Below are 220,202 nucleotides of genomic sequence, written 5' to 3' on the forward strand. Positions count from 1 at the left end.
TTTGTCACAGGTGTTGGTGATCCCCGCCAACGCCGTGCAGCGCGGCAGTCAGGGCGTGTTTGTCTATGTGCTGGATGCTGACAATCGGGTGAGCATGCGCACCGTGACCCTCGGTGTCACGGCCGAGGAGCGCCTGCAGGTGCTCACGGGGCTGGAGGCCGGTGAGCGGGTGGTGACTGAAGGTGGCGACCGTTTGCGTGATGGCATGCAGGTAAAGGTGGCCGGGTCTGATAGCGACAAAGCCGCCGCCAAGCCCCCCGCCAAACCTGTAGAGACTAAAAACGCCAGCGGAGCGGGGGCATGAACCCGTCACGCCTGTTTGTGCTGCGCCCGGTTGCCACCACGCTGTTGATGATCGCCATCCTGCTGTCCGGCTTGATCGCTTATCGGGTATTGCCGGTGGCGGCCCTGCCGGAAGTCGATTACCCGACCATTCAAGTGGTCACTCTGTACCCCGGCGCCAGCCCGGAAATCATTACCTCATCGGTGACTGCACCGCTGGAAAGCCAGTTCGGCCAGATTGCTGGCCTCACCGAAATGAGTTCCAGCAGCTCTGGCGGCGCCTCGCTGTTGACCCTGCGCTTCAACCTGACCACCGATCTCGATGTGGCTGAACAGGACGTGCAGGCGGCGATCAACGTCGCCTCCAGCCTGTTGCCCAATGACTTGCCGACACCGCCGGTGTTCAGCAAGGTCAACCCCGCCGATGCACCGATCATGAGCCTGGCGATTCTCTCCGACAGCCTGCCGCTGGCGAAGATTCAGGATCTGGTCGACACGCGTATGGCACAGAAAATCTCGCAGATCTCCGGCGTCGGCCTGGTCAGCATTGGCGGCGGCCAGCGCCCGGCCGTGCGTATTCGCGCTAATCCGGTGGCCCTGGCGGCCCACAACCTGAGCCTGGAAGACCTGCGCAGCGCGGTGACGCGCAACAACATGAATGCCCCCAAGGGCAGCTTCGACGGCCCCAAGCGCGCTTCCAGCCTGGACGCCAATGACCAACTGGAAAGCCCCGAAGACTATCGCCAACTGATCATCGCCTACGTTAACGGCGCGCCGGTACGGGTGCAGGATGTCGCTAGCGTTGATAACGATGCCGAGAACGTGCGACTGGCCGCCTGGGCCAACCGCACCCCAGCGGTGATCCTCAATATCCAGCGCCAGCCGGGCGCCAACGTGCTGGCCGTGGTCGAGCGCATCAATGCCTTGCTGCCGCAGTTGCAGGAGAGCCTGCCGGGCAACCTGCAAGTGCAGGTTCTGACCGACCGCACCACCAGCATCAGCAGCGCCATTCGCGATGTGAAATTCGAGCTAATGCTGTCGATTTCCCTGGTGGTGATGGTCACCTTCCTGTTCCTGCGCAATGCCCGCGCCACCCTGATCCCCAGTCTGGCGGTGCCGTTGTCGCTGATCGGCACCTTCGGGGTGATGTACCTGGCAGGCTTCTCGATTAACAACCTGACGCTGATGGCACTGACCATCGCCACCGGCTTTGTGGTCGACGACGCCATTGTCATGCTGGAAAACATTGCCCGTTACCTGGAGGAGGGTGACTCACCACTGACCGCCGCCCTTAAAGGTTCGCGGCAGATCGGCTTTACCATCATTTCCCTGACCTTCTCGCTGATCGCCGTGCTGATTCCGCTGCTGTTTATGAGCGATGTCGCGGGGCGGCTGTTCCGCGAATTCGCCATCACCCTGGCGGTCGCCATCCTGATTTCTGCAGTGGTGTCCCTGACCCTGACGCCGATGCTCTGCGCCAAGCTGCTGCGTCATCAACCGGAAGCCGAACAGGGCCGGTTTGCCCGTCGCGCCGGGCAGTTTATCGAGGCCATGATCGCCCGCTATGCCGGTGCTCTGCAGGTGGTGTTGCGCCATCAGACCTTGACCCTGTGGGTGGCCGTGGCCACCCTGGCACTCACCGTGTTGCTGTACATGCTGATGCCCAAGGGCTTGTTCCCTGAGCAGGACACAGGGGTGATTCAGGGCATCAGCGAGGGCCCGCAGTCGATCTCCTTCGCCGCAATGGCCGAGCGCCAGCAGCAACTAGCCGACCTAGTGCTGCGCGACCCGGCGGTGGCCAGCTTGTCGTCGTTTATTGGCGTGGATGGTAGCAACCCGACGCTCAACACCGGGCGGCTGCTGATCAACCTCAAGCCCCATAAAGAACGCGATGTTTCGGCCCAGGAGGTGATCCGTCGCCTGCAGCCGCAAGTTGCCCAGTTGCCCGGCAGTCGCCTGTATTTGCAGGCCGTGCAGGACCTCAGCCTGGAAGACCGCATCACCCGCACCCAGTACCAGCTCAGCCTGCAAGACCCGGATATGGACACCTTGCGGGTCTGGGCGCCAAAACTGCTGGAGCGCCTGCAGCAGTTGCCCGAGCTTGCCGATGTGGCCAGCGACCTGCAGGATCAGGGCCTGCAAGCCTACCTGCAGATCGACCGCGACCAGGCCGCGCGCCTCGGTGTGAGCCTGGCGAGCATCGACAGCGCGCTGTACACCGCCTTCGGCCAACGGCTGATATCGACCATATTTACCCAGTCCAGCCAGTACCGGGTGGTGCTGGAAGTGGCAGCGCCGTTCCAGCTCGGCCCGCAGTCGCTGGAGCAGCTGTATGTGCCGAGCACGGACGGCAGCCAGGTGCGCCTGTCGACCTTGGCCAAGGTCGAACAACGCTCGACCCTGCTGGCGATCAACCACAGCGACCAGTTCCCGGCTGCCACCTTGTCGTTCAACCTGGCGCCGGACACCTCGTTGAGTGAGGCGGTTAGCGCTATCCGTGCGGTGCAGGATGAGCTGCAGTTGCCGCCGAGCATGCAATCGCGCTTTCGCGGCGCAGCCCTGGCCTTCGAGGCCTCGCTGAGCAACACCTTGCTGCTGATCCTGGCGGCGATCGTGACCATGTACATCGTCCTGGGCATTCTCTACGAGAGCTTTATCCACCCGATCACCATCCTTTCGACCTTGCCCTCGGCCGGGGTCGGCGCCTTGCTGGCCTTGATGCTGGCGGGGCAGGAGCTGGGCATGGTGGCGGTGATCGGCATCATCCTGCTGATCGGCATCGTCAAGAAGAACGCCATCATGATGATCGACTTCGCCCTCGACGCCGAACGGCACCAGGGGTTGAAGCCGGAGGAGGCCATCTACCAGGCGGCGCTGCTGAGATTCCGACCGATCCTCATGACCACCCTGGCGGCGCTGTTCGGCGCGGTGCCGCTGATGCTGGCCACCGGCGCCGGCGCCGAGTTGCGCCAGCCGCTGGGCCTGGTGATGGTCGGCGGCCTGCTGGTCAGCCAGGTGCTGACGCTGTTCACCACCCCGGTGATCTACCTGGCCTTCGACAGCCTGGGCGAGCGCCTGGGTCGGCGCAGGACGGCCTGAGGTGAATCTTTCGGCGCCCTTCATCGCCCGGCCGGTCGCGACCCTGCTGCTGAGTCTGGCGCTGCTGCTGCTTGGCGCCATCGCCTTCCGGCTGTTGCCAGTGGCGCCCCTGCCGCAAATGGACTTTCCCACCATCACGGTCTCGGCGACCCTGTCCGGCGCCAGTCCCCAGGTGATGGCCTCCAGCGTCGCCACGCCGCTGGAGCGTTCCCTGGGCACCATCGCCGGCATCAGCTCCATGACCAGCCGCAGCAGCCAGGGCTCGACCCAGATCATCATCCAGTTCGATCTGGACAAGGACGTCAACACCGCCGCCCGCGAGGTGCAGGCGGCCATCAACGCCTCGCGCAACCTCTTGCCCAGCGGCATGCGCCAGATGCCGCGCTATCGCAAGGTCAATCCGTCCCAGGCACCCATCATGGTGTTCTCCCTGACCTCCAAGACGCTGAGCAAGGGCGAGCTCTACGACCTGGCGTCCACGGTGCTGGCGCAGAGCCTGTCCCAGGTCAACGGCGTGGGCGAGGTGCAGATCGGTGGCAGCTCGCTGCCGGCGGTGCGCGTCGAGCTGGAACCGCGCCAGCTGGAGCACTATGGCCTGGCGCTGGACGACGTCCGCACCGCCATCAACAGCGCCAACCAGCGCCGGCCTAAGGGCGCGGTGGCCAATGACGAGCACAACTGGCAGATCCAGGCCAACGACCAGTTGTTCAAGGCGGCCGACTACGCGCCCCTGGTCATCCGCTACCAGGATGGCGCGGCCTTGCGCCTGCGCGATGTCGCCAAGGTCAGCGACGCCGTGGAAGACCGCTACAACGCCGGCTTCTACAACGACCAGAGCGCGGTGCTGCTGGTGGTCAATCGCCAGGCCAACGCCAACATCATCGAGACCATCGCCGCGCTCAAGGCGCGCCTGCCGGCGCTGGAAGCCATCGTCCCGGCCAGTGCCCGCCTGGAAGTGGCCATGGACAGATCCGGGGTGATCAAGGCGACCCTGCACGAGGCCGAGCTGACCCTGATCATCGCCGTCTTCCTGGTGATCGGCGTGGTCTGGCTGTTCCTCGGTCGGCTGCGCAGCGCGGTGATTCCGGCCCTGGCGGTACCCATCTCCCTGGTGGGGACCTTCGCGGTCATGTACATCCTGGGCTTCTCGCTCAACACCCTGTCGCTGATGGCCTTGATCCTGGCAGCGGGGCTGGTGGTGGACGATGCCATCGTGGTACTGGAAAACATCGCCCGCCACATCGACAACGGCATGGCGCCGCTCAAGGCGGCCTACCAGGGGACCCGCGAGGTCGGCTTCACCCTGCTGTCGATGAACGTCTCCCTGGTGGCGGTCTTCGTCGCCATCCTCTTCATCGGCGGTATCGTCGAGAAGCTGTTCCGCGAATTCTCCCTGACCCTGGCGGCGGCCATCCTGGTGTCGCTGGTGGTGTCCCTGACGCTGACGCCCATGCTCTGCGCACGCTGGCTCAGGCCCCATGATCCGGCCACCGAAAGCCGCCTGCAGCGCTTCAGCGAGCGCGCCCATCGTCGCCTGGTGGCGGGTTACGACCGCAGCCTCGGCTGGGCGCTGCGCCATCGACGCCTGACCCTGCTCAGTCTGTTCGCCACCATAGCGCTCAACGTGGCGCTCTATGTGGTGGTGCCCAAGACCTTCATGCCGCAGCAGGACACCGGCCAGCTGATCGGTTTCATTCGCGGCGACAATGCGCTGTCGTTCCAGGTGATGCAGCCGAAGATCGAGATCCTGCGCAAGTCGCTGCTGGCCGATCCGGCGGTGGCCAGCGCCTCCGGCTTCGTCGGCAGCTCCGGCTCCGGCAGCGGGGTGAACAACGCGGTGATGCTGATTCGCCTCAAGCCCATCGCCGAGCGCCAGCTCGATGCCCAGAAGGTCATCGAGCGCATCCGCGCCAATGCGCCCAAGGTGCCGGGCGCCCAGCTGTTCCTCATGGCCGACCAGGACCTGAGATTCGGCGGGCGCCAGCAGAGCACCTCGTCCTACGAGTACAACCTGCTGTCCGGCGACGTCGACCTGCTGGAAGCCTGGCAACCCAGGGTCCTGGCCGCCCTCAAGGCGCTGCCGGAGCTGACCGCGGTGGACGGCCGCGAAGGCAGCACCCAGCAGATCACCCTGCAGATCGACCGCGAGAAGGCTAAGCGCCTCGGCGTGGACATGGAGACCGTGGCCGCGGTACTCAACAACTCCTTCGCCCAGCGGCAGATCTCGACCATCTACGAGCCGCTCAACCAGTACAAGGTGGTGATGGAGATCAATCCGCGCTATGCCCAGGACCCGACCGTCCTCGAGCAGGTGCGGGTCATTACCGGCAGCGGCGCCCAGGTGCCGCTGTCGGCCTTCGCCTACTACACCAACAGCCTCGCCGAGGACCGCGTCACCCACGACGGCCAGTTCGCCTCGGAAAGCATCAACTTCGACCTGGCCCCTGACGTCAGCCTGGAGCAGGCGACCCGGGCGGTGCAGCGCGCCGTGGCCGCCATCGGCCTGCCCAGCGATGTCCAGGGGCGCCTGGGTGGCTCCGCCAACATCTTCGCCAGCACCGTGTCCGGGCAACCGCTGATGATCCTCGGTGCCCTGGTGCTGGTCTACATCGTGCTCGGCGTGCTCTACGAGAGCTACGTGCATCCCCTGACCATCCTCTCCACGCTGCCGTCGGCTGGGGTAGGGGCCTTGCTGGCCATCCAGCTCACCGGTGGCCAGTTCAGCCTGATCTCCATGCTCGGGCTGTTCCTGCTGATCGGGGTGGTGAAAAAGAACGCCATCATGATGGTGGACCTGGCGCTGCAGCTGGAGCGCCAGCAGGGCCTGACGCCCGAGGAAGGCATCCGCCAGGCCTGCCTGCTGCGCCTGCGGCCCATCCTCATGACCACCATGGCCGCCATCCTTGGTGCCGTACCGCTATTGATCGGCAATACCGAAGGCGCCGAGATGCGCCAGCCGCTGGGCCTGGTGATCGTCGGCGGCCTGGTACTGAGCCAGATCCTCACGCTCTACACCACCCCGGTGGTCTATCTCTATTTCGAACGCCTGCGCCGCCGCGTCAATCGCTGGCGCGGCATCCGTACCGACGCTGCCCTGGATACGCCGCTATGACCCCAACCCTGCGCCTGCCGACGCTGACCCTGGCTCTGCTGCTGGCCGGCTGTACCCTGGGCCCGGACTACCAGCGGCCGACCACCACGGTGCCGGTCGCCTATCGCCACGCCGAAGGCTGGCAGGCGGCCGCGCCCAAGGACCTGGAGATCCGCGGTGACTGGTGGCGGCGCTATGACGATCCGACCCTCGACCGCCTGATGGTCCAGCTCAACCAGCGCAACCAGAGCCTGGCCCAGGCCGAGGCCAGCTATCGGCAGTCGCTGGCCCTGGTCAGCCAGGCCCGGGCGTCGCTGTTCCCGACCCTGTCCAGCAGCCTGGGCGCCACTCGCTCCGGACGCGGGGGTGGTTCGGGCAGCAACACCGTCATCCGCAACTCCAATGGCACCAGCAGCACCTTCAGCAGCGGTGGCTCCAGCACCATCAGCAACGCCTACGACGCCAGCCTGGGGGTGAGCTGGGAGCTGGATCTCTGGGGCCGCGTGCGGCGCCAGGTGGAGGCGGATCGGGCCTCTGCCCAGGCCAGCGCCGCGGAGCTCGCGGCCACCCGCCTGAGCCTGCAGACGCAACTGGCGACCAACTACCTGCAACTGCGCGTACTGGACGCCCAGCAGCGCCTGCTCGACGCCACCGTGGCCGCCTACGAGCGATCCCTGCGCCTGACCCAGAACCAGTACCGCGCCGGCATCGTCACCCCGGCGGATGTGGCCCAGGCCACCACCCAGCTGAAGAGCACCCAGGCCGACGCCATCGACCTCAGGTATCAGCGTGCCCAGCTGGAAAACGCCATCGCGGTGCTGGTTGGCGAAGTCCCGGCCAATTTCCAGCTGGCCGCGGTCAAGACGATTCCCGAGTTGCCGCCGCTGCCGAGCGCCGTACCCTCGACGCTGCTCGAACGTCGCCCGGACATCGCCCAGGCCGAGCGCCAGGTCATGGCCGCCAATGCCGCCATCGGCGTCGCCGAAGCCGCCTATTATCCCGACCTGACCCTGAGCGCCAGCGGTGGCTACAGCGCCAGCCAGTGGGGCAACCTGATCAGCACGCCGAATCGCTTCTGGTCGATCGGGCCGTCCTTTGCCCTGTCGCTGTTCGATGGCGGCCTGAGACGCGCTCAGGTGGAGTCCGCCGAGGCCAGCTACGACGCCAGCGTCGCCGGTTATCGCCAGACCGTGCTCGCGGGCTTCCGCGAGGTGGAAGACTATCTGGTGCAGCTGCGCACCTACGGCGACGAAGCCGGCGTGCGCCAGGAGGCGCTGGATGCCGCGCGCCGCGCCCTGCAACTGGCCGAAAACCAGTACCAGGCCGGCCTGATCGGCTATCTCGACGTGGTCACCCTGCAGACCACCGCCCTGAGCAACGAACGCACCAACCTGACCCTGCTGGGTAGTCGCCTCAGCACCAGCGTCCAGCTGATCGCCGCGCTCGGCGGTGGCTGGGATGGCAATCTCACGCCGCCCGCACCGCCACGGCGGCCCTGATCCTGAGCAGGAAAAAGCCGCGCAGATTCAGGATTGTCGAGGCTGCGGGCGCGCTAGCGGTCGAGGCACGACAGTCGATCGCGGGTGTGCCGGAGCAGATGGAGTTGAACGCCTGCGCGGATAGTCCCCTATCCCCGCGGGAGAAGGCTGGGGTGAGGGGGCCTTTGCCGCGAAGTCTCCAGTGGAAAAGGCTGCGCCGTTTTCCACGCTACGATACTGGGATGGCGACGTCACACCGTTCGCGCCGCTGCGGCAGACCTGATTCCAGGCACAAAAAAGCCGGGCGATGGCCCGGCTTTTTCACGACTGGCGCTTAGTTGGGGAAGAGCTCGCCCAGCTTCATGCTCAGCATCATGTTGCCTTCGACGCGCAGCTTGCCGGACATGAAGGCCTGCATGCCGTCGGTTTCGCCGCTGACGATACCGGCCAGGGTGGCCTGGTCCATGATCAGGGTGCAATCCGGGTCGGCGGCGTCGCCCTGCTGGACGTCGCAGGTGCCGTCCTTGACGACCACGTAGTAGTTGTCACCACCCTCGACGTCGAATTGATAGGTGAGGTCCAGGCCGGCCGCGGCGGAGGGGTCGAACTTGCTCTTCAGGGTGGCGATGGCTTCGGCTGCGCTCATGGCGAGGGTCCTTGTGGTCTTTTTCGATGAGGCCCACTCCAGGCGGAGGGGCAGGGCACTCGACCGAGGGTAGGGGGCGACAGGAGGCCTGTCAACGGATATTCATACGCTTGTTTGAAAGGCGCGGGCGCATGCCCGGCCGGATCACGGCCCAAGGCCGGCCTGTGCAGAAAGACCGCCCGGGAGTCGCCGAGTTTCTATCGGTCGGGCGACTCGGTATGCTGGGCAGGGCACTGCTGCCGCCATCCTAGGAGAGTCCGTGGAGTTTCTTGCCGACTATGCCAGTTTCCTGGCCAAAACCGTCACCGTGGTGGTCGCCATCATCGCCGTGCTGCTGTTCACCGCCGCCGTTCGCGGCCGCAACCGGCGCAGCTCGGCCGGCCAGCTGCAGGTACAGAAGCTCAACGACTTCTATCGCGATCTGCGGCTGAGGTTGCAGCAGAGCGTGCTGGGCAAGGAGGCCTTCAAGGCCCTGCGCAAGCGCGAGACCAAGGCCGAAAAGACCAAGCGCAAGAGCGAGACCGGCAAGTCGCGGGTCTATGTGCTCGACTTCCATGGCGACATCAAGGCCACGGCCAACGAACACCTGCGCAACGAGATCACCGCGGTCCTGACCCTGGCGACGCCCAAGGACGAGGTGGTGGTACGGCTGGAAAGCGGCGGTGGCCTGGTGCACAGCTATGGCCTGGCCGCCTCGCAGCTGGCGCGTATCCGCCAGGCCGGGATCCCCCTGACCATCTGTGTCGACAAGGTGGCGGCCAGCGGCGGCTACATGATGGCCTGCATCGGCGATCGCATCCTCTGCGCGCCCTTCGCCATCCTCGGTTCCATTGGCGTGGTCGCCCAGTTGCCCAACGTCCATCGCCTGCTGAAGAAGCACGACGTGGACTTCGAGGTCTTCACTGCGGGCGAGTACAAGCGCACCGTCACCGTATTCGGCGAGAACGACGAGAAGGGCAAGGAGAAATTCCAGCACGACCTGGACACCACCCACGTCCTGTTCAAGAACTTCGTTGCCCACTACCGGCCGCAGCTCAACATCGACGAGGTCGCCACCGGTGAGGTCTGGCTGGGCCAGGCCGCGCTGGGCAAGCAACTGGTGGACGAACTGCGTACCAGCGACGAATACCTGGCCGAACGGGCCCAGGTGGTCGAAGTCTTTTCGCTGCGCTTCGTCGAGAAGAAATCCCTGCCCGAACGCCTGGGCATGGCGGCGAGCCTCGGTATCGATCGTCTGGTGACCACCTGGTGGGAGCGTCTGGGCGAGTCGACCCGCTGGCGCTGAGGTCCATAGGACGGGCGGCCCCATAACAAGACTCCAACGGAGGTTCTGCGATGAGCAATTTTCAGGCGCTCTGGGTAACCGAAGGGGCCCATGGTGCTTTTCGGCAAGAAGCGGTGACACGCAGCCTGGACGACCTGCCCGCGGGCGAGGTGCTGATCCGGGTGCGCTACTCCTCGCTCAACTACAAGGACGCGCTCTCGGCCATCGGCAACCGCGGCGTGACCCGGCGCTATCCCCATACCCCGGGGATCGATGCGGCGGGCGTGGTGGAGCAGTCCAGCGCGGGCGAATTCGCCGTTGGCGACGAAGTCCTCGTCACCGGCTATGACCTCGGCATGAACACCCCCGGCGGCTTCGGCCAGTACATCCGGGTGCCGGCCGCCTGGGTGATCCGGCGCCCGGACAATCTCGGCCTGCGCGAGGCCATGGTGCTGGGTACCGCGGGTCTCACCGCGGCGCTGTGCGTCGAGAAACTGGAACAGATGGGCCTGACCCCGGAGGCCGGCACCGTGCTGGTCACCGGTGCCAGCGGCGGCGTGGGCAGCCTGGCGGTCAAGCTGCTGGCGCGGCTCGGCTATCACGTGGCGGCGTCCACCGCCAAGCTGGAGCGCGCGGAGTGGCTGCATCGCCTGGGCGCCCGGCAGATCCTCGACCGTGCGACCCTGGCCGATGGCGTCGGCAAGCCGCTGCTGGATCAGCAGTGGGCCGGCGCGGTGGATACCGTCGGCGGCGATATCCTCTACAACGTCATCAAGTCGCTGGAATACGGCGGCAGCGTGGCCTGCTGCGGCATGACCGCCGGCACCAAGTTCGAAGCCGGGGTCTTTCCCTTCATCCTGCGCGGGGTGAATCTGCTGGGCGTGGATTCCGTCGAATTGCCGCTGATGGCCAAGGCCGCGCTCTGGGACAAGCTTTCCGTGCAGTGGAAGCTGGACGACCTGGACAGCCTGACCCGCGAGGTCGGCCTGGAAGAACTGCCCGATACCATCAGCCAGATCCTCGCCGGCAGGATGGTGGGCCGCGTGGTGGTCGATCTCGGTTGAGCGAAGGCCAGGCAAAAAGAAACCCGCCATGGCGGGTTTCTTTTTGCGTCGAAGCCAGCGATCAGGCCTGGCGACGGCGGAATAGCGGCTCCGGTTGGTCGACCGCGCCCTGATAGGTCACGCTGAAGTCGCGCAGACCGGCCAGGGCCGCTTCCGGATCGCGGTCGGCGCGGACCACATAGGCGTCGAAGCCGCAACGCTTGAGAAAGAACAGCTGGTCCTGCAGCACGTCGCCGATGGCGCGCAGCTCGCCGGTCCAGCCGAAGCGCTCGCGCAGCAGCCGGGCATAGGAGTAGCCGCGACCATCGACGAAGGCCGGGAAGTTGATGGCGATCAGGGCGAAGTGCTCAAGGTCGCCAGCGATGCTTTCCGGCTCTTCGTCGCTGTCCAGCCAGATGCCCAGCTTGCCGTCGCGGCAGGTGAGGGCATGGCCGTGCTCCAGCCACAGGGCGGCCGGGATAATCACGTCGTCGCTGTTGGGAACGTCTGCGAAGGCGACGTCCTTGGGCAGCAGGTGCCAGTTGTCGGTGACCAGCTGGTCGCCCTTAATGATTCTTTGCATAGACGCGCTCCTTGAAGGGGTCGATACCGATACGGCGGTAGGTGTCGATGAAGCGCTCGTCTTCGGTGCGTTGCTCGACGTAGACGTTGATCAGCTTGCCGATCACCTCGGGCATCTGGTCCTGGGCGAAGGAGGGGCCGAGGATCTTGGCCAGGGTGGCGTCACGGCCGGCGTCGCCGCCCAGGGACACCTGGTAGAACTCCTCGCCCTTCTTGTCCACGCCGAGGATGCCGATGTGGCCGACGTGGTGGTGGCCGCAGGCGTTCATGCAACCGGAGATGTTGAGGTCCAGTTCGCCGATGTCGAACAGGTAGTCCAGGTCGTCGAAGCGGCGCTGGATGGCTTCGGCGATGGGGATCGACTTGGCGTTGGCCAGGGAGCAGAAATCACCGCCCGGGCAGCAGATCATGTCGGTCAGCAGGCCGATGTTGGGGGTGGCGAAGCCGTGCTCGCGCAGTTCGTGCCAGAGCTCCAGCAACTGATCCTGGCGCACGTCGGCGAAGATGACGTTCTGCTGGTGGGAGGTGCGCAGCTCGCCGAAGCTGTAGCGATCGGCCAGGTCGGCCATGGCGTCCAGCTGGCGATCGGTGACGTCGCCGGGGGCCACGCCGGTGGGCTTGAGCGACAGGGTCACGGCGACATAGCCCGGACGCTTGTGGCGGAAGGTGTTGCGCTGGCGCCAGCGGGCGAAGCCGGGGTGCTCGGCGTCCAGGCGGGCGAGGGCCTCGTCCTGGTCCTGCAGCTCGGCATAGGCCGGATCGACGAAGAAGGCGGAGACCCGCGCGACCTCGGCGTCGGTCAGGGTGATGGGACCGTCCTTGAGGTGGGCCCATTCGGCCTCGACCTTTTCGGCGAAGGCCTCGGCGCCCAGGGCCTTGACCAGGATCTTGATGCGCGCCTTGAACTTGTTGTCGCGACGACCGTAGCGGTTGTAGACCCGCAGGGTGGCTTCCAGGTAGCTGAGCAGGTGCTGCCAGGGCAGGAATTCGCGGATGAATTCGCCGGTGTGGGGGGTACGGCCCTGGCCGCCGCCGACCAGCACGCGGAAGCCCAGCTCGCCGGCCTCGTTGCGCACCGCTTCCAGGCCGATGTCGTGCACCTCGATGGCCGCGCGATCCAGGGCGGCGCCGTTGACGGCGATCTTGAACTTGCGCGGCAGGAAGGCGAATTCGGGGTGGAAGGTCGACCACTGGCGGATGATCTCGCACCAGGGGCGCGGATCGATCAGCTCGTCATGGGCCACGCCGGCGAACTGGTCGGTGGTGGTGTTGCGGATGCAGTTGCCGCTGGTCTGGATGGCGTGCATCTGCACGGTGGCCAGCTCGGCGAGGATCTCGGGGACGTCTTCCAGCTCCGGCCAGTTGAACTGGAAGTTCTGCCGGGTACTGATGTGGGCGTAGCCCTTGTCGTAGTCACGGGCGATCTGCGCCAGCTTGCGCACCTGAGTGGTGTTCAGCAGGCCGTAGGGCACGGCCACACGCAGCATGGGTGCATAGCGCTGGATGTAGAGACCGTTCTGCAGGCGCAGCGGGCGGTATTCTTCGCCACCCAGCTCTCCGGCCAGGAAGCGGCGGGTCTGGTCGCGAAACTGGGCGACACGTTCTTCGACGATCCGCTGATCGTACCTATCGTAAACGTACATGGTCATCCTGCTGTCAGGCGGCGCGCACGGCTGCGCGTGATCGAAGTCTTGGGCACCCCGGGGGCGCTCTGGCGACTTTTCTAGGCCGTGCACGATAGCAGCAGGTCTATATGCTTAAAAGCGATGTTTCTTTATATATAAATCTATTCCGGCGATAAGCGGGAGTGGGGTGGACGGCGCCGGACACCGCCCACCGCGGGCCTCAGTTGAGGCCCAGCTTGCCGCGCAGGGTGGAGAGGTCTTCGGCCAGGGTGTTGACCGGACCGACCAGGGCCTTGCGGTCACGCTCGCTGACCTTGTCGTAGGTCTCGAAGCCGCCGTCCTTGGTCTTGTACTTGGCCAGGATCTTGTCGACCGTGGCGAAGTTCTTGTCGACCTTGGCGACAAAGGCCTGGTCCTGCTTCTCGATCTGCGGGCGGAACAGGTCGACGATCTTCTTGGCGCCATCGACGTTGGCCTGGAAGTCGTAGAGATCGGTGTGGCTGTAGCGCTCTTCCTCGCCCGACACCTTGGTCGCCGCCACTTCCTCCATCAGCGCTGCGGCGCCACCCACCACCTTTTCCGGTGGGAAGGTCAGGCCGTCGACGCGGGCCTGCAGGTCCTTGACGTCGGCCAGCAGCTTGTCTGCGAGGGGGGCCTGGCCTTCGGTGGTGTTCTGGGTGAAGAGGGCGTACTCCAGACGATGGAAGCCGGTGAAGTCCTCGGATTTCACGCCCTGTTCATGGTCGTCTTCGCGGGAGTCGATGGCGGCGTCCAGGTCGCTGAACAGCTCGGCGATGGGCTCGACCTGCTCGTAGGAGACCCGCGTCGGCGCATAGAGCGTGCGCGCGGTGGTCAGGTCGCCGCGCTTGACCGCCGCGGTGAAGGCCTGGGTCTGCTCGGTGAGCTTGGCCAGGTTGTCGGTGACGTAGATCTTGTAGTCGGAGATGGGGCCGACCAGATCCAGCGGCGAGTTGGCCGCGAAGGCCGGCGTGGCGAGGGCCAGACCGAGGGCAACGGCGAGGAACGAGCGTTTCATTCGACTTCTCCTGTCGAGGTGTTAAAGCGATGCGGCGGCCAGCAGGCTGCTTCCGAGGTAGTCCTTGACATCGGTGATCCCCGGCAGGACGAAGAAGTAACCGCCGCCGATGGGCTTGATGTATTCCTCCAGGGGCTCGCCATCCAGCCGCTTCTGCACGGCGATGAAGCCCTGTTCCAGGTCGGCCTGGTAGGCGATGAACAGCAGGCCCATGTCGAGCTGGCCGTTCTTGCGCACGCCGTTGGAGTAGTTGAAGGGACGGCGCAGGATCAGGTTGCGCTGGCTCTCCGCGGTGCGGGGATTGGCCAGGCGGATATGGGCGTCCAGCGGCGTGACCTTGCCCTTGGGATCGCTGGCATAGTCCGGCACATCGGTTTCGTGACCGCCGGCCATGGGCGCGCCACTGGCCTTGCGCCGCCCGAAGATGGCTTCCTGCTCCTGCAGCGGGGTGCGATCCCAGCGCTCGACGAAATTGCGAATGATGCGCACCGCCTGGTAGCTGCCCTGGGCCGCCCAGGCCGGCTCGCCGCTGCCGGGCTGGACCCAGACGATCCGGTCCATCGCCTGCTGGTCGGTGGAGTCGGGGTTGGCCGAGCCATCGCGAAAGCCCAGGAAGTTGCGCGCGCTCTCGGCGGGCTGACCGGGTGGCGGATCCTGCACCGGCACGCTGCCTTCCTGCTTCCAGCGGATCGCCAGCAGGTCGGGCAGATTCTTCACGATGTCGCGCAGGGCGTGGATGTTGGTGTCCGGGGTGTTGGCGCAGAATTGCAGGCAGAGATCGCCGTGGCAGCAGTCCGCTTCCAGGGCGTCGTTGGGAAAGCCGGTCATGCGCTGCAGTTGTCGCGGCTTGACCGCGGTAAGGCCGAAACGGTCATCGAAAAGGGACTCGCCCACCGAGACGGTGATGGTGAGATTGTCCGGCGTCACCACCGGGCCGAGGATGCCGGAATCCAGCGGTGGCAATTTGGGGTCGACCTCGGGCACCGGACCGCCCTGCATGAGAAAGCGGATGCGCTCGTCGAGGGTCCGCAGCAGGCGTTCCAGGTCCTCGCGATCGCTGGCCAGCACATCGAAGGCCACGATCATTCCGGCTGCCGGCCGTGGGGTGACGATGCCGCTCTGGTGCAGGCCAAGGAACGCCTGGCGCTGATGGGTATTGGCGCTGCCCGGGGCACGGGTCACCTCGGCGGTGCTGGCCGCCCGGGCGTGCATCGGGCAGAGCCCGGCACCGGCCAGGGCCACGCTGGCGGCGCCGAGGCCACCCAGCAGGCGGCGACGTTCGATGTTGGGCTGATCGGGAGCGGACTTCTTCATGGCGTGGTCTTGGTCGCGGCCAGGCCCAGGGCCGGGGCGACCTGGTCGAGGGAATCGGCCAGCGCCTGGGCCGCGGCGGCGATGCGCTGGCGGTCGTCGGGGGAAAGGGTGGAGTAGGGACGCTGGACATCGCCCAAGGCCGCGGCAAAGGCGTCGGCCTGGGTATCCAGGCGATGCTGCAGCTCGGGATGACCCTTGCCGAGCAGCGGACGCAGCAACTCGATCACCTTGCGCGTGCCATCCAGATTGGCGGCGAAGCCGGGCAGCACGAGCTGGCTGTAGCGCTCTTCCTCACCCGAGATCCGGGTGCCGGCCAGGTTGTGCAGCAGGCGCGCGGCATTGCCACTGAGTTGTTCGGGCGGCAGCGACTGGCCGAGCAGGGCGTCGCGCAGGGCGGCGGCGTCCTGCTCGAGGCGAGTGGCGACCGCTGTCAGGCCCTGGGTGCTGTTGCCAGCGAAGAGGCCCTGTTCGAGGCGATGGAAGCCACCAAAGGCCGGATCCTGTTCGCGCTTTTCGTAGTAGTCGGCGCGGGCATTGAGGCGATTGTCCAGTTCGGCGAAGCGCTGCGCGGTCGCCGCCAGGCGCTGGTAGGGCAGGCGGGCGGCCGCATAGGCGGAGCGTGCCTGCTCCAGATCGCCCGCGGTCAGCGCCTGCTGCAGGGTGGCGAGACCCTGCAGCAGCAAGCGGCTCTGCTGATTCAGGTAGACGCGGTATTCCGACAGCGGACCGACTAACTGGGTCAAGGTCGGACCGGCCTTGCTGGCGGCTTCCGAGGCGGCGGTCGGGAGTACCTTCAGCGTGCCTCGCGGATTGCTCAGCAGACCGCAGGTGATGGCGTAGTCGCCGGGGGCCAGGGTGGCATTAATGACCTGACTGAGGCCGGGGGCGATGTTCTCGCGCTCCTCGACCACCAGGACGCCGTCGAGAATCTCCCATTCCACCGCCCGGTCCGAGCGGTTGACGATACGAAAGCGCGCCGGCCCGGCGGGTACCTGCAGGGCGTTGGGTTCGCAGCGATTGGCGAGGATGTCGACCTTGATTTCGCCGTCGGCCACGGTGGCGTGACGCTCGCCTGCGGCGCGCGAGGCATAGTAGAAGGCCGCGGCGGCTGCGATCAGTAGGGTGGCCGAGCCGATCACGGCCAGGCGCAGCGCCAGGGAGCCCTGCTTCGGCGGATGGGGGTTGGCGTGATTCACGACGGGCGCTCCAGCGAGGCAGGGGTGGTCACGGCAGGACGCTGGGGCGGCGCCGGGGTGCGGAAGAACAGCGGCAGGGTGACTGCCAGGAACAGCAGATAGGCGCCCAGGGTGCTGACGGTCGGAGTGTCCTGGTAGCCGAACATGCCGGCCAGCACCGTGCCCACCGGGCCGTCGGCGGGCAGCGCGTGGCTCCAGTCGAAGACCACCTGCTGCAGCGAATTCCACAGGCCGGCTTCATGCAGCGCCTTGACCGAGTTGGTGAACAGGCCGGCCGCGACGAAGAGGATGAACAGGCCGGTGAAGCGGAAGAACTTGCCCAGGTTCAGTCGTACGCCGCCGGTATAGAGGCCATAGCCCACGGCGATGGCGATGATCAGCCCCAGCAGGGCACCCAGGGGCGCGCCGGGGCCGGCGCTCTGCTGGAAGATCGCCAGCAGGAAGAACACGGTTTCCAGGCCTTCGCGAGCGACCGCCAGGAAGACCATGCCGATCAGGGCATAGACCTGGTTGCGCGAGGCGGACAGGGCGTTTTCCAGGGAGTCGTGCAGTTCGGTCTTGATCGAGCGCGCCGCCTTGCGCATCCAGAACACCATGGAGGTGAGGATGGCGGTGGCCGCCAGACCGACCACCGCTTCGAACAGCTCCTGCTGACGCTGCGGGAATTCGGCGCTGGCCAGTTGCAGGCCGGCGCCGACGAACAGCGACAGGGCGGCGGCCAGCATGACGCCGATCCAGACCGCTGGCATCCAGTGGCCGCGACCGGTGCGTTGCAGGTAGCTGGCGATGATGCCAACGATGAGCGCCGCTTCGATGCCTTCGCGGAGCATGATCAGAAAGGGAACGAGCATGAAAGCTATCACCGACAGAAGCGAAGGGGCGCAGAGGCGCCCGGAGGTCGGTGATTTGTATCACAATGATTCGGATTGTTAAATGCGGATGATTCTCGTACCTCGCGGATCCGCCGACTGGTTGGCAGCGGATCCCCGTATTGCAGAGCCTCAGGCGCGAAAGACCACGGCGGTATCCGGCGCCTTGCCGGTAGAGAAGCGGTGGATCTCGCGCCAGTTGCGCAGATCGACCACCGCCAGCTGGTTGTCCTCCAGGGCCGCGAAGAGCCGCTCGCCGCGGGGATCGAGGTTGAGTCCGGGCACGGCGCTGCCCATGGGCAGATAGGCGACTTCAGCGAGGGTATCGGGCCGCAGCAGCGAGAGGCTCTTGTCCGACAGGTTGGAGACCAGCAGGCGGCCATCGGGCAGGGCGGCTACCCGTACCGCTTCGCCGCGCAGCTTGACCTGGCGGATCGGCGTCAGGTCGCGGGCATCCAGCGCATGGAGGATGCCGGCGAAGCGATCCAGCACATAGAAGGTGCGCTCGTCCGGACTCAGGCAGCAGCCCTCCGGCGCCTGGCCGAGGTACCTTTTCACCGGCAGCACGGCAGGATTGTGCGCATCGACCAGGATCACCAGACCGCTCAGGGTGTCGGCAACGTAGGCGCGGCGTCCGTCACGGGTCAGGACGAAGTAGTGGCTGCGGGTGCCGCCGACCGGGACGATCTGGCTGGGATATTCGGCGGTGGCGGGGCGATCGAAGCGGATGAGCAGCGAGTCGGTTTCGCTCAGCACATAGAGGCGACCCTGGTCGTCCAGGCGCATGCCGTGCAGGCGGTGATAGGGCGACAGGTCGATGGCTCTCACCAGCCGGCGCTCGGCGAGATCGATCACGTTGACCTGATGGCCGCCTTCGCCGGGCGCCTGCCAGCTCTTGACCCCGTACTGGCCGACATAGGCATAGCGGCCCTGGCGGTCGGTGACGATCTCATGGGGTTGCTCGGGCAATTCCAGGCTGCCGACGCGCTTGCCGTCGGCCAGGCGATAGAAGCCGATGCCGGGGGCTTCCTTCTCGACCAGGGCGAGGTATTCGTCGTCCGCCGCGAAGGCATTGAGCGGATAGCCGCCCAGCAGGGGCAGGGCGGCACTGGCAGCCAGCAGGCCAAGGGTCTGACGGCGATTCAGGTGGGGCATAGGAGGTCTCCCGAGGGGCAAGCCTCCCTGCCAGGGTCAAGCATCCGTGCTAGTCGAATAGACCCTTGAACCAGGTCCAAACTCCGAAGGAGTAGTCGGGAAAGATGTCGATGCCCAGCGCCGACTTGAGCAGATAGAGCAGCAGCAGACCCACCAGGCCGCACGCCAGCAGGATCACCGCCAGCACCGTGGCCTTGCCGAGCAGGGACAATTCCTGCTCCAGGCGGGAGAGTTGACGGTAGTTGCGACCGGCGAGGAAGACGAAGTAGTAACGGCGGTGCCAGAACTTGACGGTACCGCGCAGATCGACGCTGTGCTTGCCCCAGCTGCGGGTGCCGAAGGCCAGCTTGAGGGCTTCCAGCTGCTCCTCGGTAAAGGATTCGCGCAGCTCTTCGGGCAGGCGTTCCTTCAGACCGGCGATGAAGGGGTCGTGGCGTTTGATGCGATCCTGCATGGAAAAAGCTTCCCTCTGAATGGTGCGAGTGCACTCTGAGAGGCCGCCCGGCCTGGCGTTCCGCCAGATCTGATGGGCGGGGCCAGTCGCAGGACGATCGGTCAGACGCTGACGCGCACCGGGCGCAGCACCTCGGCCCGTGCCCGCAACTGGCCACAACCGCCATCGACATCCTGGCCCGCGGAGTTGCGCACCTTGGTCAGCAGACCGCGGCTGTGCAGGTAGCGAACGATCTGCACGATGCGCTCGCCAGTGGGCCGCTGGTAGTCGTCCACTTCCAGGCTGTTGTAGGGAATCAGGTTGAGCACGCCGTACTTGCCCTTCATCAGCCGCAGCAGTTCGTCCATCTCGTCCTGGCTGTCGTTGATGCCGGCGAGCAGGGTCCACTGGTACTGGATCGGATAGCCGATCAGTCGGGCGTAGGCTTCCCCCTGCTCGATCAGCTCGCCGGGTTCGTACCGGGGCGCCTTGGGCAGCAAGCGGGCCCTTCGCTCGGCATGGGTGCTGTGCAGCGACAGCGCCAGCGCCGGCCTGACCGCCTGCTGCGGCAGTCGCTCGAATACCCGCGGATCGCCGACGGTGGAAAACACCAGGTTGCGATGGCCGATGCCACCGGCCGTGCCCAGCAGGTCGATGGCTTCCAGCACGTTGTCCAGGTTGTGCGCCGGCTCGCCCATGCCCATGAAGACCACCTTCTTGACCGGCCTGATGCGTCGCGCCAGGGCTACCTGGGCAACGATTTCGGCGCTGCCCACCTGACGCAGGAGGCCGCTCTTGCCGGTCATGCAGAAGACGCAGCCCACCGCGCAGCCGACCTGGGACGACACGCAGAGTCCATCACGGGGCAACAGCACGCTTTCCACCGCCTGGCCATCGCCGAGGGTCACCAGCATCCGCGCCGAACCGTCGGCGCCCGGGTGCTCCGAGGTCACCCGGGCCAGGCCTTCCAGTCGCGCGGTCAGCGCCGGAATGGCGTGGCGCACCTCCAGGGGCAGGAAGTTTTCCGCCTGCTGGCGCCGGGTGCCGGTGTCCAGGGGCAGCCCCTGGCACCAGGCGCGCAGGATGCGGGCGCTGTGCTTGGGCTTGGCGCCGGCATCGGCGAGCAACTGGACGACATCGGAAATACGCATGGGAAAAGGGCAGGTCGAGGGCGGGCGGCGATAATAGGACAGGGCAGGGATGCTATCCTAGTCCTTTGCAAGACGAGGACCCGTCATGAAGTTCATCCACCAGCGCGAGCATCTCAACGAGGGCGACCTGGTCGTCATCCAGAGTTCGGGGGTGTGCAACATCCGCCTGATGAACGATGCCAATTTCCGCAGCTTCAAGAATGGCGGCCGCCACACCTATCACGGTGGCGCCTTCGACACCTTTCCGGCGCGCATCACGGTACCGAGCACTGGCTTCTGGAACATCACCCTGGACACCGTCACCAAACGGCCGATCAGCGTGACCCGCAAGCCCGAGATCAAGCACTCGATCAAGATCGTTCGCCGCTCGCCTTCCGAGCTGCGCTGAGCCGGCGGTCACCCGTCCCTGGGTGACTCCTGCCGCTACTTCGGCTGCAATTCGAGCAGTCGCGCCTTGGCACCGTCTTCCAGCACCCAGAGGCTGCCGTTGGGGCCTTCCTCGACGTCGCGGATGCGCGTGCCCATGGCATAGCGCTCGACCTCGCGCGCCTCTTCGCCCTTGAGTTCGATCCGCACCAGCGCCTTGGACGACAGCCCGCCGATGAAGGCATTGCCTTTCCAGGCGGGAAAGTGGTCGCCTGCGTAGATCATCAGGCCGGCCGGCGAGATCACTGGCGTCCAGGTGATCTTGGGCGGGATGAATTCCGGGCGGGTGTCATGATCCGGAATCGGCTTGCCGCCATAGTGGTCGCCATTGGAGACCTCGGGATAGCCGTAGTTGCCGCCACGCTGGATCAGATTCAGTTCGTCGCCACCCTGGGGGCCCATTTCCTGTTCCCACAGCCGGCCTTGGGCGTCAAAGGCGATACCCAGTGGATTGCGATGGCCCAGCGACCAGACCTGGGCCGCGACGCCGCCCTGCTGGGCGAAGGGGTTGTCGGCCGGCGTGCTGCCATCGTCGTTGAGGCGGATGAGCTTGCCCAGATTGCCAGTCATGTCTTGGGCCGGGGTGAATTTCTGCCGTTCCCCCGAGGTGATCCACAGCTTGCCGTCCGGGCCGAATCTCATGCGATGGCCATAGTGACCGTTGCCGGTGACCTTGGGTGTCTGCCGCCAGATGACCTTGAGATCACCCAGCGAACCACTGCCGTCCTCCTTCAGGGTCAGCTTGGCCCGGGCGACCGCCGCCCCCTGGGTGCCGTCTTCGCCGGCCTCGGCATAGCTGAGGTAGATCAGCCCGTTGCTGGCGTATTGCGGATGCAGGATGACATCGCCCAGCCCGCCCTGGCCGGCGGCGACCACCTTGGGTACTCCGCTGATATCCTGGGCCTTGCCGGTCTGCACGTTCAGGTGCTTGAGGACGCCGCCTTTCTCGGTGACCAGGGCGGTGCCGTCCGGCAGGAAGGCGATGGCCCAGGGTGCGTCAAGGGTGGCCCGTGGTGTGGCGGTGAAGGGCCACTGAGCTTCACTCAGCGCCTGGGGCGCGGCACTGGCGTTCAGGGTGGCGAGACCGAGCAGGAGACTGCCGGCGGCTAGGGTAAGGCCTTTCATGGGCACGCGGTCCTCGTCGATGGAAGTCCCTACACCCTAGTAGGGACGCCCGCGAAAAGGGCCGCGTTTTTGTTACCTGAGGCGTCTGCCAGGCTAGTTGTCGTACCCCAGATTCGGCGCCAGCCAGCGCTCCGTCACCGCCAGCTCCTGACCCTTGCGCTCGGTGTAGCTGTCCACCTGATCCCGGTCGATCTTGCCCACGGCGAAGTACTGGGCGTCGGGATGGGCGAAGTACCAGCCACTGACGGCGGCCGCCGGGAACATGGCGTAGTGCTCGGTGAGGAAGACGCCGCTACGGCCCGCCTCGTTGAAGCGCGCCTCGGGATCGAGCAGGGCGAAGAGGGTAGCCTTCTCGGTATGGTCGGGGCAGGCCGGATAGCCGGGGGCAGGGCGGATGCCCTTATACTGCTCGCGGATCAGCGCCTCGTTGTCCAGGGTCTCGTCCGCGGCATAGCCCCAGTGCTCCTTGCGCACCCGCTCGTGCAGCCACTCGGCACAGGCTTCGGCGAGACGATCGGCCAGGGCCTTGACCATGATGGAGTTGTAGTCGTCGCCCTTGCGCTCGTAGTCCTTGGCCAGCTCCTCGGCGCCGATGCCGGCGGTGACGATGAAGCCGCCCATGTAGTCGGTGACGCCGGTTTCCTTGGGTGCGACGAAGTCGGCCAGGGACAGGTTGGGCTTGCCTTCGGGCTTGATGGTCTGCTGGCGCAGGTGGTGCAGGGTGGCTAGCGGCTGGCCGTCCTCGCCATAGACTTCCAGGTCGTCGTCGCGCACCTGGTTGGCCGGCCAGAAGCCGAACACGGCGCGGGCCTTGATCAGCTTCTCGTCGATCAGCTTCCTGAGCATGGCCTGGGCGTCGTGGAACAGCGCGGTGGCCGCTTCCCCCACCACCTCGTCGGTGAGGATGCGCGGGTACTTGCCGGCCAGGTCCCAGGAGATGAAGAAGGGCGTCCAGTCGATGTACTCGGCCAGGACTGCCAGGTCGATGTCCTCCAGCACCCGGGTGCCGGTGAAGCTGGGCGTGGGCGCCTGATAGCCGAGCCAGTTGAAGGTGGGCTTGTTGGCCACTGCCTTGGCATAGGACAGGCGTTCGGTGCGGGCGCTGCGATTGGCGGTGCGCTCGCGGACCTCGACGTAGTCGGCGCGGGTGCGCTCGACGAAGCCGGCCTTGAGTTCCTTGGACAGCAGCTGAGTAGCTACGCCCACGGCGCGCGAGGCGTCGGTGACGTAGACCACGGCATCGTTCTTGTACTGCGGCTCGATCTTGACCGCGGTATGGGCCTTGGAGGTGGTGGCGCCACCGATCATCAAGGGCAGGGTGAAGCCTTGGCGCTGCATCTCCTTGGCGACGTGGACCATCTCGTCCAGCGAGGGAGTGATCAGGCCGGACAGGCCGATGATGTCGCACTTCTCGGCGATGGCGGTCTGCAGGATCTTTTCCGCCGGGACCATGACGCCCAGGTCGACGATGTCGTAGCCGTTGCAACCCAGGACCACGCCGACGATGTTCTTGCCGATGTCGTGGACGTCGCCCTTGACCGTGGCCATGAGGATCTTGCCCTTGGCCTCGGGCTTGTCGCCCTTTTCCGCCTCGATGAAGGGGATCAGGTGGGCCACCGCCTGCTTCATCACCCGGGCGGACTTGACCACCTGGGGCAGGAACATCTTGCCCGAGCCGAACAGGTCGCCGACCACGTTCATGCCGCTCATCAGCGGGCCTTCGATGACCTCGATGGGCCGCGCGCACTGCTGGCGGCACTCCTCGGTGTCCTCGACGATATAGGTGGTGATGCCCTTGACCAGGGCGTGCTCCAGCCGCTTGTCCACCGGCAGGCCACGCCATTCCTCGGTCTCGGCTTCCTTGACCGCGCCGCCGCCCTTGTAGTCGTCGGCGATGGCCAGCAGGGCATCGGTGCCGGCCGGGGTGCGGTTGAGCACCACGTCCTCGACCCGCTCGCGCAGGGCGGCCGGGATCTCGTCATAGATCTCCAGCTGGCCGGCGTTGACGATGCCCATGGTCAGGCCGTTCTGGATGGCGTGGTAGAGGAAAACCGAGTGGATGGCCTCGCGCACCGGGTTGTTGCCGCGGAAAGAGAAGGAGACGTTGGACACGCCACCCGAGGTCAGGGCGTAGGGCAGGTTGTCGCGGATGAAGGCGCAGGCGTTGATGAAGTCGACCGCGTAGTTGTTGTGCTCCTCGATCCCGGTCGCCACGGCGAAGATGTTGGGGTCGAAGATGATGTCTTCCGGCGGGAAGCCGACCTGGTTGACCAGGATGTCGTAGGAGCGCGCGCAGATCTCGTTCTTGCGCGCCTCGGTGTCGGCCTGGCCGTCTTCGTCGAAGGCCATGACCACCACCGCCGCGCCGTATCTCTTGCACAGCTTGGCGTGGTGGATGAAGGCCTCGACGCCTTCCTTCATGGAGATGGAGTTGACGATGCCCTTGCCCTGGATGCACTTGAGACCGGCCTCGATCACCTCCCACTTGGAAGAGTCGATCATGATCGGCACCCGGGAGATGTCCGGCTCGGAAGCAATCAGGTTGAGGAAGGTGACCATGGCCGCCTTCGAATCCAGCATGCCCTCGTCCATGTTGATGTCGATGACCTGGGCGCCGGCTTCCACCTGCTGCTGGGCCACTTCCAGGGCCTCGGCATAGTTCTCTTCGCGGATCAGCCGGGCGAACTTGGCCGAGCCGGTGATGTTGGTGCGCTCGCCGACGTTGACGAACAGCGAGTCGCGGCTGATGGTGAAGGGCTCGAGGCCGGAGAGACGGCAGGCCTTGGGAATCTCGGGCAGCTGGCGCGGCGGATGCTTGGCGACCGCCTCGGCGATGGCCTGGATATGCGCCGGGGTGGTACCGCAGCAGCCACCGACGATGTTGAGCAGGCCGCTGGCGGCGAATTCCTCGACCACCGCCGCCATCTGCGCGGGGCTTTCGTCGTATTCGCCGAAGGCATTGGGCAGGCCGGCGTTGGGGTGGGCGGAGACGAAGGTGTCGGCCTTGGTCGCCAGTTCCTCGACGTAGGGCCGCAGCTCCTTGGCCCCCAGGGCGCAGTTGAGACCGACGGAAATCGGGTTGGCGTGGCGTACCGAGTTCCAGAAGGCTTCGGTGGTCTGGCCCGACAGGGTACGGCCGGAGGCGTCGGTGATGGTGCCGGAAATCATGATCGGCAACTCGACGCCAACCTCCTCGAACACGCCCTGGACCGCGAAGATCGCCGCCTTGGCGTTGAGGGTGTCGAAGATGGTCTCGATCAGAATGAGGTCGGCGCCCCCTTCGATCAGGCCGCGGGTGGCCTCGGTGTAGTTCTCCACCAGTTCGTCGAAGGTGACATTGCGATAGCCGGGGTTGTTGACGTCCGGAGAGATGGAGCAGGTCCGACTGGTCGGGCCGAGCACCCCGGCGACGAAACGCGGACGATCCGGGGTCTCCAGGGTCTTGGCGTCGGCCACCTCGCGGGCGACCCGGGCGCCGGCCAGGTTCAGCTCATAGGTGATGGCCTCCATGCCGTAGTCGGCCTGGGATACCCGGGTGGCATTGAAGGTGTTGGTTTCCAGGATGTCCGCGCCGGCATCCAGGTAGGCCTTTTCGATCTCGGCGATGATCTTCGGCTGAGTCAGCAGCAGCAGGTCGTTGTTGCCTTTGACGTCGCTCGGCCAGTCGGCGAAACGCTCGCCACGATAGTCCGCTTCCTCCAGCCGATAGCTCTGGATCATGGTGCCCATGCCGCCGTCGAGGATGAGAATGCGCTGCGCGAGAGCGTGGCGGAGGGCGGCGAGGCGAGAGCTGCGATCGGTCATGGGCATTCCACAGAGATGAAGAGACGCTGGACAAAGGGTGGCAGCATAGCAAAAGCCGACGCCTGGCCCGGTGTTGGCGACGCTCCATGATGAACAGCGCTCATGCAGGGCCGGCGAGTCTTTCATGGCGAAAACGTCTGACGATCTAGCGCGTTTGGTGGGCAAGCCTTTCAAGTGCTGCTTTACTGGCAATTGACCGACGTTTACTGTGCGTCAAAACAGTGTCATGGAAGGTGGCCGTGATTCCTCTGGTGATATGCGACGACTCAAACATGGCGCGCAAGCAGCTGGTTCGCGCCCTGCCCGAAGGTTGGGCGGTATCCATCACCCAGGCCACCAACGGCGAGGAAGCCCTCACGGCGCTGCGCCAGGGGCTGGGCCAGGTGATGCTGCTGGACCTGACCATGCCGATCCTGGACGGCTATGGCACCCTGGCGGCCATTCGCAACGAAGGCCTGGCGGTCAAGGTGATCGTCGTCTCCGGCGACGTCCAGGACCAGGCGGTGGCCCGGGTGCGCGAACTGGGCGCCCTGGACTTCCTGCGCAAGCCGGCCGATCCCGCCGAACTGGCCGCGGTACTCGAACGCCATGGCCTCTATAGCCCCAGCCCTGCGGCGCTGCCGGAACCGGTCGCGCGCCCCGAGCTGGAGGTGAGCTTCCGCGACGCCTTCCGCGAGGTGGTCAACGTCTCCATGGGGCGCGCCGGCGCGCTGCTGGCCAAGGCGCTGGATGTCTTCGTCCAGCTGCCGATTCCCAACGTCAACATCCTGGAAGTCAGCGAGCTGCACATGACGCTGGTGGATGCCCAGCGCGAGGATCGCCTCAGTGCGGTCTGCCAGGGCTATATCGGCGAGGGCATCGCCGGCGAGGCGCTGCTGATCTTCCACGACTCCGAATTCGACGACATGGCCAAGCTGGTGCGCTGGCGCGAGGCAGGGGAGTCCGGTGACATCGAGATGCTGCGGGATCTGTCGAGCATCATCATCGGCGCCTGCCTGGCCGGCATCGCCGAGCAGTTCGACATCCGCTTTTCCCAGGGCCATCCGACCATCCTCGGCCACCATGCGTCCATCGACGAACTCATCGTCGTCAACAAGACCCGCTGGAAGAAGACCCTGGCGGTCGAACTCAGCTACAGCCTGGAAGGCCATAACGTCCACTTCGATCTGCTGCTGCTGTTCACCGAGGATTCGGTGAAGCGCATCACCCGCAAGATCGGCTACCTGATGAGTTGAGCATGGCGGCACAGATCGATATCAACGAACTCCACTGGCTGCTGGACATCGTGCAGAACATCGATGTCGGCGTGGTGGTGCTGGACCTCGACTATCGCATCGAGGTCTGGAACAGCTTCATGGAAAACCATTCCGGGCGGATCCTCAGCGAGGTCAGCCAGCAGTCGCTGTTCGCCGTCTTCGCCGAAATCGACGAGGCCTGGTTTCGCGCCAAGGCCGAGAGCGTGGTGCTGCTGGGTACCCGGGCCTTTTCCATCTGGGAACAGCGGCCCTATCTGGTCCACTTCAAGAGCTACCAGCCGATCACCGGCGTGGAAGCCTTCATGTACCAGAACGTCACCCTGCTGCCGCTGCGGGATTCCACCGGGGCCATCGCCCACATCTGCGTGGTGATCTACGACGTCACCGATGTCGCCATCAACAAGCGGCAACTGGAACTCTCCAATGACAAGCTGCAGGAACTGTCGCGCACCGATCGCCTGACCGGTCTGGCCAATCGCGGTTACTGGGAAGAGCGCCTCACCGAGGAATTTGCCCGGCACCAGCGCTATGGCGGTCGCCTGGCGCTGATGATGCTCGACATCGATCATTTCAAGCGCATCAACGACACCTATGGTCATGCCGTGGGTGATCAGGCGATCAAGGCCCTCGCCGGGATCATCAAGACCCATGTGCGCAATGCCGACATCGCCGGGCGCTATGGCGGCGAGGAATTCGGCGTAGTGCTGCTGGACACGGCGGTGGAAGGCGCCCGGTTGCTCGCCGAACGCCTGCGCGAGGCGGTCGAGGCCATGCGGCTCGACGTGCTGGGCACGCCCATCGCCTTCACCATCAGCGTCGGCATCACCGATCTGTCGGTGCCCCTGGGCAATCACGAGCAGATGATCCAGCAGGCGGACAAGGCCCTGTACGAGTCCAAGCACAATGGGCGCAACCGGGTGACCAGCTTCGTGCAGCGGCTCGATTGAGACGATTATCCGACTGTTTCACTAGGGCTTTCGTCGAGGGGTGGGGTGGCGTAAACTTGTCACACCTGTTGAGGAGTGACCATGAGCGCCATCACCATTACCGACGCGGCTCAGGATTACCTGGCCGACCTGTTGGAAAAGCAGAACACCCCCGGGATCGGTATCCGGATCTTCATTACCCAGCCCGGCACCCAGTACGCCGAGACCTGCATCGCCTATTGCAAGCCCGGCGAAGAAAAGCCCGATGACCAGCCCATCGGGCTGAAGAGCTTTACCGCCTATCTCGATGCCATCAGCCAGCCCTTCCTAGAAGACGCCCTGGTGGACTACGCCACCGACCGCATGGGCGGCCAGCTGACCATCAAGGCGCCCAACGCCAAGGTGCCCATGGTCAACGAGGACAGCCCGCTCAACGAGCGCGTCGACTACTACCTGCAGACCGAGATCAATCCGGGGCTCGCCAGCCACGGTGGCATGGTCAGCCTGGTGGACATCGTCGACGACAACGTCGCCGTGCTGCGTTTCGGCGGCGGCTGTCAGGGCTGTGGTCAGGTCGATCTGACCCTCAAGGACGGCGTCGAGCGCACCCTGCTGGAACGGATCCCCGAGCTCACCGCCGTGCGCGACGTCACCGACCACACCAACCGCGAAAACGCCTACTACTAGAGCTGGCGCGTTCGTGTGCGTAAGAAGGGCTATCGACCGATGCGATAGCCCTTCGGCGTTTCAGTGGCGCGCGGCGTCGTCCGGCAGGGCCATCAGGCGCTGTTCCTGCGCCCAGTCGAAGGCCTCGCCACGGGATTCCGCTTCGTGGCGACGCTCGTCCAGTCGCTGGTAGAGCGCCAGCTCTTCGTCCGGCATGAAGTGCAGGCAATCGCCGCCAAAGAACCACAGCAGGTCGCGCGGTACCCGGTGGGCGATCTGCGGATAGCGGCTGAAGATCTGGCTGAGCAGGTCCTGGCCGAGATAGGCGTACTCTTCGGGCGCCTGGGGCAGGCCGGCGACCAGTTCGTCGAAGCGGTCGAGGAACAGCGCGTGGTTCTCCGAGGGCACCTGCTCGGCCGCGCCGACGTCGACCAGGACCGCACGCAGCTGGGCGAGGAGGGCAACGTGGTGGGCGAGATAGGAAGTGGCCATGGGTGTCTCCTGAAAAAGCGGCTGCGCAGTATAGGGGCACTGTCCGACGTTGTCTGGTTCGACTAGGATCGAACCTTTGCCCTCTGCCGGGGTTATAGGAAGTAGCACTTTTCTTTGCGAATCAGTTCTTGCCGGGAGGCACATGAGTCTAGCTCTCTCCATTCGCGGTCTGACCAAGACCTACAACAACGGCTTCACCGCGCTCAAGGGCATCGACCTCGACGTGGTCGAAGGTGATTTCTTCGCGCTGCTCGGTCCCAACGGAGCGGGCAAGTCGACCACCATCGGCATCCTCTCGACCCTGGTCAACAAGTCCGGCGGCGAGGTCTCGGTGTTCGGCAACGACCTGGACAAGGATCCGGCGGGCCTCAAGCGCTGCCTCGGCGTGGTGCCCCAGGAATTCAACTTCAACCAGTTCGAGAAGGCCTTCGACATCCTGGTGACCCAGGCGGGCTACTACGGCATCCCGGCGCGGATCGCCGGCGAGCGGGCCGAGGAGTACCTGACCCAGCTCGGCCTGTGGGACAAGCGTGATACCCCCTCGCGCATGCTCTCCGGCGGCATGAAGCGGCGCCTGATGATCGCTCGCGCCCTGATCCACAAGCCGCGCCTGCTGATCCTCGACGAACCCACCGCCGGCGTGGACATCGAGTTGCGCCGCTCCATGTGGAATTTCCTCACCGAGCTGAACGGGCAAGGGACCAGCATCATCCTCACCACCCACTATCTCGAAGAGGCCGAACAGCTCTGCCGCAACATCGCCATCATCGACCATGGCGAGCTGGTCGAGCACACCAGCATGCGCAAGCTGCTGCAAAAGCTGAATGTCGAGACCTTCATCGTCGACGTGGTCCAGCCGCTGACGGCGGCGCCGCAACTGGAAGGCTATCCGACCCGGCTGCTGGGCGATCACTCCTTCGAGGTGGCCATCGACAAGGCCAGCGGGGTCAATGCCCTGTTCCGCCAGCTGGACGCCGCCGGCATCCAGGTGCAGAGCCTGAGAAACAAAGCCAATCGCCTGGAGGAGCTGTTTGTCTCCCTGGTGGAAAAGAATCTAGCCAAGGTCGCCCGATGAGTACCGAATTCCAAGCCAATCTGGTGGCGCTGCGGACCATCGTCCATCGCGAAGTCCGCCGCTTCACCCGCATCTGGGCGCAGACGCTGCTGCCCCCGGCGATCACCATGGTCCTGTACTTCGTGATCTTCGGTAACCTGATCGGCAATCGCATCGGCGGCATGGGTGGCTTCACCTACATGCAGTACATCGTGCCGGGCCTGATCATGATGTCGGTGATCACCAACGCCTACAGCAACGTGGTCTCCAGCTTCTTCAGCAGCAAGTTTCAGCGCTCGGTGGAAGAACTGCTGGTCTCGCCGGTGTCGCCCCACGTCATCCTCATCGGCTATGCCATGGGCGGCATCCTGCGTGGCCTGGCCGTGGCCGCCATCGTCAGCGTGCTGTCGCTGTTCTTTACCCACATGCAGGTGCATCACCTGGGCATCATGCTGCTGGTGATCATCCTCACCGCGGCGATCTTCGCCCTGGGCGGCTTCATCAACGCCGTCTACGCGCGCAACTTCGACGACATCTCCATCGTGCCGACCTTCGTGCTGACGCCCCTGACCTACCTGGGCGGGGTCTTCTATTCCATCGACCTGCTGCCGGCCTTCTGGCAGAAGGTGTCTCTGGTCAATCCGATCCTGCACATGGTCAACGCCTTCCGCTACGGCATCCTCGGGGTGTCCGACATCCGCATCGGGGTGGCGATCGCCTTCATGCTGTTCGCCGTGGTCGTGCTTTATCTGGTCAGCATCCGTCTGCTCGTGAGCGGGCGCGGCATGCGTCATTGAGTGTGTGAGCGTCATGCATAGCGTAGAACAATCGCCCCTGGGCAAAAGCACCGAGTACATCAGCCAGTACGCCCCGGAGCTGCTGTATCCGATCCCGCGCGCGCCCAAGTGGGCGGAGCTGGGCCTGGACGGGCAGGACCTGCCGTTTCGCGGCGTGGACGTTTGGACCTGCTACGAGCTGTCCTGGCTGCTGCCGTCCGGCAAACCGGTGGTAGCCATCGGCGAATTCTCCATCCCCGCCGACTCGCCGAACATCATCGAATCCAAGTCCTTCAAGCTCTACCTCAATTCTCTGAACCAGTCGGCGTTCGCCAGCCTGGCCGACGTCGAAGCCGTGCTGGTCAAGGACCTGAGCGCTGCGGCGGGCGGTACCGTCGGTGTCAGCTTGGTGTCGCTGGACGACTGGGCGGCCCGCGGTGTGCAGCGTCCCGATGGCCAGTGCGTCGATGAGCTGGATATCAGCCTGGATCGCTACGCCCACCCGCAGCCTGAACTGCTGAGCGTGGGTGAAGCCCGGAATAGTCAGAGGTTATACAGCCACCTGCTCAAGTCGAACTGCCCGGTCACCGGCCAGCCGGACTGGGGCACCGTGGTGATCGAGTACGAAGAGGGGTCGGCGCTGGAGCCTGCCAGCCTGCTGCGCTACCTGGTCGCCTTCCGCCAGCATGCGGATTTCCACGAGCAGTGCGTCGAGCGCATCTATCTGGATCTGTGGCGGCTGCTAAAGCCGGCGAAGCTGACCGTGTTCGCCCGCTATGTGCGGCGTGGCGGGCTGGACATCAATCCCTACCGAAGCAGTGACGCCATCCAGCCCGCCGCGGAGCGTTACGTCCGGCAGTGATCAGATGCCCATGCTGCTCAGGCTGTTCATGATCGAGCGGAGCGTGCCGGCCATGGTCGGGTGACTGACCTCGAAGCGCTCCACCGCCAGATTGACGCCTTCCACCAGGCTGCCATCCCGGGTATGGGTGGCGTCTTCGTTCGCCAGCTGGAATTCGATGTCCCGGATCAGCAGTTCCAGCTCTTCCCGGTCCTCGGGCGAGGCGGGCGGATCCTGGTCCAGCTGGTGGCGGAGGTGGTCGAGTTGTTCCTGCAGATGAGAGGTGGTCATGGCGTTTCTCCTGTGTCCGGACTCTTTGACCGCAACGTTGGGTCAAAGATCGAGTGACTGCGCCTGGCCCTAAGCCAAACTGGCAAAGCTATGACTATAATCGGCGCCTTTCAGGCGTCTGAGTGCAACGAGGAGAGAAGCGATGACGGTCGAGCGACGTGGTTCCAGGGTCTGGGGAGCGCTCCTTGCAACGGCCCTGACGTTTGCCGGTCAGGCGATGGCGGCCGAAGCCGAGAATCCCGATCCCTGGGAAGGCTTCAACCGCAAGATCTTCGTGTTCAACGATACCCTGGACACCTATGCCCTCAAGCCGGTCGCCCAGGGCTATCAGCGTTTCACGCCCGGCTTCGTGCAGACCGGCGTGAGCAACTTCTTTAACAACCTGGGTGACGTGCGCAACCTGGCCAACGATCTGCTGCAAGGCAAGGTCGAGCATGCCGGGGTCGATACCGCGCGCCTGCTGATGAACACCACCCTGGGTGGTCTTGGCTTGGTCGACGTGGCCACCAAGGCCGGCCTGCAGCGCAACGACGAAGACTTTGGCCAGACCCTGGGCAAGTGGGGTGCAAGCAGCGGCCCCTACCTGGTGCTGCCGTTCTTCGGCCCCAGCAGCGTGCGTGACGGCCTCGGTCGCATCCCGGACAGCTACACCAGCGCCTATCCCTATGTGGACGATGTCGCCGTGCGCAACAGCGCCTTCGCCCTCAGCACCGTCGACACCCGGGCCGGTCTGCTGCAGGCCGAGCGCCTGATCACCGGCGACAAGTACGTGTTCATTCGCAACGCCTACCTGCAGACCCGAGAGTTCAAGGTCAAGGACGGCCAGGTGGTCGACGACTTCTAGTCCCGGCCCCAATGAAAAGGCAGCCAGAGGGCTGCCTTTTTTGTGGCCAGATTTTAGTGGCCAGGGCGCCTAGCGCATTTCCAGCACCGACAGGCCCAGCAGCTGCTTGCCCGACTCGATGGCCTGGACCCGCAGGACCTCGGCGTCCGCTTCCAGGCCTGGGAGTTCGGCATGGCTGGAGGGGATGAGCACGGTCACCTTGTCGCCGACCTGCAGGCGGGTGGCGGCCTCGATCTGGAAACCGGTGCTGGACAGATCGACGCAGCGCGCCTCGAAGGAGGCGTCGCCGATCTTCAATACGGCCTTGGAGTCGACGTGCATGCGAATGAAATCGCGCTTTTCACTGTAAGAACGGTCGATGGTACTCATAGCAATCCTACTGCTTGGGAGGATGGATGGCGGTTTGTTGGAGGTATAAACTCCATAAAGGCACCCTGTAAAGAAATTCCATCCGGTTGGCAAGCTTGAACGCCCCGGTGGATGGGAGTAGTGTCTCCGCCGTGTCGTAATCACCGTGGCCCGTGTCGGATCCTGTCCGCCGGTTTGCCGTTCGGGTGCATGCCTGGATCCTCTATGTCTAATTCGCCTGCCACGCTCTTGATCATTGACGATGACGAGGTGGTTCGCCTCAGTCTCGCCGACTATCTCGAAGACAGTGGTTTCAATGTCCTGCAGGCCAGCAATGGCCAGCAGGGCCTGGAAATATTCGAGCGCGAACAGCCCGACCTCATCATCTGCGACCTGCGCATGCCGCAGGTCGACGGGCTGACGCTGCTGCGCCGCATCAGCGAGCTGTCCATCGATACGCCGGTGCTGGTGCTGTCCGGTGCCGGCGTCATGAGCGACGTCGTGGAAGCCCTGCGCCTGGGCGCCGCCGATTACCTGATCAAGCCGCTGGAAGACCTGATGGTGCTCGAGCACTCGGTCAACCGGGCCCTGGATCGCGCCCGCCTGCGCCTGGAAAACGATCGCTACCGGGTCAAGCTGGAAAACACCAATCGCGAGCTGCAGGCCAGCCTGAGCCTGTTGCAGGAAGACCAGAACGCCGGACGCCACGTGCAGATGAACATGCTGCCGGTGACGCCCTGGGAAACCGAGGGGCTGAACTTCGCCCACGAGATCATCCCGTCGCTGTATCTGTCCGGTGATTTCGTCGACTACTTTCGCATCGACGAACACCGCGTCGCCTTTTACCTGGCCGACGTCTCCGGCCATGGCGCGTCCTCGGCCTTCGTCACCGTGCTACTCAAGTTCATGACCACGCGCCTGCTCTACGAGTCCAAGCGCAACGGCACCCTGCCCGAATTCAAGCCCTCGGATGTGCTCGGTCACATCAACAGGGGTCTACTGGATTGCAAATTGGGCAAGCACGTGACCATGCTGGGTGGCGTCATCGACGAAACCACGGGTACCCTGGCGTACAGCATCGGTGGCCATCTGCCCTTGCCGGTCCTGCATACCCCGGAAGAAACGCGGTTCCTGGTCGGCAAGGGGCTGCCGGTCGGCCTGTTCCAGGAGGCGACCTACAATGACCACCAGATGGATCTGCCCGAGCGTTTCAGCCTGACCCTCTTTTCGGATGGCATCTTCGATCTGCTGCCGGGAGACAATTTGAAAGAGAAAGAACACAGCTTGCCCGACTACGTCCGCCGCGCCGGCGGTACACTGGCAGGCCTGAGCGAAGCCCTGGATCTGGCATCCGTCACCGAGATGCCCGACGATATCGCTTTGCTGGTGTTGAGCAGGAACCTGGCATGAGCACCGGAAAAATCCAATTTGCCGAGCAGGATGGCACCTTCGTCCTGAAGTTTACCGGCGAGGTGCGTCTGACCCTCTGCTCGGCGCTGGACGCGACCATCGAGCACATCTTCTCGTCGTTGAATTTCTCGTCCATCGTCATCGATCTGACCGAGACGCAGAGCATCGACAGCACCACCCTGGGCCTCTTGGCCAAGCTGTCGATCCTGTCGCGGCAGCGCATCGGGCTGCTGCCCATGCTGACCACCAACAACCCGGACATCCTGCGCCTGCTGGATTCCATGGGTTTCGATCAGGTGTTCAATATCGTCGAGACCGTACTGCCGTGCCCGGATTGCCTGACCGACCTGCCACCGCAGGACCAGTCCGAAGCCGAGGTGCGCAGTCGCGTGCTTGAAGCCCATCGGGTGTTGATGGGCCTCAATGAATCCAACCGCAATGCCTTTCGTGATCTGGTCAGTGCCCTCGAAAGGCACTGACCGCGTCAGCGCTTAGCGCTTGCCGGGCAGCAGCACTTCCAGCTTTTCCTGATCGCGCGCGAACTGGCGAATGCCTTCGGCCAGCTTTTCGGTGGCCATGGCGTCTTCGTTGTGCGCCCAGCGGAAGGCCGCCTCGTTTAGCTGCTGCTTGGGCTCACCACCCTTGCTGTCGGCGGTCAGCACGCGCGGCAGGTCGCCCTGGGCTTCCGACAGCTGCTGCAGCAGTTCGGGGCTGATGGTCAGGCGGTCGCAGCCGGCCAGTTGCTCGATCTGGTTCAGGTTGCGGAAGCTGGCACCCATCACCACGGTGTCGTAGCCATTGGCCTTGTAGTACTGGTAGATGCGGGTCACGGACTTCACGCCCGGATCTTCGGCGCCTTCGTAGTCACGGCCTTCGGCCTTCTTGTACCAGTCGTAGATGCGACCGACGAAGGGCGAGATCAGGAATACGCCGGCGTCGGCGCAGGCGGCGGCTTGGGCAAAGGAGAACAGCAGGGTCAGGTTGGTCTGGATACCTTCCTTTTCCAGTTGCTCGGCGGCACGGATGCCTTCCCAGGTGGAGGCGATCTTGATCAGCACGCGGTCCTTGCCGATGCCGGCCTTCTCGTACAGCTCGATCAGGCGGTGGGCGCGATCCAGGGTGGCGCTGGTGTCGAAGGACAGGCGCGCGTCCACCTCAGTGGAGATGCGACCGGGGATCAGCTTGAGAATCTCGCCACCGACGGCCACGGCGAAGCGATCGCAGGCCAGGCCGATGTCACCATTGGCGCCGCTGAAGGCGGCCTGCAGGTGTTCTTCGTAGCGGGGCAGGGCAGCGGCCTTGAGCAGCAGCGAGGGGTTGGTGGTGGCGTCGTACGGCTTGAGGCGGGCGATGGCGTCCAGATCGCCGGTATCGGCGACGACCGTGGTGTATTGCTTGAGTTGTTCCAGCTTGCTCATGGCAGGTCTTTCCTTCGGTTAGCGAATGGACATCGTGGAGACGTGACTCAGTGGCCCCTGAGAAGTTCAGTGGCCTCGTCATACAGGCGCAGCGGTTCAGGGCTGCGATGCAGATCGGTGGACAGCAGTTGACGGAAGCGCCGCGCGCCGGGAAACCCCTGCGCCAGACCCAGGATATGGCGGGTGACGTGGTGGATGAGACCACCCTGTTGCAGATGCGCCTCGACATAGGGCCGCAGTTGCAGCATGACGTCATGGCGGGTCTGTTGCGGACGGTCGCAGCCGTAGAGCGCCGCGTCCACCTCGGCCAGCAGATAGGGATTCTGATAGGCCTCGCGACCCAGCATCACCCCGTCGAACACCTCCAGCTGCTCGCGGCAGGTGTCCAGGGTCTTGATGCCGCCATTCAGGATGAACTCGAGATCCGGAAAATCCTGCACCAGCTGCGCGGCCACATCGTAGCGCAGCGGCGGGATCTCTCGATTCTGCTTGGGCGACAGCCCTTCGAGGATGGCGATGCGCGCATGCACGGTGAAGCTGCGGCAACCGGCCTCGGCGACCTGGCCGACGAAATCCCGCAGGGCCTCGTAGCTGTCCCGCCCGGAGATGCCGATGCGGTGCTTGACCGTCACCGGGATGGCCACGGCATCGCGCATCGCCTTGACGCTGTCGGCCACCCGCTCGGGATAGGCCATCAGGCAGGCGCCGATCATGTTGTTCTGCACCCGGTCACTGGGGCAGCCGACGTTCAGGTTGATCTCGTCATACTCCGCCTGCTCACCCAGCCGCGCCGCGGCGGCCAGCTCGGCCGGCACGCTGCCGCCCAGCTGCAGCGCCAGGGGATGTTCGGTCTCGTCATGGCGCAGGAACCGCTGGGCATCGCCATGCAGCAGGGCGCCGGTGGTGACCATCTCGGTATAGAGCAGGGCATGCTGGGACAGCAGGCGGTGGAAATAGCGGCAGTGACGATCCGTCCAATCCATCATGGGCGCCACGGAAAAGCGGCGGGACGGCTCAGGGCGCGTGGTTGCTGGGTTTGAGGCGGTTTCAGCTAGCATTCGGAAACTTCGTTTGTAGCACTGTTCTACCCGGTTTTAGCGTGTTTTTCCTAGCTCAGGGCTGAATTTAAGCACTCGGAAAAAACGTGTTGCGCTCGGTGGCAGACGGGAAGGATGGCACGGCGAGAAAGCGCCAGGGCGTGAATGTTTATGCCCTGATCCGACTGCGCCGCGAGAGGGAAACAGTCTAGCAAGAATCCCGGGTTTCTGATCGAGCGGCGAGCGTCCCAGCTTCTGTAGCGTACAGCTGAAGCGACTAATGCGATGAAAGCCCCAAATTTCTAGCAGCACGACTTCGACGACGGCTCTGTCCAGGTAGTTGCCGCGGTGCAGGCCGCCGCGATCACCGTTGACCGGAATGAGAGCACTGTACAGGCCGGTTAGGGCAATGCCTTGAGCGGTCTGGCCGCTGGGGCCGAGGATCAGGACCTGTTCGTTCACGGTGAGCGGATCCCAGTCGCGGATAGTTCCAGTGTGTAGGGTGGACCGAGGCAGCCAACTGGTCAGCAGGGTGCCGCTCTAAACGCGGACGCGGGCAGGATGCTTGTATTTGAGACCGCTTCCGTCGACTTCGGCGGTTATGCCGAGGCAGGTCAGGTTCTCGGTGAGGCAGGAGAGGGCGGCGAGATTGGTCATGCACTAAGTATGAGAACCCTTCAAAGGTCAGGCACCCTCTAAGCTATGTAAAGAGTTATTCTACTCATTCACTTGCACTAGATATGGACTTCGACTCTATTTCTTCCTGCTGTCTTGGCTCGGTAGAGGGCCTTGTCAGCTCGGTCTGTAATAACCTTGACAGATTCGCCATGGGTGAATTCTGTTATCCCTAAGCTGATGGTTACGAAGGTTTCGATAGGGAACGTATGGCTTTCCACTGCCTGCCTGAGCTTTTCGGCCAGCACCATGCATCCTATGACGCCAGTGTCTGGGCAGATTATGAAGAATTCTTCGCCTCCAACTCGGCAGAAGGAATCTTTCACTCTGAGGTTGTTAGATATGACCTTGGATATTTCAGAAAGTACGACGTCCCCATTGTTATGGCCAAAGTTGTCGTTGATTTTTTTGAAGTTGTCTACGTCGAGGGCTATAAGTCCATGTTTGATGAAGATTGGGTGGATGGAATCGATAAGTCTTTCAATGGCTTCGTCAAAATAGCGTCTGTTGCGAATTCCGGTCAACGCATCTGTTCTATTTAGGGTTTCAAGTTCGCGAGTTTTCTCCCAAATCAGCTTGGATGTTCTTCTGGTCTGGTTGGATAGTAAGTAGAACATAAGCGCTAATAAGGTGCTGACTACAAGGCTAAGAGTGATTTGATAAGAATTTTTGTATTCCTCGCCTTGGGTGAGCACGAAGGCGTCGGAAGCGGTAGCAGTTATTTTGTATTGAAAGCCTTCAGTTATTATTATCTGCGATTGCTGTAAGTTTTCAGATGTCGATGGTGAAATACCGTTTTCATAGACCGTGACGGTATTTCCGTTTTTATCGATGTAGTCCAGTGTCACTGATATTTGACTAGCGCTGGAGGCAGGAATGTCAGCTTCGACAAGGTCGGAAAATGCAATGGCTGAAGCAACAAACGCGGTTTTCTGATTGCAGGATTCTATTGGGCAGTCTATAGCAGCCACAAAGAAAACTAATGGGCTACCGTTTCCAAGCTGAATGGGTGGCGATACTAGCGTTGATGGAGATGAGGCTGCATCGACAAAGCTAGCTGCCAAAGGCGACGGGTACGCAAACTCTAGTCCCTTATGGATTTTCGAGAAGCCTGTCGGTGAATAAATAACCTTGAACGAGCTATCGTTGCCGTATTTAGTATTGCCCCGAATCGGCTGTCGAATATATTGTGCGTAGTCAAATCCTGTGGATTCGATGTTAGTCTCTGGCGTAGACTTTGATGACCTGACATCCTTGTCTGTTTTTTTTACGAATAAAAACACGCCGCCGTACTGGCTGAATGGAGACACAAATCCGCCGAATTCAGCCGGTGTGGTATTGTCTGAGTTTTCGATAAAACGTTTTGTGCTTGTTACTCTGGTGAGCTCTGAAGCAAATCTCGTTTTAATTTTTCCCATTCTTTCATCAGCGAGCATCTTGAAACTGAAATCAATAAAAGACTTTGATTTTTTTTCTATCTGGTGGCTCATAAAAAGTAGAACAAGAAACGTCACCAAGAAGACGGTCAGTGACGCTATGAAGGTTTCGGTGGGTGTTTTTTCCGGCTTTGATTCAAAGCTATCAGATAGGAAAGGCATCGATATTCACTCTAGAATGGATTGTAAAAGCACCCGTTAGCTTTCGCTATCGTTAAATCTTTCAATTGGCAAGTCACATAGCTCTCTTGCCTTTGCCCATTCCAGTAGTACTGAGTCGCCGAGCTGATGTAACTTCAGATTTATTCTGGTTTCCAGCGCGAGTATTAGCTTTCTTCTGAAGGCCGAGTCACGATCCGCCCACTCAAGCATGCTCATGTGGTTGTTGGTTTCCATCTCTACCATCCGATCGAGCAAGCTCACTACCTTCCTATCTGTCATGGCTGTCCTAGACGCGGGGAGTAAAATTTGTGCGCCGTATCCTGATGATAGGAGGTTAAATTGCAATCTCAGTTATGAGATTTGCGTCACAATTATTGGCTGCGTGACTGAATGGTCGAAAACGTAATAAATATCATTAATGATTGCCTAATGATGAATCGATTCCGCAAGAAAACTGTTATTAAAGTAATACTATATTGCGGATTCACTAAGCTTTCATTTTGCTTTCAGTTTTATGATGCCTGAATGGTAAAACAAAAATATTAAGCTCCATGTCCTTTGCCTTACTGTGGCTATTAAGTTTCGTGGTTATCTTCAATCTAAATTTGAATGAATATATATGGGCGCTATTTTTAAATTTCTGTAATTTTAAGATCGTGCAAGCCGTTGGTGTCTCGCTTTGGCAGACCGATCAGTTCTCGGAAAGGTAGCGTAATTTGAGGGCGTGGCGTTCGGCTCTGTCTTTCAGCCCGAACGGGTGACTTTGGATGATTCGGGACACACGGCTGGCGAAGCCGATCACCATTTGCTGTGGCGATCTCTTGGCGTTTAGATATCGGGCCATTACCAGTTTCTCGAACATGCGTCGCTTGATACGGGCCCTTTTCCAGGAAAATCCCGCAGTTTGCGGGGTTCATAGGGTGAACCATCCGGGTTCACCTGATCGCGGATCTGCAGCTGCTGGGCAGCATTGCGGACCAGTTGGGCCCGGCCGTGCCTATTGAGCTGCTGCAGAAGTGGCGAGAGCTAGCTGTGATCTCTCAGTAGGTTGTTCATCCGGGGCATTCCCGGAATTCTGGAAGCGCAACCAACACAGCCTTCCAGGAGCCCCGGATGAACCTGCATGAACATGCCCGTCTTACCCCTCGAGGTCGAGCCCTTCTCGTCCAGCGCATGCTCACAGGGCTGCGTGCCGAGGATGCGGCACAAGCGGCGGGAATTAGTGTTCGCACGGCTTACAAATGGCTCAGGCGTTTTCGTGAGGAGGGCGAGTCCGGTTTGATGGATCGCTCATCACGTCCGCATTCATGCCCGCATGAGACACCGGATGATCGGGTCGCACAGTTGATCCAGCTACGCCGATCTCGCCATACCTATCAACAGAGTGGGCCTATGCACGCTGCTACGACAGCTCCGAGCAACGCGCCCGGCACTTACCCGCGTGGCTGCATCACTACAACTGGCACAGGCCACATTCCAGCCTCAACTACCAACCACCAATCAGTCGCGCTCCGTGCCACTGAATAACGTACTGGGTTTACACACCTAGCCCTGGGTAAGTTCACGGTCCTTGATATTGGCAATAGGCCCCAGGATCGATGGATCGAAGTCGTTCAAGGTCGCTGAATGGGCAAATCGCTCAGGCAAATCGGGATTCGCCAGCGAGGCCTTGCCTATGGCGATGATGTCCGCGCCTTGTTCCAGGGCGCGGGCGGCCTGCTCTGGGGTATTCAACCCACCATTTGCAATCATCGTCACCCCGGGGGCGTAGCGACGGGCCAGGGACAGCAGGCTGGCGCCGCCCGCGGTAAAGGCGGGTTTCAAGGCGTCATGTTCGGTGACGTGGATAACGTCCACGCCGGCGTCGTTGAGCGATCCGAAGATGGTTTCCGCAGCCTGTTCTCCCTCAGCCCACTTGTGCGCGTAGTCGTTGACCTTGCCCTGCGAGATTCGGACCCCAATAGGTGCCTCCCCAACGGCTTCCTTTACGGCCTTGATGACGGCGAGGGTCAGTTGCAGGCGATCTCCCACGGTGCCTCCCCAACGGTCGCTCCGCTGGTTCGTGTAGTCCGTGAGGAACTGATCAAGCAAGTACCCGTTTGCACCGTGGATTTCGATGCCATCGAAGCCCGCGGACCGAATGCTCAACCTGGCCGCGTGCGCGAACCCGGCAACGGCGTCCGCGATGTCTTCGTCCGTCATGGCGCGCGGTACAGGATACTGACCGGCTCCGAAATAGAACTTCATCTGTTCGCCTTTGGGACGTACTGCCGAAGGCGCTATCGAAGCGTCCACGAAGCGATTGCCCTGGCTGAGAGCCCCGGCGTGCATGAGTTGCACGAAGACCATGCCCTGGTGAGCATGGATGCGATCCGTCACGGATCGCCAGGCCTGAGCCTGCTGTTCATCGGTCACACCCGGTTGGAAGGGATAACCCTGGGAGTGCTTCTGATCGGTATAGGCCCCTTCGGTAATCACCAGACCGAAGCCGCCGCGGGCAAAGCGCTCGTAGTACCGGGCCATGTTGTCAGTCGCCTGTCCCGTTTCGGTTGCGCTGACACGCGTCATGGGAGCGACCGCCAGGCGGTTCCGGAGCGACCGGTCTTTGATATCGAAGGGCGTTAGGATTTGCGGATTGAGCATCGTCGATGTCCTCTCAGTCAGGTGCCGCCAAATCTGGGTTGAACTCGAGTTTAGGGAGCCCGACTGGCGGTTGGAATGCGAAGGGACGGATAAGCCGCTTTAACCGAAAGAGATATGACAATGCAGATATCGGATGTGGAGGTGTTTGCTGCCATTGCCGAGAGCGAAAGCCTATCCGGGGCAGCGCGGCGGTTGGGCGTAGCCCCCATGACGGTCTCCCGGCGGTTGGCAGCGCTGGAGGCTGAGCTAGGGGTGCGAATGGTGCAGCGCACGACGCGATCCGTTTCGCTGACCGCCGAGGGCGAAGCTTTCCTGCCCTTTGCCCAAACGCTTCTCGACACCAGCGAGGCGGCAAAGGTCACTCTCAAGGCGAGCGCGGGAACCGCCAGCGGCATCCTGAAGCTGACTGCGCCCACTGTGTTCGGCCAGACGGTGATCATGCCGCTGATCCCGCAGTTACTGGCAGATCACCCCAGGCTGCAGATCGATCTGGTCTTGTCGGACAGCATCGTCGATATCGTGAGCCTGGGGATCGATGTCGCTATCCGCATTGCCACACTGCGCGATTCCGAATTGGTCGCACGTCCACTTGCCCCCAATCCGCGCGTGCTCTGCGCAAGCCCGGGTTATCTGGCGCAGCAGGGTGTGCCCACGGTGCTCGACGACTTGCGCGGACATCGCTGCATAGCCCTCCACGGTATGCCGCACTGGCCCTTCGTGCGTGATGAAGAACCGGTCGGCTTCAAGGGCCAGAGTCCTTTCGCGGCCAATAGCGTCGAAGCCGTGCGCACCGCCAGCAAGTTGGGACTGGGGATCGCACTGCTGACCTACTGGGACGTGCGCGACGATATCGAGAGCAACAGCCTGCAGCTGATAGAACTGGCGGACGCCACGCCGGAGCCACTCTTCATCAGCGCGGTATTCCCAACCCGGCGCCAGGTGCCACAACGTGTCCATGCGTTCCTGGAACGGCTGGAAGCATCCCTGAACGGTTCGGGGGGCGATGATGCTTCCCCTGGCTGAAGCCCAGAGGTTACGCAGAAACCAACTGCCACGCGGATCGATAGGAAGGAGAGGCGGACACCCCTCAGCGGTGTCCGCACGCCGCCTGCCCGCTACTTAGGCATCAGCACGGTATCGACCACGTGGATCACGCCGTTGGACTGCATCACGTCGGCGATGGTGACGGCGGCCTTGCCGCCCTTGGCGTCGACCAACCAGAGTTTGCCGTCATGCAGCTTCACGGTGAGGTCTTCGCCCTGAACGGTTTTCAGCCTGGTCATGCCGCCATGCATCTTGGCCTCGGCCATCAATTGTTTGGCGGTGTGGGTGCCGGGTACCACGTGGTAGGTCAGGATCTTGGTCAGGTCGGCCTTGTGCTCGGGCTTGACCAGGGTATCGACGGTGCCGGCCGGCAGCTTGGCGAAGGCTTCGTTGGTCGGGGCGAAGACGGTGAAGGGGCCGCTGCCGTTGAGGGTGTCGACCAGACCGGCCGCCTTGACCGCAGCCACCAGCGTGGTGTGGTCCTTGGAATTGACCGCGTTCTCGACGATGGTCTTGGACGGGTACATGGGCGCCCCACCGACCATGACGGTATCGGCGGCGAAGCTGAGCGGGGCGGTGGCACCTAGGATCGCGAGACTGGCTACGATGGCGATGCGCTTGAGCAAGGTGTGCATGGTGCGTCTCCTGAGTTCTTCGGCCCTCCGGATGAGGGTGATGAATGTACGGAGCGGCCTGGCAAACGGATGCATCACAGCGCGATTATTTTTCCCTGGGCGATGACCGGTCCCGTGGGCGCGCCGGTCGGCGAGCCGGTTCGCGGTTCGAGGGAAACCGCCAGTACCGCTCCAGGCGTCAGTGCCGGTGCGAGTCCGGCGGGTACGGTCAGGGTCACGGCCGTAGCGTCCTGGAGCAGGCCCAGCGAATGGGGTTTGCCATCCGCCGTGATGATCCAGGCCTCGGCGCTCCTGTCTGGCCAATCCGGCTTGCCGGCGGGTACGAACAGCAGTTGCCGACCGTTCCCTTGCAGGGTGACGCTGAATGCCAGGCTGCCATTGCTCTGTTCCAGGCGGGCGAGCAGGGCGGGCATCGCGACCTGGACCGGGCGCAGCAGCACGAGCAGCGCCAGCACCAGGGCAGCGGCCAGTGACAGCCCGGTCGTCCAGCGCCACAGGCGCGGGTCGTTCCAGCGGCGACTCGGCTCGGGTGCCGGTTGCTCCGTCGGGAACAGCCGTTGCTGGATACCGTGCCAGACGTGGGCCGGCGGCTCGACCACCGGAAACTCATCGAGCCAGTCGGCGAAATGCCGCTGCCAGGCCGCCAGCTGCGCCTGGTAAGCAGGCTCCCGCCGCACGAGTTCTTCCACCTCCAGGCGTTCTTCGGCGGACAGTACGCCCAGGGCGTATTCCGCGATGAGCAGCGCGTGCCGGTCGTTAGGAGGGATGTCGTCGTTCATAGGCCCAGGCACGCTCGCAGTTGCAGAAGGCCACGCCGAATCCAGCTTTTCATCGTGCCGAGCGCGATGCGGTGGCGGGCGGCCAGTTCGGCATAGGAATAGCCCTCGAAGAAGGCGACCCGGATATAGGTCTGCTGGTCCTTGCCCAGGGTTTTCAGGCAGAGATCGATCTGGCGGCGCTGGCGATGGGCTTCGAAGTCCTCGGCGACGGACTGGGTTGCCGGCCACTCGGCCAGGCTGTAGAGCGGCTCGTGCCGACGCTGGGCACGGCGGCGATCGATGGCCTTGTGGCGCGCCAGGGTCGCCATCCAGGTCAGGGCGCTGGACAGTGTGGCGTCGAAGGTGCCGGCCTTGAGCCAGATGGCGGTATAGGCCTCCTGCAGGACCTCTTCCGCCTCCGCACGATCGCCCACGTACTGCAGGCATACGCCGAACAGCCGGCTCGAGGTCACGCGGTAGAGCGTTTCGAAGGCCAGGCGATTGCCCTGGCCACAGGCCTGCAGCAGGACATTGAGCGCGACGGGCTCGGGATGGGTTTCAAGGGTGGCCGATACGGCTGATCTGCTCGTCATGGATGGCGTTCCGAAAGGAGGCACGGCAGTGTCTTGTTTTTGTCCGGTAAGGGCCGCGCTTCGCTGAGCGCTGAAGTGCGGTTCCTGACGGCTTCACTCCCCAGCCCTCTGCAGGGCGACGGGCGCTGGGGCCGATGTACCAGCGAACGAATGGCTTCGCAATCGCGATCATCGTCGTGCGCCTAGGGCGTCTCAACCGCGGGTGATCGGCTGCCTGGCAGGCTCTAACTCCGTATCCGGCTCTTGACCACCTTTACACAAGCCTACATGCCAGGCCGTAGCTGCCTTGCAGGCTGAGCGGCTAGCATGCACGTCCAGATCGTCCGACTGTTCAGGTAGCTCCGATGTCGCTGTCATCCGAATCCCCGCGCTGGACCTCGCGCATCCTGCTGGTGGATGACGATCCGTCGATCCGCGAGTTGATCTGCGGCTATCTGGCGCGCTTCAGCATCAACGCCCGGGGGGTGGGTGATGGCCTGGAGATGCGCCGGGCGCTGGCGGAGGAGGCCTTCGACCTGGTAGTGCTGGATCTGATGCTGCCAGGGGAGGACGGACTTTCCCTCTGCCGTTCGCTGCGGCGCGACAGCGGCATTCCCATTCTCATGCTGACCGCCCAGTGCGAGCCGGCGGATCGCATCATCGGCCTGGAGCTGGGCGCCGACGACTATATGGCCAAACCCTTCGAGCCCCGGGAGCTGGTGGCGCGGATCCAGTCGGTGCTGCGGCGGACCCAGGATGGCCGCGTGCCCCAGCGCAAGGCGCCGCGGACCAGTGTCAGCTTCGATGGCTGGAAGCTCGATGGCGTCCTGCACCAGCTGCATTCGCCCGCCGGGGTGATGGTGCCGCTGTCCAATGCCGAGGTGCGGCTGCTGTGGGTGTTCATCGAGCAGCCACGCCAGGTGCTGAGCCGCGAGCAGCTGCTCGATGCCACCCGCGGGCGGGCGATCGAGGCTTTCGATCGCAGCATCGATCTGCAGGTGTCGCGACTGCGCAGCAAGCTGGGCGACGATCCCCGGGCGCCGCAGTTGATCAAGACCGTGCGCGGCGAGGGCTATCTGTTCGATGCCAGGCAGATAGGGCACTAGCCGTGCGCCGCCTGGATACGCTGTTCGCCCGGCTGTTCGCGGTCTTTCTGCTGGCCATCCTGCTGGGCCATCTGCTGGCCTTCTTCTGGTTTCGGCATGGCCTCGGCGAGCGACCGCCGCCACCGCCGCCGCCGCCGCCCATGGAGGGCGAGGCCGGCTTCGATCGGCCACCGCCGCCCGGGCCTTTCCCGCACCGGGAACCCGGCGTCTGGCGGCACATCGAGTGGTTTCTCGGCGGCCCACTGATCTTCCAGCTGGGCTCGCTGGTGATCGCCGCCTGGCTCGGGGCGCGGTTGCTCACCCGGCCGCTGCGCCAGCTGACCGAGACCGCCGAGCACCTGAGTCACAATCTCGACGGTTCGCCCATTCCCGTCACCGGCCCCTGGGAGACCCGCGAGGCCGCACGGGCGCTCAATCGCATGCACCAGCACCTGCTCGAACAGCTCCAGCAGCGTGGGCGCATGCTTACGGCCATCTCCCATGACCTGCGCACGCCCCTGGCGCGGGTAAAGCTGCGCATCGAGGACATCGACGATCCGCGCCTGCACGCGCGGGTCAGCCAGGACGTGGACGACATGATCGAGTTGCTCGACGGCACCCTGAGGTACCTGCGCGAACAGCACCGCCAGGAGCGGCCCATCCTCTGCGACGTCCAGGCGCTGGTCGAGGCCATGGCCGAAGACGCGGCCGAAGAGGGCGCCCAGGTGGCGGTCCAGGGCAGCTGCCAGCCACTGAAGGTGGCGCCCATGGCGCTGCGCTCCTGCCTGGGCAATCTGCTGCAGAACGCCCTGCGCTACGCCGGCCAGGCCGAGATCCGCTTGAGCGAGCAGCCGGAGCGGCTGATCATCTCCATCCTCGACCGCGGGCCGGGGATACCGGCCCAGTACCGGGAAGCGGTGTTCGAACCCTTCTATCGCCTGGAGGGTTCGCGCAACCGATCCTCCGGCGGGACCGGGCTGGGGCTGGCCATCGCCCGGGAAGCGGCGGCGCACATGGGCGGCGAGCTGACCCTCGGCGAAACCCCCGGCGGCGGCCTGACCTGCCAGGTGGTGCTGCCACGCCCCTGATGTATCGCCGGGCATACAAAGTGACCAAACGGCTGACATCTACCGGGCGGATACTGGGAGGTGCGGAACACTGATGTCCGCATTTCCCGGGAGAGACATCCATGATCAGCGGAATAGGCAGTGGCTACTCCAGCTACTACGGCAGTGCCAGCGCGATCAAAGGCACTGGCGCGACAGCGTCCGGCAGTAGCGTCAGCGGCAGCGAAGACGGTAATCCGTTGAAGAAGCTGTTCGGCAAGCTCGACAGCGATGGCGACGGCGCCATCAGCAAGAGCGAACTCACCACCGCCGCCAGCGCGGCGAGCGATACCCAGACGGACACCGACGAGAGCGGGTCTATCGACGTCGACAAGCTGCTCGGCATGCTCGACCAGGATGGCGATGGCAGTGTCGGCGAAAGCGAATTCGCCTCGGCCTTCGCGCCGCTGTCGGGTGGCCCCCAGGGGCAGAGGGGCACCGAGCAATCCGGTGAGTCCAGCGAATCCAGCATCGCCGGTCTGGGCGGTTCAGTGCCTCTGCGCATGCCGCCGCCACCGCCACCGCAGGGGGCGAGCGGGCAAGGGGACAGCGAGGCCGATTCCAGCACTCAGAACGCGTCGAGCCCCTACACGCAACTGGTCCAGGCGGTGTTGCGCCAGTACCAGAGCATTGGCAGCAACGGCAGCACCGCCACGGGCAGCACCTTGAACGTGGCCGCCTGAGCAAAGATCGGCAGCGCAGGGCAGGGCGGCCAGGGGCCGTCCGGTCCATGCACTCAGACTGCACTCGACTTCCTGCACGACTCCGTATGCCTCCAATGGCGCTCACCCGAGCCTTCGGCCAGGTGAATTCCGCGTCGCTCTCAGACGGAGCTCCTCAGCAAATTCTCCAGCTGTTTCAAGATGTTGCCAGCAGCTCCGGACTTTGCCTCCGCACTAAAACGTTATGATATAACGTGCGCCTTCATTGGCTTGGCCGATGCTCAGCTGTAGGCGGCGGGTATCGGCGCTTTCGCTCTGCTAAGGACTGTCATGCCTGTATCCCGCTCCCTTCGCCTGGCGCTGACCGCTTCGGCCCTGGCGACCCTGGTCGCCTTCGTGCCACCGCTGTCCACCGCTGAGGAACGCGTCTTCGACGTGGTTGGCCCCTTCGAGATCGGTGGGCTGGACCCGTCGATTTCCGGTTTCGTCTTCCAGCGCATGCAGATCACCGAGACCCTGCTGGAAGCCGATGCCCAGGGCAAGCCGATTCCCGGGCTGGCAGAGCGCTGGACGGAATCCGCAGATGGCCTGACCTGGCGGCTTGCCCTGCGCCAGGGAGTGAAATTCCATGACGGCAGCGCACTCACGGCCGAGGCTGCGGCCGCCGCCCTCGACGCGGCGCGGGGCAAGCCGGGGGTGCTCAAGCAGGCGGGCATGGCGTCGGTCAGCGCCGAAGGCAACGAAGTGGTGATCCGGCTGGCGAAACCCTTCAAGCCCCTGCTGGCGCTGCTGGCGCATTCCTCCACCAATATCCTGGCGCCGGCCGCCTATGACGCCGAAGGCAAGGTGCAGAAGATCATCGGCACGGGGCCGTACCGGCTGACCCTGCTGGAGCCGCCGCAGCGCCTGGCCGCGGAGCGTTTCGATGGCTACTGGGGCGCCAAGCCGGAAATCGCCCGGACGACCTACCTGGCCGCTGGCCGCGGTGAAACCCGTACTCTGATGGCGGAAAGCGGCGATGCCGAGCTGGTGTTTCAGCTCGACCCGCCCAGCATCGCCCGCCTCAAGCGCTCCAACAGCCTCAAGGTGCTGATCGAGCCGGTCCCGCGCGTGGTGTTGCTGACCTCGAACTCCGGCGCCGGTGCCACGGCGCCGGTCGAGGTCCGGCAGGCGCTCAGCCTGGCCATCCAGCGCGAAGGCGTCGCCGCCGCCGTATTGCGCGCGCCGGGGACCGGGGCGACCCAGTTGTTCGCCAAGAACGTGCCCGCCTGGCACGACCCCGCGCTGGCGCCGCTCGCCTACGATCCGGCGGCGTCGCGCAAGCTGCTGGCCGGGCAGGGCTGGACCCCTGGCGCCGATGGCATCCTGCAAAAGGATGGTACGCCACTCAGGCTCAAGCTGCTGACCTATTCCGACAGACCCGAGCTGCCGCTGATCGCCACCGCCCTGCAGGCGCAATTGCGCGAGGTGGGCGTGGACGTGGAGGTCGCGGTGCAGAACTCCAGCGCCATCCCCGCCGCGCACAACGATGGGTCGCTGCAACTGGCGCTCTATGGCCGCAACTTCGCCCTGGTGCCGGATCCCCTGGTCACCCTGCTCAATGACTTCAGCCATGGCGGCGCCGAATGGGGGCCGTTGGGCTGGCAGAACCCGGCCTTCGACCAGGCCCTGGCCGCGTTGCTGGCCAGCGATGATCCGGCCGAGCAACAGCGCCAGCGCTATGCCGCCATGGCCCAAGTGCAAAAGGACCTGCCGGTGATTCCGGTGGCCTGGTATCGCCAGACGCTGGCCGTGTCCAATGCTGTCCAAGGCGCCGCCATCGATCCCTTCGAGCGCACCTTCGGCCTGAGCAAATTGCGGTGGGCCCCATGACCCGGCTGCTCGCCTTTCGCCTGCTGCAGGCGGGCCTGGTTGCCCTGCTGGTGGGCGGTCTCACCTTCCTGTTCATGAACCTGCTGCCAGGCGACGCCGCCTACCGCATCGCTGCCGGCCGCTACGGCTATGACCTGGTGGATACCGCCGCGGCCGAGGCGGTGCGGGCCGAGCTCAATCTGGATCAGCCGCTGCTGTGGCGTTTCTTCGCCTGGATCGGCGATCTGCTGACCCTGGATCTCGGCCATTCGCTGGTCTCCGGAAAGCCGGTGATGGACGTCGTCGCCCATGAATTGGGCAGCTCCATCCGCCTGGCCATCGGCGCCGTCTGCCTGTCGCTGCTGCTGGGTCCGCCGCTGGGCGTGATGGCCGGTCTGCGCCCGGGCGGCCTGCTGGACCGCGGCCTGCTGGTGCTGACCACGGCGATCCGCGCGCTGCCGCAATTCGTCCTGGGCGTGATCTTCGTGCTGCTGTTCGCCATCTCCTGGCAACTGTTCCCGGCAGCCGGCCACGGTACCTTCTGGCACAGCGTCCTGCCCACGCTGACCCTGGCGCTGGGGCTGGCCGCGGTGTCGTCGCGGGTCGCCCGGGATGCCACGGTGGAGGTGGCCGCGTCCGCCTACTACCGCTTCGGCCGCCTCAAGGGCTTGAGAGGCACTGGCGTCTTCTTGCGCCATGGCCTGCGCAATATCGGCGTACCGGTGGTGACCTACCTGGGCGTGCAGCTGGTGTATCTCATCGAGGGTGTGGTGGTGGTGGAGACGCTGTTCGCCTGGCCGGGCATCGGCCATGGCCTGGTCCACGCCATCGTCCAGCGCGACGTGCCCATGGTGCAGGGCACCGCCCTGGCGATGGGGCTGCTGTTCGTCATCCTCAATACCCTGGTCGATCTCGCCAACCACCTGATCGATCCGCGCGGGAGAGCCTCATGAATCTCGACGCTACCGTCGCCTTGGCGGTGCCTCCGCTTAAGTCCTCCGCGCGTGGGCTCGGCCTGGGTCTGCTGGCGGCGCTGATCGCCTTCGCCGTCCTCACTCCGCTGCTCTGGCCGGGCGACATCGCCCGCCAGGACTATGAGGCGATCCTCGCCGGACCCAGCAGCGCCTATCCGCTGGGCACCGATCACCTGGGGCGCGACATGTTGGCGCGGCTTTCGGTGGCCATCCGCTTCTCGCTGGGCCTGGCCTTCATCAGCGTCTGCACCGCCGCCATTCCCGGCGTGCTGCTGGGCATCCTGGCCGCCTGGAAGGGCGGGCTGGTCGACAAGCTGCTGGGCGGCCTGGCCGAGTTGTTCCTGGCCCTGCCGGGTCTACTGCTGGTGCTGCTGATCGTCGCGGTGTTTCCCGGCTCCTTCGTCGCCCTCTACAGCGCCGTGGCCCTGGTGCTCTGGGTGGAGTACTTCCGCATGACCCGGGCGCTGGCGCGTACCGTGCTGGCCTCGCCGGCGGTGGCCGCCAGCGGGCTGCTGGGTTTCGGGCCCGTCTACATCGTGCGTCGGCATCTCTGGCCGCAGCTGGCACCGGTGCTCCTGACCATCGCCGCCTTTGGCGCCGCCTCGACCATCATGGCCATCGCCGCCCTGGGCTTCGTCAGCATCGGCGTACGCCCGCCCACCGCCGAGCTGGGCCTGATGATCACCGAGTTGCTGCCCTATTACGCCGAGGCGCCCCTGGTCATCGCCCTGCCGATTCTGGCGATCTTCCTGACCGTGCTGTCGCTGCTGCTCATCACCGGAGGCCGCAAGCCATGACCGCCTTGCTCACCACCACGGCGCTGGAGATCCGCACCGCCGATACCCAGCTGGTGGAACCGCTGTCCATTCGCCTGGCGCCGGGTCAGGTGTTGTCGATCATTGGCGAGACCGGCTCGGGCAAGAGCCTGTTCGCCCAAGGCGTCGTCGGCAATCTGCCGGCGGGGCTAGAGGCCCACGGGCAGATAGGCCTGGCGGACGGGTTTCGCGAAGAGGGCCGCCAGACCGGTCGCCGGGCGCACTGGGGCAGGGGACTGGCGGTGCTGCCCCAGGAGCCCTGGCTGAGCCTGGACCCGACCATGCGGGCGCTGTCCCAGGTCGCCGAGACCTATACCCAGGTGGTCGGCCTCGCGCGTACCGAAGCCCGCGACAGGGCCGGCGCGGATCTGGCGCGGCTGGGCCTGGCCGGTGCCGAGCGCAAGTATCCCTTCCAGCTGTCCGGTGGCATGGCCCAGCGCCTGGCCTTTGCCGCCACCCATGCCGGTGGCTCGCCGGTGCTGATCGCCGACGAGCCCACCAAGGGGCTGGATCGCGATCGCATCGACGAGGTGATCGACCTGCTCGAGGCCATGCTGGCCGAAGGCGGCAGCCTGCTCATCATCACCCACGACCTGGAAGTCGCGCGCCGGCTGGGTGGCGAGGTGATGATCATGCTCAAGGGACGGGTCATCGAAGCCGGTCCGGCCGAGCAGGTGCTGGGCCAGCCGCAGCATGCCTATACCTGCCAGTTGCTGGCCGCGGATCCCGCGCGGTGGCCAAAACGTCCTTCGCGGCCGCTCGCCGAGGAAGCGGTGGTGGCGGTGGAAGGGCTCGCCGCCCAGCGCGGTGGCAGGCAATTGTTCGAAGGGTTGTCCTTTACCGTCCGGCCCGGGGAAATTCTTGGGGTGACCGGGCCGTCCGGCTGCGGCAAGTCGACCCTGGGCGACATCCTGCTCGGCCTGGCCACGCCCGGCGCTGGGGCGATCCGCCGTCAGCCCGGCCTCGGTCGCTTCGCTTTCCAGAAGCTGCATCAGGATCCGGTGGCCACCTTCGCACCCTCGGTGACCATCCGCCAACTGCTGGCGGACCTGGTGCGACTGCACCGGCTGGATGCGACGCGTATCGGTCGGCTGATGCAGCGCCTGCGCCTCGACGAGCGCCTGCTGGATCGACTGCCCGGCAACATTTCCGGCGGTGAGCTGCAGCGCTTTTCCCTGCTGCGGGTGCTGCTGCTCGATCCGGCGCTGATCTTTGCCGACGAACCCAGCTCGCGGCTGGATCTCATCACCCAGAAGGAGATGATCGAGCTCCTGGTCGAGACCGCCGAGGAATCCGGGACCGCCATCCTCCTGGTCAGCCATGACGAGGACCTGGTGGACGCCGTTGCCGATCGGCGTATTCACCTGACGATGCTCGACAGCTCCCTGCAGGCACAGGCACCTGCGAAGGGTAGGGGCAGCCGACTGGCTGAATCCCTGACCTGAGATCGGTGCCCGCACGGGGGTGCGGGCACCGCCCAATAGACGTCGCCATGGCTGCGGAAGGATTCGCCGCCTTCGTGTGGGCGTCGTTCAGACCACTAGATCTTCAACACTCCGCAGAGGACTTCATGGAACGCTCGCGCTATAAGAAAGGATCACCCCGAGGCAATCGCTGGCTGCAAGGCTCCTGTCTCGCTGCCCCTCTGGCACTCAGCGTACTGGGCAGCGGCGCGTGGCTGCTGACGGGGCAGGAGGCCAGGGCCGATGGCTTCGTGGACGACGGCAAACTCACCCTGACCCTGCGCAACTACTACTTCGGGAGCGATCGCCGCAACGGCCGTGCCGATCAGAAGGACTGGACCGAGGGCTTTCTGCTCGACTACCAGTCCGGCTTCACCCGGGGTACGGTAGGTCTTGGCGTCGATGCCTTCGGCTACCTGGGCATGAAGCTGGATGGCGGTCCCGGGCGGCGAGGGACGGGTAACCTGCCCGTGCACGCCGGCAACGAACCGGCGGACGAGTACTCCCGCGCCGGCGCCGCTGCCAAGCTGCGGGTAGGCCAGACCGTGGTGCGCTATGGCCAGCAACTGCCCACGGCACCGGTCTTCGCCATCAGCACCAGTCGCCTGCTGCCGCAAAGCGCCACCGGCTGGAGCCTCCTCAGCACCGACCTGCCTGACCTTACCCTGGAAGCCGGGCATTTCACCTCGGGCACCGATCAGGTCAGCACCAACCGGGACGGCGACCTCTGGGCCGGCTATGCCCGACGCCGTGCCAGTCACGTCGATTTCGCCGGTGGCAAGTACGCCCTGGCCAGGGGTGCCAGCCTGTCGCTCTATGCCGCCCAACTGGATGACATCTGGAATCAGTATTACGGCAACTTCAACCTGGTGCGGCCGTTGTCGGCGACCCAGTCGCTGACCTTGGATGCCAACCTCTACCGCACCCTCGACACCGGTGCTGCCAAGGCCGGTCCCATCGACAATACCGCCTACAGCCTGGCGGCGGCCTATAGCCAGGGCCCCCATACCTTCACCCTCGGCTGGCAGCGGATCGACGGCGACACGCCCTTCGATTACATCGGCATGGGCGATAACGGGCGCACCGGCGGTGGACTGTTTCTCGGCAATGCGTCGATGTTTTCCGATTTCAACGCACCCGGGGAGCGTTCCTGGCAAGCGCGCTACGACCTCAACTTCAAGACCTTGGGGGTGCCAGGTCTCAGCCTTATGACCCGCTACATCAAGGGCACCGACATCGATGGCAGCAACCTGCCCGCCACCAGCGCCTATAGCGGACTGTACGGCGCCGACGACCGCGAGCGAGAGCTGAATCTGGAGGGGCGCTATGTCGTGCAGGCCGGTACGGCCAAGGGCCTGTCCATTCGCGTGCGCCAGGCCTGGCACCGCGGCTCGTTGTCCACCGGCGGCTCGGTCGATCAGTTGCGGGTCATCGTCGACTATCCGCTGCGCTTGCTCTAGCGCTACCGCACTCCCCAACGCACGCCGCGACCGCTGGCAGTCGGTTCGCGGCCGTCCGTCGTCCCTGGCTTAAGAGGGCTCCACTACGCCGATACACCTAATAGTCATTTTATTAGGGATACCCACCCATGAATCTTCGCAGCCTGAACGTCGCGCCCCGCGCCGTGCTGTTCTTTTCCGTGATCGTCCTGATCGTCTTCGCCCTCGGCGGCGTCGCCGTGGTGCAGATGGGCAAGCTGTACGAAGCGGAACAGGAGGTGGAAACCAACTGGCTGCCGGGCAACCAGTTGGCGGCGAAGATGAGTGGCGGATTGCTGCGGCTGCGCCTGGAAAGCCTCAGGGCTACCACCACGCCGGATCCGCAGCTGCGAGCCCAGACCGTCGCGGCCTTCCCCGGCTATCGCGAGGCCTTCTTCACCGCGGTCAAGGACTACGAAAGGACTGTGGCCAACGCTGAAGATCGCCAGCTGTACACCGCGGTGGTCAAGGGCGCCGAAAGCTACCGGACGCTGCTGGACACCTTCGAACCCAAGTTGCGCGCGGGTGACAACGAAGGCGCCATTGCCCTGATCAACACTTCGATCCGTCCGCTCACCAACGCGCTGGAAAAGGCCATTGCCGAACTGAACGCCTTCAACGAACGCGGAGCACAGTCGGCTGGGCAGGCCGCAGGCGCCATCTATGCCAACGGCCTGTCTTGGGTCTATGGGCTGATCGGCCTGACCATAGCGGCCACCGTCGTGCTGGCGGCTCTGCTGATCCGCAGCATCACCCGCCCGGTGGGCGAAGCCCTGCGCATCGCCCAGCGGATTGCGCGCAAGGACCTGACCGAGCGCATCACCGTGGTCGGCCGTGACGAGGCCGCGGGGATGCTGCAGGCGCTGGCTCAGATGCAGGGCAATCTACGCAACACCGTTTCCCATATCGCCGACAGCTCGACCCAGCTGGCCTCTGCAGCGGAAGAAATGACCGCGGTGATCGATGAAGCCGGGCGCGGTTACGTGCGGCAGAACGACGAGGTCAATCAGGCTGCCAGCGCCGTGACCGAGATGAGTTCGGCGGTGGAGGAGGTCGCGCGCAACGCCGCCGATGCGGCCAGCACCTCGCTGCATACCCAGACCCTGACCAGCGAAGGCCTGGACAAGGTCACCCGTACGGTCCAGTCGATCGAGGCGCTGGCGCAGAACGTGGCCAGTACCAGCGAACAGATCCAGGCCCTGTCCTCCCGTGCCCAGGACATCAACGCCGTGGTCGAGGTCATTCGCGGCATCGCCGAGCAGACCAACCTGCTGGCGCTGAACGCCGCCATCGAGGCGGCCCGGGCGGGCGAGCAGGGCCGTGGCTTCGCCGTGGTCGCCGACGAGGTACGGGCGCTGGCCCATCGTACCCAGCAGTCGACTCGCGAGATCGAGCAGATGATCGGCGCCATCCAGAGCGATTCGTCGCTGGCCGTGAAGGCCATGGCCGAGAGTCAGCAACTGGCGGGTGAGTCCACCGCGGTCGCCCAGCTGGCCAATGTGTCCCTGGAACAGATCGCCTCATCCATCTCCCAGATCAACGACCGCAATGCGGTCATTGCCACCGCAGCCGAGGAGCAGGCCCAGGTGGCCCGCGAGATCGATCGCAACATCACCAGCATCCGCGACCTGGCGGCCCAGAGCGCGACCGGCGCCACCCAGACCTCCATTGCCAGCGCCGAGGTCTCCAAGCTGGCCACCGGACTGAATCGCGTGGTGCGTGAGTTTGCCGTCTAACCTCGCACCGTCGCGCTGCACCTTTGCCCAGGTCACCCGTGCTTTAATAGCCTGACTACTGCCCGTCGCGCGGGACTCTTCCAAGCGGCGGCAGGCCCTCTGGCACGCCCGCTCGGCGCTGGCGCCCCCGCCTGACAGTCTTTAGTATCCCGTTACATCGCCTCTGGCATCCGGTAGAGAACGAATCGGCGCTTGGCCTGCCTAAACAGTGTCCAATCAACCCGGAGTCCTACCATGAACGCGAAGAAAATCTCTGCCCTGATGTTTGCTGGTCTGATCGCCGCCAGTGGCGCTGCCTTCGCCACCGAAGGTGCAGGTAATCCGCCGAAGGCCAACAGTGCCGGTATGGGCACCCCGGCAGGTCAGAAGACCGGTGAAGGCGCAGGCGCCGCGACTGGTGCCGGCAAGACCACGCTCAACGAGCAGGGCCAGAAGCAACAGCAGTAAGGTCGAAGGGTCGCTGGCAGCGCTGGCGACCCTCAGCCTGCGTCTAGAATGGAACTTTACCGGCGCCTTGTGTCCAAGGGAGCCGAGCGTGTGGGTACAGGGGTCAGATGGTGAGTGCGGAACAGAGCAAGGTTGTCCTGGTCGTCGAGGATGAGCCGCAGATCTTGATGATTTTGGCGGATTATCTTTCCGAACTGGGCTACACCGTCCTGCAGGCCCCCTCGTCACTCGAAGCCTTCCGGATCCTGGCCGGGCGGCCACGCCTGGATCTGCTGATCACCGATTTCCGTCTGCCCGACGACGTGTCCGGCGTGATGATCGCCGAGCCGGCGCTCAAGCTGCGTCCCGACCTCAAGGTCCTCTTCATCAGCGGCTATCCCGCCGAAATCATCGACACCGGTTCGCCGCTGCTGGGCAAGGTCCCATTGCTGACCAAGCCTTTCTCGCTCGAGCGTCTCCACCTCCAAGTGCAGAAGCTGCTCGGCGCCTGATCCTCGCCATCGCCATCGCCATCGCCATAGATCGTTTTCCTGCCTGGGCAGTCTATTGATCAGGTGCGACCAGTCCGGTCGCCTCAGGTTGGAGACATCGGCGTCCATGGCTATCAAGCATTTCGATCATCACGAAGCGATCTCGTCTGCCGTTCCGGCTGAACAGGGTTTCGAAGCGGTCATTGCCGTCAAGGCGCGGCGCGATGACGCCCGCCCGACCTTTCACAAGGTCGCCACTGAACGGCATTTCGACCTGGCCTCGGAAGCGGAAGAAGCCGCTGATGCCGCGCTCAATCGCGTGACGGAAATCGGCGACAACGATGAACTTCTCTGGGACGAGCAGGCCGTCTGATGAAGAGAGACCAGGAGCAGGCCGAAGAGCCCCGACAGAGACAGGAATCCGGGCCGGATGATCCGGAGCTGAGTCGCGAGGAAGAAGAAGACGTCGACGAGAACCAGTTGCCACGCGCCGTGGTGCTGCACGAGATCATTCGCACCCAGGGTGATCACGAACTGGAAAGGACCATCGCGGCACTGTTCTGGTCGGCGCTGGCCGCCGGCCTGACCATGGGGCTGTCGCTGATGGCGATGGGTTTGCTCAATGCCAATCTGCCTGAAGGGGGCTATAGCAAGGTCATTGCCAGTTTCGGCTATTCGGCCGGTTTCCTGGCGGTGATCCTGGCGCGCCAGCAGCTGTTCACCGAAAACACCCTGACGGCGGTGCTGCCGGTGATGAGCGAGCCCACCCTGCACAACTTCGGTCGACTGGGGCGGCTGTGGGGCGTAGTGCTGCTGGGCAATCTCATCGGGACCATCCTGGTCGCCTACGTGATCCTCCACCTGCCGCTGTTCGATGCCAAGGCCGACGCCAAATTCCTGGAGATCGGCACCAAGGTCATGGAGAACGACGCCTCGGCGATGTTCGCCAAAGGCATCGTCTCCGGCTGGATGATCGCCACCATGGTGTGGATGCTGCCGGCGGCGGAACACGCCAGGATCTGGATCATCGTGCTCATCACCTACCTGATGGCCCTGGGTGACTTCACCCACATCGTGGTCGGTAGCCTGGAGGTGGCCTATCTGGTATTCGCCGGAGAGGCGAGCTGGGGCGATTTCTGGCTGACCTTCGCCGGGCCGACCCTGGCCGGCAACATCGTTGGCGGCAGTCTGATCTTCGCGCTGATCAGCCATGCGCAGGTGCGCAGCGACAGCTGAAAGCAGAAGGGCCGGCAAATTGCCGGCCCTTCGCGATGATCAGGCAGCTGCCGTGATCACTCGTCGTCGTTCAGCTGACCCATGGCGGTGGTGTTGAAGCCGCCGTCGACATAGAGGATCTCGCCGCTGATGCCCGACGCCAGGTCGGAGCAGAGGAAGGCGCCGGCATTGCCGACTTCGTCGATGGTCACATTGCGACGCAGGGGCGTCTGGCGCTCGTTGGCGGCCAGCATCTTGCGGAAGCTCTTGATGCCCGAGGCGGCCAGGGTGCGGATGGGGCCGGCGGACACGGCGTTGACGCGGGTGCCTTCCGGGCCGAGGCTGCCGGCCAGGTAACGGACGCCGGCCTCGAGGCTGGCCTTGGCCATGCCCATGACGTTGTAGTTGGGCATGGTGCGCTCGGCACCCAGGTAGGACAGGGTCAGCAGGCTGCCGTTACGGCCGCGCATCATCTCGCGACCGGCCTTAGCCAGGGCGACGAAGCTGTAGGCGCTGATGTCGTGGGCGATCTTGAAGCCGTCACGGGTGGTCACGGCAGTGAAATCGCCGTCCAGCTGGTCGCCCGGGGCGAAGCCGACCGAGTGGACGATGCAGTCCAGGCCATCCCACTTCTTCGCCAGCGCGGCGAACACGGCTTCGATCTGGGCGTCGTCGGCAACGTCGCAGGGGAAGCACAGCTCGGGATTGGAACCCCAGCCCGCGGCGAATTCTTCGACGCGACCCTTGAGCTTCTCGTTCTGGTAGGTGAAGGCCAGCTCGGCGCCTTCGCGGTGCATGGCCGCGGCGATGCCGGAGGCGATGGACAGCTTGCTGGCGACGCCGACGATGAGAACGCGCTTACCGGCGAGAAATCCCATGGTTTTTTCCTCTTCTGTGTTGATTCCCGGGCAGCAGCCTTGGGCTGAGGTCCGGGTTGGGCAGGGCTCTGCGCAGGTCAGAGCGAGATCTTGGCCTGACTCCGCTAGGGGTCAGGCACGGGTGGGGCGGTAAGGTAGCAGGTCGATACCCGGGACAAAAGCGCTGGTTGACCGCTGCGGTGAGCGGTCGCGCCTCAGTTGAGGAACAGCGTCAGGGTCTGACCGGGGGTCAGGGCGGAGGCGATGCGCGGATTCCAGTCCTGCAGCGCCTGCACGCCGATGTTGTAGCGCTTGGCGATCTGGTAGAGCGAATCGCCCGCCTTGACCCGGTAGTAGGTGGGCGCGGCCTTGGCGGTCTTGACCGTCTTGGCCGCGGCCTGGGTGGTCTTGACGGTATAGGATGCCGGCATCGCCACGGCGGAGGCGCTGCTGCTGCCCGTGCCGTGCAGCTTCAGGGTCTCGCCGACCTTGAGGCCGCGCTTGCCGAGATCGTTCCAGCGCTTGAGGTCGGCCAGTTCCACCTCGTTGGCCCGGGCGATGGACCAGAGGCTGTCGCCGGTGCGTACCTTGTAGGTCCGCACCACGGGCTCCTCGGCCACGGCGATGGTTTCCAGCGGTGTCGTGGTCTTGCCGGTCTCGCGGCGCGGAATCATCAGTTCCCGGCCAGCGGACAGGCGGCTGCTGCTGCTGAGCTTGTTGAGGGCGGCGAGTTGCTCGACGCTCACGCGATTGCGCTTGGCCACGCTGCGCATGGTGTCGCCACGGCGTACCCGGTATTCCTGCCATTGCACCACGGCGTCGGAGGCGATGTTGGGCAGGGTGGCGACCAGGCGCTTGGCCTTTTCCGCCGGCACCAGCAGATGCTTGGGGCCGTCCATGGTGACGCGCTGGGTGTAGGCGGGATTGAGACGATAGAGTTCGTTGGCATCCAGGTCCGCAAGCTCGGCCACCCGGGCCAGGTCCAGGTGCTGCTTGATGTCCACCACTTCGAAGTAGGGCTCGTCCGGGATGGATTCCAGGGCCAGGCCGTAGGCGTCCGGGTTGCGCACGATCTGGGAGACGGCCAGCAGCTTGGGCACGTAATCCTGGGTTTCGGGCGGCAGTGACGACAGATTCCAGTAGTCGGTGGGCAGGCCCAGCGACTGGTTGCGCTCGATGGCGCGGCTGACCGTGCCTTCGCCGGCGTTGTAGGCGGCCAGTGCCAGCAGCCAGTCGCCGCCGAACATGTCGTGCAGCTTGCTCAGGTAATCCAGGGCGGCATTGGTCGAGGCGGTGATGTCGCGGCGACCGTCATAGAAGCGGGTCTGGCGCAGATTGAAGTACTTTCCCGTGGTGGGGATGAACTGCCACAGCCCGGAGGCGGCGCTGCGCGAGAGGGCGTTGGGGTTGAAGGAGCTTTCCACCACTGGCAGCAGGGCCAGTTCCAGCGGCATGTTGCGCTCTTCCAGGCGCTCGACGATGTAATGCAGATAGGGCGCACCGCGACTGCAGGATTGCGCGAGGGCGGCTTCGTGGCTGGCGTACCAGAGACGCTGCCGATCGATGCGCGGGTTGGTGCCGTTGTCACCGGCGCCCTGCAGTTGATAGCCGTCCCGTACCCGGTCCCAGATGTCGCCGCTGGTCGCTGCCGCCGTCGGCGCCTTGCGCAGCCATTCCGGTGGGCGCTGGATCTTGCTGGGCGTCATGTGCAGATCGGCCTGGTAGGCACGATTATCGGGCTGCTGATTGCTCTGACAGCCGGCGAGGAAGACGGCGAGGCAGAGCGCCGAGACTTTGAAAGAGGTTGCCAGCACGTCTATTTCGCGGGTTTTCGGCGTCGCTGGCGGCATCGGTCTGGGCTTTCCGGGAGCTGGAGGATGGGCGATTCTAGGAACCGCATCCCGGGGGGTCAAGGAACAACCCCTTGGCTTGTGACCTGTACGACGACCGAAAACCCTGGGTTTCAGCGCTCTGGCAGGATCTGGGCAATAGGTGTCAGAACGTGTCCTTCCAGCCGCGCAAGGCGGCGAAATAGGTATCCTCCGAGGCCTCGACCGGCACCGCGCGCTCTTCCTGCAGGCGTTGGCGCACGCTGCTTTCGCCGGTTCTCAGGAAGGGATTGATCTGGCGTTCGCGGCCCAGGCTGGAGGGCAGGGTGGGGCGCTGGGCGTCCCTGAGTTGCCGGGTTTCGGCCAGGGCCTGCCGGACCGCGGCATTGTCCGGCTCCACCGCCTCGGCGAAACGCAGGTTGCTCAGGGTGTATTCATGGCCACAGTAGATTTCGGTGGCGTCCGGCAGCTCGGCCAGGCGCTGCAGCGAGCTGAGCATCTGGCTGGGTGTACCTTCGAAGAGGCGGCCACAGCCGGCCGAGAAGAGGGTATCGCCGCTGAACAGCAGGGGCCGCGCGCCAGGGACATGGAAGGCGATATGGCCGGCGGTGTGGCCAGGCACGCGCAGGACGTCGAAGCGCGTGCCCAGCACCTCCAGCTGCTGGCCGTCGGTCAGCGGCAGATCGACCGCGGCGATGCGTTCGTCGGCCGGCGCGCTGACCCGGGCGCCGGTGCGCTGCTTGAGGGCGGCGATGCCGCCGGTGTGGTCGTTATGATGGTGGGTGATCAGGATGTCGGAGAGGCGCCAGTCCGGATGAGCGTCGAGCCAGGCCAGGACGGGGGCGGCATCGCCGGGATCGACCACGACCGCCTGTCTTGTCGCGGCGTCCTTGATCAGCCAGATGTAGTTATCGTTGAAAGCGGGCAGCGGAAGGATGTCGAACATGGACGGGCTCTCTGGTCGGACGGCTGGCCCCTAGGGTAGCAGTCGGTGGAAGGGCTTAGGCTTCAGTATGAGAGGACCAGACGATGCACGATGAATTCTCCGCCCAGGTCGATCCGCGCTGGCTGAAGTTGATGAGCTCGGCACGGGAATGGCTGGCCGGCCCGCTCGGCCAGCTGCTGCTGGAGCAGGAGCGGGTGCTGATCGACGAAGAGCTCAAGCGTCACTTCGGCAGCTATCTGATCCATTACGGGCCGCACCCCGAGGCGCCGGCCAATTGCGGCCAGCTCCGCCATGCGGTGCGTATCGGTCCCCCGCTGGGGGATGTCGACATCGTCTGCGAGGAGGGCGCCTGGCCGCTGGGTGAGCACGCCGCCGACGTGGTCCTGCTGCAGCACGGTCTGGATTTCTCCCTGGCGCCCCATCGACTGTTGCGCGAAGCGGCGCTGAGCGTGCGCCCGGGCGGTCATCTGGTGGTAGTGGGCATCAACCCCTGGAGTCTCTGGGGCATGCGCCATTACCTGGCCCGGGATGCCCTGCGCAAGGCCCGTTGTTTCGGCCCCAACCGGGTCGGCGACTGGCTCTCGGTACTGGGCTTCGCGCTGGAGAAACGTCGCTTCGGGTGTTATCGTCCGCCGCTTTCATCCCCCAAGTGGCAGCAGCGGCTGGCCTGGATGGAGCAGGGCGAGGCCGAACCCAACTGCGAACAGGCGGCGGGGGCGGGCTTCTATCTGCTGTCGGCGCGCAAGCTGATGTTCGGCCTGCGTCCCGTGCCCCAGGCGCGCAAGGAACCGCGTGGCAAGCTGGTGCCCATGCCGGTGGCCAAGATCAGCCGCCGCGAATCGAGTGAATCCAATGAGTGACGACATCGTCGAGGTCTTTACCGACGGCGCCTGCAAGGGCAATCCCGGCCCAGGCGGCTGGGGCGCCCTGCTGAAATTCAAGGGTGCGGAGCGCGAGCTCTGGGGTGGCGAAGCCAACACCACCAACAATCGCATGGAGCTGATGGCGGCCATCCAGGCGCTGGCGGCGCTCAAGCGCCCCTGCCAGATCCGCCTGACCACCGACTCCGAGTACGTGATGAAGGGCATCACCCAGTGGCTGGTGAACTGGAAGAAGCGCGGCTGGCAGACCGCCGCGCGCCAGCCGGTGAAGAATGCCGAGCTGTGGCAGGCCCTGGACGAGCAGGTTCAGCGCCACCAGGTCGAGTGGCGCTGGGTGCGCGGCCATACCGGCCACCCCGAGAACGAGCGGGCCGACCAGTTGGCCAACCGCGGTGTCGATGAAGTCCGGCAGGCCAAGCAGGCCGCCAAGGCGTAAGCAGCCAAGAGGTTAGCGATGAGATACGTAGTTCTGGATACCGAAACCACCGGCATGCCGGTGACCGATGGTCATCGAATCATCGAGATCGGTGGGGTGGAGGTCATTGGCCGGCGGCTGACCGGGCGGCACTTCCATGTCTATCTCAATCCGGATCGGCAGATCGATGAAGGCGCCATCGCGGTCCACGGCATCACCGACGAATACGTGGCCGACAAGCCGCGCTTCGCCGAGATCGCCGACAGCTTCTTCGAATTCATCGAAGGCGCCGAACTGGTCATCCACAACGCGCCCTTCGACGTGGGCTTCATCAACATGGAGTTCGCCCGGTTGGGCGCCCATCCCGAGCGGGCCGACATCACCCAGCACTGCTCGGTGCTCGACACCCTGGTCATGGCCCGCGGTCGGCATCCCGGGCAGCGCAACAGCCTGGATGCGCTCTGCAAGCGCTATGGCGTAGACAACTCCAACCGCGAGCTGCACGGCGCCCTGCTGGACGCCGAGATCCTCGCCGACGTCTACCTGGCCATGACCGGTGGCCAGACCAGCCTGTCGCTGGCTGCGCACGGCCAGGAAGGCAATGGCGACGGCAACTACGTCATGCCGATCAGGCGGCTGCCGGCCGATCGCAAGCGCACTCGCGTGATCAGCGCCAGCAGCGCCGATCTCGATGCCCATGCGGCGCGCATGGCGGCCATCGAGAAGAGCTGTGGCCGGACTCCGCTCTGGCTGGCGGGCGCCGGAACCGAATAACTTCTTCCTCCCTTCCCCCCAGCGCCCGGTCGGTCTCTAACCGGGCGTTCGCGTTCGTCCGAATAAGCTGAAAGACCTCACAATTTTCAGCTATTGTTCAACTAAGATGCTGCAGGCTGGTCATTTGAGCCCGCATGAAGCCTCGAATTTCGAATTACGCGGAACTTTCTTGGTTCCTCAAAATCCTATGACGATTCGGAATTATCGCTTCGCTTTTGTGGATTTACAGGTCTAGCGTTCCAGAGCAAGGTTCCCTGGCGTGGCGTGAGGTCCAATCCCCGTCCGCCTGGAATGATTAGTGTGGCCCGGTCAGGAAGACGCAGGTACCTAGGCTCCAGTTGGAATAGCAAGCCTTTCTTCCCGTTTTAAAATGGCGTTGGCGAGGTTGTAATGGCGCAGGAGGCGTAAGGCACTATGGTGACCGGAGCAAGAGCTTTGAGCTTGGTCCGCGAACAGCTGTTCGCGACCATAGAGGAAGCTGAATCCCATCTTGAACGATTCATCGTCGAGCGGCACTGCAGCAGCCTGTTGCAGCGCGCGGTCGAGAGTATCGGCCAGATTCGTGGCGCCCTGACGCTGATCGAACTGGCAGGCGCCCAGTTGCTCGCCCATCAGACGCTGCAGATCGCCAATGACATCCCGGCCGGCGCCGGTCCCGAGCATGACGAGCACCTCATGGCGATCTGCCGTGGGCTGCATGTCCTGCGCCGCTATCTCGAACAGCTGCGCAGCGGCCAGGACGAGATGCCCGAATTGCTGCTGCCGGCGATCAATGCCCTGCGCCTGGCGGGCGGCGAACCGGAACTTCCGGAAAGCTATTTCTTCAGCGTCCGCCTCGACCAGCGCCCGCTGATCAGCGCCACCACGCGCCTGGGCTTGCGCGAGCGTCAGGCCCAGGCGCGCCGGATGCGCCAGATGTACCAGGTGGGCCTGCTGGGCTTCCTGCGTGACGTCAATGGCGTGGCCAGTCTGCGCCTGATGGCGCGGGCGCTGGAGCGCTCCGCGGCGCTGCTGCACGACCAGGTCGGCGGCTACCTGCCCTGGGTCGCCGCGGCTACCGTCGAGGGCTTCGCCCAGGGTCGCCTGACCGCCACTCGTGAACGCAAGCAGCTGTTCGCCCGGGTCGATCGCGAATTGCGCCAGATGCTGGGCAACGAATTGCACGAGCCAGCGCGCAGCACCCTCAAGGAGTTGCTGTATCTGCTGGCGCTGGCCGGTGTCGAGGGCGCCCATCCGCAGGAAGTCATGAATGCCTACGGTTTCGAGCGACTCGGTTTCACCGATGCCCAGCTCGAAGCCGGCAAGAAGCGACTCGCCGGTCCGGGGCATGCCGTGATGCATTCGCTGTCGGCCGCCATCCGCGAAGAGCTGGAGACGGTCAAGGATCTGATCGATCTCATCGAAACCGAATTGCGCAACGGCGCCGAGCAGAATCGCCTGCCACGCTCCGACAACTTCTCCCGGCTGTATGTCCAGGTCGGCCTGCTCGGCAAGACCCTGGAGATGGTTGGCCAGGAGAATGCCGGCCAGGTCCTGCAGCAGTGCCTGCCGAACATCTCCCAGTTCCGCGACAGGTCCCTGGTGCTGGACGACCTCGCGCCGCTGGCCGATGCCCTGCTGCTGGTGGAAAGTCTGCTGGGCCAGCCCGAAGGGCAGGGCTCGCTGATCGACGTGCCGCTGGAAGCCGATGGCGTCCAGGTCAGTGTCGCCAATTACCAGCTGGGCGAAGCCCAGGCGCTGTTGCATCGGGAAGCCTACAAGGGCCTGACCGACGCCAAGCGCGCCATCGGTGCCTTCCTCGATTCGCGGGGCGACGCCCTGCACCTGGCCACCGTGCCGGCGCTGCTGGATACCGTCCGCGGGGCGTTGTTCTTCCTGGGCAATCCCCGGGCGGCCGAGCTGGTGCGTGCCTGCACCGGTTACATCCAGCGCTGCCTGATCGAAGGCGGCCAGGCCTGTGAGCCGGCGACCCTCGAGGTGCTGGCGGATGCCCTCAGCAGCATCGAATTCTTTGTCGAAAGCGGTGGCACCGAGAGTCAGGACGGTACCCCGGAAATCCTCGATATCGCCGCGCAAAGCATTCGCGCCCTGGGCTGGACCTCGGCTGCGGCATGAGTGTCTGGCAGCCCGGCTGGTTCCAGACTGCCCAATCCTCTGGCGGTTGGCTGGTCGTCCATAGCGGCCAGGCGTTTCTGACCTCGGGGGCGGACGTGCTCTTCGCCAGCGACGATCCGCGGGTGCAGGGATTCGAAGGAGAGCGCCACGGCCTTGGCCAGTGGCAGGCCCAGCCGGTCACCCTGCTCGAACTGGACACCCCGCCGGACATCGAGGGCTGCGTCTGGCAACCCTTGCGGCCGCTGATGCTGCAATCGCCCCATGCGCTGTTCAAGTTGCTGGGCTATGCCAATCAGATCGGCACCTGGGCACGCCAGCATCGCTTCTGCGGACAGTGCGGTACCCGCACCTTCGCGCTCGATGGCCAGCGCGGCCTCAAGTGCCCGAATTGCCAGCTCACCCAGTATCCACGGCTGTCGCCGAGCATGATCGCTCTGGTCACGCGCGGCGATGAGGTGCTACTGGCGCGGTCGCCCCGTTTCGCGCCCGGGGTCTTCAGCACCCTGGCCGGCTTCGTCGAGCCAGGCGAGTCGGCGGAGGCCTGCGTACACCGGGAGATCATGGAAGAGGTGGGCGTTTCAGTGACCAACCTGCGCTATCAGGGCAGCCAGAACTGGCCCTATCCGCATTCCCTGATGCTGGGTTATCACGTCGATTACCTGAGCGGCGACATCCGGTGCCAACCGGATGAAATCGAAGATGCGCGCTGGTTTCACCTGCGCGAGTTGCCGACGCTGCCGCCGGCCTTTTCCATCTCGCGCTTTCTGATCGATCGCTATCGGGTCGAGCGGCTAGGCGGCGCTGAACCAGTGCTGCCAGATTAGCTTGACGGTCAGCGCCAGCACGACGCAAATGAACACCGGGCGGATGAACTTGGCACCGCCGGCGATGGCGCTTCGCGCGCCCAGATAGGCCCCCAGGGTCAGCGACAGACCCATGGTCAGCCCCAGTACCCAGAGCACCTGCCCCAGGGCGATAAACATCACCAGGGCGACCCCATTGCTGACGAAATTCATGGTGCGCGCCACGCCACTGGCCTTGAGCAGGTCGAGCGGGTAGAGCAGCAGGCTGCTGACCGTCCAGAAGGCGCCCGTGCCTGGCCCGAACAGGCCGTCGTAGGCACCCAGCGTCAGGCCCTGGGGCCATTGGCGCCGTTGCGGCACGGGCGCGTCGCTGAGCACCGGTGCCTTGGGCGTGCCGCCGAACAGCAGATAGAGGGCGCAGCTGAACACCACGACCGGCAGCAGCTGATTGAGGAAGTCCGCGGAGAGATGGTGGGCCACCAGGGCGCCGATCCCCGCACCGAGGGCGGTAGCCAGCAGCGCATGCCGCCACTGACGGGGATGGAACAGCTTGCGGCGGTAGAAGGTGTAGGCGGCGGTAGCGCTGCCAAAGGTCGAGCTGAGCTTGTTGGTGCCGATCGCCAGATGGGGCGGCACGCCGGCCATCAGCAGCGCCGGCACCGTGAGCAGGCCGCCACCGCCGGCGATGGCGTCGATGTAACCGGCGAGGAAGGCGACCCCGGCGAGCAGCGTCAGGGTCATGGGGTCCAGGGCGAATTCGAGCATGAGGGTAGGGCGCCAGGTGGAACGGGGGCGCCATCATGCATCAGACGCGCAGCCGTCACCACCTGCGGGCGACCTCGATCAATCCAGGGCGGGGAAGGGCAATCCGACGTAGTTTTCCGCGAGGGTCGTGCGACCCGCTCTGGAATCGAGCAGCGCCTGGAGTTCGGCGTCCTGCACCCGCTGGGTGAAGGCATCGGTATCCGGAAAACGGTGCAGGGCGGTGGTCATCCACCAGGAGAAGCGCACTGCCGCCCAGATCCGCTTCAGGCAGAGCGCCGAGTAGCGTTCGAGGCAGCTGGCGTCGCCGTTGCGATAGGCGCGTTCCAGCAGCAGGTGCAGATTGCGCACGTCGCCCAGGGCCAGGTTGAGTCCCTTGGCGCCGGTGGGCGGGACGATATGGGCGGCATCGCCGACCAGGAACAGCCGGCCGTATTGCATGGGTTCGACCACATAGCTGCGCAGCGGGGCGATGCTCTTTTCCAGCGAGGGACCGGTCACCAGCTGGGCCGCCGTCTCGGCCGGCAGGCGCGCCTTGAGTTCCGCCCAGAAACGCTCGTCCGACCAATTCTCCACCGCGTCCCCGGCTTCCACCTGCAGGTAGTAACGACTGCGGGTCGCGGACCTCATGCTGCACAGGGCGAAGCCTCGCGGGTGATTGACGTAGATGAGTTCGTCGGCGGCAGGCGGGGTGTCGCTCAGCAAGCCCAGCCAGCCGAAGGGATAGACCCGCTCGTATTCGGTGAGCACGCCGTCCGGGATGCTGCGGCGCGAGACGCCATGGAAGCCGTCGCAGCCGGCGATGTAATCGCAGTCGATGCGCAGCGTCTCACCGGCGACCTGGCAGGTGACATGAGGGCGCTCGCCCTTGAGTTCGTGGGGCTGGACCTCGCTGGCCTGGTAAAAGGTAGGGGCGCCACTGGCCTGGCGGGCGGCCATCAGGTCGCGGGTCACCTCGGTCTGGCCATAGACGGTGACGCAGCGTCCGCCCAGCAGATCGTTCAAGTCCAGTCGCTCGCGCTTGCCGTGGATGGCGAACTCCACGCCTTCATGCACCTGGCCTTCCTGTTCCAGCCGCTCGGCGACGCCGGCCTGGCGCAGCAGATCGACGGTGCCCTGTTCGAGCACGCCGGCACGGATGCGGCTGAGTACGTGGTCGGCGCTCTGGCGCTCGACGATGACGTTGTCGATACCCGAGCGGGTGAGCAGCTGGCCCAGCAGCAGTCCGGAAGGGCCCGCGCCGATGATGACGACTTGGGTGCGCATGGAGTCTGTCCTCTTGTCTGGCGTGATCGCCGTTTATTATGGGGCTCCGGTATTTTTGGACGGTTTTCGCTGTTATAGACAGCGACCTTTGCGATACTTTCTGGTACTTTTCAATGATTCGTGCGGCTATCGCCCAAGGACTGACGATGACCACTGCCTTGCCACCCATCTTCAAGCTGTATGGCGAGGCCCAGGCCTGGCCGGCGCCGGACCTGCTGCACTGCGAAACCATCGAGAGTCGCAGTCGGCTGCATGCCTGGCATATCGAAACCCATCGTCATGCGGATCTCGCGCAGTTGCTCTATGTGCGCCAGGGCGGGGTGCGCCTGCAGCTGGAAGACTGGCAGGGCGAAAGGACCGGGCCGCTGCTGGTGGTGCTGCCGGTGTTGTGCGTGCATGCCTTCGAATTCGAGCCCTCGGTGGAGGGTTTCGTGGTCACCCTGCCGGTGCCTCAGCTGGAGCGCCTGAAGCAGCGCTGCCAGAGAGCCGGGCAGGGACTGTTCCTGGCGGCCGGGTGCCTGGACCTGAGCGGACCTGACGCCCCCTGGATCGATCAGTTGATCGGTCAGCTCGTCGCCGAATACGAGGGCCACAAGCCCGGTCGCGAGGTCATGCTCGAAGCCCTGCTCGATAGCCTGGCGATCTGGCTGTTGCGGCAGCATCGGCCCGAACAGGGCGCGACCCTGCCACGACGCGCCGAACAGCACCTGGGACGCTTTCTGGCGCTGGTGGAGCAGCACTATCGCGAGCACTGGAGCCTGGGGCGCTACGCGGCGGCGCTCGGGATCTCGGGAGTACACCTGAACGGCCTCTGCCGGCAGCTGGCCGGAGCCTCGGCGCTGGCCATCGTGCACCAGCGCCTGCTGCTGGAGGCGCGCCGCACCCTGACCTACACCCAGGCATCGGTGGGCGAGATCGCCGATGCCCTGGGCTTTGCCGATCCGGCCTACTTCGCCCGCTTCTTCCGCCGCGGCACCGGCCAGAGTCCGCTCAGTTATCGCCGTCTTGCGGGCCAACAGCCGCCGAGCTGAGGGGCAGGGGATCGGCTGCCAGGGTTTCGCCGACGCGCGTGGCCAGAGCGTCGAGATTGAAGGGCTTGGTGATCAGGGTCATGCCGGGGTCGAGATAGCCTTCCAGGTGGGCCCCCTCGGCATAGCCGGTGGCGAACAGTACCTTGAGGCCGGGCCGGCGCTGCCGCGCGATCTCGGCCAGCTGGCGACCGTTCATGCCCGGCAGGCCGACATCGGACAGCAGCAGGTCGATGGGGCGGCCGCTTTCCAGCAACGGCAGGGCGCTGCGCGCGTCTTCGGCCTGCAGGGTCGCGTAGCCCAGTTCGCGCAACAGATCCACCACCATCTGCCGGACCACGGGTTCGTCTTCCACCACCAGCACGGTCTTGCCGGCGCTGTGAGCGGTGACCGTAGGGGAGGCCAGCCGCGGCGGCTCGACATCGGCGCCCAGGTAGCGGGGCAGGTAGAGGCCCACGGTCGTGCCCTGGCCGGGCAGGGAATCGAGCCGGACATGCCCCTTGGACTGTTTGGCGTAGCCGTAGATCATCGACAGCCCGAGGCCGGTACCCTGGCCGATGGGCTTGGTGGTGAAGAAGGGGTCGAAGGCGCGTGCCATGACCTCGGGTGGCATCCCGGTGCCGTTGTCCGCCACCAGCAGGGCCACATAGTCACCGGCGCTTACGGCGTCCAGGCCATTGCCGCTGTCGGTGAGATAGACATTGCGCGTCTCGATGCGGATGGTACCGCCATGGGGCAGGGCATCGCGGGCATTGATGACCAGGTTGAGCAGGGCGCTTTCCAGTTGGTGGGCATCGGTGAGCGCCTGCCAGAGTCCGGCATCCAGCTCGAGCTGCAAGGCGATATCGCCGCGCAGACTGCGTAGCAGCAGCTCCTCCATGGAGCGTACGCAGTCGTTGACGTGAATCGGCTGCAGATCCAGCGCCTGGCGCCGGGAAAAGGCCAGCAGCCGCTGGGTGAGGGCGGCCGCGCGCTGGGCGGAGGTCAGCGCCGAGTGCAGATACTGGTCGAACTTGTCCTGGCGACCGGCCTTCTGGTGCCGCTGCAGCATGTCGAGACTGCCCATGATGCCGGTCAGCAGGTTGTTGAAGTCGTGGGCGATGCCACTGGTGAGCTGACCCACGGCCTCCATCTTCTGCGCCTGGCGCAACTGCTCCTGCAGCTCCTGCTGCTCGGTGACGTCGCGGCCCACGGCGTAGATCAGCTCGTCTTCGGCGCTAGCGGTCCAGTCGAGGATGCGATAGCTGCCATCGCGGCCGCGCAACCGCGCCCGGAGATTGGCCGAGCCCTGCTGGCGGCCCAGGCAGCGGAGGGTATCGAAGACCTGGCGCTGGTCGTCCGGATGGATCAATTCGGTGAGTTGGACGGTCGCCAGGTCGGTTTCGCGTCGTCCCAGCAGGCGGGTGGCGGCGCTGTTCACCGTCTTCACCTCGCCATCGGGGCGGCAGATCACCATGAGGTCATGGCTGATGCGCCACATCCGGTCACGCTCGCGGGTGCGCAGTTCGATCTGCTGTTCCAGCTCCTGACGCGAACGGGTGAGGACCTCCCGCGCATCGACGATGCTCTGGATGTCGGTGCAGGTGCCGAACCATTGCTCGATGCGGCCCTTGGCGTCACGTACCGGTTGCGCCCGGCCGAGCACCCAGCGGTAGCGCCCGGAGCGATGCCGCAGGCGGTATTCGATGTGATAGGGCTCGCCGGTGCTGAGGCTGTGGTGCCAGACCTTCCAGGTGCGCTCCTGGTCGTCCGGGTGGAAGACGTTGGCCCAGCCTTCGCCCTCCGTGGAGCCTTCCGGCACCCCGGTGAATTCGTACCAGCGGTTGTTGAAATAGAAGTGGTGACCATCGGGGCGGGTGGCCCAGACCATCTGGTCGATGGAGTTGATGATGGCGCGCAGCTGCGCCTCGTTGCGGGCCAGCTCCTGAGCCTGACGGCGATGATTGCTGATGTCGATGAACAGCACCGCGAAGCGGTCGCCCGGCAGCTTGTGGGCGCGCACCTCGTACCAGTGTCCATGCTGCAGGTGCAGCAGGATGTCGAACTGGGTGAATTCGGCATCGCCGTTCATGAAGTCGACATAGGCGGGCAGCAGATCGGCTTCCAGCTGCGGCAGGGATTCGCGCAGCGTCCGCCCCAGGACCTGATCCAGGGGGATGCCGGTGAGGGTGGCGAAGACCGGATTGACCTCCAGGAAACGGAAATCCTCCATCCGGCCACCGGCATCGCGGATCGCCTGGGCCATGTAGAAGCCCTCGCGCATGCCGTGGTACAGCTCCTGCAGCCAGAGATCGCGCTCGGTGATGGCGGCTTCGTTGAGCTTGCGCTCGGTGATGTCGTAGCAGACGCCCAGGTAGCGGCCGCCGCCCTGGCTGGTCATCAGCTGGCCGCGGCGACCAAGCCAGCGCTCCTCGCCGGTGTCGGCACGACGGATGCGGTATTCGAGATAGTCGAGGGCGTCGTCGTCCGGCGCCGCGGTAAGGGTTCGCAGGCTGGAGACGTCGTCGGGATGCAGCTGCCGGACCAGCTCTTCCAGGGGATAGCTGCGGCGCACCGGCAATCCCCACAGCTGGCAGAATCCGGAGGACACCAGCAGTCGGGCCTCGCCGGGCAACAGCTCGAAGGTACCGACGCGCCCGACCTCCTGGGCCAGTCGCACCCGCTCCTCGGCTATCAGCTGATCGGTCCGGTCCTGCAGGACATGCACGAAGCCGAGCGGGGCCCCGGCGTCCTTCAGGGCGGTAGTGGCGATCTCCACCCAGCGAGGCGTACCGCCCTGCACCGTAATCCAGCCGGCGCCCCGGCCGTGCTCGTCGACCAGCGCCTGATGCAGGGTGGTGGTCAGGAAGGCGGCGTCGCGGCCTGACGTCAGCAGGTCAGCGAAGCACTGCCCGCGGGCTTCGCTGGCCGGCCAGCCACACAGCAGCTCGGCCCCCCGGTTCCAGCGCTCGATGCACCCGTCGCGGTCGGTGATGACCAGAGCGTGGGAGGTCAACTGCAGAAGCGCCTGCTGTTCGAGCAGAGAGGTCGACATGCGGGGATTCCATTCAGCGAGCGGGCGTGTGACGGGCGTTACCTAGGCTTCGATACCCTCGCTCAGCTGGACGTTCAAACTGCGCAGGGCATTCCAGTACTCAGGATAGGTCTTGCCGACGCATTCGGGGTCCAGAATGCGGATGCCAGCAACCTTCAGGCCCGCCAGGGCGAAGCACATGGCGATCCGGTGGTCGGCGTGGGTCTCGATCACGGCATCGGTCCGGGTACCGGCCAGGGCAGGGTCGGCCACCACCAGCAGGTCGTCACCCTCGACGCTGGCGAGACCGGCGCGAATGGCGTTGAGGCCATCGTGCAGCGCCGCCACCCGGTCGCATTCCTTCACGCGCAGATTGGCCAGGCCCACGAAGCGTACGGGGGTCTCGTTGAAGGCTGCCAGGACCGCCAGGGTAGGGATGGCATCCTGCATCTGCGAACCATCAATGACCGCCGGCAGCCGAGGGAAGGCGGCGATGTGGTCGTGGGCCTTGGCATCGGGCTGGGTGAAGGCGTCGTCGGCCACGCCCAGGTCGATGGTCCCGTCGGTGAGGGCCTGGGCCGCCCAGAGATAGGTGGCGGCGGAGGCGTCCGGCTCGATGAAGTAGTCCCGGGCGACGTAGCCGGTCGGGGCGACCCGCCAGGTGGCGGCGTCCAGCTGCTCGACCTGGGCACCAAAGGCGCGCATCGCCTCGACGGTCAGGTCAACATAGCCACGGGCACCGATGTCGCTGCCGCGCAGGGCGACGTCCACCGGTTCGCTGCCGAGCGCGGCCAGCATCAGCAGGGCGGAGACGTACTGGCTGGACAGGCCGGCATCCACCTCGAAGCGGCGCGCGGTGAGACGGCCCTGGCCGGTAACGGTCACCGGCGGGCAGCCGCTCGGCGCCTCCACCTGGATGCCATTGGCGATCAGGGTCTCCAGCAGGGGACCGATCGGCCGCTTCTGCATATAGGCATCGCCGGTCAGGGTGACGGCGCCGTCGACGGTGGCCACCGCCGCGGTCAGGAAGCGCACCGCCGTGCCGGCATTGCCGAGAAACAGCGGTGCTTCCGGTTGCTGCAGGCGCCCGGAGCTGGTCACCACGAAGGTAGTGGCGTCGGGTTCGTCGACGGTGACACCCATCTGCCGCAGCGCCTCGGACATGTGCCGGGTGTCATCGCTCTTGAGGGCGCCGGTCAGGCGGCTAGTGCCCTTGGCCAGCGCTGCCAGCAGCAGGGCGCGGTTGGTGATGGACTTGGAACCGGGTGGGGCGACCCGTCCATGCAGCGCGACGTTGGGCGGGGTGACGGTGATGTAGGGTCTGGCGGACATGGGGGCTCCAAGCAACTTCGCGACGGCCACAACGGCGGATCGTAATGGGGGCGCCATGATGCCATTTCAGGCCGCCCAGGCCAAAGCGCCCGTTCTTTAATACCACCCCTATAGGGACAATGCTTTTTACCTGTTACCCCTATTGTCACGAACGGGTCATCAAGGCGGGGTAGTGCTAGCCTTTTCCCGCCAGAGGCCGTTGCCATGTCCCTTATCCGTCCCGATCGTCGTCGCGTTCTGCAAGGCCTGGGTGCCACGCTGCTGTTGCCCGCCCTGGGCCAGCGAACCTGGGCCGCACCGGCAGGGCGCCCGGGAATACCCGATGGGGTCCAGGCGGGGGATGTCACCGGCGGGCAGGCGCTCATCTGGAGTCGGACGGATCGTCCGGCGCGACTGCTGGTGGAGTGGGATACCCAGGAAAGCTTTCGCTCCCTGCGCAAGGCGGCAGGCCCCGTCACCACGGCGGCCCAGGACTACACGGCCCGCATCGACCTGGCCGGGCTGCCGGCCGATCAGCACATCTTCTACCGCGTGCGCTTCGAGGACGTGGACAGCGGCGCGCTCAGCGAACCCGTCATCGGCCACCTGCGTTCGGCGCCCAGCCAGCGCGGCGATATTCGCTTCGTCTGGGGCGGCGACACCGTGGGGCAGGGCTTTGGCATCAATCCCGACATCGGCGGCATGCGCATCTACAGCGCCATGCGCGAGCGGCGGCCGGACTTCTTCCTGCACAGTGGCGACACCATCTATGCCGACGGCCCGGTCCCGGCCCAGCTGACGGTGGAAGAGGGACGCATCTGGCGCAATATCACCACGGAGGCCAAGAGCAAGGTGGCGGAAACCCTGGACGAATTCCGCGGCAACTATCGTTACAACCTGATGGACACCCACCTCAAGAGATTCAACGCCGAGGTGCCCCAGGTGTGGCAATGGGACGACCACGAGACCACCAACAACTGGTCGCCGAGCAAGACGCTGGACGATCGCTACCAGGTCAAGGACATCAATGTCCTGAGCGGTCGGGCGCGTCAAGCCTTCCTGGAATACGCGCCCATGCGGGGCGTATCGGCCGACGGGGCAGGGCGCATCTATCGACGGATCGTCTATGGCCCCCTGCTGGATGTCTTCGTGCTGGACATGCGCAGCTATCGCGCCGGCAACGACAGCAACCTGGGCGGCGAGGAGGGCGGTCAGGGCGCCTTTCTGGGGCAGGAGCAACTCGACTGGCTGAAGAAGGAGCTGCAGGCGTCCAAGGCGACCTGGAAGGTGATCGCGGCCGATATGCCCATCGGGCTGCAGGTCCCGGACGGCAAGGATGCGCAGGGCCAGGCGCGCTGGGAGGCGATCGCCAATGGCGATCCCGGGGCCCCCAAGGGGCGCGAGCTGGAAACGGCCGACCTGCTGCGCTTCATCGCCCGGCAGGGGATCCGCAACACCGTCTGGCTTACCGCGGACGTGCATTACTGCGCCGCCCATCACTATCACCCGGACAGGGCGGCCTTCCAAGATTTCGAGCCGTTCTGGGAATTCGTGGCGGGGCCGCTGAACGCCGGCAGCTTCGGTCCCAACCCGCTGGATGCCACCTTCGGGCCCGAGGTGGTGTTCCAGAAGGCGCCGCCCCAGGCCAACACCTCACCGCTGAGCAACTTCCAATTCTTCGGGGAGATGCAGATCGACGGCAAGACCGCCGAATTGCAGGTCACGCTCAGGGACCAGGACGGCCGTCCGCAATTTACCCAGAAGCTGCAACCCTTGAATAGCAATACCACCCCTGTAGTGTAAATAGATTTAGTGATGACCCTCTGCACGGCTATCAAGAAGAGGCCCAAGTTCTTGTAAATGCTACAATCTGGTAGTTATCAGGTTGGAGTTGGCCATGCACGAAGACATCAAGAGCGCGTTCGAAGACCTCAAGCGGAGCATCGCCATCTTCAATGAGCGCTGGCCCGGCAAGGTGATAGCCGCCCGGGTATGGCGACTGCCTTTGCTGGCCCAGCAGCGGGTGCCTGACCATATCGCGGCGGAGTCCTTCGAGGGCAGCGCTGCGGTGGAACTCACCCGGGATGCCTTGCTGGCCTTCCACCTGCAACCCGGCCAGGCACCGGGTACGGTCAGTCGACTGCCAGGTTACATCGCCCTGGCCGAGCCGCTGATGGAGGAGGTCCTGGCCATCAATACCTGCAAGGCCGCCTTCAGCGTAGCGATCGAGCAGACACGCCTGGAGCTGGAGCTGGCACCCGAGGCGCGGCCCCGCATCATGCGCAAGGCCCTGGGTGGCGCCTTCAATACCAAGCAGCTGATTCGCAAGGTGCATGGCTTTCCCGACCCGGTCCGGCAGCTGACCTTTACCTGGGCCGGGCATACCGCGGGAGGAGAGCGGGTCAAGGTGGCCAAGGTGCGCGAGCAACTCAAGACCCTGGCCATGGCCCGCGCCGACCGGGAGCGGATCGCCCTGGATCGCACCCCGGAATGGCAGGAGCACCAGGCACTCAACCGCATGGCGGACGATGACATCCTGGTCCGCCACAAGAAGATCGCGCCGCATCCGCGGGCGATGCTCTGGTTCGGCGAGGAGAGTCGCTATGACGCCATGATCCACGCCAACCTGCCGGTATTCGTGGTACCGGCGCAGGACGGCATGCAGGTCGTCGACCTGCGCGATTTCGACCGGACTCAGCGTGGGGCACTGCGACCCGACATCAAGCCGCGTCGCGAGGTGCTGGCCACGCGGTTGCTGTACCTGCCCACCGATAACCCGGAACGGCCCGCCGCCCAGCGCAACAACGAGGCGACGCTCAAGCGCTCGACCTACAGTCGCTGAGCCTGGATGACGTTACCGAGCGGGTGGATGTCGTAACCAGATCCTTCATGGCCGAGTGAAAAGGTAACGAAATCCTCCGCAACAGCTGCCTGCACGTCAGCCTCGAATCAGACAAACCCAGCATTTTCAACGACTTATGAATGTTGGCACGGAGAGTGCTTTATTACTGGCACAAGAACAACAAGATGCGCCGCTAACCGCCCACAACAAGAACAAGACGGCCAAGGCTCGCGAACCGATCATTTTGGAACGCTCCAGAGCAACCAAAGTAATCTGTTCACTTCCCACCTCGTTGGTGGGGCGTACTAAAGATCGATGACGTCGACGTCCGACAACAAAAACAAGAGGACAGCAGACGTACTTGAACAGGGGAGCCTCAGGGCTCCCTTTTTTCATGCCTGCAAAAAAGTCGCTGGAGGGCAGGGAATGGCCCCTGGCACAGCGCTCAGCACTCTGCTCGTGGTCCTCGCAGTACGATTTACCGTCTGGCTTTGGCGCATCGGGCATCCGTGATCTATCGTGAGCGCAGCCCAGCCGCCGCGGATACCTGTCATGACCCTTGCGAAGACCCTGCCTGCCCATTGGCTGAACGAGCCGAGGCGCTGGTCCGATACGGACGGCCTGCTGCATATCAGCACCGATCGCGGGACCGACTTCTGGCAGAAGACCCAATACGGCTTCGAACGTGACAGCGGACATTTCCGGGGTTATGCGGCCGGCGCGGATTTCACCGTGCAGGTGCGGATCACCGGGACCTTTACCGAGCTGTACGACCAGGCCGGCCTGATGGTGCGGCAGGGCAGCGAGCGCTGGTGCAAGACCGGGCTCGAGATCAACGATGGCATCGCCCATCTGGGCAGCGTCCTCACCTTGGGGCATTCCGACTGGGCCCTCGGGCCGATGCCTGATGCGGTCAGGGGATTCTGGTTGCGCATGACGCTGCACGCCGAGGTGCTGCGCCTCCAGTATTCCCTGGATGGGCAGACCTGGCCGCTGTTGCGGCTGTGTCGCTTCGCGAGCGAAGAGGGCGCGGCGCTGCAGGTCGGGCCCTATTGCTGTTCGCCGCAGCGCGAGGGCCTGGAGGTCAGCTTTGCCGACCTGCAGATCGGGCCGGCGATCGTCAAGGAACTGCACGACCTGAGCTGACCGCGCGGCGATCAGCTCATCCAGTTGCCGCCGTCGACGTTGTAGGTCTGGGCCACCACGAAGTCGCTGTCACTGGATGCCAGGAACAGCGCCATGCCGACCAGGTCCTCGGCGGTTCCCATCCGGCCGTAGGGCACGGCTTCGCCGACCAGGCGCTTCTTCTCGCCCAGCGGTCGTTGCTCGTAATGGGCGAAGAGGGCGTCCACACCTTCCCAATGCTCGCCATCGACCACGCCCGGGGCGATGGCATTGACGTTGATGCGGTGCTTGATGAGGTCGAGGCCGGCCGACTGGGTCAGGCTGATCACCGCCGCCTTGGTCGCGCAATAGACGGCCACCAGGGCTTCGCCGCGGCGACCGGCCTGACTGGCCATGTTGATGATCTTGCCGCCATGCCCCTGGGCGATCATCTGCCGGGCAGCGGCCTGCAGGGTGAACAGGGGACCTGCCACGTTGATGGCGAACAGCCGGTCATAGCTTGCCCGCGAGATCTCGACGATGGGTGCCAAGTCGAACAGGGCGGCATTGTTGACCAGGATGTCGAGCTTGCCGGCGGTAGCGACCACCTGGGCGATGGCCGTGTCGATGGAGGCCTGGTCAGTGACGTCCATGGCCAGGGCGTAGGCACGCTCGCCCAGTTCCTCGGCCGTTTCGCGGGCTCTTTCGATGTTGATGTCGGCGATGGCCACCGTCGCGCCTTCCCTGAGGTAGGCCTGGGCGAAGGCCTTGCCGATCCCGCGCGCGGCACCGGTGATCAGGGCGCTTTTTCCTTCCAGTCTGTTCATGGTCTTGGCTCCAATCGAGAGAAGCCGACCGCGCGGTCGGCTTCTTGGGGTAGAAAGGGATTACTTGAGATAGCCCGCGCGTTTCATCTCGCGGGTCGTCGAGGTCTGGGCCGCGTTGAGGGCCTGTTCGACGCTCATCTGGCCGGTGAGGGCAGCCGAGAACAGCTTACCGACCGAGGTGCCGATGGCCTGGAATTCGGGAATGGTCACGTACTGGATGCCGACATAGGGCACCGGCTTGGCCGAGGGATGGGCCGGGTCGGCGTGCTGCATCATCTCCAGGGTGATCTTGGCGAAGGGCGCAGCGCTCAGGTAGGCCTGGCTGTAGGTGGACTGGCGAGTGCCCGGCGGGACGTTGGAGATGCCGTCCTGCTCGGCCACCAGCTGGATGTATTCCTTGGAAGTCGCCCAGGTGATGAAGGTCTTGGCCGCCTCCTTGTGCTTGGCGCTCTGCGGGATCGCCAGCGACCAGGCATACAGCCAGGACGAGCCCTTGTCGGTGACCTCATGGGGCGAGGCGGCGAAGCCGACCTCGTCCGCCACCTTGCTCTGGCTCTTGTCGGTGGTGAAGGAACCGGCGACGCTGGCATCCACCCAGAGCGCGCACTTGCCGCTGTTGAACAGCGCCAGGTTCTCGTTGAAACCGTTGCTGGAAGCCCCGGGCGGGCCGTACTTCTTCATGTTGTCGACATAGAAGTTGGCCGCTGCCGTCCACTCGGGACTGGTCAATTCGGGGTGCCACTGCTCGTCGAACCAGCGCGCGCCGAAGGCGTTGCCCATCAGGCTGAGCAGCGCGACGTTTTCCCCCCAGCCGGCCTTGCCCCTCAGGCAGAGGCCGTATTGCTCCTTGTCCGGCTGGTTGAGCTTGCTGGCGAACGCGGCGAGTTGCGACCAGGTCGGCTTGTCGGGCATCTGCAGGCCGGCGGCCTTGAACAGGTCCTTGCGGTAGTAGGTGACGGTGCTTTCGCCATAGAACGGCAGGGCATAGAGATGGTTGTTGACCGACAGCCCCTGGCGGACTGCCGGGAAGATGTCTTCGACGTCATAGCTGGCAGGCAGGTTGTCGAGCGGCTCCAGCCAGTTCTTGGCCCCCCAGAGCGGGGTTTCGTAGGTGCCGATGGTCAGGACATCGAATTGGCCACCACCGGTAGTGATGTCGGTGGTCAGCCGCTGCCGCAGCACGTTTTCTTCGAGCACCACCCAGTTGAGCTTGATGTCGGGGTGCCGTTGTTCGAACACCTGGGACAGCCGCTGCATGCGCACCATGTCGCTGTTGTTGACGGTGGCAACGGTGACCGATTCGACGGCCTGGGCAACACCGGTCAACCCGAGACCGGCCAACAGCAGCAAGGCGATAGGGCGCTTCATCTTCTTCTCTCCGTGACTGCCACGATGGGCAGCTTGTTGTTGTTATGGATAACTGGCCGCCGATATAAATCTGATCTCGACAGCGCAGCTGGAGAGGATTACAACAGCAGGGCCAAGCCGCTGGCTAACCTGGCACTGACCGATTACCGATACATTTTCGACCTGGATCGCCGAGCGCACCGAGGTCAAAAAAGCATCGATAGCCAGGCCGGCCGGTGCGGGCCTACAAGAACGAGCAGAGGTGCATCATGAAGGCGACCGCCTTCCTCGAGGCGCGGCCGGCAGAGCTGGAAGTGATCCTTGCCGCGCCCGACCAGAGCTTTCGCTGGTACGAGCACGACTATCCCTACGCCTTGGCGCGCTGGAATCATCATCCGGAATACGAGATCCACCTGATCCGCCAGGGCAGCGGCCGGCTGCTGGCCGGCGACTATGTCGGGCCCTTTGCCGCAGGTCATGTGGCCATGATCGGGCCGGATCTACCGCACGACTGGATCGGTGATCTGCCACCCGGCGAGGTGCTCGCTGGCCGTGACGTGGTCATCCAGTTCAACGGCGAACTGTTGCGCTCGCTGAGCGCCGTGGCGCCGGAACTGGGCGATTATCTGCCGTTGCTGGAGCAGGCCCGACGCGGGCTGGAGTTCAGCGGCGACACGGCCCGCGAAGCGGCTGCCTTGATCGAGGCGATCGGCCAGGCCCAGGGCGCCGAGCGGCTACTCAGGCTGTTCGCCTTGCTGGGCTTACTGTCCCGGGCGCCGGGAAGCGAGAGGCTCGTCCTGGCCAGTGCCTGTTATGCGCCGGCGCTGGATGCCCGCAGTTCCGCACGGGTACATCAGGCCTTCGACTATCTGCTGAGCGAACTCACCGAGGATATCCGACTGCCGGTGATCGCCAGGCGCGTCGGCATGAGCGAGGCGGGGTTTTCACGCTTCTTCAAGAAGGTCACTGGCCACGGTTTCATCGAACTGGCGCGCAAGCTGCGCATCCAGCGGGCCTGTCGGCTGCTGCTGCAGGCGGAGCTGTCCATCGCCGCCATCTGTTTCGAGGTGGGCTATTCCAATCTGTCCAATTTCAACCGGCATTTCCGCAACGAGACCGGACGGACGCCCAGTCAGTATCGCCAGGAGCAGATCGGAACCCGGCGTCAGCAGCCGCATGGGTGAGGGCGGGCGAGGGTGGTCGTGCTTTGGGCCGGTCAGGCTTTTATAGAGGGAGACGTACCTGGCCCCGGAGCGCCAGATACGCCGAACACAGCCTTATTCCGCGCTGGACGGCTTGGCCCAGAGGTTGATGTCGCCTTCGACCGCATGGGTGTCGATCTCGGCCAGTTCCTCGGCGGTAAAGCTCAGGTTGTCCAGGGCCGCGACGTTTTCCACGATCTGTTCGGGCCGACTGGCGCCGATCAGGGCGCTGGTGATGCGCGGATCGCGCAGGGTCCAGGCCAGGGCCAGCTGCGCCAGACTCTGGCCGCGGCGCTTGGCGATGGCATCCAGGGCGCGGACCCGGGCCAGGTTCTCGGCGGACAGATGGCCTTGCTGCAGCGACTGGCCACCGGGCTGATTGACCCGGGCTTCGGCCGGAACGCCATTGAGGTACTTGTCGGTCAGCAAGCCCTGGGCCAGTGGCGTAAAGGCGATCACGCCGCTGCCGATTTCCTCGGTCGCATCCAGCAGATCCTTTTCGATCCAGCGATTGAGCAGGTTGTAGGCCGGCTGGTGGATCAGCAGCGGGATCTTCCAGTCGGCCAGCAGCTTGGCCATTTCCCGGGTCTTGGTCCCCGAATAGGAGCTGATGCCGATATAGAGCGCCTTGCCTTGCTGGACCGCGGTGGCCAGGGCGCTGGCGGTTTCCTCCAGTGGCGTGTGTTCGTCGAAACGGTGCGAATAGAAGATGTCGACGTAATCCAGGCCCAGGCGCTTGAGGCTCTGGTCCAGGCTGGCCAGCACGTATTTGCGCGAGCCGCCACCTTGGCCATAGGGCCCGGGCCACATGTCCCAGCCGGCCTTGCTGGAGATGATGAGCTCGTCACGATAGGCGGCGAAGTCTTCGCGCAGCAACCGACCGAAATTGATTTCGGCGCTGCCATAGGGCGGCCCGTAATTGTTGGCCAGGTCGAAATGATTGATGCCCAGATCGAAGGCGGTACGCAGCAAGGCACGCTGACGATCCAGCGGCGTGGTGTCGCCGAAGTTGTGCCAGAGGCCCAGCGACAACGCCGGCAGCACGAGACCGCTGCGACCCACGCGGCGGTAAGGAATACGGTCGTAGCGATCGGAAGCGGCTTGATAAGCCATTCAAAACTCCTCGGGATGGAATACTTGTTGGAAACCCAGGACATTCGCGCGTGGTGACACAGGCGGAGGCGCGACCATCGAAAAAGAGCTCCGGGAACGGACGCCATCCGATTAAAGCTGTCGACGGCATCTTGTACAAACGGCCGCTGCGGATTTTGCGCTGCAGGTGTGCGGTAAGCGGCGATCTGAATTCCTGAAGCGGTCATGTCTGGCAAACTGGCAAGGCGGTAGCGGATTTCAGAAAGCCGCCAGCGTGAAAAGGCAGACACTCGGTGCAGCACGCCATAACCATAACTTCGCATAATGTATATTATGTTAAATTGGATATGGACCTAGACTGACAACTGCCCTTTGCCATCCCCTCCAGTCTTTGACCTTATCCCTGATCCGGCCACCTGCTCAGACTCTGACTTCCCTACCCTGGCCCTGTTGATCAGCGATCAGGATCTTCTTGCATGACGATCCTGAAAACGCGTCCGTTGCGAACGACGCCTTCAGGATCTCTCGACTGATCACCGGCTGCCATCGAGTCCCTAGCTCGCCAACAGCTGCTCCAGTCGCTGCAGGCGCTCCTTGTACACACGCCGTGCGGCCAGCGCGTCCTCCAGGGTTACCGCCACGAATCGCGCCTTCTGGTTCGGCTGCAGCTGGCCGATCAGATCCAGGTCGCTGCTGATGACCGTGCCGATCATGGCGTAGCCGCCACCCGACACGGCGTCTCGGTGCAGGACGATGGGTTCGAGGCCGGCCGGCACCTGGATCGAGCCGATGGGATAACAGCTGTCGACGATATTGGACGGATCCGAGCCGGCGCCAAAGGGTTGTTCGCGCGGCGTGAATTGCAACGGCCGGCCGCCCTTGAATCTGTAGCCGATGCGATCGGCTTCGGAGCCCACCGTCCAGGTATCGGCGAAGAACGCCTCGGCGGCGTCCGCAGTCAGGCGGTGATGATAGAGACCCGGCACGACCCGCAGGGTCACCTCGCCACCGCAAGCCGGCACTAGGTCGACTGGCAACCGGATGCCAGCCTTGGCGCCTGTCGCTGGGCTTCCGACAGTCAGTTCGTCGCCCGCGGCGAGCCTTCGACCCTGGAAGCCACCGAGGCCGCCCAGGGTGTACGTCGAGCGACTGCCCAGCACCTCAGGCACGGCGAAACCACCCGCCACGGCCAGATAGCCACGGGCGCCAGCCTTGAGGTAATCGAACTTGAGCACCTGGCCGGCGCGCACGCTGAAGGCTTCGTCCAGTGGCATTTCGGCGCCGTCCAGGCGTGGCGTCATGCGCGCGCCGCTCAGGGCAACCAGGGCGTCTTCGGTAAAGTGCAGCTCCGGGCCGAGCAAGGTGCATTCCAGGGCGGCGGCGCCGGGTGCGTTGCCCACCAGCAGATTGGCCGCGCGCAAGGCATAGCTGTCCATGGCCCCGGACGGCGGGATGCCCAGGTGGTAGTAGCCTTCGCGACCAAGATCCTGGATCGAGGTGGCCAGGCCGGGTTTGAGTACCTTGATCATGCCGGCTCCTCCATCAGGGTGCGCGGATAGCCACGGGGATCGTCGAGAAAGGCGTCCAGGGAAAAGTCCACCGGACGGATATTCAGGGTGAAGCTACCCTCCTCTACCTCGGCCAGCATCCGGTCGTATTCGGCGCGGTCGATGGCGCGGAAACGGACGATGTCGCCGGGCCGGAAGAACACCATGTGGTCCTGCAGGTAATCGAGGCGCTGGGCCGGATCGTAGATGGGCGCCGGCGTCACGCCGAACATCTGGTAGCCGCCGGCGCCTCGTACCGAATAGATGCAGCCGAAGCAGCCGCCGTGGCCGAGGGTCTGTTTGGGCGTGTCGGTGCGGGGTCGCAGGTACTTGGGTACCTGCAGCTGCCGCTCGGCCTCGACCATCTGGAACATGAACGGCAATCCGGCGACGAAGCCCACCATGGAGACGAACCAGGGCGCGCCGCTGTGGGCCGCGATGAAGGCCTCGACATCGGCCAGGTCGTTGATGCGGGCGGCGTATTCCAGATCGGTAGCGGTCGGATCCTGGTGGCGATCGCGAAAGCGCATCAGCGTCTCGTGGGTCCAGGGGTCGTTGTAGAGCACCGGGATCTCGATCAGCCGCGTGGCCAGTTGGCGCTCGGCCACCGCCTGGTCTTCCACGCCCTGGACGGCGGCCAGCAGCCGGTCGGGCGGCAGGACATCGGGATCGAAGCGGATCTGGAAGGAGGCATTGGCCAGGCAGATGTCGTGGATGCCGGGCAGTTGCAGCGCCTGCACCGCACGGGTCATGGCCAGGCCACGGAAAAACGCCTCCAGGGACATGCTTTCGGACAATTCGACGAACAGGTGCTCGTCGCCGCCGAAGCTATAGCGGATCGCAGTCGTCATGCGGGAATCTCCTCGGCCAACCAGTGTTCCAGGGTACCGGTGTCGAAGCGGGCTTCGATCACCCAAGGTTCGTCCAGCAGGCGGCGATGCAGACTGGCGGTAGTAGCCATGCCGGTCAGACGCAACTGGTCCAGCGCCTGGCGAGCACGGGCCAGGGCCTCGCCGCGATCGGCGCCATGGGCGATGAGCTTGGCCAGCAGCGAGTCGTAATAAGGCGGCACTCGGTAGCCTGCATAGAGATGACTGTCGACGCGGATGCCCGGACCCTGCGGCCAGGCGAGCTGCTCGACGGTCCCGGGGCTGGGAAAGAAATTGCGCGCCGGATCTTCGGCGTTGAGTCTCAGCTCGATGGCGGCGCCCTGCAAATGGATGTCTTCCTGGCGCAGCCCCAGGGATTCACCTCCGGCGATGCGCAACATGGCCTGGACCAGATCGATGCCGGTGACCATCTCGGAGACCGGATGCTCCACCTGGATGCGGGTGTTCATCTCGATGAAGAAGAACTCGCCGCGGGCTTCGTCGAACAGGTATTCCAGGGTGCCGGCGCCACGATAGCCGAGGCTTTCGGCCAGGCGTACCGCGCTGGCGCAAAGGGTCTCGCGCTGGGCGGCGCTCAGGACCGGTGATGGCGCCTCTTCCAGGAGCTTCTGCCGGCGCCGCTGCAGCGAGCATTCGCGCTCGAACAGATGCACGGCGCGCTGGCCATCGCCAAGGATCTGTACCTCTATATGCCGAGCGCGCTCAATGAAGCGCTCCAGATAGAGGGCGCCGCTGCCAAAGGCGGTCTGGGCTTCACGCTGGGCGATGGGAAACTCCCGCGCCAGCTCGGCGGCGTCGCGCGCCAGGCGGATGCCCCGGCCGCCTCCTCCGGCCGATGCCTTGATCAGCAGCGGATAGCCCACCGTCGCGGCTGCCGCTATGGCGGCCTCTATATCGGCCGGTTCGCCGGCAGAGCCCGGTACCACCGGGACGCCAGCCGCCAGCGCGGTGCGGCGCGCCTCGGCCTTGTCGCCCATGCGGCGGATGATGTCACCCGAAGGGCCGACGAAGATGGCACCGGCCTCCTCCACCGCATCGGCAAAGGCGGCGTTCTCGGCCAGAAAGCCATAGCCGGGATGCACCGCATCGGCGCCGCTGTCTCGCAAGGCCTTGAGCAGTGCCTCTATATCGAGGTAGCTGCGATCCGCCCGCGCCGGGCCGATCACCACCACGGCATCGGCCTGGCGCGCCGCCAGCGAATCCCGGTCGGCCTCGCTGCAGGCCAGCACCGTCTCGATGTCCAACGCCTTGGCGGCGCGCAGGATACGGACGGCGATCTCGCCGCGATTGGCCACCAGCAGACGGCGGATGCCGCCCCCTGTCGTATTCACGAGGCGGCCTCGTTCAGGGTGGCCAGCAACTGACCGGGCTCGACCGGATCCCCGTCCTCGACGGCAAAGGCCGTCAGGGTCCCTTCGACCTCGGCATGAACCTCGGAGAATTGCTTCATCACCTCGACCAGGCCGATCACGGTGCCGGCGGTGACGGTTTCCCCGACATCCACATAGGGCGCCGCATCGGGCGTGGGTTTGCGATAGAACGTTCCGGGCAGGGGCGAGAGCACCGAATGTTCGGCCATGACGATTCCTCTTCTAGGCAATGTTGTCGGAAAGGCAGGCGTAGCTAAGGACGGGAGGACCCGGCGTCTTGGCGCCGGTGTCCGCATGGAAATTTAGTGAGCGCCCGGGGCGCGGATGGCGATGCCGGCGGCCTCCAGGCGCTGGCGGATGGCCTGGGCCAGGCCCAGCGCCCCGGGGGTGTCGCTGTGCAGGCAGATGGATTCGAAGGCCACCTCGACCTCGCCCCCCTCCACCGTGGCGACCCTTCCCTGCTGGCAGGCTCTGAGCACCCGTTCGGCCACCGCCTGGGGATCCAGCGCGCCCATGCGCCGGACCAGGACGATGGAGCCGCTGGCGTCGTAGTCCCGGTCGGCATAGAACTCGCGCACCAGGGGCTGGCCCAGCTCGCGACCGATCCGCCAGGTGGCCGAGTTGGGCAGGCAATAGAGCAGCAGCCCGGGTTCGAGGCGTTGCAGCGTCTCCACCAGCAGCCGGGCCGCCGCCTCGTCTCGCGCCAGGTGCATGAACAGCGCGCCATGGGGCTTGAGGTGCTGCAGCCGCAGGCCATGCAGCCGGGCGAATTCACGAAGGGCGCCAAGCTGATAAACGATATCGGCCACCAATTCCTCGGCGGGCATCTGCAGGGGCCGACGGCCGAACCCCACCAGGTCGCGATAGCCCGGATGGGCGCCGATGGCCACGTTGCGCGCCTTGGCCTGCAGCACGGTGCGCTGCATGAGGCCGGGATCGCCGGCATGGAAGCCGGTGGCGATATTGGCCGAGCTGACCAGGTCGAGCAGCTGGTCGTCCACGCCGTCGCCCAGCGTCCAGGCGCCAAAGCCCTCGCCCATGTCGGAATTGAAGTCCACCTCGATCATTGCGGTATTCCCTGGCAGCGGTACGGTGCCTTCGACCTTAGGACTGCCCTGCCCCCTTGGGAAGATTTATTATCCAAGGCCCAGTGTTCGGAAAAATCGATACCTCAGGACAGTCGCCATGGCCCTCACCCTGCGCCAACTCCGTTATTTCACCGCGACGGCAGAGCTGGGACAGATCTCCCAGGCGGCCATCCACCTGAACATTTCCCAGTCGGCGGTGACCAGCGCCATCCAGGAGCTGGAGGGCCTGCTGAGCACCAGTCTGTTCGTCCGTTCGGCGCAAGGCATGGCGCTGACCGATGCCGGTCGGCATTTTCTCAACCATGCCTATGGCATCCTGCGCGGGGTCGACGACGCCCTCGGCAGCGCCCTGCCCGATCACCGCGCCAGCGGCGAGCTACGCATCGCCGCCAGCTACACGGTGATCGGCTACTTCCTCCCCCACCACCTGCAACGCCTGGCGCAGCTCTATCCCGAGGTGACGGTGGCGGTACACGAGCAGGAGCGCCAGGCCATCGAGGAAGCGCTGCTGGACAAGCGCATCGACATGGCGGTGGTGCTGACCGCCAACCTGACCCACGAGGACATCGTCTCCGAGACGCTCTTCAATTCCGAACGCCGACTCTGGCTGCCCAGTGGCCATCCCTTGCGCGATCGACCCAACGTCAGCCTGGCCGATGTCGCCCGCGAACCCTATGTCCTGCTCACCGTCGACGAGGCCGAACAGAGCGCCATGCGCTATTGGCGCCAGGCCGGTCATGAGCCCCAGGTGCGGTTGCGTACCAGCTCGGTGGAGGCCGTGCGCAGCATGGTGGCCAATGGCAGCGGTGTCGCCATCCTGTCCGACTTGGTCTATCGGCCCTGGTCGCTGGAGGGCAAACGGCTGGAGACCCGCACCCTGGTGGAACCCATTACGCCCATGAGCGTGGGGCTGGCCTGGCATAGGGAGCGCCCGCTGACGCCGGCCATGCAGGCCTTTCGCAGCTACTTCCACAGCGCCTTTCTGGCGCCCCAGCAGTTGGGCGCGCGACGGTGATTGCAGGGATGAATCCTCACGGGCGAAAGGATTCGATCCGTATAACAGCCTGGATAGCCAAAATCCTCACGATCTTGAGGATTGCATCGATTATCCCTTTGGCGTTAGCCTGATCCTCACGCTCGTGAGGATAAATCATGCAGGTGCTACTCAAGAATGCCGCCGACCTCGGCGCCCTCGTCCGCCAGGTACGCAAGGCCCAGGCCCTGCGCCAGGACGACGCCGCCGGTAGCCTCGGCGTCAGCGAGAACTTTCTCGGCAAGGTCGAGCGCGGCGGCGAAACCGTCCAGTGGGGCAAGCTGTTCCAGGTATTGGAAGGCCTGGGCGTGCGCCTGATCGTGGATCTGCCCCCCGAGGTGGAAGCCCAGCCGGATACCCGGACACCATGAGGCGTGAACTCCTGGCCTGGATCGACGACCAGCTGGTGGGTCGGCTGGCTGACGAGAACGGTATCTGGTCGTTCCAGTACGCATCCGGTTGGCAGGCTTTCGGACTCTGTCCGCCATTGCCCTTGCAGCGAGCGCCGCTGATCGATGGCAGTTCGCAGCGCCCGGTGCAGTGGTACTTCGACAACCTGCTGCCCGAGGAAGGCCAGCGGCAACTGCTCGCCCAGGATGCGCGCCTGGAGGCTGCCGATGCCTTCGCCCTGCTGAGCTGGTACGGCGCCGAATCGGCCGGCTCCCTTACCCTGCTCGCCGAAGGCCAGCGCCTGCCGCCGGGGGATCGCCGCCCCCTGAGCGACGCCGACCTCTCCCGGCGGATTAAGGCCATGCCGCAGCTACCGCTGACCCACGAGGCGCTCAAGCGCATGTCGCTGGCCGGCGCCCAGCACAAGCTGGCGGTGATCCTCGATGAGCAAGGGCTGCAGGAACCCGTGGGCGCCCTGCCCTCGACCCATATCCTCAAGCCGGACCATCCCCACGAGGCCTTCGCCCATTCGGTGATCAACGAGTGGTTCACCATGCGCCTGGCGGGTATGGCCGGGCTGATCGTTCCTGCCGTCGAGCGCCGCTACGTGCCCGAGCCGGTCTATCTGATCGAGCGCTTCGACCGCGTCCGCACCCCGGGCGGCTGGCAGCGACGCCATGGCATCGACGCCTGCCAGGTGCTGGGGCTGGATCGTCATTTCAAGTACCAGGCGGGCAGCGTGGAGCGGCTGGCCGAGCTGGCCCGGCTGTGCGAGGCGCCCGCCGTGACCCGGACGCGGCTGTTCAACTGGCTGGCGTTCAACGTGCTGGTGGGCAATACCGATGCCCATCTGAAGAATCTGGGCTTTCTGGTCTCACCGCGGGGGCTCGCCCTGGCGCCCTGCTATGACCTGCTCTGCACGGCCGTATACGAGAGCCGCGCCTTCGACCAGCAGCGCTGGCCGGACGCGACCACCCTCGCCTGGCCGATCCTCGGTGAAAGCCGGCTGGCAGCCATCGACCGCGAGCGCTTGCTGGATGCCGCCGAGGTGCTGGGTATCAAGCGCTCGCCAGCCGCGGCCCAGTTGCAACGCCTGCGCCAGCGCCTGCCCTCCCAGGCCCAGCAGTTGCTGGAACAGACCGAGCGAGAGAACCAGGCCCTGGCCGGCGCGCGGCCAGAGTTACGCGCAGTCTTCGCTGGTGAGTTGCGCTGCCTGCGGGCGATCAGGGCGCTGATCGCCGAACAGGTCGAGCGGCTGGCCTGACGGCCCCGCTGCTGAGGGCTACGTTCAAAGGGGCAACACCGCCAGTAGCCGCTCGCGTCTGAGCTGCTGCAGGCGGGCGATCAGCTCGCCCGTGGGCGTGCCGCTGGTGAACCGTTGCAGGCGCTGACCGGCGACCGATCCCAGCCATTCCAGCTCGTTAAAACCTTCCGGCTCGACCGCCAGCAGCAGGCAGTCACCGCCCAGCCGGGACAACAACCCCACGATCCGACTGCGTGGACCCTGCGCCAGCCACTCCTCGTGCAACCCTGCAGCGTCCTCCAGTTGCAGCACCGGGAGGTCGCTGCAACCGGGCAAGCCGCTGCGCAATTCAGCCGTCACCGCAGGGTCGAGACCGCCATGCAGGATGACCAGCGCCACGGCCGGTCGGAGGTCGTCTACCGCTGTCCAAGGTTGGCTAGTCATGCCGGACCTCCTCGTGACCGGTCGTGGCCTGGGCTCAGGCGAAGGCGTTGTGGTAGGCGTTGAGCGCCGGGGCGCCCCCGAGGTGAACATAGAGCACCCGGCTGCCCTTGGCGATCTCGCCACTGCGCGCCATGGCGATCAGCCCGGCCATGGATTTGCCCTCGTAGACCGGGTCGGTGAGCATCCCCTCCATCTGCGCGGTATAGCGGATGGCCTCGACGGTGGGGCCATCCGGCAGACCGTAGTCGGGGCCGCAGAAACGCGGCTCGATGATGACGTCCTCGTCGCGGATCTCCTTGTCCAGGCCAATCATCTCGGCGGTGTTGCGCGCGATCTTGGTCACCGCGGCGCGGGTCATCCCGGCGTCCGCCGCCGTGTCGATACCGATCAGGCGACGCTCGCGCTCCTGGGCGCGAAAGCCCACCACCATGCCGCCCTGGGTCGAACCAGTGCAGGTGGCCGTGACCACGGTATCGAAGAAGAGACCCTGGTCGCGCTCCTGGGCGGCCAATTCATCGGCGAAATGGGCATAGCCGAGACCACCCAGGGGATGGTCCGAGGCGCCGGCGGGAATGGCATAGGGCTTGCCGCCTTCACGCCGCACCTCGTCCAGGGCGCGCTCCCAGGTGGCTTTCACCGCGGTGGAATAGCCCTCGCCTTCCAGCAGCGTCTGGGCGCCCATCAGGCGAGACAGCAGGATGTTGCCGACCTTGTCGTAGACCGGGTCTTCCCACTTGGTCCACTCCTCCTGGACCAGCCGGCATTTCATGCCCAGCACCGCGGCGACGGCGGCGACCTGGCGCGTGTGGTTGGACTGGATGTTGCCGATGGACACCAGGGTGTCGCAGCCCTGCGCCAGGGCATCGGCCGCCAGCCATTCCAGCTTGCGCACCTTGTTGCCGCCATAGGCGAGACCGGAGGAGACGTCGTCGCGCTTGGCCCAGAGTTCGATACCGAGGTCCTTCGACATACGCTCCAGCTTGTGCAGGGGCGACGGGAAATAACCGAGCTTGACGCGGGGAAAACGCTTTTCGAGATCCAGGGACATAGCAGCGACTCCAGTGGTGAGAAAACGCCTTCAATGCTAGGGAAAAGCCTGAAAAAGGTGCTTTCGAATGAGCGGTATGAAATCTGCTTTCCTTTTATTCAATTCAAAGGATTCACATAGACGTTCTTCCAAAAACCGCCTTTCAAGGAGAATCTTTCGATGAGCGAAGCTGCGGAACTGACCCCGGTCGAACGCAAGATCCTGCGCGCTCTGCAACAGGACGGACGGCTGAGCAATGCCGAGCTGGCGCGCCAGGTTTCCCTGAGTCCGAGCGCCTGCTGGAACCACACGCGCAAGCTGTTCGAGAGCGGCGTCATCACGGGTGTCAGGGCCCATGTGGATCCCAAGGCGGTGCAACGGGAGACCGCGGTGCTGGTGGGCGTGGTGCTGGACAGGTCGACCCCCGAATCCTTCCAGGCCTTCGAGGCGGCCGCCCGCGCCCTGCCCCCGGTGCTGGAGTGCTACCTGGTGGCCGGCGACGTGGACTACTTCATCAAGCTCAGGGTCAAGGACATTGCGGCTTTCAATCGCCTGCACAGCGAGCGGCTGATCGCCCTGCCCGGCGTGCGCCAGGTGCGCACCTTTTTCGTGCTGAACGAGATCAAGACCGATGGATTGTTGCCCATCTGATTCGGCGGGTGGCGGCTAAGGAGGGACGGGTGCCGAGCGGCGCCTGTTCAGACAAGGGGTTTCACAGAGGGCGGCGTCCTGATTCGACGCCGCCACAGGTCATTACACGACCACGTTCAACAGCAACACCACAATCAAACCGACCACGGCGACGATCGATTGCACCACCGAAATGGTCTTGGTGGCTTCGCCCATCGTCATGCCGAAGGATTCCTTCACCATCCAGAAACCTGCATGGTTGGCGTAGTTGAAGAACAGCGAGCCGCAGCCAATGGACAAAGCCAACAGCGGCAGGTTGAGGCTGGGATCAGCACCGGCAAGTGGTGCCAGCAAGCCGGCAGCCCCCACGATACCTACCGTGGCAGAACCGGTAGAGACCGAAAGCAACATGGCGATCAACCAACCCAGGACCAGCGGAGGGACCGCCGCCTGCTGAGTCAGGTGCACAATCGCATCGCCCACCTTGGCGCTGGTCAGCAGCTGCTGAAAGGCACCACCGCCAGCGATGATCATGATGATCGAGGCGATTGGCTTGAGGCTCTTGCCCAGCGATTCGCGCAATTGTTCCGCATCGCCGCCGCGCGCGAGTACCAGGCTCGCCCCGGCGAACAGCACGCCCAGCAGCATCGCTATCAGCGGATTGCCGAGGAAACCGGCCATTTTTAGCAGCGCACTGTCCTTGGCCAATACCATCTCGGCGACGGCATGGATCATCATCAGGATCGCCGGCAGCAAGGCTGCCAGCACGCCAAGGTATACGCTGGGGCTTGGTTTATCGTCGGCTTTTTCAGCCAGGGTGAACTGATCCAGCAACACCTGATCGGGCCGAGTGCTCATGCGTGGGGAAATGAATGCGCCATACAGGGGGCCGCCCAAAATCATGGCCGGGATAGCCGCCAGGAAACCATAGAGCATGGTCGGCCCGACCGAGGTTTTCAGCGCGGCGATGGCCGTCAACGGGCCAGGGTGCGGCGGGACCATACCGTGCATGGCGGCCAGGGCGGCAATCACCGGAACGCCGACATAGACATACGCGGAACCCTTGAAGCGCGCCTGACCTTCCAGCTTGCGCGCCACGCTGAAGATCAGCGGCAGCATGATCACCAGGCCGACCTCGAAAAACATCGGAATGCCAATTACAAACGCGACCATCATCATCGCCCAGGGAATCATCCGATCCGATGTGCGCTTGAGGATGACCGCAGCAATCTGCTCGGTGATGCCGGCGTCCGCAAGTATTTTGCCGAGCATCGCCCCCAGCGCGATGACCACCCCCACTGCCCCCAGTGTCTTGCCGGCGCCGGTGATCAAATTGGAGACGATGCGATCTGGCTCCATACCGGTTGCAAAGCCTACGCCGACGGAAACTACCAGCAAAGCCAACAGCGGGTGCATTTTGAGGCGCGAGACGATCAGCACTACCAGCATCAGAACGCTGATCAATGCAGTCAATAACAGATCTATATCCAAGGGAGTCATGAAAGGTTCTCGGTTGGGCGGGTGCCTAAGTTCTTGTAAGTGGGTGAGATGAATGGCTTAGGCAAAAGCTAAGTAGCCGCGTCCGCCTCCTTAAAAACCAAAACGCTTCGCTACGCAGACAGGCGTTAGCGAATATCCACGCGGTAGCGGAAATGCTCCGCGTGGCCGCGCGAGCGACGCCATTCCAGCGGCGTACCCGCATAATCGCGGGCCAAACGCTCGATCACGATCACCGGACTGTTGACCGCTACCTGGAGCAGTCGGGCATGCACGTCATTCACCGATTCAGCGGTCAGGGTTTCTTCGGCCGATGCAACAACCTGTCCGCACACTTCTTCGTAAATCGGATACAGCAGGGGCCCTTCGCGACTGAGGTCGATCTCCAGCAGCGCCTGAAACCGCTGGCGGGGCAACCAGATTTCTTCGGCGAGCACCGGTTTAACATCGAGCAATCGCACACGGACAATACGAATGACCAGCGCATCGGCGGGCAACCCTAGCGCTTGCGCTACGGCCGAGGGTGCTGCAACGGGTTCGATCGAGAGGATGCGACTCTCCGGGACCTGGCGCTCACCGGAAACAGTCTGGAATCGGAAGAAACGGAACAAGGAGGATTGAAACTGCGCCCGTCGAATGAACGTCCCTCGCCCTTGCTGACGTTCCAGAATGCCCTCACTGACTAACGCATCAATTGCTTTGCGCACCGTGCCGGTGGACAGTTGATACTCCGCAGACAGGGCCGCTTCAGTAGGGATCGCCTCCCCCGGACGCCAGCGATTATTGGCGATCTGCTCAGCTAACTGGTCACGCAGGCGTTGGTACAGCGGCAGTCGGGCATCACTGGATAGGGAATTCATCGACATTATTCGCCTTGTTATCTAGTCATCTATATGAATCTTGCGGCGAGTATTTGTCCAGATAATTTCGCTGTCAAGGAACGGCCTTTTTTGCTGCCGACTAAAGGCTGCCTACAGCCCTCTCGTAGCGATGTGGGTCTTCGCCGGCAGTTGTGACCCCCGCCGGCTAGGAGTCGGGCCTGTTTCGAAAACCGACAAGAGGATCAGGCCTTTACGGCCAGGGCGAGGATGGTGGCGACCAGCGCCTGGGTGCGCGGGACCAGGGTGTCGAGCACCAGGAACTCGGCGTCGGTATGCACCCTGCCGCCGACCGGGCCCAGGCCACAGAGGGTGGGCACACCTAGGCTTGCGGTAAAGCCGGAATCGGCGCAACCACCGGTGAATTCCCCCTCCACGCTGAAGCCGAGTGCCTGCGCTTCGCGCTGGTAGAGCGCCAGTAGGTCACGGCTCAGGTGCTCTTCCATGGGCAGGAACAGGCCGGTGGTGGTGACGCTGGCCCGGGTTCCCGGCAGCTCTTCCTCGACGACGATGGCCTCGATGCGCTTCTGCAGTTCGGGCCAGTCGGCCAGGGCGACGAAGCGCACGTCCAGGCGCGCGGTGGCGCTGGGCGCGACGGTATTGCTCGAGGTACCGCCCTCGATCAGGCCGACATTGGTGGTGATGCCGCGCTCGTAGTCGGTCAGGGCGTGCAGCTTGACCACCTTGAGCGCCAGGGCCTGGATGGCGCTGGCGCCTTCGGCGTGATTGACCCCGGAATGCGCTGCTCGCCCGCTGACTTTGATGGTGAGGCTGGCACCGCCCTTGCGCGCCTTGACCACGTTGCCGCTGACCCGCCCGGGCTCGCAGTTCAGTACCGCCCGGGCTGCGCGCGCCGCGGCTTCCAGGTGAGGACGTGCCGTGCCGGAGCCGATCTCTTCGTCACCGGTGTAGAGCACCCGGACCGGGAATGGCAGCTCGCCCGCGCGCTTGAGCGCGCGCAAGGCGAAGCAACTCGCCACCAGGCCACCCTTCATGTCCGCGACACCGGGACCATAGGCCTGGCGGGCATCCTGGGTGAAGCCGCGGCTGGCTACGGTGCCCGGCGGAAAGACGGTGTCGCGATGGCCCAGCAGCAGCACCGCGGCGCCGGTGGCGGGCCCCACCTGGGCGGCGAGGGCATCACCGAAGTCGGTTACCGGCGTCCGGGCGACCTCGATGCCATCCTCGGCCAGGGCCGCGGTGAGCACGGCGCCGACGGCATCCACGCCGGCCTTGTCGTAGCTGTTGGAATCGGTGTCGACCAGGCGTTGCAGCAGGCGGGTCATCGGCTCGCGCTGGGTGGCGAGCCACTCCAGGGCGGCGGTCTTGGCGAGGGACATCAGCGAGAGCTCCAGCGATCGCCCAGGTCCCAGAACAGCCCGGCCATGAGTTGCAGCCCCTGCCGCACGACCGGGGCCAGGAGATGCTCGTTGGGCGCGTGCTGGGAGCAGGCAGGATAGGAATGGGGTACCCAGAGGGTGGGCAGTTCGAGGATGTCGGCAAAGATGTCATTGGGCAAGCCGCCGCCGAAATTGGGCAGCAAGGCGGGCTTTTCGCCCAGGGTGTGGGTCAGGGACGTCAGCGCCCAGTCCACCCAGGGATTCTCCGGGTCCAGCCGCGAGGCGTGGAGGATCTCGTCCTTGGCACGGGTGACCCGCACCGCGGCGAAACCCCGCTCGGCCAGGTGCGCCTCGATCAGCGGAATGAAGGTCGCGCAGTCGCAGCCGGCGACGAAGCGGATCTGGCAGTGGGCACGGGCACTGCCGGGAATGGCATTGACCGGTGCCTCGGGATTGCCGGTGGTGAAGGCCAGCAGTTCGAAGGTGTTCCAGCCGTAGACGCGTTCGGCCGGGGTCAGCCCGGGCTCGCCCCAGAGCGGATCGATGGCCGGATCGCCCGGCGCGCCACCCACCTCGATGTCGGCCAGCGCACGGCGCACCGGTGCGGGCAGCTCGGTGGGCTTGAGCCCCGCGACCTGGATCTGGCCCCTGGCATCCACCAGGCTGGCCAGGGCATGGGCGAGGATGATGCCGGGATTGGCCAGCAGCCCGCCCCAGTTGCCGGAGTGATGGCCGCCTTCGCGCAGGTCCAGGTGCAGGTCGAGATTGAAGGTGCCCCGGGCACCCAGGAACAGCGTGGGCCGGGATGCCGAGACCCGCGGACCGTCGGAGGCGATGAACAGGTCTGCGGCCAGGGCCTGGCGCTGCTCCTGGCAGAAGGTGCGCAGGCCGACCGAGCCGATCTCCTCGCCCATCTCCAGCAGCAGCTTGACGTTGTAGCCCAGGCGCCCGCCGCGCGCGGCGATCACCTGCTCCAGCGCCGCCAGGTTGAGCAGGTGCTGGCCCTTGTTGTCGGCGGTACCGCGGCCGTACCAGCGCTCGCCCTGCTCCACCAGCGTCCAGGGCGCGAGGCCCTCGCGCCAGCGACTGGCGTCGCCGCGCACCACGTCGCCGTGGCCATAGCTGAGCAGGGTCGGCAGCGTCGGGTCCTCGATCCGCTCGGCGATCAGCAAGGGCCCCTTGCCGGCGACCGGATTGTCCAGCCGCCGACTGGTGAAGCCGAGACTGGCCACATAGGGGGCGATGAACTCATCCAGGTAGCGCCCCAGCTCCGCCTGGCGCTCGGGTTCCTGGCTTTCGGTGGGATGGGCCACGGCGGTGGCTAGCCGGGCACGGAAGGCGCCGCTGTCGAAGTGCGCGGCGGCAAGCTCAAGGGCATGGGTACGGCTGGTCATGGCGGACTCCGGGGTCAGGCGGGTTCGGGCAGGTGGCAGCGCTTGCTGCCGCCGGGGATGGTTTCGCGTTCCGGATAGCGCTCGGCGCAGGGGCCGAAGCAGCGCGGACAGCGGGGATGGAAGGCGCAGCCGCTGGGCGGCGAGATGGGGTTGGGAAAGCTGCCGCCCAGGCCCAGCGCCGGGAGCCCCAGCGCCGGATCGGGGGTGAGCACCGCGTCCAGCAGCGCCCGGGTGTAGGGATGCGCCGGCTGGGCGAACAGCGCCGCCCGCTCCCGCTCCTCGACGATCTTGCCGAGGTACATCACCGCCACCCGGTCGGCCAGGTGTTCCACCACCGCCAGGTTGTGGCTGATGAGCAGATAGGTCAGGCCGAATTCACGCTTGAGTTCCAGCAGCAGGTTGAGGATCTGCGCCTGCACCGAGACGTCCAGCGCCGAGGTGGGTTCGTCGCAGATCAGCACGTCCGGGCGCATCACCAGGGCGCGGGCGATGGCCACCCGCTGGCGCTGGCCGCCACTGAGCTGACCGGGATGGCTGTCGGCGGCGCGACGCGGCAAGCCCACCACGTCGAGCATTTCGGCGACCCGCCGTTGCTGTTCGGCGGGCGTGCCCAGGCTATGCACCTTGAGCGGCAGCGCCACGATCTCGCGCACCGTCTTGCGCGGATTGAGCGACGAATAAGGGTCTTGGAAGATCGGCTGGATGTGCCGGGCCATGCGTTTGCGATCCACCCCGCGCAGGTGCTCGCCACCCACCAGGATGTCGCCGCTGGTGGGCGCCAGCAGCCCCAGCAGCAGCTTGGCCAGGGTGCTCTTGCCACACCCCGACTCCCCCACCAGCCCCAGGGTCTCGCCGCGATAGAGCCGCAGCGAGATGCCATCCACCGCCTTGAGGGTGGCGGGCGGGCGGAACAGGCCGCGACCCAGGGTGAATTCGCGGCGGATGTCACACAGCTCCAGGGCGATCTCGCGGCTCATCGCACACCTCCGACCCGGCGCAGGGGCTCGCTGGGCAAGGCGAAATGGCAACGCGCCAGGTGCGCGCCCTCCTCCAGCAAGGGCACGCTGTCGGCGCAGGCCGCCACCGCCTGCGGGCATCTATTGCGAAAGGCGCAGCCGTGCTGTTCGCCGACCAGGCTGGGTACCAGGCCGGGAATGGCGCCCAGCGGCTGCCCGGGACGGGTCCGGCCCGGTACCGGGATGCTCGCCAGCAGGCCGCGGGTATAGGGATGCCGGGGGGCGGCGAAAAGCTCGGCGGCCGGTGCCTGCTCGACGATCTGGCCGGCATACATCACCGCCACCCGGTCAGCGATGCGCGCCACCAGCCCCAGATCGTGGGTGATGAAGACGATGGCCGTGCCGAATTCCCGCTGCAGGTCGCGCAACAGGTGCAGGATCTGCGCCTGGATGGTGACGTCCAGCGCCGTGGTGGGTTCGTCGGCGATGATGAGGTCCGGCTCGCACAGCAGCGCCATGGCGATGACCACCCGCTGGCGCAAGCCACCACTGAGCTGATGCGGATACTGGCGCAGGCGCTCGCCGGCGTTGCTGATGCCGACCTTTTCCAGCATGGCCTCGGCCCGGGCCCAGGCGGCCTTGCGGTCCAGCCTGCGGTGACGGCGCAGCACCTCGGCGAGCTGGTCGCCAATGCTGTAGGCCGGATTGAGGGCGGTCATGGGCTCCTGGAAGATCATCGCCAGGCGATTGCCACGCAGGTCGCGCATGCCCCTTTCACCCAGGGTCAGCAGGTCGTGTTCGCCCAGCGTCAGCCGCGCCGCCTGGCGCCGGGCCTGCCGCGGCAGGAGGTCCATCAGCGCCAGGGAGGTGAGCGATTTGCCGCAGCCGGATTCGCCCACCAGGCAGAGCATCTCGCCCCGCTCCACCTGCAGGTCCAGGCCGCGCACGGCGTGCAGGGTGTCGTCCCCCAGGGGGATGTCGATGCGCAGGTCTTTAACGTCGAGCAGTGCCATGGTCAGTCCTCCGCTTAGTTGCGCCCGCTGGGCGCGGCCAGGTCCCGGATGCCGTCGCCGACCAGGTTGATGGCCAGCACCAGCAGCATCAGGGCGACGCCGGGGATGGCGATCACCCAGGGCGAAAAGAACATGTAGGGCTTGCCTTCGGCGATCATCAGGCCCCAGGACGGTAACGGCGGCTGCACGCCCACGCCGAGAAAGGACAGGGTCGCTTCCAGCAGGATGGCGTGGGCCATCTCCAGAGTGATCACCACGATCAGCGCCCCCAGCAGATTGGGCAGGATCTCGCCGACGATGACCCGCCAGGGCGAGCAGCCCAGGGCCTGGGCGGCGGCGACGTATTCGGCATCGCGGATCTGCTGCACCGCGGCGCGCACCACCACGGCGAAGCGATCCCACAGCAGACAGCCGAGCAGGATCACCACCACCTGCAGCGAGCCGCCCACCAGGGAGGCGGCGGCCAGGGCTACCATCACCACCGGCAAGGCCAGGCGGGTGGTCACCAGGTAGCTCACCAGGGCGTCGACCTTGCCGCCGTAGTAGCCGGCCAATACCCCGAGCAGGGTGCCGATGGCGCCGGAGATGAGCGCCGCGGCCAGGCCGATGAACAGCGAGATGCGGGCGCCATAGAGCAGGCGAGACAGGTAGTCGCGGCCGAGCTTGTCGGTGCCCAGCGGATGGGCCCAGGTGCTCTTGGCCATCCATACCGGAGGTTTCATCCGCTGCATCACGTCCTGGGCGTAGGGGTCGTGGGGCGCCAGCCAGGGCGCGGCCAGGGCGGCGAACACGATGATGACCAGCAGCACGGCGCCGAGGGCGAAGCCGCGGTGGCCGAACCAGCGGCGCAGCTGGCGACCCAGGGTCGGACGCGGGGGCAGATAGTCGTCGAGCACGAAGGGATTGGCGACGGTCATGGGGCCTCCTAGCGCACGCGAATGCGCGGGTCGAGCAAGGCGTTGAGCAGATCGGCCAGCAGCGTCAGCACGATGTAGATCAACGCGATCAAGAGAACGATGGCCTGCACCACCGGGAAGTCGTTGCGGGCGATGGCGTCCCAGGCCAGCTGGCCGATGCCCTGCAGCGAGAACACCGCCTCGATCACCACCGAGCCGCCCAGCATGAAGCCGAACTCCACCGCGGCCAGGGCCACCACCGGGATCAGCGCATTGCGCAGGGCGTGCTTGAACAGCACCCGCGCCGGACTCAGGCCCTTGGCCCGGGCGGTGCGGATGTAGTCGGCGCCCAGCACATCGAGCATCCCGGCGCGGGTCAGGCGCATCAGCGAGGGCGTGGCGTAGTAGCCCAGGGCGATCGCCGGCAGGATGAAGTGCTGCCAGCTGGTATTGCCGGACACCGGCAGCCACTTGAGGGTCACGGCGAAGACGACGATCAGCACCAGGGCGAACCAGAAGCTGGGCATCGCCTGGCCAAAGGTCGCCAGGGTCAGCGCCAGGCGGTCGATCCAGGTGTCGCGCTTGACCGCGGCCAGTACCCCGAGCGGGATGGCGATGAGTAGCGCCACCAGCAACGCGATGGCGCCCAGGGTCAGGGTGATGGGCAGGCGGCTGGCGATGAGGTCCCGCACCGATTCCTGGAAGAAGAACGACTGCCCCAGATCCAGCCGCAGCAACTGCCCGACCCACTCGACGTACTGGGTCGCCAGGGGTTTATCGAGTCCGTGTTGATGACGCACCACCTCGATCTGTTCGGCGGTGGCTTCGGGGCCGGCGATGGCAGTGGCCAGATCGCCGGACAGGTGCAGCAGGAAGAAGCTGATGAGGGAAACGGTAAAGGCCACGGCCAGGGCGATACCCAGGCGGCGCAGGAGGTATGCTGACATGCTCGGCTCCTCGGCGAGAGACGCCCCCGTGCGGGGCGCCGGGACGGATCAGTTCCAGTGGGCCAGGGCGAATCGCGGCAACTCGTCCGGATAGGGCTGGAAGGCCAGGTCCGAGGTGAAGGCATAGTTGATGGAATAGTTGAACACCGGCGCCCAGTAGGCCTGCTCGGCGATCCGCTGCAGCGCCTTGCGGTAGTTCTCCTTGCGCACGGCCGGGTCCATGGCGGTGTCGGCCACCTTGAGCCAGTCGATCACCTGGGGATCCTTGGCCACGTCGTCGGCATTGCCCTTGAAATAGACGCCGGTGGCCGCCGAGGCATCGGCGATGGAGAAGGAACCCCAGGCGAGAAAGGCCATGGGCACCTTGCCGGCGCGCTGCTGGTCACGCAGCGCGGCGTATTTCAGATAGCGCAGCTTGGCGTCGATGCCCACCGCGCGCAGGTCGCCGATCAGCGCCTCGACCACGTCGCGGTCGCGGTAGGCGAAGATCTCGGTGCTGAAGCCATTGGGGTAGCCGGCGGCCTTGAGCAGGGCCTTGGCCTTGGCCGGATCGTAGGGATAGCCCGGCACCGCCTTGGCGTCGCAACCGAATTGCTCCGGATAGCAGGCCACCTGCAGCGGCTGGCTGCCGCCCCCCATGAGCTGACTGGCGATGGCTTTGCGGTTGATCGCGTAGTTGACCGCCTGGCGTACCTCCGCCTTGGCAAAGGGCGAATCCGGGCTGGAGGCGCCCTGGGCATCCATGCTGAGGAAGCCGATCCTCATGCTGGCCCCGCTCTCCACGGTGAGATTGGGCGCGGCCTTGAGTTGCTCGGCCTGGTCCGGCGCCACGCGCCAGGCCCAGTCGATGCCGCCGGTCATGAGTTCGGCGAGTCGGGTCTCGGCGTCGGGAATGACGCGGAACTGGATATGGCCGATGCGTGGCTGCCCCTGGGGGCTGTCCTTGAAGTAGTTGGGATTGCGCTCCAGCGTGACGCCCTGGCCGCTGGTGACCGCGACGATGCGATAGGGCCCGGTACCCACCGGCTTCTGCGCGAAGCCCGCCAGGCCCACCTGCTGGAAATACTTGCCGGGATAGATGGGCAAGGGATTGGCGAGGTATTCCAGCGCGGCTGGAAACGGCTGCTTGAGGTGCAGGCGGATCTTGTATTCGCCCAGCTTCTCGGCGCTCTTGATCCAGTTGACGTTCTGCTGGGTGACCACCTTGCCCTCGGGCGAGGCCACGTAGTTGAAGGTGAAGACCACGTCATCGGCGGTGAAGGAATCGCCGTTGTGGAAGGTCACGCCCTGACGCAGATCGAAGTCGAGGGTCAGCGGATCGACCTGCTGCCAGTGGGTGGCCAGCATCGGCTTGTATTCGCCGGTCTGGGGGTCGCGGTAGATCAGGGTGTCCCAGGCCAGGTGGGCGAGGATGACGCCTTCACGGGCATCGTTGTGATAGGGGCTGACGTTTTCGGGTTCGGTGTCGGAGGCGTAGACCAGGGTGTCGTTGGCCTTGCCGGCGAAGGCCTGGCCCTGGGCCAGGAAGAGGGAAAACGCGATGCCACAAGCGAAACCTTTGAGTCCCATGCCGTCTGTCTCCGGGGCGGTGGTTGGTCAAAGGCAGGTCCGCGAAGCGCGGGGAAGGAGTTCTTGCTGAAGCCTGTTATTGGTCTCTTGACCCGACTCTAGGTCTTGCCATCCCATGCCACAAGCAGAATATTTAGATGCAAGCCATGCCTTTTCGGCAAAGGAGGCCCTATGCAGCCCTACGGAATCCAGTCCACCGCCCTGCGCTATTTCCTCGAGGTGGTGCGCTGCGGCTCGATCAGCGAAGCCTCCCAACGGCTCAATGTCGCGGCCAGTGCCGTGAGTCGCCAGATCGCCAAGCTGGAACGCGAACTGGAGACGCCGTTGCTCGAACGCCGTGCTCGCGGGGTGGTGCCCAGCGCCGCCGGCGAACGCCTGGCGGTGCATGCGCGGAAGGCGCAGCTGGCCAGTGAGCAGGTGGCGGCCGAACTGCGCGGCCTGGCCGACCTCCGCCGCGGTCAGGTGCGCCTGGCCACCACCGAAGGCTTTTCGCTGGACTTCCTGCCCGAGCTGATCGCCGCCTTTCGCCAGGGCTACGCCGGCATCCACTTTTCCCTGGAGGTCTGCGCCCCCGCCGTGGTGACCCGCCGGGTCCAGGAAGGCGATGCCGACCTGGGCCTGACCTTCAGCCTGAGGCCCGAGCCGGATATCCGCGTCGAGGCCACCCTGAGTGGCGCCATCAAGGCGATCGTCGTTCCCGACCATCCGCTCGCCAGCCGCACCGGCCTGGCCCTGGTCGATCTGCAGCCCTATCCCCTGGCGCTGCCGACGCCAGACACCACGATCCGCCAGCTGTTCGACATCTGCTGTGGCGTCCAGGGCCTGTCGTTCGAGCCGGTGCTGGTGAGCAACAACATGCAGGCGCTCTATCGCTTCGCCGCCTTGGGCGCAGGCGTTAGCCTGTTCAGCGAACTGAGCCTGCGCAGCCGGCTGCGCGAGGGCCAGCTGGTGGCGCTGCCTCTGCTGGACGAGGGCCTGGCGGCCCGGCGGATCGAATTGCAGAGCATGGCGGGTCGCGAATTGCCGCCGGCGGTCAATGCCTTCCGCCACGCGCTGATCGCGGCGCTGGGGCGCTGAGTCAAAGCGGTGCACCCTGCCGCCCCGAACGCACGGCAACGGGGCGGCGCGAGGGTTGCGGCAGCACCGTCACAGCTCGAAATCCGCGTGGCACGGGGTCCGGCGGCAACTGGCACGCATCTGGCAAAAGCTACAGCGTGCAGGAGCACCGGCCAGCCGGTTTGATGCACCACAATCTGCAATGGATGACTAGGGTTCCGACTCGCGCGTGCGGGTGTCTGGTCCGAGAGTCGTCGACCTCTGATGGGGTTACACGGCGGGACAAAAGCCCGGGAGACACAGCGCCAGTCGCGTGCTCCTGTCCCGTCGTCCATCCTATTGGAGGTCCCATGCGCCATCCCCTGCTCGCCTCGCTCATTCTCGGTTGTTCCCTGCTGCTCGGTGCCACCGCTCAGGCGGCGCCGCGCGACGACTTCAAGGTGTGCTGGACGATCTATGCCGGCTGGATGCCCTGGGGCGAAGCCCAGGCCCAGGGCATCGTCGACAAGTGGGCCAAGAAATACGGCATCCACGTCGAGGTCGTGCAGCTCAACGACTACGTCGAATCCATCAATCAATACACCACCGGCCAGTTCGATGGCTGCGCCATGACCAACATGGACGCCCTGACCATTCCGGCCGCGGGCGGCGTGGACAGCACGGCGCTGATCGTCAGCGACTACTCCAACGGCAATGACGGCGTGGTGATGAAGGGCAAGGGCAAGACCCTGGCCGACCTCAAGAGCCAGCAGGTCAACCTGGTGCAATTCTCCGTCTCCCACTACCTGCTGGCGCGAGCGCTGCAGAGCGTGGGGCTGAGCGAGAGGGACCTGACCACCGTCAACACCTCCGACGCCGACATCGTGGCCGCCTTCCAGACCGCCGACGTGCGCAACGTGGTGACCTGGAATCCGCTGCTGGCCGAGATCAAGGCCCAGCCGGACACCACCGAGGTGTTCGACTCCAGCAAGATTCCCGGCGAGATCCTCGACATGATGGTGGTGAACACCGCCACGCTCAAGGATAACCCGGCCCTGGGCAAGGCCTTGACCGGTGCCTGGTTCGAGATGCTGGCGCTGATGAAGTCCGGCGATGCCAAGGGCAAGGCGACCCTGGAGGCCATGGCCAAGGCCTCGGGTACCGATCTCGCCGGCTTCCAGGCGCAGCTGGACAAGACCCGGCTGTTCGCCACGCCCGCCGAGGCCCTGGCCTTCGTCCAGGACCCCGCGCTGCCCACCACCATGCAGCGCATCGCCCACTTCTCCTTCGAACACGGCCTGCTGGGCCAGGGCGCGCCCAGCGCCGAGGCCATCGGCATCGCCTATCCGGGTGGCAAGACCAGCGGGGACGCGGGCAATCTCAAGCTGCGCTTCGATCCGACCTTCGTACAGCTGGCCGCCGACGGCAAGCTCTGAGCCCCGCCGCGAGGACGACGCCCATGCGCTTTATCAATCGGCATCCCGATCGGGGCGGCCGGCTCCTGCTGGTCCTGCTGCCCTTCGCCCTGCTCGCCCTGCTCTATCTGGTGGGCTCGGCCACCCGGCTGGCGGAAAACCCCAACGACAAGCTGTTGCCCAGCGTGGCACAGATGGCCGATGCGGTGCAGCGCCTGGCCTTTACCGCCGACGTGCGTACCGGCGGCTATCCGTTCTGGCAGGACACCCTAGCCAGCCTGCAACGCCTGGGGCTGGGCCTGGGGATCGCCGCGCTGATCGCCCTGGTGGTGGGCATCGCCGCGGGCAGCCTGCCCCTGGTCGGCGCGCCGCTGTCGCCACTGGTGACGGTGCTCTCGATGATCCCGCCCCTGGCGATCCTGCCGATCCTCTTCATCGTCTTCGGCCTGGGCGAACTGGCCAAGGTGATGCTGATCGTGGTGGGCGTCACTCCGGTGCTGATCCGTGAGCTCGACCAGCGCGCCCGCGAATTGCCCCGCGAGTTGCTGATCAAGGCCCAGACCCTGGGCGCCAACAGCTGGACGGTGATCCTGCGCCTGGTGCTGCCGCAACTGCTGCCGCGCCTGCTCATCGCCCTGCGGCTGCAGCTGGGCGCCGCCTGGCTGTTTCTCATCGCCGCCGAGGCCATCGCCGCCACCGACGGCCTGGGCTATCGCATCTTTCTGGTGCGGCGCTACCTGGCCATGGACGTGATCCTGCCCTATGTGGCCTGGATCACCCTGCTGGCCTGGCTGCTGGACGCCGGTCTGCGGCTGCTGACGCGACGCGCCTTTCCCTGGTACGGGGAGGCTCGTTGATGATCGAGGTCCGCAATCTCTGGCAACGCTACGGCGAGCAGGTGGTGCTCGAAGGCCTCAACCTGCAGGTGCGCGAAGGCGAATTCTGCGCCCTGGTAGGTGCCTCCGGCTGCGGCAAGTCCACCTTCCTGCGCCTGCTGCTCGGCCAGGAGCGCCCCAGCCGGGGCGAGATCCGCATCGATGGTCAGCCGCTGTCGGCGGAACCGGATCCCGAGCGGGGCGTGGTCTTTCAGCGCTATTCGGTCTTTCCCCACCTGAGCGTGCTGGACAACGTCGCCCTGGGCCTGGAATTGCCCAGGTCCCCGCTGCTCGGCCGGCTGCTGGGTACGGCCAAGCGCCAGGCCCGGGAACAGGCCGCAACCCTGCTCGAGCGCGTCGGCCTGGGCCAGGCGCTGGGCAAGTACCCGGGGCAGCTGTCCGGCGGCATGCAACAGCGCCTCGCCATCGCCCAGGCGCTGATCGTCCGGCCGCGCATCCTGCTCCTGGACGAGCCTTTCGGCGCCCTCGATCCCGGCATCCGCAAGGACATGCACGCCCTGCTGCTGGAGCTCTGGCACGAGCGCCCGCTCACGGTGTTCATGGTCACCCATGACCTGCACGAGGGCTTCAGCCTGGCCACCCGGGTGCTGGTGTTCGACAAGGTCCGTCAGGACCCGCAAGCCCCCGGTGCCTATGGCGCCCGCATCACCTACGACCTGCCCCTGACCGCCAAGACCCCGCCCGTGCATGCGGCCGGGGCGCGGCCGGCCCTTATCTGACGAGGTTGCCCATGACCGAAGAACTGCTCTACCAGGAACGCGTCCCCGGCGGCGGTACCGCCTCCTTCATCCTGCGCCGCGGCCAGACCCTGCGCCTGACCGACGTGGAAGGCGGCGCCAATGTCAGCCTGCTGCTGTTCAATGCCGATGACCGCAGCGAGCGGCTGAATCTGCCGGATACCCTCAAGGGCCAGCACACCGCCCGTCTCACCACCGGACACTGCCTCTACTCCGACATGGGCCGGGTGCTGGCGGCCGTGGTGCGCGACACCTGTGGCTGGCACGACAGCTTCGGCGGCGTGGCCAATGCCGCCGAGGTGGCCGAAAAATACGGCGCGGGGCGTTACCAGGAATTGCGCAACGGCTTCCACCGCAACGGCACCGACAACCTGCTGGTGGAACTGGCCAAGTGGGGCCTGGGGCTGGAAGACCTGCTGATGACCCTGAATCTGTTCAGCCGGGTGGACGTGGATGCCGAGGGCGCCTTTGCCTTCGTGCCCGGCAACTCCCGCGCCGGCGATCTGGTCGAGCTCTATGCGCCCATGAACACCCTGGTGGTGCTGACCGCCCTGCAGCATCCGCTGGATCCGCATCCGGTCTATGCGCCGCGCCCGGTCGATCTCGCCCAGTTGCGCGCCACGCCCGAGGTGGCCGAGCGCTGCCGCACCTTGCGCCCGGAAAACGAGCGCGCCTTCCAGAACACCGCCCGCTACTTTCTCTGAGGCCTCGCCATGACCCTGATCGCCAGCACCAAACGCCCGGAAGATGCCAGCTACCGCGCCGTCCTGCCGGCCGGAGCGCCCTACCTCAAGGAGGTCAAGGCCGGCCAGACCCTGCGCATCCATGACCTGGAAGGCAACCAGGCGGTGGACACCCTCTTCTACGCCGCCGCCAATCCCCTGGAACGCTACGATCCCCAGCGCACCCTCAGACGTCAGGGCCGGGTCTATCTGTCGACCGGCAGCGTGCTCTATTCCAACCTGGGCAATCCCCTGCTGACCATCGTCGCCGACACCTGTGGCCGCCACGACACCCTGGGCGGCGCCTGCTCCCAGGAAAGCAACACGGTGCGCTACGCCCTGGACCGCCGGCAGATGCACAGCTGCCGCGACAACTTCCTCTGCGCCGGTGGCCATGACGGGCGCCTGGGCAAGCGCGATATCGGCGCCAATATCAACTTCTTCATGAACGTGCCGGTGACCGCGGACGGTGGCCTGACCTTCGCCGATGGCATCTCCGGCGCCGGCAAGTACGTGGAGTTGCGCGCCGAGACTGACGTCATCCTGCTGATCTCCAACTGCCCGCAGTTGAACAACCCCTGCAACGGCTGGAATCCCACCCCGGCGGAGGTGCTGCTATGGGACTGACCCGCGCCCGCCAGCTCTGGCAGTGGCTGCGGCCGCACCTCTATCGGCTGTGTGAAGTCCGCGCCGGACGCTACGGCTACCGCGGCAAGCGCTAGACGCCGACTGACCCACCGCCCTCGCGCGGCCTCTTGGGGACGACCCCGAGAGCTTTTATCTGGCGGGACGGCCCGCCGCCTTCGAGGACGCCTCGAATGTTCACCACCCTGCTCATCGCTAACCGTGGCGCCATCAGCTGCCGCATCCAGCGCACCCTGCGCGACCTGGGCGTCGCCGCGGTCGCCGTCTACAGCGAAGCCGATCGCGCCAGCCGCCATGTCAGCGAGGCCGACCAGGCCTTCAGCCTGGGCGAAGGCGCCGCCGCGGCCACCTACCTGGACACCGCCAAGCTGCTCGAGGTCGCGCGCCAGAGCGGCGCCCAGGCCATCCACCCCGGTTATGGCTTCCTTTCCGAGAACGCCGCCTTCGCCGAAGCCTGCGAAGCGGCCGGCATCGCCTTCGTCGGCCCCACCCCCGAGCAATTGCGCACCTTTGGACTCAAGCACACGGCGCGGGCCCTGGCGCGCGCCCAGGGCGTGCCGCTGCTGGAGGGCACCGAGCTGCTGGAGACCCTGGAGGCAGCCCTGGCGGCCGCGCAGGAGATCGATTATCCGGTGATGCTCAAGAGCACCGCCGGCGGTGGCGGCATCGGCATGCGCGTGTGCCGCACGGACACTGAACTCGCCGAGGCCTTCGACGCCGTGCGCCGGCTGGGCCAGAACAACTTCAGCGACGCCGGCGTCTTCCTGGAGAAATACATCGAGCGGGCGCGGCACCTGGAGGTGCAGGTGTTCGGCGATGGCCAGGGCGAGGTCCTGGCGCTGGGCGTACGCGATTGCTCGGTGCAGCGCCGCAACCAGAAGGTGCTGGAGGAAACCCCGGCGCCCAACCTGCCGGCCGGCATGGCCGAGGCGCTCTGCGCCGCCGCGCTGGAGCTGGCGCGCGCGGTGCGCTATCGCAGCGCCGGTACCGTGGAGTTCGTCTACGACAGCGCCGCCGACCGCTTCTACTTCCTCGAAGTGAACACCCGCCTGCAGGTCGAGCACGGCGTCACCGAGCAGGTCTGGGGCGTAGACCTGGTGCGCTGGATGATCGAACTGGCCGCCGGCGACCTGCCGCCGCTGGCAACCCTCGCCGCGGGGCTGCAGCCCCAGGGCCATGCCATCCAGGCGCGACTCTATGCCGAAGACCCGGGTCGCGACTTCCAGCCCAGCCCGGGCCTGCTGACCCAGGTCGACTTTCCACCGGCGGATGGCCGGGCGCTGCGCCTGGACACCTGGGTCGAAGCCGGCTGCGAGATCCCGCCCTATTTCGATCCGCTGGTGGCCAAGGTCATCGCCTGGGGCCCGGATCGGGACTCGGCCCGGCAGCGTCTCGACCAGGCCCTGGCCGCGACCCGGCTCTATGGCGTGGAAACCAATGGCGACTACCTGCGGCAGATCCTCGCCGCCGCGCCCTTCGCCAGCGGCCAGCCCTGGACCCGCTGCCTGGAAGGCCTGACCTACCAGGCCACCACCCTGGAGGTGCTCAGCGCCGGCACCCAGACCACGGTGCAGGATGCCCCCGGACGCCTCGGCTACTGGTCGGTGGGCATTCCCCCTTCCGGCCCCATGGACGACCGCGCCCTGCGCCTGGGCAATCGCCTGCTCGGCAACGACGGCCGCGCGGCCGCTCTGGAAATCACCCTGGCCGGCCCCACCCTCAGGTTCAACACGGAGGCCGTGGTGGCGGTCACCGGCGCGGCGTTGCCGATCCTGCTGGATGACCAGCCCCAGGCCATGGACAGCGTCTTTCGCGTGCCCGCGGGTGCCATCCTGCAGCTGGGCGCCATCACCGGCGCCGGCGCCCGCAGCTATCTCTGCCTGAGAGGTGGTCTGGACCTGCCCGAGTACCTGGGCAGTCGCAGCACCTTCACCCTCGGTCAGTTCGGCGGTCACGGTGGCCGCGCCCTGCGCGCCGGGGACGTGCTGCACCTGCACCCGCTGACCGACGCGCATGCGGAGGCCCGGCTACCCGCCGCCCTGACCACCCAACTGGCCGAGACCCGCACCCTGCGCGTCATCTATGGCCCCCATGGTGCACCGGACTATTTCAGCCCGGCCTATCTGGACCTCTTTCTCGCCACCGACTGGGAGGTGCACTTCAATTCCAGTCGTACCGGTGTGCGCCTGATCGGGCCCAAGCCGGAATGGACCCGCGAAGACGGTGGCGAAGCCGGTCTGCACCCCTCCAACATCCACGACAATCCCTATGCGGTCGGCGCCGTGGACTTCACCGGCGACATGCCGGTCATCCTCGGCCCGGACGGCCCCAGCCTGGGCGGCTTCGTCTGCCCGGTCACGGTGATCGAAGCCGATCTCTGGCAACTGGGCCAGCTCAAGGCCGGTGACCGGGTGCGCTTCCTGCCGGTGCACCTGGCCACCGCACGGCGTCTGCAGCTGGCACGCCTGGCCGAGGAAAGCAGCTTGCAGCCGCAGGCGGAGATCGCCATCGCTCCCGAGCGCGGCGATCCCGTGGTGCTGGACCTGGGCCAGGGCGCCGAGCGCCTGGTGGCGCGGCTTTCCGGGGATACCCATCTGCTGCTGGAGATCGGCCCACCGGAGCTGGACCTCGCCCTGCGCTTTCGCGGCCACGGCCTGATGCAGGCGCTGGCCGCCCTGGCGCTGCCCGGGCTGTGCGAGCTCACCCCGGGCATCCGCTCGCTGCAGGTGCACTACCAGCCCGAAGCCCTGCCCCTGGCCGAGTTGCTGGCGGCGGTCAGTCGCTGCTGGCAGGCGCTGGGCGATGCCCAGGACCTGCGGGTACCCTCGCGCATCGTCCATCTGCCGCTGTCCTGGGACGATCCGGCCTGCCGCCTGGCCATCGAGAAATACACCACCACGGTACGCAAGGACGCCCCCTGGTGCCCGAGCAACCTGGAGTTCATCCGCCGGGTGAATGACCTGGAGTCCCTGGAGGCGGTCAAGCGCATCGTCTTCGACGCCAGCTACCTGGTGATGGGCCTCGGCGATGTCTATCTGGGTGCACCGGTGGCTACCCCCCTTGATCCGCGCCACCGGCTGGTGACCACCAAGTACAACCCGGCGCGCACCTGGACCGCGGAAAATTCGGTGGGCATTGGCGGCGCCTATCTGTGCGTCTATGGCATGGAAGGCCCCGGCGGCTACCAGTTCGTCGGGCGCACCCTGCAGATGTGGAATCGCTATCGCGAAGTCGAGGCCTTCCACGGCCAACCCTATCTGCTGCGCTTCTTCGATCAGATCCGCTTTTATGAAGTCTCGGCGGAGGAATTGCTGCGCATCCGCGCCGACTTCCCCTTGGGACGGGTACCCCTGCGCATCGAAGAGAGCGAACTGTCCCTGGCCGACTACCAGGCCTTCCTGGCCCGCGAAGCCGAGGGCATCGCCACCTTTCGCGGGCGTCAGCAGAGCGCCTTCGCCGCGGAGCGGCAACGCTGGATCGACTCCGGCCAGGCGCATTTCGACAGCCAGGAAGCCGCCGTCGAAGCCACCGAAGACGCCCCCCTCGCCAGCCACCAATTGGCCCTGGAAAGTCCGGTGGCCGGCAATCTCTGGCAGGCCCAGGTGCAACCGGGCGATCAGGTGGAAGCCGGCCAGCCGCTGCTGATCCTGGAGTCCATGAAGATGGAAATCCCGCTGCTCGCCCCCTGCAGCGGCCGGATCCACGACCTGCAGGTCCAGCCCGGCTCGCCGATCCGCGCCGGCCAGCGCCTGCTGGTCATCGACAAGACGTGAAGGAAGCCACCATGACATTCGATCTGCGCCTCGACACCCTGAGCGCCGCCTATGCCGCCGGTACCCAGACACCACGAGTCCTCATCGCTGAACTGCTAGAAAGAGCCGCCCAGCTCAATCCCGAGTACCGGCTGTTCATCCACCTGCTGACCCCGGCCGAGCTGGAGCCCTATCTCGCCGCCCTGGACGACCGCGATCCCGCCGAGCTGCCGCTCTATGGCATCCCCTTCGCCATCAAGGACAACATCGACCTCGCCGGCATCCCCACCACGGCGGCTTGCCCAGCCTATGCCTATGTGCCCGAGCGCTCGGCGACCCTGGTGGAGCAGCTGGTCGCCCTGGGCGCCGTGCCCCTCGGCAAGTGCAATCTCGACCAGTTCGCCACCGGCCTCAACGGCACCCGTTCGCCCTATGGCGCCTGCCGCAACAGCGTCCACCCGGACTATCCTTCCGGCGGCTCCAGTGCCGGGTCGGCCCTGGCCGTGGCCCTGGGCGTCGCCAGCTTCGCCCTGGGCACCGACACCGCCGGGTCGGGGCGCGTACCCGCGGGGCTGAACAACCTGGTGGGCCTCAAGGGCAGCAAGGGATTGCTGTCCACCGCCGGCGTGGTGCCCGCCTGCCAGACCCTGGATTGCGTGACCTTCTTTACCGCCACCGCCGCCGAAGCCAGCACCCTGCTGGCGCTCACCGCCTGCCTCGATCCGCGCGATCCCTACAGCCGCGCCAATCCGCAGTGGAACGACGCCAGTGCCTTCGGCCGCCCGCGGCCCTTTCGCTTCGGCGTCCCGACCCAGCTGGAATTCCTCGGCTGCCCGGAAAGCCCGGCGCTGTTCGCGGCCGCCAAGGCGCAATTGGAAGCCCTGGGTGGCGAAGCCGTGCCGCTGGATCTTGCGCCCTTCCTGGAAGCCGCACGCCTGCTTTATGAGGGCCCCTGGGTGGCCGAGCGCTACAGCGTGGCCGGCGCCCTGATCGAGGCCGAACCGGACGCAGTGCTGCCGGTGATCCGCGCCGTGCTGGAAAAGGCGCCCGGCACCACGGCAGTGGACGCTTTTCGCGCCGGCTATCGCCTGCAGGCATTGAAAGCCCAGTGCGATGCCCTGCTGGCCGAGCTGGATTGCGTGCTTACCCCCACCTATCCACGGCCGGTGACCCTGGCCGAACTGGCCGCCGAGCCGGTCGCCCGCAACGCCGACCTGGGCTACTACACCAACTTCATGAACCTGCTGGACTACGCCGCCGTGGCCGTGCCAGCCGGTGTCATGACCAATGGACTGCCCTGGGGCGTGACGCTGTTCGGCCGGGTCTTCACCGACCAGTACCTGCTGAGCCTGGCCGCGGCCCTGCAGGACGCCCAGGGCCTGCCCCTGGTTGGCGGCGCCCTCCCAGGCGCCAGCCTGCCGGCACGCCCTGCCCGCCATGACCGCGCCCGCCTGGTGGTCTGCGGTGCCCACCTGCAGGGACTGCCGCTCAACGGCCAGTTGCTCGCCCGTGGCGGCCGACGCCTCGCCCTGACCCGGAGCGCGCCGCACTATCGCCTCCACGCCCTGGCCGGCGGCCCGCCGCTCCGTCCGGGCATGGTTCGGGTCGCCGAAGACGGCGCCGCCATCGAGGTGGAAGTCTGGGAGCTGCCCAGCAGCGAACTGGGCAGCTTTCTCACCGGCATCCCCGCCCCGCTCGGCCTGGGCAAGGTGGAATTGGCCGATGGCAGCTGGGAAACCGGCTTCATCTGCGAGCCCTACGGCCTGGCCGGCGCCGAGGACATTACCGACCATGGTGGGTGGCGGGCGTGGTTGGCAAGTCGCAGCGCCGTTTAGGTCGGGAAACGAGCCAGGCGGCGAAGCCACCGTATCAGCCAGGATGCGCAGCGCCGCTTCTAGCCGCCGCTGTACAAGCGGTGGACGCAAGCACCCGTCCGCTATTCATGAGCTTCTTTCAAGCCGCCATGAGCCGCGGGCGCTAGCCGTACCCGTGGCCGCCTGCTATCAAGGGTGTTCGAGCCGCTGACCGTTGCTGGGCAGTGGCGCCTCCTTGCTTGAAGATCGAAACACCCTCATGCCTCTCTCCTGTACCGACCGCTACGACCTCCCCCTGTCCACCCCTTCCGCCCACGCCGCCGAGCGCTATCGCGCCGGCGTCGACCTGCTGCTGTCGCTCTGGCCCGGGGCGGCCGAGGCGCTGGATGAGGCGATCGCGGCCGATCCCGACTTCGCCCTGGCGCAGGCAGCGCGGGCGCGGCTGCAGCTGATCGACAACCAGGCCGGTGCGGCCCGGGAGAGCATCGCGCGGGCGCAGCGGCTGGTCGAGCGACTTGGCACGGAGCGCGAGCACAGCCATGTCGAGGTCCTGCGGCGGCTGATCGCCGGGGAAGCTGCCCAGGCGCTGCAGGGCGCGCTGGAGCATGCCGAGCGCTGGCCGCGCGACATCCTGATCCTCGGCCTGCCGCTGGGGGCCTTTGGCTTGCTGGCGTTTTCCGGGCGCGCCGATCATGACCAGGCGCGGGTCGACCTCTGCGAGCGCCATGCCCGCCATTTCGCCGCGGACGACTGGTGGTTCCTGACCTACCGCGGCTGGTCCCATGGCGAAAACGGCGACGTGGTTCGCGGTCGGGCGCTAGCCGAGCGGGCACTCGAGCTGCACCGTCACAACGTCAATGCGGCCCATGCCCTGACCCATGTCCTGCACGAATCCGGCGACAGCCAGGCCGCGCAGGCCCTGATCGCCGGCTGGCTGCCCGAGTATCCGCGCCACGGCACCCTGCATGGGCATATCGCCTGGCACGGTGCCCTGGTGGCCCTGGAACGGGGCGACAGCCAGGGCGCGCTGGACCTCTATCGACGCTTCGTGGCGCCAGCGGCGTCCACCGCCGGCCCGCTCAATAGAGTCAGCGACAACGCCTCCTTTCTCTGGCGTCTCGGGCTCTATGGCCATGAGGTGCCCGCCGAGCTCTGGCAAGCTACCGCCGCCAGTGCGGAGGGGCTGTTCCAGCAACCGGGGCTGGCCTTCGCCGACGTCCATATGGCGCTGATCGCCGCGGCGACCGGGGATCGGCTGGCGCTGGAAGACCGTATTGCGGGACTGGAAAGCCATCTGCGCGACGGCGCCCTGGCCGCCGGACCGGTGGTCCCCCTGCTCTGCCGCGCCCTGCTGGCTTTCGCCGAGGCTGACTACCCGAGTTGCGCTCGGCTGCTGGAACCGCTGCGCGCCGATATCGCTCGTATCGGCGGCAGTGGCGCCCAGCGCGAGGTCATCGAAGACACCCTGCTGGTCGCCCTGCTGCGCGGCGGTGAACACGCCAGGGCCGCGGCGCTGCTGGACGAGCGGCTGCACCGGCGGCCCTCCACCCGGGATCGGCGCTGGCAGGCCAGCCTGGCGTTCTGAGTTGGAAATTCCGCCTAGCCGTCTTCAATAGCTATGCGGCAAAGTGTCTTTATCTGCAGGCACAAATTTATTATATTTGTCTCTACAGATTTGGAGGTTCTCATGTCCCAGCTCGCTGCCATTGAGCAATTTTCGAAAAGTCAGAGCACGGTTGGCCTACGGGCAGCGCTCAATATCCTGAACAAGTGGCAGGCGTCCTGCGAGCAGAGTTGCCGAATCCTGCGCATCTCGCGTAGCACCTATGCCCGAGCGTCGCAGCGAGAAATTGACTGGGCGGTAAACCTGGATTCCGATCAACTTCAGCGTGTCAGTCTGGTACTGAACATGCATTCCGCATTGCGCGTGGTCTTCGATAATCCGGAAAACGTCTATGGCTTCGTCGCCATGGCCAATCACAATGAATTCTTCAATGGCCGTTCGCCTCTGGAAGTAATGGCCCAAGGCGACATGATCTCCCTCTATGAAACCTTCCGGCGTATCGATGTCCTGCGCGGTGCCGGATGGTGAAGCTGGAGGACCTGCCCCTGCTGGCGGATGAGTGTCTACAGGGGCATCGCCTGGTCAACTCCAAATTCCCGCCCATCCATCTGTTCGACGATGTCGCCAATGCCGAAGATTTCGCCGTGCTCTATCAGTTGCAGGTGTTGACCAACCCGCGACTGCAAAACGAGCTGGGGCGTCTGGAGCTGATTCCCCGCGACCAGATTCCCTTCGGCATCTCGGGTTGCTCCTATGCGACAGCGCCCTTCACTCATGTCAATCCAGAGGGTTCGCGCTTCAGCGATGGCACCTTCGGCGTTCTCTATCTGGCCGACCATACCGATACCGCCCTTGCCGAAGTCCACCATCATCAGCAGGCCTACTGGTCGAAGGTGCCGGCACTGAAGTACGAGCGTTTCGTCTTCCGTAATCTTTCGGTGAGCTTCTCCGAGAAGGGGTTGCGCGACGCCCTGGTGCTAGCAGCAGTAGACCCTATCCATGATCCCTTGGACTACAGCGCGGCGCGCAGTCTGGGCGCCGCCGCCAAACGCGCCGGCTGCCCAGGTCTGCGCTACCGCTCGGTACGCCGCCCCGGTAGCCATTGCTGGGCGCTGCTAACTCCGCACCTGGTCAGTGCCGTGGTCCAGGCAGCGCCGGTCGAGATGATCTGGAATGGCGGCATCATCAGCGTGAATCGCCTCACCGCCGTGCCGGGCGAGCCGGACTGACCGGGCAACGACCCCTCAGGCGTGGGTCAGATACCAGCGCCAGTCCTGCTCACCCACCTCGGCCATGAATTGCCGGTATTCCGCGCGCTTGATGGCCAGGTACACCTCGACGAAACGCTCCCCCAGCGCCTCGCGGATCCAGCTGGAGCGCTCCAGCGCCTGCAGCGCGGTCAGCCAGTCGGTGGGCAGGAAGTCGGTGGCCTGTTCGTAGCCGTTGCCGACAGTGGCCGGCCCCGGGTCGCGTTCGTCACGGATGCCTTCATGGATGGCGGCGAGGATGGCGGCCGCCGCCAGATAGGGATTGGCATCGGCGCCGCAGATGCGGTGTTCGATGTGGCGACTGCCGGCCGGACCACCCGGCACGCGCAAGGATACGCTGCGGTTGTTGACCCCCCAGCTCTTGGCCAGCGGCGCATAGCTGTTGGCCTGGAAACGGCGGTAGGAGTTGGCGTTGGGGCAGAAGATCGCCAGGGCATCCAGCATCCGGTGCTGCATGCCGCCGATGGAATGGCGCAGCAGCGGCGTGCCCTGCGGATCCTCGCTGGCATAGAGGTTGTTGCCCTCGGCGTCGGCCAGGCTGACGTGCAGGTGCAGGCCACTGCCCGCCTGGTCGCCGAAGGGCTTGGCCATGAAGCAGGCCTGCAGGCCGTGGCGGTTGGCCACGCCCTTGACCAGGCGCTTGTAGCGAATGCCCTCGTCGATGGCCTGGAGGGCATCGAAGCGGTGCAGCAGGGTCAGTTCGAGCTGGCCGGGGGCGTATTCGGAGATGGCCGTGCGCACCGGCAGGCCCTGCACCTCGCAGGCGGCATAGAGGTCATCGAGAAAGGGTTGCAGCTGCTCCAGTTCGTAGACCCCGTAGACCTGCGGCGAGCCGGGTCGCACGCCATTCATCTGCAGCGCCGGTTGCGGCCGGCCCTGGGCGTCGCGGGTGCGGTCGAGCAGATAGAACTCCAGCTCCACCGCCATCACCGGCTGGAAGCCGTCGGCCTGCAGTCGCTCGATCACCCGCACCAGGGCATGCCGGGGATCGGCGGGGGTGGCCGGCAGCCCCTGGGTCGGGTGCATGCTCACCTGCACCTGGCCGGTCGGGGTGCTGCGCCAGGGTTGTAGGGTCAGGCTGCCGGGCAGCGGATAGGTCCAGCAGTCGACATCGGCGACCTCCCAGACCAGGCCGGTGGCCTCGACGTCTTCCCCCTGCAGGGTCAGCGCCAGGATGGAGCTGGGCAGCGGCCGACCCTCCTCGTAGATGGCCAGCAATTCGTCACGGTGCAGCAGCTTGCCGCGCGGCACGCCATTGGCATCGATCAGCATGAGTTCGATGCTGCGCACCTCGGGGTGGGCGGCGAGGAAGTCGCGGGCTTCCCGGGCGTCGGCGAAGTTCATGGCTGACACTCCCGGGCGCCTGGCAGCGCCAGGAGCTCGGCAAGGCCCTGGTCGAGGGTGGCCAGCAGGCGGTCGACGTCCGCTGCATCGAGATCCGGGCAGCACAGGGTCATGTTGTGGAAGGGGGTGATGAGGATGCCCCGGTTGATCAGGTAGAGATGCAGCGCCTGCTGCAGGCTGTCGTGGAAGGCGGCTTCCGCCTCGGCACCGGTGGTGGGCGGCGTGGCGCAGAACTGGAATTCGCAGCGGGCACCCAGTTCGGTCACCGACCAGGCCAGGCCATGGCGGGCGATCACCTCGCGCAGGCCGGCGGCCAGTCGCGCCGCCAGCGGCAGCATCCGTGCATAGGCGGCCGGGGTCATGACCTCTTCCAGGCTGACGCGCAGGCAGCGCATGGCCAGGGCATTGGCCGACAGCGTGGTGCCCATGCCGCTGTGCCCATGGCCGTGGCTGGTCTCGCTGGCGTGCTGCTGCGCCAGGCGCATGGCCTGGGCCATCTCGTGGCTGCAGCCATAGGCCGAACAGGGCACGCCACCGGCGATAGGCTTGCCGAAGGTGATGAAGTCCGGCTGGAGATTCCAGGCGCGGGTGCAGCCGCCGGGGCCGGTGGACAGGGTATGGGTCTCGTCGATGATCAGCAGGGTGCCGTACTGCCGGGTCAGGGCGCGGACCTGCTCCATGAACCCCGGGGCGGGCAGCACCATGCCGATGTTGGTCATGGCCGGTTCGCAGATCAGCGCGGCGACGTCGCCTTTCGCCAGTGCCGCCTCCAGCGCCGCCAGGTCGTTGAAGGGCACCGCCCGGCTGGTCTCGGCCAGGTTGTGGGCCTGGCCGATCAGGCCGCCGCGGTGCACGGTGCGCCCCTCCTGATGGCGCACCATGACGTCGTCGACGGTGCCGTGGTAGCAGCCGTCGAACACCAGCAGCATCTTGCGATTGGTGATGGCGCGCGCCCAGCGGATGACATAGCGGTTGGCGTCGGTGGCGGTGGTCGCCACCTGCCAGAACGGCAGGCCGAAGCGCTCGGCGAGCAATTCCCCGGCGACCACGGCATCCTCGCCGGGCAGCATGGTGGTGAGTCCGCGCGCGCCCTGCTCGGCCAGGGCCCGGGCGATGGGCGCCGGCGAATGGCCGAACATGCTGCCGGTGTCGCCCAGGCAGAAGTCGATGTATTCGTGACCGTCGACGTCATGGAAGCGCGAGCCCTGGGCATGGCTGACGAACAGCGCGCTGGGCATCGACCAGTCGTTCATCCAGTGCATGGGCACACCGCCGAACAGCGAGTGCCGGGCGCGCTCGGCCAGGGCGAGGGACTTGGGATTGCGCGCCAGGAAGCGCTCGCGTTCGGCGGCGACGAAGGTCTGCACGGCGGCTTCGCTGATACCACTGGTGGTCATGTCGGATTCCTCTTGGGGTGGAGGGCGGATCGGCCCGGGCTCAGTGCCCGGCCGAGACGCCGCAATCGATGGCCAGGTCGGCGCCGGTGATGGAGCGGGCGGCGGGTTGGCACAGGAAAAAGGCCAGCTCGGCGACCTCCTCGGGCTGGATGAAGCGCGCCTGCTCGCCTTGCGGATATTTCTCCAGCAATTCCTGCAGGTAGGCGGCGGGATCGCCGTCGCCATAGCGCTCCGCTTGAAAGCTCAGCATGGGCGTCGCCACATCGCCGGGAGAGATGCTGTTGCAGCGCACGCCGCTGGGCGCCAGGTCCAGCGCCAGGGCCTTGGTCATCAGGGTTACCGCGCCCTTGCTGGCGCAGTAGACGGCGGCATTGCGATTGCCCTGGCGACCGGCATCGCTGCTCAGGTTGACGATGGCGCCCCGGGTGTCCCGCAGCGCGGGAATGGCCGCGGCGCAAAGAAAGAAACTGGCCTTGAGATTGACGTCCAGCACCAGGTCGAAGTCTTCCTCGCTGAAGGTCTCGGCCGGGCCTTCGCGCCAGACACCGGCGCAATTGACCAGGGCATCGAGCCGACCGAGGCGGTCCAGGGCGCTGGCGACCACCTCCCGGCTGGCGCTGGCCTGGCGCAGGTCGGCGGCGTGCTGGCCGGCAAGGCCACCCTCGGCTTCGAGCGCCGCCAGGGCCGCGCCGTCGAGATCGGTGCCGAAGACCCGCCAGCCGGCCTGCAGAAAGTGCGCGCGCACCGCCTGGCCGATGCCACCCAAAACTCCGCTGATCAGCACGACCGGCTGCATGTCAGGCCCCCTTGTTTTCGATGCGGCTGTTGCCACCGTCCACCACCAGGTATTCCCCGGTGATGTAGCTGGCCTCGGGCGAAGCCAGGAAGGCCACTGCCGCGGCGACCTCGGCGGGACGACCGGCGCGGCCCACGGGGACCCGGGTCGCGGCCACCAATTCTTCCGGCAGGCTGGAGGCGGTCTCGATCCAGCCGGGCGCCACGGCGTTGACCGTGATGCCCTGCCCGGCCACCTCCAGCGCCAGACTCATGTTCATGCCGACCATGGCCGCCTTGGCCGCGCTGTAGGCCGCGGCCTGCGGAATGCCCGCCCGGGTGCCGGTGGCGGAACTGACATGGACGATGCGGCCATAGCCGCGCGCCTGCATGCCGGGCAACACGGCACGGGTCAGCAAAAAGGCCGTGGTCAGGTTGCGCGTCAGGGTCAGATTCCAGTCGGCCAGGCTCATCCGTGCCACCTCTACCAGGGGCTCGGGACTGCCCTGCATGGCCATGCCGGCATTGTTGACCAGGATGTCGATACGGCCCCAGCGCGCCTCGGCCCACTGGCAGAACTCGCCAACGGCCGCTTCCTCGGTGAGATCCAGCGCCCGGCCTTCAGCAGTGAAGCCGGCGGCGCGCAACTCCGCCACCCGCTCGGCGATCCGGGCACTGCTGGCGGTGACGATCAACCGCGCCCCCGCCGCGCCCAGGCGCCGGGCGATCGCCATGCCGATACCGGATTCGCTGCCGGCACCGCTGATCAGGGCCACCTGGCCCGCCATCGACTCGCTCATGTGGCTGTCTCCGCTGTTGTCTGGCTGGACTGTAAGCCGGTTTGGCTGATACAAAAAGACGATCGTTATCAGAAAAATTGACAACCATGGCCTTTACCAGCGAAACGCTCAGGGTCTTTCTCGCCGTGATCGACGAGGGCTCCTTTTCCGCCGCGGCTCGTGTGCTGGGGCGGGTGCCCTCCGCGGTGAACATGGCGATCTCCCAGCTGGAAGCCGAGCTGGACCTGGTGCTGTTCGATCGCGCCACCCGCAAGGCCTTGCCGACCCCCGCCGCGCGCGCCCTCGAACCCCAGGCGCGGCAGGTGGCCAGCCAGCTCACGCTGCTCGACGCCCATGCCTTGCAATTGCACGCAGGGCTGGAACGGCGCTTCGTGCTGGTGATGGCGCCGGAGTTGCAGACCGGCGCCTGGAGTCGGCCGCTGGTGACCCTGGCCGAGGAGTTTCCAGCCCTGGAAATCGAGATCCGCTCGGCGGCCCGCGCCGAGGCGATCCGCCTGCTGCACGAGGGCAGCGTGGACATGGCGCTGATCTTCGAGCGCCCGGGGATCAACGCGCTGGAAGGTTTCGCCGAGGCTGGCAGCCAGTTGCTCACGGCGGTGGCCGCGCCCGGCTATCCTGCCTCCCGCCAGGATCGGCCACTGGGCGAAACGCTGATGGCCGACACCCGCCAGATCGTCGTGGCCGGCGGCGATCGCAACGCCTCGGATCCGCAGATCGTGCTGTCGCAACGGGTCTGGCTGACCGACAGCTACTTGGCGACGCTGGACCTGGTGCAGGCCGGGCTGGGCTGGGCCTATCTGCCCCACCCGCTGGTGCGGCCGCTGATCGCCGCCGGCCTGCTCGAACAGGTGCAATTCGACAACATGGCCAGCCAGATCCGCCGCTGGATCGACGTCATCTGGATCAAGAACCGCCCCCAGGGCCTGGGCGCGCGGCGCTATCTGCAACTCTTGCGAGAGCAGATCGGCACCAAGCCGGAGTAGCGAATCGGGGGAATCAGGTCTCGCGGGGACGGATCAGCGGGCAATTGGAACAGTATTCGGCAGGCGTGGTGGCCTGATAGTAGAAGCAGCAGGTGCGCCGGAAACGGATGCTTCGGCCTACCGCATTGGCGACTGCCGGTCGTCGAAACTGTGCCAGTGGGTTCAGTTCCAGCCCCAGCTCGGCGGGGGCGGCCGCCAGCAGCCAAGCGAAGTCTTCGGCGCAGCGAGCCTGCGCCTCAGGCGCGGCGAGTTCGGGTAGGCGCTGGTCATACAAGGAATAGAGCCGCACCGCGGCGTTTTCCCAGAGAATCCGCGGTGAGACCCGCCCTACCCTGGCCAGGGTTTCCCACAGCGGGCCGAGCAACTCGCCAAACAGCGTATGCGCCACCTGGGCACGGAGCTGGGCATGATCTCCCGGCGCGGGCAAGGGACGGTCATCTCCCAGCGGCAGGGACGATTGCCAGCGCCCCTGCACAAAGCCGTCTTCGATCCAAACGTTGCCCGGCCGTAGATCCATCTGGCGACCCGCGGCTGACAGGGCATAGAAAGCCACGCCGATGGTAAGAAACCCCAGCCGTTTGGTCAGCAAGGAGGCCGCAACACGGCGCGACGGCGCTTCCATCCGCGCCGCCAGGTCATCGAGCAGCTCAGCGCACCGGGCCGGGTCCAGCCAGGCGGAAACCGGCTGGCTGTGCAACGCAGCGCGCTCGCTCGTCTCGCGCAGGCCAAAGGTCTCGCGCAATACCTGAAGATGCTCAGCGGCCAAGGCCGGCCTCAGGCACATGGCGGTACCTCGCGACCGAAGGGAATGCACAGCGGCGTGCCGAAATAGGGATCGGCGATGATCCGGCATTCCAGGGCGAACACCTCGCGTACCAAAGCCTCCGTCAATACCTCTGCGGGTGCGCCCTGGGCGAAGGCACGACGCTGATGGACGGCGACCAGGTGATCGGCGTAGCGGCAGGCGAGATTGAGGTCGTGCAGCACCATGACGATGGTCTTGCCCTCCTCCCGATTCAGCTGACGCAGCAGGTCCAGCACCTCGATCTGGTGCGCCAGGTCCAGGTAGGTGGTGGGCTCGTCCAGCAGCAGGCAATCGGTGTCCTGGGCCAGGGTCAGGGCGATCCAGGCGCGCTGGCGCTGTCCACCGGAGAGGTCGTCCACCGGTCGCTCCGCCAACGCCAGCAGGTCGGTGAGGCGCAGCGCCTTGTCCACCGCCGCGGCGTCGTCAGCCGACCATTGGCGCATCCAGTTCTGGTAGGGATAGCGGCCCAGGCTCACCAGTTGCCGCACGCTGATGCCCTCGGGCGCCACCGGGGTCTGCGGCAGGACCGCCAGTTGCCGGGCCAGGGCGGCGGTGGACTGCCGGTGGATGTCCTGGCCGTCGAGCAGCACCTGGCCCTGGCGCGGCTCCAGCAGCCGGGCGCAGGCCTTGAGCAGGGTGCTCTTGCCGGAGCCGTTGCTGCCGATGAGGACCGAGACGCGACCCGGCGGTAATTCGAGATCGAGGGCCTCGATGATGGTCTGGGTGCCATAGCCGAGGGTCAGGCCGCGGCTGGCCAGGGTTGCCATGCAGACTCCTTCAGGGACGCTGCCGGATCAGCAGGTAGAGGAAAAAGGGTGCCCCCAGGGCGGCGACGAAGATGCCGGCCGGCAGATCCAGGGGCCGGAACAGGGTACGACCCAGGAGGTCGGCGAGCATCACCAGCAACGCCCCCGCCAGGGCCGCCATCAGTGCCTGAGCGGCGAAACCCGCGGGCAGCAGGCGGCGGGCGATGTGGGGCGCGATAAGGCCGACGAAGGCGATGGCGCCCCCCCAGGCGATGGCCACCCCGGCCAGGGCCACGGCCAGTGCCAGCAGGGCCGCGCGCTGCAGTTGCAGGCGTACCCCGAGGCCGCGGGCCAGGTCGTCGTCGAGTTGCGCCAGCACGGCGTGGCGCGCCAGGGCCGCCAGCGGCAACAGCAGGACCAGCCACCACAGGCCCAGAGCGCGCACCTCCGGCCAGCTGGCGCCATAGACGCTGCCGGTCAGCCAGACGTAGGCGGACAGCGTGGTGGTCAGCGGACTGAACACCAGCAGGAAGATGGTGGCCGCGGCGAGCATGGCCGATACCCCTACCCCCACCAGCACCAGCCGCAACGGCGAGGCGCCGTGATTCCAGGCCAGGCCATAGACCAGCAGCGCTGCCAGGCCCGCGCCGAGCATGGCGGCCAGCGGCAGGCCATGGGATCCCAGGCTCTCGGCCAGGACCGCCAGATAGCAGACCGCCCCGGCACTGGCGCCACTGGTGATGCCCAGCAGGTCCGGCGAGGCCAGGGGATTGCGCACCTGGCCCTGCAGCAACAGGCCGGACACCGCCAGGGCGCTGCCGACCAGGGCCGCCAGCAGCGCCCGCGGCAGGCGCAGCTGGGTGACGATGAAACCCAGGCCACCGTGCGAGCCGTCGGCCAAGGCGGCGAACACCTGCGCGGGTGTCAACCAGACCTTGCCCAGGCACAGGCACAGCAGCAGGCCCGCCAGGGCCACCAGCGCGGCAACGGCCAGCCGCCCCAGGGTGGCCGGGGCCAGGCGGCGGGAGAAACGGCCAAGGCGCCAGACGATCTCAGCGGCCATGGCGGCCTCCCCGGCGGGCCAGATGGATGAAGAAGGGCCCGCCGAACAGCGCGGTCATGATGCCCACGGGCACCTCCTGGGGCAGGATCACCACCCGCGCCAGGCTGTCGGCCAGCACCAGCAGCAGGGCCCCGCCCAGGGCGCAGCCGGGGATTAGCCAGCGATGCTCGTGTCGCGCGCGGGCCAACAGCCCGCGCACCAGGTGCGGCACCATCAGGCCGATGAAGCCGATGTTACCGGCCAGGGCCACAGCGCTGCCGGCCAGGCAGATCACCAGCATCCCGGCCAGCAACCGGATCAGGCCGATGGGCTGGCCCAGCCCACGGGCCAGGTCATCACCGGCGACCAGCACATCGAGCTGCCCAGCCAAGACCACGGCGGCGCCCAGGGCCAGCAGGCTGAACACCAGCAGCGGCGCAGCCATGGCGAGGTTGCGTTCGCCGACCGACCCGGCCAGCCAGAACAGCACGCTGTCCAGGCCCTCCTGGTTGATCACCAGCAGCGCCTGGCTGAAGGCGGTGAACAGGGCTGCCAGGGCGGCGCCAGCCAGCACGATGCGCAGCGGTGTCAGGCGCGCCTGGCCCCGGTTGCCCAGGGTCCAGACCAGGGTGCCGGCCACCGCCGCGCCCAGCAGCGCGCAGAGTACCCAGCCTTCCGTGCTGGACAGCCCCAGCAGGGTGATGCCCAGCACCAGGGCGAAGGTGGCGCCGGCGTTGATGCCGAACAGCCCCGGCGAAGCCAGGGGATTGCGGGTCATGGCCTGCATCAGGGCGCCGGCCACTGCCAGATTGGCGCCCACCACCAGGGCGACCAGCAGGCGCGTCAGGCGGGTGGTGTTGACCAGGGTGGCGTCCAGCGCCAGCGAGGGATCCTGCGCCAGCGCCGTCACTACGGTACCCGGCGCGATCCAGCGGGCGCCAACCGAGAGACTCAGCACGGCGATCAGCGCCAGGGCCAGTGCGAGCAGCAGCAATCTGCAGGGTGCGCTCATGCGGCCCCCTGTTCGGCCAGGACGCGCTCGATGTCGTCCAGCAACCGATTCGCCGCGAGCATGCCGCCGCCCAGGCTCCAGGCCACCCCATCGACCCGCCAGACCTGCCCGCGCCGGGGCGCGCTCAGGCGTTGCCAGAGCGGATGCTCGAGCAGACTCGCGTAGTTGCGCTGCACCGCGGCCTGGCCGGCGCGCAGGAAGACGAAGAAGACATCGGCCTCCACCACCGGCAGGCTTTCCCGGGAGGTCAGCTTGATCGAGGAGGCGGCGCTGCCCTGGCTGGCCGCTGGCCAGGCGAAGCCCAGCTCGCTGAGCACCCGCCCGGCGAAGCTGTCGGGCAGGTAGCTGCGCAGGTGATCGGCGCGCACATCCAGAACCGCCACCGTTGGCGGCCACTGGGCGCCGTAGTGGCGTTGCAGCGCCTCGCGCAAGTGGGCGATGCGCGCCTGCCAGGCCTGCAGCAGGGCCGTGGCGTCCGCTTCACGCCCCGTAGCAGTGCCCAGGGCCAGCAAGGTCTGCTTGAATTCGAAGACCTCCTCCAGCATCACCACCGGGCACAGCTGCTGCAGCAACGACGCGATCCGGCCATGGCGAAAGCGCGAGGCGACGATCAGGTCCGGCGCCAGCAGCGCCAGGTCCTCCAGACTCGGCTGGGTTTCCAGGCCCAGCGAGGGCACCCCCGCCAGCGCCGGGCGCAGGTAGCGATAGACGGGCTTCTCGCTCCAGGACTCCACCACCCCGCAGGGCCTGAGCCCCAGGGCCACGGCGCTGTCGGTGGCGCCCTGGAACAGCGTGGCCACGCGCGTGGACTGGGCCCGGGCCACGCCTGGCGGCAGCGCCAGGCCGGTGACAAGCACGCCGCCACGCGTGAGCAGTTGCCGACGGGTCAGACCGGATGTGCCACGACGATGCAACGTCAAGGCCGTCAGAACGCCAGGCTGGTCGAAAGCACCAGGGTGCGCGGGGTGGAAATCGTCAGCCCCGGCTCGGCATCGTCGGGAGCCCCTGCCGAGGCCCAATAGCGCTCGTTCATCACGTTTTCCACCGAGGCTCGCAGGGTCACCCGGGTGGCGTCGACCTTGAAGGCGTAGCGCGCCCCCACGTCGAAGCGGTGCCAGGCATCGATTCGCTTGCTGTTGGCCTGGTCCAGGTACTGGGAACCGGTATAGATGCCCCGCCCGGTCAGGGTCAGGCCCGGCACCGCCGGGATGTCCAGTTCGGCGCCGAGGTTGGCATTGAGCCTGGGCGTGGCCGGGGCGCGATTGCCGTCGACGGCGCCACCCACGGTATCCTTGAGCTCGCTGTCGATGTACATCAGGCCGCCAAGCACGCGGAATCCCGCCAGCGGCTCGCCGAACACGTTCAGCTCCACCCCGTCGTTGACCCGCTTGCCATTAGGGCCGAAGACCCGGCTGGTGGCATTGGTCTCGTAGGCCGGCTGCTTGATGCGGAAGACGCTGGCCGTGACCGCCACGGGGCCGAAGTCGTATTTGGCGCCCAATTCCACCTGGCGACTCACGAAGGGCGGGAAGATCTGGTCTTCGTTGATCGCGGATGAGGGCGCGATCTTGCCCTGGCTCAAGCCCTCCATGTAGCTGGCATAGAGCGACAGCCGCTCGCTGGCCTTGAACAGCACGCCCGCCGACGGTGAGAGCTTTTCCTCGTCGTAGGCGGTGGCCTGCTTCACGCCATCGGACCAGTCGTCCACCTTGACCCGTTGCCAGCGGGCGCCGAGGGTCACCAGCAGGCGATCGTCGAAAAAGCCCAGGGTGTCGGCCAGGGCCACGCCACTGAAGCGGTTCTCGGTGTAGTCCTTGCCGTCGGAGCGGGTCTGGACGCCCGGCGCGGGCAGGTCACTGGGGTTGTACAGGTTGCTCGGCCCACTGGCGTAGCGCCCGCCGCCGTTCTCGAAATCCATGTAGAAGTAGTCGGCGCTGACGTTGAGTTCGTGGCTGACCGGTCCGGTCTGCAGCCACTTGCGCGCGCCCAGGTTGGCGGTACGCACGTTCTCGTCGCGGGTGAAGTCGCGCGGCTGGACGCTGAAATCGCCGGCGTTGTTGGTGAGGGAGACATTGTGGCGGAGGAAATCATGATCGCTGCGGCGCGCGCCCACGGCGCCATAGACCATCAGCGAGTCGTCGACGTCGAATTCGCCACGCAGAGCGCCAAAGGTGTCCTTGGTCTGGGCGCGGGTCCAGCGCTGGGCATAGTTGTGGCGCACGTCGTCGGCATCGGGTACCCGGGCGTTGGCGCCCACCAGCACCCGCTCCTGGGGCGCGTCGGTGTCGCGCTCGGTATGGCCGAGATCCAGACCCAGGCGCAGGCGCTCCACGCGATAGTCCAGGCCGAGCACGCCCAGCTGGCGATCGACGTGCTGGTGATCCCAGGTGGTGTCGCCGGATTGCTTGACACCGTTGAAGCGCAGGCCGAAGCGGTTGTCCTCGCCGAAGCGACGCCCGATGTCGACCGCCCCGCCCACCTGGCTGTCGGACGCATAGCTGCCGGTGAATTCGGTGATGGGCTGGTCGGTGGCGCGCTTGGGCACCAGGTTGATGCCGCCGCCGACGCTGCCGCGTGGCGAGATGCCGTTGAGCAGTTGGCTGGGGCCCTTGAGGATATCGACCCGTTCGGCCATCTCCATGTCGATGGAATAGGTCGGCAGCACACCATAGAGGCCGTTGTAGGCCACATCGCTGTTATAGAGGCTGAGTCCGCGGATGGTGAATTGCTCGAAGCGTCCACCCGATGGGTTGGTGGAACGCACCGAAGGGTCGCTGGCGACCAGGTCGCTGAGGGTACGCGCCTGCAGGTTCTGCACGGTCTGCGCTGTGTAGGAGGTCTGGCTGAAGGGGGTGTCCATGAAGTCGCGATTGCCCAGCAATCCCTGGGAGCCTTGCCGCGCGACCTGGCCGCCGGCGTAGGGTGCGTCTTCCACCTGCAGGCTGGACGCGACGATGAAGGTGGCCGCCAGTTGCTGGACGCCGGTCTCCTCTGCAGCCGGCACCAGAGTGAAGTCGTCCTGGCCCAAGGGCTGGAGCCTGAGACCGGAGCCGGCCAGCAGGCGGGCAAAGCCCTCCTCTACCCCATAGTCGCCCAGCAGCCCGCGACTGGAGCGACTGCCCACCAGACTCGGGTCCACCGCCAGATTGACGCCAGATTCCGCGGCAAAGCGGGTCAGGGCCTGGACGAGACTGCCCGCGGGAATCTCGTAATGCCGACGGAGCGCCTCCTGCGCCACAACCGAACCGGCCCACCAGGGAGTACCGCTCAACGCCACCAGCAAGCCCGTGCGCAGCAACGGACGCAATACCAACGCCACCATCGAATCCCCCTCCTTTTGGTTGTCCTATGCCGTTAATGACCGACAGGTACGAAAAAGGGGACAGACTTTTTTCAGACGGCGACCGAACGGGGTTTCAGGGTCACCCAGAAGCGGGTACGCCACTGCAGCTCCACCGGCAGCGTCGCGGCCAGGAGGACCAGTACCCGGTCGGTATCGGCCAACTGAAAGCTGCCGGTGACCCTGAGGTCGGCCACCGCGGGATCCCAGCGCAGCAGACCGGAACGATAGCGACTGAATTGCTGCAAGAATTCGCCCAGTGGCTGGTCCTGGGCGATCAGCACGCCCTGGCGCCAGCTCAGCAGGGTCGGCGAAAACGGCTCGATGGCGCCGATGCCCAGGGTACTCAGGCGCAACTGCTGGCCCTTGCCCAACGTCAACCCTAGCCCCATCAGCGGCCGCACCTCGACGCTGCCGCTGACCACACGCACGTCGCACCCTTCATCGTCCTGCTGCACGCAGACCTCGGCCTGCTCCACCGTCAGGGCGCCGAAGCGGGTATCCAGCGTCTGCGCCTGCGCACCGGGCACCCGCAGCGAGAGTTCGCCGCGTAAAAGGGTCAGGCGTCGCTGGGTCTGATTCAGGTCCACGGCGGTCGCGGTATTGAGTTGCAGCAGGCTGCCATCCGCCAGAGTCAGGCTGCGGCGTTCGCCGGTGGCCGTGCTGAGATCGGCGGTCCAGGCCTCCAGCGGCATTTCCTGCGCCAGCCACCAGCCGGTCGGTACCATCACCGCCAGACCGAGCAACTGGCGCAGGGCGATGCGCCGCCCACGATCCGCCGGTTGTAGACTGGCCATCGCCAACCGCGAAGGCACCGCGGCAAAACGTTGTTGCAGCTGCAATGCCGCCTGCCAGGCGCGCTCGTGCTCGGCATCGGCCGCGCGCCATTCCTGCAAGAGCTCCAGCTCGTGCGCACTCCCCTCGCCCGCTTCCAGTAGCGCAAGCCAGCCGGCTGCCTCGCGGACGGCTCTGCGCTGGCGCTCCCGTTCGCTCCTCAGCACAGCTCTGCCAACAGACAATGCTCGTAGGCCTCGGCCATGTATCTCTTGATGGTGCGTTCGGAGACGCGCAAGCGCTCGGCGATTTCGCGATAGGTCAGGTCTTCGAGCTGGCTGAGCAGGAAGGCGTGGCGCACCTTGGCGGGCAGGCCATCGAGCAGCTCATCGAGGGCCTGCAGAGTTTCCAGCAGGACCCAGCGTTGCTCGGGCGATGGGGCACAGGCTTCGGGCAGCTCGGCCAGAGCGTCGAGGTAAGCCTGCTCCAGCCTGCGTCGGCGCCGGAAGTTGATCAACAGCCGCTTGCCAATGGTCACCAGATACGCCCGCGGCTCCTGCAGTTCGCCGAGCACCTCGGGATTGCGCACCAGTCGCAAGAAGGCCTCCTGGCTGAGATCGGCCGCATCCCATTCGCTGCCCAGTCGACGACGCAACCAGCTCTGCAGCCAACCACTGTGGTCGCGATAAAGCGCGTGAAGATCACGGGAGGACTCGAAAGCCATGTTACTCATGCCGGCGGCTACCTGGTCGATGATGCCTGGATGCTATTGATTCTACTTTACGACCTACGCATCGACCAGCGCTGGGCGCTCTAACCTGGGGTTCAGTTGGGGAGACGGACCTGATCCCAACTCCATGAAAGTAGAGCTGACGTTCTTGGTCCCTTGAAGCCGACCTTCGCCCGCCGCCAGCTCGATCATTCCATTTTGCGGAATGCTGAACTGACCAGAAGGCCCATTCCCTCGAAAGCGCTCTGATCCCAAGCTGGTAGCACGAATCGGGACCACCCTCGGCCCGATGCCTGCCAGGAATTGGATCATGAAGCTCTACCACCTGCCGTTGTCCGGTCATGCCCATCGCGCCGTGCTGTTCGCCTCCTTGCTGGGCCTCGCGCCCGAACTCGTCGAGGTCGACCTCGCGGCGGGTGAGCATCGCACTCCGGCGTTCCTCGCCCTGAACCCCTTCGGCCAGGTGCCGGTGCTGGATGACGCTGGCGTGATCGTCGCCGACTCCAACGCCATCCTCGTCTACCTGGCGAAGAAACTGGGCCGCACCGACTGGCTGCCGGAAGACCCGGCCAGGGCCGCCGCCGTCCAGCGCTGGTTGTCGGTAGCCGCGGGCGAACTGGCCTATGGCCCGGCAGCGGCGCGGCTGATCACGGTATTCGGTGCCCGGCTGAATCCCGAGGAAGTCATCGCCCGCGCCCACGTCCTCCTGGAGCGGCTGGAGGCTCATCTGGCCAACCGCGCCTGGCTGGCCGCCGATCATCCAACCATCGCCGACGTCGCCCTCTACAGCTACCTGGCCGGAGCGCCGGAAGGCAACGTGGACCTGGCCCCCTATACCGCTGTGCGAGCCTTTCTGCAGCGGGTGGAAGCGCTGCCGGGCTTCGTGCCTTTTCCGCAGACGGCTGCCGGTCTGCGCGCCTGAAGCCGCTGGATCACCCGCCTTCCCCACCGCGAGGAGCAACCTCGATGAGCACGCCCCTGAACGCTCTGCCCACCTGGCACCCCGGCGAAACCTCCCTGCAGGAGCGCGTCGGCGTCCGCCAGCGGATGGCCGAGGTCGGCCCGCGGGTGATCCGCAGCTTCATGCCCGACCAGCACCGCGCCTTCTACCAGCAACTGCCCTTCCTGGTGCTGGGTAGCGTGGACGCGACGGGTGCGGCCTGGGCGACGATCCTGGAAGGCACGCCGGGCTTCGTCAGCGCACCGACGCCAACGCGGCTGGACATCACGGCCAGCCTGCCGGCAGGTGATCCGGCGGGTGCCAGCCTGGCGGACGGCGCCGCCGTGGGATTGCTGGGCATCGAGCTGCACACTCGGCGCCGCAACCGCGTCAACGGCGAGGTCGAGCTGACGCCCCAGGGCCTGCGGGTGACCGTGGACCAGAGCTTCGGCAACTGCCCGCGCTACATCCGGCTGCGCGACCTGCAACCCAACCAACCACCGGTTAAGACGCCCGCTCCGGCCGCCGAAGCCCTCGAGACGCTGGATGAGGCGGCACGGCAGCTGATCGAAGGGGCCGATACCTTCTTCGTCGCCTCCTATGCCGAGCAGGAGGGACGACGCCGGGTGGACGTCTCCCACCGCGGCGGCAAGCCGGGCTTCGTCCGGGTGGATGCCGAGGGCCTGCTGACCATTCCCGACTTCAACGGCAACCTGTTCTTCAACACCCTGGGCAACATCGCCGTCAACGGCCAGGCCGGACTGCTGTTCGTCGACGACGCGCGCGGTGATCTGCTGCAGCTAAGTGGCACCGCCGAGGTGCTGTTCGAGTCGCCGGAGATCGCTGCCTTCGAGGGCGCCGAGCGCCTCTGGATTTTTCGCCCGCAGCGTATCGTCCGGCGCCGCGGCGCCCTGGCGCTGCGCTGGCAGGCGCGGGCCGGGGGCGAGTCGGACAGCAGCCAGCTGACCGGCAGCTGGGCGCAGACGCGCGAGCGTCTGCTGAGCGGGGAACTCGGCAACCGCTGGCGACCCTTGCGCGTCATCCGCATCGTCGAGGAGAGCACCACCATCCGCTCCTTCCATCTCGCCGCGGCGGACGGCACCGCCTTGCCACCCGCCCAGGCCGGCCAATTCCTGCCGGTACGCCTCACTCCGCTCGCCGGCCAGGCCCCGGCGCTGCGTAGCTATAGCCTCTCCAGCGCGCCGGCCGACGGGCACTACCGCATCAGCGTCAAGCGCGAGGGGCTGGTGTCTACCTGGCTGCATGACCGGCTGCGCGAGGGCGATCTGCTCGACACGCGCCCGCCGGCGGGGGACTTCACCCTGACCGCTGCCGACCAGTCCCTGGTTCTGCTGGCGGCCGGCATCGGCATCACCCCGCTGCTGGCGATGCTCAGGCACCAGGTCCACGAAGGACGCCGGACCCAGCGCCAGCGCCGGATCACCCTCTTCTACGGTGCCCGGTCGAAGGCCGAGCGCGCCTTCGATGCGGAACTGGCCGAATTGGTGGCTGCCGCCGGAGGCTCGCTGCGCCTGGTGCGGGCGCTGAGCGATACCCGCGGGGCCGTGGCGGATACCGACTACGAGGTGGCCGGACGGATCGACCTGGGCGTGCTGGGCCGCTTCCTGCCCTTCGGCGATCACGCCTTCTACCTCTGCGGCCCGGCGGCCTTCACCCAGGCACTGTACGACGGCCTGCGCGGCTACGGCATCGAGGACGCGCGTATCCATGCCGAAGCCTTCGGCCCGGCGGCGTTGCGCCGCAGTCAGCCCCAGGAAGCGGCGGCGCCTGTGCGTCCAGCCGCGGCCACGGACAGCGTGCCAGTGGTCTTCACCGCCTCGCTCAAGGAAGCGCGCTGGACACCCGCGGCAGGCTCGCTGCTGGAACTGGCCGAAGCCCGCGGCCTCGATCCCGCCTTCAGCTGCCGCAGAGGTCATTGCGGCAGTTGCCGGACACGGCTGCTCGGCGGCGCCGTCACCTATGGGCGGGAGCCGGTGGCGCGGGTCGCCGACGGCGAGGCGTTGCTGTGCTGCGCGGTGCCGGCGGCTGGCACCGACCGCCTGGAACTCGATCTATGATCCGCGCCGCCTGAAGTTGACTACCATGGAGCCTGGTCGACAAGACAGGACGGCGAGGCAGATGGATCGTTGGCAGGCGATGCGCGTATTCGTGAAGGTGGCCGAGACCGAGAGTTTCGCCCGCGCCGCCCGGGAACTGCACCTCAGCGCCCCGGCGGTGACCCGCCTGGTGGCGGGCCTGGAAGCGCTGGTCGGCGCCCGCTTGCTGGTGCGCACTACCCGCTCGGTGAAACCCACCGAGGCCGGCGCGCGCTATCTGCAGGATTGCCGGCGCATCCTCGGCGAAATCGCCGAGGCGGAACTGGCCGTGGCAGGACACCAAGCCAGGCCCTCGGGCACCCTGGCCGTCACCGCACCCATGCTGTTCGGCCAGTTGCACGTATTGCCGCTGGTGCTGGAATTCCTCGCCCGCTATCCGGACATGCGCGTGCGCACCTTTTTCGTCGACCGCCAGGTGAATCTGCTGGACGAAGGCATGGATGTCGCCCTGCGCATCGGCCAGTTGCCGGATTCGGGCCTTACCGCCATCCAGGTCGGCCAGATGCGGCGGGTGGTCTGCGCGGCCCCGGGCTACCTGGAAGCCCAGGGTACTCCCGCTACCCCGGCCGCGCTCAAGGAACATCGCATTCTCGCCTGCCAGGGTGCCTGGGCCTCACCGGAATGGCGCTTCGCCCGCGGGCAACGGGTGGTCGTGGATCCGCTGCTGCTGTGCAACACCAACGCAGCCGCCATCGCTGCCGCCCAGGCGGGGCATGGGCTGACCCGGGTGCTGCACTACCAGATCGCCCCGGCGCTGGCCGAGGGCCGCCTGCGGATCGTGCTGGCGGACCACGAGGAGACGCCGCTGCCGGTACACCTGGTCTATCCCCAGGGTCGCCAGGCAGCGGCCAAGGTCAGGGCCTTCGTCGAGCTGGCGGTGGCCGCGCTGCGCGGCGATCCGCTGTTTGGCGATCCGCCGGGCGCTGCACGCTGAGAGGTCACCGCAGAAACTGCGGCCAGGCCGCGGCGAACGCGTTCCCTCGCCCTTTCGGGCGGGGCATTTCGGCATCGGTGGCCGCCACCCCTCCCTAGACTCAGGGCCTGACCTGCCACTGGGAGCGCCACCATGCCGCTGCACCTCGATCTGCGGGCCCCCCGCCTGTTCAAAGCCTCCGCCTATGTCGACGGCCACTGGATCGCCGCCGACAACGGCGCCACCTTCGCCGTGGACAACCCCGCCACCGGCGAGACCCTCGTCCAGGTCGCCGCCCTGGAAGCCCCGGAAACCGCCCGCGCCATCGCCGCCGCCGAAGCCGCCTGGCCGGCCTGGCGCGAGCGTCCGACCGCCGAGCGCGCGGCCCTGCTGGAGCGCTGGCACGCGCTGATACTGGAGCACCAGGACGACCTGGCCCTGCTCATGACCCTGGAACAGGGCAAGCCGCTGGCCGAGGCGCGGGGCGAAATCACCTGTGGCGCCAGCTTCGTCAAATGGTTCGCCGAGGAAGCCCGGCGCAGCTTTGGCGACATCCTGCCCGCGCCGGCCCGGGACCGTCGGGTGCTGGTGCTGCGGCAACCGGTGGGCGTCGCCGCCGCCATCACCCCCTGGAATTTCCCCAACGCCATGATCACCCGCAAGGCCGCGCCGGCACTGGCCGCCGGCTGCCCGGTGGTGATCAAGCCCTCGTATCTCACTCCACTGTCGGCCCTGGCGCTGGCCGAACTGGCCGATCGCGCCGGCTTTCCGCCCGGCGTATTCAACGTGGTCACCGGGATGCCCGCCGGCATCGGCGGTGAACTGACCGGCAATCCGGCGGTGCGTAAGCTGTCCTTTACCGGCTCCACGCGCTGGAAGTGAAGGCCTGGCACCTCGGCGGCCTCGCCTAGGCTTATCTGAAAACTGCCTGCGCTCGGCCATGCTGCGTTGAAAATCACCTGGGTCGCCAGTCCGATCGGGATGCTCATTTACCACTCGTAAATTCCGCTTCCTCACTGATTTTCGCCTTGCCTGACCTTCCCTCGGCAACTTTTCAGAAAAGCCTATGAACGCTTTTGGCGGCAGGCAACCGAAAATGCCGCCGCCCCCGAGCAAAACAGCCGATCACGATGCCGGGGCCGGCAACTTCAGCGTTACCGACCCTGCGGCCTGCGTAGGCTGGAACTCTCGCCCCTGCATGGAGTATCGCTGCATGAATTCCGCTGCCAAAGCCACCGACCGCCTGCTGGGTCTTCGCGAACGCCCAGGATGCAGGCTCTCGCCAGAGTCGCTGTCGCCCGCTAGCGACGCTCTCCCTCACGCCACTCGCACCCTGCCACACGGTTGCAACTGGTGCGGGCGCGGTCGCCCTGGGACGTGGAGAAGCGACTGATGACGTTCCAGCCCAGCTGCCGGGTACGACCCAGCCAGAGGTTGCCGTCGCTGGTCAGGCCGCTGAAGAACTGCAGCTGTCCCAGGCGCGTGCTGGTCTGGGCCCATGACAGACCCGAAACCGGATCGTAACCCCGCATCAGGGTGTCGTTGCCCTGGACCGCCACTCCGTACCAACCGCCTTGCCCGTCCTGGCAGCGCAGGACGAAGGCGCTGCGCACGCAGGTGTTGGCCGGTTTGAGGCTGGGAAGGGTCGCCTGGACGGAAGGCACTATCAGCAGCAATGCAACGGACAGCAGGCCGGTACGCAGGATCAAGGATGAGGTCATAGCGGCAACCGGTCGGGGGCGAGACGCCCAGCATGAGGTAAATCCCGCAACCCGACCAGCACCGGCGTCCTAGAGCGCCTTGCTACCAAGACTGGACAGGCCCGGCTCGGTCATCGCCACGCGTTCCTGAACCTCCGGCTCCGAAGCGGGAATTGCCTGGCCATCCAGTGCGGCGTTGAGCCGTCCCATGTCCAACGCTCCCACCCAGCGCGCGATAACCAGCGTGGCTACGCCATTGCCAATGGTATTGGTGATCGCTCGAGCCTCGGACATGAAGCGGTCCACGCCCAGCAGCAGCACCATGCCCGCCACCGGGATGGTGCCAAGACTGGCGAGGGTCGCCGCCAGGGTGATGAAACCGGAACCGGTGACGCCGGCCGAACCCTTGGAGGTGAGCATCAACACAGCCATGATGATGAGCTGGTCGGTCAGGCTCAGGGGCGTGTTGGTGGCCTGGGCGATGAAGGTCGCGGCGGCGGTGTAGTAGATGGCCTGGCCGTCCGGGTTGAAGGTCAGGCCGGAGGGGATGACCATGCCGGCCACCGGCTTCGAACAGCCGGCGTTTTCCATCTTGCGGATCATCTGCGGCAGCACCGACTCCGACGAACTGGTGCCCAGCACGGTAAACAGCTCTTCCTTGAGGTACCTGAGCAGCTTCCACAGGCTGAAGCCGGCGACGCGACAGATCGGTCCCAGCACCAGAGCGACGAACAGGATGCAGGTCACATAGAAGCAGGCCATCAGCTTGCCCAGGGAGAACAGCGAACCGAAGCCATACTTGCCGATGGTGAAGGCGATGGCGCCAAAGGCCCCCAGCGGCGCCAGGCGCATCACGATGTTGACGATGCCGAACATGCCGTGCATCAAACTGTCGAGCGTGCGGATGATTGGCTTGCCCTTGTCGCCACAACGCGCCAGCGCCACGCCGAGCAGGATGGAGAACAACAGGATCTGCAGGATGTTGCCCTTGGCGAAGGCATCCCCGAGGGTGTTGGGGATGATCTGCATCATGAAGGCGATGAAGGATTCATGCTTGGCGGCCTCGGTGTAGCTGGCGATGGCGGAGCTGTCGAGGGTGGCTGGATCGATGTTCATGCCAGCGCCGGGCTTGAAGGTATCGACCACTACCAGCCCGACGATCAGCGCCAGGGTCGAGACTACCTCGAAGTAGATGAAGGCGCGGATGCCCACCCGGCCCAGCTCCTTCATGTCGTTCATCTTGGCGATACCGGTGACCACGGTAAGGAAAATCACCGGCGCGAGCAGCATCTTGATCAGCTTGATGAAGGCATCGCCGATGGGTTTGAGCGAGGTCGCGAAGTCCGGGTAAAAGACGCCGAGCAAGGCGCCGGCAATGACCGCGATGACGACCTGGACGTAGAGTTTTCCGAGTAGGCGCTTCATGGGATATCCATTGTTGTTCTTGTAATGGAAGCGACCGCGCCGGCGGGCGGTCGCCCGTGAAAGTGCTGAGGCCTTCCCGCCCGCGCAGCTCGCCGCGGGTGGAAACGCCGGTCTAGCGGGCGATCAGCTCCAGCACGGCATCGGTGACCTGGCGCGTGGTGGCCGTACCGCCCAGGTCTGGCGTGTGCAGGCCGCTGGCGGTGACCTCCTCGATGGCCCGCATCAGGAGGGCACTGGCTTCGCGCTCGCCTAGGTGGTCGAGCATCAGCGCCGCGGTCCAGAAGGTAGCGATGGGGTTGGCGACGCCCTTGCCGGTGATGTCGAAGGCTGAGCCGTGGATGGGCTCGAACATCGAGGGAAAGCTCCGGTCGGGATTGAGATTGGCGGTAGGCGCGATACCCAGGCTGCCGGAGAGCGCTGCGGCCAGGTCCGAGAGGATGTCAGCGTGGAGGTTGGTGGCGACAATCACGTCCAGGTTGCTCGGCTTGAGCACCATGGTGGTGGTCACTGCATCCACCAGTTCGCGGGTGGTGCGCACGTCCGGATAATCCTTCGCCACCTCGGCGAACACCTCGTCCCACAACACCATGCCGTGGCGTTGGGCGTTGGACTTGGTTACCAGGGTCAGGTGCTTGGCCGGCCGGCTGCGGGCCAGTTCGAAGGCGAATCTATGGATACGCTCGACGCCGACGCGGGTGAAGGTGGAGACCTCGGTAGCCACCTCGATGGGCAACCCCTGGTGGACCCGACCACCGCTGCCGGAGTATTCGCCTTCGGAATTCTCCCGCACGATCACCCAGTCAATGGCCTGTCCGTTGGTCAGCGGGCTTTTAACCCCGGGTAACACCCGCGCCGGCCGCACGTTGGCGTATTGGTCGAAGCCCTGGCAGATCGGCAGCCGCAGGCCCCAGAGGGAAATGTGATCCGGCACCTTCTGGCTTCCTACCGCGCCGAAAAAGATGGCATCGGCCTGCTTGATCTCGTCCAGTCCCCCTTCCGGGATGTAGTGACCATGCTGGAGGTAGTACTCCGAATCCCAGGGGTAGTGGCTGACATCAAAGGCGAAACTGCCCAGGCGCCTGGCCAGGCCTTCGAGGACCTCAAGGCCGGCGGCAATGACTTCGACCCCGATACCGTCTCCGGGAATGGCTGCGATCTTGTAGTTCTTCATGGCTGGGCCCTGTGCTCTGGTTCGTTGGGTGAGACGCCGACTGGCAGCGCTGGGCCGAGTATAGGTAGTGAAACCTGAGCTAAGATTCACCTGAACTCATCACTTACGTGAACTGAGGTTGATAATGAGTCGCCCCCAGGATTTGACCTTTTTTCACCAACTGGCCCAGCAGGGCAACCTGGCCGCCACGGCACGCGAGCTGGGCATCACGCCCTCTGCAATCAGTAAACGACTGACCGCACTGGAAAAACGGCTAGGCGTTCGGCTCGTCAACCGGACCACTCGCTCCCTGGGTCTCACGCCCGAGGGCGAGCTTTATTTCCGCCATGCCGGACGCATTCTCGGTGACATCGAAGCAGTGGAAGACATGGTCGCCAGTCGCCGGAGCCAGCCCAAAGGCCTGCTGAGGATCAACGCTTCCCTGGGCTTTGGTAGACGCTACATAGGCCCAGCGCTGGCAGCCTTCATCGACCGCTACCCGGAGGTGGAGACCCAACTGCTGCTCAGCGACCATCCCATGGAACTGGCTGCCCACGGGCTGGACCTGGGCATCCGCTTCGGCGTGGCCCCGGACGCGGGCTATCACGCCCGACGCATCGCCAGCAATCGCCGATTGCTCTGCGCCTCACCGCTTTATCTGGAGCGCTACGGTGCACCGCAACGGTTGCAGGACCTGGCAACGCACAACTGCATCTTCCTGCGACAGAACGACAGCATCCACGGCGTCTGGGAGTTTCTCGAAGGGTCGCGCACCCGCAGCATCAAGGTCCGCAGCAACCTGAGCTGCAACGATGGTGAGGTGGCGTTGAACTGGGCACTCGAGGGCCGCGGCATCCTGCTTCGGGCGGAATGGGACATCGCCCGCTACGTGCGTAGCGGGCGGCTGCGTCGGGTTCTGGAGGACGCCAGACCGCCTTCGGCAGATGTTTATGCGGTCTATTCCGAACACCATCACCTATCAGCCAAGGTGCGCCACTTCATCGACTTCCTGGTGGAACGCTTTCAGCGTATCGATCACCTCGAAGACCCGGCCAGCGAAATCGATTGATCGATTTCAGCTCTGCGCTGCCTGCCACAGCCGACCGATATCGCGGGCGGTGCGTTCCAGCAGCCCCTCGGCCTGGGCCAGGGCCTCTTCCAGGCTGAGCGGGCCCGGTACCAGGCTGAAGGCGGCGGCGAGGCCCTGTTGATAGAGGGCGTCGTAGCCTTCGCCCAGCGAACCGGCCACGGCCACCACCGGCACACCGTGGCGCTGGGCCAGGCGCAGTACGCCTGCCGGGGTCTTGCCCCTCAGGGTCTGGCCGTCCAGCCGCCCTTCCCCGGTCACCGCCAGATCGGCGCCCTGCAGGGCTTCGTCCAGCCCCACCAGTTCCGCGACCACCTCGATGCCGGGGCGAAAGGTCGCCTTGAGAAAGGCCAGGGCGGCAAAGCCGACGCCACCGGCGGCGCCAGCTCCCGGTTGCTCGCTGACATCACGGCCCAGGGTCGCGGCGGTGACCGTGGCGAAATGCGCCAGGGCCGCGTCCAGCTCCCGCACCTGCTCGGGCGAGGCGCCCTTCTGCGGTCCGAAGATCTGGCTGGCCCCCTGGGGACCACAGAGCGGATTGTCGACGTCGGCGGCGATGACCACCTCCACCGCCGCCAGGCGCGGATGCAGGCCCGTCAGGTCCAGGCTGGCCAGGGAGGCCAGCGCCGCCCCGCCCGGTGCCAGCGTCTGGCCCTGCCAGTCCAGCAGACGGACGCCCAGGGCCTGGAGCACGCCCGCGCCGCCGTCGTTGGTGGCGCTGCCGCCGATGGCCAGCACCAGGCGCTCGGCGCCGGCATCCAGGGCGGCGCGCAGGAGCTCGCCGGTCCCGTGGGAGGTGGCGACCCGCACGTCGCGGCGGGCCCTGGGCACCAGTTCCAGACCGCTGGCGCTGGCCATCTCGACGAAGGCGGTACGCTGCTCGGCCAGCCAGCCCCAGCGGGCGGTCACCGGCTCGCCCAGGGGACCGGTCACCCGCGCCTCGCGCACCTCACCGCCGGTCGCGGCGAGTACGGCATCCAGGGTGCCTTCGCCGCCGTCGCCCAGGGGGCATTCGCGGATTTCCGCCGCGGGCAGGGCCTGGCGCAGGCCACGGGCCAGGGCGCTGGCGACACCGGCGGCGGACAGGCTTTCCTTGAAGGAATCGGGAGCGATGACGATTTTCATGGGGCGATTCTCCGTTGTTATGCGCCGAGTGTTTCCTGGATCGGGCACGGCAGCAACGGGACATATGCCCAGTCCCGACAGGTCAGGACTGTGAATTCGCCCAGCCCTGATCCCATAGCAGCAAGGCGCAATACAGTTCGGAGGCGTCGGCGAAACGCCGTGGATCCCGCCCGGTCAGCGCCTGGATCCGCTCTAGCCGATGCCGCAGCCCATTGCGATGCAGCCCCAGCGCCTCGGCGCAGGCCTGGGGGCTGGCGTCCTCGGCGAACCAGCTGCGCAGCGTCGCCAGCAGCTGGCCATCGCGATCGGCGCGGCGCAGTCTTGCCAGCGGTTCCAGCAGCCAGGCGCCGCGAGCGCACTCGGCCTGGCCCTGCAGCCAGGTCGGCAGGGCCAGATCGTCCAGCGTCACCCGGATGAGGTCGGGCCGCAGGCGCCTGGCGACTGCCAGCAGGTCCAGCGCCCGCCGGGTCGTCTCGGCCAGCCCCGTCCAGGGTCGCGGCTCGGGGACCCAGGCGCTGCGCTGCAACGACCAGCCCTGCCCCGGCAATTCCTCCAGCAGCGCCTCGGGCGCCTGCGCGCCGGGTCGATACCACAGCCATTGCCGCTCTTCATGGGGTAGGCACCAGCTATGGATGCTGCGCTGCTGCGCCCAGTCGCCAAAACCCGGCGCCGGCACGGCGAACTCCAGCAGCAGCACGTCCCGCGGCAGGACCGGCTTCAGGCCGAGCAGCGTGGCATGGCGCCCCAGTTCGGGCGCGGCGCCGGGCGCGAGCAGCTGTCGCAGCAGCGGCGTGGTCATGCGCGCGGTCGCGGGCGGCTGCCCTGCCGCCTGCTCGATCAGCATTTCCGCGGTCAGGCGCAGGAGTTCGGCGGGCAGGCGCAACTGCTCGGCGTCCTCCCCGGACACGCCAAGCACGCCCACCAGTTCGCCCTGGTGATACAGCGGCAGATTGATACCGGCCTGGGCCCCCGCCAACCCCGCGGCAGCGCTGGCATCCAATGCCACCGCGCGGCCTTCGGTGATGACCTGCCGCGCCCCGGCATGGTGGCTGAACAGCCGCGCCGGATCGCCCGAGCCGATGATCAGCCCGGACGCATCCATGACATTGACGTTGCCGGGCAGGATGCGCATGGCACGTTCGACGATTTCCTGCGCCAGGGTCTGGCTCAGCTCCATGGCCACCTCGGAGGTTGAAGGACGCCGGCATGGCGCGCCGTCACCTTAGAGGCGCCTCCATCGCTGGGCAAGCCGGTGGCGCTACGGGAGAGGCTTACTCCGAGGTGCTCAGCACGCCACGGCGTACCTGGTCGCGCTCGATGGATTCGAACAGCGCCTTGAAGTTGCCTTCGCCAAAGCCGGTATCGCCCTTGCGCTGGATGAACTCGAAGAACACCGGCCCCAGCAGGGTCTGGGAGAAGATCTGCAGCAGCAGGCGACGCTCGCCACCCTCGGAGGTACCGTCGAGCAGGATGCCGCGGGCTTTCAGCGCTTCCACCGGTTCGCCATGGTTGGGCACCCGGCCTTCGAGCATCTCGTAGTAGGTCTCCGGCGGCGCGGTCATGAAGCGGGTACCAAAGGCCTTGAGCCGATCCCAGGTGGCCACCAGGTCATCGGTGAGAAAGGCCACGTGCTGGATGCCCTCGCCGTTGAACTGCATGAGGAATTCCTCGATCTGCCCGGCCCCCTTGGAGGATTCCTCGTTGAGCGGGATACGCACCAGGCCGTCCGGCGCGGTCATGGCCTTGGAGGTCAGACCGGTGTACTCGCCCTTGATGTCGAAGTAGCGCAACTCGCGGAAATTGAACAGTCGCTCGTAGAAGTCGGCCCAGTAGGCCATGCGCCCGCGATAGACGTTGTGGGTCAGGTGATCGATCACCTTGAGGCCGGCCCCCACCGGCTTGCGCTCGACTCCCTCCAGGAACACGAAGTCGATGTCGTAGATGGAGCTGCCCTCCTCGTAGCGATCGATGAGGTACAGCGGCGCGCCGCCGATACCCTTGATCGCCGGCAGGCGCAATTCCATCGGCCCGGTGGGCATGTCCACCGCCTGGGCGCCCAGCTCCAGCGCCTTGGCATAGGCGTGGTGGGAGTCGCGGCAGCGAAAGGCCATGCCGCAGACCGAGGGGCCGTGTTCGGCGGCGAAATAGGCGGCGTGGCCGGTCTTTTCGCGATTGACGATGGCGTTGATGTCGCCCTGGCGAAACAGCACCACGTCCTTGGATCTGTGGTTGGCGACGTGAGTGAAGCCGAGGCTTTCCAGCACGGGTTCGATGACGTTGGGCGTGGGCGAGGCGAATTCGATGAACTCGAAACCCATGAGGCCCATGGGATTTTCAAACAGATCGGCCATGATTGGCTCCTTGACGGGTGACGTGACGGACGTTGCCGATAACGCGGGCTAGCAACCCGTCAAGGGCGGCGCGCAGGAAATGCCACGCACGCTGCGCGCCAGGAAATCACCCAGGATGAGCTGACAGCCGAGCAGCTTCATGAGGCCACCCGCACCGGGGCATCGGGCTGCGCCTCGGGGTGTGCCTGCTGGAAGGCCGGATGCGTGCCAGCCAGGGCCGCCACCCGCTGGACGCGTGGATAGGACGCCAGGTCCACCTGGAAACGCCGCGCCGCATAGAGTTGGGGCAGCAGATAGACATCCGCCAGCCCCACCTCACCGAAACAGAAGCCACTGGAGCCGATCTGCGCCTCCACTGCCGCCAGGCCCTCGCCGATCCAGTGCGAGATCCAGTCGAGCACGGCCGGCTCTCCCAGGCCCAGGCCGCGCAGGCGGTTGAGCACCGAGACATTGTGCAGCGGATGGACATCGCAGGCGATCAGGGCGGCGACACCCCGATGGCGGGCGCGCAGCAGCGGATCGGCCGGCAGCAAGGGCACGGCCGGATAGCGCTCTTCCAGGTATTCGAGGATGGCGGGCGACTGGATCAGCACCTCGCCGCTGTCGAGGCGCAGGCTGGGCAGCCGCCCCTGGGCATTGAGCGCCCGGTAGGCCGGCTGGTGCTGCTCGCCGGACAGCAGATTGACCGGTACGGCTCGGTAGTCCAACCCCTTCAGCGCCAGGGCCAGGCGGACCCGATAGGACGAGGTGGAACGGTAATAGGTAAAGAGGTCCATCGAAACTGCCCCGCGCTTGCCTGTCGGCTTCTTATTATGCGTAAGCTGATTACGTTACGTGGAATCTGCGCCGGCCCGGATGGCTTGTCAATGCCGCCTGGGTCGGCCAATACCCGCTCGCCTAGTCGGCCGCCACTACCCGACCGCGACATTCGCCGAAGCCGATCGTGGGCAGCCCGGGCCGCTGGCAGCGCGCCCGGAGGATGACCTCATCACCGTCCTCCAGAAAGGTACGGGTCTCGCCACCCGGCAGCAGCAAGGGCTGCTTGCCGCCCTGGGTGAGCTCCAGCAGGCTGCCGCAGCTGCCGGCGTCCGGCCCGGACAGCGTGCCCGAACCAAAGAAGTCGCCGGGCTGCAGGGCGCAGCCATTGACGGTGTGATGGGCCACCATCTGCGCGACCGTCCAGTACATGTTCAGGGTGTTACTCAGGGCGATCCGCTGGGCGGGCAGCCCCTGCTCCGCCATGCGCGGCGTGCGCAGCAGGACTTCCAGCTCGATGTCCAGGGCCCCCTGGGCCTGGTCATGCTCGTCGTACAGATAGGGCAAGGGCTGCGGATCCCCGGCGGGTCGTGCCGGCTGTGCCTGCCGATAGGGCGCCAGGGCTTCCGCGGTGACGACCCACGGCGATAGGGTGCTGGCGAAACTCTTCGACAGGAAGGGCCCCAGGGGCTGGTATTCCCAGGCCTGGATGTCTCGCGCCGACCAGTCGTTGAGCAGGCAGAAGCCGGCGATATGCTCGGCGGCGTCACCGATGGCGATGGATGCCCCCTGGGCGTTGCCCGGGCCGATCCAGATGCCCAGCTCCAGTTCGTAGTCCAGCCGTCGGCAGGGGCCGAACACGGGCGCCTCCTGCCCGGGCGGCAGCGTCTGGCCCTTGGGTCGCCGGAACGCCTCGCCAGACACGCCAAGGGTCGAGGCGCGGCCGTGGTAGGCGATGGGGACGTGCTTGTAGTTGGGCAGCAGAGGATTGTCCGGGCGGAACAGCCGGCCGATCTGGGTGGCGTGGTGGATGCCGACATAGAAGTCGGTGTAGTCGCCGACCCGCGCGGGCAGGTGCATCCGGCAGCTAGCCTGGGGCACCAGCAGGTGCTCGCCCAGCTCTTCGAAGTGTTCGCGTTGCGGATGGTCGGCGCGCAGCAGTGCCTGCAGGGCCTGGCGCAAGGCGACCCGTGCCGGCCGGCCGGCGGCGAAGAAGGCATTGAGCGTCTCCCGGGCGGCCAGGTCAGCGGCCCGCTGGGCCTCGCCACGGAACAGCCCGGCTTCGAGGGCGAAGCCCAGGTCGAGGATGAAGTCACCCACCGCCACGCCGCCGCGGGGCGTCTCCTCGCCGCGACTGAACACACCCAGCGGCAGATTGTGCAGGGAGAAATCCGCATGGCCGTTGGCCGAGGCCACCCAGCTGGGCAATTCGTGGGTCATGCCGATTCTCCCGCGCCGGGCGCGACAAAGGTCTTGGTGAGGCCCGCCCAGCAGGCGTCGTAGTCGGGCTGCAGCAGCGGCGAGTCCAGGGCGTGACGGGTCGGCCGCAGGACGCGCCCGGTTTCGAACATGAAGGCCATGGTGTTCTCGATCCGGTGCGGCCGCAGGTCGGCGGCGATGGCGTTCCGGGTGGACACCTCGTCCGGGCCATGGGCGCTCATGCAGCCGTGCAGGGAGGCGCCGCCTGGCGCGAAGCCATCGGCCTTGGCGTCGTAGGCGCCCTGGATCAGGCCCATGAATTCGTTCATCAGATTGCGATGGAACCACGGTGGCCTGAAGGTGTTTTCCGCGACCATCCAGCGCGGCGGAAAGATCACGAAGTCGATGTTGGCCACCCCCTCGCTGGCGCCCGGGGCCGTCAGCACGGTGAAGATCGATGGATCCGGATGATCGAAACTTACCGTACCCAGGGTATTGAAGCGGCGCAGGTCGTATTTGTAGGGCACGTTGTTGCCATGCCAGGCGACCACGTCCAGCGGCGAGTGATCCAGCTCGGTCTCCCAGAGTTCGCCAAGGAATTTCTGCACCAGCCGGGTGGGTGCCTCGAGATCCTCGAAGCGGGCCACGGGTGCCTGGAAATCCCGCGGATTGGCCAGACCGTTGCTGCCGATCGGCCCCAGCTCGGGCAGCCGCAGAGCGCGCCCGTGGTTTTCGCAGACATAACCCCGTACCGGTTCGCCCGCCACCACCTCGACCCGGAATTTCATTCCGCGTGGAATCACCGCGATCTCCAGCGGTTCGAGGCGCAGCAGACCCAACTCGGTCACCAGCTCCAGGCGTCCCTGCTCCGGCACGATCAGCAGTTCCCCGTCGGCGTCGTAGAAGACGGCGGTCATGCTGACGTTGACGGCATAGCGATAGAGGCTGACGCCTTCGGCCTGATCGGCTGCGGCGGTGGCGACGATCCGCTCCAGGCCGGCGAGAAAATCGGTGGCGACTGCCGGGATCGGCAAGGGATTCCAGCGCAGGCGATTGGGCGTGGGGGCGCCCAGTTCCGCGCCGGTCAACTGGACGGTGCAGCGCTCGAAGCGGCCATGGGCGGCCGATGGCCTGAGCCGATACAGCCAGGAGCGTCGCGCCTCGTGGCGCGGCACGGTAAAGGCCGTGCCGGAGAGTTGCTCGGCATAGAGACCGAAGGGCGCGCGTTGCGGCGAGTTCTGCCCGATCGGCAGGGCACCCGGCAGCGCCTCGCTGCTGAAGTGATTGCCAAAGCCGGACTGGTAGCTCACTGGCGGTGCTGCTTGTTCTTGTTGGTTCAACGGGGCCATCCATTATGCGTAACAGGTTTACGCAAAAAGTAAATTGAACCTGGCGGAGCGTCAAGCTATAACGCTGCCTTTCCACGGCGATCGAATCGATGACAGACATTCCCGAAGCAGCACCCCCACGGCGGCAGAAGGTGCAGGCGGCCGAGGTCGGCACCGATATCCTCAAGGCCCTCGCCGAGCTGGCACCTTCAACGTCCCTGTCGCGCCTGGCCAGCCACCTGGACATGCCCGCCAGCAAGGTGCATCGCTACCTGCAGGCACTGATCGCCAGCGGATTCGCCGAGCAGGATCCACGGACCAATCACTACGGACTCGGCCAGGCCGCCCTCTTCGTCGGTCTGGCCGCCCTGGGTCGACTGGATGTGGTGAAGCTGGCGGCGCCGGTGCTGGCCGACCTGCGCGACGAGGTCGGCGAGACCTGCTTTCTGGCGGTCTGGGGCAACAAGGGGCCGACGGTGGTGCTGGTGGAACAGGCGGTGCGCGCCGTCACCCTGGTGACCCAGGTCGGTTCGGTGCTGCCGCTGCTGGGCTCGTCCACGGGCCTGGTGTTCAACACCTTCCTGCCGGATGTCGAGACCGCGGCATTGCGTGCGGAAGAGCTGCGCCAACCAGGTGCGCCCAGCGCAGCGACGCTGGCGGAGGCCGCGCGCCAGCTAAGGGACACCCATATCCAGCCGGTGCACGGCCTGTTGATGGCGGGGGTCAATGCCCTCTCCGCGCCGCTGCTCGGAGCCGGCGGCCGGCTGGCCGGCGTCCTCACCGTGGTCGGTGCCGCGCCAGGCTTCCAGGCCGAAGTCGAAGGCCCCGCCGCGCTGCATCTGCGGGCAGCCGCCCAGGCTATCAGCGGGCGGCTGGGCGGAAAGCTCTGACGATTGGCGTCGCGGTGCAGCGGTCAGGAGCGCCGATGGTCGCGACGGCGCTCCGCTTGATCCTTTCCAGCCTCCATTCGGCTAAAGGACCCCCCCCAGACTGGCCGTTTGCCATTAAGCTTACTGTTAGCGCGTTTATCATTGGCGCACTGCTTTATGGTGATCCCTTCATGACTGCTCTTTCCTATCGTGATCGCAACCAGGCTCTCAACGACTCCCTGGGCAAATTCTGGCAGGTCGCCAAACCCGTGGTTCAGGCGGCCATGGCCATTCATGTGGCGCTGCTGGTCATTTTCATCCTGCTCGACCAGATCCTGATGGCCTGGGCCAACGTGCTCAGCATCGCCGCCTACGTGGGCTGCCTGGCCGCCCTGCGCCAGCGGCGCTATCGCATCGCCAGCCTGACCATGAGTTGCGAGATCGTCGCCCACGCCTGGATCGCCACCTGGCAACTCGGCTGGGACAGCAACTTCCACTACTACGTGTTGTGCATCCTGCCGATCGTCATCTACAACTACCGCACCGCGCCGATCCGCCATCTGCTGCTGGTCTCCGGCATCCTGGTGACCCTGGCGATCGGCTATCTGCTGCACCCATCCGCGACCCTCGCGCCCCTGGCGATGAAGCTGTTCGGCACCATCAACATCATCAGCGCCCTGGGGCTGCTGCTCTATGGCACCGGCGCCTCCTTCCACCACAGCACCAAGATGCAGCTGGACCTGCTGCACTCCGCCAGCCATGACAGTCTCACCAACCTCTACAACCGGCGGCGGATTCTCGATCAGGCGGAAAAGCGCAGTGGCGTGAGTGGCAGCCTCATCCTCTTCGACGTCGACCACTTCAAGCACATCAATGATCGTTTCGGCCACGATTGCGGCGATCTGGTGCTGCAGGGGATCGCCGACGTCATCCGCCGCGAGGTGCGTCATTCCGATCTGGCGGCGCGCTGGGGTGGCGAGGAATTCCTGGTGCTGCTGCCCCAGGCGCAGGTCGAGGTGGCCTGGGGCGTGGCGGAGCGGATCCGCCAGCGTCTGACCGAGGTCACCGCGTCCCTCGAACGCGGTCCCGCGCGGGTCACGGCGACCCTGGCGGTCTGCGAGATTCGCGACTGCGAAGCCTTCGCCAGCGCCCTGGAGCGCGCCGACCGGGCGCTCTATCGTGGCAAGCAGGAAGGCCGCGACCGGGTGATGCTGGCGGCCTGACTCCCCGGCCGTCCTAGACCACGAAGCGCTGCAGGGCGCCGTGCAGATCGGCGGCCAGGGCGGACAGCTGCTGGCTGCTGGCACTGGTCTGCTGGGCGCCGGCGGCGGTCTGGTTCGCCGCGTCGCGGATCAGTGTCAGATTGCGATCGACCGCCGCCGTGGTAGCCGTCTGCTCTTCGGTGGCCGCGGCGATGGCGTCATTGCGCTGGCCGATGGCGGTGATGGCCTGGGTGATGCCTTCCAGTACCTGCCAGGTCGCCTGGGCCTGGTCGCGGGTATGGCTGGCCTGGAGGCGACTCTGATCCAGGGCGATCACGGTCTTCTCGCTGACCTGCTGCATGCCGCCGATCAGGCCTTCGATCTCGCGGGTGGAGTCGCCCGTCCGGCTGGCCAATCCACGCACCTCGTCGGCCACCACGGCAAAACCACGCCCGGCCTCCCCGGCACGGGCCGCCTCGATGGCGGCATTGAGCGCCAGCAGGTTGGTCTGCTCGGCGACGTTGCGGATGACGTCGAGCATCTTGCTGATGCCCTTGGATTGCGCAGCCAGCTGGTCCGCCTGGTTGGCCGCCTCGTCCACATTGCCCACCAGCTGGGTGATGGCGGCCAGTGTCTGCTTGACCTGCGCCTGTCCCTGCTTGGCCTGATCGACGCAGCGCTGCGATTCGGCGGAGGTGGAGGTCGCGTGCTCGCACACCGCCTGGACCGCCTGATTGAGCTGGGTGACGGCGTTGGCCGCATGCTGGATATCGGTCGTCTGCTGCTCCAGGTTGCGGCAGCTGTCATCCATCACGGCGCTCACCTGGGTCGAGGCCGAGGCCAACTGCTCGGAGGCATTGCCGGTGTGGGCCAGCACCTCGCGCAGATTGTCCTGCATGCGCTCCAGCGCCAGCAGCAGCATGGCCGCCTCGTCGCGCCCCTCGGGCTGGATGTTCTGCCGCAGGTCACCCGCGGCGATACCGCCAGAGATGTCCAGGGCCTGGCGCAGCGGCTGCACCACGCTGCGGGTCAGCCGCCAGGCCAGCAGCAGCAGGAGCAGAATGGCGCCGCCTATGACCGACCAGACGATGGCGCGGGCCTGGACGAACTGGGCGTTGGCCACCTCCTTGGCCTGGGCGGCGCCCTGCTTGTTCAATTCGCGCAGGAGTTGCACCTGCATGTCCATCAGATCGCCCTTGAGGCCGACCACGGTATCCAGTTGTACCCGCGCGGCCGGGATCTGCTGCTGCTCGATCAGCCGCACTTCCTCGCGCAGCCCTTCCACGAAGGGCTGGTAGGCGTCGTGCAGGGCCTTGATCGAATCCCCTTCGGTCGCATCGGTGACGACCGGCGCATACTCCCGGAACAGCTGATCGGTCTCGTTGACCAGTTGCTCCAGGGTGACGCGGCTCATGGCCACGGCGCCCGGGTCTTCGGCATTGAGCAGCACCACCGAGGCCTGGTTGCGCAACTTGCCGAGGTTGATCGCCAGGGAATCGGCAATGGCGATGCTGGGCAGCCAGTCCTGCTCCATGCTCAGCGCCTGGCGGCGCAGCTGCTGCATTTCCCACAGCGAAAAGCTGCCCAGCCCGGCGAGCAATACGGCGGCAAAGGTAAAGGAACACAACATCCGCGGGCCGGTCTTGAGCGTTCGCAACCAGGAGCGGCGGGACAGACGGCGAAAGAGGGCAAGGATACGAAGCATGGGGGCGTCACTGCATGAAGACGGTCGAGCACAGGAGCCTAGGCAAGCAAGATGTCGGACTGATTACAAAATGCCTCCATCCAGATAAATCTGACGATTGCGGTGAAAGATAACTGGGGCTAAGGTCCGCCCCTCTGTCCGCCAACCCGCCCGCCGCTGTCATGACTACCCCTACCGCCAAGGCTTCGTCCTTCCAGATCCTGCTGCTCGGCATCGCCCAGATCCTCGTCTGGGGCGGCTCCTTTTTCATTCTCGCGGTGCTGGCCGATCCGGTGGTACAGGAGACCGGCTGGTCCCGGCAGTGGGTCTATGGCGGACTGTCCCTTGGGGTGCTGGTCTCCGGCCTGCTGGCACCGGCATGCGGCCGCCTGATCGCTCGCCAGGGTGGCCGCACCTTGCTGTCGCTGAGCGGCTTGGGGGTGGCGGTCGGGCTGATGCTGATGGCCAGCGCCCAGCAGCTGCCGGTGTTTCTGCTCGCCTGGGTGGTGATGGGCATCGGCATGGCCGCAGGTCTGTACGATGCGCTGTTCGCGACCCTGGGTACCTGCTACGGCACCCAGGCCCGTTCGGCCATCAGCGGCATCACCCTGGTATCGGGCTTCTGCACTGCCATCACCTGGCCCGTTGCCGCCTTCCTGGTCAGTCATCTCGGCTGGCGCGGCGCCTGCCTGGCCTATGCAGCCGTCCTGCTGCTGACGATCTGGCCACTCTATCGCCGCGCCCTGCCCGCGCCGGTCCTCGTCACCCAGGCACCCCGGACCGGCCACACCGCATCGGCCGTGCCGGTCAATCGGGCGCTCTACAGCGTGCTCACGGCACTCTTCACCCTTGGCGCGATGCTGATGACGGCCATTTCCGTGCAGCTGATCACCCTGCTGCAGGGGCTCGGCTACAGCCTGGCGAGTGCAGTGGCGCTGAGCACCTGCCTGGGACCAAGCCAGGTGGCTTCGCGGATCATCGACCTGCTCAACCGCAACGGTCACCCGCTGTGGACGGCCCTGGCCTCGGTGGTTTGCACGGCCGCCGGCCTGCTGCTGGTGACCCTGGGGCCTGGCCTGGTCTGGGTGACGGTCGTGGGGCTGGTGATCTTCGGTGCGGGCAATGGCCTGCGGGCGATCATAAGGGGCGCCCTGCCCCTGGCGCTCTGGAATCCGGCGGAATACGCCACCGTTCTGGGCCGCATGGCGCGCCCGGCACTACTCGGCCAGGCGGCCACGCCCCTGCTCTGCGGCTATGTACTGGAGCATCACGGCCCCCAGGCGGTGTTGGCCCTGCTCTGCCTGCTGGCGCTGATCAACGTGGCCCTGGTCGCCTGGCTGTTCAGGGCGCTGTTCGGCCGTGCCGCGGCCTAGTCGCAGGCGATTTCCAGAGGGACCAGGCGCAGCTTGATACCGGTGCGGCGCAGGGTAAGGATATCGCCCTCGCGATGCCCGACCTCGTCGCCCAGGGTGCTGCGCAGCGTTTTCTCGTCGAGCAGCCGCGCATAGGTCCGGGGATCTTCCCCGTGGCAGCTCTCGGCGATATGCAGCTCGCCCTGCAGCAGCTTGCCCGCGGTGCGCCCGCTGGTGAGATCCACAAGCAGGTAATCCTGGTCGGGCTGATAGTTGAAGGTCATGCGCATTCCCCGGCGACTGTAGCCATGGGAACCGATCAGGGCGGGTTGGTTCAGGACGTCGGGTTGCCTTCCTCGTCCAGGCGGTTGCGCAACATGACCAGGGTCTCGCGCAGATCGTCCAGCCCGGCATCGCCCAGCGCGCAGACCTGCCGCACCCGGCTGTTGACGCCGTTGGCCTGATCACGCAGCGAGCGACCCGCTGGCGTCAGTTCGATCGACAGGTTGCGCTCGTCTTCGGCACTGCGCCGGCGCGTGACCAGCCCGCCCGCCTCCAGGCGCTTGACCACGGGGGTCAGGGCACCGGAATCCTGCCGCAGCCGATTGGACAGCTCCTTGAGCGTGAGGCCGTCGTGCTCCCACAGCACCAGCATGATCAGGTACTGCGGGAAGGTCAGGCCCATGCTCTCCAGCAGGGGTTTGTAGAGTTGCGTCATCGCCAGCGAAGCCGAATACAGGGAAAAGCACAGTTGCTGGTCAAGGAGCAGTGGATCTTTGGCTGTCATGGAATCTGCCATACAAAACGTGAAAAGACTGGAAGGTGCGCGCGACCCCAACACGAGCCGAAAGGCCGCCTGGCTTGGGTTCGGTTGCCGGAAACATCCGGTAACTGGCACTGGATTCCGATACCACAGGATGCCACAGTGAGCGGCTGGACATAAATAATAAGGGTAATACCTGCATGGCCGTTTCCTCTGCCACGCCAGCCGTTCCTGGCGAAACCCCCACCGCCGCCCTGCCCGGTGCCTCGCCGATGGTGGCGGGAATCCTGGCTTCCTGTGCGCTGGCACACCTGATCAACGACCTGATCCAGTCCGTCCTGCCCTCGATCTATCCCATGCTCAAGGATAGTTATGGTCTGACGTTTACCCAGATCGGTCTCATCACCCTGGCCTTCCAGATCACCGCCTCGCTGCTGCAACCCTGGATCGGCTTCCATACCGACCGCCATCCTAAACCCTATCTGCTGCCCGCCGGCATGGTCTGCACCCTGATTGGTGTACTGCTGCTCGCCTTTGTCGGCAGCTTTCCCGCGATCCTGGCCGCCTCGGCGCTGATCGGCGTCGGCTCCTCGACCTTCCACCCGGAAACCTCGCGGGTGGCCCGCCTGGCATCGGGCGGTCGCTTCGGCCTGGCGCAATCCACCTTCCAGGTCGGCGGCAATGCCGGCACCGCCATCGGCCCCCTGCTGGCCGCCGCCATCGTCATTCCCTATGGGCAGACGCATGTCGCCTGGTTCGCGCTCTTCGCGCTGTTCGCCATCGGCGTTCAGTACGGACTGTCGCGCTGGTATCGCAATCACCTGCGCAGTGCCAAGGGCCGTAAGGCCGCTGCGGTCAGCCACGGCCTGTCGCGCGGCCGGGTGACCTTCGCGCTGATCGTGCTGGCGTTGCTGGTGTTCTCCAAGTACATCTACATGGCCAGCCTCACCAGCTATTTCACCTTCTATCTCATCGAGCGCTTCGGCCTCTCGGTCGCCAGCTCCCAGCTGCACCTCTTTCTCTTCCTGGGTGCGGTCGCGGCCGGCACCTTCTTCGGTGGCCCCATCGGCGATCGCATCGGCCGCAAGGCGGTCATCTGGTTCTCGATTCTGGGCGCGGCGCCCTTCACCCTCGCCCTGCCCTACGTCGACCTGTTCTGGACCAGTGTGCTCAGCGTCATCATCGGCTTCATCCTGGCCTCGGCCTTTTCGGCCATCGTGGTGTACGCCCAGGAACTGGTCCCGGGCAACGTGGGCATGATCGCCGGGATCTTCTTCGGCCTGATGTTCGGCGTCAGCGCCATCGCCGCCGCGGGCCTGGGCAACCTCGCCGACCATCGCGGCATCGAATACGTCTACCAGCTGTGCTCCTACATGCCGCTGCTCGGGATCCTCACCCTCCTGCTGCCCTCCACCCGCCGCAAGGCGGCCTGAGGTGCAGGCCACGGGAGCGCGAGGCTCCCGTGGCGAAGCGCTTCGCCACCCGCTACGCTGGCCGCCCCCTGAACCTTTCGCCGAGTCGCGATGAAGAGTCCCCTGCACTATCTGGTTCGTTATCCTTCCGCCAACCTGCTGTTCATCCAGCTCCTCGGTCTGCTGCTCTACCCGCTGGTGGAACAGGAAGAGCATGGCCGCGCCATCATCGGTGCCTTCGGCATCATCGTCCTGGCCACCGCCCTGCGCATGGTGCGGCGCAGTCCGACCATCCAGTGGCTGGGGTTCATCCTCGCCGGCTGCATCCTGGTGCTCACGGTGCTGGTGGAATGGCACGGCAATCCCCACCTGGTGGTATCCCTGGCCGTTCTCGATGCGGTCTTCTACTTCTATGCGGCAGGCAGTCTCATCGCCTACATGATGGAAGACCAGCGCGCGACCACCGATGAACTCTTTGCCGTGGGTGCGACCTTCACCCTACTGGCCTGGGCCTTCGCCCACGCCTATTCGGCCTGCCAGATCCTGCAACCCAACAGCTTCACCGCGGCCAACGACCCCCTGGCTGCGCGGACCTGGACCGAGCTGCTCTATGTCAGCTTCGCCATCCTCTCCGGCGTCGGCCTGAGCGATATCTATCCGATCAAGCCGATGGCGCGCTCGCTGGTGATGCTCGGCCAGTTCTCCGGTGTCATGTACATCGCCCTGGTGGTGACCCGGCTGGTCACCCTGACGGTCCGTAGCCGCTAGCCGAATCGCGCCAGGCCGAAGCTGTCGAGATCGATGTCGCTGCGCCCGGTGGTCACCCGCTGGGCGAGCGCCTCGCCCAGCGCCGCCGAATGCTTGAAACCATGCCCCGAGCAGGCGCTGACCACGGTTACGCCCGGCAACGCCGGATGGTCGTCGACGATGAAACCGAAATCGGGCGTCACGGTGTAGGCGCAGACCGCGCTGCGCACCGCCCGGTCTGCAAGACCGCCAACCCACCTCTCCACTTGATCACTGAACAGCCTGCTCGATTCTCTCGGGTGGATTGACCGATCAATCTCTATAGGGGTGGTATTATTTTGGTACTGCTCCGTGGCGACCTTGACGGCGTTTTCGCCTGGCAAGGGGGGAAAGCCGTAGAAGAGATCGCTGTCGCCACTGCCATGGGCGAGGATGAAGCTGGGTGAATCCGCCGGAAACAGCCCGGGCCTGGCGACTTCGAACCAGTGCAGCGTCTGCCGACAGACGCGCAGCAGCCGATCGAAAGGTGCGCCCAGCAATTCAGCGCTCCACATGCCCGCGGCGACGATGACCTGCTTCGCCCGCCAGCTGCCTTGCGCCGAATGCAGCCGTACGCCCTCCTCGTCCGCTTCCAGGCGCTCGATGACGGTATCGGTATGGACCTGGGCGCCCCGCTGGCGCGCCCCGTCCAGTTGCGCCTGGATACAGGCTTCCGGATAGAGATAACCGCCGCCTGGTTCGAAATAGCCCAGGGCATCGTCTGCCACGCGAAATTGCGGAAAGCGCTGGCGAATGGCGGTGCCGTCCCAGGCTTCATGAGGGATCCCGTACTGGCGCGCCAGCTCCAGGGTGGCCCGGGTGAAATCCGGGCGGCCATGGTGGGAGGTCGTCGTTGCGGTGGCGGTCATGATCAGCACCCCGCATTGCTCGAACAGCCGGGCGCCCTGCTCCGCCTCCAGCTCGCGCCAGAGCTGCTGCGAACGGATCGCCAGCGGTACATAGGCCGCGCCCTCGCCCACGGCCTGGCGGGTGATGCGGGTGGCGCCGTGGCTGGAGCCCAGGTCATGGGGCGGCGCATAGCGATCGATGCCCGCGACCCGGACCCCACGCTTCGCCAGTTGGTAGAGCGTGGCCGCCCCCATGGCGCCCAGGCCGAGCACGATCACATCGAAGGTGGAGTCCTGCACGCCTATCTCCTTGGAGCGCTAAGGGAGCTGGCACTCTAGCAGAGCCGCCAGAGCCATCCTGCGCAATGCCCTTCCCTGTCGACTAATTGATCTATGGGGTAGGTGCGGGAGCGCACCGTACCATAGGGGTGGTATTACCAAGGAAGGCAGGATACGCAAGGTCGCCTCTGATCCGCATACGGGTGCGCTGAACACTGCGTAGCGGGATGCAGCGGCGCATCCACCGCCCGCCAGGCGAAACGTCGACCCAGCTCGCGATAGCCGGAAAACACGAAGCCTCCGCTGCGCGCCTGATAGGCACTGCGCCTGGCGCGGTAGACCCGCGGAATCAGATACCAGGGCAAACCCGGCAGATCGTGGTGGACCAGGTGCAGGGTATTGTTGAGAAACAGCCAGCGCAGCGCCCCGCCGCTCTCGTTGAGCACGCATCTTTGCGCCGGATCCAGCGCCGGGCGGTGTTCGTAGAAGGATCGGATCAGCGCCAGGGCCAGCGCCGGCCAGGCCACTCCCAGCACATAGACCGCCAGGGGCATGCCAGACAGCCCGTGGATCGCCAGAAGCAGCCCTGCGCAGAGTGTCAGGTGGATCAGCCAGACACCCAGCACGCCCCGCTCGCCACGCCGGCAGCGGCGGACTTCGTGTTCCAGCATGCCGTGCAGCGACAGCACCGGTCCCACCAGGACACGCCCGAGCAAGGTCTTGTCCAGCCAGAGCAACGCGCGTCCGGCCTGCCCTCTTCGCTCCCAGAGCTCGCCATCCACATAGCGGCTCTCGGGGTCGAGGTCCGGGTCGGTGAGGTTCTCGCGTCGATGGTGCGCCAGATGGCTGTCCCGATAGAGCGGAAAGGGAAACCAGAGGCCGAGGGGTGGATAGGCCAGCAGGGCATTTACGCGGGGCCAGCGCGTGGGATGACCGTGGATCAACTCGTGCTGCAGCGATTGGTGCAGCACGACGACCAGAATCAGCGGTGGCAGGGTCCAGTAGCCAAGCAGCGGCCAGGCCAGGACGAGCAGCAGCCAGCTTGCGTAGACCCCTGCGACCAGCCCCCAGGTCGGCCATTCGCTGCGGGCGGTGAACGTATGCAGGAGTAATTTGACCAGGCGGCGATGCCGCGTATCGAGATAGACAGTCACCACGGGGCCCTGATAGCCAGAAATCAAAGCCGACCTTAGAAAAAAGGCATCCCGAAGTAAAATATCGTTAAGGCATTACTTCATGAACAAGGGGTTGTCCGCTGCCTTCGGCCATTCGATGGGTCGATATTCAACGTCTTGCCACGATAATGCCTCAGCCCCTCTAACGCTTATTCAAGCGACCAACAAAATCATAAGCTTATAAAAAATTAGCCATACCAAGTCCCAACTGTTGCGGGAACAACACTTATGCCAAGGAACATTTCAAGACATATCCTTAGCACTTTTGACAACTGGCCAATGGCTCGAAGTGCCTTCTAGACTTGTGCCAATTCTGCACTTGTCAAAGTCCGCCATGCTTTTATCCAGCAACATGCTCCGTACGGGTGAACCTGCACCCACTTCCCCGATAAAGACGCATGCAAGGCCAGCGGGCAGGCAGCGAGACGAATGGGCTCCGTCCACCGGATACCGTCCCGCAGCGCGGGTAGCGGCCATGAAGACCTTGGGCCGCCGTCTGCTGGCGGCGATCGCCCTGATCGGCGGCACCCGCGCCGCCCAGACCGAAATGGCCCGTCTCGGCCTCGCCCGTTCCGAATCTCTCCCGACAGCATCAGAAGGATCTCCTCTCCCATGAGCATCATTTCCGCAGGCTGGGGCGCCGGCCCTTCCGCGCGCCATGCCGAACTCTCGGCGCGCTTTCAGCCGCTGTTCCAGCGCATCCGCGCGGGCGCCATCGAACGCGAGGTGCAGCGACGGCTGCCGGTCGAAGAGCTGGACTGGTTGAAGGCGGCGGGCTTCACCGCCCTGCGGCTGCCGGTCGAGCACGGTGGCGCGGGTGTCACCCTGCCGGAACTGTTCGCCCTGCTCATCGAACTGGGCGAGGCGGATTCCAATCTGGTCCAGGCCCTGCGCGGCCACATGGGCTTTGTCGAGGGCCTGCTCAACAGCGACGACCCAGCGCGTCGCAACCGCTGGTTCGCGCGCATCGCTGCCGACGAGACAATAGGTCCGGCGTCCAGCGAAGTCGGCGATGCCCGGCGCGCCGAATTCAGTACCCGCGTACGCCGCGAGGGCGACGCCCTGCTGCTCTCCGGCACCAAGTTCTATACCACCGGCTCGCTCTATGCCGACTGGATCGACGTGGGCGCCACCGACGAGGCCGGCAATCGTGTCATGGTCACCGTCCGCCGCGATGCCCCCGGCGTCGAGGTGGTGGATGACTGGAATGGCTTCGGCCAGACCCTGACCGCCAGCGGAACGGCGACCTTCAGCAATGTGCGGGTAGAGCCTGCGGACGTGGTGGCGGTGGGCGAGCGCTTCCGCTATTCGCCCGGCTTCTTCCAGGTCTTTCACCTCGCCAACCTGGCGGGCCTGGGACGAGCCATGAGCAGCGAGGTAGCGGCCGCGGTCGCCGCTCGCACCCGCACCTTCACCATCGGCAACGCCGACCGTGTCAGCCAGGATCCCCAGGTGCTGGCCGTGGTAGGCCAGGTGCGCAGCGCGGCCTACTGCGCCGGGGTGATCGCGCTGAAGAACGCCGAGGCCTTGCAGCGGGTGCATGACCTCAGGCAGACGGACGACCAGGCCGCCGAGGATCGCGCGGTGGCGCTGGCCGAACTGGAGGTCTGCCAATCGCTCAATGTGGTTACGGACCTGATCATCGAGGCCTCCGGACGCCTGTTCGACGCCCTGGGCGCCTCGGCCACGCTGAGACCCCAGGGGCTGGATCGCTTCTGGCGCAATGCCCGCACCCTCGCCTCCCACAATCCGCGCATCTACAAGGATCGAATCGTCGGCGACTTCGCGGTCAACGACACCCCGTCGCCGCCGCAGTGGAAGATCGGCGTCGCCTAGGCCGCCGAACCGGCCGGAAACCCCGACGAGAGCCGCCCTGCCCGGCTGGCCGCCGCCCCCGGCGATGCTTTAAGCTCGCCGGCCTTACCCTCTGGAGCGGTGTCATGGAAAGGTCTCGCAGCAATCGTCAGGCCATGTGGAAGGCCATCAAGGATCCGCGCTTCATCCCGGTCGCGGTGGCGGCCGTGTGCATCGTGCTGTTCTTCGTATTCGGGCTGATCGACGTCCTGGGCAACTGATCTCCCCGCCGGGACGCCGGCCTATCCCGGCTGCGGACAGGCCATCATCCCTGCTCGCCCGGCCCGCGTGGACGGTCACCCAGGATGGTCGCCCGATGCATCACCCGCCGCTGCGGACGATAGTCGTCACAGGCGTAGTGCTGGGTGATGCGGTTGTCCCAGAAGGCCAGATCGCCCGCCTGCCACTGCCAGCGCACCTGGAATTCCGGTCGGGCGGCATGGGCGAACAGCAATTGCAGCAGCGCCTCGCTCTCGGCTTCTGCCAGCTCGACGATCCGGGTGGTGAAGCCAGCGCTGACGAACAACCCCTTGACCCCGGTTTCCGGGTGCACCCTCACCACCGGATGACGCACCGGCGGGTTGGCCGCGCGTGCCGCATTGAAACGCTGCAAGCCTTCCGGCGTCTGGCCGAAGCGCTCCAGCGGAAAGGATTTGCTCAGGTCGTGCCAGGCACTGAGACCGTCGAGCAACTCGCGAAGCGGTGCGGACAGCGCCGCATAGGCCGCGGAATTGCTTGCCCAGAGGGTATCGCCGCCATAGGCAGGCACCTGGCGCGCGCTGAGCAGCGACCCCAGCGGCGGCGTCTGGATGAAGGTCACATCCGTATTCCAGAGCGCGTTGTCCCTCAGGTCGTTCAACTCGGTATCCAGTACCAGGATTTCCGGCTGCTCGGGATGCTTGGGATAGATCGGGTGGATGTGCAGATCGCCAAAATGAGCCGCCACGTCCCGTTGCTGGCGTGGCGTCAGCAACTGGTCACGCAGAAACAGCACCTGGTGTTCCAGCAGCCCCTGGTGGAGTGCCGCGTGGCTGGCGGCGTCCAGGGGCTCGCGCAGATCCAGGCCATGGACGCGTGCCCCGAGGGCGGGGCTCAGACGTTCGAAGGTAAGAGGCATGGACGTCTCCCTACTGCCAGCCGGCATAGCGCCGCTGCAGGGCGCGCAGGCCCAGTTCGATGGACAGGGCGATGCTGGCGATCAGCAGGATGCCCACCACCACCACGTCGGTGGCCATGAATTGGGCGGCCGATTGCACCATGAAGCCCAGTCCCCGATTGGCCGCGATCAACTCCGCGGCCACCAGGGTCGACCAGCCCACCCCCAGGGCGATCCGCAGGCCGGTGAGGATGTCGGGCAAGGCACTGGGCAGGATGACGTGCCGCACCACCTGCGCTCGCGAGGCGCCCAGGCAGCGCACCGCCTGGAGTCGCGCCGGATCGACCCGGCGCACCCCACCCACGGTGGCGATCAGCAAGGGCGCGAACAACGCCAGATAGATCAGCAGCACCTTGGACAGCTCGCCGATGCCGAACCAGATCACCATCAGCGGCAGGTAGGCCAGCGGTGGAATCGGCCGATAGAACTCCACCAGGGGGTCCAGCGCCGCGTTCAGCGTCGGGTTGAGGCCCATGGCGATGCCCAGGGGTACCGCGGTGAGCACGGCCGCCAGCAGCGCCGCCAGCACCCGCAGCAGGCTGGTGCCCAGGTGTTGCCAGAGGCTGGCATCCAGATAGCCGTCGGCGAGGAGCCCCTGCAGGGCGACCAGTAGCTGTTCGGGCGACGGCAGGAACAGGGTATCCACCCAACCCAGGTGGGTCGCGCTCCACCAGAGCGTCGCCACGCCTGCCAGGGTGCCCAGCGCTGCCACGCGGCGGCGGTCCAGGTGCAGTCGACGGCGTTCCCGGGTATGGCGCAGTGAGGTTGTCAGGGTGTCAGAGGACATGATCGGGAGACTCCTGCAGAAAGAGGTCGAGCAGCTCCTGGCGCAGCTCGGCGAAAAGGGGATCGGCCTTGATCGCGCGAACGGGCTCCCCCGCCAGATAGCGGCGGGCGAAAGGCACTTCCAGGCGGCGGACGATGCGCGCGGGCGGTCCGTCCAGCACCAGCAGATCGGTCGCCAGAAACAGCGCCTCGTCGACGCTGTGGGTGATGAGGAACAGGCCCTTGCCGGTGCGTTTCCATACGTCCAGCAGCAGCACCTGCATGCGTTCCCGGGTCAGGGCGTCGAGGGCGCCGAAGGGTTCGTCGAGCAGCAGGAAATCCGGATCCACCGCCAGGGCGCGGGCCAGACCCAGGCGTTGGCGCTGGCCACCCGAGAGTTCGCCGATGGCGTGCTCGGCATGCTGCGGCAGCCCCACCAGTTCGAGCATCCCGCGGGCCCTGGCCTCGCGCTCGGCACGCCCCAGCCCGCGCAGGCGCAGGCCCAGGGCGACGTTGTCGAGCGCATTGAGCCAGGGCATCAGAGCGTCGTCCTGGAACACCACGCCGCGTTCGCCACCCGGCCCCGCCAGGGTCCGGCCATCGAGCTGCACGCGCCCTTCATCCAGGGATTGAAAACCGGCGAGCACGTTGAGCAGGCTGGATTTGCCACAGCCGGACGGACCCAGGACGACCAGGGAGGCGCCCTTCTCCACTGCGAGGTCGAGGCGCTGCAGGATCGGTTGACGGCGGCCACGGCGGACGAATCCGAGGCTGGCCTGTTCCAGGGTGAGTCGACTCATGACCGGCTCCTGTCGGCTGGGAAAAAAAGCCCCTCCGGAGAGGGGCGAATCGTGGCGTGAAGGGGCTCGCTATTGGGCCTTGCGGACGTATTCGGCGCTGACATAGGGCGAGTAATCGTCGAGCACCGTGGGAATGCGCTTCTGTTCCTTGAGGAATTCGGCGGTGCGGGCGATGGCCTTGGCCGTGCCGCCACCGAGCAGATCGGGCCCGAGTTGCGCCTGGGCATCCGGATAACGTGAGCCGGCCAGTAATTCGGGGATGTCCGCGGCATCGGCACCGGTCAGGCGAGCGATCTTCCTGGCCTGCTCGGAGTGCGCATCCCACTCCTTGCCGTGCGCCTGGTAGTCGGCGAAGGCCTGCAAGGTGACCTTGGCGTATTGGGCGATGATCTCGGGATGCTTTTCGGCGAAGTCCTTGCGCGCCACCCAGACCTCGAAGGTCGGCGCACCCCAGCTGCCCACCTGGGCGGCATCGGCGAGCACCTTGCCGTTCTTCTTGATCTCGCCCAGCGCGGGTGACCAGACGAAGGCGCCATCGATGTCACCGCGGCGCCAGGCGGCGGCGATCTCGGTGGGATTGAGGTTGACGATCTTGACCTTGGTCGGATCCACGCCCCAGTGCTTGAAGGCTCCCAGCAGGCTGTAGTGGGAGGTGGAAACGAAGGGCGTGGCGATGGTCTTGCCGACCAGCTGCTCGGGTCTGTCGATCCCGCTGCCATCGCGTACGACCAGGGCTTCGGCGGAATCGATTTGCGCGGAGACGAGGAAGGTCACCAGCGGCAGCTTGCGGGAGGTGGCCGCCGCCAGCGGGCTGGAGCCGAGATTGCCAATCTGCACGTCACCCGACGCCAGCGCGGCGACGACCTCGGGACCGCTGTTGAAACGGCGCCAGTCGATCTTCTGGCCAATCGCCTGATCGTAGCGGCCATCGGCCTGAGCGACCTTGGAGGGATCGACACCGGTCTGGTAGCCGACCACCAGATCGGCAGCGCTCGCCTGCACCGCGAGCGTTGCCAGGCCTATAGCCAGCGCCAGGGATTTGAACAGTGAATTCATGAAGGCCTCCTTGTCGGCAGGCACGCCGGAGCGCGCCCTCGGCATCGACTCGATGCCTGTCGGAGGCCAAGCTAAACGATCTAAGTATCGTCAGATAAATAACGAAAAGGAATCAGCTTAGGCAGGGTGCTGGACGATAGCGGACACCGCCCGCTTCCACCACAAAGGCGAACACAGCCTGGAACCAGGCCGCGGAAAGCAGCAATCAGCCCTTGCGCTGATTGAGGAAGCGGAAGCAGCCGGCCAGCAGATCGTCGAAGCGCCAGGGCTTGGGCAGGTAGTAGATATCCGGGGCGCGCTCGGGCTGCAGCTCTTCGAAATAGCCCGAAGAGACGATGATGGGCAGACCCGGCAACTGCTGCTTGACGCGGCGCGCCAGCTCCAGACCGTCGATGGCGCCCGGCATGCGGACATCGGTGATCAGCAGATCAGGCGTCGGACGCGCACTCGACAGGTATTCCCAGGCTTGATCCGCGGTACCGAAGGTATGCACCTGAAAGCCTTCGCCTTCGAGCACCTCTTCCATCAGCCCGAGCAACATGTTCTCGTCTTCGACGACCACTACCACTGGTTTCATAAATCCGTCTCGATCTCCGCAGGTCCGCCATCTGACTGGACGTATCTCGTTGGGGCGCGAATTCTACTCCTATCCTGCCCCTACTGCGCACCCTCCTCTGAGCTTAGACGCGAGGTGCGACATCCTGCCCCACTGATCGACAGAAAAAAGCCAGCACCGCGCGACAGACATTTCACCTGTCGGGGTGGTATTACTGTCCAGGGCTCGTTTACCGGGCATCCGGGGAACCGTGGCGAAGCCCCTCAGTCGGAAAACAGGTGTCTCGAAAGGCTCCCCGCGGTTCCGGCGCGTCAGCTTTTCTGGATCACGGGGAGCCGTCTGCCTGAGGAACTTGCGCATGACGGCCATCGACTGGACGGGTTGGCTCAACGCCCCCTGGATCACCACGCTGATCGCGGCGGGGGTCGCCCTGCTGATCAGCAGCGTCGCCCTGACCCTGGCGTTCGCGGCCATCCGCCGCCTGGCCAATCCCTTCCTGCTGGCGCGCAACCTGGTCAAGTACGCCGAGAAACCCGCGCGCCTGGCCGTGCCCCTGGTGGTGTTGCAAGGTGTCTGGAATTCCGCACCCGATGCCCTGCCGCTGTTGCGTGCCGTACAGCACCTCACCGGTCTGCTGAGCATCGCCGCCTTTACCTGGCTGGGCCTCAGGGCGGTCAAGGCCGTTGGTGCGACCATCGCCCTGCGCAATCCCGTGGACGTGGCGGACAACCTGAGAGCCAGGCGGATCCAGACGCAGAACCGGGTGCTGGTGCGCAGCCTCAGCTTCATCGTCCTGCTGGTGGGCATCGCCCTGATGCTGATGACCTTCCCGGCGGTTCGCCAGGTGGGTGCGAGCCTGCTCGCCTCGGCCGGGGTTGCGGGCCTGGTCGCGGGTATCGCCGCGCGACCGGTCCTGGGCAATCTCATCGCCGGCCTGCAGATCGCCGTGACCCAGCCGATCCGGCTGGACGATGTGGTCATCGTCGAAGGCGAATGGGGCCGGGTGGAAGAGATCACCGGCACCTACGTGGTGGTGCGCATCTGGGACGATCGTCGCCTGGTGGTTCCGCTGCAATATTTCATCGAGACGCCCTTCCAGAACTGGACACGCTCGTCTTCCAGCCTGATCGGGTCAGTCTTCTTATGGGTTGACTATTCCCTGCCACTGGCGCCAATCCGCACCGAATTGGAACGTGCCTGTGCCGAGGTGCCCCATTTGTGGGACGGACGCGTCTGCGTGCTCCAAGTGACCGATGCATCCCACGACTCCATCCAGCTGCGCGTGCTGGTGAGCTCGGGCGACTCCTCCAGGAACTGGGACCTGCGCTGCTTCGTGCGCGAGCGGCTGATCACCTACATCAACCGCGAATTCCCCCTCTGCCTGCCCAAACTGCGGACCGAACTGGGACGCCGCGATGCCCATCCCGCACCACTATCCGACGAAAGGCACGAGCCAGTCGTTCGTCAGCCAGAAGTCTGATTTTTCGGCCAATTGCGGCGATTAGGTGACCATCAAGCGGTTCACCTGGCGGTTATTCAGGGGTGCCAGCCCAAACCGCGACGGCTTTTGGGCATGCATCTGGCAATACGAAGCAAGACCGCAACATTCGAGCGGGAAACTTGTGACGTTGTCCGTGAGTCAGTGCGAGAGCAATCTGGAAATCCGCGAAGCAGTCCTCGCCCAGATCCAGACATCTCAAGAAGAGGTGACCGGCAAAAAGGCTGTAGCAGCTCGGCTGTAGGCGTTTTTGAACCAGGAGCATCGAGCTTCAGGAAAGAAGCAATCAGGTAAACCTCAGTCTCGAACTTGCTGCATTGGGAGCGCACCATGGCAAATGCCGTCGTGGGGAAATTTGGGGCTCTGGAGCCCGTTGAAACTGCCACTCGCACCACCAGATCCAGCTCTCCTCGCAAGCGCACGGACGAGCCTCAGCTGACGCTGAGCTCCGTCGTCGAAAGTCGCAAACGCATTCTTTTCGTGACCCCGGAAATTTCCGACTTCGTCAAGGCTGGTGGCCTGGGCGAGGTATCGGGTGCCCTGCCGCGTGCCCTCGCCGCCTCCCATGACGTCCGGGTGTTGATCCCCGGCTATCGTCAGGTGATGGCCGCGATCAAGGATCGCGTGCAGATGGTCGGCCGCATCGCCGCCCGCGCCGCCATGCCGGCCTGCGAGATCGGTCGCGTCAACCTGGAAGACGGCCTGGTCGTCTATGTGCTGATCTGCCCCGAACTCTATGAGCGCCCGGGCAACCCCTATGGCGACCTGAACGGTGCCGACTGGGCCGACAACCACATCCGCTTCGGTCGCCTGGCCAGCGCTGCCGCCGATTTCGCCCTGGGCGACGCCTCCATCCGCTGGGTACCGGACCTGCTGCACCTCAACGATTGGCAGACCGGGCTCGCTGCTGGCTACCTGCGCTGGAAGGGTGCCAGCACCCCCTGCCTGACCACCATCCACAACCTGGCGTACCAGGGTCTGTTCCCGGCTTCGGTCATGGCCGATCTGGACATTCCCGCCCACGCCTTCCAGATGGAGGGCCTGGAGTTCTGGGGCAAGGTGTCCTTTCTCAAGGCCGGCCTGGTCTATGCCGACCACATCACCACGGTCAGCCACACCTACGCCCAGGAAATCACCACCGCGGAATTCGGTTGCGGCCTCGAAGGACTGCTGCAGGTCAAGGCCCGCGACGGCAAGCTGACCGGCCTGCTCAATGGCATCGACGATGGCTGGAGTGCCTGCAGCGATCCGCATCTGTGCCAGCAATTCACCGAATCGGACTGGGACGGCAAGGCGGTCAACGCCGCGCGCATTCGCGAGGAATTCGGCCTGGAGCCCTCCAACGGCCCGCTGTTCGCCGTGGTCTCCCGACTGGTCCAGCAGAAAGGCATCGACCTGACCATCGAGGCGGCCGATCACATCGTCGCCCGCGGTGGCCAGCTAATGATCATCGGTTGCGGCGAGCCGCACATCGAGCGTCAGGTACGGGCCCTGGCCCTGCGTTATCCCGGTCGCGTCAGTGCCCACATCGGCTTCTGCGAGACCGAAGCACGGCGCATGTACGCCGGTAGCGACTTCCTGCTGATGCCCTCGCGCTTCGAGCCGTGCGGCCTGAGCCAGATGTATGCCCAGCGCTTCGCCTCCCTGCCGATCGCCACCCGCACCGGCGGCCTGGCCGACAGCATCGAGGACGGCACCACCGGCTTCCTCTTCGCCCCGCTGTCGCTGGAAAACTACATCGGCGCCATCGACCGCGCCCTGGGTGTGTTCGAACGTCAGGACCTCCTGCTGGCCATGCGTCACCGCGCCATGCAGGGCCCGTTCTTCTGGTCCGAATGCGCCAAGCCCTATGCCTCGCTGTACCTCGATCTGCTTAAGACCACCGCTCACCAGGAACGTCAGGTCGGCGCCTGAGGCGCAACCTGACTACCAAGCGCTTTTCCCTCGGCAAAAGGCCGACGAAAAGCGCTCTCCCCGCCCAACTTTGAGCAACTCTCACCGGTCATAACAGCACCTGCGGCCAACTGGGCCGCAGCGTCTTTTCTGCCGTCCGGTTTCGGGAGTTCTCTATCCATGACTGATATTTCGCGCGACGCAGCCGCGGTGACCGGGGGCTATGCCTGGCAGACCCGTGCCGGTGCCACCCTGGTGAGCAAGGAACGCACCCTCTTCCACTTCTGGGCGCCCAGCGCCGACGCCGTGTCGGTGGTCCTGGAAGGTGGCATGACCCTTCCCATGGAAGCCGAGCAAGACGGCTGGTTCGCGGTGGAGGCCCAGTGCGGTGCCGGCACCCGTTATCGCTACCAGATCAAGGACCTGCTGGTCCCCGACCCAGCCTCTCGCGCCCAGGCCGGCGATGTGCACGAGCCCAGCATCGTCATCGACCCGACCACCTACCACTGGCAGACCGTCGAGTGGCAGGGCCGCCCCTGGCACGAGAGCGTCATCTATGAATTGCACGTCGGCACCCTGGGTGGCTTCGCGGGCGTCGAGAAGCTGGTGCCGCGCCTGGCGGCACTGGGCGTCACCGCCATCGAGCTGATGCCGCTGTCGGAATTTCCCGGCGATCGCAACTGGGGCTACGACGGCGTCCTGCCCTACGCGGTGGAAGCCTCCTATGGCACCCCGGACGACCTCAAGTCGCTGATCGACACCGCCCACGGCCATGGCGTCATGGTCTACCTGGACGTGGTCTACAACCACTTCGGACCGGACGGCAACTACCTGCACGCCTATGCCGAGCGCTTCTTCCGCGAAGACATCCATACGCCCTGGGGCGCGGCCATCGATTTCCGCCAGGACGCGGTACGCCGCTACTTCATCGACAACGCCCTGATGTGGCTGATGGAATATCGCTTCGACGGCCTCAGATTCGATGCCGTGCACGCCATCAACGACAAGGGCTTCCTCGAAGAGATGGCCGAGGAGATCCGCAGCACCGTCGAGCCGGGCCGCCACATCCACCTGATGCTGGAGAACGAAGACAACACGGCCACGCTGCTGGGTGGCAAGCACTACAACGCGCAGTGGGCGGACGATTGGCACAACGTCATCCACCCCATGCTGACCGACGAGAACGAAGGCTACTACCAGGACTTCACCGAGGACGCCACGGCCAAGCTGGTGCGCTGCCTGGGCGAGGGCTTCATCTACCAGGGCGAGCAGACCCGCCATGGCAAGGCCCGCGGTGAACCCAGCAAGGACCTGCCGGCCTCGGCGTTCGTCATCTTCCTGCAGAACCACGATCAGGTCGGCAACCGCGCCTTCGGTGAGCGCCTGACCCGTCTGGCACCCGAGCCGGCGCTAAAGGCCGCCACCGCCCTGCTGCTGCTCAGCCCGATGATTCCGCTGCTGTTCATCGGCGAGGAATGGGGCAGTCGCCAACCCTTCCTGTTCTTTACCAGCCACAACGACGAGCTGGCCGAACTGGTCCGCGATGGCCGGCGCAACGAATTCAAGGATTTCGATTTCTTCACCAGCGAAGAGCATCGCCAGCAGATCCCCGATCCGAACGCCGCCAAGACCTTCGTAGACTCCAAGCCGAATTTCGGCGAAGCCGATCAGCCCGACCACGCCGCCTGGCTGGGGCTGTATCGCGAGCTGCTGGAAATCCGCCGCCGCGAACTCTTCCCGCGGCTGGAAGGTGCTCGCCCCATGGGCGCCGAAGCCCTGGCCGAGCGCGCCGTGCGGGCGCGCTGGAGTCTCGCCGACGGCAGCCGCCTGACCATCGAACTCAACCTGAGCGACAAGGCCGTACCGGTGGACGAGGCTCCCCAGGGCGAGCTGTTGCACAGCAGTGACGCCAGCGCTACGCCGACCCGCCAGGACGGCACCCTGGCCGCTCACTCGGCACTGGTCTGGCTGGAGAAAAAGGCATGAGTGGAGATCGTCTGGAACAACTGGCGGAGGCCGCGGGCATCGCCATCGAATGGACCGCCTACGACGGCAAGCGCCAACGGGTGAGCCCCGAGGCCCTGCGCAATCTGCTCAAGGCCATCGAGTTGCCGGCGGACAGTGACGACGAGATCGACACCAGCTTGCGCAAGCTGGCCGAGGTGGGCGACAAGCACCATCTGCCGCCGCTCATCACGGCGGTGGTCGGCAAGCCGGTCGGGGCGCCGGACCAGTTCAAGCGTGGCGTCCGCTACCAGGTGCAGCTGGAAGACGGCGAGCGTCTAGACGGTCAGGTGGACGACCGCGGACAGCTGGCGCCGATCAGCGCCGCCGGTTATCACCAGGCCGAGGTCGATGGCGAAGCCCTGACCCTGGCCGTCGCGCCGGAACGCTGCTTCACCATCGCCGACGCCACCGGCGACGAGCAGGCCCGTCTCTGGGGGCTGGCCGTGCAGCTCTACAGCCTCAGGCGCGAAGGGGGCAGCGGCGCCGGCGATCTGCTGGGCTTGGTGCACTTCGCCAAGGCCGCAGGCAGCAAGGGCGCCGATGCCCTGGCCATCAGCCCGCTGCACGCCATGTTCAGCGCCGACGGCAGTCGCTACAGCCCCTACTCCCCGTCGAGTCGGGTGTTCTTCAACGTGCTCTATGCCGCGCCGGAGCTGGTCCTGGGCGCCGAGCCCGTACGCCAGGCCATGCAGCGCGCCGGACTGCAGGCGGAAGCCGAGCGCCTGGAGCAGCTGGAACTGATCGACTGGCCGGCCCTGGCCAGGCTGCGGCTGCGCCTGCTGCGTACCCTGCACCTGGACTTCCGCACCGCTGGCGGTGAGCTGCGCGAGCGCTTCGAGGCCTTCCGCCGCGACGGTGGCGACGCCCTGGAAAACCATTGCCGCTTCGAAGCCCTGCATGCCTCCTTCACCCAGGGCGATGCCTCGCCCAGCTGGCAGCATTGGCCCCAGCAGTATCGCGATCCCAAGAATCCGGCCGTGGCCGAATTCGCCGAACGCCATGCCCAGGACGTGGAGTTCTATGCCTTCACCCAGTGGCTGGCCAGCGAAGGACTGTCCGCGGCCCAGGCGCAGTGCCGCGAAGCGGGCATGAAGATCGGCCTGATCGCCGACATCGCCGTAGGCGCTGACGGTGGCGGCAGCCAGGCCTGGAGTCGCCAGGAAGAGCTGCTGGCCTCGGTCACCGTGGGTTGTCCGCCGGATCTGCTCAACCAGAAGGGCCAGGGCTGGGGCATTTCCGCCTTCTCCCCCACCGGCATGGTCAAGCATGGCTTCCGCGCCTTCATCGAGATGCTCAGGGCCAACTTCGCCCATGCCGGCGGCGTGCGCATCGACCATGTGATGGGGCTGCAACGTCTTTGGCTGGTGCCCGAGGGTGCCTCCCCGGCCGACGGCGCCTATCTCTCCTATCCGATCGATGACCTGCTGCGGCTGGTGGCCCTGGAATCCTGGCGTTATCGCTGCGTGGTCATGGGTGAAGACCTGGGCACCGTACCCGAGGGCTTTCGCGAGCGGCTGGCCGAGCGCGCCATCATGGGCATGCAGGTGCTGTTGTTCGAGCGCGATGGCGAGGCCTTCAAGCCCGCTGCGCAGTGGTCGGACACGGCCATGGGCATGCCCACCACCCACGACCTGCCGACCCTCACCGGCTGGTGGCAGGGCCGCGACGCCGACTGGCAGGAAGAACTCGGGCTGCTGCCCGATGGCACCTCGCGCCAGGACCGTCTCGACGAGCGGGCCAAGGATCGTCAGCAGCTGGCCAAGGTGCTGGAGCTGGACGACACCCGGGAAAGCAACGTCGAGTCCGCCGTCGATGCCGCCATCGACTTCATCGGCCGTACCCCGGCGCCCCTGATCATCCTGCCGGTGGAAGACGCCCTGGGTCAGCTGGAGCAGGCCAACCTGCCCGGCACCACCAACGAACACCCCAATTGGCTGCGCCGCTGGGACGACCCCGCCGAGCGCCTGCTGGATGCCGCTACCCCTGAACGACGCCTACGCGTGCTGAGCACTGCTCGTAACAATCCGGAGAACACTCGATGAGTCGCTTGCGCGCTACCGTACGCCTGCAGTTCCACAAGAACTTCACCTTCGACGACGCCCTGCCCCTGGTGGAGTACTACGCCAAGCTGGGCATCAGTCACTTCTATGCCTCGCCCATCACCACCGCGCGCGCCGGTTCCGTGCACGGCTATGACGTGGTCGATCCGACCCGGGTCAACCCGGAGCTGGGCGGTGAAGAGGCCTTGCGCCGCCTGGTCGCCCGCCTGCGCGAACACGGCATGGGCCTGATCGCCGACTTCGTGCCCAACCACACCAACGTGGGCGGCTCGGAAAACGCCTGGTGGCTGGACATCCTCGAATGGGGTCGCCAGAGCCGCTACGCCGGCTTCTATGACATCAACTGGTACGGGCCCGACCCGGATCTGCAAGGCCAGGTGCTGCTGCCCTTCCTCGGTGACGCGTACGGCAACGTGTTGCAGGCCGGCGAACTCAAGCTGCTGTTCGACGCCGAGCAAGGCGCTTTCCGCGTCGAGTACTACGCCCACCACTTCCCGATCAATCCGGGTACCTACGGTCAAATCCTGCGCGAAAGCGACCTGCCCCAGCTCAGTCTGTTCGCCGATGCCTTCTCGGCACGGGCCAAGGACCTGGAAGAAGCCCGCGGCGCCCAGCGCCAGCTGGCCGATGCCGCCAAGGATCCCGCCGTCGCCGCCGCCATCGACAAGGCGGTCGCCGCTTTCGAGGGTAGCCAGGTCGCCAACCAGGAGCGGCTGCACGCCCTGCTGGAGAGTCAGCACTATCGCCTGGCCAGCTGGCGCACCGCTTCGGACGACATCAACTGGCGGCGCTTCTTCGACATCACCGAACTGGGCGGCCTGCGCATGGAGCGCCACGAGGTGTTCGAGGAAACCCATTCGCTGATCTTCCGCCTGATCAGCGAAGGCCTGCTCGACGGCCTGCGCCTGGATCACATCGACGGCCTGGCCAATCCGCGCGCCTATTGCCGCAAGCTGCGCCGTCGCGTCGACGACCTCTGCGCCAGCCGCAGCGGCGGAGCGCCGGAGGACGGCTTCCCCATCTACATCGAGAAGATCCTCGCCGAAGGCGAGCAGCTGCGGGAAGGCTGGGGCATCGACGGCACCACCGGCTACGAATTCATGAACGAGGTGTCGGCGGTGCAACATGCCGCCAGCGGCGAAGCCCCGCTGCGCCAGTTCTGGGCCGAGCGGACCGGCCGCACCGAGGACTTCCTCGAAGAGGTGCGGGAAGCGCGCCGCCTGGTGCTCACCACCGCGCTGAACAGCGAATTCGAATCGGCCGTGCATACCCTGCACCTGCTGGCCCAGCAGGACTGGCGCACCCGCGACACCAGCCAGGGCGCCATCCGCCGGGTGCTGCTGGAGCTGATCGTGCAGTTCAAGGTCTATCGCACCTACGCCGGCGCGGCGGGCTTCGTCGGCAACGACGCCCAGTGGTTCGATACCGCGCTGGAAGCTGCCCGTCCCCACGTCAGTGAGGCGGAGCAACCGCTGCTGGAACAGCTGCGCGCCTGGCTGGGTGGCGACGCCCCACGTCACAAGCCCGTGGGCAGCGTGGCCCGGCGCGAGCAGCGCCGTGCCATCACCAAGTTCCAGCAGCTCACCTCGCCGATCGCCGCCAAGGCGGTGGAAGACACGGCCTGCTATCGCTCCGCGCCGTTGCTGTCGCGCAATGACGTGGGCTTCGATCCGCAGCATTTCGCCCAGCCGGTCAGTGCCTTCCACCAGGCCAGCGGCTGGCGTGCCGAGCACTTCCCGCGCAACATGCTGACCACCGCGACCCACGACCACAAGCGTGGCGAAGACACCCGTGCACGCCTGGCTGTCGTGTCGGAATGCCCGGACGCCTACATCGCCCAGGTCAGCCGCTGGATGGAACAGGCCGCCCCCCTGCGCGGCCAGTGGAACGATGCCCCGGCGCCGACCCCGGGCGATGAACTGATGCTCTACCAGACCCTGCTCGCCAGCTGGCCGCTGCATCTCCAGGCCGATGACCAGAAGGGCCTGGAGGCCTATCTGGAGCGGCTGCTGCAGTGGCAGGAAAAGGCCCTGCGCGAAGAGAAGCTGGAGTCCGACTGGTGGGCGCCGAATGGCGACTACGAGGCGGCCTGCAAGGCCTTCCTCGAAGGTCTGCTCACCGACGACAACTACCGGGCCCTGCGCGGCGAGATCGTCACCGCGGTTCGCGAACTGGCTCCGGCCGGTGCGCTGAACGGCCTGGTGCAGATGCTGCTGCGCAATACCGCGCCCGGCGTGCCCGACCTCTACCAGGGCGGTGAATTCTGGGACTTCAGCCTGGTGGAGCCCGACAACCGCCGTGCCGTGAACTATGCCCCGCGGCAGCAGGCGCTGGCCAAGCACGCCTCCGTCGAGGCTGCGCTGGATGCCTGGCAGAACGGCGAGATCAAGCAACAGGTACTGGCTGCCGTCCTGCAACTGCGCAAGCAGCAGCCACAACTGTTCACCGAAGGTCGCTACCTGCCCCTGACCGTAGTGGGTGCTCATGCCGATCAGGTGCTGGCCTTCGCCCGTACCTGGGAGCGACAGGCCGTGATCGTCATCGTGCCGGTGCACGCCTCCGACCTCATGCAGGACGATGGGAATCTGCGCTTTTCTGCAGAGGCTTGGCAGGACACCCGGATAAAACTTCCGGAAACCTTGTCCATGTACCGTTTTGGGGAAACTTTTGCCCCGGCATCTGTCCATGACCAGAAGAAAGAGCTTTCTGTCGGCGAGGTTCTGGCACGTTTTCCGCTTGGATTGCTCAGCACACAAGACATCACTCAAGGAGCCGCACCGCAATGACCCAAAAAGACGAACGCATCCAGCAGCTCGCCTATCAGATCTGGGAGTCCGAAGGACGGCCGGCCCACGAACACGATCGCCACTGGGAGATGGCGACTCGACTGTACGAAGCCGAACAGGAAGGCGTGGCCAAGAAGACCGCGGCCAAGAAGCCTCGCGCGACCAAGGCTGCTGCAGCGAGCGCGGATAAGCCCGTCGCCAGCAAGGCCCGCACCACCGGCAAGACCAAGAGTGGCAGCGAGAAGGCCGCTACCGAAGCCGCAGCGGCCGGTGAGTCGGTAACCGAGAAGGTGGAATCGGCGGCCAAGAAGGTTGCCTCCAAGGTCAAGCAGGCGGTCAAGCCCAGTGCAGGCAAGACCGGCGCGAGCAAGACCACCGCCAGCAAGGCCAAGGCCGACGCCAATGTCGAGGCTACCGGCGTAGGTGTAGCACCGGCCACGCCGAAGAAGCCGCGCGCGTCCCGCGCCAAGGCGACCACGGCCAAGCCCGCCGCCACCGAGTGATGTGATGTTTCGGCCTGGCCGCTCGGCCAGGCCTTCCCCCTGCCGCCTCGCTGCGGTATCTGCGTTATCGCCGTTTTCCTGATTTTTCCTGAAAAAACAACGCTTTGTCGGTTCGCCATCAGGGCTCGGAACTGCGCTGCGTCGGGCCTTTCATATGCAGGTAGCCGGATCTGTATCGATTCAGCCACCGGCAGGTATTGAGAGCCGAGTCAGAGCTACTTCCTTCCTAGCTATCCCGAGAGCGTCGAAATGACTTCAACCGAGTCCAACAAGCCGTTAACCGAAGCGACCACTTTCATCAGCAAGTCCAAGTCTCGTGTTCGTGAAGGGCTGCCCTACCCCCTGGGCGCCACCTGGGACGGCTCCGGCGTGAACTTCGCCATCTTTTCCGCCAACGCCACCAAGGTGGAACTCTGTCTCTTCGACGACGAAGGCAAGGAAGAAATCGAGCGTATCGAACTGCCGGAATTCACCAACGAGATCTGGCACGGCTATCTGCCCGACGCCCGTCCCGGCACCCTCTACGGCTATCGCGTGCATGGCCCCTACGAGCCGCAGAATGGCCATCGTTTCAACCACAACAAGCTGCTGATCGATCCCTATGCCAAGCAGATCGTGGGCGAGCTGGAGTGGAACGACGCCCTGTTCGGCTACACCATCGGCCACCCCGATGGTGACCTGTCCTTCGACGAGCGTGACAGCGCGCCCTTCATGCCGCGCTGCCGCGTCATCGACCCCGCCTTCACCTGGGGCAACACCACCCACCCGCGCGTGCCGCGTGATCGCACCGTGTTCTACGAGACCCACGTCCGTGGCTACACCATGCAGCACCCGGCTGTCCCGGAAAGCGCCCGCGGCACCTTCTCCGGTCTGCAGGAAAGCGAGGTCATCGACTACATCAAGTCGCTCGGCATCACCTCCGTCGAACTGATGCCGATCCACTACTTCCTCGATGACAACCACCTGCTGGAAAAGGGTCTGAGAAACTTCTGGGGCTACAACACCCTGGCCTTCTTCGCCCCGCACTCGCGCTACATGGCCAGCCAGTCCATCGGCGAATTCAAGGTGATGGTCGCGCGCATGCACAACGCCGGCCTCGAGGTCATCCTCGACGTGGTCTACAACCACACCGCCGAAGGCAACGAGATGGGCCCGACCCTCTCGCTCAAGGGCATCGACAACGCCAACTACTACCGCCTGATGCCCGATGATGCGCGCTACTACATCAACGACACCGGCACCGGCAACACCCTGAACATGAGCCACCCCTGCGTGCTGCAGATGGTGACCGACTCGCTGCGCTACTGGGCCACCGAGATGGGCGTGGACGGCTTCCGCTTCGACCTGGCCACCATCCTGGGTCGCGAGCCGGACGGCTTCGACGAGGGCGGCGGCTTCCTGCACGCCTGCCGTCAGGACCCGATCCTGGCCGAGACCAAGCTCATCGCCGAACCCTGGGACTGCGGCCCTGGCGGCTATCAGGTGGGCAACTTCCCGCCCGGCTGGATGGAGTGGAACGACACCTTCCGCGACACCGCCCGTGCCTTCTGGAAGGGTGACGAGGACAAGATCGGCGACTTCGCGAAGATCTTCCTGGGCTCCGGCGACAAGTTCAATCGTCGCGGTCGCAAGCCCTATTCGTCCGTGAACTTCGTGACCGCCCACGATGGCTTCACCCTGGCCGATACCGTGTCGTACAACGACAAGCACAACGAGGCCAACGGCGAAGACAACAACGACGGTCACTCCCACAACCTGTCGTGGAACTGTGGCGCCGAAGGCGAGACGGACGATCCGGAAATCATCGAGCTGCGCTATCGCCAGATGCGCAACCTGCTGGCCACCCTCTTCCTCTCCCAGGGCACGCCGATGCTGCTGGCCGGCGACGAATTCGCCCGGACCCAGGGCGGCAACAACAACGCCTACTGCCAGGACAGCGAGATCGGTTGGGTCAACTGGGAGATCAGCGAGAAGAGCGCCGAACTGCAGGAATACGTGCGCAACCTGATCGACCTGCGTCGTCGCTATCCGCTGCTGCGTCGTAGCCGCTTCTTCACCGGCGCCTACAACGAGGAATTGGGCGTCAAGGACGTCACCTGGCTGCAACCCGGTGGCACCGAGATGGGCGACGAGCAATGGCAGGACGGCAGCAACAAGTGCATGGGCATCCTGCTCGATGGCCGGGCCCAACCGACCGGCATTCGTCGCAAGGGCGCGGATACCTCGCTGCTGATTCTGGTCAATGCTCATTATGACGTGGTGGATTTCACCCTGCCGGAAGTCCCCATGGGCGAGCATTGGTCCCTGCAGCTGGACACCAATCAGCCCGACCTGGATGCCGGCGACGTCTTCAACTTCGGAGACACCTATCAGGTCACCGGACGCTCGGTATTGCTGTTCGAGCTGACCCAGACCAAGCGGAGGAAGCGCCAGGCATGACGGACGCGCAACAGGGTTTTTCGTTCAAGGTCCTGACCATCAACACGCACAAGGGCTTCACGTCCTTCAACCGCAAGTTCATCTTGCCGGAATTGCGCGAGGCGGTGCGGACGGTGTCAGCGGACATTGTCTTCTTGCAGGAGGTGTTGGGTACCCACGAAAAGCACCCGTTGCGCTTCGAGAACTGGCCGGCGGCGCCGCAGTACGAGTTCCTGGCCGATTCCATGTGGACCGATTTCGCCTACGGGCGAAATGCGGTCTACCCGGATGGCCATCACGGTAATGCGGTGCTGTCGAAGTTTCCCATCGTAAGTTACGACAACTTCGACATTTCCATCGCCGGACCGGAAAAGCGCGGGATGCTGCACTGCGTCCTGCGTGTTCCGGATCAGGGTGTGGATCTGCACGTGATCTGCGTACACCTGGGATTGCGGGAAAAGCACCGCCAGATGCAGATGAAGCTGATCTGCGAACACATCAATTCCCTGCCCAGCGACGCTCCCGTCGTGGTGGCGGGGGATTTCAACGACTGGCGCCAGAAGGCCAACGACATCCTGGGCCAGGGCGCGGGCCTCGAAGAGGTGTTCATGAAGACCGCGGGGCGCCTGCCCAAGACCTTCCCGGCGAAGCGGCCCCTGCTCTGCCTGGATCGCATCTATACCCGTAACGTCAGTGTCGGGCGCCCACAGGTGCTGGGCAATCAGCCGTGGTCGCACCTTTCCGACCACGCTCCCCTGGCTGCGGACTTCCACCTATGAACTTCGAATGGCGGGACGGAAACCGCATCGCCTTGCTGGAAAACGGCGAGGACTTCTTTCCACGGGTCTTCGAGGCGATCCGCGAAGCCGAGCGCGAGGTGATCATCGAGACCTTCATCCTCTTTTACGACAAGGTCGGCAAGGCCTTGCAGGAGGAATTGGTCGCGGCGGCCAAGCGCGGTGTCCAGGTGGACATCACCGTGGATGCCTACGGCTCGCCGGACCTGCCGCAGGACTTCATCGACGAGATGGTCCATGCCGGGGTGCGCTTTCGCTACTACGATCCGCGCCCCCTGCTTATGGGCATGAGGACCAACCTCTTCCGCCGCCTACATCGCAAGATCGTGGTGGTGGACGCCCGCCTGGGTTTCATCGGTGGCATCAACTATTCCGCCGAGCACCTGGGCGACTTCGGGCCCGAGGCCAAGCAGGATTATGCCGTCGAGGTCGAAGGCCCCATCGTCGATGACATCCACCGCTTCGCCCGCGACGCCATCAACTCCCCCGAGGAGACCCACCGCTGGTGGGGTAAGCGCTCGCAGAAGCCGGCCGACAATCGCAATCCCGGCAATGCCCAGGCGCTGCTGGTGTTCCGTGACAACGACGAGCATCGTGCCGATATCGAAAAGCACTATCTGGAGATGCTGCGCAACGCCAAGCGCGAGGTGGTTATCGCCAATGCCTATTTCTTCCCCGGCTATCGGCTGCTCAGGGAGATGCGCAATGCGGCGCAGCGCGGCGTCCGCGTGGTGCTGATCGTCCAGGGCGAGCCGGACATGGCCATCGTCAAGGTCGGCGCCCAGATGCTCTACAACTACCTGGTCAAGGCCGGGGTGGAGATCTACGAATATTGCCTGCGCCCCCTGCACGGCAAGGTGGCGACCATGGACGAGCATTGGTCCACCGTGGGTTCGAGCAACCTCGACCCCCTGAGTCTCTCGCTCAATCTCGAATGCAACCTGATCTTCCACGACCATGCCTTCAACCGTGAATTGCGCGGTCGCCTGGAAACCCTGATCCAGAATCACTGCGAGCACGTCGACAGCAGCAAGGTGCCCAAGCGCACCTACTGGCACCTGGCCAAGACGATGCTGGTCTTTCACTTCCTGCGCCACTTTCCCGCCTGGGTCGGCTGGCTGCCCGGTCATACCCCCAAGATCGAACTGGTGAGTCCGCCGGTGCAGCCCGAGCTCGAAACCCAGGACCGGGTCGATTCCTCGATCTCAAGGTATCCGCAACGATGAGCAGCCACAGCGACACCCTGGACCACGCCGACGACGAGGCGGACCAGCAGGCCGCCGACAAACCGCAGAATAAGCACTGGGTCCTGGCCAAGAAGATTCTCACTTGGGTGTTCCTGATCGCGGTGGTGGTGCTGCTGGTGATCTATGCCCGCAAGGTCGACTGGGGCGAAGTCTGGAAGGTCTTTACCGGCTACAAGTGGACCACCCTGGCCATGGCCGGCGGCCTGGTGGTGCTGTCCTACATCATGTATGGCTGCTACGACCTGATCGGGCGCGCCTATTGCGGCCACAAGCTGGTCAAGCGTCAGGTGTTTCTGGTGTCCTTCATTTGCTACGCCTTTACCCTGACCCTAAGCACCTGGGTCGGCGGCATCGGCATGAGGTATCGCCTCTACTCGCGGCTGGGCCTGTCCAGCGGCACCATCACCCGGATCTTTTCCCTGAGCATCGCCACCAACTGGCTGGGGTATGTCCTGCTCGCCGGCGGCATCTTCGTCAGCGGCGTGGTGGACATGCCGCCGAACTGGTTCGTCGGTGATACCACCTTGCGACTGATCGGCTTTGGTCTGCTGGCCTTCATCGTTTTCTACCTGGGCGTCTGCGCCTTCGCCAAGCAGCGCGAATGGACGGTGCGCAAGCAGCGCCTCGCCTTGCCCTCGCTGCGCATGGCCTGCCTGCAGCTGCTGGTGTCCTCGATCAACTGGATGGCCATGGCCGCCATCGTCTACCTGTTCTTGGGCCGTCAGGTGGACTATCTGCATGTGCTCGGCGTATTGCTGCTGTCCAGCATCGCCATGGTCATCGTGCATATCCCGGCCGGGGTCGGGGTGCTGGAGACGGTGTTCATCGCCCTGCTGGCCAACGACGGCCTCTCCCAGGGCAAGATCATCGCCGCCCTGCTCGGCTACCGGACGCTGTACTTCATCGTCCCGCTGCTGATTGCCGCCGTGCTCTACTTCGCCCTGGAGAGCCGCGCCAAGAAGCTCAAGGTCAGCAACGACCGCCGCGAAGAACGCAAGCAGCAGGAAAAGCACGCCACCTAGGGCGTGCCCTATCGGTTGTTGGGCTGGTGCATGGAGATCAGCCGGTAGAACAGCACACGCCCGCCCTCGGTGGCGGGCCCTTCCCCATCGCGCAAGCGGGCGCCCGCCTTGAAATACAGGTGATGGCTGCTCCAGGCGCTGTCCAGTTGCAGACCCAGATCTCCGTTGCGTGAACCGGCGCCATGGGCGCGTACAGTGAGCACTCCGGTACGCGCCAGCTTGATGTCATAACTGAAGCGACTGTTGAGCGGCAGATGCTCCAGCAGGATGACGTCCTTGGGACTGTCGGTGGGGCTTTCCCGCAACCGGGCGATGAGCTGGCCCTGCTCGACCTGCCCCTTGCCAGTGGCCGCGCTTTCCACTCGATAGACCAGTTGCAACAGCGCCTGGGACGCTTCCGGCGCGGCGGTCTGGTCCTCGATCTGGCTGATGATGACCTCGGGTCGTGAGGGCACCTGCTGCACCGCCGCTTCGGCCTGCAGCAGCGCATCGGCCTCGCGATATTTCCAGGCATAGGCGCTGCCGTCCGGACGCGTTTCGCGCAACTCGGTGGCGGGATAGCTGTAGAAGGGTTGCGGGGTTCCGGTCACGGGGACCCAGAACAGCAGCGACCCTCCCTCACCACGCACGAGATAGGGGCTGCGAAAGGCGCTGCTGTTGAGTTCGGCGGTCTGTACCTGGGCCACCGGCATGGGTACGGGAACCGTCAGATTCCATTCGGCGAGATCGATCATGGTGCTCTCGGTTGCCAGATGCCTGACAAGCATCGCCCAGAACGGGGATGCCTGTCAGCGCAGCGCGTCCCTTGCGAGACGCTCCCGGATCAGCCCTGCGGCTTGAACACAAGCACACCGAGGGGTGGCAACTGCAGATTCAGCGAGGCTGGCTGACCATGGGCGCCGATCTCCTCGGCGTTCACCCCACCGCCGTTGCCCAGGTTGGAACCACCGTAGCGCTCGGCGTCGCTGTTGAAGATCTCCTGCCAATGGCCCAGCGACGGCACGCCCACCCGGTAGTCATGCCGCGGTACCGGCGTGAAGTTGGCGATCACCAGCAAGGGCTGCTGCTGGGCGTCCTTGCGCAGCCAGGCGAAGACGCTGTTGCCATTGTCGTCGCCGACCACCCAGTCGAAACCCTCGGGCAGGTGATCGCGCTCGTGCAGCGCCGGCTCATAGCGATAGAGCTGGTTGAGATCGGCCAGCAACTGCTGCACACCGCGGTGAGTGCCGTGCTCCAGCAGGAACCAGTCCAGCTCGCGGTCATGACTCCACTCGCGCCACTGGCCGAATTCGCAGCCCATGAACAGCAGCTTCTTGCCTGGGTGGGTCCACATGAAGCTCAGGTAGGTGCGCAGATTGGCGAACTTCTGCCAGACGTCGCCCGGCATCTTCTCGATCATCGAGCCCTTGCCGTGCACCACCTCGTCGTGGGAGATGGGCAACATGAAGCGCTCGGACCAGGCGTACACCAGGCCAAAGGTCATCTGGTGGTGATGGTACTGGCGATAGACCGGGTCCTCTTCTACGTAGTGGAGGGTGTCGTTCATCCAGCCCATGTTCCACTTGAAGTCGAAACCCAGGCCACCTTCGCTGACCGGTGCGCTCACACCCGGCCAGGACGTGGATTCCTCGGCGATCACCAGCGCACCCGGCGCTTCCTCGTGGACCACCTCGTTGAGGTGCCGCAGGAAGGCGATGGTTTCCAGGTTCTCGCGACCACCATGGATGTTGGGGATCCACTCGCCGTGCTTGCGCGAATAGTCGCGGTAGAGCATGGAAGCCACGGCATCCACCCGCAGGCCGTCGATGTGGAAATGCTTGAGCCAGTGCATGGCCGAGGCCAGCATGAAACCGTGCACCTCGTGACGTCCAAGGTTGTAGATGTAGGTGTTCCAGTCCTGGTGGAAGCCTTCGAAGGGATGCTCGTATTCATACAGCGCGGTGCCGTCGAAGCGGGCCAGGCCGTGTTCGTCGGTGGGGAAATGCGCCGGTACCCAGTCGAGGATGACGCCGATGTCGGCCTGGTGGCAGGCATCGACGAAGGCGGCGAAATCCGCCGGGGTGCCGAAGCGCGAGGTGGGCGCGAACTGGCCCAACGGCTGGTAACCCCAGGAACCGCTGAAGGGGTGCTCCATGATCGGCAGCAGCTCGATATGGGTGAAGCCCATCTCGCGGACATAGGGAATCAGGCGCTCGGCCAATTCGCGCCAGTTGTACTGACGCCCTTCGTCACCACCTTCGCGGCGCCAGGACCCGGCGTGCAGTTCATAGACCGAAATCGGCGCTTCCACGCCCTGCAGCTCGCGACGGCGGGCCATCCAGTCCTGGTCGTGCCAGGTGAAGGGCTTGTTGTCGGCCACCACCGAGGCGGTGCGCGGCGGCAACTCCGCGGCCAGGGCAATGGGATCGGCCTTGAGCGGCAATACGCCGTGCTGGCCGAGGATCTCGTACTTGTAGGCCGTGCCGACCGGCAGGCGCGGCACGAACAGCTCCCAGACGCCGCTGTTGGCGCGCAGGCGCATGGGCAGGCGGCGCCCGTCCCAGCTGTTGAAGTCGCCGACCACCGAGACGCGGCGGGCATTGGGTGCCCAGACCGCGAAGCGCACGCCCTCCACGCCGTCGACCTGGCAGCGCTGGGCGCCAAAGGTCTCGCCGAGGTTGCGGTGGCGGCCTTCGTTGAACAGATAGAGATCGGTCTCCCCCAGCAGCAAACCGAAGGAATAGGGATCCTCGGTCTCCTGCACGCCGCTGGGCCAGCGGATGACCAGCTTGTAGGGCGCGGCGTATTCCAGCCGCGTGACGAACAGCCCGGGCACCCGCCCCGGCTGCATCTGGGCCAGGGGCCGGCCGCTGACGCGATCGACCAGCTCCACGCCCAGGGCGTTGGGGAGGAAGGCGCGGACGATCACGCCCTCGCCATCGGGATGGGGACCGAGCACGGCGAAGGGATTGCCGTGCTCGCCGCGGGCCAGCGACTCGGCTTCGGCAGCCGAGAGCCGGGCGTCGTCCAGGGGAGCGACGAGAGCGGTGTTGTGATCGGTCATGCGCGGGCTCCGGACAAGAGGGTCTCGACGATGGCAGCGACGCCACGTAGCGGGATGTTGATCCAGGTGGGTCGGTTGGCAGCCTCGTAGCCTATCTCATACACCGCCTTCTCCAGGCTGTAGAGATCCAGCGCCGCCTGCTCGCCGCGCTCGCCCCACTGGTGGCCAATACCGGCCGCCGCCGCGCGATAGCCTTCCAGGAAGGCCGCGTACGAGGCATTGCGATAGGTCTCCGCCGCCTTGGCACGCAGCTGCAGATGCTCTTCCGAGGTATCGGCGCCGGCGTTGCTCGACTGGGTGATCATGGCCGCCGCGTAGTCGAAGGAGCGGAGCACCCCGGCCACGTCCTTGTGCGGACCGTACTTGCCGCGCCGCTCTTCCAGCGACCGCGCCGGCTCGCCTTCGAAGTCGATGAGGATGGCGTCGTCCTGGGCCACCAGCACCTGACCCAGGTGCAGATCGCCATGGACACGGATGCGCATACCGCCTTCGACATCAGCCGCCAAAGCCTCGATGCGCTTGGCCAGGGCTTCGCGCTTGCCGACCAGGCCCTGCAGCAGCTCCTTGCCGGTGGCATCGAGCTTGTCGCTCATGCCCTGCAGGGTGTCCAGGGCACCGTCCACCTGGACGCGAACGCGATGCGCCAGGTCCTTGGCCGCCTGGGCGTCCACGATTTCGGGGGCGAAGGCCGCGTCTTCGGTGGGCTGCGCCAGCACCCGATGCATCTCGCCCAGGCGCTTGCCCAGTACGCCGGCGAAGGCCGCCAGATCGCCCATGGCGGTGAACTCGTTCTCCACGTCGGAGATGCCGCCGCTGAGCAGATCGCGGGTGACGCGATCCAGACCGTCCAGACTCCAGGTCCAGGCATCGCCCTGGTTGTGGATGTGCTGCTGCACCAGCATCAGCACATGCGGGGTGCCATCCGGCGCGATGCGCTGGGCCACGGCATGGGTCGCGGCGATGTTGGCGAAGCCGGCCTGGGCCAGGTAGCGCCCCATCTCAACTTCCGGATGGATGCCCGGTGCCACCTTGCGGATCAGCTTGAGCATCAGGTGGTCGCCGACGATCAGCGAGCTGTTGGACTGCTCGACGCCCAGGTGCTTGATCTCGATGTCCGGATCCAGCGCGAAGTCCTCGGGCTGGTCATAGACCTCGAAGCTCAGCTCGCCGGACGGCGAAGCGATCTTGGCGCCCTTGCGGAAGGCGTCGAACACGCCGTGGACGAAGCTGGTCAGGGCGAAGGCATCGGTCACCAGGCCCACGCGCCGCACGTGGCGGATGCGCGACAGGGCCAGCTGGGTGGCCAGCGGACTGCAATGCTGGTCCTCTTCGGCGAGGAAGCCCAGGGGCAGCGCATAGCGCTCTTCGCCCTTGGCATTGGTCACTACCACTTCGCTGAACATCACCGGCAGCTTGGGCGTGTTGATCTGGGCCGCATAGTCCAGGCGCACGCTGGTGATGGCTTCGTCCTTGGAACCGAACCAGCGCCGCTTGGGCAGATAGACCGGCAGCACCTCTTCGAAGATGCGGCGCGGCTCACCCTCCAGCAATTCCTGCAGGTGCCGCTTGATGACCACCGTCTGGTAGTCGGGCATCGGCGCCGGCGGTTCGGTGTGCCAGGCGGGCATCTGCTCGTTGCCGGCCAGGTAGAACCAGTAGAAGCCATAGGGCGGCAGGGTCAGCATGTAGGGCAGCTGGCCGATGGGCGGGAAGGCGCTGCCACCGATCATCTCCACCGGCACCTGACCGGCGAAGCTGGACAGATCCAGTTCCACCGCCTGGGCGGCGCGGGAGACGTTGGCCACGCAGAGGATGGTCTCGTGCTCGCCCTGGGCGTTAGTGAAATCACGCAGGTACGCCAGGATGCGTCTGTTGGTGGGCGACAGCATCTTCAGGGTGCCGCGACCGAAGGCCTTCTGCTGCTTGCGCACGGCCAGCATGCGCCGCGTCCAGTTGAGCAGCGAATGGGGATCGCGCGACTGGGCCTCGACGTTGATCGCCTGGTAGCCATAGAGCGGATCCATGATCGACGGCAGCACCAGGCTGGCTGGGTCGGCGCGGGAGAAGCCGCCGTTGCGGTCGACCGACCACTGCATCGGGGTACGCACGCCGTCGCGGTCGCCCAGGTGGATGTTGTCACCCATGCCGATTTCGTCGCCGTAGTACATCGTCGGGGTGCCGGGCATCGACAGCAGCAGGCTGTTGAGCAGTTCGATACGCCGACGGTCGCGCTCCAGCAGGGGCGCCAGGCGACGACGGATGCCGAGGTTGATGCGTGCGCGGCGATCCGAGGCGTAGTAGTTCCAGAGATAGTCCCGCTCGCGGTCGGTCACCATCTCCAGGGTCAGTTCGTCGTGGTTGCGCAGGAAGATCGACCACTGGCAGTTGGCCGGGATCTCCGGGGTCTGGCGCAGGATGTCGGTGATGGGAAAGCGGTCTTCCTGGGCGATGGCCATGTACATCCGCGGCATCAGCGGGAAGTGGAAGGCCATGTGGCATTCGTCGCCATCGCCGAAGTACAGCTGGGTGTCTTCCGGCCACTGATTGGCCTCGGCCAGCAGCATGCGGTCGGGGTAGTTGGCGTCGATCTCGGCGCGGATTTCCTTGAGTACCGCGTGGGTCTCCGGCAGGTTCTCGTTGTTGGTGCCGTCGCGTTCCACCAGGTAGGGGATGGCGTCCAGACGCAGGCCATCGACGCCCATGTCCAGCCAGTACCTCATGATGGAGATGACCGCCTTCATCACCTGGGGATTGTCGAAGTTCAGGTCCGGCTGGTGCGAATAGAAGCGGTGCCAGAAGTATTGGCCGGCGACCGGGTCCCAGGTCCAGTTGGACTTCTCGGTGTCGAGGAAGATGATGCGGGTGCCGTCGTACTTCTGGTCGTCATCGGACCAGACGTAGAAGTTGCGCGCCGCCGAGCCCTTCTTGGCGCGGCGGGCACGCTGGAACCAGGGATGCTGGTCGGAGGTGTGGTTGATGACCAGTTCGGTGATCACCCGCAGGCCACGGGCATGGGCCTCGGCGATGAAGCGCTTGGCATCGGCCATGGTGCCGTAGTCGGGATGGATGCCGCGGTATTCGGCGATGTCGTAGCCGTCGTCGCGCCGTGGCGAGGGATAGAACGGCAGCAGCCAGATGGTGTTGACGCCCAGGCTGGCGATGTAGTCGAGCTTCTCGATCAGGCCGGGAAAGTCGCCGATGCCATCGTTGTTGGAGTCGAAGAACGACTTCACGTGCACCTGATAGATGACCGCGTCCTTGTACCAGAGCGGATCGTCGATGAAGGCAGCGGGTTTGCGGGAACGAGCTTTATTGGATTTTGCCATGTCGTCAGGTCCTTAACAGGGCGTCTGAATCGAATGCGTGTACCGGTCGTCCTTGCCGCCCGGCAGTGATGACGGCCGGGCCAGGCGGTGCGGAGCTGTCCGCACCGCCTGGCCCGCGCCGCCCGAGGTAGCGCTAGTGGCCCGCCTGGATGCGCCAGATGCCGAAGGGCATCGACGGCTCCAGGCGCGTCCACTGGGTCTTGCCGTGCCAGGCCCAGCGGTGCCCGGTCATGAGGTCCTCGCCGTAGGTGGTGGCGTGATCGTCGAGACCCAGCTCCCACAGCGGCAGTTCGAAATGGCCTTCCTGGGCGTTGAAGGGATCCAGGTTGACAGCGATCAGGATGAAGTTGCCCAGGTCGTCGGTGCGCTTGCCGAAATAGAGGATCTGGTCGTTCCAGCAGTTGTAGATCTTCAGCCCTAGGTGGGTCTGCAGCGCGGGGTTCTGCCGGCGGATGCGGTTGAGCTGGGCGATCTCGCCCATGATGTTGCCCGGGGCATAGAAATCACGCGGGCGCAGCTCGTATTTCTCCGAATCCAGGTACTCCTCCTTGCCCGGCGTGAGCGGAGCGCCCTCGCAGAGTTCGAAGCCGGCGTACATGCCCCAGAGGCCGGAGCCCATGGTGGCCAGGGCGGCGCGGATCAGGAAACCGGGCCGGCCGCTAGTCTGCAGGAAGCCCGGATTGATGTCCGGCGTGTTGACGAAGAAGTTCGGCCGGTAGCAGTCACGCAGCGGGGGTTCGTTGAGCTGGGTGAAATACTCGGTCAGCTCGGCCTTGGTGTTGCGCCAGGTGAAGTAGGTGTAGCTCTGGCTGTACCCGACCTTGCCCAGGCGCGCCATCATGGCCGGCTTGGTGAAGGCCTCGGCGAGAAACATGACATCGGCGTCGCGACCGCGGATGTCCGCGATCAGCCATTCCCAGAACGGCAGCGGCTTGGTGTGGGGGTTGTCGACGCGGAAGATCTTCACGCCCTGCTCGACCCAGTGCCAGACCACGTCGCGCAGCGCCAGCCAGAGATCCGGCACGGCATCCTTGGCGTAGAAATCGACGTTGACGATATCCTGGTACTTCTTCGGCGGATTCTCCGCATAGCGCATGGAGCCGTCCGGCCGCCAGGAGAACCAGCCCGGATGCTCCTTGAGCCAGGGGTGGTCCGGCGAGCATTGGATGGCGAAGTCCAGGGCGATCTCCAGGCCATGGTCGGCGGCGGCCGCCACCAAGGCGCGGAAGTCGTCCAGGGTCCCCAGCTCCGGGTGCACGGCGTCATGGCCACCATCCGGGCTGCCGATGGCATAGGGACTGCCCGGCTGGTCCGCGCCCGCCCCCAGGGTATTGTTCTTGCCCTTGCGGTGGGCCAGGCCGATCGGATGGATCGGCGGGAAATACAGCACATCGAAGCCCATGTCGCGCACGCGCGGCAACTCGCCGATCACGTTGCGGAAGGTGCCGTGACGCTGGGGATCGTCGGTGATGGAGCGCGGAAAGAGTTCGTACCAGCTGGCGAATTCGGCGCGCAGGCGCTCGATGTCCAGCGGGTATTCGATGCTGTGGGTCAGGTGAACATAGGCATCCACCGGTGCCATGGCCTGGCTGGCCTCGCCGGCCAGGAGCACGGCGACCTTGTCGCCTTCGCTGCCGGCCTGGTCCAGTCGCTGCAGCAGCGCCTCCAGCGGGCCGCGCTGCTCACCTTCGGCGCGGGACAGGGCCTGCTCGACATGGATGCGGCCTTCCTGCAATTCCAGGTTCAGCCCGACACCCGCGGCGTATTTCTTCTCGATTTCGTAGCGATAGGTACCCCAGACGTCCCACCAGGCCTGGACCACGAATTCGTAGCGACCCACCGCGGGCGGCGTGAAGCGGCCGCGCCAGAGATCGTTGGTTTCCAGGGTCAGGGGAGCCTGTTGCCAGTTCTCCTCGCCCTCCTGACGCCAGAGCACGCTGGCGGCCAGCTTGTCGTGGCCATCGGCGAAGATCTTGGCGGTCACCTCGACGACGCGCCCGGCGATGCCCTTGGCGGCGAACTGGCCATTGTCCACGGCCGGCGTGACCGACTCTATGGCGATGCGCGGGGTCTGGGCAGCGGTAGCGGGATCGAGGGAAAGCGTGGAAAAAGAACCGGGGAGATCGGTGTTCGACATCGAGCCTGACTCCATCTTGAGACGCGTGAAAGGTCGCAACGCGCCGGCGCTGCGACCTTGGTCATGAACCCGCTACTGCTTGGCTTGCCGCCAAAGAGGCCCGGCTGGCCGAACCCCTCAAGGGAATCGGTAACCCGTAGTGACACCCCTAGGGATGCCACTCCAGACAGCCGCGGCTCTACTGCAACCGGAAGCACTCACGCGGGTGTGTCTGAAAGAGTCTGAGCGCCGGTAGCGCGCAAAAGTTCAGCCAAACCGCAATGGCCGACAGGCACGGAAAATCAGCAAAAGTCCTTTTATATCATTTGCTTGGAGCACGTATATGAAGCGAATTCCAAATTAGAGACCGCCGCCTCGATGCTGGTTGAAGAGCACCGAAGCGCACATCACGATGACGATCACCCTAAAGGCTGCATTCGAGAAATCACGTGAGAAACTATATATAACCCGTTGATTTCAATGAAAAGGCGTATAGGGGAGATTGCGCTTGTGGGCGCTACGCCGGTAGGTATTGAGGATGATCTCTAGGGTGGCCGGGCTCACCGCCTTGCCTTCCAGGAAATCGTCGATCTCGGCGTAGGTGATGCCAAAGGCGTCTTCGTCGGCCTTGCCGGGCGACAGGGACTCCAGATCGGCGGTCGGCACCTTGTGCACCAGCTCGTTGGGAGCGCCCAGCCATTCGGCCACCGCCCGCACCCGCCGCTTGTTGAGACCATGCAGGGGGGTGAGATCGCAGGCGCCGTCACCGAACTTGGTATAGAAGCCCATCAGGGCCTCCGCCGCGTGGTCGGTGCCTATCACCAGACCCCGGCGCGCGCCGGCCACCGCGTACTGGGCGATCATGCGCTGGCGCGCCTTGATGTTGCCCAGGGTGAAATCCTCGTGCAGTTCGTCATCGAAGGCCACGCGGGCCTCGCGCACCGAGGCGAGCATGGCGTCGCTGGCCGGCTTGATGTTGACGGTGTGGGTCTCGTCGGGCTGGATGAATTGCAGGGCGCGCTGGGCATCCGCCTCGTCACGCTGCACGCCATAGGGCAGGCGCATGGCGATGAACCTGAGGCGCGCATTGCCGCTCTCCTCGCGCGCCCGCTCCACCGCCAGCTGGGCCAGGCGACCGGCGGTGGAGGAATCCACGCCGCCACTGATGCCCAGCACATAGCTTTCCTGGCGGCTATTCAGCAGATAGTCCTTGAGAAACTGGATGCGCCGCTCCGCTTCCTCGGCCGGATCGAAATGCTCGGGTACCTGCAGGGCCTGGATGATGTCGCGCTGAAGGGCTTCGGTCATCGGGCGTTCTCCTCTGATTCGCGTTCGAGACGTTGATGATAGGGCACTACGGCGCCGAGGCTGTGCCGGGCCGCCGCCAGCTGCACAGCCTCACGGTCGCCGGAAAAATGCTGGGTTTCAGAATAGAGCACGATGTCGTCACCGACGCGGTAGCCCCAGGCGAAACAGACGGTTCCCTGTGGAATGCCGTCCGCCCCACCCGGTCCGGCCAGCCCGGTATTGGCGATGGCCACCTGGGCCGGACTGTCGCGCAAGGCGCCGGCGGCCATCTCCCGCGCCACCTCCTCGCTGGTGAGATTGTGCCGCTCGATGGTTTCCGGCCTGACGCCCAGCAGGCGCTGCTTGGCCTCGGGCGAATAGACGACGTAACCGGATTCGATGCAGCTGCCGCTGCCGGGTATCTCCGACAACAATCCCACCACCTTGCCGGCCGTGCAGGATTCGGCCGTGGTGAGTTGCAGTTCGCGTGTCTTGAGATAGTCCAGCATGGACTCGATTTCGTTCATGAGTGCCTGTCCCCAAAAGCGGTTCTCCTCCGTTGGAAGAACGGCGAAATGGGGAAGTTCTCGGGTCAGTTGCCGGGTATTTTCTAGGTCGGCGGGGGTATCGATGTCGCGATGGATACCGGCGTCCGCCACCTCCCGCTCTAGCACCGCACCCTCGCGCAGGAGCCGTTTCGCTCCCTCGTCGCCCGCGAGTTCGCTCAGCGCAGCGGCAAAATTCCGACCAAAGAGCACGGGATGGCCGCGCCGGCCCTGGTGAGTCGGGACGACGATGCGCTCGGGATGCTGCAGTTCCAGCAGCTGGCGGGCCGTGGCGGGCTGCACGAAGGGCATGTCGCCCAGGGCGACCAGCCAGCCGGATGCGTCGGGCGTCCTTCGCACCGCCGCGGCCAGGCTGTCGCCCATGCCGGTGGTGGGCAGGCTGAGTACCGCCAGCCCTTCCTGCCGCGCCAGCGCGGCGCGCCAGGGGGCGCTGTCCGAGACCACGGCCAGGCACGGCAGACCCAGGCCTCGCCACAGTCGAAAGGTCGCCTGCAACACCGTCAGCTCGGACGGCCCGGGCAAGGTGGCCTGCAGTTTGTCGCCGCCGCCGGCGGCGCGGAACCGGCTGCCGGCACCCGCCGCGAGGATCAGCACCTGAATGCCGGGCATCCCTAGGCGACCTGCTCCACCGCCACCAGGGCGCGCTTCTTCTGGGTCAGGGCGATGCCGTTCTTGACCGCCACCACCTCCGCCAGCAGCGACAGGGCGATCTCTGGCGGCGTGTGACTGCCGATGTGCAAGCCGATGGGGCCGTGCAGGCGATTGATCGCCGCCACCGGCACGTCCAGCTGCAGCAGCCGCTCGCGCCGCCGGTCGTTGTTGCGCAGCGAACCCAGGGCGCCGACATAGAAGGCGTCGGATTGCAGCGCCGTGAGCAGTGCCAGGTCATCCAGCCGGGGGTCGTGGGTCAGGGCCACTACCGCGGTGCGCTCGTCCGGGCGGATCGCCAGCACGGCGTCGTCCGGCATGCCCGGGATGAAACGCGCCTGGCGCGTCTCCCAGCCCTGACGGAATTCCTCGCGGGGATCGCAGACCAGCACCTCGAAGTCGAGCATGGCGGCCATGTCGGCGACATAGAGCGACAGCTGACCGGCGCCGATCAGCAGCAGTCGCCAGCGCGGTCCGTGCACCAGGCGCAGGCAGTGCTCGTCCAGGGCGACCGGCTCGTCGCGGGTGGTGCTGGAAATCCGCACCTCGCCCGTCGCCAGGTCCAGCTCACGTAGGGCCAGTTCATGGCCGTCGCAGCGTTGCAGCAGTTGCTCGACCCAGCGCCAGTCACCGACCTGCTCCTGGACCAGGCGCAGGGTGCCGCCGCAGGGCAACCCGAAACGGGCGGCTTCGTCACCCGAGACGCCATAGGTGATGACCTCCGGGCGCTTGCCGGCGAACTGGCCGGCGTGCAGCCGGGCGATCAGGTCGTCCTCGATGCAGCCACCGGACACGGAGCCGCAGACCTGGCCGTCGTCGCGCAAGGCCAGCATGGCACCCGGCGGCCGCGGCGAGCTGCCCCAGGTCTGGACCACGGTGAACAGGCTGACGCCATGGCCGGCCTGTCGCCAGGCCAGGGTCATGCGCAAAACTTCTTGATCGACACTGTCCACGCCCTGCTCCTCTCTACCTTGCACCTGCGACGGCAAAATCGTCGTTCCGGGGGTAGAACCCAACAGCGGAGCGGGGTTCCCCAGGGCGGAACCCGGTGGATCGCCGGCCTATCCATAGGGGACACCCCAAGAGGAGAACGTCCATGCCCCGCTCGATCTGGAAAGGCGCCGTCAGCTTCGGCCTGGTGCACATCCCCGTGTCGGTCGTCTCGGCGACCCGGCAATCGGGCATCGACTTCGACTGGCTGGACGAGCGCAGCCTCGATCCGGTGGGCTACAAGCGCATCAACAAGACCACTGGCAAGGAGGTGCCCAGCGAGCACATCGTCAAGGGCATCGAGCACGGCAAGGGCAAGTACGTGGTGCTCAGCGAAGACGAGATCCACAACGCCCTGCCCGAGGCTACCCGCACCATCGACATCCTCACCTTCGTCGAGGCGCGGGAGATCTCCATCCTGCACTTCGAAAAGCCCTACTACCTGGCGCCGGACAAAAACGGCGAAAAGGTCTATGCCCTGCTCCGCGACACCCTGAGCGCAGCCGGCAAGGTGGGCGTGGCCAACCTGGTGATGCACTCCAAGCAGCACCTGGCGGTGATCATGCCGCTGGGCGACGCCCTGGTGCTCAACACCCTGCGCTGGGCCGACGAGGTACGGTCCGCGGAAGACGTCGGACTCGAGGGGCTGGACGCCAAGGTCAGCAAGAAGGAAGTGGACATGGCCCAGCGCCTGGTGGACGACATGACCGAGCAATGGGACCCGGAGCAGTACCACGACACCTTCAAGGACAACGTCATGGCGCTGGTGGAGCGCAAGCTCAAGGACGGCAAGCTCGAAGCCGTCGCCGAGGAGCCCGAAGCCGAGGACAGCGGCGCCGACGTCATCGACCTCACCGAATTGCTGCGTCGCAGCCTGGGTGGCAAGAAGGACAAGGCCAAGGAGGTGCCCAAGTCCAAGAGCTCCGGCCGTTCGACCACCCGGCGTAGCCCTGCCGCCAGTCGCACCCGCAAGGCCAAGTGAGGAGCGCCGCCATGGCCAGCTCGACCAGCGAATACAACCGCAAGCGCAACTTCGACATCACCGCCGAGCCGCGTGACGAGGGCAGCTCCCGCCGGCGCAAGGCCAAGGGGGCCCTGAGCTTCGTCATCCAGAAGCACGACGCGCGCCGCCTGCACTATGACTTTCGCCTGGAGCTGGATGGCACCCTCAAGAGCTGGGCAGTGCCCAAGGGTCCCAGCCTCGATCCCGGCGAAAAGCGCCTGGCGGTGCAGGTGGAGGACCACCCCCTCGCCTACGGCAGTTTCGAAGGCAGCATTCCCGAAGGCCAGTACGGCGCCGGCGATGTCATCGTCTGGGATCGTGGCGAGTGGGAGGCGGATGGCGATGCCGCCGAAGGCTATGCGGCGGGCAAGCTCAAGTTCGAACTCAGGGGCGAAAAGCTCCGTGGCCATTGGACCCTGGTACGCACCCGCTTGCGGGGTCATAGCGACAAGCCCCAGTGGCTGCTGATCAAGGAACGCGATGATCACGCGCGGGATAGCGCCGACTACGACATCACCGTGGCCGCGCCTGACAGCGTACTGAGCGACAAGACCCTGCCGCGTCTGGCCAAGGGCACCAAGATCAAGGAAGCCAAGGCCTCCACCCAAGCGGCAAGTCCCAAGGCGTCAGCGCGCAAGGCCATCGCCAAGGCCCGCAAGGCCGACCTGCCGGCGACCCTGGAGGCCCAGCTGGCGACCCTGGTCGACAGCCCACCGGCGGGAGACTGGCTGTACGAGGTGAAATACGACGGCTATCGCCTGCTCGCCCATATCGAGGGAAGCGAGGTGAGTCTGTTCACCCGCAGTGGCAACGACTGGACCGAGCGCCTGCCGGACCAGGCCAAGGCGCTCGCCGCCCTCGCTCTCGACAATGCTTGGCTAGACGGCGAGATCGTGGTCAACGACACCAGTGGGGTCTCCAGCTTCCAGGCCTTGCAGAATGCCTTCGAAACCGGCGAGGACACCCGCATCACCTACTACCTCTTCGATCTGCCCTATCTCAACGGCGCGGATTTGCGCGAGGTCCCGGTCGAGCAGCGCCGTGAGTTGCTGGGCAAACTGCTGGAGAACAGTAACGAGAGCGACCTGCTGCGCTTTTCCGCGGCCTTTGAGGTACCAGCCGATCGCATCCTGGCCAGCGCCTGCGAACTCGGCCTGGAGGGCGTGATCGGCAAGCGCCTGGGCAGCCCCTATCGCTCGCGACGCAACAAGGACTGGATCAAGCTCAAGTGCGCCCACCGCCAGGAATTCATCATCGTCGGCTACACCCCGCCCAAGGGCGGCCGCCAGCACCTGGGTGCGCTGCTGGTGGCGCTGCATGACGACCAGGGCCAGCTGCACTATGCCGGCAAGGTCGGTACCGGCTTCACCGCGGCCCTGCTCAAGCAGCTGCACGCCCGCTTCCAGCCGCTGATCGTCGATCAGCCGCCGGTGGTGGATCCACCCAGGGGCGCCGCCTATCGCGAAGTGACCTGGCTGCGGCCCGAGCAGCTGTGCGAGATCGCCTATGCCGAGCTCACCCAGGAGCGCATCGTCCGCCAGGGCGTCTTCCACGGCCTGCGCGACGACAAGCCAGCCGAGGGCATCGGCCTGGAAGAGGCGACACCAGCCCGCGAGGCCGAGGCGCCGCGCCCGTCCGCCGCACGCCGCCCGTCTACGGGCAAGCAGCAGGACGCCAGCGTCGCCGGGGTGCGCATCAGCCATCCCGAACGGGTCATCGACGAGGCCAGCGGCGCGCGCAAGCTCGACATCGCCGGCTATTACGCCGCCGTCGCCGACTGGATCCTGCCGCACCTAGCCGACCGGCCCGTAGCGCTGGTCCGGACGCCCGAGGGCATCGCCGGCGAGCAGATCTTCCAAAAGCACAAGCAGACCCTGGCGATCCCCCATATCCGCGAACTCGATCCGGCGCTGGATCCAGGCCATGCGCCCCTGATGGTCATCGACAGTCGCGAGGCGCTCATCGGTGCGGCGCAGATGGGCACGGTGGAGCTCCATACCTGGAATGCCACCGCCGACCGCATCGACCGGCCCGATCGCTTCATTCTCGATCTCGACCCCGATCCCGCCCTGCCTTGGTCGCGCATGCTGGAGGCGACGGGGCTGGTGCTGACCCTGCTCGACGAGCTGGAGCTGCAGGCCTTCGTCAAGACCAGCGGCGGCCGCGGCCTGCACCTGGTGGTGCCGCTGGATCGGCGCCAGGACTGGGACACCGTCAAGGCCTTTGCCCAGGCGGCGGCCCAGCACCTGGCCAACACCCTGCCCAAGCTCTTCGCCGCCAAGATGGGCGCCCATAATCGCCAGGGGAAGATTTTCGTCGACTACCTGCGCAATCGCCATGGCGCCACCACGGTCAGCGCCTTTTCCCTGCGCGCCCGTCCTCACCTCGGCGTTTCGGTGCCCGTGGCGCGCGACGAGCTTAACGATCTGCAGGGCAGCGACCAATGGCGCTTCGATTCCCTCCTGCAACGCCTCGAAGGGCTCAAGGACGATCCCTGGGCCGGGTACGCCAGGGTGCGTCAAAGCCTCACGGCGACGCGGCGCAAACGGCTGGGGGTCGCCTAACGACGCGCCTGCCGTCGGCCAGCGTACCGCCTGAGCGAAACCCCTTATCGCTGCCCGTGGTCTGCACTAACGAGCGTTGTCGTGGACAGCGCCGTCGCCAGCCACGGGATGGAGCCGATGTCGATCGATCTGGATAGCCTCCAGGACACCCTGGACGAGTGGACCTATGACGAGGTCACTCCCGCACTGCTGCAACACCGACTCCAGATTCTCAACCAGCGCGGTCTCGACCGCCTGCCCTTGCCCGGCCAGGGTCAAACCCTGGACCGTTGGCGCGCCCTGGCGCAGGTCGCTCATCATGACCTGGGCCTGGTCAAGCTGTACGAAGGCCACACCGATGCCCTGGCCATCCTGAGCGAACTGGATGGCTATGTGCCCCCCGAAAGCCTTTGGGGCGTCTGGGCCGCCGAGCCGCCGGACGCCCGCCTGCTGGTGCGCTACAGCGCCGACGGCATGGTCACCCTGCACGGCCGCAAGTCCTGGTGCTCCGGTGCCTCCCTGGTCAGCCATGCGCTGGTCACCGCTTGGATGGACGACCATCCGATGCTGGTGGCGGTGGAAATGAAGCAACCCGGCGTCGAGGTCACCCAGGACGGCTGGCGGGCCATCGGCATGCAGCACACGGGCAGCGTCGACGTGCTGTTCGATGGTGCTGCCGGCGTGCTGGTCGGCGCGCCCGGTCGCTACCTGCACCGCCCCGGCTTCTGGCATGGCGGCGGCGGCATCGCCGCCTGCTGGTATGGCTCCGCCACCGCCCTGGCCGACACCCTGCGCGCTCACTGCAAGCGTCATCGCGAACCCCATGCCCTCGCTCACCTGGGCCACGTGGACGCCGCCCTGCTCGGCGCCGCCACCGCCCTGCGCCAGGCCGCCGAATGGCTGGACCTCAACCCCGAGGCGGACGCTCGTTATCCCGTCTGCCAGCTGCGGGCCCTGGTCGAGCAGTGCGCCGAAATCGTCATCCGCCATACCGGCCGCGCCTTTGGCGCCGCGCCGCTGTGCCGTGACGCCTATTGCGCCCGCCACATGGCGGACCTGCCCGTCTACCTGCGCCAGAGTCACGCCGAACGTGACCTGGCGGTGCTGGGTGACCTCAATCTGCTGGAGGGTGCCCCTTGGCAACTGTAGGCGATCGTCAGATTCAAGGAGCCGGCACCGCGCCCGAGGCATGGCTGCAGTGGTCCGGCTTCGCCGAGATGCCGGCAATCGAGGCCTCGCAACTGGTCCCGCCCGGCCATCGCGCCGTGATCGTCGCCCCGCACCCGGACGACGAGATCTTGGGCTGCGGCGGTCTGCTCTGCCAATTGGGTGAGCTGGGACGTCGTCTGGCACTGGTGGCGGTCACCGACGGCGATGGCAGCCATCCGCAATCCACCCTCTGGCCGGCCACCCGCCTGCGCAACACCCGTCCGCTGGAGACCCGCGAAGCCCTGCGTCGTCTGCGTCTGGAGCGCGCCACCGTGACCCGCCTGGCGATACCGGATGGCCAGGTGAGCGAGCAGGAAGCCGCCCTGCAGCAGCGGCTGGTGGAAATCCTCACGCCGGAAGACGTGGTCTTCGCCACCTGGCGGCTGGATGGCCATCCCGATCACGAGGCGACCGGCCGCGCCACGGTGGAGGCGTGCCGCCTACGCGGGGCCCGCTGCATCGAAGTGCCGGTCTGGACTTGGCACTGGGCCGCCCCGGGCGATCCGCGCGTGCCCTGGGAGCGGGCGCGGCGCCTGGATCTGGAGGAAGACGTCCTGGCGCTCAAGAAGCGCGCGGTGAATGCCTTCGGCAGTCAGCTGACCGAGGACGCCAGCACGGGACAGGGCCCCATCCTGCCGCCCGCGGTAGTGGCCCGTCTCACCCGTGCCTGGGAGGTCTATCTGACGTGACCGTCTCCATGAGCTATTTCGATTCGCTGTATGCCAGCAGCGATGACCCCTGGGACTACCGCCATCGCTGGTACGAAGCCCGCAAGCGCGACCTGACCCTGGCCATGCTCCCGCACCGCCGTTACAGCCACGGCTATGAGCCTGGCTGCTCCACCGGTGAGCTGTCCCGGCGGCTGGCCGAGCGCTGCGAACGGTTGCTGGTCAGCGACGGCAATGCCTCGGCGGTCGCCACTGCCAGCGAGCGCTTGGCCGACCAGCCCCATGTCGAGGTACGGCACGCGTTCTTGCCAGACGCCTGGCCCGCGGGCGCCTTCGATCTCATCGTCATCAGTGAGATCGGCTATTACCTCGGTGAGGACGGCCTGGCTGCCCTGCTGGATCGCGCCCACAGTGCGCTGCTACCGGGCGGCGTGCTGCTTGGCTGTCACTGGCGCCATCCCATCGAAGGCTGCGCCCTGACCGGCGACCAGGTTCATGCGCGCATGGCCGCCCTGCCCGGCCTGCATCGTCTGAGCCACCTCGAAGAATCCGATTTCCTCCTCACCCTCTGGTCTTCCGACCCCACCTCCGTCGCCCGCCGGGAGCAGCTTCTATGATAGGTGCCGTGATACCCGCTCATAACGAAGAGCAACACGTCGAACGCTGCCTGCAATCGGTCCTGCGCGCCGCGCGGCATCCAGCCCTGCTGGGGGAACCCGTCGAGGTCGTCATCGTGCTGGACAGCTGCACCGACGGCACCGCCGACATCGTTCGCCGGCTGCCGGTCACCGCCCTGGAAGTCTGGGCCTGCAACGTCGGCCTGACCCGGGCGACCGGCGCTGCCCACCTGATTCAGCTGGGCGCCCGCTGGCTGGCCTGCACCGATGCCGACTCCGAGGTGGCGCCGGACTGGTTCGCCGCCCAGCTCGCCTACGGCGCCGATGCCGTCTGTGGCGTGGTGGAGGTGGACGACTGGACCCCGCATTCCCCCGGCCTGAGAGCGCGCTATGAGGCGGCCTATCACGACCGTGAAGGCCATCAGCATATCCACGGCGCCAACTTCGGCATCTCCACGGCAGCCTATCTCCAGGCAGGCGGCTTTCCTTCCATGACCGTGGACGAGGACGTGACCCTGGTCACCGCGCTCAAGACCCAGGGCGCGCGCATCGCCTGGAGCAACAGCGTGCGGGTGCGCACCAGCTCCCGCCTGGACTGCCGGGCCCGTGGTGGTTTCGGTGACTACCTGAGCCTGCTCGGCGCCACGGCCTGAAGGCTAGACGCCCAGGGCGAAGGCCCCGGGCGTCGCGCCGAATTGCCGGCGAAAGGCGGCGATAAAGGCCGACGGCGAGTTGTAGCCGCAATCCAGCGCCACCTCGGTCACCGCAGCGCCCTGTTCCAGGCGCTCCAGGGCGCTGATCAGGCGCAACCGCTGGCGCCAGGTCCTGAAGGTCAACTCGGTATCGCGCAGGAAGGCCCGGCTCAGGGTCTTTTCCGAGGCGCCCAGCACCCCGGACCACTGCGCCAGGGTGCGATCGTCCGACGGATTGGCCGCCAGGGCCTCGCACAGCAGGCGCAGCCGGCCATCCTGGGGCGCCGGCAGCGACAGCCCGACCTCGGGCGCCGCCTGCAGCTGATCCAGCATCACCGACACCAGCCTTCCCTCGGGCCCCGCCTCGTCATATTCCCGGGCGAAGCCGCTGAAGGTCTTGATCAGTTCGCGAATCAGCGGACTCACCGCCACCACCCGACACCGCTCGCCCACATAGGGCGCCGCCTCGGCGCCGACATAAAGGCTGCGCATCTCGGCCCTGGGCGAGGAGCGCACCTGATGCTCGACATCGGCGGCGATCCACACCGCCCGCTGCGGTGGCGCCACATAGCTGCCCTCGGCGGTGGTCACGGTGAGCACCCCCTTGATGGCATAGGACAGCTGGCCCCAGGGATGCCGGTGCCAGGGTGTCCAGGCCGGTTGAGCTAGGGACTCCACGCGCGCATAGAGGCGCCGCGGCAGGTGGGCGAGTTCTGGAACGGGACGTTCCACCGCAGACTGTCCGTTTGACGACATCATTGGGGCTTTTCGCGTTAGTCGGCTAGGTCAGGAGACGATAGCCTTGGGGCTATCCGCAGACAACCCGAGAGAGACCATGGCTCGTCCCCGCCTGATGCCCGACAATTTCACGCTGCTGCTGGTCGCCACGGTGATCCTGGCCAGCGTGCTGCCCTGCCAGGGCCTCGCCGCCCAGATCGCCAACGTGGTGACCAACATCGCCATCGGCCTGCTGTTCTTCCTGCACGGCGCCAAGCTGTCGCGCCAGGCGCTGGTGGCCGGCATCACCCACTGGCGGCTGCATCTGCTGGTGTTTGCCTTCACCTTCGTCAGCTTTCCGCTGCTGGGCTGGGCGCTGCAACCGCTGCTGGCCCCGCTGGTGACGCCGGAGCTCTATCTGGGCGTGCTGTTCATGTGCGCCCTGCCGGCCACGGTGCAGTCGTCCATCGCCTTCGTCTCCATGGCCCGCGGCAATGTCTCGGCCGCGGTCTGCAGTGCGTCCCTGTCCAGCCTGCTCGGGATCTTCCTCACCCCACTGCTGGTCCGGCTGCTGCTGGACGCCCACGGCGGCTCGGACGGCCAGAGCACCCTGGATGCCATCGTCAAGATCTGCGTCCAGCTATTGCTGCCCTTCGTCGCCGGCCAGCTGCTGCGCCCGGTGATCGGCCACTGGGTGGATCGCCACAAGGGCAAGCTCAAGTTCGTCGACCAGGGGTCCATCCTGCTGGTGGTCTACACCGCCTTCAGCGCCGCGGTGATCGAAGGCCTGTGGCGCGAGACGCCGATCCTGTCGCTGGTGGGCCTGGTGTTCATCTGCGCCACCCTGCTGACCCTGGTGCTGCTCGCCACGCGCTACAGCGCCCGGCTGCTGGGCATGAGCAAGGAAGACGAGATCACCGTGGTCTTCTGCGGCTCCAAGAAGAGCCTGGCCACGGGGGTGCCCATGGCCAAGGTGCTGTTCGCCGGCAGCACCATGGGGCCGGTGCTGCTGCCGATCATGCTGTTCCACCAGATCCAGCTGATGGTCTGCGCCGTCCTGGCCCAGCGCTACGCCAAGCGTGAGGTGGTAGCGCCCATCACCCCTGCGGTGGCGCCGCTACCCAAGTGATACGCGCGGCGGCGAGGCGCCCGATCAGCGCGCCTCGTCCTCGCGAACCGGCTTGCGCATGGTGACCCACTCTTCCGCGGCGGTGGGATGGATGCCCAGGGTATCGTCGAAGCAGGCCTTGGTCGCGCCCGCCTTGAGGGCGATGGCCAGGCACTGGATCTGCTCGCCGGCATCGGGGCCGACCATGTGGCAGCCCAGCACCTGATCGCTGTCGGCATCCACCACCAGCTTCATCAGGGTGCGCTCCTGGACATCGGTCAGGCTGAGCTTGGTCGGCCGGAAGCTGCTCTGGAAGATCTTCAGCCGATGGCCACGTTCGCGCGCCTCTTCCTCGCTCAGGCCGATGCTGGCCAGGTTGGGCAGGCTGAAGACCGCGCTGGCGATCAGGTCGTAATTCAGCGGGCGATAGCTGTCGGGATCGAACAGATGGCGCGCCAGGGTCATGCCCTCGGCCAGGGCCACTGGGGTCAGCTGCACCCGGCCGATGACGTCGCCGATGGCATAGATCGAAGGCTCCGCGGTCTGGAAGGTCTCGCCGACCTCGATGAAGCCCCGCTCGTCCAGGGCGACACCGGTGTTTTCCAGGCCCAGGTCGTCCAGCATCGGCCGGCGGCCGGTGGCATAGAAGACGCAATCGGCATCCAGCACCCGACCGTCCTTGAGCGTCACCTGCAGGCTGCCATCGGCGGCCTTGTCGATCCGTGCCACGTCGGCGTTGAATTGCAGGTCATGGCCGCGCTTCTGCATCTCGTCGCGCAGGTGCTCGCGTACGCCCCGGTCGAAGCCACGCAGGAACAGCTCCCGGCGATACAGCAGGGTCGTCCTGGCGCCCAGTCCCTGGAAGATCGAGGCGAATTCCACGGCGATGTAGCCGCCCCCCACCACCACCACCCGCTTGGGCAGCTCCGGCAGGTAGAAGGCTTCGTTGGAGGTGATGGCATGCTCGCGACCGGGGAAATCCGGCACGTCCGGCCAGCCCCCGGTGGCGATGAGGATGCGTTCGCAGCGATAGCGCTGGCCTTCCACCTCGACGGTATGGGGATCGAGGATGCGGGCATGGGCTTCCAGCAGGGTCACCCCGCTGTTGACCAGCAAGGCCCGATAGATGCCGTTCAGCCGGCGGATCTCGTGATCCTTGCTGGCGACCAGGGTGTTCCAGTCGAAGGCCGGGACCTCGGCATCCCAGCCATAGCCACGTGCCTGGCGGAATTCATCGCGAAAGGAGGCGCCGTAGATGAAATATTTCTTGGGCATGCAGCCCACGTTCACACAGGTCCCGCCGAGGTAACGGCTTTCCGCCACCGCCACCCGGGCACCGAAGTCGGCCGCGAAGCGCGCGGCCCGTACCCCGCCCGAACCGGCACCGATCACGAAGAGGTCGAAATCATAGGTCGTCATGGAGCTCTCTCTCGTTGCTGCTGGCGACCAGCATAACGCAAGGCCACCCTGGGCAGCGGCCCGGCTGGCCAACCGCCAGAAACGAAGAGGCCACCCGCAGGTGGCCTCGTCGACTGCACGTCAGGCTCAGATGGCCTTGTACAGGTTCTCGAAGCAGAAGTTGGTGGCTTCGACGAAGCCTTCCGCGCTACCGCAGTCGAAACGCTGCCCCTTGAATTTGTAGGCCAGAACGCAACCGTCCTGAGCCTGCTTCATCAGGGCGTCGGTGATCTGGATCTCGCCACCCTTGCCCGGCTCGGTCTGCTCGATCAGGTCGAAGATGTCCGGGGTCAGGATGTAGCGGCCGATGATCGCCAGGTTGGAAGGAGCGTCTTCCGGCTTGGGCTTCTCGACCATGTTGTTCACGCGGTAGATGTCGTCGCGGATCATCTCGCCGGCGATCACGCCGTACTTGTTGGTCTCGTTGGCCGGAACTTCCTGGATGGCCACGATGGAGCAGCGGAACTGGTTGTACAGCTTGACCATCTGCTTGAGGACGCTGTCGCCTTCCAGGTTCAGGCAGAGGTCGTCCGCCAGGACCACGGCGAAGGGCTCGTCACCGATCAGCGGGCGGCCGGTCAGGATGGCGTGGCCCAGGCCCTTCATCTCCACCTGACGGGTGTAGGAGAAGGTGCAGTTGTCGATCAGCTTGCGAATGCCGACCAGGTACTTTTCCTTGTCGGTGTTCTTGATCTGGCTTTCCAGCTCATAGCTGATGTCGAAGTGGTCTTCCAGCGAGCGCTTGCCACGACCGGTAACGATCCCGATCTGATGCAGGCCAGCCTCCAGAGCTTCCTCCACGGCGTACTGCACCAGCGGCTTGTTCACAATGGGCAGCATTTCCTTGGGCATGGCTTTGGTCGCAGGGAGAAAACGAGTGCCATAGCCGGCTGCCGGAAACAGACATTTGGTGATCATGGGAGTCCTTTGATCTGTACGTGAAGGCAAAACGAACGGCGGTCTATCCAGCCGCTTGTCGCATACAATGCCCGAAGCGCGCGACGCTGGAAATAGCCAGGCATGGGCGCTCTGTGGACGTGCGGATACGACTCCAGGATTGCCTTCCGGTTCTGCGCAAAGCCGCAAAGAACTGCTATCGTCCAAAGTTTGGAACCAGCGTCACGACTCCGCGGATAGATCTCGACATGAAGAAATGGATGCTCCCGTTGCTGTGTGTTTCCCTCGCCGGCTGCTCCCTGGGCGGTCACCACGAGGCGGCGGAAACGCGGCCGCTCAGCGCGGAACAGACCACCCTGCTGCGCCAGAACGACCTCTTGCAGGCCAAGCTGCTGGTCCTGGGTGGCAGCGAAGAACAGCTCAAGCTCGCGGATGCCCTGCTACTGCGCAATGGCGGAACCAGCGCCGATGGCGAGGCGGAGTTCTATCGCGCGGTGATCGCCATCAAGCAGGGCCCGCAGACCGATGACGTCCTGGAATTGCTGAACGCCTCCGCCGATCATCGCTATCCGCTGGCCTATGCCCTGCTCTATCGGATGTACACCGATCCCTTCCTGGTGCCCGAGGCCGACCCGATCCAGGCGCAGACCTACAAGAGCGCCTACGGAGAGCTGGCGGTGGCCAAGAGTGGCTATCCGTCCTTTGACAAGGCCGTTGAAGTCACCCGCCAGCTGGCGCCCTGAACCCGCCTCTCTAGTCGGCCGCTTTGCGGCCGTTCACAGTCTGGCACTGGCGAATGAGCAGCCGTTGACCTTTCCTCGACGCGAATGATGTCAATTGGCCGCACGACGGTAGCATCGAGCCTCTACCGTCCGCCGCCCAGAGCCATCGCCATGTCCTCGCTTGGCAAGCTGTCACCCGATATCGTTGCCGTCCGCACCGTGACGCAGCGGCTCGTCCTGCTGCTGATCGGGTTCTTCGCGCTGGCCATCCTGCTGACGCGGCTGCCGACCTTCATCAACGCCGCCAGCGGCGAGACCTGGCAGATTCGCGGCGGCCCGATTCCGCTGATGCAGTATCCGACCATGCCGGAACGCAGCGTGGTCGCCAATCGCCAGCTGATCGCCATGCTCAAACCGGGCGATCGCATCCTGGTCCTGGACAGCGTCCCCTTTCGCCCCTGGAAGAAGGTCATGCTGATCGGCGAAGACAGCCGCATCGGCTGGATCCGCGTCACCCCGGCCCTGGGCGCGATCCGTCTGGAGTGACGCCGGGACCGGCACGGCTCGACAGCAGGCGCATGACCCGGGTGTCATGCCAGCGATACCAGCGCGCCTGACCCAGCCGCTGTGCCTGCCGATGTTCCGGATGGGCACCCCAGGCCGCGACCGCGGCCGGATCGGTCCAGTAGGACAGGGTGATACCCAGGCCATCGGCGCCCCGCACCGACTCCATGCCCAGAAAGCCGGGCTGCGCCTGCGCCAGCTCCACCATGCGCGCGGCCATGGCTTCATAGTCGGGATCGTCGTCGGCGCGTTGCGAGATGAAGGCGACCACCACACAGTCCTCGGGCAACTCCGGCCGCTTCATGTCCCCAGGCTCCGCGCCGCGACCACCGCGTCCAGCCAGGTGCGCACCGCCGTGGGGACCCGACCGACCTGCGCCTCGCGCTCGGGCTGATAGAGGGTGCCGAAGTAGCAGGGATGGGTCATCAGTTCGAAGGCCACTGGCAGCTCCTCCTCGTCCCAGGCCAGCACGCGCCAACCCGCGGCGAGCAACGCCGGCAGGTAGTCGGGGTTCACGCCGAAGCGACAATGATAGGCCGCATGGGCGCGCAGACCGTCGTCTCCCGCGACCAGACGCGAACCCGGCTCCAGGCGAAGTTCGTTGTGGTACTCGATGCGGGCACAACTCAAGGGCGCCAGGAGGGCCCGCGACGTCAGGGGGTCCTCCTCGGCGTGAGCGGCGTCCGCCCACCCGAGCACGGCATGGGCGTATTCGAGCAGCGCGTACTGCAGCCCGCCACAGGTCCCCAGAAAGGGAATCCGCTGTTCACGCGCCGTGCGCAGGGTCGCCAGCACCCCTTCGCGATGGCGATAGGGACTCCCGGGTACGCACCAGAGGCCGTCGCAGTCGCCAAGGGCGCCATCGGCCTCGACCGTCGGCAGCCAGCGTGTCCGCAGCGTGACACCCAGCGCCGTGGCGGTCAGCGCCAGGGCCTGGGGGATGGCCTGGTGGGCCACGATGGAAGGGTCTTGGTCACCCAGGAGCACGATTTCGTACGACGTCATGACGGACACCTGCAGGCATGGAAGGTCCGACCGACTCTAGGCCCTTGGGCCCACGGTTTTAATAGGCGTCGCTGACAGCAGCCCTTGCGTCCCTGCCCTGTCGGTCACGGCCGCCTTTCGCCAGGCGCAAGGAAACGCCCGGTACAGCGGCTGTACCGGGCGCCGGATACCACGCGATCAGGGTGCCGGATTGGGCTGGTCGACGTGGATGGCTTCGATGGCGGCGAGGGTTTCCTGATCCAGCACCAGTTCGCTGCTCGCCAGATTGCTTTCCAGCTGAGCGAGCGAGGTGGCGCCGATGATGTTGCTGGTCACGAAGGGCCGACTGGTGACGAAGGCCAAGGCCATCTGCGCCGGATCCAGACCGCGCTCCCGGGCCAGTTCGACATAGGCCTGGGCGGCCCGCTGCGTCTGCGGATTGCTGTAGCGCTGGAAGCGTTCGAACAGGGTCAATCGCGCCCCTTCCGGACGGGCGCCGTTCAGGTACTTGCCCGCGAGCACACCGAAGGCCAGCGGTGAATAGGCCAGCAAGCCGACCTGCTCGCGGATGGCCTGCTCGGCCAGCCCCACCTCGAAGCTGCGATTGAGCAGATTGTAGGGATTCTGGATGGAGACCACCCGCGGCCAGCCACGCGTCTCGCTCAGGTGCAGGAAGCGCTGCACGCCCCAGGGCGTTTCGTTGGACAGCCCGACATGGCGGACCTTGCCCGCCTTCACCAGGCCGTCGAGGGCCTCCAGGGTCTCCTCGATGGGCGTGAAGTCGGCATCGTGGTGCACATAGCCCAACTGACCGAAGTAATTGGTCCGCCGATCCGGCCAGTGCAGCTGGTAGATATCCAGGTAGTCGGTGTCGAGTCGCTTGAGACTGGCCTCCAGCGCGGCGGTGAGATTGGCCTTGGTAAAGGCCAGGCCACCGTTGCGGATGTAGTCCATGTCGCGGCCAGGACCGGCCGCCTTGCTGGCCAGTACCCAGTCGGCGCGGTCGCCGTGCTGGCGGAAATAGTTGCCGATGATGGTCTCGGTACGGGTGTAGGTCTCGGCGCGCGGCGGTACCGGGTACATCTCCGCCGTGTCGATGAAATTGACGCCGGCGGCCTTGGCGGCGCGCAGCTGTTCGAAGGCCTCGGCCTCGGTATTCTGCTCACCCCAGGTCATGGTGCCCAGCGCGATGGCGCTAACCTGGAGATCGGTACGACCCAGCGATCGAAAGTGCATCAGGAAGCTCTCTGTCGGTGCGGAAGTCGTACAAGTTAACAGGAGGCTGGCTGGTCTGCCCATCGGTCCGATGACGCTGTCGATCCCGCTCCGACCGCCGCGCCCTCGCCAGACGCCCCGTGAATCCGTAAAATGTTGCCCCGCCTCCGCGCCCTGGGTTCCCTCACCCCAGGTAACCAAAAAAGGACTGCCCATGTCTGCCTTGCTTGCCACCCCGCAGCGCGCCCCCGTGGCCGCGCTCGTCGCCTTCCATATCCTCATCATCATCGCCAGCAACTACCTGGTGCAGTTGCCGCTGCAGCTGTTCGGCTGGCACACCACCTGGGGCGCCTTCAGCTTTCCCTTCATCTTTCTCGCCACCGACCTCACCGTGCGGCTGATGGGCAAGGCGCCCGCCCGCCAGGTGATCGCCCGGGTGATGCTTCCGGCCCTGGTGGTTTCCTATGGGGTCTCGGTGCTGTTCCAGGACGGCAGTTTCCAGGGCTGGGCGGCGCTGGCCGCGGTCAACGTCTTCGTGCTGCGCATCTCCCTGGCCAGCTTCTGTGCCTATGTGTTCGGCCAACTGCTCGATATCCAGGTGTTCGACCGCCTGCGGCGCTCGCGCCACTGGTGGCTGGCGCCCACGGTCTCGATCCTGTTCGGCAACGCTCTCGACACCCTGGCCTTCTTTTCCATCGCCTTCTGGCGCAGCGACAACCCCTTCATGGCCAGTCACTGGCCGGAAATCGCCCTGGTCGACTACGGCGTCAAGCTGACGGTCAGCCTGCTGCTCTTCGTTCCGCTCTATGGCGTGCTGCTGCGTTCGCTGGTGCCCCAGGCCTGGGCGCGGCGTCCGGACCTCGCCTGAGGGCAGGATTGCCGCCAGGCGCGGCTTGGCCCTAGAGTGATGCCCCCTTCAATTGCCTCGGGTTCCGCTATGCTCGCCACCGCCCTCGCCCGCTTTCCGCGCCTGACGCTGCAGCCCTCGGTGACCCCGCTGGAGATCCTGCCACGGCTGTCGGCGGAGCTGGGCCGACCGGTCTACTGCAAGCGCGACGACACCACCAGCCTGGCCCTGGGCGGCAATAAGGTGCGCAAGCTGGAATACCTGGTCGCCTCGGCGCTGGCCGCCGGCGCCGACACCCTGGTGACCGCCGGCGCCATCCAGTCCAACCATGTGCGCCAGACCGCCGCCGTCGCCGCGCAACAGGGCCTGGCCTGCGTCGCCCTGCTGGAAAATCCCATCGCCACCGCGGACCCCGGCTACCTGCACGGCGGCAACCGCCTCCTGCTCGAACTCTTCGGCGCCGAGATCAGAGCCGTCGCGGCGCTCGATGATCCGTTGCGCCAGCTGGAAGCCGAAGCCGAGTGCCTGCGCCAGCAAGGGCGCAAGCCCTGGGTGATCCCCATTGGCGGCTCCAGCGCCCTGGGCGCCCTCGGCTACGTCCGTGCGGCCCTGGAACTCGACGCTCAGCTGCAGGAGCTACAGTTGCAACCCGCAGCCGTCATCCTCGCCTCCGGCAGTGCCGGCACCCAGGCCGGGCTGGACCTGGCCCTTCATCATTTGCGGCCAGAGCTGCCGGTGATCGGCGTCACCGTTTCCCGCACCCAGGCCGAGCAGCTGCCCAGGGTCGCCCTGCTGCGGCAGCAGCTGGCCGAGTTGCTGGGCGTCGCTCTACCTGAGAATCCTCCGTTCCTGCGTGACGGCTACTTCGGCCCGCGCTATGGCGAGCCCAATCCCGGCACCCTGGCCGCCATCCGCCGCCTCGGCCGGCTCGAAGGCCTGGTGCTGGATCCAGTCTACACGGGCAAGGCCATGGCGGGCCTGCTGGATATGGTCGCCAGCGGGGACCTCCCACCCGGCCCCCTGGTATTCCTGCACACCGGCGGCGCCCCGGGCACCTTCGCCTATGGCGACTGGTTGGCGTGATCGGCTAGCCAAGCCACAGGACGATGGCATAACGTCAGCAGTTTTCGGACTTGGGATGTCAGAACAGACACCCTCATAGTGGCGCACCCTCATAACCACAAGGATCTCTTCCATGCGCAAACCCCTCCCTCAGCGTCTGCTCCGTAGCGCCGCCCTGTTGCTCGCCCTGGGCCTGGCCCACCAGGCCACCGCCCAGGCCGAAGACCTCCTGCAGACCGTCAAGCAGCGCGGCGAACTGATCGTCGGCCTGGAGGGCACCTATCCGCCCTTCAGCTTCCAGAACGAACAGGGCCAGCTGACCGGCTTCGAAGTGGACTTCGCCAAGGCCCTGGCCAAGGAACTGGGTGTCGACGCCAAGATCCAGCCCGGCAAATGGGATGGCCTGCTCGCCGCCCTGGAATCCCGGCGTCTGGACGTGGTGATCAACCAGGTCACCATCAGCGACGAGCGCAAGAAGAAATACGATTTCTCCACCCCCTACACCGTCTCCGGCATCCAGGCCCTGGTGCGCAAGGACGACGTCGACAGCATCAAGACCGCCGCCGACCTCGCCGGCAAGAAGGTCGGCGTCGGCCTGGGCACCAACTACGAGCAATGGCTGCGCCAGAACGTACCCAAGGCGGACGTGCGCACCTACGAAGACGATCCCACCAAGTACCAGGATCTGCGCGTCGGCCGCATCGACGCCATCCTCGTCGACCGCCTGGCCGCCCTGGAACTGCTGTCCAAGACCAAGGACAAGCTGGCCCTGGCCGGTGAGCCCTTCAGCCGCCAGGAATCGGGGATCGCCGAACGCAAGGGTGATCCGCAATTCCATGCCGCGGTCGACCAGGCCATCGCCAAGCTTCGAGCCGATGGCACCCTGGCCAAGATCTCCGAGAAGTGGTTCAAGGCCGACGTCACCCAATGAGCGACACGCTACAGCTCCTGCTCGATTCGCTGCCCTTCCTGCTGAAGGGCGCGATCTGGACCGTGGTCCTGAGCCTCGGCGGCATGTTCTTCGGCCTGCTGCTGGGCTTCGGCCTGGCCCTGCTGCGCCGCTCGCCGAGCCTGCCGCTGCGTAGCCTGGCGCGGCTGTACATCTCGTTCTTCCGGGGTACGCCGCTGCTGGTGCAGCTGTTCGTCATCTACTACGGCCTGCCCGAACTGGGCCTGCAGCTCGATCCGCTGCCGGCCGCCCTGATCGGCTTTTCGCTGAACATGGCCGCCTACACCGCGGAGATCATCCGCTCGGCCATCGGCGCCATCGACCGCGGTCAGTGGGAAGCCGCCGCCAGCATCGGCATGACGCCGCTGCAGACCCTGAGGCGCGCCATCCTGCCCCAGGCGCTGCGCATCGCCCTGCCGCCACTGGGCAACAGCTTCATCTCGCTGGTCAAGGACACCTCGCTGGCGGCCACCATCCAGGTGCCGGAGCTGTTCCGCCAGGCCCAGCTGATCACCGCCCGCACCTTCGAGATCTTCAGCCTCTACCTGGCCGCGGCGCTGCTCTACTGGGTCCTGGCCAGCCTGCTGTCCACCCTGCAGAACCGCCTCGAACGGCACTACGGGCGCCACATCAACGAACGAGGTCAGTCATGATCGAGGTGCAGGGGCTGTCCAAGTCCTTCCGGCAGCAGACGGTGCTGCAGTCCATCGACCTCGAGGTGGCCCAGGGCGAGGTGGTCGCGATCATCGGTCCCAGCGGTTCGGGCAAGACCACCCTGCTGCGCTGCCTCAATCTGCTGGAGACCCCGGAGGCCGGCAGCATCCGCCTGGGCGACCTGCGCATCGACGCCAGCCGACCGCTCAAGGGCCAGCAGCACGCCATCCGCCAGCTGCGCCAGCGCATGGGCTTCGTCTTCCAGAACTTCAATCTGTTTCCCCATCGCACCGCGCTGGAGAACGTGATCGAGGGCCCAATCATCGTCCAGGGCGAGGCGCGCGACACGGCCATCGCCCAGGGCCGTGAATGGCTGGCCAAGGTCGGCTTGGCCGACAAGGCCGATAGCTATCCCGGACAGCTATCGGGCGGCCAGCAGCAGCGGGTCGCCATCGCCCGGGCACTGGCCATGCGTCCCCAGGCCATCCTCTTCGATGAACCCACCTCGGCGCTGGATCCCGAGCGGGTCGGCGAGGTGCTGGAGACCATTCGCGGGCTGGCCCAGGAGGGTCGTACCCTGGTCATCGTCACCCACGAGATGGCCTTCGCGCGTGACGTCGCCCACCGGGTGCTGTTCATGGACGGCGGCCGCATCGTCGAACAGGGTCCGGCGGCCGAGTTGTTCAATCGGCCGCGTGAAGAACGCACCCGGCGCTTCCTGGCCAAGTTCGTTCGTGACAACGCCGCCGACTACTCCTGAGCCAGACCGGCGCAGCCCTGCAGGCTGGCCTGGCTGACGTTGCTGTTGGCCGGCACGCCATGGGTCAGCCAGACGTTGCCGCCTATGGTCGAGCCCTGGCCGATGGTGATGCGCCCGAGGATGGTCGCCCCGGCATAGATCACCACATCGTCCTCGACGATCGGATGGCGCGGGTGGCCCTTCTTGAGGTTGCCCTCGGCATCGGCCGGGAAGCGCTTGGCGCCCAGGGTCACCGCCTGGTAGATGCGTACCCGGTCGCCGATGATGCAGGTCTCGCCGATCACCACACCGGTGCCATGGTCGATGAAGAAGCCCTCGCCGATCTGGGCACCCGGGTGGATGTCGATCCCGGTCGCCGAGTGCGCCCGCTCGCTGACCATCCGCGCCAGCAACGGCAGGCCGCTGCGATAGAAGTGATGGGCGATGCGGTGGTGGATCATGGCGTAGATGCCCGGATAGCAGAGCAGCACCTCGTCCACGCTGCGCGCGGCGGGATCGCCCTGGTAGGCGGCGATCACGTCGGTGTCCAGCAGGCGCCGCAGATCCGGCAGCGCCAGGGCAAAGGCCTGCACCAGCCGACGGGCCTCGTCGGCGCGATTGACGCCGTTCTCGCCACGCTGCTTGGCGAAATAGTCCAGTTCCAGCTTCGCCTGGATCACCAGGGCATTGAGCGCCCGCTCCAGTTCGAAACCGACATAGAAGTCCTCGCTTTCCTGGCGCAGCTGATCCGGCCCCAGGCGCAGCGGAAAGAGCGCACCGCTGAGGGATTCGATCACGCTGGCCATGACGCTGCGCGACGGCAGCTCGCGGCCGCTGAACTCGCGGAAACGTCCATGGGTCTCGCGCCATTGGCTGCGCGCCTCATGCAGTTCCCCGACGATGCGCCCGAGTTGCCAGTCGTTGCCGCCCGTGGATTGCCCGTTAAGTTCGCTCATAAGTCATCTATCCAGTTACCAGGCTGACGAGGATAAAGTATCCGCCGATCCCTGACAGCCCACGTCGCGCCAGGCGCGGTAAGCTGTCGTCCTTTGCCCATCAAGGAGCGCCACCCATGATCGCCTCCCCGCTGGTCACCGCTGCCTGGCTGCAGGAGCAACTCGGCCGTCCGGATCTGCTGATCCTCGATGCCAGTCTCTACCTGCCCAACGAACCCCAGATCGCCGACGAGACCTATCGGCAGCAGCACATCCCCGGCGCCCTGCGCTTCGATATCGAACACTTCTCCGATCCGGACACCGCGCTGCCGCACATGGTCCCCAGCGCGGGACGCTTCGCCCGCCTGGCTGGCGAACTGGGCGTCACCCCGGAGACTACCCTGGTCGTCTACGACCAGAAGGGCCTGTTCTCCGCCGCCCGGGCTTGGTGGCTGTTCCGCCTGTTCGGCCATGACCAGGTGATGGTGCTCGATGGTGGCCTGCCGCTCTGGCGTGAACAGGGCCTGCCGCTGGAGGCCGGTGAAAACCCGCCCAGCCCGCAGCCGCCCTACCCCGTCATCTTCAACAATCGCCTGCTCTGCGGCCTGGGCGATGTGCAGACCGCGCTCAGCGTGGGCCAGACCCAGGTGCTCGACGCGCGCGGCGCCAAGCGCTTCACTGGCGAAGCCGCCGAGCCGCGCCCGGGCGTGGCCTCCGGGCATATGCCCGGCAGCCAGAATCTGCCCTACGACAGCCTGCTGAACGAAGACGGTACCCTGCTGCCACCCCAGGAGTTGCGCCAGCGCTTCCAGGCCCTGGGCATCGACGGCCTGCATCCGGTGATCACCAGTTGCGGCAGTGGCGTCACCGCCGCGGTCCTGCTGCTCGCCTTGAGCGTCGCCGGCCTGCCGGATGGTCGACTCTACGACGGCTCCTGGAGCGAATGGGGTCAGCATCCGGCCACGACCAAGGCGCTGGGTCCGGCCTGAGGCGAGCTAAGGTACTGATTTGATTCAATACCTGTAGTATCCGATAGAGACGCCCAATCGCCGACATCGCCTTTAACAATGAGGTGAATCGTCAAAATGCGATTAGTATGCGTCCTATCGATTTCAACCCTGACTTAAACCCATCAAGGAGTCATCAATGTCCCTGATCAACACCGAAGTGAAGCCTTTCACCGCGACCGCCTATCACAACGGCAAATTCGTCCAGGTGACCGAGGCCGATCTGAAGGGCAAGTGGTCCGCCATCGTGTTCTACCCGGCCGACTTCACCTTCGTGTGCCCCACCGAGCTGGAAGACCTTGCTGACCTGTACCCCGAGTTCCAGAAGCTGGGCGTGGAGATCTACGGCGTGTCCTGCGACACCCACTTCGCGCACAAGGCCTGGCACGACACCTCGGAAGCCATCAAGAAGGTCAACTACCCGCTGGTAGGCGATCCCACCGCTCGCCTGGCACGCAACTTCGAAGTGCTGATCGAAGAAGAAGGCCTGGCCCTGCGTGGCACCTTCCTGATCAACCCGGAAGGCCAGATCAAGCTGTGCGAAATCCACGACAACGGCATCGGCCGTGACGCCAGCGAACTGCTGCGCAAGGTCCGCGCCGCCCAGTACGTCGCCAACCACCCGGGCGAAGTCTGCCCCGCCAAGTGGAAAGAAGGCGAAGCGACCCTGACCCCCTCGCTGGACCTGGTCGGCAAGATCTAACACCCGCCTGATCTAGCCCGAGCGCCCGGGCGCCTTGCCCGCGCGCTCTTTTTTTGCCCATTTTTTACGGAAGCCACGTCGCCATGTTGGACGCCAATCTGAAAGCCCAGCTCAAGACCTACCTCGAACGCGTCACGCGCCCCATCGAGATCGTCGCGTCCCTCGACGATGGCGCGAAGTCCCGTGAAATGCACAGCCTGCTGCAGGATATCGCCAGCCTGTCCGATCAGGTCAGCCTCAGCACCGACGGCACCGATGCGCGTCGTCCCTCCTTCGCCCTGCTGACCCCCGGTCAGAACATCGACCTGCGCTTCGCCGGTCTGCCCATGGGCCACGAATTCACCTCCCTGGTGCTGGCCCTGCTGCAGGTGGGCGGTCATCCGTCCAAGGCCAGCCAGGACGTCATCGAGCAGGTCAAGGCGCTCGACGGCGACTACCAGTTCGAAACCTATTTCTCCCTCTCCTGCCAGAACTGCCCGGACGTGGTGCAGGCCCTGAACCTCATGGCCGTGCTCAATCCCCGGGTCAAGCACGTCGCCGTCGACGGTGCCCTGTTCCAGGACGAGGTCGAGCGCCGCCAGATCATGGCCGTGCCCAGCGTCTACCTGAACGGCGAACCCTTCGGCCAGGGCCGCATGGGTCTGGAAGAGATCGTCGCCAAGCTCGACACCGGCGCTGCCGCTCGCTCCGCCGACAAGCTCAATGCCAAGGACGCCTTCGACGTCCTGGTCATCGGGGGTGGCCCCGCCGGCGCTGCCGCCGCCGTCTATGCCGCACGCAAGGGCATCCGTACCGGCGTCGCCGCCGAGCGTTTCGGCGGCCAGGTACTGGACACCCTGGCCATCGAGAACTTCATCTCCATCAAGGAGACCGAAGGGCCGAAGCTGGCCATGGCGCTCGAAGAGCACGTCAAGCAGTACGAAGTCGACATCATGAACCTGCAGTGCGCCGAGCAGCTGATTCCGGCCCACGAAGCCGGCGGCCTGCACGAAGTCCGCTTCACCGATGGCGGTTCGCTCAAGGCCAAGACGCTGATCCTGGCCACCGGCGCTCGCTGGCGCGAGATGAACGTCCCCGGTGAGCGGGAATACCGCAACCGCGGCGTGGCCTACTGCCCGCACTGCGATGGCCCCCTGTTCAAGGGCAAGCGCGTCGCCGTGATCGGTGGCGGCAACTCGGGTGTCGAGGCGGCCATCGACCTCGCCGGCATCGTCGCCCAGGTCACCCTGATCGAGTACGACGGCCAGCTGCGTGCCGACGCCGTGCTGCAGCGCAAGCTGTTCAGCCTGCCCAACGTGACCGTCATCACCAGCGCCCTCACCAGCGAAGTCAAGGGCGACGGCCAGAAGGTCAACGGCCTGGTCTACAAGGATCGCAACTCCAGCGAGTTCCACCACATCGACTTGGAAGGCGTCTTCGTGCAGATCGGCCTGGTGCCCAACACCGACTGGCTCAAGGGTACCGTCGAGCTGTCGCCGCGTGGCGAGATCGAAGTGGACGCCCGCTGCCAGACCTCCCTGCCTGGCGTCTTCGCCGCAGGCGACGTCACCACCGTGCCCTACAAGCAGATCGTCATCGCCCTGGGCGAAGGCGCCAAGGCCTCCCTGGCCGCCTTCGATCACCTGATCCGCACCAGCGCCTGATCGATCTCACCCCCCCTTTCCCGCCCGGCACCTGCCGGGCTTTTTTTCGTCCGCCGTTTTCTGCGTCCACCTTGGCATGTTTCTCGCTGCGACCTAACCAGGCGTCATAAAGATGGGCACGAACGGTCTAGGAGTTCCTCCCGGACTTTCGTTAGGATCTTAGGGCCGGGTTCCTGAACCTGGCAGCTCCAGCGGTAGAGGACCAGGCGGCATATGCACAGACAGATTTCTTCCAGCATCCACGATTCCTATCCCCCCAAGCTCGCGCCCGCCACGCCGCTCACCCCTCCCGAGCTGGTGGCCTCCCTGGAAGCCACCCTGGCTCAACGCCAACCCGGCCCGGTCTGGCTGTTCGCCTACGGCTCGCTGATCTGGCGCCCCGAGTGCCCCGCCGTCGCCGTGCGCCGGGCGCGGGTGCACGGCTACCACCGCGGTCTCTATCTCTGGTCCCAACTGCATCGCGGCACCCCCGAGCAACCCGGCCTGGTGCTGGGCCTGGATCGCGGCGGTTCCTGCTCCGGCTTCGCCTACCAGTTGCCGGATGACCAGCTGGACGACCACCTGCTGGCCCTCTGGAAGCGCGAGATGCCGGATGGGTCCTACCGCCCCCGCTGGCTGCAATGCCACCTGGAAGACGGCAGCAAGGTGCAGGCGCTCGGCTTCGTGCTGAAGCGCAATCTGCCCTGCTACGCCGGCAGCCTGCCCGATGACATCCTCAATCGCGTCCTGACCGAGGCCTGCGGCCATTTCGGCACCACCCTGGAATACGTCGAGCGCACCATCACGGCGCTCAGGGCCCACGCCATGCCCGATCGCAACCTGGAAGCCCTGCTGCAGCGCTATCGCAGCGCACCCCTGCTGGAGGCCATGCAGGGATGAAGCAACGTCAGATCAATCCCCACAAGCTGCTGCTCAGCAAATGGACGGCCGTTCACCCGCGGGAACGGCAAAAGCACTTCATCGTCACCCGGGTCCATACCCCGGAAATCGAGACCGACCCCATCTCGCAGATAGATCTGCAAGCCGTTCTCACTCGTCGTACCTGGACGCTGGACTGGCACGAGTTGCAGGATGCAGAATGCTGGCTGCAAGGCTGGCAATGAAACTCCGAAAGCAGGGCCGGGATTTTGCGACTAGCATCGCGATATGACGGCACTTTTCTGCAAAGGTGAAACCCTGTAGCAGCCAATGCTGTCACAGTGCCACCTTTGAACAGGAAGCTTTTCCGGATGACCCTCTATGTCGAACTCGCCAGCGCCTTCAATACCCTCAAAGGCGGATTCGAGCCACTGCGTTGCGTGATCTCCACGCGTGACCAGCGCGCCTACGATGTCGAGGTCTTTTCCCGCAGCGGTCAGTCAGTACTGAATCGCCCTATCGCCCGCACCGAATTGCTCGACGCGGCCATGCTCGAAGCCTTCATCCTCGACAGCCGCTCTCGTATCGAGCGCGATGCGGATGAAACGCCCTACTGGACGATTCCCTCGTAAACGAAAAAGGCCACTCGAACAGGAGTGGCCTTTTCATTTGGATGGTGCCCGAGGCCGGAATCGAACCGGCACGACGGTTAAGTCGAGGGATTTTAAGTCCCTTGTGTCTACCAGTTTCACCACTCGGGCAGAACCGAACCCTCAGAGAAGCGGATTCGTAGAACCTGATCCAGTATTCACACATCCCTGGATGATGAAAAGCCCCGTAGACCTGGGATCTACGGGGCTCTCAATAGTGGAGGCCGAGGTCGGAATCGAACCGGCGTACACGGATTTGCAATCCGCTGCATGACCACTCTGCCACCCGGCCTCAAACCTGAATGTCTTGCGACACTCATGTAAAACATGGAGCGGGAAACGAGACTCGAACTCGCGACCCCGACCTTGGCAAGGTCGTGCTCTACCAACTGAGCTATTCCCGCTTGGTGACGGGCGCCATTCTATCTGAGCTACCCTTCATGTCAAGCCATTGATTCAAAAAACTTATTTCTTTTTCTCGGCGCTCATCAGATGCGGCCAGGCTGCCATCAGATAGGTGCACATCGACCACAGGGTCAGGGCTGCTGCGACGATGAGCAAGGCATAACCACTGATCACCCAGAAGGTCATCTGCGGCGGATTGGCCAGCAGGATGACCAGCGCCAGCATCTGCGCCGCGGTCTTCCACTTGCCCAGATTGGATACCGCGACCTGGGCCCGGGCGCCCAACTCGGCCATCCACTCCCGCAGCGCCGATACGACGATCTCGCGACCGACGATGATGACGGCGGGGAGCGTCAGCCAGGCGTTGGCGTGCTCCTGCACCAGCAATACCAGGGCCACGGCAACGATTAGCTTGTCCGCTACCGGATCGAGAAAGGCACCGAAGGGCGTGCTCTGCCCCAGGCGCCGCGCCAGATAGCCATCCAGCCAGTCGGTCGCACAGGCGATGGCGAAGATGGTGCTGGCGGTCCAGTAGCTCCAGTGGACTGGCAGATAGAACAGGATGACAAAGAGCGGAATGAGGAAGACGCGCAGTACGGTAAGCAGATTTGGAATATTCATTGGCGCGGCTGTTGGTGAACGTGAGGCGATTCTACTCGCTGTGCAAGGCCGCATAAATCTGCTCGGCCAGCTTTTTGCTAATGCTTGGCGCTTTGGCGATCTCTTCGATGCTCGCACGCTGCAGCTCACGGAGTCCGCCAAAGTGCTTGAGAAGCTCCTGCCGACGCTTGGGCCCGATACCGGCAACCTCCTCCAGCGATGACGTCCGGCGCGCCTTGCCGCGGCGTGCGCGGTGTCCGGTGATGGCGAATCGGTGCGCCTCGTCGCGAATCTGCTGAATGAGATGCAGCGCGGGCGAATGAGCCGGCAAGGTGAACTCGTTGGACGGATCGTCCAGATAAAGGACTTCGAGACCCGGCTTGCGGGTAACGCCCTTGGCGACACCCAGCAGGACCAGCTCCGGAACCGCCAGCTCTCTGAGCACCTCACGGGCCATGGCCAACTGGCCCTTGCCGCCATCCACCAGGAGGATGTCAGGCAGCTTGCCCTCGCCCGCCTTGAGTCGGCTGAAGCGGCGGGTCAACGCCTGATGCATGGCGGCATAGTCATCGCCGGCGGTTACACCTTCGATGTTGTAGCGGCGATAGTCCGATTTGAGCGGCCCTTCCGGTCCGAAGACCACGCAGGACGCTACGGTCGCCTCGCCACTGGAATGACTGATATCGAAACATTCCAGCCGCTGAGGCGGTTCCGGGAGATCCAGCGCCTGCACCAGGGCATCGAAACGCACGCCCATGTGCTGCCGATTGGCCAGTCGCGTATTCAACGCCTGCTCCGCATTGGTCACCGCCAACTGCTGCCAGCGGGCGCGGGTCCCCCGGACGCGATGAGCGATGACCAGCTGCCGCTTGTGGACCTCGGCAAAGGCATCGATCAGGGTAGCGAAGTCCTCGTGGACGGAATTCACGATGATCTCGTCTGGCAGATCCCGCTCCAGGTAGGCGAGGTAATACTGCTCCAGGAAGGCAGCCAGCACTTCGCTGGAATCCTCCTCGATCCCTACCTCCGGGAAGAAATTCTTGCTGCCCAGCACTCGGCCGCCGCGGACACTGACCAGGTGCACGCAGGCACCGCCCGGATTGACGAGAGCGGCGATGACATCGACATCACCGGTACCACCCTCGATGCTCTGCTGATCCTGAACCCGTCGCACCAGGGCTACCTGATCACGCAACTCCGCTGCCCGCTCGAACTGAAGATTGACCGAGGCGCTTTCCATCTTGGCTTGCAACTCTTCAGCCAGGGCATTGCTGCGCCCCTCGAGAAACATGGCCGAATGACGAACGTCCTCGCCATACTCCTGCTCGCTGACGAGCGCGACACAGGGACCCTTGCATCTCTTGATCTGATATTGCAGGCACGGCCGCGTACGATTGCGAAAGTAGTTGTCATCGCATTGCCGTACCTGAAAGGCTTTCTGCAGTAGATTGAGACTTTCGCGAATGGCACCCGCGCTGGGATAAGGACCGAAGTAACGCCCTTTCCCTCTCTTCTCTCCACGGTGGATGGTCAGCCGCGGATACTGATCCTCGGTTGAGAGATAGACATAGGGATAGGACTTATCATCCCTCAACAGGATGTTGTAGGGCGGGCGCCATTGCTTGATGAGATTCTGTTCCAGCAGGAGCGCTTCGGTCTCGTTGCCGGTGATGGTGGTCTCGATCTGAGCGATCTTGGACACCATGGAAGCCGTCTTGGGTGCCAAGCCGGTCTTTCTGAAATAGCTGGAAAGTCGGTTCTTGAGATTCTTGGCCTTACCTACATAGAGGAGCTTGCCGCCCTCATCGAACATCCGATAGACACCCGGACGTCCACTGCAACCGGATAGAAAGGCTGCAGCATCGAAAGATTGACTCATATCAACTCGTTGCATCTACCATGCCGTGGCGAACAGCCAACATGGCTAGTTCGACATCGCTGGTAATCGATAATTTCTCGAAGATCCGATAGCGATAGGTGTTGACGGTCTTGGGCGACAAACAGAGCTTGTCGGAAATGACCTGGACCTTCTGGCAGCCCGCGATCATCAGCGCGATCTGAATCTCTCGCTCGGACAGCTGATCGAAGGGCGATGCTTCGGCCTTGGACTGAAAGGGCTTCAAGGCCAGCTGCTGGGCGATCTGCGCACTGATGTAACGCCGACCGGAGAAGGCCTGCTTGATGGCGGTGATCATCTCTTCGATGTCCGCACCCTTGGTCAGATACCCTGCAGCACCCGCCTGGAGCAGACGCGTCGGGAAAGGATCTTCCTCGCAGGCCGTGACGACCACCACCTTCAGATCGGGTCGGCTGCGCAGGAGCTTGCGGGTAGCTTCCAGCCCGCCGATACCGGGCATCCGAACGTCCATCAAGACGACATCCGGCTCGAGCTCACGGGCCAGCATCAGTGCATTTTCACCACTGTCTGCCTGGCCGACGACCTGGATTCCTGCCACATCCGCCAGCATCCGCACGATACCGGTACGAACAAGATCATGATCGTCGACAACTAGCACCTTGATCAAAATCGAATCCCCTTCGCTTGCGCTTTCATCGCTTGCGTCACCTGAACCACTGTCCGCTGACCCTATTCATCAAGGAATAGGATCCTAGGCTACGCTATAAATTTGATTGGTCATGCAAAGAAAAAAGGGGTACGACGCTTCGCACCCCTTGCCTACCGGCCTTAGGCCATTGGGCATTGTATACCGAAAAGCGCCGGAGAAATGAAGCAGATCAGAATCATTCCCGGTCAGGTTACCAATGGTTCGCCGAGGTATTGGTTCAATCCGCAGATCCAGGTCTGACCGTCGAAGGCCTCCCCGCTCCCCTGCGCGCCACCCTGATAGCCCGCAAACCCTGAACGCAAAAAGCCCGGCATCTGCCGGGCTTTTTTATAGCTCTATCGCGGCCATGGGCCGCTCCTACGGCATGCCTCCTTGTAAACGGCAGCGTTGGCGGACCACCATGGCCACAATAGCCCGGCGCAGCCGGGCTGTTGTGGCTCTTTGGCTTTTGCGGGCTTCAGGCAGCACCCATCTGACAAGCCTGCGCCAAACTCTCCGCCACTCCGCTCCGGGTCCCCTCTCCCCCTGGGAGAGGGCTAGGGTGAGGGCAATCTCAACTCCGCAGCCTATCGGCTATCAAGGCAGCGCCCTGCCCAACCAAACTTTTCCCGCCCCAAAGACAACACCCCCGCCAGAGTGAACTGAGCGGGGGTGCTGGGTGTTAGGCGCTTGACGATGACCTACTCTCACATGGGGAAGCCCCACACTACCATCGGCGATGCATCGTTTCACTTCTGAGTTCGGG

General features: G+C 65.6%; 194 protein-coding genes, 3 tRNA genes, 1 rRNA gene, 6 pseudogenes and 1 riboswitch. Of the genes and pseudogenes, 101 read left to right on the forward strand and 103 right to left on the reverse strand.

Annotated elements, in window-relative coordinates:
• The 4 genes from CFE50_RS17300 to CFE50_RS17315 all read left to right on the forward strand — a co-directional run.
• A partial coding sequence (locus tag CFE50_RS17300) for an efflux RND transporter periplasmic adaptor subunit (RefSeq protein WP_502694712.1) occupies window positions 1–304 on the forward strand: 304 nt, incomplete at its 5' end.
• A complete protein-coding gene (locus CFE50_RS17305; protein WP_286736304.1) occupies window positions 301–3,381 on the forward strand; it encodes an MdtB/MuxB family multidrug efflux RND transporter permease subunit in 3,081 nt (1,026 codons plus the stop codon). The genes CFE50_RS17300 and CFE50_RS17305, both read left to right, overlap by 4 nt.
• A gap of 1 nt (window position 3,382) precedes the next feature.
• A complete protein-coding gene (locus CFE50_RS17310; protein ID WP_286736306.1) occupies window positions 3,383–6,493 on the forward strand; it encodes an efflux RND transporter permease subunit in 3,111 nt (1,036 codons plus the stop codon).
• Window positions 6,490–7,971, forward strand: a complete 1,482-nt coding sequence (locus tag CFE50_RS17315) for an efflux transporter outer membrane subunit (protein WP_241809814.1) — start codon at window positions 6,490–6,492, stop codon at window positions 7,969–7,971. Before CFE50_RS17310 ends, CFE50_RS17315 begins: the two co-directional genes overlap by 4 nt.
• Window positions 7,972–8,284: 313 nt before the next feature.
• On the opposite strand, the gene CFE50_RS17320 is transcribed toward CFE50_RS17315, so the two are convergent.
• Window positions 8,285–8,596, reverse strand: a complete 312-nt coding sequence (locus CFE50_RS17320; protein ID WP_007158414.1) for an SCP2 sterol-binding domain-containing protein — start codon at window positions 8,594–8,596, stop codon at window positions 8,285–8,287.
• Between the two features lie 259 nt (window positions 8,597–8,855).
• Between CFE50_RS17320 and sohB the strand changes: the two genes are divergently transcribed.
• Together sohB and CFE50_RS17330 are read left to right on the forward strand one after the other, a co-directional pair.
• A complete protein-coding gene (gene sohB, locus CFE50_RS17325) occupies window positions 8,856–9,881 on the forward strand; it encodes a protease SohB (protein ID WP_286736310.1) in 1,026 nt (341 codons plus the stop codon).
• 50 nt (window positions 9,882–9,931) lie between these two features.
• Window positions 9,932–10,924 (forward strand): YhdH/YhfP family quinone oxidoreductase, encoded by a 993-nt coding sequence (locus CFE50_RS17330; RefSeq protein ID WP_286736312.1) that lies wholly within the window; start codon window positions 9,932–9,934, stop codon window positions 10,922–10,924.
• 61 nt (window positions 10,925–10,985) lie between these two features.
• On the opposite strand, the gene CFE50_RS17335 is transcribed toward CFE50_RS17330, so the two are convergent.
• The 9 genes from CFE50_RS17335 to CFE50_RS17375 form a co-directional block, all read right to left on the reverse strand.
• Window positions 10,986–11,486, reverse strand: coding sequence for a DUF934 domain-containing protein (locus tag CFE50_RS17335; RefSeq protein WP_241809815.1), 501 nt, complete (start codon window positions 11,484–11,486; stop codon window positions 10,986–10,988).
• Entirely contained in the window at window positions 11,470–13,128 is a 1,659-nt protein-coding gene (locus CFE50_RS17340) for a nitrite/sulfite reductase (RefSeq protein WP_286736315.1), read from the reverse strand. The genes CFE50_RS17335 and CFE50_RS17340 overlap by 17 nt, the downstream gene beginning before the upstream one ends.
• A gap of 202 nt (window positions 13,129–13,330) precedes the next feature.
• Window positions 13,331–14,146 carry an iron uptake system protein EfeO gene (gene efeO / locus CFE50_RS17345; protein ID WP_286736318.1) on the reverse strand — a complete coding sequence of 272 codons (816 nt, stop codon included), beginning with the start codon at window positions 14,144–14,146 and terminating at the stop codon, window positions 13,331–13,333.
• 21 nt (window positions 14,147–14,167) lie between these two features.
• Window positions 14,168–15,460, reverse strand: a complete 1,293-nt coding sequence (gene efeB / locus CFE50_RS17350; protein WP_286736321.1) for an iron uptake transporter deferrochelatase/peroxidase subunit — start codon at window positions 15,458–15,460, stop codon at window positions 14,168–14,170.
• Window positions 15,457–16,656: an iron uptake system protein EfeO gene (efeO, locus tag CFE50_RS17355; RefSeq protein ID WP_286736323.1), complete on the reverse strand. Its 1,200-nt coding sequence runs from the start codon at window positions 16,654–16,656 to the stop codon at window positions 15,457–15,459. The genes efeB and efeO (CFE50_RS17355) overlap by 4 nt, the downstream gene beginning before the upstream one ends.
• Entirely contained in the window at window positions 16,653–17,507 is an 855-nt protein-coding gene (efeU, locus tag CFE50_RS17360) for an iron uptake transporter permease EfeU (protein ID WP_027599442.1), read from the reverse strand. Before efeU ends, efeO (CFE50_RS17355) begins: the two co-directional genes overlap by 4 nt.
• 150 nt (window positions 17,508–17,657) lie before the next feature.
• Entirely contained in the window at window positions 17,658–18,680 is a 1,023-nt protein-coding gene (locus CFE50_RS17365; RefSeq protein ID WP_286736328.1) for a YncE family protein, read from the reverse strand.
• Window positions 18,681–18,729: 49 nt separating this feature from the next.
• Window positions 18,730–19,134 carry a hypothetical protein gene (locus tag CFE50_RS17370; RefSeq protein WP_007158404.1) on the reverse strand — a complete coding sequence of 135 codons (405 nt, stop codon included), beginning with the start codon at window positions 19,132–19,134 and terminating at the stop codon, window positions 18,730–18,732.
• 101 nt (window positions 19,135–19,235) lie between these two features.
• Window positions 19,236–20,264, reverse strand: coding sequence for an RNA methyltransferase (locus tag CFE50_RS17375; protein ID WP_027599440.1), 1,029 nt, complete (start codon window positions 20,262–20,264; stop codon window positions 19,236–19,238).
• 85 nt (window positions 20,265–20,349) lie between these two features.
• Between CFE50_RS17375 and CFE50_RS17380 the strand changes: the two genes are divergently transcribed.
• On the forward strand, window positions 20,350–20,652 hold the full coding sequence (locus tag CFE50_RS17380; protein WP_017640573.1) for a DUF1883 domain-containing protein: 303 nt from the start codon (window positions 20,350–20,352) through the stop codon (window positions 20,650–20,652).
• Between the two features lie 35 nt (window positions 20,653–20,687).
• Here the strand turns inward: CFE50_RS17380 and CFE50_RS17385 are convergent, their stop codons facing one another.
• Both CFE50_RS17385 and metH read right to left on the reverse strand, forming a co-directional pair.
• Complete coding sequence (locus tag CFE50_RS17385; RefSeq protein WP_286736334.1) at window positions 20,688–21,815, reverse strand: PQQ-dependent sugar dehydrogenase; 1,128 nt, start codon at window positions 21,813–21,815, stop codon at window positions 20,688–20,690.
• Window positions 21,816–21,908: 93 nt separating this feature from the next.
• Complete coding sequence (metH, locus tag CFE50_RS17390) at window positions 21,909–25,625, reverse strand: methionine synthase (RefSeq protein ID WP_286736336.1); 3,717 nt, start codon at window positions 25,623–25,625, stop codon at window positions 21,909–21,911.
• Between the two features lie 227 nt (window positions 25,626–25,852).
• Between metH and CFE50_RS17395 the strand changes: the two genes are divergently transcribed.
• The 3 genes from CFE50_RS17395 (at window position 25,853) to nfuA (ending at window position 28,488) form a co-directional block, all read left to right on the forward strand.
• Window positions 25,853–26,854 carry a response regulator gene (locus CFE50_RS17395; protein WP_286736339.1) on the forward strand — a complete coding sequence of 334 codons (1,002 nt, stop codon included), beginning with the start codon at window positions 25,853–25,855 and terminating at the stop codon, window positions 26,852–26,854.
• Window positions 26,855–26,856: 2 nt separating this feature from the next.
• Window positions 26,857–27,822 (forward strand): sensor domain-containing diguanylate cyclase, encoded by a 966-nt coding sequence (locus tag CFE50_RS17400; protein ID WP_286736342.1) that lies wholly within the window; start codon window positions 26,857–26,859, stop codon window positions 27,820–27,822.
• 81 nt (window positions 27,823–27,903) lie between these two features.
• Window positions 27,904–28,488, forward strand: coding sequence for a Fe-S biogenesis protein NfuA (nfuA, locus tag CFE50_RS17405; RefSeq protein WP_286736343.1), 585 nt, complete (start codon window positions 27,904–27,906; stop codon window positions 28,486–28,488).
• Window positions 28,489–28,548: 60 nt separating this feature from the next.
• Here nfuA and CFE50_RS17410 read toward each other — a convergent pair whose 3' ends face one another.
• Window positions 28,549–28,959, reverse strand: a complete 411-nt coding sequence (locus tag CFE50_RS17410) for a PA2817 family protein (RefSeq protein WP_286736345.1) — start codon at window positions 28,957–28,959, stop codon at window positions 28,549–28,551.
• A gap of 142 nt (window positions 28,960–29,101) precedes the next feature.
• Here CFE50_RS17410 and CFE50_RS17415 point away from each other — a divergent pair, with 142 nt between their 5' ends.
• Genes CFE50_RS17415 through queF form a run of 3 tightly spaced genes read left to right on the forward strand, consistent with a single transcriptional unit; the run spans window position 29,102 to window position 31,651 of the window.
• The gene (locus CFE50_RS17415) at window positions 29,102–30,034 is read left to right on the forward strand and encodes an ABC transporter ATP-binding protein (RefSeq protein ID WP_027599434.1); all 933 of its coding nucleotides are present in this window, start codon (window positions 29,102–29,104) and stop codon (window positions 30,032–30,034) included.
• Entirely contained in the window at window positions 30,031–30,810 is a 780-nt protein-coding gene (locus CFE50_RS17420) for an ABC transporter permease (RefSeq protein WP_007158394.1), read from the forward strand. The genes CFE50_RS17415 and CFE50_RS17420 overlap by 4 nt, the downstream gene beginning before the upstream one ends.
• A gap of 13 nt (window positions 30,811–30,823) precedes the next feature.
• Window positions 30,824–31,651 (forward strand): NADPH-dependent 7-cyano-7-deazaguanine reductase QueF, encoded by an 828-nt coding sequence (queF, locus tag CFE50_RS17425; protein WP_286736349.1) that lies wholly within the window; start codon window positions 30,824–30,826, stop codon window positions 31,649–31,651.
• Here queF and CFE50_RS17430 read toward each other — a convergent pair whose 3' ends face one another.
• Entirely contained in the window at window positions 31,652–31,921 is a 270-nt protein-coding gene (locus tag CFE50_RS17430) for a DUF4404 family protein (RefSeq protein ID WP_007158392.1), read from the reverse strand.
• Between the two features lie 217 nt (window positions 31,922–32,138).
• Here CFE50_RS17430 and CFE50_RS17435 point away from each other — a divergent pair, with 217 nt between their 5' ends.
• Window positions 32,139–32,765 carry an MlaA family lipoprotein gene (locus CFE50_RS17435; RefSeq protein WP_376781520.1) on the forward strand — a complete coding sequence of 209 codons (627 nt, stop codon included), beginning with the start codon at window positions 32,139–32,141 and terminating at the stop codon, window positions 32,763–32,765.
• A 69-nt stretch (window positions 32,766–32,834) separates the two neighbouring features.
• Here the strand turns inward: CFE50_RS17435 and CFE50_RS17440 are convergent, their stop codons facing one another.
• Complete coding sequence (locus tag CFE50_RS17440; RefSeq protein ID WP_286736351.1) at window positions 32,835–33,134, reverse strand: PilZ domain-containing protein; 300 nt, start codon at window positions 33,132–33,134, stop codon at window positions 32,835–32,837.
• A gap of 204 nt (window positions 33,135–33,338) precedes the next feature.
• On the opposite strand from CFE50_RS17440, the gene rssB reads away from it, so the two are divergent.
• Complete coding sequence (gene rssB, locus CFE50_RS17445) at window positions 33,339–34,523, forward strand: two-component system response regulator RssB (RefSeq protein ID WP_133861614.1); 1,185 nt, start codon at window positions 33,339–33,341, stop codon at window positions 34,521–34,523.
• Entirely contained in the window at window positions 34,520–35,002 is a 483-nt protein-coding gene (gene rssC, locus CFE50_RS17450) for an anti-sigma factor antagonist RssC (protein ID WP_007158388.1), read from the forward strand. The genes rssB and rssC overlap by 4 nt, the downstream gene beginning before the upstream one ends.
• A gap of 12 nt (window positions 35,003–35,014) precedes the next feature.
• Here the strand turns inward: rssC and tal are convergent, their stop codons facing one another.
• From tal to CFE50_RS17470, 4 genes are all read right to left on the reverse strand, one after another.
• Window positions 35,015–35,941 carry a transaldolase gene (gene tal / locus CFE50_RS17455; protein WP_027599427.1) on the reverse strand — a complete coding sequence of 309 codons (927 nt, stop codon included), beginning with the start codon at window positions 35,939–35,941 and terminating at the stop codon, window positions 35,015–35,017.
• 47 nt (window positions 35,942–35,988) lie between these two features.
• Window positions 35,989–36,999 (reverse strand): tRNA dihydrouridine(20/20a) synthase DusA, encoded by a 1,011-nt coding sequence (gene dusA / locus CFE50_RS17460; RefSeq protein ID WP_286736357.1) that lies wholly within the window; start codon window positions 36,997–36,999, stop codon window positions 35,989–35,991.
• A gap of 36 nt (window positions 37,000–37,035) precedes the next feature.
• On the reverse strand, window positions 37,036–37,509 hold the full coding sequence (locus CFE50_RS17465; RefSeq protein WP_353744009.1) for a hypothetical protein: 474 nt from the start codon (window positions 37,507–37,509) through the stop codon (window positions 37,036–37,038).
• Window positions 37,510–37,712: 203 nt separating this feature from the next.
• Entirely contained in the window at window positions 37,713–39,251 is a 1,539-nt protein-coding gene (locus tag CFE50_RS17470; protein WP_286736359.1) for a GGDEF domain-containing protein, read from the reverse strand.
• Between the two features lie 1,113 nt (window positions 39,252–40,364).
• On the opposite strand from CFE50_RS17470, the pseudogene CFE50_RS22890 reads away from it, so the two are divergent.
• Window positions 40,365–40,628, forward strand: a pseudogene (locus tag CFE50_RS22890) (leucine zipper domain-containing protein); the annotation flags it as partial.
• Window positions 40,613–40,774: an integrase core domain-containing protein gene (locus CFE50_RS22895; protein ID WP_502694713.1), complete on the forward strand. Its 162-nt coding sequence runs from the start codon at window positions 40,613–40,615 to the stop codon at window positions 40,772–40,774. The pseudogene CFE50_RS22890 and the gene CFE50_RS22895, both read left to right, overlap by 16 nt.
• Before the next feature lie 22 nt (window positions 40,775–40,796).
• Here CFE50_RS22895 and CFE50_RS17480 read toward each other — a convergent pair whose 3' ends face one another.
• Window positions 40,797–41,894, reverse strand: coding sequence for an oxidoreductase (locus CFE50_RS17480; RefSeq protein WP_286736360.1), 1,098 nt, complete (start codon window positions 41,892–41,894; stop codon window positions 40,797–40,799).
• A gap of 120 nt (window positions 41,895–42,014) precedes the next feature.
• Here CFE50_RS17480 and CFE50_RS17485 point away from each other — a divergent pair, with 120 nt between their 5' ends.
• Window positions 42,015–42,917 (forward strand): LysR family transcriptional regulator, encoded by a 903-nt coding sequence (locus CFE50_RS17485; protein ID WP_286736361.1) that lies wholly within the window; start codon window positions 42,015–42,017, stop codon window positions 42,915–42,917.
• 92 nt (window positions 42,918–43,009) lie between these two features.
• On the opposite strand, the gene CFE50_RS17490 is transcribed toward CFE50_RS17485, so the two are convergent.
• The 3 genes from CFE50_RS17490 to CFE50_RS17500 form a co-directional block, all read right to left on the reverse strand.
• A complete protein-coding gene (locus CFE50_RS17490; protein WP_241810281.1) occupies window positions 43,010–43,573 on the reverse strand; it encodes a fasciclin domain-containing protein in 564 nt (187 codons plus the stop codon).
• Between the two features lie 74 nt (window positions 43,574–43,647).
• The gene (locus tag CFE50_RS17495; RefSeq protein WP_241810282.1) at window positions 43,648–44,352 is read right to left on the reverse strand and encodes an anti-sigma factor; all 705 of its coding nucleotides are present in this window, start codon (window positions 44,350–44,352) and stop codon (window positions 43,648–43,650) included.
• On the reverse strand, window positions 44,349–44,924 hold the full coding sequence (locus CFE50_RS17500) for a sigma-70 family RNA polymerase sigma factor (RefSeq protein ID WP_241810283.1): 576 nt from the start codon (window positions 44,922–44,924) through the stop codon (window positions 44,349–44,351). Before CFE50_RS17500 ends, CFE50_RS17495 begins: the two co-directional genes overlap by 4 nt.
• Window positions 44,925–45,268: 344 nt before the next feature.
• Between CFE50_RS17500 and CFE50_RS17505 the strand changes: the two genes are divergently transcribed.
• From CFE50_RS17505 to CFE50_RS17565, 14 genes and pseudogenes are all read left to right on the forward strand, one after another.
• Window positions 45,269–46,009, forward strand: a complete 741-nt coding sequence (locus CFE50_RS17505; protein ID WP_027602269.1) for a response regulator — start codon at window positions 45,269–45,271, stop codon at window positions 46,007–46,009.
• A 2-nt stretch (window positions 46,010–46,011) separates the two neighbouring features.
• Complete coding sequence (locus CFE50_RS17510; RefSeq protein ID WP_241810284.1) at window positions 46,012–47,076, forward strand: sensor histidine kinase; 1,065 nt, start codon at window positions 46,012–46,014, stop codon at window positions 47,074–47,076.
• 101 nt (window positions 47,077–47,177) lie between these two features.
• Window positions 47,178–47,777, forward strand: a complete 600-nt coding sequence (locus CFE50_RS17515; protein WP_286736365.1) for an EF-hand domain-containing protein — start codon at window positions 47,178–47,180, stop codon at window positions 47,775–47,777.
• Between the two features lie 309 nt (window positions 47,778–48,086).
• On the forward strand, window positions 48,087–49,628 hold the full coding sequence (locus CFE50_RS17520; RefSeq protein ID WP_286736367.1) for an ABC transporter substrate-binding protein: 1,542 nt from the start codon (window positions 48,087–48,089) through the stop codon (window positions 49,626–49,628).
• Complete coding sequence (locus tag CFE50_RS17525; RefSeq protein WP_286736369.1) at window positions 49,625–50,560, forward strand: ABC transporter permease; 936 nt, start codon at window positions 49,625–49,627, stop codon at window positions 50,558–50,560. The genes CFE50_RS17520 and CFE50_RS17525 overlap by 4 nt, the downstream gene beginning before the upstream one ends.
• The gene (locus tag CFE50_RS17530; protein WP_286736372.1) at window positions 50,557–51,378 is read left to right on the forward strand and encodes an ABC transporter permease; all 822 of its coding nucleotides are present in this window, start codon (window positions 50,557–50,559) and stop codon (window positions 51,376–51,378) included. The genes CFE50_RS17525 and CFE50_RS17530 overlap by 4 nt, the downstream gene beginning before the upstream one ends.
• The gene (locus CFE50_RS17535; protein ID WP_286736373.1) at window positions 51,375–52,841 is read left to right on the forward strand and encodes an ABC transporter ATP-binding protein; all 1,467 of its coding nucleotides are present in this window, start codon (window positions 51,375–51,377) and stop codon (window positions 52,839–52,841) included. The genes CFE50_RS17530 and CFE50_RS17535 overlap by 4 nt, the downstream gene beginning before the upstream one ends.
• A gap of 173 nt (window positions 52,842–53,014) precedes the next feature.
• Window positions 53,015–54,319: an OprD family porin gene (locus CFE50_RS17540; RefSeq protein WP_502694714.1), complete on the forward strand. Its 1,305-nt coding sequence runs from the start codon at window positions 53,015–53,017 to the stop codon at window positions 54,317–54,319.
• Window positions 54,320–54,447: 128 nt separating this feature from the next.
• Window positions 54,448–55,215, forward strand: a pseudogene (locus CFE50_RS22900) (MCP four helix bundle domain-containing protein); the annotation flags it as partial.
• A gap of 342 nt (window positions 55,216–55,557) precedes the next feature.
• Window positions 55,558–56,073 (forward strand): annotated as a pseudogene (locus CFE50_RS22905) (methyl-accepting chemotaxis protein); the annotation flags it as partial.
• Between the two features lie 234 nt (window positions 56,074–56,307).
• On the forward strand, window positions 56,308–56,520 hold the full coding sequence (locus CFE50_RS17550; protein ID WP_037007037.1) for a hypothetical protein: 213 nt from the start codon (window positions 56,308–56,310) through the stop codon (window positions 56,518–56,520).
• 107 nt (window positions 56,521–56,627) lie between these two features.
• A complete protein-coding gene (locus CFE50_RS17555) occupies window positions 56,628–57,011 on the forward strand; it encodes a response regulator (protein WP_085982650.1) in 384 nt (127 codons plus the stop codon).
• A gap of 106 nt (window positions 57,012–57,117) precedes the next feature.
• Entirely contained in the window at window positions 57,118–57,363 is a 246-nt protein-coding gene (locus CFE50_RS17560; protein ID WP_241810310.1) for a hypothetical protein, read from the forward strand.
• Window positions 57,363–58,226: a formate/nitrite transporter family protein gene (locus tag CFE50_RS17565; protein ID WP_241810309.1), complete on the forward strand. Its 864-nt coding sequence runs from the start codon at window positions 57,363–57,365 to the stop codon at window positions 58,224–58,226. The genes CFE50_RS17560 and CFE50_RS17565 overlap by 1 nt, the downstream gene beginning before the upstream one ends.
• 56 nt (window positions 58,227–58,282) lie before the next feature.
• On the opposite strand, the gene fabI is transcribed toward CFE50_RS17565, so the two are convergent.
• The 3 genes from fabI to gloB all read right to left on the reverse strand — a co-directional run bounded on the left by fabI (window position 58,283) and on the right by gloB (window position 61,837).
• Window positions 58,283–59,083 carry an enoyl-ACP reductase FabI gene (fabI, locus tag CFE50_RS17570; RefSeq protein WP_042134086.1) on the reverse strand — a complete coding sequence of 267 codons (801 nt, stop codon included), beginning with the start codon at window positions 59,081–59,083 and terminating at the stop codon, window positions 58,283–58,285.
• Window positions 59,084–59,277: 194 nt separating this feature from the next.
• The gene (locus CFE50_RS17575; protein ID WP_286736380.1) at window positions 59,278–60,912 is read right to left on the reverse strand and encodes a lytic transglycosylase domain-containing protein; all 1,635 of its coding nucleotides are present in this window, start codon (window positions 60,910–60,912) and stop codon (window positions 59,278–59,280) included.
• 145 nt (window positions 60,913–61,057) lie between these two features.
• Window positions 61,058–61,837 (reverse strand): hydroxyacylglutathione hydrolase, encoded by a 780-nt coding sequence (gene gloB / locus CFE50_RS17580; protein ID WP_286736381.1) that lies wholly within the window; start codon window positions 61,835–61,837, stop codon window positions 61,058–61,060.
• Window positions 61,838–61,920: 83 nt separating this feature from the next.
• Here gloB and CFE50_RS17585 point away from each other — a divergent pair, with 83 nt between their 5' ends.
• The 5 genes from CFE50_RS17585 to nudC all read left to right on the forward strand — a co-directional run bounded on the left by CFE50_RS17585 (window position 61,921) and on the right by nudC (window position 66,846).
• Complete coding sequence (locus tag CFE50_RS17585; protein ID WP_286736383.1) at window positions 61,921–62,697, forward strand: methyltransferase domain-containing protein; 777 nt, start codon at window positions 61,921–61,923, stop codon at window positions 62,695–62,697.
• Window positions 62,690–63,154 carry a ribonuclease HI gene (gene rnhA, locus CFE50_RS17590; protein WP_007161713.1) on the forward strand — a complete coding sequence of 155 codons (465 nt, stop codon included), beginning with the start codon at window positions 62,690–62,692 and terminating at the stop codon, window positions 63,152–63,154. Before CFE50_RS17585 ends, rnhA begins: the two co-directional genes overlap by 8 nt.
• Before the next feature lie 18 nt (window positions 63,155–63,172).
• Complete coding sequence (gene dnaQ, locus CFE50_RS17595) at window positions 63,173–63,907, forward strand: DNA polymerase III subunit epsilon (protein ID WP_286736384.1); 735 nt, start codon at window positions 63,173–63,175, stop codon at window positions 63,905–63,907.
• A gap of 414 nt (window positions 63,908–64,321) precedes the next feature.
• Window positions 64,322–66,022 (forward strand): FimL-related protein, encoded by a 1,701-nt coding sequence (locus CFE50_RS17600; protein ID WP_039976103.1) that lies wholly within the window; start codon window positions 64,322–64,324, stop codon window positions 66,020–66,022.
• Window positions 66,019–66,846 (forward strand): NAD(+) diphosphatase, encoded by an 828-nt coding sequence (gene nudC / locus CFE50_RS17605; protein ID WP_027599362.1) that lies wholly within the window; start codon window positions 66,019–66,021, stop codon window positions 66,844–66,846. Before CFE50_RS17600 ends, nudC begins: the two co-directional genes overlap by 4 nt.
• On the opposite strand, the gene CFE50_RS17610 is transcribed toward nudC, so the two are convergent.
• Window positions 66,814–67,590, reverse strand: coding sequence for a TSUP family transporter (locus CFE50_RS17610; protein WP_007161717.1), 777 nt, complete (start codon window positions 67,588–67,590; stop codon window positions 66,814–66,816). The two genes, nudC and CFE50_RS17610, sit on opposite strands and share 33 nt — an antisense overlap.
• Window positions 67,591–67,668: 78 nt before the next feature.
• Window positions 67,669–68,853 carry a 4-hydroxybenzoate 3-monooxygenase gene (gene pobA / locus CFE50_RS17615; protein ID WP_074583707.1) on the reverse strand — a complete coding sequence of 395 codons (1,185 nt, stop codon included), beginning with the start codon at window positions 68,851–68,853 and terminating at the stop codon, window positions 67,669–67,671.
• A gap of 146 nt (window positions 68,854–68,999) precedes the next feature.
• Here pobA and CFE50_RS17620 point away from each other — a divergent pair, with 146 nt between their 5' ends.
• Window positions 69,000–69,884 (forward strand): helix-turn-helix domain-containing protein, encoded by an 885-nt coding sequence (locus CFE50_RS17620; protein WP_037007914.1) that lies wholly within the window; start codon window positions 69,000–69,002, stop codon window positions 69,882–69,884.
• Here the strand turns inward: CFE50_RS17620 and CFE50_RS17625 are convergent.
• Complete coding sequence (locus tag CFE50_RS17625) at window positions 69,844–72,915, reverse strand: hybrid sensor histidine kinase/response regulator (protein ID WP_286736387.1); 3,072 nt, start codon at window positions 72,913–72,915, stop codon at window positions 69,844–69,846. The two genes, CFE50_RS17620 and CFE50_RS17625, sit on opposite strands and share 41 nt — an antisense overlap.
• Window positions 72,916–72,957: 42 nt before the next feature.
• Complete coding sequence (locus CFE50_RS17630) at window positions 72,958–74,226, reverse strand: 3-phosphoshikimate 1-carboxyvinyltransferase (RefSeq protein WP_241809183.1); 1,269 nt, start codon at window positions 74,224–74,226, stop codon at window positions 72,958–72,960.
• Between the two features lie 204 nt (window positions 74,227–74,430).
• On the opposite strand from CFE50_RS17630, the gene CFE50_RS17635 reads away from it, so the two are divergent.
• From CFE50_RS17635 to CFE50_RS17645, 3 genes are all read left to right on the forward strand, one after another.
• Window positions 74,431–76,008, forward strand: a complete 1,578-nt coding sequence (locus tag CFE50_RS17635; RefSeq protein WP_286736391.1) for an alkaline phosphatase D family protein — start codon at window positions 74,431–74,433, stop codon at window positions 76,006–76,008.
• Window positions 76,009–76,102: 94 nt separating this feature from the next.
• A complete protein-coding gene (locus CFE50_RS17640; protein ID WP_286736394.1) occupies window positions 76,103–77,047 on the forward strand; it encodes a DNA replication terminus site-binding protein in 945 nt (314 codons plus the stop codon).
• Between the two features lie 552 nt (window positions 77,048–77,599).
• Window positions 77,600–78,193 carry a DUF1349 domain-containing protein gene (locus CFE50_RS17645; RefSeq protein WP_027599355.1) on the forward strand — a complete coding sequence of 198 codons (594 nt, stop codon included), beginning with the start codon at window positions 77,600–77,602 and terminating at the stop codon, window positions 78,191–78,193.
• A gap of 11 nt (window positions 78,194–78,204) precedes the next feature.
• Here CFE50_RS17645 and CFE50_RS17650 read toward each other — a convergent pair whose 3' ends face one another.
• Window positions 78,205–78,978 carry an L-iditol 2-dehydrogenase gene (locus CFE50_RS17650; protein WP_144953918.1) on the reverse strand — a complete coding sequence of 258 codons (774 nt, stop codon included), beginning with the start codon at window positions 78,976–78,978 and terminating at the stop codon, window positions 78,205–78,207.
• 60 nt (window positions 78,979–79,038) lie between these two features.
• Window positions 79,039–80,346 carry an ABC transporter substrate-binding protein gene (locus CFE50_RS17655; protein WP_286736399.1) on the reverse strand — a complete coding sequence of 436 codons (1,308 nt, stop codon included), beginning with the start codon at window positions 80,344–80,346 and terminating at the stop codon, window positions 79,039–79,041.
• Window positions 80,347–80,594: 248 nt separating this feature from the next.
• Here CFE50_RS17655 and CFE50_RS17660 point away from each other — a divergent pair, with 248 nt between their 5' ends.
• Window positions 80,595–81,509, forward strand: a complete 915-nt coding sequence (locus tag CFE50_RS17660; RefSeq protein ID WP_037007042.1) for an AraC family transcriptional regulator — start codon at window positions 80,595–80,597, stop codon at window positions 81,507–81,509.
• 93 nt (window positions 81,510–81,602) lie between these two features.
• Here CFE50_RS17660 and mgrA read toward each other — a convergent pair whose 3' ends face one another.
• From mgrA to CFE50_RS17690, 6 genes are all read right to left on the reverse strand, one after another.
• Window positions 81,603–82,640, reverse strand: a complete 1,038-nt coding sequence (gene mgrA / locus CFE50_RS17665) for an L-glyceraldehyde 3-phosphate reductase (RefSeq protein WP_007161728.1) — start codon at window positions 82,638–82,640, stop codon at window positions 81,603–81,605.
• A 533-nt stretch (window positions 82,641–83,173) separates the two neighbouring features.
• Entirely contained in the window at window positions 83,174–84,148 is a 975-nt protein-coding gene (locus CFE50_RS17670; RefSeq protein WP_286736403.1) for a 5-oxoprolinase subunit C family protein, read from the reverse strand.
• Window positions 84,145–85,017: a 5-oxoprolinase subunit B family protein gene (locus tag CFE50_RS17675; RefSeq protein ID WP_286736405.1), complete on the reverse strand. Its 873-nt coding sequence runs from the start codon at window positions 85,015–85,017 to the stop codon at window positions 84,145–84,147. Before CFE50_RS17675 ends, CFE50_RS17670 begins: the two co-directional genes overlap by 4 nt.
• The gene (locus CFE50_RS17680; protein WP_286736407.1) at window positions 85,014–86,387 is read right to left on the reverse strand and encodes an acetyl-CoA carboxylase biotin carboxylase subunit; all 1,374 of its coding nucleotides are present in this window, start codon (window positions 86,385–86,387) and stop codon (window positions 85,014–85,016) included. The genes CFE50_RS17675 and CFE50_RS17680 overlap by 4 nt, the downstream gene beginning before the upstream one ends.
• Window positions 86,384–86,635 carry an acetyl-CoA carboxylase gene (locus CFE50_RS17685; protein WP_286736409.1) on the reverse strand — a complete coding sequence of 84 codons (252 nt, stop codon included), beginning with the start codon at window positions 86,633–86,635 and terminating at the stop codon, window positions 86,384–86,386. The genes CFE50_RS17680 and CFE50_RS17685 overlap by 4 nt, the downstream gene beginning before the upstream one ends.
• A gap of 93 nt (window positions 86,636–86,728) precedes the next feature.
• Window positions 86,729–87,493, reverse strand: coding sequence for a 5-oxoprolinase subunit PxpA (locus tag CFE50_RS17690; RefSeq protein ID WP_241809192.1), 765 nt, complete (start codon window positions 87,491–87,493; stop codon window positions 86,729–86,731).
• Window positions 87,494–87,611: 118 nt separating this feature from the next.
• On the opposite strand from CFE50_RS17690, the gene CFE50_RS17695 reads away from it, so the two are divergent.
• From CFE50_RS17695 to CFE50_RS17705, 3 genes are all read left to right on the forward strand, one after another.
• A complete protein-coding gene (locus CFE50_RS17695; RefSeq protein ID WP_286736412.1) occupies window positions 87,612–88,529 on the forward strand; it encodes a LysR family transcriptional regulator in 918 nt (305 codons plus the stop codon).
• A 137-nt stretch (window positions 88,530–88,666) separates the two neighbouring features.
• Window positions 88,667–88,918 (forward strand): helix-turn-helix domain-containing protein, encoded by a 252-nt coding sequence (locus CFE50_RS17700; protein WP_241809194.1) that lies wholly within the window; start codon window positions 88,667–88,669, stop codon window positions 88,916–88,918.
• Complete coding sequence (locus CFE50_RS17705; RefSeq protein ID WP_286736414.1) at window positions 88,915–90,201, forward strand: HipA domain-containing protein; 1,287 nt, start codon at window positions 88,915–88,917, stop codon at window positions 90,199–90,201. The genes CFE50_RS17700 and CFE50_RS17705 overlap by 4 nt, the downstream gene beginning before the upstream one ends.
• Window positions 90,202–90,225: 24 nt before the next feature.
• Here the strand turns inward: CFE50_RS17705 and CFE50_RS17710 are convergent, their stop codons facing one another.
• Window positions 90,226–90,624, reverse strand: a complete 399-nt coding sequence (locus CFE50_RS17710) for a hypothetical protein (RefSeq protein WP_241809196.1) — start codon at window positions 90,622–90,624, stop codon at window positions 90,226–90,228.
• Between the two features lie 34 nt (window positions 90,625–90,658).
• Window positions 90,659–91,672, reverse strand: a complete 1,014-nt coding sequence (locus CFE50_RS17715; protein ID WP_007161738.1) for a 1-aminocyclopropane-1-carboxylate deaminase — start codon at window positions 91,670–91,672, stop codon at window positions 90,659–90,661.
• Between the two features lie 159 nt (window positions 91,673–91,831).
• On the opposite strand from CFE50_RS17715, the gene CFE50_RS17720 reads away from it, so the two are divergent.
• Window positions 91,832–92,302: an Lrp/AsnC family transcriptional regulator gene (locus tag CFE50_RS17720; protein WP_241809197.1), complete on the forward strand. Its 471-nt coding sequence runs from the start codon at window positions 91,832–91,834 to the stop codon at window positions 92,300–92,302.
• A gap of 102 nt (window positions 92,303–92,404) precedes the next feature.
• On the opposite strand, the gene CFE50_RS17725 is transcribed toward CFE50_RS17720, so the two are convergent.
• The 9 genes from CFE50_RS17725 to CFE50_RS17765 all read right to left on the reverse strand — a co-directional run bounded on the left by CFE50_RS17725 (window position 92,405) and on the right by CFE50_RS17765 (window position 102,771).
• Window positions 92,405–93,781, reverse strand: a complete 1,377-nt coding sequence (locus tag CFE50_RS17725) for a GntP family permease (protein WP_286736419.1) — start codon at window positions 93,779–93,781, stop codon at window positions 92,405–92,407.
• Window positions 93,782–93,906: 125 nt separating this feature from the next.
• Window positions 93,907–94,638, reverse strand: a complete 732-nt coding sequence (locus CFE50_RS17730) for a GntR family transcriptional regulator (protein WP_286736573.1) — start codon at window positions 94,636–94,638, stop codon at window positions 93,907–93,909.
• A 203-nt stretch (window positions 94,639–94,841) separates the two neighbouring features.
• A complete protein-coding gene (locus CFE50_RS17735) occupies window positions 94,842–95,996 on the reverse strand; it encodes a M20 family metallopeptidase (RefSeq protein ID WP_286736421.1) in 1,155 nt (384 codons plus the stop codon).
• A complete protein-coding gene (locus tag CFE50_RS17740) occupies window positions 95,996–97,390 on the reverse strand; it encodes a M20 family metallopeptidase (protein WP_286736423.1) in 1,395 nt (464 codons plus the stop codon). Before CFE50_RS17740 ends, CFE50_RS17735 begins: the two co-directional genes overlap by 1 nt.
• 14 nt (window positions 97,391–97,404) lie before the next feature.
• On the reverse strand, window positions 97,405–98,367 hold the full coding sequence (locus CFE50_RS17745; protein ID WP_286736424.1) for an ABC transporter ATP-binding protein: 963 nt from the start codon (window positions 98,365–98,367) through the stop codon (window positions 97,405–97,407).
• Window positions 98,364–99,359 (reverse strand): ABC transporter ATP-binding protein, encoded by a 996-nt coding sequence (locus CFE50_RS17750; protein ID WP_027602318.1) that lies wholly within the window; start codon window positions 99,357–99,359, stop codon window positions 98,364–98,366. Before CFE50_RS17750 ends, CFE50_RS17745 begins: the two co-directional genes overlap by 4 nt.
• 14 nt (window positions 99,360–99,373) lie before the next feature.
• Window positions 99,374–100,276 (reverse strand): ABC transporter permease, encoded by a 903-nt coding sequence (locus CFE50_RS17755; RefSeq protein ID WP_286736426.1) that lies wholly within the window; start codon window positions 100,274–100,276, stop codon window positions 99,374–99,376.
• Between the two features lie 8 nt (window positions 100,277–100,284).
• Complete coding sequence (locus CFE50_RS17760; protein ID WP_007161747.1) at window positions 100,285–101,202, reverse strand: ABC transporter permease; 918 nt, start codon at window positions 101,200–101,202, stop codon at window positions 100,285–100,287.
• 48 nt (window positions 101,203–101,250) lie between these two features.
• The gene (locus tag CFE50_RS17765) at window positions 101,251–102,771 is read right to left on the reverse strand and encodes an ABC transporter substrate-binding protein (RefSeq protein ID WP_286736429.1); all 1,521 of its coding nucleotides are present in this window, start codon (window positions 102,769–102,771) and stop codon (window positions 101,251–101,253) included.
• Between the two features lie 171 nt (window positions 102,772–102,942).
• On the opposite strand from CFE50_RS17765, the gene CFE50_RS17770 reads away from it, so the two are divergent.
• From CFE50_RS17770 to CFE50_RS17820, 11 genes are all read left to right on the forward strand, one after another.
• Window positions 102,943–103,848 carry a LysR family transcriptional regulator gene (locus tag CFE50_RS17770; RefSeq protein WP_241809207.1) on the forward strand — a complete coding sequence of 302 codons (906 nt, stop codon included), beginning with the start codon at window positions 102,943–102,945 and terminating at the stop codon, window positions 103,846–103,848.
• 178 nt (window positions 103,849–104,026) lie between these two features.
• A riboswitch (guanidine-I (ykkC/yxkD leader) is annotated at window positions 104,027–104,126 on the forward strand.
• 51 nt (window positions 104,127–104,177) lie between these two features.
• Window positions 104,178–105,242, forward strand: coding sequence for a putative urea ABC transporter substrate-binding protein (locus CFE50_RS17775; protein WP_286736432.1), 1,065 nt, complete (start codon window positions 104,178–104,180; stop codon window positions 105,240–105,242).
• Window positions 105,243–105,265: 23 nt separating this feature from the next.
• Window positions 105,266–106,078 carry an ABC transporter permease gene (locus CFE50_RS17780; protein WP_241809209.1) on the forward strand — a complete coding sequence of 271 codons (813 nt, stop codon included), beginning with the start codon at window positions 105,266–105,268 and terminating at the stop codon, window positions 106,076–106,078.
• Window positions 106,078–106,836: an ABC transporter ATP-binding protein gene (locus CFE50_RS17785; RefSeq protein WP_286736434.1), complete on the forward strand. Its 759-nt coding sequence runs from the start codon at window positions 106,078–106,080 to the stop codon at window positions 106,834–106,836. Before CFE50_RS17780 ends, CFE50_RS17785 begins: the two co-directional genes overlap by 1 nt.
• 11 nt (window positions 106,837–106,847) lie before the next feature.
• A complete protein-coding gene (locus tag CFE50_RS17790; protein ID WP_286736436.1) occupies window positions 106,848–107,558 on the forward strand; it encodes an urea amidolyase associated protein UAAP1 in 711 nt (236 codons plus the stop codon).
• Window positions 107,559–107,567: 9 nt separating this feature from the next.
• Window positions 107,568–108,203: an urea amidolyase associated protein UAAP2 gene (locus CFE50_RS17795; protein WP_286736438.1), complete on the forward strand. Its 636-nt coding sequence runs from the start codon at window positions 107,568–107,570 to the stop codon at window positions 108,201–108,203.
• A 191-nt stretch (window positions 108,204–108,394) separates the two neighbouring features.
• Complete coding sequence (gene uca, locus CFE50_RS17800; RefSeq protein ID WP_286736439.1) at window positions 108,395–111,994, forward strand: urea carboxylase; 3,600 nt, start codon at window positions 108,395–108,397, stop codon at window positions 111,992–111,994.
• Between the two features lie 11 nt (window positions 111,995–112,005).
• On the forward strand, window positions 112,006–113,808 hold the full coding sequence (gene atzF / locus CFE50_RS17805) for an allophanate hydrolase (protein ID WP_286736440.1): 1,803 nt from the start codon (window positions 112,006–112,008) through the stop codon (window positions 113,806–113,808).
• A gap of 238 nt (window positions 113,809–114,046) precedes the next feature.
• The gene (locus CFE50_RS17810) at window positions 114,047–115,372 is read left to right on the forward strand and encodes a tetratricopeptide repeat protein (protein WP_286736442.1); all 1,326 of its coding nucleotides are present in this window, start codon (window positions 114,047–114,049) and stop codon (window positions 115,370–115,372) included.
• A gap of 102 nt (window positions 115,373–115,474) precedes the next feature.
• The gene (locus CFE50_RS17815; RefSeq protein ID WP_286736444.1) at window positions 115,475–115,879 is read left to right on the forward strand and encodes an antitoxin Xre-like helix-turn-helix domain-containing protein; all 405 of its coding nucleotides are present in this window, start codon (window positions 115,475–115,477) and stop codon (window positions 115,877–115,879) included.
• Window positions 115,873–116,580, forward strand: a complete 708-nt coding sequence (locus CFE50_RS17820) for an RES family NAD+ phosphorylase (protein WP_286736446.1) — start codon at window positions 115,873–115,875, stop codon at window positions 116,578–116,580. The genes CFE50_RS17815 and CFE50_RS17820 overlap by 7 nt, the downstream gene beginning before the upstream one ends.
• Before the next feature lie 15 nt (window positions 116,581–116,595).
• On the opposite strand, the gene CFE50_RS17825 is transcribed toward CFE50_RS17820, so the two are convergent.
• The 4 genes from CFE50_RS17825 to CFE50_RS17840 are packed head-to-tail and all read right to left on the reverse strand — an operon-like array spanning window position 116,596 to window position 120,934.
• Entirely contained in the window at window positions 116,596–117,963 is a 1,368-nt protein-coding gene (locus tag CFE50_RS17825; RefSeq protein ID WP_286736448.1) for a glutamine synthetase family protein, read from the reverse strand.
• On the reverse strand, window positions 117,960–119,360 hold the full coding sequence (locus CFE50_RS17830; protein WP_286736450.1) for an aspartate aminotransferase family protein: 1,401 nt from the start codon (window positions 119,358–119,360) through the stop codon (window positions 117,960–117,962). The genes CFE50_RS17825 and CFE50_RS17830 overlap by 4 nt, the downstream gene beginning before the upstream one ends.
• Before the next feature lie 40 nt (window positions 119,361–119,400).
• A complete protein-coding gene (locus tag CFE50_RS17835; RefSeq protein ID WP_286736452.1) occupies window positions 119,401–120,156 on the reverse strand; it encodes an SDR family NAD(P)-dependent oxidoreductase in 756 nt (251 codons plus the stop codon).
• 1 nt (window position 120,157) lies between these two features.
• Window positions 120,158–120,934, reverse strand: coding sequence for an SDR family NAD(P)-dependent oxidoreductase (locus CFE50_RS17840; RefSeq protein WP_286736454.1), 777 nt, complete (start codon window positions 120,932–120,934; stop codon window positions 120,158–120,160).
• A gap of 86 nt (window positions 120,935–121,020) precedes the next feature.
• Here CFE50_RS17840 and CFE50_RS17845 point away from each other — a divergent pair, with 86 nt between their 5' ends.
• A complete protein-coding gene (locus tag CFE50_RS17845) occupies window positions 121,021–121,917 on the forward strand; it encodes a LysR family transcriptional regulator (protein ID WP_173147413.1) in 897 nt (298 codons plus the stop codon).
• Between the two features lie 13 nt (window positions 121,918–121,930).
• Here CFE50_RS17845 and CFE50_RS17850 read toward each other — a convergent pair whose 3' ends face one another.
• The 8 genes from CFE50_RS17850 to CFE50_RS17885 all read right to left on the reverse strand — a co-directional run bounded on the left by CFE50_RS17850 (window position 121,931) and on the right by CFE50_RS17885 (window position 130,360).
• On the reverse strand, window positions 121,931–122,683 hold the full coding sequence (locus tag CFE50_RS17850; protein ID WP_286736456.1) for an IucA/IucC family C-terminal-domain containing protein: 753 nt from the start codon (window positions 122,681–122,683) through the stop codon (window positions 121,931–121,933).
• A gap of 8 nt (window positions 122,684–122,691) precedes the next feature.
• On the reverse strand, window positions 122,692–123,489 hold the full coding sequence (locus tag CFE50_RS17855) for an ABC transporter ATP-binding protein (RefSeq protein WP_077172836.1): 798 nt from the start codon (window positions 123,487–123,489) through the stop codon (window positions 122,692–122,694).
• A 10-nt stretch (window positions 123,490–123,499) separates the two neighbouring features.
• Window positions 123,500–124,531: a FecCD family ABC transporter permease gene (locus CFE50_RS17860; protein WP_286736458.1), complete on the reverse strand. Its 1,032-nt coding sequence runs from the start codon at window positions 124,529–124,531 to the stop codon at window positions 123,500–123,502.
• Window positions 124,521–125,522, reverse strand: coding sequence for a FecCD family ABC transporter permease (locus CFE50_RS17865; protein WP_241810080.1), 1,002 nt, complete (start codon window positions 125,520–125,522; stop codon window positions 124,521–124,523). The genes CFE50_RS17860 and CFE50_RS17865 overlap by 11 nt, the downstream gene beginning before the upstream one ends.
• Complete coding sequence (locus CFE50_RS17870) at window positions 125,519–126,436, reverse strand: ABC transporter substrate-binding protein (protein WP_430695142.1); 918 nt, start codon at window positions 126,434–126,436, stop codon at window positions 125,519–125,521. Before CFE50_RS17870 ends, CFE50_RS17865 begins: the two co-directional genes overlap by 4 nt.
• Window positions 126,437–126,447: 11 nt before the next feature.
• Complete coding sequence (locus tag CFE50_RS17875; RefSeq protein ID WP_286736461.1) at window positions 126,448–128,844, reverse strand: TonB-dependent receptor; 2,397 nt, start codon at window positions 128,842–128,844, stop codon at window positions 126,448–126,450.
• Window positions 128,845–128,915: 71 nt separating this feature from the next.
• Window positions 128,916–129,863, reverse strand: a complete 948-nt coding sequence (locus CFE50_RS17880; protein WP_286736463.1) for a FecR domain-containing protein — start codon at window positions 129,861–129,863, stop codon at window positions 128,916–128,918.
• Window positions 129,857–130,360: a sigma-70 family RNA polymerase sigma factor gene (locus CFE50_RS17885; protein WP_430695143.1), complete on the reverse strand. Its 504-nt coding sequence runs from the start codon at window positions 130,358–130,360 to the stop codon at window positions 129,857–129,859. Before CFE50_RS17885 ends, CFE50_RS17880 begins: the two co-directional genes overlap by 7 nt.
• Window positions 130,361–130,676: 316 nt before the next feature.
• Between CFE50_RS17885 and CFE50_RS17890 the strand changes: the two genes are divergently transcribed.
• The 4 genes and pseudogenes from CFE50_RS17890 to CFE50_RS17905 form a co-directional block, all read left to right on the forward strand.
• Complete coding sequence (locus CFE50_RS17890) at window positions 130,677–131,288, forward strand: glutathione S-transferase family protein (RefSeq protein WP_286736465.1); 612 nt, start codon at window positions 130,677–130,679, stop codon at window positions 131,286–131,288.
• Window positions 131,289–131,332: 44 nt separating this feature from the next.
• Window positions 131,333–133,384 carry a 2Fe-2S iron-sulfur cluster-binding protein gene (locus tag CFE50_RS17895; protein ID WP_286736466.1) on the forward strand — a complete coding sequence of 684 codons (2,052 nt, stop codon included), beginning with the start codon at window positions 131,333–131,335 and terminating at the stop codon, window positions 133,382–133,384.
• Window positions 133,385–133,445: 61 nt separating this feature from the next.
• Complete coding sequence (locus CFE50_RS17900; RefSeq protein ID WP_286736468.1) at window positions 133,446–134,357, forward strand: LysR family transcriptional regulator; 912 nt, start codon at window positions 133,446–133,448, stop codon at window positions 134,355–134,357.
• 132 nt (window positions 134,358–134,489) lie between these two features.
• Window positions 134,490–135,206 (forward strand): annotated as a pseudogene (locus tag CFE50_RS17905) (aldehyde dehydrogenase family protein); the annotation flags it as partial.
• Window positions 135,207–135,637: 431 nt separating this feature from the next.
• Here the strand turns inward: CFE50_RS17905 and CFE50_RS17910 are convergent.
• The 3 genes from CFE50_RS17910 to CFE50_RS17920 all read right to left on the reverse strand — a co-directional run bounded on the left by CFE50_RS17910 (window position 135,638) and on the right by CFE50_RS17920 (window position 138,632).
• Window positions 135,638–136,057: a hypothetical protein gene (locus tag CFE50_RS17910; RefSeq protein WP_286736470.1), complete on the reverse strand. Its 420-nt coding sequence runs from the start codon at window positions 136,055–136,057 to the stop codon at window positions 135,638–135,640.
• 69 nt (window positions 136,058–136,126) lie between these two features.
• Entirely contained in the window at window positions 136,127–137,461 is a 1,335-nt protein-coding gene (locus CFE50_RS17915; protein ID WP_286736471.1) for a dicarboxylate/amino acid:cation symporter, read from the reverse strand.
• 112 nt (window positions 137,462–137,573) lie between these two features.
• Entirely contained in the window at window positions 137,574–138,632 is a 1,059-nt protein-coding gene (locus CFE50_RS17920; protein ID WP_286736472.1) for a tartrate dehydrogenase, read from the reverse strand.
• 124 nt (window positions 138,633–138,756) lie between these two features.
• On the opposite strand from CFE50_RS17920, the gene CFE50_RS17925 reads away from it, so the two are divergent.
• Window positions 138,757–139,680, forward strand: a complete 924-nt coding sequence (locus CFE50_RS17925) for a LysR family transcriptional regulator (RefSeq protein WP_241810094.1) — start codon at window positions 138,757–138,759, stop codon at window positions 139,678–139,680.
• Window positions 139,681–139,686: 6 nt separating this feature from the next.
• Here the strand turns inward: CFE50_RS17925 and CFE50_RS17930 are convergent, their stop codons facing one another.
• The 6 genes from CFE50_RS17930 to hmgA all read right to left on the reverse strand — a co-directional run bounded on the left by CFE50_RS17930 (window position 139,687) and on the right by hmgA (window position 146,659).
• Complete coding sequence (locus tag CFE50_RS17930) at window positions 139,687–140,823, reverse strand: glycerate kinase (RefSeq protein WP_286736473.1); 1,137 nt, start codon at window positions 140,821–140,823, stop codon at window positions 139,687–139,689.
• An 82-nt stretch (window positions 140,824–140,905) separates the two neighbouring features.
• Entirely contained in the window at window positions 140,906–142,000 is a 1,095-nt protein-coding gene (locus CFE50_RS17935; RefSeq protein WP_286736475.1) for a CdaR family transcriptional regulator, read from the reverse strand.
• Between the two features lie 94 nt (window positions 142,001–142,094).
• Window positions 142,095–143,174, reverse strand: coding sequence for a 4-hydroxyphenylpyruvate dioxygenase (hppD, locus tag CFE50_RS17940; RefSeq protein ID WP_286736477.1), 1,080 nt, complete (start codon window positions 143,172–143,174; stop codon window positions 142,095–142,097).
• Between the two features lie 137 nt (window positions 143,175–143,311).
• Window positions 143,312–143,950, reverse strand: a complete 639-nt coding sequence (maiA, locus tag CFE50_RS17945) for a maleylacetoacetate isomerase (RefSeq protein ID WP_286736478.1) — start codon at window positions 143,948–143,950, stop codon at window positions 143,312–143,314.
• A 121-nt stretch (window positions 143,951–144,071) separates the two neighbouring features.
• Window positions 144,072–145,370 carry a fumarylacetoacetase gene (gene fahA, locus CFE50_RS17950; protein WP_286736480.1) on the reverse strand — a complete coding sequence of 433 codons (1,299 nt, stop codon included), beginning with the start codon at window positions 145,368–145,370 and terminating at the stop codon, window positions 144,072–144,074.
• Entirely contained in the window at window positions 145,367–146,659 is a 1,293-nt protein-coding gene (hmgA, locus tag CFE50_RS17955) for a homogentisate 1,2-dioxygenase (protein ID WP_286736575.1), read from the reverse strand. Before hmgA ends, fahA begins: the two co-directional genes overlap by 4 nt.
• A 128-nt stretch (window positions 146,660–146,787) precedes the next feature.
• Between hmgA and CFE50_RS17960 the strand changes: the two genes are divergently transcribed.
• Window positions 146,788–147,567, forward strand: a complete 780-nt coding sequence (locus CFE50_RS17960; protein WP_286736482.1) for an IclR family transcriptional regulator — start codon at window positions 146,788–146,790, stop codon at window positions 147,565–147,567.
• 170 nt (window positions 147,568–147,737) lie between these two features.
• Window positions 147,738–148,769 carry a GGDEF domain-containing protein gene (locus CFE50_RS17965; RefSeq protein WP_286736483.1) on the forward strand — a complete coding sequence of 344 codons (1,032 nt, stop codon included), beginning with the start codon at window positions 147,738–147,740 and terminating at the stop codon, window positions 148,767–148,769.
• Window positions 148,770–148,782: 13 nt separating this feature from the next.
• On the opposite strand, the gene CFE50_RS22910 is transcribed toward CFE50_RS17965, so the two are convergent.
• Both CFE50_RS22910 and CFE50_RS22915 read right to left on the reverse strand, forming a co-directional pair.
• Window positions 148,783–149,646 carry a methyl-accepting chemotaxis protein gene (locus tag CFE50_RS22910; RefSeq protein ID WP_502694715.1) on the reverse strand — a complete coding sequence of 288 codons (864 nt, stop codon included), beginning with the start codon at window positions 149,644–149,646 and terminating at the stop codon, window positions 148,783–148,785.
• Window positions 149,638–150,453: pseudogene (locus tag CFE50_RS22915) on the reverse strand (MCP four helix bundle domain-containing protein); the annotation flags it as partial. The pseudogene CFE50_RS22915 and the gene CFE50_RS22910, both read right to left, overlap by 9 nt.
• 161 nt (window positions 150,454–150,614) lie before the next feature.
• Between CFE50_RS22915 and CFE50_RS17975 the strand changes: the two are divergent.
• Window positions 150,615–151,805, forward strand: coding sequence for an MFS transporter (locus tag CFE50_RS17975; protein WP_286736485.1), 1,191 nt, complete (start codon window positions 150,615–150,617; stop codon window positions 151,803–151,805).
• Here CFE50_RS17975 and CFE50_RS17980 read toward each other — a convergent pair.
• Together CFE50_RS17980 and CFE50_RS17985 are read right to left on the reverse strand one after the other, a co-directional pair.
• Complete coding sequence (locus tag CFE50_RS17980) at window positions 151,802–152,068, reverse strand: hypothetical protein (RefSeq protein WP_241810137.1); 267 nt, start codon at window positions 152,066–152,068, stop codon at window positions 151,802–151,804. The genes CFE50_RS17975 and CFE50_RS17980 overlap by 4 nt on opposite strands.
• A gap of 50 nt (window positions 152,069–152,118) precedes the next feature.
• On the reverse strand, window positions 152,119–152,571 hold the full coding sequence (locus CFE50_RS17985; protein WP_286736487.1) for a MarR family winged helix-turn-helix transcriptional regulator: 453 nt from the start codon (window positions 152,569–152,571) through the stop codon (window positions 152,119–152,121).
• Between the two features lie 176 nt (window positions 152,572–152,747).
• Between CFE50_RS17985 and CFE50_RS17990 the strand changes: the two genes are divergently transcribed.
• Entirely contained in the window at window positions 152,748–153,980 is a 1,233-nt protein-coding gene (locus CFE50_RS17990; RefSeq protein WP_430695144.1) for an MFS transporter, read from the forward strand.
• Between the two features lie 90 nt (window positions 153,981–154,070).
• Window positions 154,071–154,727 (forward strand): ion channel, encoded by a 657-nt coding sequence (locus CFE50_RS17995; protein WP_007161807.1) that lies wholly within the window; start codon window positions 154,071–154,073, stop codon window positions 154,725–154,727.
• Here the strand turns inward: CFE50_RS17995 and solA are convergent.
• Window positions 154,724–155,893 carry an N-methyl-L-tryptophan oxidase gene (gene solA, locus CFE50_RS18000; protein ID WP_286736488.1) on the reverse strand — a complete coding sequence of 390 codons (1,170 nt, stop codon included), beginning with the start codon at window positions 155,891–155,893 and terminating at the stop codon, window positions 154,724–154,726. The genes CFE50_RS17995 and solA overlap by 4 nt on opposite strands.
• A 134-nt stretch (window positions 155,894–156,027) precedes the next feature.
• Window positions 156,028–157,026, reverse strand: a complete 999-nt coding sequence (locus CFE50_RS18005; RefSeq protein ID WP_286736490.1) for a fatty acid desaturase — start codon at window positions 157,024–157,026, stop codon at window positions 156,028–156,030.
• Window positions 157,027–157,659: 633 nt separating this feature from the next.
• Between CFE50_RS18005 and CFE50_RS18010 the strand changes: the two genes are divergently transcribed.
• Window positions 157,660–158,883 (forward strand): acyl-CoA dehydrogenase family protein, encoded by a 1,224-nt coding sequence (locus CFE50_RS18010; protein WP_286736492.1) that lies wholly within the window; start codon window positions 157,660–157,662, stop codon window positions 158,881–158,883.
• Between the two features lie 104 nt (window positions 158,884–158,987).
• Window positions 158,988–159,122 (forward strand): hypothetical protein, encoded by a 135-nt coding sequence (locus CFE50_RS18015; protein ID WP_255211796.1) that lies wholly within the window; start codon window positions 158,988–158,990, stop codon window positions 159,120–159,122.
• A gap of 44 nt (window positions 159,123–159,166) precedes the next feature.
• On the opposite strand, the gene tauD is transcribed toward CFE50_RS18015, so the two are convergent.
• From tauD to CFE50_RS18040, 5 genes are all read right to left on the reverse strand, one after another.
• Window positions 159,167–160,018, reverse strand: coding sequence for a taurine dioxygenase (gene tauD / locus CFE50_RS18020; RefSeq protein WP_286736494.1), 852 nt, complete (start codon window positions 160,016–160,018; stop codon window positions 159,167–159,169).
• A 10-nt stretch (window positions 160,019–160,028) separates the two neighbouring features.
• Window positions 160,029–160,844 carry a taurine ABC transporter permease TauC gene (gene tauC, locus CFE50_RS18025; protein WP_241810365.1) on the reverse strand — a complete coding sequence of 272 codons (816 nt, stop codon included), beginning with the start codon at window positions 160,842–160,844 and terminating at the stop codon, window positions 160,029–160,031.
• Complete coding sequence (locus tag CFE50_RS18030) at window positions 160,834–161,622, reverse strand: taurine ABC transporter ATP-binding protein (protein WP_241810366.1); 789 nt, start codon at window positions 161,620–161,622, stop codon at window positions 160,834–160,836. Before CFE50_RS18030 ends, tauC begins: the two co-directional genes overlap by 11 nt.
• Before the next feature lie 69 nt (window positions 161,623–161,691).
• On the reverse strand, window positions 161,692–162,678 hold the full coding sequence (tauA, locus tag CFE50_RS18035) for a taurine ABC transporter substrate-binding protein (RefSeq protein WP_286736497.1): 987 nt from the start codon (window positions 162,676–162,678) through the stop codon (window positions 161,692–161,694).
• Between the two features lie 205 nt (window positions 162,679–162,883).
• A complete protein-coding gene (locus CFE50_RS18040) occupies window positions 162,884–163,255 on the reverse strand; it encodes a response regulator (protein WP_027599241.1) in 372 nt (123 codons plus the stop codon).
• 337 nt (window positions 163,256–163,592) lie between these two features.
• Between CFE50_RS18040 and CFE50_RS18045 the strand changes: the two genes are divergently transcribed.
• The 10 genes from CFE50_RS18045 to CFE50_RS18090 all read left to right on the forward strand — a co-directional run bounded on the left by CFE50_RS18045 (window position 163,593) and on the right by CFE50_RS18090 (window position 179,465).
• Window positions 163,593–164,714: a mechanosensitive ion channel family protein gene (locus CFE50_RS18045; RefSeq protein ID WP_241809707.1), complete on the forward strand. Its 1,122-nt coding sequence runs from the start codon at window positions 163,593–163,595 to the stop codon at window positions 164,712–164,714.
• Window positions 164,715–165,062: 348 nt separating this feature from the next.
• The gene (glgA, locus tag CFE50_RS18050) at window positions 165,063–166,646 is read left to right on the forward strand and encodes a glycogen synthase GlgA (protein WP_241809706.1); all 1,584 of its coding nucleotides are present in this window, start codon (window positions 165,063–165,065) and stop codon (window positions 166,644–166,646) included.
• Window positions 166,647–166,805: 159 nt separating this feature from the next.
• Window positions 166,806–168,611: a malto-oligosyltrehalose trehalohydrolase gene (treZ, locus tag CFE50_RS18055; RefSeq protein ID WP_286736503.1), complete on the forward strand. Its 1,806-nt coding sequence runs from the start codon at window positions 166,806–166,808 to the stop codon at window positions 168,609–168,611.
• Complete coding sequence (gene malQ, locus CFE50_RS18060) at window positions 168,608–170,674, forward strand: 4-alpha-glucanotransferase (protein WP_286736506.1); 2,067 nt, start codon at window positions 168,608–168,610, stop codon at window positions 170,672–170,674. Before treZ ends, malQ begins: the two co-directional genes overlap by 4 nt.
• The gene (treY, locus tag CFE50_RS18065; protein WP_286736508.1) at window positions 170,671–173,478 is read left to right on the forward strand and encodes a malto-oligosyltrehalose synthase; all 2,808 of its coding nucleotides are present in this window, start codon (window positions 170,671–170,673) and stop codon (window positions 173,476–173,478) included. The genes malQ and treY overlap by 4 nt, the downstream gene beginning before the upstream one ends.
• Window positions 173,475–173,981, forward strand: a complete 507-nt coding sequence (locus CFE50_RS18070) for a DUF2934 domain-containing protein (protein ID WP_286736510.1) — start codon at window positions 173,475–173,477, stop codon at window positions 173,979–173,981. Before treY ends, CFE50_RS18070 begins: the two co-directional genes overlap by 4 nt.
• Before the next feature lie 249 nt (window positions 173,982–174,230).
• Window positions 174,231–176,420, forward strand: a complete 2,190-nt coding sequence (glgX, locus tag CFE50_RS18075) for a glycogen debranching protein GlgX (RefSeq protein ID WP_223855432.1) — start codon at window positions 174,231–174,233, stop codon at window positions 176,418–176,420.
• Entirely contained in the window at window positions 176,417–177,178 is a 762-nt protein-coding gene (locus CFE50_RS18080) for an endonuclease/exonuclease/phosphatase family protein (protein WP_007161821.1), read from the forward strand. Before glgX ends, CFE50_RS18080 begins: the two co-directional genes overlap by 4 nt.
• A complete protein-coding gene (gene clsB / locus CFE50_RS18085; protein ID WP_286736514.1) occupies window positions 177,175–178,422 on the forward strand; it encodes a cardiolipin synthase ClsB in 1,248 nt (415 codons plus the stop codon). The genes CFE50_RS18080 and clsB overlap by 4 nt, the downstream gene beginning before the upstream one ends.
• Window positions 178,419–179,465, forward strand: a complete 1,047-nt coding sequence (locus CFE50_RS18090; RefSeq protein WP_037007058.1) for a lysylphosphatidylglycerol synthase transmembrane domain-containing protein — start codon at window positions 178,419–178,421, stop codon at window positions 179,463–179,465. Before clsB ends, CFE50_RS18090 begins: the two co-directional genes overlap by 4 nt.
• An 8-nt stretch (window positions 179,466–179,473) precedes the next feature.
• Here the strand turns inward: CFE50_RS18090 and CFE50_RS18095 are convergent, their stop codons facing one another.
• The 8 genes and pseudogenes from CFE50_RS18095 to CFE50_RS18130 all read right to left on the reverse strand — a co-directional run bounded on the left by CFE50_RS18095 (window position 179,474) and on the right by CFE50_RS18130 (window position 191,404).
• On the reverse strand, window positions 179,474–180,199 hold the full coding sequence (locus CFE50_RS18095) for a polysaccharide lyase family 7 protein (RefSeq protein ID WP_286736517.1): 726 nt from the start codon (window positions 180,197–180,199) through the stop codon (window positions 179,474–179,476).
• Between the two features lie 89 nt (window positions 180,200–180,288).
• Window positions 180,289–182,508, reverse strand: coding sequence for a 1,4-alpha-glucan branching protein GlgB (glgB, locus tag CFE50_RS18100; RefSeq protein ID WP_286736519.1), 2,220 nt, complete (start codon window positions 182,506–182,508; stop codon window positions 180,289–180,291).
• Window positions 182,505–185,834, reverse strand: a complete 3,330-nt coding sequence (gene treS, locus CFE50_RS18105; RefSeq protein WP_286736521.1) for a maltose alpha-D-glucosyltransferase — start codon at window positions 185,832–185,834, stop codon at window positions 182,505–182,507. Before treS ends, glgB begins: the two co-directional genes overlap by 4 nt.
• Window positions 185,835–185,967: 133 nt before the next feature.
• On the reverse strand, window positions 185,968–187,971 hold the full coding sequence (locus CFE50_RS18110) for an alpha-1,4-glucan--maltose-1-phosphate maltosyltransferase (protein ID WP_286736524.1): 2,004 nt from the start codon (window positions 187,969–187,971) through the stop codon (window positions 185,968–185,970).
• A 456-nt stretch (window positions 187,972–188,427) separates the two neighbouring features.
• The gene (nadE, locus tag CFE50_RS18115; protein WP_286736526.1) at window positions 188,428–189,258 is read right to left on the reverse strand and encodes an NAD(+) synthase; all 831 of its coding nucleotides are present in this window, start codon (window positions 189,256–189,258) and stop codon (window positions 188,428–188,430) included.
• A complete protein-coding gene (locus CFE50_RS18120) occupies window positions 189,255–189,764 on the reverse strand; it encodes a CinA family protein (protein WP_241809709.1) in 510 nt (169 codons plus the stop codon). Before CFE50_RS18120 ends, nadE begins: the two co-directional genes overlap by 4 nt.
• A gap of 165 nt (window positions 189,765–189,929) precedes the next feature.
• Window positions 189,930–190,412: pseudogene (locus CFE50_RS18125) on the reverse strand (nucleotidyltransferase family protein); the annotation flags it as partial.
• Window positions 190,413–190,414: 2 nt separating this feature from the next.
• A complete protein-coding gene (locus tag CFE50_RS18130) occupies window positions 190,415–191,404 on the reverse strand; it encodes an XdhC family protein (RefSeq protein ID WP_286736529.1) in 990 nt (329 codons plus the stop codon).
• Window positions 191,405–191,547: 143 nt separating this feature from the next.
• Between CFE50_RS18130 and ku the strand changes: the two genes are divergently transcribed.
• The 6 genes from ku (at window position 191,548) to CFE50_RS18160 (ending at window position 198,134) form a co-directional block, all read left to right on the forward strand.
• Complete coding sequence (gene ku / locus CFE50_RS18135) at window positions 191,548–192,423, forward strand: non-homologous end joining protein Ku (protein WP_286736532.1); 876 nt, start codon at window positions 191,548–191,550, stop codon at window positions 192,421–192,423.
• Between the two features lie 11 nt (window positions 192,424–192,434).
• Window positions 192,435–195,008 carry a DNA ligase D gene (ligD, locus tag CFE50_RS18140; RefSeq protein ID WP_286736534.1) on the forward strand — a complete coding sequence of 858 codons (2,574 nt, stop codon included), beginning with the start codon at window positions 192,435–192,437 and terminating at the stop codon, window positions 195,006–195,008.
• Window positions 195,009–195,125: 117 nt separating this feature from the next.
• On the forward strand, window positions 195,126–196,136 hold the full coding sequence (locus CFE50_RS18145) for an acyl-CoA dehydrogenase family protein (RefSeq protein WP_502694716.1): 1,011 nt from the start codon (window positions 195,126–195,128) through the stop codon (window positions 196,134–196,136).
• Entirely contained in the window at window positions 196,124–196,885 is a 762-nt protein-coding gene (locus CFE50_RS18150) for a PIG-L deacetylase family protein (protein WP_286736538.1), read from the forward strand. The genes CFE50_RS18145 and CFE50_RS18150 overlap by 13 nt, the downstream gene beginning before the upstream one ends.
• Window positions 196,882–197,481 (forward strand): class I SAM-dependent methyltransferase, encoded by a 600-nt coding sequence (locus CFE50_RS18155; protein WP_241809929.1) that lies wholly within the window; start codon window positions 196,882–196,884, stop codon window positions 197,479–197,481. Before CFE50_RS18150 ends, CFE50_RS18155 begins: the two co-directional genes overlap by 4 nt.
• A complete protein-coding gene (locus CFE50_RS18160; protein WP_058790194.1) occupies window positions 197,478–198,134 on the forward strand; it encodes a glycosyltransferase family 2 protein in 657 nt (218 codons plus the stop codon). Before CFE50_RS18155 ends, CFE50_RS18160 begins: the two co-directional genes overlap by 4 nt.
• 3 nt (window positions 198,135–198,137) lie before the next feature.
• Here CFE50_RS18160 and CFE50_RS18165 read toward each other — a convergent pair whose 3' ends face one another.
• Window positions 198,138–198,932, reverse strand: a complete 795-nt coding sequence (locus tag CFE50_RS18165) for an AraC family transcriptional regulator (RefSeq protein WP_007161837.1) — start codon at window positions 198,930–198,932, stop codon at window positions 198,138–198,140.
• Between the two features lie 76 nt (window positions 198,933–199,008).
• On the opposite strand from CFE50_RS18165, the gene CFE50_RS18170 reads away from it, so the two are divergent.
• Entirely contained in the window at window positions 199,009–200,019 is a 1,011-nt protein-coding gene (locus CFE50_RS18170; RefSeq protein WP_058790193.1) for a bile acid:sodium symporter family protein, read from the forward strand.
• Between the two features lie 24 nt (window positions 200,020–200,043).
• On the opposite strand, the gene gorA is transcribed toward CFE50_RS18170, so the two are convergent.
• Complete coding sequence (gorA, locus tag CFE50_RS18175; protein WP_241809930.1) at window positions 200,044–201,417, reverse strand: glutathione-disulfide reductase; 1,374 nt, start codon at window positions 201,415–201,417, stop codon at window positions 200,044–200,046.
• Window positions 201,418–201,543: 126 nt separating this feature from the next.
• On the reverse strand, window positions 201,544–202,374 hold the full coding sequence (galU, locus tag CFE50_RS18180; RefSeq protein ID WP_058790191.1) for a UTP--glucose-1-phosphate uridylyltransferase GalU: 831 nt from the start codon (window positions 202,372–202,374) through the stop codon (window positions 201,544–201,546).
• Window positions 202,375–202,613: 239 nt separating this feature from the next.
• On the opposite strand from galU, the gene CFE50_RS18185 reads away from it, so the two are divergent.
• Window positions 202,614–203,096 carry a hypothetical protein gene (locus CFE50_RS18185; protein WP_286736543.1) on the forward strand — a complete coding sequence of 161 codons (483 nt, stop codon included), beginning with the start codon at window positions 202,614–202,616 and terminating at the stop codon, window positions 203,094–203,096.
• Between the two features lie 150 nt (window positions 203,097–203,246).
• A complete protein-coding gene (locus CFE50_RS18190; RefSeq protein ID WP_286736545.1) occupies window positions 203,247–203,621 on the forward strand; it encodes a hypothetical protein in 375 nt (124 codons plus the stop codon).
• On the opposite strand, the gene CFE50_RS18195 is transcribed toward CFE50_RS18190, so the two are convergent.
• From CFE50_RS18195 to CFE50_RS18205, 3 genes are all read right to left on the reverse strand, one after another.
• Window positions 203,587–203,943: an antibiotic biosynthesis monooxygenase family protein gene (locus CFE50_RS18195; RefSeq protein WP_286736547.1), complete on the reverse strand. Its 357-nt coding sequence runs from the start codon at window positions 203,941–203,943 to the stop codon at window positions 203,587–203,589. The genes CFE50_RS18190 and CFE50_RS18195 overlap by 35 nt on opposite strands.
• Complete coding sequence (locus tag CFE50_RS18200) at window positions 203,940–204,644, reverse strand: glutamine amidotransferase-related protein (protein WP_286736550.1); 705 nt, start codon at window positions 204,642–204,644, stop codon at window positions 203,940–203,942. The genes CFE50_RS18195 and CFE50_RS18200 overlap by 4 nt, the downstream gene beginning before the upstream one ends.
• Window positions 204,645–204,821: 177 nt before the next feature.
• The gene (locus CFE50_RS18205; protein WP_286736552.1) at window positions 204,822–205,859 is read right to left on the reverse strand and encodes an NADP(H)-dependent aldo-keto reductase; all 1,038 of its coding nucleotides are present in this window, start codon (window positions 205,857–205,859) and stop codon (window positions 204,822–204,824) included.
• Between the two features lie 193 nt (window positions 205,860–206,052).
• Here CFE50_RS18205 and CFE50_RS18210 point away from each other — a divergent pair, with 193 nt between their 5' ends.
• The 5 genes from CFE50_RS18210 to tcyN all read left to right on the forward strand — a co-directional run bounded on the left by CFE50_RS18210 (window position 206,053) and on the right by tcyN (window position 210,110).
• On the forward strand, window positions 206,053–206,706 hold the full coding sequence (locus tag CFE50_RS18210; RefSeq protein WP_286736554.1) for a 7-cyano-7-deazaguanine/7-aminomethyl-7-deazaguanine transporter: 654 nt from the start codon (window positions 206,053–206,055) through the stop codon (window positions 206,704–206,706).
• A gap of 69 nt (window positions 206,707–206,775) precedes the next feature.
• Window positions 206,776–207,768 carry a D-cysteine desulfhydrase gene (locus CFE50_RS18215; RefSeq protein WP_286736556.1) on the forward strand — a complete coding sequence of 331 codons (993 nt, stop codon included), beginning with the start codon at window positions 206,776–206,778 and terminating at the stop codon, window positions 207,766–207,768.
• A gap of 112 nt (window positions 207,769–207,880) precedes the next feature.
• Window positions 207,881–208,678 (forward strand): cystine ABC transporter substrate-binding protein, encoded by a 798-nt coding sequence (gene tcyJ, locus CFE50_RS18220; RefSeq protein WP_074583605.1) that lies wholly within the window; start codon window positions 207,881–207,883, stop codon window positions 208,676–208,678.
• Window positions 208,675–209,349 carry a cystine ABC transporter permease gene (tcyL, locus tag CFE50_RS18225; RefSeq protein WP_027599207.1) on the forward strand — a complete coding sequence of 225 codons (675 nt, stop codon included), beginning with the start codon at window positions 208,675–208,677 and terminating at the stop codon, window positions 209,347–209,349. Before tcyJ ends, tcyL begins: the two co-directional genes overlap by 4 nt.
• Window positions 209,346–210,110, forward strand: coding sequence for an L-cystine ABC transporter ATP-binding protein TcyN (gene tcyN / locus CFE50_RS18230; RefSeq protein ID WP_042134373.1), 765 nt, complete (start codon window positions 209,346–209,348; stop codon window positions 210,108–210,110). The genes tcyL and tcyN overlap by 4 nt, the downstream gene beginning before the upstream one ends.
• Here tcyN and epsC read toward each other — a convergent pair.
• Window positions 210,101–211,045 carry a serine O-acetyltransferase EpsC gene (epsC, locus tag CFE50_RS18235; protein WP_007161852.1) on the reverse strand — a complete coding sequence of 315 codons (945 nt, stop codon included), beginning with the start codon at window positions 211,043–211,045 and terminating at the stop codon, window positions 210,101–210,103. The two genes, tcyN and epsC, sit on opposite strands and share 10 nt — an antisense overlap.
• A gap of 116 nt (window positions 211,046–211,161) precedes the next feature.
• Here epsC and sseA point away from each other — a divergent pair, with 116 nt between their 5' ends.
• The 6 genes from sseA (at window position 211,162) to CFE50_RS18265 (ending at window position 215,867) form a co-directional block, all read left to right on the forward strand.
• Window positions 211,162–212,013, forward strand: a complete 852-nt coding sequence (sseA, locus tag CFE50_RS18240; protein WP_241809940.1) for a 3-mercaptopyruvate sulfurtransferase — start codon at window positions 211,162–211,164, stop codon at window positions 212,011–212,013.
• A 157-nt stretch (window positions 212,014–212,170) separates the two neighbouring features.
• Window positions 212,171–212,734: an alkyl hydroperoxide reductase subunit C gene (ahpC, locus tag CFE50_RS18245; RefSeq protein ID WP_007161854.1), complete on the forward strand. Its 564-nt coding sequence runs from the start codon at window positions 212,171–212,173 to the stop codon at window positions 212,732–212,734.
• A gap of 83 nt (window positions 212,735–212,817) precedes the next feature.
• A complete protein-coding gene (gene ahpF / locus CFE50_RS18250) occupies window positions 212,818–214,377 on the forward strand; it encodes an alkyl hydroperoxide reductase subunit F (RefSeq protein ID WP_286736567.1) in 1,560 nt (519 codons plus the stop codon).
• Window positions 214,378–214,590: 213 nt separating this feature from the next.
• Complete coding sequence (locus tag CFE50_RS18255; RefSeq protein WP_007161856.1) at window positions 214,591–215,256, forward strand: gamma-glutamylcyclotransferase; 666 nt, start codon at window positions 214,591–214,593, stop codon at window positions 215,254–215,256.
• Window positions 215,253–215,480, forward strand: coding sequence for a TIGR02450 family Trp-rich protein (locus tag CFE50_RS18260; protein WP_241809942.1), 228 nt, complete (start codon window positions 215,253–215,255; stop codon window positions 215,478–215,480). Before CFE50_RS18255 ends, CFE50_RS18260 begins: the two co-directional genes overlap by 4 nt.
• Before the next feature lie 126 nt (window positions 215,481–215,606).
• Window positions 215,607–215,867 carry a hypothetical protein gene (locus tag CFE50_RS18265; protein WP_007161858.1) on the forward strand — a complete coding sequence of 87 codons (261 nt, stop codon included), beginning with the start codon at window positions 215,607–215,609 and terminating at the stop codon, window positions 215,865–215,867.
• A 42-nt stretch (window positions 215,868–215,909) separates the two neighbouring features.
• Here CFE50_RS18265 and CFE50_RS18270 read toward each other — a convergent pair.
• The 7 genes from CFE50_RS18270 to rrf form a co-directional block, all read right to left on the reverse strand.
• Window positions 215,910–215,996 (reverse strand) — tRNA-Leu (locus tag CFE50_RS18270).
• Window positions 215,997–216,103: 107 nt separating this feature from the next.
• Window positions 216,104–216,177, reverse strand: a tRNA-Cys gene (locus CFE50_RS18275).
• Window positions 216,178–216,213: 36 nt separating this feature from the next.
• Window positions 216,214–216,289 (reverse strand) — tRNA-Gly (locus tag CFE50_RS18280).
• A 61-nt stretch (window positions 216,290–216,350) separates the two neighbouring features.
• A complete protein-coding gene (pgsA, locus tag CFE50_RS18285; protein ID WP_007161859.1) occupies window positions 216,351–216,911 on the reverse strand; it encodes a CDP-diacylglycerol--glycerol-3-phosphate 3-phosphatidyltransferase in 561 nt (186 codons plus the stop codon).
• A 31-nt stretch (window positions 216,912–216,942) separates the two neighbouring features.
• Window positions 216,943–218,769, reverse strand: coding sequence for an excinuclease ABC subunit UvrC (gene uvrC, locus CFE50_RS18290; protein ID WP_241810349.1), 1,827 nt, complete (start codon window positions 218,767–218,769; stop codon window positions 216,943–216,945).
• Window position 218,770: 1 nt separating this feature from the next.
• Window positions 218,771–219,415, reverse strand: coding sequence for a response regulator transcription factor GacA (gacA, locus tag CFE50_RS18295; RefSeq protein ID WP_241810350.1), 645 nt, complete (start codon window positions 219,413–219,415; stop codon window positions 218,771–218,773).
• A 709-nt stretch (window positions 219,416–220,124) separates the two neighbouring features.
• A 5S ribosomal RNA gene (gene rrf, locus CFE50_RS22920) occupies window positions 220,125–220,202 on the reverse strand; the annotation flags it as partial.

The sequence above is a fragment of the Pseudomonas sp. PGPPP4 genome (assembly GCF_002256045.1).
Taxonomy (GTDB): Bacteria; Pseudomonadota; Gammaproteobacteria; order Pseudomonadales; family Pseudomonadaceae; genus Chryseomonas; species Chryseomonas oryzihabitans.

What these genes read in the sequence shown, in the direction of transcription:
- CFE50_RS17305 (WP_286736304.1), top strand. Translation starts at nt 301, where the DNA reads ATGAACCCGTCACGCCTGTTTGTGCTGCGCCCGGTTGCCACCACGCTG.
- CFE50_RS17315 (WP_241809814.1), top strand. Translation starts at nt 6,490, where the DNA reads ATGACCCCAACCCTGCGCCTGCCGACGCTGACCCTGGCTCTGCTGCTG.
- CFE50_RS17320 (WP_007158414.1), bottom strand. Translation starts at nt 8,596, where the DNA reads ATGAGCGCAGCCGAAGCCATCGCCACCCTGAAGAGCAAGTTCGACCCC.
- CFE50_RS17330 (WP_286736312.1), top strand. Translation starts at nt 9,932, where the DNA reads ATGAGCAATTTTCAGGCGCTCTGGGTAACCGAAGGGGCCCATGGTGCT.
- CFE50_RS17335 (WP_241809815.1), bottom strand. Translation starts at nt 11,486, where the DNA reads ATGCAAAGAATCATTAAGGGCGACCAGCTGGTCACCGACAACTGGCAC.
- CFE50_RS17340 (WP_286736315.1), bottom strand. Translation starts at nt 13,128, where the DNA reads ATGTACGTTTACGATAGGTACGATCAGCGGATCGTCGAAGAACGTGTC.
- efeO (WP_286736318.1), bottom strand. Translation starts at nt 14,146, where the DNA reads ATGAAACGCTCGTTCCTCGCCGTTGCCCTCGGTCTGGCCCTCGCCACG.
- efeB (WP_286736321.1), bottom strand. Translation starts at nt 15,460, where the DNA reads ATGAAGAAGTCCGCTCCCGATCAGCCCAACATCGAACGTCGCCGCCTG.
- efeU (WP_027599442.1), bottom strand. Translation starts at nt 17,507, where the DNA reads ATGCTCGTTCCCTTTCTGATCATGCTCCGCGAAGGCATCGAAGCGGCG.
- CFE50_RS17365 (WP_286736328.1), bottom strand. Translation starts at nt 18,680, where the DNA reads ATGCCCCACCTGAATCGCCGTCAGACCCTTGGCCTGCTGGCTGCCAGT.
- CFE50_RS17370 (WP_007158404.1), bottom strand. Translation starts at nt 19,134, where the DNA reads ATGCAGGATCGCATCAAACGCCACGACCCCTTCATCGCCGGTCTGAAG.
- CFE50_RS17375 (WP_027599440.1), bottom strand. Translation starts at nt 20,264, where the DNA reads ATGCGTATTTCCGATGTCGTCCAGTTGCTCGCCGATGCCGGCGCCAAG.
- CFE50_RS17380 (WP_017640573.1), top strand. Translation starts at nt 20,350, where the DNA reads ATGAAGTTCATCCACCAGCGCGAGCATCTCAACGAGGGCGACCTGGTC.
- CFE50_RS17385 (WP_286736334.1), bottom strand. Translation starts at nt 21,815, where the DNA reads ATGAAAGGCCTTACCCTAGCCGCCGGCAGTCTCCTGCTCGGTCTCGCC.
- metH (WP_286736336.1), bottom strand. Translation starts at nt 25,625, where the DNA reads ATGCCCATGACCGATCGCAGCTCTCGCCTCGCCGCCCTCCGCCACGCT.
- CFE50_RS17400 (WP_286736342.1), top strand. Translation starts at nt 26,857, where the DNA reads ATGGCGGCACAGATCGATATCAACGAACTCCACTGGCTGCTGGACATC.
- nfuA (WP_286736343.1), top strand. Translation starts at nt 27,904, where the DNA reads ATGAGCGCCATCACCATTACCGACGCGGCTCAGGATTACCTGGCCGAC.
- CFE50_RS17410 (WP_286736345.1), bottom strand. Translation starts at nt 28,959, where the DNA reads ATGGCCACTTCCTATCTCGCCCACCACGTTGCCCTCCTCGCCCAGCTG.
- CFE50_RS17415 (WP_027599434.1), top strand. Translation starts at nt 29,102, where the DNA reads ATGAGTCTAGCTCTCTCCATTCGCGGTCTGACCAAGACCTACAACAAC.
- CFE50_RS17420 (WP_007158394.1), top strand. Translation starts at nt 30,031, where the DNA reads ATGAGTACCGAATTCCAAGCCAATCTGGTGGCGCTGCGGACCATCGTC.
- queF (WP_286736349.1), top strand. Translation starts at nt 30,824, where the DNA reads ATGCATAGCGTAGAACAATCGCCCCTGGGCAAAAGCACCGAGTACATC.
- CFE50_RS17430 (WP_007158392.1), bottom strand. Translation starts at nt 31,921, where the DNA reads ATGACCACCTCTCATCTGCAGGAACAACTCGACCACCTCCGCCACCAG.
- CFE50_RS17435 (WP_376781520.1), top strand. Translation starts at nt 32,139, where the DNA reads ATGGCGGCCGAAGCCGAGAATCCCGATCCCTGGGAAGGCTTCAACCGC.
- CFE50_RS17440 (WP_286736351.1), bottom strand. Translation starts at nt 33,134, where the DNA reads ATGAGTACCATCGACCGTTCTTACAGTGAAAAGCGCGATTTCATTCGC.
- rssB (WP_133861614.1), top strand. Translation starts at nt 33,339, where the DNA reads ATGTCTAATTCGCCTGCCACGCTCTTGATCATTGACGATGACGAGGTG.
- rssC (WP_007158388.1), top strand. Translation starts at nt 34,520, where the DNA reads ATGAGCACCGGAAAAATCCAATTTGCCGAGCAGGATGGCACCTTCGTC.
- tal (WP_027599427.1), bottom strand. Translation starts at nt 35,941, where the DNA reads ATGAGCAAGCTGGAACAACTCAAGCAATACACCACGGTCGTCGCCGAT.
- dusA (WP_286736357.1), bottom strand. Translation starts at nt 36,999, where the DNA reads ATGCTAGCTGAAACCGCCTCAAACCCAGCAACCACGCGCCCTGAGCCG.
- CFE50_RS17470 (WP_286736359.1), bottom strand. Translation starts at nt 39,251, where the DNA reads ATGCCTTTCCTATCTGATAGCTTTGAATCAAAGCCGGAAAAAACACCC.
- CFE50_RS17480 (WP_286736360.1), bottom strand. Translation starts at nt 41,894, where the DNA reads ATGCTCAATCCGCAAATCCTAACGCCCTTCGATATCAAAGACCGGTCG.
- CFE50_RS17485 (WP_286736361.1), top strand. Translation starts at nt 42,015, where the DNA reads ATGCAGATATCGGATGTGGAGGTGTTTGCTGCCATTGCCGAGAGCGAA.
- CFE50_RS17490 (WP_241810281.1), bottom strand. Translation starts at nt 43,573, where the DNA reads ATGCACACCTTGCTCAAGCGCATCGCCATCGTAGCCAGTCTCGCGATC.
- CFE50_RS17495 (WP_241810282.1), bottom strand. Translation starts at nt 44,352, where the DNA reads ATGAACGACGACATCCCTCCTAACGACCGGCACGCGCTGCTCATCGCG.
- CFE50_RS17500 (WP_241810283.1), bottom strand. Translation starts at nt 44,924, where the DNA reads ATGACGAGCAGATCAGCCGTATCGGCCACCCTTGAAACCCATCCCGAG.
- CFE50_RS17505 (WP_027602269.1), top strand. Translation starts at nt 45,269, where the DNA reads ATGTCGCTGTCATCCGAATCCCCGCGCTGGACCTCGCGCATCCTGCTG.
- CFE50_RS17515 (WP_286736365.1), top strand. Translation starts at nt 47,178, where the DNA reads ATGATCAGCGGAATAGGCAGTGGCTACTCCAGCTACTACGGCAGTGCC.
- CFE50_RS17520 (WP_286736367.1), top strand. Translation starts at nt 48,087, where the DNA reads ATGCCTGTATCCCGCTCCCTTCGCCTGGCGCTGACCGCTTCGGCCCTG.
- CFE50_RS17525 (WP_286736369.1), top strand. Translation starts at nt 49,625, where the DNA reads ATGACCCGGCTGCTCGCCTTTCGCCTGCTGCAGGCGGGCCTGGTTGCC.
- CFE50_RS17530 (WP_286736372.1), top strand. Translation starts at nt 50,557, where the DNA reads ATGAATCTCGACGCTACCGTCGCCTTGGCGGTGCCTCCGCTTAAGTCC.
- CFE50_RS17535 (WP_286736373.1), top strand. Translation starts at nt 51,375, where the DNA reads ATGACCGCCTTGCTCACCACCACGGCGCTGGAGATCCGCACCGCCGAT.
- CFE50_RS17550 (WP_037007037.1), top strand. Translation starts at nt 56,308, where the DNA reads ATGAACGCGAAGAAAATCTCTGCCCTGATGTTTGCTGGTCTGATCGCC.
- CFE50_RS17555 (WP_085982650.1), top strand. Translation starts at nt 56,628, where the DNA reads ATGGTGAGTGCGGAACAGAGCAAGGTTGTCCTGGTCGTCGAGGATGAG.
- CFE50_RS17560 (WP_241810310.1), top strand. Translation starts at nt 57,118, where the DNA reads ATGGCTATCAAGCATTTCGATCATCACGAAGCGATCTCGTCTGCCGTT.
- CFE50_RS17565 (WP_241810309.1), top strand. Translation starts at nt 57,363, where the DNA reads ATGAAGAGAGACCAGGAGCAGGCCGAAGAGCCCCGACAGAGACAGGAA.
- fabI (WP_042134086.1), bottom strand. Translation starts at nt 59,083, where the DNA reads ATGGGATTTCTCGCCGGTAAGCGCGTTCTCATCGTCGGCGTCGCCAGC.
- CFE50_RS17575 (WP_286736380.1), bottom strand. Translation starts at nt 60,912, where the DNA reads ATGCCGCCAGCGACGCCGAAAACCCGCGAAATAGACGTGCTGGCAACC.
- gloB (WP_286736381.1), bottom strand. Translation starts at nt 61,837, where the DNA reads ATGTTCGACATCCTTCCGCTGCCCGCTTTCAACGATAACTACATCTGG.
- CFE50_RS17585 (WP_286736383.1), top strand. Translation starts at nt 61,921, where the DNA reads ATGCACGATGAATTCTCCGCCCAGGTCGATCCGCGCTGGCTGAAGTTG.
- rnhA (WP_007161713.1), top strand. Translation starts at nt 62,690, where the DNA reads ATGAGTGACGACATCGTCGAGGTCTTTACCGACGGCGCCTGCAAGGGC.
- dnaQ (WP_286736384.1), top strand. Translation starts at nt 63,173, where the DNA reads ATGAGATACGTAGTTCTGGATACCGAAACCACCGGCATGCCGGTGACC.
- CFE50_RS17600 (WP_039976103.1), top strand. Translation starts at nt 64,322, where the DNA reads ATGGTGACCGGAGCAAGAGCTTTGAGCTTGGTCCGCGAACAGCTGTTC.
- nudC (WP_027599362.1), top strand. Translation starts at nt 66,019, where the DNA reads ATGAGTGTCTGGCAGCCCGGCTGGTTCCAGACTGCCCAATCCTCTGGC.
- CFE50_RS17610 (WP_007161717.1), bottom strand. Translation starts at nt 67,590, where the DNA reads ATGCTCGAATTCGCCCTGGACCCCATGACCCTGACGCTGCTCGCCGGG.
- pobA (WP_074583707.1), bottom strand. Translation starts at nt 68,853, where the DNA reads ATGCGCACCCAAGTCGTCATCATCGGCGCGGGCCCTTCCGGACTGCTG.
- CFE50_RS17620 (WP_037007914.1), top strand. Translation starts at nt 69,000, where the DNA reads ATGACCACTGCCTTGCCACCCATCTTCAAGCTGTATGGCGAGGCCCAG.
- CFE50_RS17625 (WP_286736387.1), bottom strand. Translation starts at nt 72,915, where the DNA reads ATGTCGACCTCTCTGCTCGAACAGCAGGCGCTTCTGCAGTTGACCTCC.
- CFE50_RS17630 (WP_241809183.1), bottom strand. Translation starts at nt 74,226, where the DNA reads ATGTCCGCCAGACCCTACATCACCGTCACCCCGCCCAACGTCGCGCTG.
- CFE50_RS17635 (WP_286736391.1), top strand. Translation starts at nt 74,431, where the DNA reads ATGTCCCTTATCCGTCCCGATCGTCGTCGCGTTCTGCAAGGCCTGGGT.
- CFE50_RS17640 (WP_286736394.1), top strand. Translation starts at nt 76,103, where the DNA reads ATGCACGAAGACATCAAGAGCGCGTTCGAAGACCTCAAGCGGAGCATC.
- CFE50_RS17645 (WP_027599355.1), top strand. Translation starts at nt 77,600, where the DNA reads ATGACCCTTGCGAAGACCCTGCCTGCCCATTGGCTGAACGAGCCGAGG.
- CFE50_RS17650 (WP_144953918.1), bottom strand. Translation starts at nt 78,978, where the DNA reads ATGAACAGACTGGAAGGAAAAAGCGCCCTGATCACCGGTGCCGCGCGC.
- CFE50_RS17655 (WP_286736399.1), bottom strand. Translation starts at nt 80,346, where the DNA reads ATGAAGCGCCCTATCGCCTTGCTGCTGTTGGCCGGTCTCGGGTTGACC.
- CFE50_RS17660 (WP_037007042.1), top strand. Translation starts at nt 80,595, where the DNA reads ATGAAGGCGACCGCCTTCCTCGAGGCGCGGCCGGCAGAGCTGGAAGTG.
- mgrA (WP_007161728.1), bottom strand. Translation starts at nt 82,640, where the DNA reads ATGGCTTATCAAGCCGCTTCCGATCGCTACGACCGTATTCCTTACCGC.
- CFE50_RS17670 (WP_286736403.1), bottom strand. Translation starts at nt 84,148, where the DNA reads ATGATCAAGGTACTCAAACCCGGCCTGGCCACCTCGATCCAGGATCTT.
- CFE50_RS17675 (WP_286736405.1), bottom strand. Translation starts at nt 85,017, where the DNA reads ATGACGACTGCGATCCGCTATAGCTTCGGCGGCGACGAGCACCTGTTC.
- CFE50_RS17685 (WP_286736409.1), bottom strand. Translation starts at nt 86,635, where the DNA reads ATGGCCGAACATTCGGTGCTCTCGCCCCTGCCCGGAACGTTCTATCGC.
- CFE50_RS17690 (WP_241809192.1), bottom strand. Translation starts at nt 87,493, where the DNA reads ATGATCGAGGTGGACTTCAATTCCGACATGGGCGAGGGCTTTGGCGCC.
- CFE50_RS17695 (WP_286736412.1), top strand. Translation starts at nt 87,612, where the DNA reads ATGGCCCTCACCCTGCGCCAACTCCGTTATTTCACCGCGACGGCAGAG.
- CFE50_RS17700 (WP_241809194.1), top strand. Translation starts at nt 88,667, where the DNA reads ATGCAGGTGCTACTCAAGAATGCCGCCGACCTCGGCGCCCTCGTCCGC.
- CFE50_RS17705 (WP_286736414.1), top strand. Translation starts at nt 88,915, where the DNA reads ATGAGGCGTGAACTCCTGGCCTGGATCGACGACCAGCTGGTGGGTCGG.
- CFE50_RS17710 (WP_241809196.1), bottom strand. Translation starts at nt 90,624, where the DNA reads ATGACTAGCCAACCTTGGACAGCGGTAGACGACCTCCGACCGGCCGTG.
- CFE50_RS17715 (WP_007161738.1), bottom strand. Translation starts at nt 91,672, where the DNA reads ATGTCCCTGGATCTCGAAAAGCGTTTTCCCCGCGTCAAGCTCGGTTAT.
- CFE50_RS17720 (WP_241809197.1), top strand. Translation starts at nt 91,832, where the DNA reads ATGAGCGAAGCTGCGGAACTGACCCCGGTCGAACGCAAGATCCTGCGC.
- CFE50_RS17725 (WP_286736419.1), bottom strand. Translation starts at nt 93,781, where the DNA reads ATGACTCCCTTGGATATAGATCTGTTATTGACTGCATTGATCAGCGTT.
- CFE50_RS17730 (WP_286736573.1), bottom strand. Translation starts at nt 94,638, where the DNA reads ATGAATTCCCTATCCAGTGATGCCCGACTGCCGCTGTACCAACGCCTG.
- CFE50_RS17735 (WP_286736421.1), bottom strand. Translation starts at nt 95,996, where the DNA reads ATGTCCCTCGCCAAGACCGCCGCCCTGGAGTGGCTCGCCACCCAGCGC.
- CFE50_RS17740 (WP_286736423.1), bottom strand. Translation starts at nt 97,390, where the DNA reads ATGACCAGCCGTACCCATGCCCTTGAGCTTGCCGCCGCGCACTTCGAC.
- CFE50_RS17745 (WP_286736424.1), bottom strand. Translation starts at nt 98,367, where the DNA reads ATGAGCCGCGAGATCGCCCTGGAGCTGTGTGACATCCGCCGCGAATTC.
- CFE50_RS17750 (WP_027602318.1), bottom strand. Translation starts at nt 99,359, where the DNA reads ATGGCACTGCTCGACGTTAAAGACCTGCGCATCGACATCCCCCTGGGG.
- CFE50_RS17755 (WP_286736426.1), bottom strand. Translation starts at nt 100,276, where the DNA reads ATGACCGTCGCCAATCCCTTCGTGCTCGACGACTATCTGCCCCCGCGT.
- CFE50_RS17760 (WP_007161747.1), bottom strand. Translation starts at nt 101,202, where the DNA reads ATGTCAGCATACCTCCTGCGCCGCCTGGGTATCGCCCTGGCCGTGGCC.
- CFE50_RS17765 (WP_286736429.1), bottom strand. Translation starts at nt 102,771, where the DNA reads ATGGGACTCAAAGGTTTCGCTTGTGGCATCGCGTTTTCCCTCTTCCTG.
- CFE50_RS17770 (WP_241809207.1), top strand. Translation starts at nt 102,943, where the DNA reads ATGCAGCCCTACGGAATCCAGTCCACCGCCCTGCGCTATTTCCTCGAG.
- CFE50_RS17775 (WP_286736432.1), top strand. Translation starts at nt 104,178, where the DNA reads ATGCGCCATCCCCTGCTCGCCTCGCTCATTCTCGGTTGTTCCCTGCTG.
- CFE50_RS17780 (WP_241809209.1), top strand. Translation starts at nt 105,266, where the DNA reads ATGCGCTTTATCAATCGGCATCCCGATCGGGGCGGCCGGCTCCTGCTG.
- CFE50_RS17785 (WP_286736434.1), top strand. Translation starts at nt 106,078, where the DNA reads ATGATCGAGGTCCGCAATCTCTGGCAACGCTACGGCGAGCAGGTGGTG.
- CFE50_RS17790 (WP_286736436.1), top strand. Translation starts at nt 106,848, where the DNA reads ATGACCGAAGAACTGCTCTACCAGGAACGCGTCCCCGGCGGCGGTACC.
- CFE50_RS17795 (WP_286736438.1), top strand. Translation starts at nt 107,568, where the DNA reads ATGACCCTGATCGCCAGCACCAAACGCCCGGAAGATGCCAGCTACCGC.
- uca (WP_286736439.1), top strand. Translation starts at nt 108,395, where the DNA reads ATGTTCACCACCCTGCTCATCGCTAACCGTGGCGCCATCAGCTGCCGC.
- atzF (WP_286736440.1), top strand. Translation starts at nt 112,006, where the DNA reads ATGACATTCGATCTGCGCCTCGACACCCTGAGCGCCGCCTATGCCGCC.
- CFE50_RS17810 (WP_286736442.1), top strand. Translation starts at nt 114,047, where the DNA reads ATGCCTCTCTCCTGTACCGACCGCTACGACCTCCCCCTGTCCACCCCT.
- CFE50_RS17815 (WP_286736444.1), top strand. Translation starts at nt 115,475, where the DNA reads ATGTCCCAGCTCGCTGCCATTGAGCAATTTTCGAAAAGTCAGAGCACG.
- CFE50_RS17820 (WP_286736446.1), top strand. Translation starts at nt 115,873, where the DNA reads ATGGTGAAGCTGGAGGACCTGCCCCTGCTGGCGGATGAGTGTCTACAG.
- CFE50_RS17825 (WP_286736448.1), bottom strand. Translation starts at nt 117,963, where the DNA reads ATGAACTTCGCCGACGCCCGGGAAGCCCGCGACTTCCTCGCCGCCCAC.
- CFE50_RS17830 (WP_286736450.1), bottom strand. Translation starts at nt 119,360, where the DNA reads ATGACCACCAGTGGTATCAGCGAAGCCGCCGTGCAGACCTTCGTCGCC.
- CFE50_RS17835 (WP_286736452.1), bottom strand. Translation starts at nt 120,156, where the DNA reads ATGCAGCCGGTCGTGCTGATCAGCGGAGTTTTGGGTGGCATCGGCCAG.
- CFE50_RS17840 (WP_286736454.1), bottom strand. Translation starts at nt 120,934, where the DNA reads ATGAGCGAGTCGATGGCGGGCCAGGTGGCCCTGATCAGCGGTGCCGGC.
- CFE50_RS17845 (WP_173147413.1), top strand. Translation starts at nt 121,021, where the DNA reads ATGGCCTTTACCAGCGAAACGCTCAGGGTCTTTCTCGCCGTGATCGAC.
- CFE50_RS17855 (WP_077172836.1), bottom strand. Translation starts at nt 123,489, where the DNA reads ATGGCAACCCTGGCCAGCCGCGGCCTGACCCTCGGCTATGGCACCCAG.
- CFE50_RS17860 (WP_286736458.1), bottom strand. Translation starts at nt 124,531, where the DNA reads ATGGCCGCTGAGATCGTCTGGCGCCTTGGCCGTTTCTCCCGCCGCCTG.
- CFE50_RS17865 (WP_241810080.1), bottom strand. Translation starts at nt 125,522, where the DNA reads ATGAGCGCACCCTGCAGATTGCTGCTGCTCGCACTGGCCCTGGCGCTG.
- CFE50_RS17875 (WP_286736461.1), bottom strand. Translation starts at nt 128,844, where the DNA reads ATGGTGGCGTTGGTATTGCGTCCGTTGCTGCGCACGGGCTTGCTGGTG.
- CFE50_RS17885 (WP_430695143.1), bottom strand. Translation starts at nt 130,360, where the DNA reads ATGGCTTTCGAGTCCTCCCGTGATCTTCACGCGCTTTATCGCGACCAC.
- CFE50_RS17890 (WP_286736465.1), top strand. Translation starts at nt 130,677, where the DNA reads ATGAAGCTCTACCACCTGCCGTTGTCCGGTCATGCCCATCGCGCCGTG.
- CFE50_RS17895 (WP_286736466.1), top strand. Translation starts at nt 131,333, where the DNA reads ATGAGCACGCCCCTGAACGCTCTGCCCACCTGGCACCCCGGCGAAACC.
- CFE50_RS17900 (WP_286736468.1), top strand. Translation starts at nt 133,446, where the DNA reads ATGGATCGTTGGCAGGCGATGCGCGTATTCGTGAAGGTGGCCGAGACC.
- CFE50_RS17910 (WP_286736470.1), bottom strand. Translation starts at nt 136,057, where the DNA reads ATGACCTCATCCTTGATCCTGCGTACCGGCCTGCTGTCCGTTGCATTG.
- CFE50_RS17915 (WP_286736471.1), bottom strand. Translation starts at nt 137,461, where the DNA reads ATGAAGCGCCTACTCGGAAAACTCTACGTCCAGGTCGTCATCGCGGTC.
- CFE50_RS17920 (WP_286736472.1), bottom strand. Translation starts at nt 138,632, where the DNA reads ATGAAGAACTACAAGATCGCAGCCATTCCCGGAGACGGTATCGGGGTC.
- CFE50_RS17925 (WP_241810094.1), top strand. Translation starts at nt 138,757, where the DNA reads ATGAGTCGCCCCCAGGATTTGACCTTTTTTCACCAACTGGCCCAGCAG.
- CFE50_RS17930 (WP_286736473.1), bottom strand. Translation starts at nt 140,823, where the DNA reads ATGAAAATCGTCATCGCTCCCGATTCCTTCAAGGAAAGCCTGTCCGCC.
- CFE50_RS17935 (WP_286736475.1), bottom strand. Translation starts at nt 142,000, where the DNA reads ATGGAGCTGAGCCAGACCCTGGCGCAGGAAATCGTCGAACGTGCCATG.
- hppD (WP_286736477.1), bottom strand. Translation starts at nt 143,174, where the DNA reads ATGGCCGATCTGTTTGAAAATCCCATGGGCCTCATGGGTTTCGAGTTC.
- maiA (WP_286736478.1), bottom strand. Translation starts at nt 143,950, where the DNA reads ATGGACCTCTTTACCTATTACCGTTCCACCTCGTCCTATCGGGTCCGC.
- fahA (WP_286736480.1), bottom strand. Translation starts at nt 145,370, where the DNA reads ATGACCCACGAATTGCCCAGCTGGGTGGCCTCGGCCAACGGCCATGCG.
- CFE50_RS17960 (WP_286736482.1), top strand. Translation starts at nt 146,788, where the DNA reads ATGACAGACATTCCCGAAGCAGCACCCCCACGGCGGCAGAAGGTGCAG.
- CFE50_RS17965 (WP_286736483.1), top strand. Translation starts at nt 147,738, where the DNA reads ATGACTGCTCTTTCCTATCGTGATCGCAACCAGGCTCTCAACGACTCC.
- CFE50_RS22910 (WP_502694715.1), bottom strand. Translation starts at nt 149,646, where the DNA reads ATGCAGGACAATCTGCGCGAGGTGCTGGCCCACACCGGCAATGCCTCC.
- CFE50_RS17975 (WP_286736485.1), top strand. Translation starts at nt 150,615, where the DNA reads ATGACTACCCCTACCGCCAAGGCTTCGTCCTTCCAGATCCTGCTGCTC.
- CFE50_RS17980 (WP_241810137.1), bottom strand. Translation starts at nt 152,068, where the DNA reads ATGACCTTCAACTATCAGCCCGACCAGGATTACCTGCTTGTGGATCTC.
- CFE50_RS17985 (WP_286736487.1), bottom strand. Translation starts at nt 152,571, where the DNA reads ATGACAGCCAAAGATCCACTGCTCCTTGACCAGCAACTGTGCTTTTCC.
- CFE50_RS17990 (WP_430695144.1), top strand. Translation starts at nt 152,748, where the DNA reads ATGGCCGTTTCCTCTGCCACGCCAGCCGTTCCTGGCGAAACCCCCACC.
- CFE50_RS17995 (WP_007161807.1), top strand. Translation starts at nt 154,071, where the DNA reads ATGAAGAGTCCCCTGCACTATCTGGTTCGTTATCCTTCCGCCAACCTG.
- CFE50_RS18010 (WP_286736492.1), top strand. Translation starts at nt 157,660, where the DNA reads ATGAGCATCATTTCCGCAGGCTGGGGCGCCGGCCCTTCCGCGCGCCAT.
- CFE50_RS18015 (WP_255211796.1), top strand. Translation starts at nt 158,988, where the DNA reads ATGGAAAGGTCTCGCAGCAATCGTCAGGCCATGTGGAAGGCCATCAAG.
- tauD (WP_286736494.1), bottom strand. Translation starts at nt 160,018, where the DNA reads ATGCCTCTTACCTTCGAACGTCTGAGCCCCGCCCTCGGGGCACGCGTC.
- tauC (WP_241810365.1), bottom strand. Translation starts at nt 160,844, where the DNA reads ATGTCCTCTGACACCCTGACAACCTCACTGCGCCATACCCGGGAACGC.
- CFE50_RS18030 (WP_241810366.1), bottom strand. Translation starts at nt 161,622, where the DNA reads ATGAGTCGACTCACCCTGGAACAGGCCAGCCTCGGATTCGTCCGCCGT.
- tauA (WP_286736497.1), bottom strand. Translation starts at nt 162,678, where the DNA reads ATGAATTCACTGTTCAAATCCCTGGCGCTGGCTATAGGCCTGGCAACG.
- CFE50_RS18040 (WP_027599241.1), bottom strand. Translation starts at nt 163,255, where the DNA reads ATGAAACCAGTGGTAGTGGTCGTCGAAGACGAGAACATGTTGCTCGGG.
- CFE50_RS18045 (WP_241809707.1), top strand. Translation starts at nt 163,593, where the DNA reads ATGACGGCCATCGACTGGACGGGTTGGCTCAACGCCCCCTGGATCACC.
- glgA (WP_241809706.1), top strand. Translation starts at nt 165,063, where the DNA reads ATGGCAAATGCCGTCGTGGGGAAATTTGGGGCTCTGGAGCCCGTTGAA.
- treZ (WP_286736503.1), top strand. Translation starts at nt 166,806, where the DNA reads ATGACTGATATTTCGCGCGACGCAGCCGCGGTGACCGGGGGCTATGCC.
- malQ (WP_286736506.1), top strand. Translation starts at nt 168,608, where the DNA reads ATGAGTGGAGATCGTCTGGAACAACTGGCGGAGGCCGCGGGCATCGCC.
- treY (WP_286736508.1), top strand. Translation starts at nt 170,671, where the DNA reads ATGAGTCGCTTGCGCGCTACCGTACGCCTGCAGTTCCACAAGAACTTC.
- CFE50_RS18070 (WP_286736510.1), top strand. Translation starts at nt 173,475, where the DNA reads ATGACCCAAAAAGACGAACGCATCCAGCAGCTCGCCTATCAGATCTGG.
- glgX (WP_223855432.1), top strand. Translation starts at nt 174,231, where the DNA reads ATGACTTCAACCGAGTCCAACAAGCCGTTAACCGAAGCGACCACTTTC.
- CFE50_RS18080 (WP_007161821.1), top strand. Translation starts at nt 176,417, where the DNA reads ATGACGGACGCGCAACAGGGTTTTTCGTTCAAGGTCCTGACCATCAAC.
- clsB (WP_286736514.1), top strand. Translation starts at nt 177,175, where the DNA reads ATGAACTTCGAATGGCGGGACGGAAACCGCATCGCCTTGCTGGAAAAC.
- CFE50_RS18090 (WP_037007058.1), top strand. Translation starts at nt 178,419, where the DNA reads ATGAGCAGCCACAGCGACACCCTGGACCACGCCGACGACGAGGCGGAC.
- CFE50_RS18095 (WP_286736517.1), bottom strand. Translation starts at nt 180,199, where the DNA reads ATGATCGATCTCGCCGAATGGAATCTGACGGTTCCCGTACCCATGCCG.
- glgB (WP_286736519.1), bottom strand. Translation starts at nt 182,508, where the DNA reads ATGACCGATCACAACACCGCTCTCGTCGCTCCCCTGGACGACGCCCGG.
- treS (WP_286736521.1), bottom strand. Translation starts at nt 185,834, where the DNA reads ATGGCAAAATCCAATAAAGCTCGTTCCCGCAAACCCGCTGCCTTCATC.
- CFE50_RS18110 (WP_286736524.1), bottom strand. Translation starts at nt 187,971, where the DNA reads ATGTCGAACACCGATCTCCCCGGTTCTTTTTCCACGCTTTCCCTCGAT.
- nadE (WP_286736526.1), bottom strand. Translation starts at nt 189,258, where the DNA reads ATGACCGAAGCCCTTCAGCGCGACATCATCCAGGCCCTGCAGGTACCC.
- CFE50_RS18120 (WP_241809709.1), bottom strand. Translation starts at nt 189,764, where the DNA reads ATGAACGAAATCGAGTCCATGCTGGACTATCTCAAGACACGCGAACTG.
- ku (WP_286736532.1), top strand. Translation starts at nt 191,548, where the DNA reads ATGCCCCGCTCGATCTGGAAAGGCGCCGTCAGCTTCGGCCTGGTGCAC.
- ligD (WP_286736534.1), top strand. Translation starts at nt 192,435, where the DNA reads ATGGCCAGCTCGACCAGCGAATACAACCGCAAGCGCAACTTCGACATC.
- CFE50_RS18145 (WP_502694716.1), top strand. Translation starts at nt 195,126, where the DNA reads ATGTCGATCGATCTGGATAGCCTCCAGGACACCCTGGACGAGTGGACC.
- CFE50_RS18160 (WP_058790194.1), top strand. Translation starts at nt 197,478, where the DNA reads ATGATAGGTGCCGTGATACCCGCTCATAACGAAGAGCAACACGTCGAA.
- CFE50_RS18165 (WP_007161837.1), bottom strand. Translation starts at nt 198,932, where the DNA reads ATGATGTCGTCAAACGGACAGTCTGCGGTGGAACGTCCCGTTCCAGAA.
- CFE50_RS18170 (WP_058790193.1), top strand. Translation starts at nt 199,009, where the DNA reads ATGGCTCGTCCCCGCCTGATGCCCGACAATTTCACGCTGCTGCTGGTC.
- gorA (WP_241809930.1), bottom strand. Translation starts at nt 201,417, where the DNA reads ATGACGACCTATGATTTCGACCTCTTCGTGATCGGTGCCGGTTCGGGC.
- galU (WP_058790191.1), bottom strand. Translation starts at nt 202,374, where the DNA reads ATGATCACCAAATGTCTGTTTCCGGCAGCCGGCTATGGCACTCGTTTT.
- CFE50_RS18185 (WP_286736543.1), top strand. Translation starts at nt 202,614, where the DNA reads ATGCTCCCGTTGCTGTGTGTTTCCCTCGCCGGCTGCTCCCTGGGCGGT.
- CFE50_RS18190 (WP_286736545.1), top strand. Translation starts at nt 203,247, where the DNA reads ATGTCCTCGCTTGGCAAGCTGTCACCCGATATCGTTGCCGTCCGCACC.
- CFE50_RS18195 (WP_286736547.1), bottom strand. Translation starts at nt 203,943, where the DNA reads ATGAAGCGGCCGGAGTTGCCCGAGGACTGTGTGGTGGTCGCCTTCATC.
- CFE50_RS18200 (WP_286736550.1), bottom strand. Translation starts at nt 204,644, where the DNA reads ATGACGTCGTACGAAATCGTGCTCCTGGGTGACCAAGACCCTTCCATC.
- CFE50_RS18205 (WP_286736552.1), bottom strand. Translation starts at nt 205,859, where the DNA reads ATGCACTTTCGATCGCTGGGTCGTACCGATCTCCAGGTTAGCGCCATC.
- CFE50_RS18210 (WP_286736554.1), top strand. Translation starts at nt 206,053, where the DNA reads ATGTCTGCCTTGCTTGCCACCCCGCAGCGCGCCCCCGTGGCCGCGCTC.
- CFE50_RS18215 (WP_286736556.1), top strand. Translation starts at nt 206,776, where the DNA reads ATGCTCGCCACCGCCCTCGCCCGCTTTCCGCGCCTGACGCTGCAGCCC.
- tcyJ (WP_074583605.1), top strand. Translation starts at nt 207,881, where the DNA reads ATGCGCAAACCCCTCCCTCAGCGTCTGCTCCGTAGCGCCGCCCTGTTG.
- tcyL (WP_027599207.1), top strand. Translation starts at nt 208,675, where the DNA reads ATGAGCGACACGCTACAGCTCCTGCTCGATTCGCTGCCCTTCCTGCTG.
- tcyN (WP_042134373.1), top strand. Translation starts at nt 209,346, where the DNA reads ATGATCGAGGTGCAGGGGCTGTCCAAGTCCTTCCGGCAGCAGACGGTG.
- epsC (WP_007161852.1), bottom strand. Translation starts at nt 211,045, where the DNA reads ATGAGCGAACTTAACGGGCAATCCACGGGCGGCAACGACTGGCAACTC.
- sseA (WP_241809940.1), top strand. Translation starts at nt 211,162, where the DNA reads ATGATCGCCTCCCCGCTGGTCACCGCTGCCTGGCTGCAGGAGCAACTC.
- ahpC (WP_007161854.1), top strand. Translation starts at nt 212,171, where the DNA reads ATGTCCCTGATCAACACCGAAGTGAAGCCTTTCACCGCGACCGCCTAT.
- ahpF (WP_286736567.1), top strand. Translation starts at nt 212,818, where the DNA reads ATGTTGGACGCCAATCTGAAAGCCCAGCTCAAGACCTACCTCGAACGC.
- CFE50_RS18255 (WP_007161856.1), top strand. Translation starts at nt 214,591, where the DNA reads ATGCACAGACAGATTTCTTCCAGCATCCACGATTCCTATCCCCCCAAG.
- CFE50_RS18260 (WP_241809942.1), top strand. Translation starts at nt 215,253, where the DNA reads ATGAAGCAACGTCAGATCAATCCCCACAAGCTGCTGCTCAGCAAATGG.
- CFE50_RS18265 (WP_007161858.1), top strand. Translation starts at nt 215,607, where the DNA reads ATGACCCTCTATGTCGAACTCGCCAGCGCCTTCAATACCCTCAAAGGC.
- pgsA (WP_007161859.1), bottom strand. Translation starts at nt 216,911, where the DNA reads ATGAATATTCCAAATCTGCTTACCGTACTGCGCGTCTTCCTCATTCCG.
- uvrC (WP_241810349.1), bottom strand. Translation starts at nt 218,769, where the DNA reads ATGAGTCAATCTTTCGATGCTGCAGCCTTTCTATCCGGTTGCAGTGGA.